The organism is Rhodococcus sp. 14-2483-1-2, from assembly GCF_002259405.1.
Taxonomy (GTDB): domain Bacteria; phylum Actinomycetota; class Actinomycetes; order Mycobacteriales; family Mycobacteriaceae; genus Rhodococcoides.
The window spans coordinates 228,266-420,191 of sequence record NZ_NPFW01000002.1 but is presented as its reverse complement, the minus strand read 5'-3'; the positions used below and the strand labels follow the sequence as shown (position 1 = coordinate 420,191).

Below are 191,926 nucleotides of genomic sequence, written 5' to 3'. Positions count from 1 at the left end.
GGAAAACCCCGTCAACGCCCACAAAGCAGGCACCATCACCGGCCTGACCGTCACCGCAGGCGACGCCATCACCCAAGGCACCGTCCTCGCAGAGATCAAGTAGGGGAGTGTCCGATGACTGCCCTCGCTGAATCGTTCGACGGTGGTACCTCGCCGGTCCATTCCACCGAGCTCGAAATCGTGTCCACAGTGCTGCGCATGGCGTCGGCCGCGCGCGTTCGTCTGGCGGAGGCACTGGACGCACAGGGGCTGAGCTGGGCGAGGTACGAGGTGCTGGAACTGGTGTCCAGGCGAGGGCCGATGTCCTACAGTGCGCTGTCGCGGGAGTTGGTACGGCACCGGACGAGTATCACCGCCACGACGGCCAGTCTCGTGGAGTCGGGGCTGCTGGTGCGGAGCGTCAATCCGCGAAATCGGCAGCAGTACATGGTCGAGGCCACCGACTCGGGGCACCGTGCGGTCGTTCGTGCCGAGCGTGCGCTCGAGCGCGCTCGGTCGAGGATGGCAGTCGATGCCGATTCGGCTCGGACGCTCGAGGTGTTGCGCGGCATCGAGAAACAGTGGAACGGCAGGCGTTGACCGGCGGATGACAACAGCAGTCCGTCGACTCTGACATTCGAGTACCCCTGGAGGTGATACCCCCAGGGGTACTTGCATACCCCCTTGGGTATGTGCGAGGGTGGGCACGTTCGATCGTTCCGGGGTTTCGTCTACCTCGTTCGATACCCCCACCCGTATAGGAGCACCATGTCGCTGCGCGATGCCGAAGTTGTTCGTCCACCGGATGATCGGCCTGTGGCCGAGCCGGGCCTGCTCGGCCGCGCGGGCGGCTCGATGGTGACGCACCGTCGATGGGTGTTCGGCGTGTGGCTCATCGTGCTCGTGGCCCTCGGTTCGTTTGCGCCCTCGGTGTTCTCGTCTCTCGCCGGAGCGGGATGGCAGGCGAACGGATCCGAATCCGTACAGGTTCGAGAGCTGGCCCAGCAGCACTTCGGCGGCAATTCCTCGGCGGCGGTGCAGGTGGTCGTCCACTCCGACACGGCACCCATCACCGATGCCGCCGTCCAAGATGTGATTGCCGACGTGTCCGACGTATTCGCCGGTGACTCCAGATTCGGGGACGTCGTCGCCCCGCAACCGGGTATGACGATCAGCCCGGACGGCCGAACCGGCATCGTCATCGCCGGCGCGAACGGCACGACCGACGAGATGGTCAAAGCCGTCGACGATGTGAAGGAACGGTTGACCGCGCTCTCGAGCGACGGAATCGAGGTGTACCCCACCGGTTCCTCGGCCCTGTGGTCGGACTTCAACAAGGCGAACCACGATGCGATGATCCAGGCCGAACTGTTCTCGTGGCCGGTCACTTTGGCGATCATGGTGCTTGCCTTCGGATCACTCGTCGCCGCGGGATTGCCGCTGCTGCTCACCGTCGCCGGGCTCGTCGCATCCGCCGGTGGTCTCGTCCTGCTGAACGGCGTCACGCCGATCTCGGTGTGGGCCATGAACTTCGCGATGATGTTCGCCCTCGCGCTCGGAATCGACTACGCGCTGTTCATCGTCGCTCGATTCCGTGATGCGTTGCGAAACGCCGACCCTCGGGCGGCAGTGGCCGAAACCATGGACACCGCAGGCAAAGCCGTCGTGTTGTCCGGTCTGACGGTGTTGGTGAGTCTGTCCGCAGTACTGCTCGTCCCTGCGCCTGCGGTGCGCACCATGGCTGTCGGGATCATGCTGGCCGTCGCCTTCGTGTTGCTGGCGACCATGACGCTGCTGCCTGCGGCATTGGGGGCGCTCGGACCGAAGGTCAATGCCGCATCGTTGCCGTACGCCAAGCGTCAGGAGCATCGATCCCCGAAGTTCGCAGCATGGGGCGAGTTGTTGCACAAGCACCCGTGGCCGTTCGCCGTCGTCTCCGTGGGGATTCTGATCGCCCTGGCACTTCCGGTGCTCGGCTTGAAGGTGGCGATGCCGTCCATCGCCGTGGTGCCGGAGGATGCGCCGGTGCGGCAGGGCTACGAGTTGGTGCAGGCTCAATTCGGCCCGGGCGCACCGGGTTCGCTGCAGATCGTGGTTCCCGACGCCGATGCTCTCGACACCGCGACTGCCGCTGCGGGGGTCGACGGGATCTCGATGGTGACGCCGCCACAGACCGCGACCGACGGATCCGGATATGCACTGCTGCAGGCAATTCCGTCGGTGGATCCGTCCGACGAAGCGATGGGCTCGATTCTCGCGGATCTGCGCGCCGCGCTGCCCGATTCGGCACTCGTCGGAGGAGCACCTGCCGAGAACCTGGATCTTCAGCAGGCCTTGAACGACTACCTGCCGATCGTCGTCGGGATCATCCTCGTCCTCGGTTTCGTGCTGCTTCTGGTGGCGCTGCAGGCCCCGCTGATCGCGCTGCTCGGCACTCTGGTGAGCCTGCTGTCGACTGCCGCAGCCTTCGGAGTCGCCAAATTGATCTTCCAGGACGGCCACGGCGCGTCACTGCTCGGCTTCACGCCGCAAGGATTCCTCGACGGCTGGGGCCCGGTGTTCTTCTTCGCGATGATCTTCGCCATCGCCATGGACTACACGGTGTTCCTGCTGGCCACCGCCAAGGAACACTACGAGCGCTCGGGTGATTCCAAGGTTGCTCAGGTCGACGGGTTGGCCCACTCGGGGCGGGTCATCTTTGCCGCAGCAGCGGTGATGGTGGCAGTGTTCTTCACGTTCGCACTGTCCGAACCGTTGCCACCCAAGGAGATGGGCATCATCCTCGGTGTCGCTGTACTGCTCGACGCATTTCTCGTTCGGCTCGTGCTGCTTCCTGTCCTGTTGCGGTTGACCGGGCACGGTGCCTGGTGGTCGCCGGCGTGGCTGCGCGCGGTGCTGCCCTCCATCCGCTTTTCGCACTGATACAACAATCTCCGAGGAGTCACCATGAACATCGCATTGTCCACCACATTGACCGACACCGATTTCGACACTGCGATCGACAACACGAGGAAGGCGTTGTCGGAGCAAGGATTCGGTGTTCTCACCGAAATCGACATGCAGGCCACCCTGAAAGCCAAGCTCGGCGAGGACATGGAGCGCTACGTGATCCTCGGCGCCTGCAACCCGGGACTGGCTCATCGCGCCGTCGGAGTGATGAAGCAGATCGGTCTGCTGTTGCCGTGCAACGTGGTGGTCCGAGAGAACACGGCAGTGGTGGGATCCGTCGTCGTCGAGGCGATGAACCCGGCAATCATGGTCGAGGTCACCGGTGAGCCCGAGTTGGGTGCGGTCGCCTCCGAGGCCACCGCGAAACTGCAGGCAGCGATTGCGGCACTGGGCGGTACCGGATCCGATCACGCTTGATGCCCCCGGGGGTACCATCGGGTTCATTACCACAACCATCGAGGGGATCGACATGATCGGCGACGAAGACAGCATCGCACTGGTATTGAACCGGCTCAAGCGTGCGCACGGTCAGCTTGCCGGCGTGATCGGGATGATCGAGAACGGACGCGATTGCAAGGATGTGGTCACTCAGCTCGCCGCGGTCTCCCGCGCACTGGACAAGGCCGGATTCAAGATCGTGGCCACCGGTCTGCGTGAATGCATGACGGGTGAGAGTGCGGGCGAAAAGGAGCCGATGACCGAGGCCGAACTGGAGAAGCTGTTCCTGGCACTGGCCTGAGGTCGGGTCGAATCCCACGAGGGAGCGACGGGAGAGCGAACAGTGGGCGTCGTGTTCGCTCCGGGGCGGCGTTGCGGTCGACATCCGGTGAATTGGGCTGCATACTTGACTTTGTCCAGAAAAGCGGAGGATAGTATTACTGTGATGCCGATCTCACCGTACGCGGAGCTGTTACGCACCGCCGATATGCGCGTGACCCGACCCAGGGTCGCGGTGCTCGAGGTCGTCGGATCCAATCCTCATGCAGACACCGACACGATCCTCGGACTCGTGCGATCGGTGCTGCCCGAGGTGTCTCGGCAAACCGTGTACGACGTGCTCAATGCGTTGACCGCGGCGCGCCTCGTACGGCGAATCGAACCGGCAGGATCTCCCGCCCGGTACGAATCTCGTGTCGGCGACAACCACCACCACGCGGTGTGCCGCTCCTGCGGCGTCATCGCAGACGTGGACTGCGCGGTCGGCGAAACGCCGTGTCTCACCGCATCGGACTCCGTCGGTTTCACGATCGACGAGGCGGAAGTCATCTACTGGGGCTTCTGCGCACAGTGTTCGACTGCTCGGGGGCAGTCGACAGCTCCTGTTTCGTTCCCTCCCGGTTCTCGGATACAGCAGAGTTCGTGAACCGACCTCGATCACAGCCCGATCGTCACACCCTGGAAGGAAGCACGTGTCAGAAGATCACGTAACACGCGAAAAAGAGATGAACGAGGACCAGCCACAGGAGTCGGGTGGCAAGTGTCCCGTCATGCACGACTCGATGCCGATGCCCGTCGAGGGTGGCGGCAACCGTGAGTGGTGGCCCAAGGCTCTGAACCTCAAGATTCTCAAGAAGAACCCGGCCGTCGGCGACCCGATGGGTGCCGATTACGACTACGCAGCCGAGTTCAACTCCCTCGACCTCGCCGAGGTCAAGCGCGACATCGAAGCCCTCATGACCAACTCGCAGCCCTGGTGGCCTGCAGACTTCGGTCACTACGGCCCCTTCTTCATTCGCATGGCATGGCACGCAGCGGGCACGTACCGCAAGCAGGACGGGCGCGGCGGTGCCGGAGCGGGCATGCAGCGCTTCGCACCCCTGAACAGCTGGCCGGACAACGCCAGCCTTGACAAGGCTCGTCGTCTGATCTGGCCGGTCAAGCAGAAGTACGGCCGTAAGCTCTCCTGGGCCGACCTCATCGTGCTCACCGGTAACGTCGCCATCGAGTCGATGGGCCTGCCCACCTACGGTTTCGCCGGCGGCCGCGTCGACGCCTGGGAGCCGGACGAGGACGTCTACTGGGGCCCGGAGCAGACCTGGCTCGGAGACGAGCGCTACAACGGTGACCGCACGAGTCTCGAAAACCCCTTGGCCGCAGTGCAGATGGGCTTGATCTACGTCAACCCCGAGGGCCCCAACGGCAACCCGGATCCGGTGCAGTCCGCACTGGACATCCGCGAGACGTTCGGCCGGATGGCCATGAACGACATCGAGACCGCGGCACTCGCCGTCGGTGGACACACCTTCGGTAAGACGCACGGTGCAGCGGATCCCGACGAGCACATCGGTGCCGAGCCCGAGGGTGCACCCATCGAGCAGATGGGCCTCGGCTGGAAGAACAGCTACCAGAGCGGTGTCGGTGCGGACGCGATCACCAGTGGCCTCGAAGTCATCTGGACCCCCACGCCCACCCAGTGGGACAACAGCTTCCTCGAGACGCTGTACGGATTCGAGTGGGAGCTGCACAAGAGCCCCGCAGGTGCGCACCAGTGGCGCCCGAAGAACGGCGAGGGCGCAGATCTCGTTCCCGATCCCGCCGATCCCACCAAGCGTCGCCACCCGTCGATGCTGACCTCCGACATCGCGATGCGCGTCGACCCGATCTACGAGCAGATCACCCGTCGCTGGCTCGATCATCCCGAGGAACTCGCAGAGGAGTTCCAGAAGGCCTGGTTCAAGCTCACCCACCGCGACATGGGCCCGGTCTCGCGCTACCTCGGCCCCGAGGTCCCGTCCGAGACTCTGCTCTGGCAGGACCCGATCCCGGCCGTCGATCACGAACTGATCGGTGAGGCGCAGATCGCCGAGCTCAAGCAGGCGATCCTCGGCTCCGAACTGACTCAGGATCAGCTGATTTCGGCAGCCTGGGCCGCGGCGTCGTCGTTCCGGGTCAGCGACAAGCGCGGCGGAGCCAACGGTGGCCGTCTGCGCCTGCAGCCGCAGGCAGGCTGGGAGGTCAACGAGCCCGACGAGATCGCACAGGTCATTCGTGTGCTCGAAGGAATCCAGCAGTCGTTCTCCGGAACGGTCTCGTTCGCCGATCTCGTCGTTCTCGGTGGCGTTGCCGCGCTCGAGCAGGCGTCCGGTGTCAGCGTGCCGTTCACCCCGGGTCGCATGGACGCGACGCAGGAGCAGACGGACGTCGATTCGTTCTCCGATCTCGAGCCGAAGGCCGACGGTTTCCGTAACTTCCTCGGCAAGGGCCAGAAGCTTCCGGCGGAGTACTCCCTCATCGATCGGGCGAACCTGTTGTCGCTCAGCGCACCCGAGATGACCGTGCTCGTCGGCGGACTGCGTGTGCTCGGAGCCAACTTCGGCAAGTCGTCGCACGGCGTCCTGACCGACAAGGTCGGAACGCTCACCAACGACTTCTTCGTCAACCTCCTCGACATGGGAACCGAATGGGTCCCCACCGCGGAGGACGGCATCTACGAGGCCAAGGACGCGGCGACCGGTGAGAAGAAGTGGACCGGAACTCGTAACGACCTGGTGTTCGGATCGAACTCCGAATTGCGTGCTCTCGCAGAGGTTTACGCCTGCGACGACGCAAAGGACAAGTTCGTGGCGGACTTCGTCGCTGCCTGGGACAAGGTCATGATGCTCGATCGGTTCGAGCTCTCCTAGTTCTCTCTACCGAACTCGAAGTTATGGATGGAAACCGTGCTCGATCCATCCATAGCTTCGAGTTCGTCGTTATCGGTCCGTTACCTTTCGTTGCCAATTCGTGTCCTTCGTCCCCGACTCGCTGCAATTTCCGAGCGGCAGGCTACAAGACATGACACACGACGAGGGGGCGGCCGGAGCCGTCGACCACAACATGGACGAATCACGCAAGGGAGCATCCGGATTCGGGTCGTTCCTGGAGATGTTCCAGGACGCATCGACCGACAAGTCCGACCTCGAGCGCTGAGTCGGCGAAAAATTCAGCGAGTCCCGATCGTATTGGCGACCGATCCGATTCGCTGAATACTCAGTTCGACGCGATCGCCAGGGGCGATCCAGCGGTCGAGTTCCAGGCCGCATCCGCGAGGAAGCGTGCCGGACGTCAACAGCTCACCGGGATAGACGTTTTCGCCGCGACAGGCATACGCGAGAGATTCGCCGACCGAGTAGCGCATGCCTGCGGTGCCGGTCGTCGACCACAGTTCGCCGTCGACCGTGACGGTGGCCGTCAACGAGTCCAGATGCGGCGTCACCTCGTCGGCGGTGACGATGTCGGCTCCCATGGAGCTGGCGAACGTCTTGGTCTTGACCACCGGACCGAACGGGGTGCGGCGCTGCTCCTCCCACTGGGTATCGCGGGCACTGATGTCGTCGAACACCACGTAGCCGCCGATCGCCGCGGTGGCCTCACGTTCGGATGCGTCGCGGACGGGCCTGGTCACCACGGCTCCGAACTCGAGCTCGAAATCCAGCGCCCGACTGTAGGACGGCCACTCGACCGGAGCCTCGTCGGCTACGACGGTGAGGTGGTTGCCGGTGTAGTAGACCGGATGATCCTCGAATCCCGGCCCCGGTCGAAGCGCTGGAAACGTCGATCGAGTGACGGCTTCGAATCCGCGGATGAAGGGAACGGCTTTCGGAAGGTTGCGACGAACCAGGTTGTGCGCAGCCAGATCCCAGTGAGCCTCCCAGCCGAGGAAGCAGCGAAGCGACGCCGGAACCACCGGAAGTGTCGGTGCCGGTCGGTCGATCACCGCGACTGCCTCGGACACCGCGCGCTGCACCACGGCCGAGGCCGCGTCGCGCGCACGTTCGCCGGCATCGAGAAACCCGAGCACGGTGCGGGTGAGTGCGCGTAGAGACTCGTCGGCACCCAACGTCGACACGGCGGCATCGAGATCGACCCACACCCCCGACTCGGGTGCGTACACGGCCAGGCGATCTGTCGAATCGGTAGCGATCAGGCGTCGCAATCGCACGTCAGGAAATCCGATCTCTGCGGGAGGGGGCCCTACAACGGTCGAGGAACCAGGAGTGTAAGCGGCAGCACGGCCGTGATGTCAAGACCTCCTAGTCGAGGACTAGCGTGGACACATGAGATCGCCTGTTCCCGAATATCTCGCGTCCGTGTTGGAGGACTGTCGACAGTTCGACGGGGGGACGGTGACCGAGGGCAACCCGGTTGTGGCCGCGGCGGATCCCGACACGTTCGCAGTCGCCCTCGCCACCGTCGGGGGATCGCTGCACGGAGCGGGTGATACCGACACCGAATTCTCGATCCAATCGATAGCCAAAGCCCTCGCGTACGCGGTCGCCATCGAGGACAACGGCATCGAGGCGGTGCTCGAGGCCGTCGACGTCGAACCGTCGGGCGACTCGTTCAACGAGATATCCCTGGAATCGGAGACCGGAAGACCGCGGAACCCGTTGATCAATGCCGGTGCGCTGGCGGTGCATTCGATGATCCGAGGCCGCGGGAGCGAAGAGCGGGCGGGGCGAATGACGGATCTTCTGAGCAGGATGGCCGGACGCGAACTCTCCGTCGACCGTCAGGTGTACGAGGCCGAACTGGAATCCGACGATCGGAACACCGCGATCGCACACCTACTGAAGTCGGTCGGCCATCTCGGAGCCGAGCCCGCCGATGTCGTCGACGGCTATGCGCGTCAGTGTGCGGTGACCGTGACCTGCAACGACCTCGCCAGGATCGCCGCGGTGATGGCGAACGGCGGGAAGGATCCCGAGACGGGCGAACAAGTACTCGACCCAGCGATCGATCGCCACGTGCTGGCGGTCATGGCGACCTGTGGAATGTACGACGGCAGTGGCAGCTGGCTTGCGACCGTGGGGATCCCGGCCAAGAGCGGAGTGGCCGGGGCGATCATCGGTGTGTTGCCGGGGCAGGTGGGGATTGCCGTGCTGTCGCCGAGACTGAACGAGCACGGCAACAGCGTGCGTGGGGTGGCGGTGTTCGAGAAGCTGTCACGCGATCTGGGTCTGCACATGATGCATGTCGCACCCAGCGGTGAATCGGCCGTCCGTAGCGTGACCGAGTCGGAGGGCGTGACCACCGTCGAGCTGCAGGGCGATCTTCGATTCGCGGGTGCAGAGGCGGTCACTGCTCGGTTGGTCGAAGGTTTCGGCGAAACCACCTGTACGACGGTCGATTTCAGTGAGGTCCGTGCTATCGACGGCTCGGCTCGACGGCTCCTGCGCGATGCGTTTCGTGCGCTGGAGGACGACGGTCACCGGGTCGTCGTCCGCGACCCCGACGGGTTCATGGAGTCGCCCGACCGGTCAGAGTCGGCCGGCGAGAATCATGTTCCAGTAGGACAGCGGTAGACCGTATCGGTCGAACGCCCAGGCGGAGCGCCTGGGTTTGAGCGGATCGACGAACGACGGCAACGATGGCGTCAGCGTTCCGGTGCGATCGAACTCGGCGGCGATCAAGCTGTGTGCGCCGACCGCGATGGGCGCGACGGTGTAGCCGTCGTACTCCGACAACGGTTGCCCGCTGCGGGCCGCGATCAGATTGTCGACGAGAATCGAAATCTGCTTGCGCAGTGCGCCACCCGAGGAGTCGGTGTCGATGGCTGCGCCGTCACCCGCGGCCCAGACCTCCGGATACACCCGGTGGCGCAGAGTCCGTCCGTCGATGTCGACGACACCGTGCGGCGCGGACCCGCTCAGGTTCGATTCCTGCAGCCACTTCGGACCGCGGAACGGCGGTACGAGGTGCAGCATGTCGTAGCCGAGGCGCTCGTCGACGCCGTCGTGGTCCGTGACGGTGATGTGTCCGCTGTCCGGGTGCAATGCCGTCACCGCAGTGCGGGTCAGGATTCGCACGCCGAGCTCGCGGAGCCGTGCGAGCACCGATTCGTCGAGTTGCGGGACACCCAGTAGTCGATCGCGGTCCACCACCAGCGTGATGTCGATTCCCGGCATGCGGCCGGTACGGGTCCAGTGGTCTGCGGCGAGGAACAACGGCTTGAGCGTGGTGCCGGTGCACCCGACCGGTGGGCGCGGCACGGTGAACACCGCGCTGCTGCGGGCAGGCAGATCGCGTACCAGCTGCCAGGTGCGTTCGGCTCGGTCGAGGTAATTGCTGGTGACACTGGGGGATCGGAGAGCAGCCCACACCCCGGGCAGCGCGTCGTTGTCGACGTCCAGGCCTTGACCGAGCACCAGATCGCGGTAGCCGTATACCGTGCCCGAAGCACATCGCACCAGACGGTTCACCGGGTCGATCGCTGTCGCCGAGTCTTCCAGCCACACGCATCCGGTCGGAATCACCGAACGCTGGGTGCGCTCGGCCTCGGCCAGCGCCGCCTGACCGGAGCCCACGTACGACAACAGTGGGCGATAGGTGTGCACCTGCTTGGGCTCGAGCACCGCGACGTCGGTGATGCCCTTCTTCAGCAGCCGCGCTGCCGCACTGATGCCCGCGTTGCCGCCGCCGACGACGAGCACGTCGTAGGTCGTGTCAGGGGTGGTCACAGCAACACCTTTCGCGGATCGACGGGTGCCCGTACCGTCACCGAACGGATCACCTGGGGTCCGCTGTCGGCATGATCACTGGCTCGGTCGTCGATCGACGCACCTCGACGCGATCCGGTACGAGATCGATTCCGGACTGCTGCAGAGCTGGTGAAAGCATCACTGTCAGTTGCTGATTCCATCGTCCGAGTCGAATGGCGGTGGCGTCGAGCACGGAGTGGACACCCGCGGCAACGCCTGCCACCGACGACAGGTCGAGAATCAACGCTCGCCCGCGCTCGGCGGCCTCACCGAGCGTCTCGGCCAGAACAGGAACGTCCGAGTCACCGATCGTGCCGATCACTCGCACGACGATGTCGGCACCTGCGCTCTCGTCGACCGAGAGCGTCATCTCGGAATCGAGGCTCTGCGAGTCGGTCAGTGACGGAATCACTTCCGCGAGCGGGGACGTGATGGACGGTACGACGGTCATGAACACTCTCCTGAGCAGCCGAACTCTTGCCCAGCGCGCGGGGGAGTCGACAGTCGACATACGGGGACCGCGGGCTACTCCTCAACCACGCTTCACAGGACTACCCGGGGTTGAGTGTTCGTAAGCCTCGAAACGGCAACGGGTTTGACTGCGGGCCCGACGGGAATACGACAACGATCGCTACACCGTGGGAGGCACGCCGATGACGACAGCCGAATCCGATTCCGTTCGAACCCTGACGTCGGTGCACGCCGATCCCGGCGTGTACGAACCGCAGGAGGATTCGCTTCTGCTGTGCGAAATCGCGGCCACGACGGGTGTTGTTCCCGGGGCGCGAGTACTGGACATGTGCACCGGAAGTGGTGCGGTGGCCATCACCGCTGCACTGTTGGGTGCACGTGAGGTGGTGGCATTCGACATCGCACCCCGTGCAGTCCACTGTGCCCAGCGCAACGCGCGCTCGGTCGGGGTCGAGGTGGACGTCAGAGTGGGATCCTTGGCCGAGGCTGCCGAACTCGAACCGTTCGACGTGGTGCTCTGCAATCCTCCGTACGTTCCCTCCGAGGTCGTGCCGACCGGAATGGGGTTGCACCGTGCCTGGGACGCAGGCGAGGACGGCCGGATGGTGCTCGATCCACTGTGCCGAGCCGCTGCCTCCTTGCTGGCTCCGGGCGGGGTGTTGCTCGTCGTCCACTCGGAGTTCTCCGGACCGCGACGCACCGTGAACATGCTCGCCGACAACGGATTCTCGGTGGCGGAGGTCAGCAGACGAAGGATCGACTTCGGACCGGTGATGCATCGTCGCGCACAGTGGCTCGAAGCTCGTGGCGTACTGGCTGCCGGTCGTCGAACAGAGGAGTTGGTGGTTGTTCGTGGCGACAGACGATGACTCGGCAGCTGCTCGCACCACGGTGAGAATCGTTCGCGGCGGACCGATGCTGATCGACGGACCGGTGAACATCGAACTCGACGACGGTACGCGAGTGGAGTCCGATCGCTTCGTCGTCGCGGTGTGCACGTGTCGGCGCAGCAAGAACTATCCACTGTGCGACACGAGCCACCGAGCGAAGAGGCGACCCTCTCAGTCCAACGAGGACTGACCGGCAGACCATCGCCTCATCACGTGGTCGGCGAGTTCGTTCTCGACGAAATCCAATGCACGCATTCCGAACACCACGTCTTCCGCGAGTTCGGGCTCGTGGCGCAGAAGACTGCCGACCACGTCGTGACGTAGCACCTGCTCGTGCACGGCGTCGGCCTCGACGTGCTCGGCGTAGAACGCAATGCATGCCGCGGGGGCGTCGAGCCTCCGCAGCCCCTCGACATAGCGCTGCGAGCCGGGCGACGAGGTGATCTCGGTCGCGGCGAGGTGGCCGACCGTGGCACCGCGCAGACCCCGGTGCAAACCGAACAACGACATGAGATTGACCCAGGCCAGTGTCTGCGCCGGAACGCGATCGACGTAGCCGAGGTACGACGCATCGAGGTTTGCGGCCACCATCGATTCGGCCCACAGATGCTGGTGCAGTCGGTCGCCCTTGCCGCCGCCGTACTCGTCGAATTCGACTGCCACGTACGACGCCTTGGTCAAACCCGTCAATCGAGGGATGGCCCAGGCATGCGGATCGGCTTCCTTGAGGTGGTAGACGGACCGGTGCACGAAGTACTCGCACATCTGCTCCCATGTCCCCTCGTCGCGCAGGAACCATGACGGACCGGTTCCCGAGGTCGCCTCGACGGACAGCGCATCCATCTCCGCAACCGCGTCCGTGCCGGGTTCCACGTTCTCCCGTACGTACGTCAGGAAGGCGGATTCGAGCGCGGCTCGGAGTCGAAGGAGTTCGGGGTCCCATTCCCAGGCGTCTGCGACACCCTCGAACCCGCGGTAGTGCAGCTCGTAGCAGATGAGGAGTGACAGTTGCACGTCTCGTGACGTGGGATCGACCTCGGTCGGTGCCGGCGCGATCGCAGTCCCGTTCGGCTCACCCGCGGTCAGGCATCGGGTGATGGCCTCGGAGATCGGCCCACAGGGGGTGGGCAGTGCGGGAGAGCGAGCAGTGGACGGGTCGACTGAGAACAGCGCGGTCATAGTGGTGGCTACCCGCTGCGGGGCGGTACCAACCACTCACGGCGTCTGTGTTTGTCACCTGTCACAACAGGCAATGCGCAGTGCACGACATCGAACTTCGGAGTCGTTCCATCGGAAGGACCACATGCGCGCAGTGACCTGGCAAGGCAAGAGGAAAGTCAGCGTGGACACCGTTCCCGATCCGCGGATTGAACTGCCGACGGACGCGATCGTGAAGATCACGACCACCAACATTTGCGGTTCGGACCTGCATCTGTACGAAACACTCGGTGCCTTCATGGACGAAGGTGACATCCTCGGCCACGAGCCGATGGGCATCGTCGAGGAAGTCGGTTCGCAGACAGGCGATCTGGCAGTCGGAGACCGAGTGGTCATTCCGTTCCAGATTTCCTGTGGGCACTGCTACATGTGCAATTCGAGCCTGTACACCCAGTGCGAGACCACCCAGGTTCGTGAGCAGGGAATGGGCGCGGCACTGTTCGGCTTCTCCAAGCTCTACGGGCAGGTTCCCGGCGGTCAGGCCGAGTATCTCCGCGTTCCGCAGGCACAGTTCACCCACATCAAAGTGCCGGAGGGTCCGCCGGATTCGCGATTCGTCTACCTCTCCGATGTGTTGCCGACCGCATGGCAGTCCGTCGAATACGCGGCAATTCCCGACGGAGGATCGGTGACGGTTCTCGGTCTCGGGCCCATCGGAGACATGGCAGCGCGCATCGCACAGCACAAGGGTGCGCGAGTGATCGCCGTCGACCTCGTTCCCGAGCGACTCGCCCGCGCCGAGGCACGGGGAATCGAGACGGTGAACCTGGCCGAGCACAGCGGTGGCGTCGGCGACGTCATTCGCGAGATGACCGACGGTCGGGGCACGGACTCGGTCATCGATGCGGTGGGCATGGAGGCGCACGGATCTCCGGTCGGCAAACTCGCGCAGCAGATCGTCGGAATGCTCCCGGACGCGGTCGCCGCGCCGATGATGCAGAAGGCCGGTGTCGATCGGCTCGGCGCGTTGTACTCGGCGATCGATATCGTCCGCCGCGGCGGAACCATCTCGATCATCGGGGTGTACGGAGGTATGGCCGATCCGCTGCCGCTGATGACCATGTTCGACAAGCAGATTCAGCTCCGCATGGGGCAGGCGAACGTCAAGAAGTGGGTCGACGACATCTTGCCGTTGCTCGGTGACGACGATCCTCTCGGTGTCGATTCGTTCGCCACACACGAGCTTTCGATCGAGGAAGCTCCGCATGCATACGAGATCTTCCAGAAGAAGCAGGACGGAGCGATCAAGGTCTTGCTGAAGCCCTAGTCGAGTGCTTCGAATACAGCGATGCGGCCCGGAAGTTCACGGGCCGCATCGGTATTCGCAGAAGGATCGGTCGATCGTCGTCAGTCGACGGAGATGACATCCTTGGCGATTGCTGCCACGCGCGTCTGTCCTGCGGACACGACTCCGTGGCGGTTCTTGTGTGCCTCTTCGTACGTCACGACGGTGCGAACGTCGGCCGGGTTCGTGAGGTCCTTGATGGCGGCAACGGCGTCCGAAACGTTCAGGTCGTCGTAGTCCGCGATCGGCAACTCGTCGGCATCCAGGGTTCCGCCGGCCGACCGTGCGGTGTGGATCGCGTCGGCGACCGAATCGACTCCCTCGCTGCGGGTGACGTCCTCGGCTGCCTCGAGTGCTGCGTCGCGACTTGCCGTCAGAGTCCTGACAGCCACGTCACCGGCGTGAGCGCCGCGGCCCAGAAGCGCTGCGAGGCGGTCCGGGGTGGCGCGAGCTGCGTCCAGTGCGCGATCGAGTCCGCGAGCCGACCAGGTTGCCGGTGCGTTGACGATCTTGACCGCGGTGCCTGCGGCGGCCTGGAACGGAGTACGACGCAACGCTGCGGGTCCGCCGAGGGCGTCTTCCGCGAGTACGGTCTCGAGCCACTCCACCGTTGCGCTGTGCGCCGTGACCAGCCGAGACGCCAGTGCGACGACGGTGGGCTCGTCGGCTGCCGTTGCCAGTGCCTTGATGTACTTGGCGCGGCCCAGGAGCTGCTGCTCCAGTGCGAGATCGCCCAGCAGGGCCTCGTCGAACGGCTGTGCCTGCTCCGCGACCGTCTTGACGGCAGCGAGTGTGCGGCCCAGGAACGGTGCGACGAGTTCGGGCAGTCCGCCGAGTCCGCGAAGGGCTTCCTCGATGGCTGCTGCGCGCTCGCGTCCGTTCGCGGCGTTCTGAGTCAGCTCCCTGCGTACCGCCTCGGTGCGCGCCTGAACGACGCGAGTTTCCGCGATCTGGATTTCGGTGTTCGTCAGCTGCAGTGCGATGCGCAACTGCGCGATCAACGTGGATGTGCTCATGGTGCTCCCCTTTCGGTCGGGTGGTCGATTTTCTCTGGCCGATGCCTGTGGGTCACAGCGTGATGCTCGGCCCTGACAGCAGCGTTACCCGTGAGTAGGCTCGGTCAAACTGATGTGTGCGATATGTGAACATCGACACGTACCCTCCGGTCTCGTCTTGCGCTCGCCTGCTCCGGCGGTTTCGATCGGCTGCCGACTGGACATCCGACATCGATGAACACCGCGCTGTACACAGCAACTGTCTCTGCCACCGCAACGGGAGTCACCTCCGACGACGGCGTCCTCTCGCTCGGTGTGCGCGAACCCGAGCAACTCGGTGGGCCGGGGCAGTGCACCAACCCCGAGCAGCTGATGGCCGCCGCACTGTCGAGCTGCCTGGTCGAATCTCTGCGTATCGCGCTCGGAACCGTCGGAGGCAGCGTCGACGATCTCGCGGTGAGGGGCACCGTCGTACTCACCGACTCCGACGCATCCGGTTACGACGCGAGGTTCGCCCTCGCGGTTTCTCTCCCGGGCACCGACGACGCCGAAGCAGTGTTGGCGCAGGCAAAGTCGATCTGCCCGTTTCTCAAGGTCATCGACGGAGTGGACATCACCCTTGAATGAGGCCGTGACGGTCGGCGTGTACTTCGGTGCCCGCGCGAGATGACCGCGTGATGACCTCGATACGCACCCGGGCAGCGCGGGGAGTCGGCGCGATCAAAGCTGGATTCGCCCGCGAGGACACCACCTTGATCGCGGGCGGACTCACCTTCTACGCCGTCATCGCCGTGGTGCCGCTGCTGCTTCTCACCATCCGCGCCTGCACCCTGTTGGTGTCGGCGGACTGGGTCCGTGGCGGATTCGACGCCATGTCGGCGTTGCTGCCCGACGCCCTCGGTGCGCGCGCGGCAGTGGATGGATTGGCTACGGCCGGAGTCGAACTCGGACCGATCGGCGTCCTGATCGCCATATTTCCCGCGACGTTCTACGGTGAGGGTCTGCGACGGGCGATCGTGCGGTTCGCACCGACTCGGGAATCGTTCACCGGTTGGCGCGGTCGGCTTGCGATGGTGCCGTTCTTCGCCGCGGCACCGGTCCTACTGGCCGGCGTCCTCTGCGTTGCGCGGTTGCTCGACGCATTGACCGGGGGCGGCGGAATCGGTGCCATGACGCTGCGCGTGTTCCTCGGCTTCAACTGCCTGTGGTTGATCCTGTCGGTCCCGTTGGCGTGGACCTATCGCGTGATCGCGCCTCGCGCGGTGGGCTGGCGGGCGTTGATCGTCGGATCACTCGTCACCTCGTCCATCGTCACCGGATTCGTACACGGATTCATCTTGTTCCTGGCGATTCCGGTGGACCTGGGTGCGCCGTTCGGAGGCCTCACCGCTATCGGCGGCGGGGTGGCAATCATGTTGTGGATGTTCGTGTTCCATGTGCTGGCTCTCGCCGGCTGGCTGGTCACTGCCGAGTTCGATCGGCTCGACGATGCAACCCGAACATCAACTGGGTGAACCCGACGACCGCGAGTGCGCACGTCACCGACATTCCGATGGTCGCCGATGTTCCGGCAGCAGCCGGGGCGGCACCGGCGACAGTTGCCGTGACCGCAGCCGCTATCACCCGCGAGGGACGCTCCCACACCGTCAGGAAGCCGACATCCTCGATGCCGGAACCCACTGCGCGGGCACGGGCCATCTCGTGCAGCAACGTCGTCACGCCCACCGCGACGACGAGCGGCATCGGGGCTCCGAGAGCAAGACCGCTGGCCAGTAGCAGCAGGTCGCTGCAGCGATCGGCGACGGTGTCGAGCAGGTACCCCCATTGGGATTGGGAACGGCCGATCATCGCGACTCCGCCGTCGATACCGTCGAGCAGGCCGGAGATCACGATCAGTACAGCTGCGATCAGTGGTGCCGAGGTGCCGGGTCGCGACAGAGCCACTGCCGCTCCTGCCACGACGACGGCGGTGAGGGTGACGGCGTGAGCGGAGACGGACGCGCGCACCAGCGGCGCGCTCAACGAGTAGACGACACGGAGCCAACCCGAGACCAGCGCGGACGAGGATGGATCGATGTGGTTGTGCAGCGTCGACCACGTCGACAGATACTCCTCGCGAGTCGCCGGCCGTGCCGGAATACGCTGCTGCTTCGACGTACTGCGCTGATTGACCATCGAGGACCCTTGCTCGGCACTGACTGAGAGGAACTCGACGAGCGGGTGACCGGCGTGTGCGCGTCGAGACTTCGAGGCGGAGTACCCGCCCACAGCGTTCTCAATCCGCACCCCGGCCGAGTCCTCAGTCGTCTTCGGAGTTGCTTGCTCTCCTGCGTGCTTTCAGTCGCGAGATCTTGATGCCGACGGCAGCGAACACGAGCAGCCATCCCGAGATCAACACTCCGCCACCGACGAACGCCGCTCGGCGCAGCGGATGTTCGTCGGCATACACGTATCCGACTGTGCCCCAGATCAATGCAACCAAGGCGATGATCGCCATCATCCAGATCATCGAATACAGCGTTCTGTTCATTGTCCACCCGACCTTGCTGTTACGTCGTCCCCGACGAGCGCGGACTCCCATTCTTCCATCAGTGGCCACCACACCGTATTCGCCATCACCAGGACAGATTCGGTTGATGTTCGCCGGTCGAGATCCCGAATTCGACGGCCGTGCGGTGCATGTGCCCGAAGAGCTCTCCGGCCACGTCGAGCGGATCGCGACCGAGCGCATCGGCCCACCGCGCCGCACGCGCACTCGAACGCGAACTGCGACACTCGACGACACCGCTGCCGCCGACGTCCACGGTCATGCGATCGGCGCCGGTTGCCAGCATTCGGCGCAGAGCGTGATCACCGAACAACACGAGTCCGCGCACGTGCACGACGACGTGGCTGCGACCGGTGTCGGCAGGGCGACCCAGATGAATGCGTGGGTCGACGTCGCCCCACGGCTCTCGCAACGTCGCCGCGTCCGGACCGTCCATCCACACCGCGCAATCTTGCTCGCGCAGAACGGAACCGACGGTGGCGAGCAGCGAAGCCGAACTGTGTCCGGCGGAATCGACGATCACGACGATCTCGGGCACGGCGTAGACGAGGCCGTGCGTGCGAGCGGCAGGGTCGGTGATGCGCGAGGACAGCATCAGGGCTTCGAGATTCTTGCGTTCGCGATCCCCGCCCGTCCGCTCGGCCCATTCGGGTCCGTCGTGCCAGGCGACCGCTCGGGGCAGGTGCGCAAGGACGGCGCCTGCGTCGTACGCGCGATGTGCGAAATCCCAGTCCTCTCCGCCGTATCCGACGAATGTCTCGTCGAATCCACCGATCTCGGAGAACAGCTGACGGCTGCACGACATGACGGCGCTGATGATGTACCGGTACGAACGTCGATCGGTGTCGAGCAGGTCTCGTGAGTGGGAATACCCGTCCCGAAGCCACGCAGGCTCGGACAACTCCGGCGGTCCGGCCGATCCGCCGCCGAACCATCCGGCCACGTCCTCGGCGGACCAGCCCGTCAGATCGGCGTGGCGTCGCCGACCCACGGTGAGGGCATCGGGAAGGGCCCCTGTCAGCCGTACCGATTCCGCGATGTACCCGGGTTCGGGGACGGTGTCCGCGTCCAGAAAACACAGGATCTCCCCGTCGGCGACCGATGCGCCGAGATTGCGCGCAGCCGCTGCGCGAAAGCCGAGATCCTCCTGTCGAACGACGGTGATGTCGAGAGCGGGCCGAAAGGCATCGACGTCCGGTGCTTCGGGGGACCCGTCGTCGGCCACGATCACCTGTAGCAGGGAGGCCGAGTAGCTCTGCAGTGTGAGCGCAGTGAGTACGAACTCCAGCTGACGCTGCTGGCGAAAGTACGGGATCACCACGGACACTCGCGGATCCCGATCGACGGGCTCGGCGAGATCCCACCGATTGCTCGGTACCACCCACCGGCCGTCGGGTAGCTCCGTCGCCGTTGTCGCACATCGTTCGTCGAACAATCCGCGGTACAGCGCGGCGGCCTGCTCGAGCGTGGGGTAGGTGACCACGTCGTGCTGTTGCCATGTCCTGTCGGGATGGAGCAGAGCCTCTGCCATCGCAGCGGCGAGAGACTCGACCGAATTCTCGTGAATCCACAGCGCGCCGGGGGAGTTGGCCTCCATTTCCTCCACGTATCGACCGCGCGGGACGAGTGGCCGACGGCCTGCCGCGATCCAGGAATTGATCGAACCCGATGCCGATACGTGTCGGTGGAATGCGACGGGAATCGCAACCGACCGCAGGAGCTCGTTCAGCGCGACATCGGGAACGAAACCGGTGGAGGTGAACGATCGCCCGAGTTGCTCTGCAGCACGACCGAGTTCGCCGATCATGGATTCGTGGCCCGGTGACGCGGACCCGATAGAGAGAACGTCGACATCGGTGTCCAGCGACGTCATGGCATCGAGTACCTCCTCGTGCCCCTTGCCCGGATAGACGAATCCGAGTATTCCGACGATTCTTCGCGGGGCGACGCGGTCCTCGGTCCGCGCCGCCGCGCGTCCGATCGGGAGCGGGATCACCCGAACGTCGTGCCGACGATCCAGGACGTCCTCGAGCAGCAGCCGCTCGTGCATGCTGGAGACGACGACGGCCGAGGCGCAGTGTGCCACCCGTCGATAGCAGTCCTTCCGCGCCTCGAACGCGTGGCCGTCGGATGCCTGCGGAACATCGTGCACCGTGACGGTGATCGGTGCACGGTGCCGCTGCGCGAAGGCGACGAAAGCATCCGCTGCCTCCCCTGCAGTTCGGCCGAACAGCCGGTCGGTGAAGTGCACGTGGAGGGGAGTGTCGAGCGGAGGATGCTCGAGATCCGACACCACCGGACTCGCTGTTGCGGAGGCCAATTCGCGTGCGCAGCGGACGACACCGTGCTCGTTCGGCCCCATCACCAGATGATGTACCGTGCCGGTCACGGTGCCAGCTCCAGTGTTCGGATCAGCTCCGCGTGCCGTTCGAGCGCCGCACCGACGAATTCGGGACGATCTGCGTACCACTGCAGGTGAGCGCGGTGAACGGAATCCGGCGACAGAGGAGCGCCGTCCACCGACCAATTCGGCCGCGAATCACCCTGCAGGCCAAGTGCATTCAGCACTCGTCTCTCGACTGGCGCGCGAACACCTCCGAGCAACTCGCGTCCCGGATCCCGGACCGTGCTGCCGGTATTCAACTGATCGAGTATCCGTTGGGCAAGGGCACAGAGCACCACATTGGTCGCATGGTTGATCGTGTGGGTGGCGTTGCTCCCGGCACCTCCGAACAGATCGGAGGCGACGATATCGGTGTCCCGGCGTTCGCGTCGCCGCAACTCGTCGAGGCTCGCCTCGGCTGCCTGTCGCAGACCGGCGTCCGAGACCGATCGATCCCAGTCCTCGTCGCCGCCGAGGCCGCGACGGGCGGCGAGAATCGTCCGTAAGTCGTGGTACGGCACCATGTTCGGGACCGCAGCGGGGTCGCTCGGGTGTCGAACGATGACTTGGAAGGGGTGCAGCCCCGCGTATCTGAGCACCGGCCACCGGACGACGGTGGCGTCGGGTGCGAGTGCTTCCGTGAGGTCGGGCACCCCCAGCGGCAGTGACCGATAGCCGGCTCGTACCGGCTGGGTGAGCAGCACCGACGCCTGACGCACGAGGCGGTCGACGTGGGGCAGGTCCGAGGATTCCAGCTCGTGCACAGGAGGGATGCGCACCGTGCGCAGCGGCATGGCCGGATCGGAAGCGAGGAGGATACGCAGCGCCTCGGCCTGGCAATTTCCCCAGACGAGCAGAAGCGGTCTGTCGTCCTGGGCGCGGAGACCCGGGTTGTCCGCCAGTTCGTAGAAGTCGCCGTAGTGGCGGGTGCGACCGTCCATGCTTGCCCCGACGTCGTGTGCTCGTTCGTGTTGGACCATTCTCTCGTCAACGTAGACCCGGTGAACGGGCTTCGCCAACCCCGATTGAATCCGGGTGCAACTGGGTACTGGCAACGTATCGCGTGTCGGGACCAGGCACGATCCGCCTGCTCGTACCCGAAGGAATTCATGATTCGCGTCGCATCGGTTCCGTCCTCGCACGCCTATGTCCGGCACCTGCAGCCCGTCGTCGGCGACGCCGCGCAGTCCGGCGACACGTCGGTGGTCGTGCTGCCCGATCCGGCCCCCGCCCGAGTCGACGTACCCGGCCAGTGGTGGCCCCCACGACTGCTCGATGCTCAGTGGCTCGCCGAGCAGACCGACGTGCACTTCGATGTTCTGCACGTGCATTTCGGGTTCGAGTCCTTCACGCCGGACGAGCTCACCCGTACGGTCGACCATCTGCGCGCCCACCGTCAGCCATTGGTTCTGACCGTCCACGACCTGCACAATCCCCATTTCGCCGACAACGCCGATCACCTGCGACAGTTGGACGTACTGGTTCGCGCCGCCGCCGCCGTCATCACCCTCACCGCGGGAGCCGCTGCCTGGATTCGCGAGCGGTGGGGCGTCGAGGCAACGGTGGTCGACCATCCGCACGTCGTGCCGCTCGAGCGGATGGCTCTACCGCGCGCGGCGTCGGACTCGTTCGTCATCGGCGTACACGCCAAGAACCTGCGGTCCAACATGGATCCGTTGGCTGTGATGGATGCGGTGGTCGAGGCCGCTCGATCTCTGCCCGACGCCACCGTCCGGTTGGACATCGACGAGGCCGTGTTCGAGTCCTCCAGCCATTGGTACCGCCCGACGGTCGGCGCAAAGTTGCTCGACTACACGAGTTTTCCCGATGTCGACGTGCGAGTGCACCGACGTTTCGACGACGATGCGCTGTGGGACTATCTGTCCTCGATCGACGTCTCGGTGCTGCCGTACCGATTCGGCACACACTCGGGCTGGCTCGAGGCCTGCCGCGATCTCGGTACCTCCGTTGTCGCGTCCGACTGCGGCTTCTATGCAGATCAGGCCCAGGTGCACAGTTTCCGAATGGGAATCGATTCGTTCGATCCCGACACCCTCGTTGCTGCCGTGCGGGCATCGCACGCCGATCGAACGCCGGCAGTCGATTCCGACGTTCGCGCGGAGCAACGACAACGAATCGCCGCAACTCATGCAGCGATCTATTCAGCAGTGACAAAGGAGATGCGTTGAACGAGAGCCCACTTCGCATCGCGGTGCTGGCGTCGTCGAGTTTTCCGGTGGCCCAGCCATTCGCAGGCGGTCTGGAGGCACACGTCTACAACCTGGTGCGCGCGCTCGCCGAGCGTGGACATCAGGTGAGTCTGTTCGCTGCAGACGGATCGAGCGTCGACCTCGACGCGACGCTGTTGCCGGTCCGAACGCTGGATCTGACGCCGATCTCCGTCGCCGACGTTTCGATCACTCCCACCGCGATCCGCGAGCATCACGCGTACCTGGCGGTCATGTTGGAACTCGCCGGGACGCTGTCTCGGTCCTTCGACATCGTGCACAACCACAGCCTGCACTACCTTCCGCTGGCGATGTCGGCGACGCTGTCGGTACCGATGGTGACGACACTGCACACACCTCCGTTCGCGTGGCTGGAGTCCGCAGTTGCGTTGGCCCCTCCCCGTGCCAACACATTTGCCGCGGTCAGCGAGTTCGCTGCCTCGCAGTGGGCCGATGTCACCGACGGAACCGTCGTCATTCGCAACGGAATCTCGTTGGCGGACTGGCCGTTCGGCACCGGCGGTGACTACGTGGTGTGGTCGGGTCGGGTGGTCCCGGAGAAGGGGCTGCACCTGGCCATTGCGGCTGCGAAGGAAGCGGGCCGCTCGCTGCGTATCGCCGGCCCGCTGAGCAATCTCGAGTACTTCCACGAGTACGTCGAGCCGATGCTCGACGAGAACATCCAGTACGTCGGACACCTCGATCAGCCCGCCCTGGCGGCATTGGTGGCGGGTGCCGAGGTCGCGCTGGTCTCGCCGGTCTGGTCCGAACCGTACGGCCTGGTGGTGGCCGAAGCACTGGCCTGTGGCACTCCGGTCGCCGCGTTCGCCAGAGGCGGCATACCGGAGATCGTCGATGGCTTGTCGGGAGTTCTGGTGGCGGCCGACGACGTTCACGGCCTCGCCGCAGCGATCCCCGCGGCGGCAGCGCTGAAGAGGTCCGACGTCCGGGCGCGGGCGGAGAAGGTGTGCTCGATGGATCGGATGGTGGACGAGTACGAGGCGCTCTACCACTCGACACTGGCCGCGTCCGCCGACTCCGTCGACGAACGACTCGCGATCGCATGATCGGCTACTACGCGCATCACCATGGGGTCGGTCATATCACCCGTTCCGACGCCATCGCACGCTCGATGTCGGAACCGGTGACCGTGCTGTCCTCGAGAACTCGACCTCCGGGGCATGCGGCGGCCGAATGGCTCTCGTTACCACTCGATGTGGACGACTCCACGGACGCTGTGGCACAAGATAGTTCGGCAGGCGGAGTGCTGCACTGGGCTCCTCACGGCGTGGACGGTCTGACCGAGCGGATGGCGATCATCGCGGAATGGGTGGCGCGCGAGCGGCCGCGGGCAGTGGTGGTCGACGTATCGGTGGAGGTCGCGATGTTCCTGCGGCTCATGGGCGTTCGCGTGATCGTGATGGCAATTCCGGGGGAGCGGAACGATCCGATCCACAATCTCGCCTATCGGGCAGCGACCCGCATCGTCGCGCCGTGGTCCCGCGAGGTCTACGACCCGGCCTGGCTGCGCCCCTTCGCCGAGAAGACCACCTATGCAGGCTCGATCAGCCGGTTCGCCGAACGTGAGCGCGTCGGCGCCCACGCCGATCCGACGGTGGTGGTTCTCGGTGCCGCCGGTGGCACGGCGCTGACCCGAGACCTGGTGGACTCGTGGTCGGCAGTGGACGCCCGCTTCGAGTTCCGCGCACTCGGCGTCGCAGGCGGCGACTGGGTGGACGACGTGTGGCCGGTGTTGTGTTCGGCAGCACTCGTCGTCACGCACGCCGGCCAGAACGCTGTTGCCGACGTCGCCGCCTCGGGCGCGCCCGCCATCGTGGTGCCGCAGGCTCGACCCTTCGGCGAGCAGTCGGCCACCGCGGCGGCACTGGCGCGCGGACCGTTCGCCGAAGTTCTCGACTCGTGGCCCTCCGTCGCTCGGTGGCACACCACCGCGAATCGCGCCCGCGAGATCGGTGGTCGCGGGTGGTCCGCGTTGCGTACCGAGGGAGCGCCCGCCCGTGCCGCCAGGGCGATCGAGCTGGCCGCACCTCGAACGGTGCGACAGTGAAGACCGTCGTCGTCACCGTGGTGTCCGGTCGACACGAGCACCTGGCCGCTCAGGTGCGCGGTCTGGGCACATCGACGGAAGAGCAGGTGGAGCACGTCGTCGTCTCGATGGGCGACCACGCGATCGTCGACGTGCTCGCTCGATCGGGTTCGGCGGCGACGTGTATCGACATGCCCGCGCAGAGTCCGCTCCCGCTGGCTCGCGCCCGCAATCGGGGCGCGGCCGCAGCCCTCGAACGGGGCGGAGAACTGTTGGTGTTCCTGGACGTCGACTGCATTCCTGGCCCCGACATGATCGGGCGATACCGCCGGGCGGCAACGCTGCCCGGCAACGAACGATCCCTGCTCTGCGGTCCGGTGACCTACCTGAAAGAGAAGGACATCGGTGTCGAGGGCGAGGCTCTGACGTCGCTGACCGCACCGCATCCGGCGCGGCCGAACCCGCCGGTCGACATCGTCGAGCACGGAGACAACTTCGATCTCTTCTGGTCGCTGTCCTTCGCGGTCGGGGCAGCGACCTGGACCGAACTCGGCGGCTTCTGCGAGGACTACACCGGCTACGGCGGTGAGGACACCGATTTCGCAGCCAGCGCGGAGGCGTCGGGCATGGGGTTGCGGTGGGTCGGCGGGGCGCACGCCTACCACCAGTTCCATCCGGTCTCCGATCCTCCGGTGGAACATCTCGACGACATCGTCGCCAATGCGCGCACGTTCTTCGATCGATGGGGTCGGTGGCCGATGATCGGCTGGCTCGACGCCTTCGCCGCTCGCGGCCTCGTCGAGTTCGACGGCTCCGGGATTCGCCGCACGGCCGACCGATTCGTTTAGGCTGGGTCGAAATTCGGCCGAATGGAGTCTCGACGTGCCTACGCCTTCTCGTCCGTTGCGGTCGCTCGGATTTCTCACGATCGGGCTGTTCGACGAGTCCGATCCGGCACGCGGCCACGAATCGACGCTGAACATCATCGAACTCGGTGAGCAGTTGGGCTTCGACAGCGCGTGGCTTCGGCATCGTCACCTGCAGTTCGGAATTTCCTCACCCATCGCAGTCATGGCTGCGGCATCGCAGCGTACCGACCGGATAGCGCTCGGTACGGCGGTGACACCGCTGGGTTGGGAGAACCCCCTGCGGCTCGCCGAAGATCTGGCGACCGTCGACGTGTTGTCCGGTGGGCGGATCAATCCCGGAGTCAGTGTGGGACAACCGATGCAGTTCGAGTGGGTCAAACATTCGCTCTATCCCGACACCGCCGATAGCGAGGATTTCGGGTACGAACGGGTATCGAGGCTGCTCGGGTTCGTTGCCGGAGAGCCGGCGTCGGCGTGGTCGGGGACGGAGGGTATCGAGTCGTATTCCGCTCGCGTGCAGCCGTATTCACCCGGTCTGCGCAGTCGAATGTGGTACGGGGGAGCGAGCCTGCGGTCGGCGCAGTGGGCCGGTGAGAACGAGATGAATCTTCTGGTCAGCAGTGTGGTGCGCGCAGAGGAGTCGACCGATTTCGACGACATCCAGCTCTCGCACATTCGGCGCTTTCGGGAGTTCCACCCGGCCGGGGGCGATGCGAGGGTCTCGCAGGGTTTGGTGGTGATTCCGACCGACAGTGCGAGTCCTTCGCAAACGGCCAAGTACGAGGAGTACGCGCGTGGGCGATTCGCGCGCACGCTAGAGCCGCAGGGTCCGGCTCGGATGTTGTTCGCGCCCGACCTCGTCGGGACTTCGGACAGGATCGCCGAGAAGTTGTACGCCGACAGGTCGTTTCGTGAGGTGGACGAGGTGGCGTTCGCATTGCCGTTCAGCTTCGACCACGAGGACTACGTACAGATCCTGACCGACATGGCACACACGCTCGGGCCCCTGCTCGGATGGGTGCCCGCGCAGCAGTGAGGGCGACCGGCGTCGATGGCCGATCGCCCTCACCGAGGTGAACTAGCCGCCGGTGATCGGTGAGTTGAATGCACACGGGATCGACTTCGTGGGGAAGCCCTTCGGATCCAGTGCATTCTTCACGATGCCGATCGCGCGAGGCGAGACCGAGATCGACAGGTGGTCGGACAGGTCGATTCCGCAGCCGTCCTGCAGGGTGATGTTGTTGACCGTGGCGCCGGGGCCTGCGGTGAGGAACGTCGTCTTGTACGGGGTGACGACCTCGTCGTACTTGGTGCCGATCACGGTGTACTCGATGCCGGGGTCGGTGTCTCCGCCCACTGCCAATCCCTTGACCAAGTCCGAGTCGATGACCTGATCCGAGGCTGCGGGTCCGGCGATGGCCCCGACGACGCCGAGCACGTTGAGGCCGATGTTGTTGATCGTGCGGCCCAGGGTGCCGATTCCGACGAGGGTCGTTCCGTGGTTCGAGCCGGCGACGCTGACGACGGTGTTCACCTTGTTCTTCGTCGGGTCGGCCGGGTTGGCACCGCCTTCGAAGCGCAGGTACTGACGGGTGACGAGTCCACCCTGCGAATGGCCGACGATGTCGACCTGTGCGGAACCGGTGGCAGTACGTACTGCATCGACGTAGGTGGCGATCTCCTTGGCGCTCGACGCCACGGACGCGGTGCCGCGCAGCGACGGGAGGTTGCCGACGACGCTGGCGTCGCCGTCTCCGTAGTTCAGCGCGAAGATGCAGTAGCCCTCCTTCTTCAGGGCAGGCGACATACGAGCGAAGTTGTTGTACGCGTTCTCCCACGTGCCGTGCAGTAGCACGACCGGGCGCGGGTGGGCTGCGGACGGCTTGCAGTTCCAGTCGTTCGCACCCTGAGGCGCGACGTCGGGGTTGACGAGGCTGTAGAGGAATCCGGCCAGGAAGTTCTTCTGTTCCGGTCCGTAGCCCTTGGTCTCGGTCCGGGGGTCGTAGGTGATCGTCGCGGGAGCGGCGGATTCGATGTTCGGCTGGGCGATGCCCTGGTCGGCTGCCTTGGGCGATGCCTCGGTCGGACCGGGCGGAACAACTGTGTCGCCCTGCACGGTGGCGGGCGGAGCGGGCGTGGTGGCGGGCTGTGCCTGTGCTGCAACACCGGCACCGAGGGTGAGTGAGCACGCCATTGCCGCGATCATTGCAGCGCGCACCGTCGTTGCCTTCCGCGTCGTGCGGAAGGTGGTCCGAGAAGTGGTCATGGAGCCTGACTTTCGACGAGGTTGTTGGACAAGGCGGAACAGTAAACGCGGATTTCGGTCGATTGCGCTCTCCTGCCAGGCGTTTGGAATCCGCCCGCAACCGATGTCTCATATGTGAGAGAACGTCACAAGTGAGCTGATGTCCCGATTCAAGATGGACTGCCGGATATAATCGTCGAAACAATCCGCAGGTTTGATTTTTGTTCTACTGTTCGTGTGTCCGCATCCCGCTCGGCGTCGGTCGATACGGATGCAGTCACGCGAGGTCGGGGCCGAGCGATCGTCGAACGATGCCGGCGGGGCGGGGAAACAAACCTGAAGCAGGTTTCGAGTTCGAGGGGTGGGGTCTTCGGTGACGGCAGCAGGGAGCGTGCAGGTGTCGCAGGAGGAGTTCGTCAGTGGGCGACGGGCGTCCGATCGTCTGCGGACGCCGCGAGAGACGGCCGCACGCATGCTGGATCAGCACTTCGGCGAACCCGAGGACACACCACCGCCGCGCGAGTGTGCCCGCGGTGAGCTCGACGACATGACGACGACCTGCTGCGAGCTGGCGATCGGAGTCCTCGAGTCCGGTCGGCTGCCGATACCCGGTGCGATGGACGTCTTTCGCGACGCAGCAACCCGGTGGGCGCGTGACGGCGTACCGCTCGGCCGTATTCAACATGCGATCAACGAGGGCTGCGCACTGGCTGTGCGACAGGCACCGCGCGCGGTCGACGAGGGTGCCGACGATCGGCTCGTCGACGGAACCGTCCTGATCATGGAGCTGTTGGATGTCGTCACCGCAGCCGTGGCCGACGCCTACCTGGCCGAATTCAGGACGCTGACTCAGAACGGTCCCCGTCACGACGTGGAACTGCTCGACGCGTTGCTCACCGGTGACGGCACGGCCCGCAAGATCGCCGACCGGATGGGTACGCTGCTCGCCGAGGACTATCACGTTGTCGCCCTGCACTTTCCGACCCACGTCGACGAAGGTGGCCGACGGATCGACGCCGCGATGATGGCGGCTCGAAAGCTACGAAGAATCCACACTGCGCTGGCCACGTTCGACGCGACCTGCGCGCCCATCGCGTCCATCGGTCCCACCGGCGGTACCGTCCTGCTGCCCGACGTCCCCGGTGTCGACATCGGCGAACTGGTCGATCGTCTGGCCGAAGCGGGCCAGGTGCCGGTGACCGCGACGACCGGGTCGGCCGCGATCGACGACATCGCCACGACCTCGCCCCACCTGTACGAACTGCTGAGTCTCGTGCGTCGCCTCCGGTACGCACCCGGGACGTACCGGATTTCGGATCTCGTGTTCGAGTACCAGGTGAGCAGGCCGGGCCTGGGTCGCAGACATCTTGTGACACTGATAGATCCGCTGCGCGATTCGGTCGACCTGTTGCCGACTCTGCAAGCGTTCGTCGACTCGGACTCCAACCGAAAGAAGACGGCCACCTGGCTGACGGTGCATCCCAACACCGTCGACTACCGCTTGAAGAGGGTGGAGCAGCTCACCGGACTCGATCCGATGAAGCCGTCCGGTCTGCGAAGGCTGCACGCTGCTCTGATCGCAGACCGCCTCGAAGCCCGCCGCCCGGTGGACGAGCGATCACTGTGACCGCGCCGGACGGCGCGGTGCTCGCAGCGTCGGCGGCGCTCGATCAGGTGGAGTCCGTGGCGGCTCTGTTTCAGCCCGTCGTAGAACTGGCCACCGGGGCAGTCGTCGGATACGAGGCTCTGGCCAGGTGGCCGTCTCCTAGTCTGGCCGTACCCGAGGACGTGTTCGCGCTGGCGCGAGAGCGCGGGATGGTGGGTCGCGTCGATGTCGCGTGCCGCGCCGCTGCACTCCGCGCGGCGCGCGAGCGCGCGTACTCGCGTCGGGTGCGCTTCTTTCTCAACATCGAGCCGGGCTGTTTCGTCGACGAACGCGACGTCGATGTCCACCTCGATGCGATCGGCGACGACCTCGACGTCGTCCTCGAGATCACCGAGCGAGACCTCGACCGAAACGTCCCGTTGTTGATGACCCTGGTTCGAGGAGCCCGCGCTCGCGGCATGTCGGTGGCCATGGACGATGTCGGTGCCACACCTGCAACGTTGGAACTGTTGGACTCGGTCGCGCCGGACATCGTCAAACTGGACGCGTCGATCGTCCGGTCCCCGTATCGCTCACGTGCCGCGGTGCGACAGGTGCGGGCCTATGTTCGGTCGAGTGATGCCGTTCTGCTGGCCGAAGGAATCGAAACCCCTAGGCATCTACGTCGAGCCGTGTCGCTGGGAGCAACCCTCGGTCAGGGCTGGCTGTTCGGCCGTCCGATGCCGCTGCCGAATCCGCCGATCTGACGAGTGGCCAAGGGACGAGGAAACCCCGCACCTTCACGGCCTCGGCCTTGGTGCGGGGTTTCGGTACGACCGATCGAGACGATCAGTTCGTGAACTTGTCCTTGATGTTGCCTGCGGCGTCCGAGACGTCGTCGCCGACCTGCTTGGTCTTGCCCGACGCCTGATCCTTTGCGCCTTCGGCAGCAAGGTCGTCGTTGTCGGTCTTGTGGCCGATCTTTTCCTTGGCTTCGCCCACGAGCTCTTCTGCCTTGTGCTTTGCCTTGTCGATGAAATCAGCCATGGTGAACTCCTCGAAATCGATTGTTCTATCCGTTCACGAGGAGCTATACCCGTGACAGCCCGCAGTAATCATCGAAGCGCGCGCGGGTAGTGCCGGGGTGATCGGGGTAGTCCTCGCCAATGGATACAGAGATCGGTGCACAGCCGTCACACGAGACCCCATCGGCCGAACATCGGCGCCCGAGCGGCGTGGACGACGCGACCGTGGCCGCAGTGGGAAAGATGTCCGAGGCGCTCGAGTGCGTGGAGCGGGCCCGGGGACATCTCTACTCGTTCCACCAACTGATGGGACATTCCGACCTGCTGCTGGGCGAGGCCGTCGAGGCACTTGCCGATGCAGATCACGACGCGATCGCGCAGCGAATCGACGACGACATGATCGGTCGAAACATCGCACCGGGGCGTTGGACGTTCCAGCTCGTCGAAGAATTCGACGACGGGTACTGGAGTCCGTTGCGCGAGCACGAGAGGGCCGTCCGGGACGAGTTGCTCGACGGACGTCGCCACGTCTTCGAGGCCGAGATGAAGGAAAAGCGTCGAACCCACGGCCGCAGCGGGCACGAAGCGAGGCCGGCCGACTGACCGCCGGTTCACGAAAAAGCACCGACCCCGCCGGTTGACGGCGAGGTCGGTGCTGGAGTGTGAGTGTCTAGCCTGCTTGCTTCGCCGCGTCGACCTCGCTGGTCGCGTTGGCGGTGGACAGCTGACCACCGGAGTTCTCCAGGTGTGCCCGCACGAACCAGTGGAAGAGTTCGAGCTGCGCGCTCTGGCCGATGAGCATGTCCTCGGTCACCGGGTCGATCTCGCCGACCTCTTCGATGTTCTTGCGGGTGGTCTCGATGACACCGGTGTAGACCAGGTCGAGAGCTCCGAGGTGCTCGATGGCCGTCGCGCGACCGATCGAGTAGTCGTCCCAGGTGCGCTCGGAGACGATGGTGCCCGGTGTGCCCTTGGCGGAGGAGCCGAGGGTCGCGATGCGCTCGGCGACATCGTCTGCGAAGCCACGAACAGCCTCGACCTGCGGGTCGAGCATCTCGTGTACCGAGATGAAGTTGGGTCCGACGACATTCCAGTGAATGTGCTTGAGCGTCAGATGGAGGTCGTTGTACGCGTTCAGTCGATCTTGCAAGATCTCGGCGACGCGCGCGCCCTTTTCCGAGGTGAGTCCGGGAACGGTGTACGAGTTCTTTTCAGCCATGATCAGTGATTGCCCCAACGCCCCGGAACACAAACATGCCCCGCCGAACAGATCGGCGGGGCATGTCTCGTGCGGTGCTTCTACTTGTCGAGTCTCGGTGAATCCGTACCGGAGGTTCCCGTCGGCGACGTGCCGGCGGTGGATGTTCCATCCGTCGGATCGACGATCGGACTGTTGGCGGCGACCTCGTCGATCTTGCCTGCTTCGTCGTCTTCCTTCGGCGGGTTCTTCAGGCTCAGGATGATCGAGCCTGCCAGGACCACGATGATGACCACCAGGCTGACCAGCGAGGGGATCTCGGGGATCGAGGTGCTGATCACCTTGTGTCCGGCCTGCAGGATCAGCTTGACGCCGATGAAGGCGAGGATGATCGCCAGTCCCTTGGACAGGTAGTGGAACTTCTCGAGCAACCCTGCGAGCAGGAAGTACAGGGCGCGAAGGCCGAGGATGGCGAACGCGTTCGAGGAGTAGACGATGAACGGGTCGTCGGTCACCGCGAGAACGGCAGGAACGCTGTCCACTGCGAAGACCAGGTCGGCGGCTTCGATCGCCACCACGACGGCGAGAAGTGGCGTGGCCACCCGCTTGCCGGCTTCCTTGACGAAGAACTTGGTGCCCTCGTATTCGTCGCGGACAGGAATGATCTTGCGAAGCAGGCGAACTGCGATCGAGGTGCTCGGGTCGTACGAGTCGTCCTCGTCCTTCATCAGCTTGTAAGCGCTGTAGAGGAGGATGGCTGCGAAGACGAACAGAACGGCAGCGAACTTGCTGACGATGGCCACACCGGCGGCCAGGAAGATCGCACGGAAGACCAGGGCACCGATCACACCGAAGAACAGCACGCGGTGCTGGTACTCACGCGGAACCTTGAAGTAACCGAAGATCAGCGCGAAGACGAAGAGGTTGTCGACCGACAGACTCTTCTCCAGCAACCAAGCCGTCGTGTATTCGACTCCGGCCGTGGTTCCCAACGTGAAGAACACCACGATGCCGAAGATGATGGCCACACCGACCCACAGGGCGCTCCACCACGCGGCTTCCTTGAAGCCGATGATGTGGGCACCGCGGTGCGCCAACAGGTCGATGGCCAACAGGATCAGGACGACGGCACCGAATGCCGCCCATGCCCACCACGGGACGACGTTCATGAACGGCCACCTCTACTAGTGAATTTGCTGCCGAGCTGCTTCAACTTCGCCTGATTCTCGGGCTTGGTCGCGTACCGACGTGCTTGATCGATCATCTTCTTGCCCTGCGGGCTGCGAGCGAACGATGTCAGCTTCTGTGTCAACGACATCTGTCACATGCTCCTTTACGTTTCTCGTACGTCCGAATTCGATGGTGTTACTGGCCGCGAGTGGACCCGGTGCGGCTCGACAAGTCGTTCCGCGGGCTCCACTCGTGCGGCTTCGACCTCGACTACTCCAGTGTGACTGTTCACTTTCCTGCAGGCATGGTCGTTTTGCGGACATCTTCTGTCGCATTTGGTTGCCGGATACCGGCAATGTAAGCATCTTTGCTAGGTCAAGATGACAGACGGGTGGACGGCCAGTCGAGCAACATTGCGCCGAGCACCGCTGTGTGCAGCGCAAATGCCTCGACGGGGTTGCCCACATCCTGCCCGGTCAAATCCTTTATTCGCGACAATCTGTAGGTGACCGCGCGAACGGACAGATGCATGCGGCGCGCAGTCGACGCAGAGTTCGCGCCGGTGTCGAAGTACACCTGCAATGTCTCGAGGAGGGGACCTGCTCCACCGCGGGCGACCAGGAGCGGGGTCAGCAACGTGTCCACCAGGTCGGCGATAGCCGCGCGATCACTGATCAGCACCCGATAGACGAGCAGATCGCGGGCATCGACAACGGGTGCGTCGAGCCCGAGTGCCGAGGCCAGTTCGAGTGCGTCGAGCGCTTCTCGGTAGGACGCCGCAACACCGACAGCTCCACCTCGAGCGCGGCCGACCCCGATCTGTGTCCGGCCGTACTCGCCCGCCCGGCGGAGATCGACCGATTCGTTCGACGCGAGGGCGGGCGTGCCGAGGGCGCGTCCCACCCGGGTCAGTACGTGGTCGACGGCGTCCAGGTCGGGTGCCGGAAACACGAGGATCAAACGGTCCTGCTTGGTCGCGACGAGTAATTCGGCATCGCCCTTGCTCCCCTGCACGGTGCGCTCGACGAGGCCGATCGCGGAGCTGGCGTCGGTGAACGGAGTGGTCGAGGTCACGACGGCCACCGCATGTGGACTCGACAGGTCCAGCCCGAAGGCCTGTGCACGCCCGAGCACCCCGGCCACATCGGAGGTGCCCGAGAGCAGATCGTCGACGAATTCGCGTCGGGCGAGCACCTCGGCGCGCACGAGAGTGCGACGCGCGAGCTGATAGCCCTCGGCCAGTTCGGCCACCGCGTCGTCGACCGCACGCAGCATCACTTCGCCCGCGGTGACGACGCCGGAGGGATCCTCGGCGGCCGCGGCGACGGCGGGCAGCTCGCGCCACAACCGCCACGCGGAGCTCAAATACAGATCGAGCAAGGCGCGCAATGCGACTCCCGCCCGCGCCGCGGCATCGCCCTGCGCACGAAATTCGCGTAGCTGCTTGCGTCTGAGGGGGACGCCCGCATCCACCGCGTCGGTGAGAACGTGCAGAAAGCTGCCCAGTAAGGCGACGTCGAGTCCGCCTGCGTCCGACGCGGCGAGCGCGGCGACCGTGTCGAGCGGTACCGCGTCCCGCTGTGTGGCCATGTGGTGTCTTGCTCCTCGTCGACTCCCATCATGGTAAGCCGCCGACACCGATCGGTTACACGGGTGTGGAAGCATCGTTGCGCTCGACTCGACGTTCGACTTAGGCAGGTAGATGATCAAGCTCGGCTCGACAGCCATCGTCGCGATCTCGTGCGCGCTGTTCTCGACTGCGTGCTCGGCACCGTCGCAATCGGGACTCGTATCCTCGGATGGACTCGTGTTGGCCGACGGCTACGAACTCGGCGGGTACAACCCGGTCGCCGGGTACGGCGCTGCCGGCGAGGCGAAAATGTACGACGGGTTGTTGCGCATCGGCGGCGCCGACGGTCTGCCACCGCTCGAACCCGCACTCGCCGTCGAGGTTCCGACGGCCAACGACGATGCGACGGTATGGACGGCGACGCTTCGCGATGGGGTGGTCTTCTCCGATGGGTCCACGTTCGACGCAGCAGACGTCGTCGCTACCTACGAGGCGATTCTGGATCCGGCTTCGGCGTCGGAGGCGCGGTCGTCGTTCGACATGATCGACGACGTCGTCGCGGTCGACGATTCGACCGTCGAATTTCGACTTGCGTACTCGTACGCGCCGTTTCCGACGAAGTTGCTCATCGGAATCGTCCCGTCGGAGGCCGTCGCGGATCCCGGGCTCGCCGCCGAATCGCCACTCAACCGCGCTCCTGTCGGAACCGGCCCCTACGTCCTGGTCGATCTGTCACCGGATCGAGCGGAATTCGAGGCCAACGAAAACTACTGGGGCGGAGCGCCCGAGGTGAAGAAACTCACCCTGCTGTACGTCCCGGACGACAACACCAGAGCCCAGCGGATGGCGGCAGGCGACATCGACGGGACGAACCTGCCGCCGCTTCTGTCGCAGAGTCTGGACGGACGTGAAGGCATGACGTTGTCGTCCAACGTCTCCGCGGATTGGCGGGGTGTGTCGTTACCGACGAACTCACCGGTCACCGGAAACCGAGACATGCGGCTCGCCCTCAATCTCGCCGTGAATCGACAGGCGATGATCGACGGGGTCCTCGGCGGATACGGCCGACCGGCGGCCACCCCCGTACCGTCCGTGTTCGGCGAGTCCTACGAGCCGACTGCGGTGTTCGAGTACGACCCGGCCGCTGCCCGGCAGATACTGTCCGACGGCGGCTGGCTCCCCGGTCCCGATGGCATTCGCGCGCGTGGTGGGCAGCGCGCGGAGATCACCGTGATGTACAACTCGACCGATACCGTACGGCGAGATCTGGCCCAGGCCTTCGCGTCCGATGCGGTGGCGGTGGGGGTCGAGGTCACCCTCGAAGCGTTGTCCTGGGACCGGATCGACCCCAGAATCGGCGTCGATTCCACGCTGCTCGGCGGTGGAGAAGAGCCCTACGATGCCGATACTCAGGCCTATCGCGCACTCGACTCGTCGTTCGTCGCGCCGGGCGTCGGAAGTATCTACGACAACGCGGCCGACTACTCGAACTCGACGGTCGACGCCGCCCTGGACACCGGCAGGCGCAGCCTCGATCCCGCGGTGCGCGCGGAGGCGTATCGGGAGATGCAGCGCGCCTACGTGGCCGATCCGGGATACGTCTTCCTCGTCTTTCTCGATCACACCTACGTATCCAAGGATTCGGACTGGACGATGTCCGGACCGGTGCTCGAGCCGCATTCCCACGGCGTCACGTGGGGTCCGTGGTGGTCGTTGCAGACGTGGACTCGCTCTTCGTGACCGTCGATCAGCGGCACTTCACGACCTCGCGCGGCATCGGCGTGATGGTTCGCCGTCGACTGATGCTGCTGATTCCGGTGTGCGGCGTCGTCTCGCTCGGTCTCTTCGCCGCCGCAGCGGTATCCCCGTTCGATCCACTCGTCGGCTACCTCGGAACCCGATACACGACGACGACAGAGGCGGACAAGGCATCGATGACGGCTGCCCTCGGCCTCGATCGGCCGTGGTTCGTCGCCTACTGGCAGTGGTTGCAGGGTGTCGTCACAGGAGACCTCGGGCAGTCGCGATCCTATGGACAACCGGTGAGTCAGGTTCTCGTCGAACGTATTCCGTGGACGATGTTGTTGGCGGGAGTCGCGCTGTCGGCTGCAGTTGCGATTGCCTTCACGGTCGGCATCGTTGCCGGCATCCGTGCCGGTGGCCGGTTGGACCGCCTCGTCGGCACTGCATGCATCACCGTCCAGGGGGTGCCGCCGTTCGTGTTCTCGCTCGCCGCGATCGCCGTGTTCTCGCTCGGTCTCGGGTGGTTGCCCGTGGCCGGAATCTCCGACGGTGGCAGCGATCCCACCGTCGGCGGAGTGCTCCGCCATCTACTGCTTCCTGCATCGGTTCTGGCCCTCTCACAGGTTCCGTGGCTGCTGCTGTCGGTTCGCGAGTCGATCGTCTCGGCACGAGGTGAGGACTTCGTGGCCGGTGCGGTAGCTCGCGGCATCCCCACCGCGCAGATCACTCGCCGACACATCGTGCCTGCCGCATCGGCCCCCTTCGTCAACGTCGTCGGAGTTCGGTTGCCCGAGTTGGTCGTCGGGGCAGTGCTGGTGGAAGAGATATTCGGGTGGCCGGGGGTCGCAGGAGCCGTCGTGCAGTCGGCGCGAGATCTGGACATGCCGTTGCTGGCCGTCCTGACTCTCGGGACCACCGTTGCCGTCATGCTCGGCTCGCTGCTCGCCGATGTACTGGTCGTGCGTCTCGATCCGAGGGTGCGCGCGGATGGCTAGGCGAACGGCAATCGCGGGCGGGTCCCTCGCCGCTCTGGCCGTGTACGCGATCTTCGTCCCCATCTTCGCGGGGGTGGACGATCGGGTCGTCGACTTCTCGTCGGCCAGGCTCGGCCCTTCGGCGCAGCATCCGTTCGGCACCGACTCGGCCGGCCGAGACCTGTTCGTGCGCAGTGCATCGGCCATCGGCACATCGTTGCTCGTCGCGGTGGCCTGCGCGGTACTGGCGACGGTCCTCGGCTGCGTCGTCGGTCTGGCCGCGGGGGTGTGGGGTGGGCGGGTCGATCGAATCGTCATGCGCAGCACCGACGCCGTCAACGCGTTGCCCCACCTGCTGCTCGGCATCGTGATCGTGGCGATGTTTCGCGGTAGCGTCGTCGCCATCGTGGCGTCGATCGCATTGACACACTGGACGCAGGTGGCTCGCATCGTGCGATCGGAGATCCTTCGGCTGCGCGAGCGCGCGTTCGTCGACGTGGCAATCGTGGCCGGAGCCAGTCGGTTTCACGTGGCGACTAGACACTTCGTTCCCGCCGTGTTGCCCCAGGCCATGATCGCCGTCGTCCTGTTGCTCCCACACGCGGTATGGCACGAATCGACGCTGTCCTTCCTGGGGTTCGGCCTGCCTCCGCACGAGCCGAGCCTGGGTACTCTGCTCGAGGAAGCCCGCAGTTCACTGCTGCTGGGGAGTTGGTGGACCTTGGTGTTCCCCGCCGCGATCCTGCTCGTCGCCACGCTGTCCGTAGCCGTACTGGGCTCGGCACTACGGGCGCGGGTGACGCCGGCGCGGCCGTCGGAGCTTCGCCTGTGACTCGTGGCCTCTCCGTCCGACGCCTGTCCGTCCGCATTCCGATCGGTCGACGGTGGGTGCACGCTGCCTCCGATGTCGATCTCGAGGTACCGGCCGGGACGGTGACCGCGCTGGTCGGCGAGTCGGGCTGTGGCAAGTCGATTCTCGCGGCGACGGTGATGGCGATGTTGCCGGTCGGGACCACCGTGAGCGGGTCGGTCGTGGTCACCACCGCGGAGCGAGAATTCGACGTGACGAGAGCGGCAGGGTTTCGGGGCAGAGACGTCGCGCTGATTCCCCAGTCCGCGGCAACGCATCTCACGCCCACCCGTACCGCCCGATCGCAACTCGACGAAACGATCGCCGCACACGGAGCCTCGTCCACGCCCGATCGGCTGGCGGAGCGGGTGGGGCTTGCTCCGGCACACCTCGATCGCTACCCGCATCAACTCTCCGGCGGAATGGCGCAGCGGGTCGCTCTCGCCGGAGCGCTGGCCGCGGATCCCACGGTGATCGTCGCAGACGAGCCCACCTCGAACCTCGACCGCGCCGCCGCCGACCACGTGCTCGCCCTGCTGCGGGCGGCCGCCGACGACGGCGCAGCCGTACTGCTGATCACCCACGACCTGTCGTCGTTGATCAGGACGAAAGTCGCCGACCGCATCGCCGTCATGTACGCCTCACGAATCATGGAAACGGGCCCTGCCGCGTCGGTGCTCGAGGAACCGCTGCACGAGTACACCCGGGACCTGCTGGGCGCGCTGCCGTCCCGAGGGATGACTCCACTACCGGGATCGCCGCCCGAGTTGACGGACCTACCCGACGAATGCGTCTACCACCTCCGCCGTCCACTGTCTTCACAGTCCGGTGGACCCACGGAAATGGTGACGGTCGGCGCGCGGTCGTACCGAACGAGAGTGCACCGATGAGCCTCGATGCGGTGGCCGTGAGCGCCGGCTACCCAGGTGGCTGTGATGTGTTGACGGAGGTCACCGTCTCTGTCGAGCCGGGAACGATCACGGGACTGACCGGCCCGTCCGGTAGCGGGAAGACAACCCTCGCGAGAGTGCTTGCGTTGCTGCAGAAACCCCACACCGGAACGGTGCTGCTCGACGGAACCGCCGTGCGAGGCGTCGGATATTCGGTACCCGCGAGCTCGCGTGCACGGATCGCGTTGCTGTTCCAGTCTCCGCGGCAGGCGACCGATCCACGGATGACCCTGCGATCGATCATCGAGCAACCGGGGGTCATCGCCGGGCGCACAGTCGATGTCGCAGATCTGGCAGAGCAGGTGGGTCTGACCGCCGATCTGCTGACCCGTCGGCCGCACCAGGTCAGCGATGGGCAACTGCAGCGCGCCTGTGTCGCACGGGCGTTGGCCCAACGGCCGCGCTATCTGATCTGCGACGAGGTGACGTCGATGCTCGACGCGGCGACGACGGCGTCGATTGCGAGGGTGCTGCAGCGTCAGGCCGTCGATTCGGGGGTCGGTGTCCTCGTGATCAGCCACGACGCGGATCTGTTGGACGCACTGTGCTCGTCGGTGCACCACCTGAGCTGAGAACGACCTGGAGTGCTCGCGGAAATGTGCGAGTCGGTTCGGTGTGCGAATCACTCGATCGGGGAGCAGAATCAGCCGAACCGGTTGATTCGAGAGTTTCTCTCCAGGTTGGGAGTCGCCTACATGACCTCGTCGAACAGACCTGCATCGAGTCTGCGATCGCAACTGCTTCGTAAGAAGCCGATCGTGGATCCGGACCAGCAGAGCAGTGGCGGACTGGAACGGACCATCGGCACCTTCCAACTGACGATGTTCGGCGTCGGTGCCACCATCGGTACCGGCATCTTCTTCGTCCTGTCGCTCGCGGTTCCCGAAGCCGGTCCCGCAGTGGTGCTCTCGTTCCTGGCCGCGGGTATCGCGGCCGGGCTCGCCGCCATCTGTTACGCCGAAATGGCATCGGCGGTGCCGGTTTCGGGCTCGACCTATTCCTACGCGTACGTGACGATGGGCGAGGTGGTCGCGATGGGCGTCGCCGCCTGCCTGTTGCTCGAGTACGGAGTGTCCAGCGCTGCCGTCGCCGTCGGGTGGAGCGGGTACCTCAACGAGCTGTTGAACAACCTCTTCGGCTTCACCATCCCGCATGCGTTGTCCGCTGCGCCCGGTGACGCCGACCCCGGCATCATGAATCTGCCTGCGGTTGTGCTGATCGTGCTGTGCGCAGTTCTGCTCATTCGCGGTGCGAGCGAGTCGGCGGCCGTCAATGCCGTCATGGTCGTCATCAAACTCGGTGTGCTGGCTCTGTTCGCGATCGTCGGGTTCACTGCCTTCGACTCCGGCAATTTCTCCGACTTCATGCCCTTGGGCGCAGCAGGTGTGACGGCTGCCGCGGGCACGATCTTCTTCTCGTTCATCGGACTCGACGCGGTGTCCACCGCGGGCGACGAGGTGAAAGATCCGCAGAAGACCATGCCGCGAGCCATCATTGCGGCACTGATCGTCGTCATCGTCTTCTATCTCGTCGTGGCCGTGGCCGCCCTGGGGACTCAGCCCTGGACCGACTTCGCCGGCCAGGAGGAAGCCGGGCTGGCGGAGATCCTGCGCAACGTGACCGGGCAAGCCTGGCCGGCAACGATTCTGGCCGCAGGTGCGGTCATCTCCATCTTCTCGGTGACCCTGGTGACGATGTACGGACAGACTCGAATCCTGTTCGCCATGGGTCGGGACGGTATGTTGCCCAAAGCTTTTGCCAAGGTCAGTCCTCGTACGCACACGCCGGTCAACAACACGATCGTCGTCGCCGTCGTGATCTCGATCCTCGCCGCGTTCATTCCGCTCGACAAGCTGGCGGACCTGGTGTCGATCGGCACCCTCGTCGCGTTCATCGTCGTGTCCATCGGAGTGATCGTGCTGCGCCGCTCGATGCCCGATCTCGAACGGCCGTTCAAGGTTCCGGGATACCCGGTGACTCCGGTGCTGTCGGTCCTCGCGTGCCTGTACATCCTGTCCGGACTGCACTGGACCACGTGGTTCTGGTTCGGACTCTGGCTCGCGGTGGTGTTGACGTTCTACTACTTCTGGGGTCGGCACCACTCGACGCTGCGTGGTGAAGAGCAGGGCGCACGATGAGCGTCCTGATCGCTTTCGCACCGGGGAAAGGCAGCGTCGGTGCCCTCGATCTCGGTGCCCAGCTCGCTCGGTCGACGGGCACCGACATCGATGTGGCGACGGTGGTTCCCAAGCCGTGGTCGACTCCGTCGATGGCACGGGTCGATGCGGAGTTCGCCGACTGGGCTGCGACGACCGCAGCCGAGTCGGAGGCGAAAGCGCGCCACTACCTCGAAGATCGAGCACCCGACATCGCCGCGTCGTTCCATCGATTCGCACACCGCTCGGTGTCGACGGCGTTGACCGAGGCGGCCGAGAGCATCTCGGCCTCGGTACTGGTTCTCGGGTCCTCGGGCGACGGCGCTCTGGGGCAGGTGGTCGTCGGGTCGACGGCAGACAAGCTGCTGCATTCGTCCCCGGTGACCGTGGCGCTCGCTCCTCGCGGCTATCGGATGCGCGAACGCGCCACTCTGACCCGGATCACGTGCGCGTTCTCCGGTGACAGCGAGGCCTCGCGCGTCGTGGGCCCGACCGCCGAACTCGCCCGCGACGCGGGCATTCCGCTCCGCCTCGCGTCGTTCGTCGTCCGCGGGGCGACGATGTATCCGCCCGAAGTCGGCCTACGCGTCGAGGACGACGTCGCCACCGAACTCGCCGTCGGGTTGAGCGAGGCCTTGACCGCAGCGATGGACGACGCAGTCGCAGTAGGGCTTCCGGTCGAACAGGTGACAACCGAACTGGCCATGGCAAGTAGCTGGCGCGAGGCTCTCGACGAAGTTCACTGGCAGGACGGCGAAGTGCTGGCCATCGGATCGTCCGGGCCACTGGGGCCGATAGCCCGAGTGTTCCTCGGGTCGCGGGCGACCAAGATCATCCGGCACTCACCGGTGCCGATCCTGGTGCTGCCACGGCGGTGAGATGCGGGCGAGTCATCGGTTGAGGGCCAGCACCGACAACAGCTCGTAGGCAACATGTGCCGCCGCGATTCCGGTGATCTCGGCGTGATCGTAGGCGGGTGCCACCTCGACGATGTCGGCACCGACCACGTTCAGGCCGACGAGTCCGCGCAGGGTGTTGAGCAACTCTCGGGACGTCATGCCACCGGCCTCGGGAGTGCCGGTACCCGGCGCATGTGCCGGGTCGAGAACGTCGATGTCGACCGAGACGTAGACCGGGCCGCCGTCGAGACGTCGGCGCATCCGTTCGACGATGCTGGCCACGCCGTCGACCTCGTAGTCGTCGGACCGAATCACCTGGAAGCCGAGCACACGATCGTCCTCGAGGTCCTGCTCGCTGTAGAGCGGGCCGCGAATGCCGATGTGCTGTGAGCGTTCCAGATCGATCAGACCCTCTTCGCTCGCTCGTCGGAACGGGGTGCCGTGTGTGTAGGGAGCACCGAAGTACGTGTCCCACGTGTCGAGGTGCGCGTCGAAGTGCAGCACCGCGATCGGCCCGTGATCGCGCGCGAGCGAACGCAGGATCGGTAGTGCGATGGTGTGGTCGCCGCCGAGGGTGAGAACCGACGAACCGTCGGCGCGCAGGTCCGTCACCGCGTCGTGCACCGTGGTCAGTGCCTCGGTGATGTCGAATGGATTGACGCCGATGTCACCGAAATCCGCCACCTGTTGGCGGGCGAAGGGAGAGACCTGCAGCGCTGGGTTGTAGGGCCGCAACAGTTTCGACGCTGCCCTGATGTGTCCCGGGCCGAAGCGTGCGCCGGGCCGGTAGCTCACTCCGGAATCGAACGGGACGCCGAGGATGGTCACGTCGGCGCGAGACACCTCGTCGAGCCTGGGCAGCCGTGCGAAGGTGGTCGGCTCGGCGTACCGGGGCACCTTCGTGGCGTCGACCGGGCCGATCGGTCCGTGCTCGGGATTGCTCGGGTTCATCGAGAATTCCTTCCGAAGTCGAGGTGACCGGTCACCGTGGGGTCGACCATGTCGCCCGCCAAGCGTTACGCTGATGCCCGGACTTGTCAACACGTGTTTCCTGAAAGGTGGAACGGTGTCGGTAGCTACCGCGGTCGTCGGTGATGCGCCGCGTATCGGTGCGCGGCTCAAGGAGGCGCGGCAGAAGAAGCGACTGACTCTCGATGCACTCGCCGACACCTGTGGAGTGACCAAGGGGTATCTGTCCAAGCTCGAACGCGACCAGGTCAATGCGTCGGTGGCGTCGCTGGTCAAGGTCTGTGCCGCTTTGGAGCTTCCGGTCGGCTCCCTGTTCGACGACGCCCCGTCCGGCGAGGTGGTTCGGGCACAGTCGTTGCCGCGCATCATGTTCGGCGGAGAGTCGATGACCGAGTACCTGCTGACACCGGTGGGGGAGCGTCGGGTGCAGGTGCTGCTGAGCCGCATCGACGCCGGCGGCGGGAGTGGAGCCGAGGCGTACAGCCTCCCGCTCGACGTCACGTTCGTACACGTGATCACGGGTGAGTTGCGGGTGAGCTTCGAGGCCGAAGCGGACGGTACGTTCGCGGGCGACGAGGTGCTGCTCGGTCCTGGAGATGCGTTCACCTTCTCGCCGCGTCGCAGGCACAGTTTTCGAGCCGAAGGCAGGGGCGGTGCTCAGGTCCTGTGGGTGTTGGCACCCGCACTGCCCGAGGAGTTGCCGACGAGGAAACAGGAGTTGCCGCAATGACCGTCACCGTGTCGCTGTTCCAAGGGCCGGAGAACGCCGGCGATGTCGACGCGAACCTCGCCGCACTCGACGACGCAGCGAGGAGCGCGGCCGCGGCCGGCGCGTCCATCCTGGTGACTCCGGAGATGTCGGTCAGCGGGTACGACATCGGCGATCTGGTGCTCGAACGAGCCGAACCGTTCGACGGTCCGATCTTCGAGAAGGTGTCCGCAATTGCTCGATCTCGCCGCGTCGCAATCGTCTACGGATATCCCGAACGCAGTCATTCGAAGCTCGGTGGCGAGGCGGTGTTCAATGCGGTGCAGGTGGTCGATGCATCCGGTCGGTCGGTGGCGCGCTACCGCAAGACCCACCTGTTCGGTGAACTCGATCGCGCTCACTTCACTCCCGGGCCGGAACTGTTGGTGCAGTTCGACTTCGGTGGACTGCGGTGCGGCCTGCTCACCTGCTACGACGTCGAATTTCCGGAAACCGTTCGCGCGCACGCCGACGCCGGAACGCAGTGGCTCATCGTCCCGACCGGCCTGATGACCCCGTTCGAGATCATCGCAACCCACGTCGTCCCGACTCGGGCGTACGAGAGCCAGCTGTTCCTCACCTACGTCAACCGCTGTGGCACGGAGACGAGTCTGACCTACTGCGGACTGACCTGCGCCGTCGCGCCGGGAGGCACCGACCTCGCGCGTGCAGGCGCGCACGAACAGTTGCTGACGGTGGATCTGGATCCGGCCGGACTCCAACGATCACGCGCCGTCAACACCCACCTGGCCGATCGCCGAACCGACCTCTACCCGACAGGACCCTCGCGGGCCGAGCAGGAGACCGACCGATGACCACACCCGTCACCCCGGACAGCGCAATCGAATCCGAGGACGATCAGCCGCTCACGATGTTCGGTCCGGACTTCCCGTTCGCCTACGACGATTACCTGGCGCACCCGGCCGGCCTCGGCAGCGTTCCCGACGCTGCCCTCGGTACCGAGGTCGCGGTGATCGGGGGTGGTCTCGCGGGTATGGTCGTTGCGCGCGAGCTGCTCGAACTCGGGTTGAAACCCGTTGTGTACGAGTCCGATCGGATCGGCGGGCGCATGCGTTCGGTGCCGTTCGACGGGCACCCGGGTGTGGTGGCCGAGATGGGCGCGATGCGGTTTCCACCGTCGTCTACCGCGCTGTTCCACTACCTCGACGCCGTCGGGCTCGAAACGACGCCGTTTCCGAACCCGCTGGCCGAGGTGACCCCGAGTACGGTGATCGATCTGAAGGGCGAGAGTCACTACGCGCAGAAACTCGACGACCTTCCGCCGATCTTCGCCGAGGTGGCCGAGGCGTGGAACAGGACGCTCGAGGATCACGCCGAACTGATTCCCCTGCAACGTGCCATCCGCAGGCGGGACGTGGAGACGATCAAGCGAATCTGGAACGAGCTGATCGTGAAGTTCGACGATCAGACCTTCTACGGATTTCTCGCTGCGTCCGAGCACTTCTCGTCGTTCCGAATGCGAGAGTTGTTCGGCCAGGTCGGCTTCGGAACGGGCGGATGGGACACCGATTATCCCAACTCCATTCTCGAGATCCTTCGTGTCGTCATCACCGCAGCGGACGATCACCATCGCGGAATCGTCGGCGGATCACAGCAACTGCCGCTGCGGCTGTGGACCGACCCGCCCGCGACCATGGCGCACTGGCCCGCGGGTACCTCGGTGGCCTCGCTGAACGGCGGCACCACGATGTCGCGGGTCACCGAGATCAGGCGCACCGACGGCGGCACCACGATCCACGACGACCGCGGCAACATCCGCACCTACGCTGCCGCCGTGGTGACCGCACAGAGTTGGATGTTGCTCAGCAACATCAGATGTGACGACGATCTGTTCCCCATCGACCACTGGACCGCCATCGAACGCACTCACTACATGGGGTCGACCAAAGTGTTCGCACTCGTCGATCGGCCGTTCTGGAAGGACAAGGATCCGGTCACCGGGCGAGACCTGGTCAGCATGACGCTGACCGATCGAATGAGTCGCGGCACCTACCTACTCGACCAGGGCGAGGGCAAGCCCGGGCTGATCTGCCTGTCCTACACGTGGTCCGACGATTCGCTCAAGTTGCTGGCCCTCGACCCGACCGAGCGCATGAACATCATGCTGCGCTCACTGGAGGAGATCTATCCCGGCGTCGACTTCCGCAGCCACATCATCTCGACCCCGGTGACGCTGTCCTGGGAAACCGAACGCGATTTCATGGGTGCCTTCAAAGCCAATCTGCCGGGCCACTACCGCTACCAGGAAAGACTGTTCACCCACTTCGTCCAGCACCAGCTCGACCCCAGGCACCGAGGAATCTTTCTTGCCGGTGACGACATCTCGTGGACCGCGGGCTGGGCCGAGGGTGCCATCCACACCGCGCTGAATGCGGTGTGGGGCGTCGTGCATCACTTGGGCGGTTCGTCGGCAGAAGGCAACCCGGGACCGGGCGATGTGTTCGAGTCGATTGCTCCGCTTCGGTTGGACGACTGACCTTTCGGGGCCAGCGACCTGGGTGTGCGCTCGTCGAACACGAACAGTGCCAGAGCGATGGTCAGCATCAGGGCAACCACCCAGATCGCCCGTAGCCCGAACAGCTCGACCGCGACTGCGCCGAGCAGCGCCCCGCCGAAGAATCCCGAGATCACTGCGCCGAACCGTCGGGCGCGGGTGCCGGCCTCCAGATCGTGTTCGACCACTCGATGGAATGCAGCCATCGCCATACTGCGGAGATTGCCTGTCGTCATGGTGGTGTTGAACGGCGAATCCACCAGCACGCGAAAGGTGGTCACCTGCACGCCTGCAACGTGAGCGAGGATCACCGAGACCACCGCATCGGGCACGGTCGCCGGCAGAAATCCGACGACGAGGACCACGAGGATCTCGAACACCAGCACTGCCCGCACCGGTCGTCGCACGATCTTCGCAACCGCGGGCAGCGCGATGAACTCCGCGGTCGCGACGCCCAGGACGAAGGCCGCCAACGGGGGTAGGAACGCCAGTGCCTCGACCCAGCGGCCGCCGGCGACATCGACGCCGAGCAGCACCACGTTGCCGGTCTGCGCGCCGGCGAACACTCCGCCACGGGTGATGTAGGTGTACGCGTCGAGGAATCCACCGACTGCCGCCAGCAGTACTCCGAGCCGAACCGACTTCGCAGTGGCGACGGCGGTATGGGGTTCGGGACGAGGCGTGGTCATCGGGAAATCCTGACACGAAGGCCGATATTCACGTTGTCGCGGCAAGCAGCGAGAGCAACAATTCGGCTCGCACCCGCGCCGACGTCAGATCCACCGCGAGCAATTCCTCGCACCGCGTGATCCGGTTTCTCAGCGTGTGACGATGAACCGACAGGTGTGCCGCAGCGGTTTCCCAATGCCCGTTCGCCTCGAGGAAAGCCCGAAGTGATCCCACCAGATCGGCGGAATGGGTGCGGTCGTACTCGGCCAGTACCGCGATGGTCACTGCAGCCATGGCGCGCAACGACTCCTGTACCGGTTCGGAGGCCAGCAGCATCGATCCGGTGAATTCGACGATCCGGTCGTGGGGACCCGCCGCCGCGCAGGCGAGTGTGGCTTGCCGCAGCGCCGCAGGTGACTCGTCGATGTGCAGCCGGGAACTGATGCCTGCACACGTCGACCGCGGTAGTGATTCGACGAGGTGAGCAACGAACCGGGTGTCGTCGGAGCCGCGCAGCAGCAGTTCGCAGCCGGTGTCGGTGCGACGGGCGTAGGTCGGCCGCGCGCGGAGCCGGCACTCGGCATCGACTGCTTCGGCGATGCGTTCGGACGGTCCGCGGATCACCGCAACCCTGATGTGGGAGTCGTCGTCGGCAGCATCGGCGAGATAGCTCGGTAGGGCCGTGTCGTCGGTGGGCGGGAGGTGCCCGTCGAGCAACAACCCGAGTGCGAGGGTGTTGAGCCTGGACTGCTCCGCGCGCAGTCGTGCCGGCTTCTCGAGGTCGAGCGTCACCAGTGATACCGCGTGTCCCAGCAGGATCTGCTCGACCCCGGTCATCGGCCCTGTGGTGCGAATGGCCAGGAAAGTCGGAGCGCCACCGGTGATCGCAACCGCATGCAGGGTCACTGTGCGCCCCGGTTCGCTCGCCGACACGGTGGCGGGAGAGGACGACGGCCGGATACTGCGGGCGATCTCGCGGGCCTGCTCGACGAGGTCGGAAGCGTCTGCGGGATGAAACGGCTCGGTGCGCCGGCCGATCAGCGCCACCGATGTCGACGTGGCAACGGCGAGCTCACGGACGATCGCGTTCACGCCACCGTGCAGTGCTGCCCGAGTGATGCGGTTCTGCACGGACGCCGCGCGGACGACCTGCTCGTACTCCTGCTCGGAGATTCTCTTCATGACCGCGCGAATGACGGCGGCGAAGGGAATGTCGTAGGGGACTTCCACGACGGGTAGGCCCACGTCCTCTGCCGCATCGAGAATGTGCTGGGGAATCGTGCTGTGCGACAGACCGATTCCGAATCCGAGGCAGGCGACGCCCGCGGCGGCGAGGGTTCGGACGTAGGTGCCGAGAGCTGGGCCGTCGGAGTCGAACCCGAGCCCGGTCGTCAGAATCAGCTCACCGCCGGACAGCCACGGGCTGGGGTCGGTGAGCTCGGTCGCCTGCGCGAAGGTGATGGGTACGGCGCTGCGTTCGGGTCCTCCGCGGTGACTCAGTCGAAGGTGTCGTTGCCTCAGCAGCCAGGACATCTGCACGCTCACCTGTCGAACTGTAAACCCCGGGTCGACGAAATGGAGTGCAACCTGCCCATCGAATGGACGAATTGGCAGCAGGCCTGGGCGGTCGACCGGTCGCATACTTGCTGGACCAGCCCACACGAAAGGTGCGACCATGGCCTCGATCGAGTACCGACTTCCGCAGGAGCGCAAGATCGTCACCGCCTTCCCCGGGCCGAAGTCGGCGGCGTTGGCGCAGCGCCGCAAGGCCGTCGTCGGTGCAGGCGTGGCGTCGACGTTGCCGGTGTACGTGGCCGACGCGGACGGTGGCGTCGTGGTCGATGTCGACGGGAATTCGCTGATCGACCTCGGGGCCGGAATCGCCGTGACGACAGTCGGTGCATCCAATCCGGCAGTCGTTGCTGCAGTGCAGGATCAGGTCGCACACTTCACCCACACGTGTTTCATGATCGCGCCGTACGAGGGTTACATCGAGGTCGCCGAGAAGCTGGCCGAGTTGACGCCGGGCGATCACGACAAGCGCAGCGTTCTGTTCAACAGTGGTGCCGAGGCCGTCGAGAACGCGGTCAAGATCGCACGTCACGCCACCGGGCGGTCGGCTGTCGTCGTGTTCGACCACGCGTACCACGGTCGTACCAATCTGACGATGGCGCTGACGTCCAAGTCGATGCCGTACAAGAGTGGGTTCGGGCCGTTCGCTCCCGAGGTCTATCGAGCGCCGATGTCGTATCCGTTCAGGGAGGGCCTGAACGCCGACGGTTCCGCGGTGACCGGTGCCCAGGCTGCGGCCCGGGCGATCTCCGTCATCGAGAAGCAGGTCGGCGCGGGTAATCTGGCGGCCATCCTGATCGAGCCGATCCAGGGCGAGGGCGGCTTCATCGTGCCCGCAGAAGGATTCCTCCCGGCACTGGCGGACTGGGCACGCGAGAACGGCGTCGTGTTCATCGCAGACGAGGTGCAGGCCGGATTCACCCGCACCGGTGCGTGGTTCGCGAGCGAACACGAGGGCATCGTGCCGGATCTGATCACCATGGCGAAAGGTATCGCAGGAGGTATGCCGCTGGCCGCGGTCACCGGCCGTGCCGATCTGATCGACGCCGTGCACCCCGGTGGACTCGGTGGCACCTACGGCGGCAACCCCGTCGCCTGCGCCGCGGCACTGGCGTCCATCGAGCAGATGGAGACACTCGACCTCAATGCACGCGCCCGCGACATCGAACGCATCGTGTTCGAGCGACTGAATGCGCTGCGTACCGAGATCGGCATCATCGGTGAGGTGCGTGGTCGCGGAGCCATGCTTGCGATCGAACTCGTCCTGCCGGGTGGGCGTGAGCCCAACCCGGAGGCCACCAAAGCCGTTGCGGCGGCGGCACTCGAGGCCGGGGTGATAGTGCTGACGTGCGGCACCTACGGCAATGTCATCCGGTTGCTGCCGCCACTGGTGATCTCCGACGACTTGCTGAGCGAGGCGCTCACCGTCCTCGAAGATGCGCTTCGCGCTGTCGCACAGGGGAACTGACATGTCGGCTTCCGCCCTGATCTCCTCGCTGCCCACCGATCTGTGGCTCGGCGGCGTGCAGGCGACCTCTGCGTCGGGTGCACGATTCGCCGTGCTGAACCCGGCGACCGGCGAGGAGTTGACCACCGTCGCCGACGCGACCGCGGCCGATGGCATCACCGCGCTCGACCGTGCCGCCGAGGCGCAACCGGGATGGGCGGCAACGCCCGCTCGTGAGCGAGCCGAGATTCTGCGGCGCGCCTTCGACCTGCTGCAGGAGCGTGCTGCCGACTTCGCTCTGCTGATGACCCTCGAAATGGGAAAGTCGTTGGCGGAAAGCCACGGTGAGGTGAAGTACGGCAGCGAATTCCTACGCTGGTTCGGTGAGGAAGCCGTCCGAATCGGTGGACGGTTCACCCCCGCCCCTGCGGGTAACGGCTCGATCCTGGTCACCAAGTCGCCGGTCGGCCCGGTCCTGGCGATCACCCCGTGGAACTTTCCGCTGGCCATGGGCACACGCAAGATCGGCCCGGCACTGGCGGCGGGCTGCACCGTCATCGTCAAACCGGCCGAGGACACCCCACTGACGATGCTTTTGCTCGGACAGGTGTTCGCCGACGCAGGGTTGCCGAGTGGTGTGTTGTCGATGCTTCCCACCTCCGACGCCGCCTCCGTCACCGGCCCGTTGATGGACGATCCGAGGCTGCGGAAGATCACGTTCACCGGATCGACCGGAGTCGGAAAGCTGTTGGTGCGCAACGCAGCAGATCGACTGCTGCGGACGTCGATGGAACTCGGTGGCAATGCTCCCTTCATCGTGTTCGACGACGCAGACATCGACGCCGCTGTCGACGGAGCGATGCTGGCCAAGATGCGCAACGGCGGCGAGGCCTGCACGGCGGCCAACCGCCTGTACGTCGCGAACTCCGTGCGTGAGGAATTCACCGCGAAGTTGACCGCGCGGATCGAGGCACTGACGGTCGGTCCGGGTGACCGCGAGGGCACCGACATCGGGCCGCTCATCAACGACAAACAGCGTCGAACTGTCACCGCCCTCGTCGACGACGCCGTCGCGAAGGGAGCACGGGTGCGCACCGGCGGAGCTGCACCCGAGGGGCCCGGATTCTTCTACGCGCCGACGGTTCTCGACAGCATCCCGGCCGACGCGAATCTGTTGCAGGACGAGATCTTCGGCCCGGTCGCAGCGATCGTCGGATTCGACACCGAGGACGAGGCCGTGGCCGCAGCCAACGACACCAGGTACGGGTTGGTGGCGTACTTCTACACCGAGAGCCTCGACCGAGCCCTTCGGGTGTCGGCGGCTCTGGACACCGGCATGGTCGGCGTCAATCGCGGTGCGATCTCCGACGCCGCAGCCCCGTTCGGTGGTGTCAAGGAATCGGGCTTCGGACGCGAGGGCGGGTCGGAGGGTATCGAGGAATACCTCGATACCAAGTACATCGCGCTCAGGTAGCGGTGCGCGTATCGCTCCACTCCGCGACCGAGGGCGCGGGAATCCGCGACTTTCGGCCGGGAGTGGAGCGAGAGGGTGCGAGCCGGCGGTCAGTTCTGCGCGGCGGCGATTCGATCCTCGGCCAAGCGATCGGCTGCGGCTCCGAGCAGGATGCCCTCGGCGCGAGCGATGGCGAAGATGCCCGCGACCGTGCTGCGGATCTTGCCGATCGTGGCCATCACCTCGGTCGAATCCTTGCCGCGCAGTTCGCCTTCCACCTGGATCAGGCCGCCGGCGTTGGCAACGTAGTCGGGTACCCAGACAATCCCGCGCGCAGCCAGCATGGCTTCGACATCGGGTGTGAGGAGTTGATTGTTCGCTGCGCCGCACACGATGGACGCCGACAGCCGGGCCACCGACGAGGCGTCGAGAGTGGCACCCATGGCACACGGTGCATAGACGTCGATGTCGGCACCGATGATGTCGGAATCGACGGTGACACCGGGGAAGTCGGTGACGATGCGATCGAGGGCGGGCGCGTAGGAGTCGCTGACGATCACCTCGGCACCTGCCTCGCGAAGCAGTGCGACGAGGTTGTAGCCCACTTTGCCCGCACCTTCGACGCCGACGCGCTTGCCGGTCAGATCGTCGGAGCCCCAGGTCGATTCGGCTGCGGCCAGAAGGGAGAGGAAGACTCCGAGCGCGGTTTGGGGGCCGCTGTCTCCGGTGCCGCCTGCGGTGGTGTTCTTGCCGACTACGTGCGCCGTCTCCTCGGCGATGATGTCGAGATCGTCGCTGTTGGTGCCCACATCGCCTGCGGTCACGTACGTTCCGCCGAGCGACTCGACGAACCGGCCGTACGCGCCCAGTAGCGTCGGGGTCTTGATGGCGTTGGGGTTGCCGATGATCACCGCTTTCCCGCCGCCGAGATCGACGCCCGCAACGGCGGCCTTGTAGGTCATTCCCCGGGAGAGCCGTAGTACATCGGTCAACGCATCCTGCTCGGATGCGTAGGGGTAGAAGCGAGTTCCGCCGAGAGCGGGTCCCAACGCAGTGGAGTGGACCGCGATGATCGCGCGCAACCCGGTGTCGCGATCCTGGCAGAACACGACGCGCTCGTGTGCGGAGTCGCGCGGCATGTCGGGACGATCGAACACGCCCGTCGGCAGGGGATCGTTCGAGGTGGGTACGACGGCGGGGTGGTCGGCAACGATGGACACAGGCAGTCTCTTTCGGTGATGAGGCGGCGGTACCCGGAAATGGATGGTGTCCGGGAACATGTCCGTCGAAGAGTGCCGTGAACGTGCACGCTGGTCAACCACCGTTGCCGAGAACGTGCATGTTGCACTGTGGCGCGTGAATCGACTCGGCAGAGCTGGTCTGGCTGCTCAGCGTCGGCCCTCCTCGGCGAGCTGCTCGAGCAAGGGCTTGGTGCGGTACTGGATCAGCTCCGACATCGCGATGGACATGTTGGTGCGCTCGACGCCGGGGATGTCGAGGATGAGACCTGCGATGCGATACAGGTCGTCGGCGTCGACGGCGGCGATGCGGATGTGCATGTCCGCAGCCCCGGACAGCCCGAACACCTCGAGCACTTCCGGAATGGTGCGCAGGTGTTCGGTCACCGCCGCCAGGGTGTGCTGGTTGACCTGTGCGGTGACGAATGCCTGCAGCGGGCGTCCCAGCGACTTCGGCGGAATGCGGTGATCGATCGGGGTCAGTGATCCTTTGTCGTCCCATCGACCGAGGCGTGCCTGGACGGTGTTGCGAGACAGGTTCAGTGTGGTGGCGAGTTCGACACCGGTGGCTCGTGGCCTCGCGCAGAGGGCGAGCAGGAGCCGGGCGTCGGTCTTGTCCAAATCGGTCATTGCGCACTTCCTGTCGCTCGGTCGTTACCCGATATTGTGCACGCTGCGCAGTTCTGAAGTCATCGCTTGTGCAGTGTGGATGTCGGTGGTGTCCTTGTGAAGGACATCACATCAGGACGGAGAGTGCCACGACCATGAACACCAACTCGCTGGTTCAGCTGATCAAAGAATCGGGAACAGTGGTGCGCAACGAGACCTACTCGCCCCTCGTCGCCGACATCGACACGGCCGCGATGATGGAGATGTACCGCGATCTCGTTGTCGTCCGGCGTATCGATTCCGAGGCCACCGCACTGCAGCGACAGGGCGAACTGGGCTTGTGGGCTCCGTTGCTCGGGCAGGAAGCAGCACAGGTCGGATCCGCTCGTGCGCTCGACACCGAGGACTTCGTGTTCGCCAGCTACCGCGAGCACGGAGTTGCTTACTGTCGCGGAGTAGACCCCACCCAGATGCTGCGGTTCTGGCGCGGATCGACACTGTCCGGCTGGGACCCGTACGAGTACCGCATGACTACACCGGCGATCATCGTCGGATCGCAGGGTCTTCACGCGACCGGTTACGCGATCGGTATGCAGCTCGAGGGCGCCGAGGGCGCAGCCATCACCTACTTCGGTGACGGCGCGACCAGCCAGGGCGACATCTCCGAGGCGCTGGGCTTCGCCGCCAGTTTCCATGCACCGGTAGTGTTCTTCTGTCAGAACAATCAGTGGGCGATCTCCGAACCGGTGACGGTGCAGACGAAGGCGACGATCGCCGCCCGTGGTGAGGGATACGGAATTCCATCGGTGCGCGTCGACGGTAACGACGTCCTCGCGGTTCTGGCGGTGACCAGGGCAGCGCTGGCGCGGGCGCGTGAAGGCAGTGGCCCGACGCTCATCGAGGCCGTCACCTACCGCATGGGCCCGCACACCACCTCCGACGATCCGACGCGATACCGCTCGGGTGCCACCGACGACGAATGGCGCGCCAAGGATCCGATCGACCGAATCGAGAAGCTGCTCATGCGAATCGGCGTGTTCGACGACGCGTTCGCCGCCTCGGTGAAGCGCACGGCCGACGACGTCGCCGCCGAGCTTCGTCGCGGATGCCTGGAGACAGTCGAACCGGCGGCGATGTCGGTGTTCGACAACGTCTACGCCGACCCCCACCCCCTCCTGGACGACGAGCGAGCCCAGTTCGCCTCGTACCAAGCCGGATTCGAAGGAGCCATGTCATGACCACCCTGGAACGGCCCACCAGTCTTCCGTTGGGCAAGGCCATCAACGCAGGTCTGCGACGAGCGATGGAGAACGATCCGAAAGTCCTGCTGATGGGCGAGGACATCGGCAAGCTCGGCGGCGTCTTCCGCATCACCGACGGCCTGCAGAAGGACTTCGGCCCCGGTCGTGTACTCGACATGCCGCTGGCCGAATCGGGCATCATCGGCACCGCAGTCGGACTCGCGATGCGGGGATTCCGCCCCGTGTGCGAGATCCAGTTCGACGGCTTCATCTATCCGGCGTTCGACCAGATCGTCTCGCAGGTCGCCAAACTGCACTACCGCACCAGTGGAAACGTCAAGATCCCGATGACGATCAGAGTGCCCTACGGTGGCGGAATCGGTGCCGTCGAGCATCATTCGGAGTCTCCCGAAGGATATTTCGCGCAGACCGCAGGCCTTCGCGTCGTCACCTGCAGCAATGCCGCCGACGGTTACTCGATGATTCAGCAGGCCATCGCCAGCGACGACCCGGTCCTGTTCTTCGAGCCGAAGCGCCGGTACTGGGAGAAGAGCCCGATCGATCTGGAGTCGCGTGATCTCGACGCGTCCTACCCTCTGCATCGCGCGCGGGTGGTCACCGAGGGCACCGACATCACCCTCATCGCCTACGGCCCACTCGTTGCCACCGCCCGCAAGGCCGCCGAAGTCGCTGCCCACGAGGGAATCTCGATCGAGGTCATCGACCTGCGTTCTCTCTCGCCGATCGACTTCGAGACCATCGAGGCCTCGGTGCGCAAGACCGGACGGCTGGTCGTCACGCACGAGGCCCCCGTGTTCATGGGCCTCGGCTCCGAGATCGCCGCTCGGATCTCCGAACGCTGCTTCTACAACCTCGAAGCGCCGGTGCTGCGCGTCGGTGGCTTCGGTACTCCGTACCCGGCATCGAAGCTGGAGAAGTTCTATCTCCCCGACGTCGACCGGATTCTCGACGCAGTCGACCGCTGCCGCTCGCACTGATCTCGCGCTCACCGACCGCCGCCGATACGTACCGAACAGGATTCGACGATGCCCACCATCAAGAGCTTTCCGTTGCCCGACCTCGGGGAAGGACTCACCGAAGCCGATCTGCTGACCTGGCTCGTCGCCGTCGGTGACACCATCGAGCTGAATCAGAACATCGCCGAGGTCGAAACGGCCAAGGCCGCCGTCGAACTTCCCTCACCGTTCGCGGGCGTCGTTGCTGCCCTTCATGTGTCGGAAGGTGACACCGTCGAGGTCGGCGTCCCGATCATCGACATCCGCGTCGATGGAGGCACCGACGATGTCGCAGCTACCCCCGAGCTCGCCGCCGATGTGGACGAAGCGAGTCCGGTGGAGGACAGCGAGGAACGCGTCCCGGTTCTCGTCGGCTACGGCGTGGCGAAGGAAGGGTCGAGTCGACGCGGCGGCCGAGGGACCACGCCGGTCGCTCCGACCTCGAGCGGCCAGAACGGTAAACCGCTCGCTACACCGCCGGTGCGAAAGATTGCCAAGGACAACGCTGTCGATCTTGCCGAGGTACCCCCGACCGGAGCTCGCGGCGACGTCACCCGCGACGATGTCGAGTCGTATCTGCACGGAGCAGACACTGCAGGGGAGCCGACCCCACTGCGGGTCGGACGCGAAGTGCGCACACCGATCAAGGGAGTGCGCAAGCACACGGCGGATGCGATGGTGCGCAGTGCATTCACCGCTCCACACGTCACCGAATTCGTGACCGTGGACGTCACCGAGACCCTGACATTGCTGGAGTCCCTGAAGTCCTCGGCTCACTTCGCCGACGTGCGGCTGACTCCGCTGGCTCTGGTCGCCAAGGCGGTTCTCGTTGCGTTGAAATCGAATCCCTCGCTCAATTCGTCCTGGGACGAGGCCGCTCAGGAGATCGTCACCAAGTACTACGTGAACCTCGGCATCGCCGCGGCGACCCCACGCGGATTGATGGTTCCCAACATCAAGGGCGCCCACGAACTCTCGTTGGTGGATATCGCACGCGCACTGGCAGAGCTGACGCGCACGGCCAAGGAGGGCAAGAGCAGTCCTGCCGACCTGGCCGACGGCACCATCACCATCACCAACGTCGGAGTGTTCGGTGTCGATGCAGGCACTCCCATCCTCAATCCCGGCGAAGCTGCCATCCTGTGCTTCGGTTCGATCCGCCGCATGCCCTGGGAACACGAGGGTGCCATCGCACTGCGGTCGGTGACGACACTGTCGCTCTCGTTCGATCACCGTCTCGTCGACGGCCAGCAGGGATCGCAGTTCCTCGCCCTCGTAGGCCGGTTGCTCAGCACTCCGATGGATATGATCGCCCTGAGCTGATTCACGCAGCTCGGCTCGATGGAGACGGCTCTACGGGAACAAGGGTGCGAGTGTGGCCGAGGCGATCGACGAGTACTTCCTGCAGCAGGTTCGGTCGATCCGGCCCGGTCGGTCGGTCGACGCGGATCCGCAGCGACTGATCCTGTACTTCGACGCGCAACTCGCGAGCCGGCATCTCGACTTCGCCGCGCGCTGGTTGCAGTCCGCGGGCTTCGGCTACTACACCATCGGCTCGTCCGGGCACGAGGCCAACTCAGCTGTCGGTGCCGCGACCACGGTCACCGACCCGGCGCTCCTGCACTACCGATCCGGCGGCTTCTATGCCGCACGCGCACAACAGTATCCGGGTTCGACGCCGATCCAGAACGTGCTGGCGAGCCTGATTGCCTCGACATCCGATCCCATGTCCGGTGGCCGCCACAAGGTGTTCGGGCATCCGGACCTGGGCATCGTTCCGCAGACATCGACCATCGGTTCACAGGTGCCGCGCGCGGTCGGTCTGGCGTTCGCACTGGGGCGGGCGAAGGCACTCCGGCATCGAACCCCGTGGCCCGAGGACGCCATCGTCGTGTGCAGCTTCGGCGATGCCTCGGCCAATCATTCGACGACGGTGGGTGCGCTGAACTCTGCGGCCTATTGCGCACACCAATCCGTTCCGATGCCGATCCTGTTCGTCTGCGAGGACAACGGAATCGGGATCAGTACCCGATCGCCGCGGGGGTGGATCGCGCAGTCGCTCGGCCGATTACCGTCGATCGAGTACGTGCGCGCCGACGGCGATGATCCGATCGAACTGATGCGCACCGTCGACGCTGCGGTAGCGACGGTACGGGCGAGGCGGCGTCCGGTGGTCCTCCACCTCGAAACGGTGCGGTTGATGGGCCACGCCGGTTCCGATGCCGAACTCGCGTACCGCACCAACGCAGACATCGTCGGTGACTACGCACGAGATCCGTTGCTCGCCGGCGCACGCGCGCTGATCGGGGCCGGTTTGCTTTCGGCAGCCGACGTCGAAGGCCGCTACGAGGCGATGCGCGAGACCGTCATGACCGAGGCCGAGGCAATGGTCGAGTCCCTGCGGTCCGGGGCGTCGTCGCGCCTGGCTACCGCGGACGCGGTGATGGCCCCGCTCACCGAACGGCGACCGACTGCGGTAACCGCCACCGAACAGAGCCTGCGACCTGCAGAGGGCGGGTCGCGTCTGACGCTTGCAGCCATGATCAACAGGACGCTCACCGACATCATGGCGGCGCGACCGGACGTCCTCGTGTTCGGCGAGGATGTGGCCGTCAAGGGTGGCGTCTACGGCGTCACGAAAGGTTTGCGCAAGAAGTTCGGCGCAGCACGGGTTTTCGATACGCTGCTCGACGAGCAGACCGTGCTCGGCACCGCCCTCGGTGCGGCGCTCGCGGGATTCGTCCCCGTACCCGAGATTCAGTATCTCGCCTACCTGCACAACGCCGAGGACCAGCTTCGCGGCGAGGCGGCGTCGCTGAAGTTCTTCTCCGACGCCCAGTACACCAACGGGATGGTGGTGCGCATCGCCGGTCTGGCGTATCAACGCGGTTTCGGCGGACATTTCCACAACGACAATGCGGTCGCCGTTCTGCGCGACATTCCGGGCATAGTGGTTGCTGTCCCGAGTTCGGCGGCGGAGGCCGCCGGTCTGCTCCGAACGTGTGTGGCACTGGCCGTCGAGGAGGGGCGGGTGTGCGTTTTCCTGGAGCCGATCGCGTTGTATCACCGCACCGACCTGCTCGACGGTGACGGGGCATTGCGTTGTGCCGACCGTGCTTCGACCGAATTCGGCACGGTCGCAACGCATGGCGATGGCGTCGATCTGGCGATCGTCACGTTCGGGAACGGCGTGGTGATGAGTAGACGAGCCGCGTCCACGTTGCGCGAACACGGGATCGCTGTCACGGTTGTCGATCTGCGATGGGTCGTTCCGCTCCCGAGCGAGGATCTACTGCACCGGCTCTCGGAATTCGATCGGGTGTTGATCGCCGACGAGACCCGGCACGACGGGGGAGTGGGCGAGGGCGTCGTGACCGCTCTGGTCGAGGGAGGCTACGACGGTGCCATCCACAGAGTGTCGAGTGCGAATTCGTTCGTACCACTCGGTGCCGCGGCCGATCTGGTCCTCCTGTCGGAAGACCGGATCGTCGCCGCGGCCCTGAAGCTGATCGAAGTCGAGTGACTCAGTGAACCGGTTGGGCAGGGGCGACGGCGTCGCGATCACTGCGCGCCGGTGCCCGGATGAAGAACGACGCTGCCACCGCCACCAGTGACACGGCCCCGCCGTAGAGGAAGGCGGTGTGGATCCCGGCCTCGGAGCCGCCCACAGCGGTTGCGCCGTCGGCGATTCGGGCTGCTGCGGTGTTCGACATCACGGTGACGAACAGTGCGGTACCTGCGGCACCTGCCAACTGCTGAACCGTGCTGAAGATGGCACTACCGTGCGAATACAGCTGGGTGGGAAGCGATCCCAGCGATGAGGTCATGAGCGGCGTCATGATGAGCGCGAGGCCGGCCGAGAGCAGCATGTGGATACCGATCACGAGCGGAAGGGCGGACTGCGCGTCCAGGACGGTCATCGACCACAGCGCGGCGCTCACCACCATCGCACCTGGAACGACCAACGGGCGCGGTCCGATTCGGTCGAAGATGCGTCCGACGAACGGCGCGAGCAGCCCCATCAGCAGTCCGCCGGGGAGCAGCATCAGGCCGGTGTCCAGGGTGTCGAGACCGCGGACGTTCTGCAGGTACATCGGTAGCAGGATCAGAGCGCCGAACAGGGCCATCATCGAGATCGCGATCATGCCGAGGCCGATGCTGAAGGTGGGGGTACGGAACGGACGCATGTCCAGTAGAGCTCCACCCTGATCTTGCCGGGCGATCTGACGCAGCACGAACACCACCAGGGCAATCGCTCCGACCACCAGTGGCAGCCATACCGGCACCACGGACTCCTCGGCCGAGTGTCCCAGGCTGCTCAGGCCATAGACGATCCCGCCGAAAGCCAACGCGGACAACACGACCGACGGCGGATCGAACGACGGCCGACCGGTCTGGGTCACGTTCTTCACCAGAGTGGTCCCGATGGCGAACGCGACGAGTGCGATCGGCAGGACGAGCCAGAACATCCAACGCCAGTTCAGCGAATCGAGGATGACTCCCGAGATGGTCGGACCGATGGCGGGGGCCACGGCGATGACGATGGAGATCACGCCCATCATCGCGCCGCGCTTGTGCGCCGGAACCACCGTGAGCACGGTGGTCATCAGCAGCGGCAACATGATCGCCGTGCCGCTGGCCTGGGTGACGCGTCCGAGCAGGAGCAGCTCGAATCCAGGGGCAGAGGCTGCGAGCAGCGTGCCGACGGTGAACAGAGTCATCGCCGCCACGAATACCTGGCGCAGTGTGAAGCGCTGGAACAGGAATCCGGTGATGGGGATGACCACCGCCATCGTCAGCAGAAATCCGGTGGTGAGCCACTGTGCGGTGGTCGCCGTGATGCTCAGGTCGACCATCAGGGTGGGCAGCGCCACGCTCATGATCGTCTCGTTGAGGATCATGACGAACGTGGCGATGACGAGGATGCCGATCAACAACTTGCTGCCCGGCGCGAGCTGCCCGTCGGGTGCGTGGTCGGTCTTTGGTGTGGTCATGTGTCGAGAACTTTCGCGTATGGGTTCAAAGGTGCAAAAAAATACTGTCGAGACAGCCTGACTCATTGTGACAGTGACTGTCAACTTGAATATTACTGGTAAGTTGACGGCAAGAATACCGAGAAGCGGGCGATGGGTGGAGGACGATGAGCGAGCACGTACCGGATCTGCGAGAGCGTCGTCGCCGAGAAACCCAGCTCGAGATCACCCGTGCCGCGCTCGAACTGTTCGAGACGCAGGGCTGCGCCGCGACGACGGTCGACCAGATCGCACGTCGGGCCGGAGTATCGCCCAGCACGTTCTTTCGTAGCTTCGCATCCAAGGAAGAATCGGTTCTCGGCCTCGCCCCGGAGTTCGAGCTCGACATCGACGCCTGGCTGGCGTCGTCCGCACCCGAGGACATCACCCTCACTGCGATCGAAGCACTCTACGAGCGATCGGTCGAACGATTTTCCGCCGCCCCGCACGAGGCGCGGGATCGACTACTGCGTACCCGACGGCTCATCGGGCGTGACGACCACCTCCGAGCCGCTGCCTTCGCGACCGAGGCCATGACGCTGTGTCGCGTCACCGACTCGGTGGCCGCCAAACTCGGTGGCCACGAATCACGTTCGTACGCACGGTTGCTGATCGAGGGTGCCGGAATGGCCATGCGCATCGCCTTCGACGACTGGGCCGAGCGCATCGACGCCGGGCAGGACGCCGACCTGGTGGACATCTACCGAACCACGCTGCGCGATCTACGACGCGTCGTGGCCGGCTGACCGCGCAGGTCGTGCGCGGGACTTCGTAGCAGGGTTCGAGTTTTCGTGCACGTGGCGCGAAGCGCCTCTCACCCCAGGCGACTGGGCGACAGGTCCGCTTCGTCGAGTCCGCGGGCGATGACGTCGGCCGGAAGTGGTTCCCCGCGAACGATCGTCGCGCCGACCCTGGCCAGCGCCGCACACGTCTGGATTCCGTATCCGCCCTGACCGGCGCACCAGAAGAAGCCCTCGAGCTTCGTGTCGAAGCCCACGACCGGGGTGCGATCGGGGACGAAACTGCGCAGACCCGCCCAGGACGAGCGCAGATGTCGTCCCGTCAGCGTGGTCGCCTCGGCGATGTCGTCGAACGCCCGCGCGATCTCCAGCTCGTCCGGGCGGGCATCGCTGGGCTCGGTGGGCGTCTCATCGGCAGGTGAACACAATAGTTGTGCGCCTTCCGGTTTGATGTAGAACTTCTCGTCCATATCGCTCAACGTCGCAAGATTCGCGGTGTCGAGATCATCGGGCGCGGCGACCATGAACACCGACCGACGCATCGGGACGAGTCCGATCGAACCGGCACCCGCCAGTGCGCCAACGACATCCGCCCATGCGCCTGCTGCGTCGACGACGAGCGGCGCAGTGTGGACCGAACCGTCCGTGGTGTGCACGTGCCACAGTCCGTCGATGCGTCTCAGTTGCGTCACACCTGCCCCGGTGTGGACTCGACCACCTCGATCGCGCAGCCCCCGCACGAACCCCTGATGCAGCGCGTGTACGTCGACCTCCATCGAATGTGGTTCGTACAGTGCACAATCGATCAGTTCGGGGCGCAGCGGCGGAAAGAACGCACGCGCGTCGGTAGGAGAGACCAATTGGGCGTCGGGTGTCAGTCGGCTGACATCGGCGTACATTGCCGCGAGCGCGTCACCTCGCCCGACGGCCGCGATCTGCAGCAGCGGACGCGGGGCGAGCAGTTCGGACCGGAAGTGCTCCGGCGGGTTCATCAGGAATTCACGACTGGCGGTCGTCAGAGCACGAATGGTGCTGTTGCCGTAGGTCTCCAGGAACAGCGCGGCCGAGCGGCCGGTGGTGTGGAAGGCGAGGGTCTTCTCGCGCTCGAGCAGTGTGACGCGTCGGTCGCTCGCGAGTTCGTAACCGAGCGAGACGCCCCCGATTCCGCCGCCGATCACGATGACGTCGGTGGAGTTCGGTTCTCGCTCGGACGTGGTCATGGATTGCTCCCGTTCGTTGTCTCTGCGGTCCACTGCGCGCCGGGGCCGATCGCCTCGTCGAAGATCAGCCAGGTTCGCGTCGACAGTATCCCGTCGAGTCCCTGCAGCTTGTCGAGCACCAGATGGCGTAGTGCCGACGTGTCCGGAGCCCGAACCAGGACGAGCGCGTCGAAATCTCCGCCCATGAGGCTGACGTGTTCGACGAACGGGAAGGTGCTCAGGTCGTCGGCGACGGCGCGCCAGGAATCCTGCCGAATGGACAGAGCCACATACGCCGACGCGCCGAACCCCGCTTTCTCGTAGGAGATGCGTGCGGTGAATCCCTCGATGACCCCTTCGTCGACGAGACGGTCGACGCGCACGTAGGCGTGTGCTCGCGAGATGTGGGTGGCCTCGGCCAGGGCGCGCATGGACATCCGGCCGTCCCGGCTGAGCTCGGTGACGATGCGTCGATCCACGTCGTCGAGTCGGTACTCGGGTCCGTGCTGTGCCATCCGTCCACTCCAGGTCGCTCGAGATGGGTCTATGTAGACGAATTGTCACATCCTTTGGCACATCGAGCCATCGATCTTCGTTTCCGCCCACGATTTGAATGTCGGTCCATCTGGCCGCACTCTGTGTAGAACACATCGATCCGCGACGAACACGAGCAGAAGGGGTACCGCATGACCACGACCGACACGCTCGATCACGTCACGACCTCGGTCGCACGACGCGTCCGTCAGGGATACGAAGCCGACTTCGTGGAGTGGACCGATCGCGGTATGGATCTCGTCCGAACCTTTCCCGGATTTCTCGGTGGCGGCTGGCTGCGCAGTTCCGGTGATTCCAGCGACTACCACGTGGTCTATCGATTCGAGACACACGACAACCTCGACGCCTGGCTGCGCTCGGATGCCAGACGCACCTGGCTCAGCACCGGCCGTCCCATCGCCGACGACGTTGCGACACATCGACTCTCCGGTGTGGAGGGATGGTTCGAGCCGCAGTCCAACCTCACCGACGCCGTCCGGGTCATCGGTGGTCCGCCGCCGCGGTGGAAGCAGGCGATCTCGATCGGCGTGGCCTTCTACGCCGTCAGTCTGCTCGTCAACATCGTTCTCACGCCACATCTGACGGACCTGAACGTGGCTCTGCGCACTGCACTGGTGGTGATGATGTGCACGCCGCTGATGGTCTACGTGGTGATGCCGTTCGTCACCGCCCGGCTGCGTCGGTGGTTGGTACCGCGCTCGTAGCATCACCTTCGATAGGGTCGAAACCATGCGCAACGCCCCGGTACACGATCAATTCGCCCTCGACGGGGCCTGGAACTTCCGCGATCTCGGCGGTACGCGCACCACGGACGGGGCGACGATCCGGCCCGGATTGTTCTATCGCGCATCCGAATTGAGTGGGTTGACGGAGATCGGGCAGCGCGCTGTCGCGGATCTGGGCATTCGTACCGTGTTCGATCTCCGCGGCGATTCGGAGGCCGAACGGAGCGGCGTCGACCGAGTTCCCGACGGCGTCGAGTCGATCTCCGTGCCGTACGAGAATCTGAAAGGTGAGCGAGCCCCACACGAGGCAGCTCCGATTCAGGACGAGCAGACTCAAGTGGACTACATGATGCGGGCGTATGCCTCCTTCTCGACTCTCGACGGAGCGTCCCACGCGATCAAGCGGGTGGTGGACGAGATCGTGGAGCAACGCGGCGGCGTCCTGGTGCACTGCGCAGCGGGCAAGGACCGGGCAGGGTGGACGGTCGCGACGGTGTTGCGGGCGGCCGGCGTCGACGAGGACGACATCGTCGCGGACTATCTGAGAAGCAACGACGCGATGGAGCCGTTGCTCGCGCACGTCCGCCGAACCTGGACCGGACTCCACGACGTTCTCCCCACCGAGGCGATACTGGGTGTCCGCGCGTCCTACCTGGAGCACGGCCTGGAGGTCATGGCGAGGTCGCACGGCTCGTTCGACGGGTACCTGAACTACCTGGGCATCGATCGGGATCTCCGACGACGTCTGACTGCCTCGCTCGTACAGGACTGAGCGGTACCCTCTGCGTCATGCGAATCGGACGGACGGCCCCGGATTTCGAGCTCCCCGATCATTCGGGTGAATCCCGTGCGCTCTCCGAGCTGACCGAGTCGGGTCCGGTCGTACTGTTCTTCTACCCGGCGGCCAACAGTCCCATCTGTACCGCCGAGGCATGTCACTTTCGTGACCTGGGAGCAGAATTCGAACGGTTCGGTGCTCAGCGAGTAGGGATCAGCACCGACACCCGCGACAAGAATCAGCATTTCGCTCTGCAGAGGTCGTTCGACTTTCCGTTGCTGTCCGATCCCGACGGTGCGGTGGCCGAACAATTCGGCGTGCGACGCGGCGGGTGGTTCACTCGGCGGCGTCGGCTTCGAGAGCTCGAACGCGGCCACTCGAACGCGGGTCGACGCGGGTATCTGAGGCAGTTGCTGTCCGTGAAGAGGACGACGTTCGTGATCGATCGGCACCGAGTGGTGCGGATGATGGTGCAGAGCGAGCGCGGTCACGTGCATGCGACCAAGGCGCTGGAGTACCTGCGCTACCTGTCGTGAGAGTTGTTCGTTGTCGTCCGAACGTCAGTCGTTCGCGCCGCTGAACAGGGCGGTGTAGACGGCAGGCTTCGAGGCTTCGGCGTGCGCATCGGTCGATGCGTCGTCGGGATGGCTGAAGAGTGCCTCGTTCTTGTCTTTGTGTTCCATTCCCCGAGCATGCCCCTGATTCGCCGCAATAGCCACTTGCCGCGCGGAACGACCGTGTCCGACCGGTCGGGTTCGGGTGGGATACTGCCCGTGTGCCCGATGAATCCCTGTTCGACGCCCTGCGGCGTGAGCCCGACGCCGAGGCACCCAACCTCCATGCCGTCGACGCTGCGGACCGCCTCGTCCTCGATACCGTCGACGAACTCCCCGGAATCGACAGGACGACGCCGATCGCGGTGATCGGCGACCGGTACGGAGCTCTGACCCTCGGAGCCGTTTCTCTCGGGTTCACCGCGGTACGCGTTCATCAGGACGCCGTCACCGGCGCGCGGGCGCTCGAGCTGAACGCCGCGCGGGTTGCGATGACCGGGTCGTACACCCAGCACGCATTGGGTGCCGAACTGCTCGACGGCGTCGGGGTGGTGTTGATGCAGTTGCCGCGAGGTCTGGCCGAACTGACCGAGATCGCCGAACACATCGCCGCACATGCGCCGGCGGACGTCGTCGTCCTCGCAGGCGGACGAGACAAGCACATGACCCCGGCGATGAACGACGTCCTGCGGAAGTCGTTCGAGACGGTCACGGCCGGCCGCGGCCGGCAGAAAGCCCGAGTGCTCACCGCACGCGGCGCGGTGGCGTCGGGCATGACGTATCCGGTGAGCAAGCGGATTGCCGACCTGGACCTGACTGTGGTGGCGCACGGTGCGGTGTTCGCGGGGGCCGGTCTCGACATCGGGACGCGATACCTGTTGGAATACGTTCCGAAGATGCTCCCGCGAGCCCGTGTTGCCGTCGACTTGGGCTGTGGCACAGGAATTCTCGCGACCGAGTTGGCCCGAACGAGGCCCGATCTCGAGGTGATCGCCACCGATCGCTCGTCCGCAGCGATCGCGTCGGCAGCGGCCACTGCGGAGGCGAACGGGACGAGTGTCGCGGTGATCGCGGACGACGCGATGTCGACGTTCGAGTCGGAATCGGTCGATCTGGTGGTGTGCAACCCGCCGTTCCACGAGGGTGCGGCGGTGCACACGGGTGGGGCCAGCAAATTGTTCGTCGCGGCCGGTCGGGTTCTGCGGCCGGGCGGTCAGCTGTGGACGGTGTTCAACACCCACCTGAACTACCGACGTGAACTGGCCGACGCCGTTGGCCCCACCGACCTGATGGGGCGCAACGGCAAGTTCACCGTCGCTCGCTCGGTACGCCCGAGCGAGCAACGGTAGACGGTCAGCTGACCGGGCCGCCGTCCTCCGGGGTTCCGTCGATCTGTCCCCGGTTGCGTCCGAGATCCTCGACGAGAGTGCCCTCGACGATCTCGGCCTGACGCTGGCCCTCCGCGTAGTCGATGTCGGGATCCTCGTCGGATTCCTCGATGACGTGGTCGACCAGTTCCTCGGTCAACTCCTCGTCGGGGGTCTCGGTGATCGGGCGGTCGAGATCTTCCTCGACGGCGACATCGGGTTCTTCCTCGCTGAGCTTGAGGTCCAGGCTCTCGCCCTCGGCTGCCTCGCGGGCGGTGGTGCCGAAGCTGTTGGCCTCGCTCCAGTGGTCGGGAGGATCGACCACGGTGTCACCGTCGTCGTTGCGCACCTCGTCGGAGTCGACGCTTTCACTGGGGTCCAAGGTCTGGTCGGGTCCGTCTTCGATTGCCATTTCCTCATAGTGCCCGTTTCGATTCGGTGTCACACACGCGGTCGTCTCCGCGTGTCGGGGCCCTACCCGGTAGAGTCCGATTTGTCCGTCGTAGAAGTTCTCCTCCTGGGAACTTTTGTCCGGATGTCAGACGTTCTACTGATGACCGACGGGGAGATCCCCGGTGGGGATCAGAACTTACGAAGGGAAGAGACACGGTGCGCACCTCCAGCAACCCGGTGTTCCGCAACCTGCCCAAGCAGCAGGGCGGCGGATACGCCACATTCGGATCTGCGACGGCTGGAGCCTCGCAGGCCGCAACCTTCGGCCAGCATCCCGGAACGCAGGCCGATCCGTACACCACGCAGCCCGCACAGCGGGCCATGACGATCGACGACGTTGTCACCAAGACCGGCATCACCCTCGGTGTGCTGAGCGTGACGGCGATCATCTCGTACCTCCTCGTCTCCAACAACACCGACTTGGCCATCCCGTTCGTGATCGGCGGCGGCCTGATCGGCTTCGGTCTGGTCATGTTCGCGACCTTCGGTCGCAAGATGGACAACAAGGCCATCGTTCTCGCCTACGCGGCCGCAGAAGGCGTGTTCCTCGGCGCACTGTCGTTGATGTTCACCGGCGTGGAGTTCGGCGGAGTCGGTGGATCGGCCCTCATCGGCCAGGCCGTCCTCGGAACCTTCGGCGTGTTCTTCGGCATGCTGATCGTCTACAAGACCGGCGCAATCCGTGTCACCCCGCGGTTGACCCGCATGGTCGTCGGTGCCCTCATCGGCGTCGTCGTGCTGATGCTCGGCAACCTCGTCGCAAGCTTCTTCATGGAAGACGGCTTCGGACTCCGCTCCGGCGGACCGCTGGCCATCATCTTCAGCCTCGTGTGCATCGGCATCGCCGCGTTCAGCTTCCTGCTCGACTTCGACCAGGCCGATCAGCTGATCCGTGCACAGGCTCCGGAGAAGGCAGCCTGGGGCGTCGCCCTCGGTCTGACCATCACGTTGGTCTGGCTGTACGTCGAGATCCTGCGTCTGCTGAGCTACTTCCAGAACGACTAGTACTCACGCGAAAAGCCCCGCCACTCCATCGGAGGAGGGCGGGGCTTTTTCGTTGTGACTCGGATCAGCTCAGGCGTTCCAGCACCATCGCCATACCCATGCCGCCGCCGACGCACATGGTCTCGACGCCGAACGTCTTGTCGTGGGTGGTCAGGTTGTTCAGCAGGGTGGTGGTGATGCGGGCACCGGTCATGCCGAACGGGTGGCCGATCGCGATGGCACCACCGGAGACGTTGAGCTTGTCCTCCTCGATGCCGAGGTCGCGTGCAGAACCGAGGACCTGAACAGCGAAGGCCTCGTTGATCTCGAACAGGTCGATGTCGGAGATCGACATGCCCGCGATCTTCAGCGCCTTGCGGGTGGCCTCGATGGGGCCCAGGCCCATGATCTCGGGGGACGTGCCGGTGACTCCGGTGGAGACGATGCGAGCCAGCGGGGTCAGGCCCAGTTCCTTGGCCTTGGTGTCGCTCATGATGACGAGCGCTGCTGCGCCGTCGTTGAGCGGGCACGCGTTACCGGCGGTGATGGTGCCGTTAGGGCGGAAGACTGGCTTGAGCTGGCTGATCTTCTCATAGGTGGTGCCGGCGCGAGGGCCGTCGTCGGTGTTGACGACGGTGCCGTCGGGCAGGGTCACCGGGGTGATCTCCCGCTCGAAGAAGCCGGCGTTGATGGCCTCTTCGGCGCGGTTCTGGCTGCGGACGCCCCAGTGGTCCTGATCCTCGCGGGTGATGCCGGTGAGCAGTGCGACGTTCTCGGCCGTCTGGCCCATCGCGATGTAGGCGTCGGGTAGCTCGCCGTTCTCGCGGGGGTCGGTCCAGCTGTCCGCGCCCTCTTCCTGTGCCTTCTTGGTGCGGGCCTCGGCGTCGGCGAAGATCGGGTTGTGGCTTGCCGGAAGCGAATCCGAGCTGCCGTGGATGAAGCTCGACACACTCTCGACGCCTGCGGAGATGAACACGTCGCCTTCGCCTGCCTTGATCGCATGCAGCGCCATGCGGGTGGTCTGCAGCGAGGACGAACAGTAGCGGGTGATCGTCGTTCCGGGCAGGGAGTCGTAGCCGAGCTCCACTGCGACGATACGAGCGAGGTTGTTGCCCTGCATGCCGCCGGGCAGACCGCAGCCCAGGAGCAGGTCGTCGATGTCCTTGGGGTCCAGCGAAGGCACCTTGGCCAGCGCGGCGGCGACCATCTGAGCGGTGAGGTCGTCGGGACGAATGTCCTTGAGCGACCCCTTCATCGCCCTGCCGATCGGTGAGCGCGCGGTGGCGACGATGACTGCCTCTGGCATGAGATCTCCTTCGAATCGATACTGCTTACCTGCTCTGTTACCGCCGAGTAGGCGATGTCTCCTGACCGAACTTACAACCCCGCCCGACCGCCGCCGCCACGACGTACGAGATCCTCCGATGCAGTGACGATTTCGGCGTCGAGCTCCGCGGTTCTGCGACGCAGGAAGCGGTCGAGTGCGGCCGTGGCGCGGGGGATGGCCTTGCGTGATTCGGCGGCGGCGGACACGGTCGGCAGCTCGGGCAGCGGGCCACCGTGCCACACCCCGAGCGCCGATGCGAGCACCGGCAGAATCTGCTGCGCGGCGAGCTCGTAGCCGGCGGCCGACGGATGGAAGCGATCCGCCGAGAACATCGTGTCGGGTGCCGCGAGAAACTCGGGGGAGAGCAGATCCGCCAGCGCCACCGGATGCCCGCCGGCGCTGAGCGTGCGGGCCGTCTGCGCGTGCGCGAGGCGTCGACCCCAATTGCGGACGACGGTGCGCAGCGGCTGCGGGATGGCCGTCACGACACCGAGGTCGGGGCACGTCCCCACGGCGACGACACAGCCCTTGGCCGTCAGCCGCTCGACCGCGTCGCCCAGTCGTGCCGCCGACGCGGGAATGGAGAACTTCTTGGTGACGTCGTTCGCGCCGACGAAGATGACCGCTGCATCCGGGGGCGGGCCCGCGACGAACATCGCGTCGACCTGGCCTTCGAGCCCCTTCGAGGTGGCACCGGCAATTGCTTTGGTACTCAATCGAATTCGTTGCCCGGTTTCCTCGGCCAGTCCGCGGGCCAGCAGAACCCCGGGAACTTCGTCGGCGACGACGCAGCCCACGCCTGCCGCCGTGGAGTCGCCGAAGATCATCAGATGAATATCTGCTGAACTTCCCATCCGCCACCGTTCGGGGGCCGCGCATCCCGCTGTGTAGACGCCGTCGGCCTCCGGTGGCTTGGCGGTGGTACGCCCGATGACGCCGCGCGCCGCAGCGGCCTGCGCCATCAGATGTCGGTAGGCGGCCCAGGACGCAGTCCCTGCTCCAGAGCCCGCAAGTACCGTCGCGGCGCTCGCTTTAGCAGCGGTTCGCCATCCGCTCGCCGTCACAGATCGATCCCTCTCGTCGCGCCGTCGACACCATCGTAGGCGGGCGTCGACAGCCGTGGCCGAGAGTCGAATACCTGCATCTGGGAAGATGGTGCAATGCGCATCGCTCAGCACATCACCGAACTCATCGGCAACACCCCGTTGGTGAAGCTGTCCACCGTCATCGGCGACGGCGTCGGCACGGTCGCGGCCAAGATCGAGTACCTCAACCCGGGTGGTTCGTCCAAGGACCGCATCGCGGTCAAGATGATCGACGCGGCCGAGGCATCCGGCGAATTGAAGCCCGGCGGCACCATCGTCGAACCCACGTCCGGCAACACCGGCGTCGGTCTCGCGCTCGTCGCGCAGCAGCGCGGCTACAAGTGTGTGTTCGTGTGCCCCGACAAGGTCGGTGAGGACAAGCGGAACGTGCTGCGCGCCTACGGAGCAGAGGTCGTCGTCTGCCCGACGGCTGTCGCACCCGAGGACCCCAACAGCTACTACAGCGTCTCCGATCGACTCGTTCGCGAGATCGAGGGAGCCTGGAAGCCCAACCAATACTCCAACCCGGCCGGACCGGCCAGCCACTACGAGACCACCGGCCCCGAGATCTGGGCCGACACCGACGGAAAGATCACGCACTTCGTCGCAGGCGTCGGCACCGGTGGAACCATCTCCGGCACCGGCAAGTACCTCAAGGAGGTCTCCGGCGGCAAGGTCAAGGTCATCGGCGTCGATCCCGAGGGCTCGGTCTACTCCGGCGGCACGGGACGCCCGTACCTCGTCGAAGGTGTCGGTGAGGATTTCTGGCCGACGGCCTACGACCCGTCCATCCCGGACGAGATCATCGCCGTCTCCGACGCCGATTCCTTCGACATGACCCGTCGCCTCGCCCGCGAGGAAGGCCTGTTGGTCGGCGGCTCGTGCGGAATGGCCGCCGTTGCCGCTATCCAGGTTGCCGAACGCGAAGGTCCCGACGCGTTGGTCGTCGTTCTGCTGCCCGACGGCGGGCGCGGCTACCTGGCGAAGATCTTCAACGACTCGTGGATGTCGTCGTACGGATTCCTGCGTTCGCGTCTGGACGGCACAACCGAGGAGACCTCCGTCGGCGCAGTGCTGCGCGGAAAGTCCGGTGCGCTGCCGGATCTGGTGCACACCCACCCGTCTGAAACCGTGCGTGACGCCATCGAGATTCTGCGCGAGTACGGCGTCTCCCAGATGCCGGTCGTCGGAGCCGAGCCACCCGTCATGGCAGGCGAGGTAGCAGGCAGTGTCACCGAACGGGATCTGCTCAGCGCAGTGTTCGAGGGTCGCGCTGCATTGGCCGATCCCGTTGCGAAGCACATGAGTGACCCGTTCCCGCTGATCGGTGCCGGCGAAACCGTCTCCGACGCCACCAAGGCGCTCGGCGAATCCGACGCGCTGATGGTCGTCGAAGAAGGCAAGCCCGTCGGCGTCATCACTCGCCACGATCTGCTCGGATTCCTCAGCAAGGGTGCCTAGCGGCAGTGGTGTGGTCGAGTGCCCCTGCGGGCACTCGACCACGCCACTGCCGCGTCAGCGCACCGCGCTGGTGCCGGTCAGCGCCTGCCCGATCACCAGTTGATGGACCTCGGACGTGCCCTCGTAGGTCAGGACGGATTCGAGGTTGTTGGCGTGACGGAGCACCGGGTATTCCAGCGTGATTCCGTTGGCGGCCAGAATCGTTCGGCATTCACGTGCGATCTTGATGGCCTCGCGGACGTTGTTGAGCTTGCCGAGTGACACTCGCTCGCCCGGCAGTTCGCCCTTGTCCTTGAGTCGACCCAGATGCAGAGCGAGCAGTTGGCCCTTGCCGAGTTCGAGAGCCATATTGGCGAGCTTGGCCTGGGTGAGCTGGTAACCGGCGAGTGGCTTGTCGAACACCGCGCGGGTCTTGGAGTACTCGACGGCCGATTCGATGCAGTCCCGCGCCGCGCCCATCGCGCCGAAGACGATGCCGAAGCGCGCCTCGTTGAGGCAACTCAGGGGTCCGCGCAGACCGCGGGCCTCGGGCAGCATCGCGTCTGCGGGGAGTCGGACGTCGTCGAACACCAATTCGCCGGTGATCGACGCACGCAGCGACAACTTCTTCTTCACCGTGTTGGCGGTGAATCCCGGTGTGTCGATGGGGACGACGAATCCGCGGATCTTGTCGTCGGTCTGTGCCCACACCACGGCGACGTCGGCGACGGGTCCGTTGGTGATCCACATCTTGCTGCCGTTGAGGATCCAGTCGTCACCGTCGCGCTTGGCGCGGGTGAGCATGCCGCCGGGGTTCGATCCGTAGTCGGCCTCGGTGAGCCCGAAACAGCCGATCAGCGATCCCTCGGCCATTCCTGGAAGCCACTGCTGCTTCTGCTCCTCGGAGCCGTACTTCCAGATGGCGAACATCGCCAGCGAGCCCTGCACCGAGACCAGCGACCGGATGCCGGAGTCGATGGCTTCGAGTTCGAGGCAGGCCAGGCCGTATGCCGTTGCCGAGGTTCCGGCGCAGCCGTAGCCCTCCAGGTGCATGCCGAGCAGGCCGAGCGAGCCCAGCTCCTTGGCCAGTTCGCGCACCGGGACCGTGCCTTCGTCGAACCAGTCGGCGATGTGCGGCCGGATGCGCTCGTTACCGAACTTGCGGACGGTGTCCCGGATCTGCCGCTCCTCGTCGTCGAGGAGTGAATCGATCGCGAACAGTTCGTCGACGCTCTGGGAGTTGGCCACGGTGCCTCTTTCCGCTGGGGGTTGTCTTCGCAGGTTACCCACGCCCCCGCCTGACGACGAAGGCCGATTAGGGTGGAGGACATGAGTGAGCAGCGCAGCAAGGCAGACAACACCTCCTGGCAGGGCTTTTCCACCAAGGCGGTTCACGCCGGCTACGAGCCGGATCCGCTGACCGGCGCAGTGAACGTGCCGATCTACGCCAGCTCCACCTTCGCCCAGGACGGCGTCGGCGGGATGCGCAGCGGATTCGAGTACGCGCGCACCGGCAACCCGACGCGTCGGCCGCTCGAAGCCAATCTCGCGGCCATCGAGTCCGGCACCTACGGGCGCGCGTTCTCCTCGGGCATGGCGGCCACGGACTGCCTGCTGCGCTCGGCGCTGCGTCCCGGTGACCACCTCGTCATCCCCAACGACGCCTACGGCGGCACCTACCGATTGATCGACAAGGTCTTCACCCAGTGGGGCATCGAGTACTCGGTTGCCGCAGTGTCGGACGTCGACGAGGTCCGTGCAGCGATGCGTCCGAACACCAAGCTCGTCTGGGTCGAGACGCCCACCAACCCGCTGCTCAACGTCGGTGACATCGAGGCACTCTCGGGCGTCGCGCACGAGGGTGGGGCCAAGCTCGTCGTCGACAACACCTTCGCCTCTCCGTATCTGCAGCAGCCGCTGAGCCTCGGTGCCGACGTGGTGCTGCACTCGACCACCAAGTACATCGGCGGACACTCCGATGTGGTGGGCGGCGCACTGGTCACCGACAGCGAAGAACTCGATACGGCGTTCGCGTTCCTGCAGAACGGCGCGGGCGGTGTTCCCGGACCGTTCGACGCATTCCTGACCTTGCGCGGCATCAAGACTCTCGCGTTGCGGATGGAGCGACACAGCGACAACGCCGAGAAGATCGTCGAACTCCTCGACGGGCATCCGGCCATCTCGCAGGTCATCTACCCCGGGCTCGAATCCCACCCGTCCCACGCGGTCGCCGCGAAGCAGATGCGACGCTTCGGCGGAATGGTCTCGGTGCGCTTGGCCGGTGGCAAGCAGGCAGCACTGGACTTCTGCGCGAAGACCGAGATCTTCACTCTCGCCGAATCCTTGGGCGGCGTCGAATCGTTGATCGAACACCCCGGCGCGATGACCCATGCGTCGACGGCCGGTTCGTTGCTCGAGGTGCCCGACGATCTGGTGCGTCTGTCGGTCGGCATCGAGGACGGTGCCGATCTGGTCGGTGACGTCGAGCAAGCGCTGGCATGATCGTCGCACTGATCGACTCGGGCCTGGGGATGCTTCCGACGGCTGCGCGGCTACGACAAGCGCGCCCCGAGCTCGATCTGGTGCTGATGATGGACCCCGACAACGCTCCGTGGGGACCCAAGCCGGACGGTTGGGTCGTCGACCGGGTGGTCGGCACAGCACAGCATGCGGTCGAACTCGGTGCCGAGGTGGTCGTGCTTCCGTGCAACACCGCCAGTGTGACGGCGCTGAGTCACGTCCGGGCTGCGCTCGGTGACACGATTCCGGTGGTGGGTACCGTCCCGGCGATCAAACCCGCTGCAGCGGTGAGCGATCGGATCGCGATCTGGGCGACGGCGGCCACGACCGCCAGCGCCTATCAGGGGCGTCTGATCGAGCAGTTCGCCTCGCACCGAACGGTGACGAGTGTGGCGTGCCACGGTCTGGCGGATTCGATCGATCGCGGTGATGTTCGCGGGATCGGTGCGGCCATCGCCGCGGCCGTGGCAGCCACGCCCACGAACGTCGACTCGATCGTGCTGGGGTGCACGCACTACCCGCTGGTGTCGGCCGAGATCGTCTCGCAGCTGCCGAGCGGCATCACGATGTTCGACAGCGCCGAGGCAGTGGCAAACCAGACGGTGCGACGCGTCGACGAAGTAGGTTCCAGCGGTTCGGGAACCGGACGTGTATCGGTGTGGTTGAGCGGAATCGAGGGCGGTTTGCCTGCGAGCGCCCAGCGATACCGCGAGGGACAGCTGCTGCTCGACGGTGCGGGAGCACACCGACTCTGAGTCGTCGGGAATGCGAGACCTTCCTACGCGTTGTCCTTCACTGAGGTAACGGTCGCTGCGGTGGAGGGACAACACATGGTCGACGTGGACGTGCGGGGTAGTGCAGGAAGGACTGCGGTGAGGATGCCGCACCGATACGCCTTCTGGGTGGTCGGTACCGCCTTCATCGTGCTGATGGCGTCCTCGGCAGCACCGTCACCGTTGTACCCGGTCTACCAGCAGTCCTGGGGATTCAGCGCGATCACGCTCACGGTCATTTTCGCCGTGTATGCCCTTGCTCTGCTGCTCACGTTGCTCACCGTCGGTAGTTTGTCGGACCACATCGGGCGTAAACCGATTCTGATCGCGTCGCTGTTGCTGCTGATCGTCGGCCTGGTGTTGTTCATCGTCGCCGACAGCGTGCCGCTTCTCATCGCGGCGCGCGTCGTGCAGGGAATTGCTGCCGGTGCGGCTACGGGTGCCATGAGTGCGGCCATCATCGATCTGCAGCCCAACGTCTCCACCGGGCCGTTGCTCAACAGTGTGGCCCCATCGTTCGGCCTGGCGGCCGGGGCGCTCGGTGCCGGCTTGCTGGTGCAGTTGGCACCGGCACCGGAGATCCTCGTGTTCGCCCTGTTGATCGGCGCGGCGTCGGTTCTTACGGTGGCACTGCTGTTCGTGCCCGAGACCTCGGCGTTGCGCGGCTTCGATTCCCGGCGTCATCTCGCGTCGACGCTGCTGCCGAGGGCATCGATGCCGAAATCGGTCCGGGCACCCTTCGTCGTCATCGCTCCCGCGCTGTTCGCCACCTGGTCCCTCGGCGGGTTCCATCTCTCGCTGGGGCCGTCGATCATCGGCACCGTCTTCGGTATCGACAACCACATCGTGGGCGGGTTGGAGATCTTCGCACTGTTCGGTTCCGGTTCGATAGCAGCTGCCGTGGTGCGCAACGGATTTCCTCGCCGGGTGATGATGATCGGTGCGTCTGTGCTCGCAATCGGTGTGGCGCTGACCTTGGTTTCGGTCCAGATCGGCTCGATCGGGCTGTACTTCGTCGGTGCCGTCATCGCCGGGTCGGGTTGGGGAGCAACATTTCTCGGCGCGATGCGTACGCTCGGTGCCCTTGTCCCCGCCGCGGAGCGAGGCGGGGTCTTCGCCACGACATTCGTCATCAGCTACCTCGCCTTCAGCGTGCCCGCCGTGGTCGCAGGACTGGCCGTACACCGACTTGGGCTCAGCACGACGGTGGAACTGTACGGAGGATTCGTCATCACGCTCGCGCTGATCTCGGTTCTCGGATTCTCGCTGGCGCAGCGGCGAGATCGGTAGTGCGCCAGAGTCCGTGAGTCTTCCTCTGCCGAGGGTGAGCGAGTACTCCTACCCGATCGGGTAGTTCGGTCGGGTCGTTGGCAGGGTTCCCGCCTCGAGGTGTTCCCACGCGGTGCAGGGCAGTGGAGTGTGTTCACCAGTGAGACGCCGATCACAAAAGAAGGCGTCTTGTCACTCACACTCACCGAGGAGACACCGATGGTCATCGAGCTCAACCAGATCTGGGAATTCCCCATCAAGGAGTTTCACCCGCTGCCGCGCGCCAAGCTGGGAGTCGGCGCCCACGACATGATCGGTGTCGAGGCCAAGGAACTCGGGTTCAAGCGCTCTCTGCTCGTCACCACCGGACTGCGCGGTTCCGGAATCATCGAGGAACTGATCGGCAAGATCGAGTACCAGGGCGTCGAGGTGGTCCTCTACGACAAGGTCGAGTCCAACCCCAAGGACTACAACGTCATGGACGGTGCCGCGCTCTACCAGAAGGAGAAGTGCGACAGCGTCATCTCCGTCGGTGGTGGCTCGAGCCACGACGCAGCCAAGGGCATCCGCGTCGTCGTCGCCCACGACGGCCGCAACATCAATGAGTTCGAGGGCTTCTCCAAGTCCACGAACAAGCAGAACCCGCCGCACATCGCGGTATCCACCACTGCCGGAACAGGGTCGGAGACGTCCTGGGCCTACGTCATCACCGATACCTCGGACATGGAGAAGCCGCACAAGTGGCTGGCCTTCGACGAGGCGTCGACACCGACTCTGGCTTTGGACGATCCGCTGCTCTACTACACCTGCCCCCAGCAGTGGACCGCGTTCTGTGGCTTCGACGTCCTTGCACACGGTGCCGAGCCGTACGTCTCGCGTCTGGATTTCGCGCCGTCGCTGGGTAACGCGATCTACTCGATCGGTCTGGTGTCCAAGCACCTCCGCGAGGCCGTGTACGACCCGGGCAATCTGAAGGCCCGTGAGGGCATGATGAACGCTCAGTACATCGCGACACAGGCGTTCAACTCCGGCGGACTCGGTGTCATCCACTCGATCTCGCACGCGATCAGCGCGTTCTACGACAGCGCCCACGGCCTGAACAACGCCATCGCATTGCCGCGCGTGTGGGAGTACAACCTGCCCTCGCGCTACGAGCGCTATGCCGAAATCGCTGTGGCCATGGGCGTCGACACGAAGAACATGACCACCGTGCAGGCAGCCGATGCTGCCGTGGAAGCCGCCATCAGGCTCGCCAAGGACGTCGGCATTCCCGACAACTTCGGATCGATCCGTTCCGCGACGTACGACAAGAACCGGATGAACACCGGAAAGTACGCGGGTAAGGGCGACGTCATCAAGGGCGACGAGAAGTCGGTTCTGAAGATCTCCGAGCACATCCAGGAGGACTGGTGCACCCCGGGCAACCCCCGTGAGGTCACCGTCGAGTCGATGATTCCCGTCGTTTCTCACGCGATCAACGAGTCGTACTAACCGCCACCCATGTGAGCGGAACTTCGTAGCAGGGAACGAGGTTCCGCTCACATGCGGCGCAGCCGCCTTCCGAAGGGACACACATGACCTCGCTGTCGACAGTGCGTAGCGACGACACCGGCACCGTTCGATTCACCGACGCGGCTCATCTGCAGCGCGCGCTCGGCGAGCAGGACTACATCGCCGACGACGACCTCGCCACCGTGGTGCATCTGGCGACAGCACTCGATCGCCCGCTCCTGCTCGAAGGCCCTGCGGGCGTGGGCAAGACCGAGCTGGCCAAGTCCCTCGCCGCGGCGAGCGGACGCAAGCTGGTTCGGCTGCAGTGCTACGAGGGCCTCGACGACAACCGGGCCCTCTACGAGTGGGACTACGCCAAGCAACTGCTGCACGTGCAGATGCTGCGCGAGCACATCGGTGCGCTCACCCAGCACGTCACCGATATCGACGACGCCTCGAAGATGCTCGCCGCCAAAGACTTCGGCCTCTACTCCGAGCCCTTCCTCGCCGTACGCCCCCTGCTGGAGTCGGTGCTCTCGGAGGAGCCGGTGGTGCTTCTGGTCGACGAGGTCGATCGCACCGAGGAATCGATGGAGGCGTTGCTGCTCGAGGTTCTGGCGGAGAAGCAGGTGACCATCCCCGAGGTGGGTACGTTCACCGCGCGCAGCGATCCGTGGGTGATATTGACTTCCAACGACACTCGCGAGCTGTCCTCGGCGCTCAAGCGTCGCTGCCTGCACTTTCACCTCGACTACCCGACGGCCTCGCGCGAACGTGAGATCGTCACCGCTCGCGCTCCCGAGGTGCCCGCACACATCGTGGCCGAGATCGTGGCACTGGCAACAGAATTGCGAGAGCTACCGCTCCGCAAGAGCCCGTCCATCTCGGAGGTGATCGACGCGGCCCGCATCGCGTCGGTCCTCGGACACACCGACGACACCCGCAAGTATCTGCTCGCCGCGCTGGTCAAGTACTCCTCGGACATGAAGATCGCGCTGGCCGGACCGGTAGCAGAAACATCCTCTGCAGCAACGTCACTCGGCACGGTCGTCAACACGACCGCGACGGCTTTCCGAGGGCACGGTGGACGCGACAAGGGCGGCATCGGAATACGACGATGACTGCTGTACAGCCGGACACGCCGTCGGTAGTACTCGATGTGTTGGCGGCGGTCTTCGGGCGGACGCTGCGGCGCTTCGGAGTGGCGGCGTCGCCGGCCGAGGTCATCGAGGTTCGACGCGTCCTCGGTCTCCTCGGGGGCCGTGACCTCACGATTCTGCGTGCCGCTCTGCGCGCGACGTGTGCCAAGTACGACCACGAACAGCACGGTTTCGATCTCGCCTTCGAGTCGATGTTCGAGGCCCCCATCGACAGTGCTGTGGACGAGCATCGTTCGTCCGTGGGGGCTCAGGTCGCGGGCGGACTTCCGACGGACCTGGACGTGGGAGCGGATCAGGAGGCCGCCAAGTACGCCGAGTACAACGAGCGTGCCGTCGAGATCGGGGATCTGCTCGATGCCCCGGAAGCGGACAAGGGCTTCAACCCCCACAAGGACGACGACGACATCAGCCTCTCGTCCGAGGATCACGATCTGTCGATCGACACCGACGGCGACATGGGACGGCGGGGCGTCACCTACACCGTCGACCTGGAGCGGTCCGGATCGACGGCGGCAGGGGAGTTGGCGTCGAGCACCAGTGGAGCGGTTGCGGGACAGCTGAACTGGGAAGATCCGGCGAGCATCCTGGCGTGGTTCGATGCCTACGATCCGAGTGGCGTCTACGGCGACGGGGATGATTACGGTCCGCTGAGTGCAGCGATGCTCGACCGCATCACCGATGCCGTCGAAGCCTTCGTTGCAGCGCTGGGGGATCTGGCCGGGACGATGTCGTCACCGGCGCCGGACGACGGTGCCGCGCAGGCGATCGGCCGGCACGCCGAGATCGAGCGCGCGAGTCACGAAGTGCTCAAACACATGCGGGGCACTCCTCGCCCTCGGCCGCGCGAACATTCACGCGGCCCGCTCGACATGCGGCGCACCGTCCGGTCCAGTCTGCGTACCGACGGCATCCCCTTCCGTCTGGTGACGAAAACTCCTGTACCCGGGAAGGTTCGATTGCTGGTGTTGGCGGACGTGTCGTTGTCGGTTCGGCCCATCACCGCGTTCACGCTGAGGCTCGCGCAAGCCATGCATGCGCGCGCACACCGATGCACGGTGATGGGGTTCGTCGACGCACCGGTGGACGTGACGACCACCCTGCTCGGCAGCACCGGCGACGGCGCACTCGCTGCCGTGCTCGCCGATGCGCGACTGGACCTGGAAGCGAGCAGCGATTACGGCAGAACCTTTGCGGACCTGTTGGCTTCGCACGGGGACGTGCTGGACAAGCGGACGGCCGTGATCGTCGTGGGGGACGGCCGGTGCAACGGCCGTCCGTCCGGACTCGATGCGTTGGAGAAAATTCGGTCCAAGGTCCATCGGATCGCGTGGATCACCCCCGAAGCTCGTCGCTACTGGGCGCAGGCAGCGTGCTCGATGGAGGAGTACGAGCAGATCTGCGACCGGGTCGTGGTTGCGAGGGACGGGGAACAGCTGACTGCGCAGGCAGCCGAACTGGGGCATGCGCTGTCGTGACCTGACCGAGTGCACCGTGGACCTACCCGATCGGGTAGGTCCCAACCTGGCCGGGCGCTGGTGGGATCGAACCGGCCACGCCCGTAAGGTTGTAACCTGAATCACAGGTCCGGATATTTTCGGACCGAAGGACAGCGAGGGTGAGAACGGTGGACCAGGCAGCTACTGCGGACGTCGGCAAGGCGCTGCACGACCTCGATGCCCAGCGCAGCCGGACCGAGGCACCTCGAGTTCTCAAGTTCCATGCACCCGAGATCGTGTTCGGTCCGGATTCTCTGGGGGAGGTCGCGCACGCGACACGTCGTCTCGGTGGGGTACGGCCGATGCTCGTCACCGACTCGGGGTTGCTCGACAGTGGCTGGGCGGGACAGTTGGTCGACCTGCTGGTTGCGCAGGGCCTCGAACCCCAGGTCTGGAGTGCGTTGACACCCAACCCCAAGGACTTCGAGATCGAGGCCGGGCATGGCTACTACGCCGACTACGGCTGCGATGTGCTGGTGGCGATCGGCGGAGGATCGGTCATGGATGCGGCCAAGGGGATTGCCATCCTCGCCGGAAACGGTGGCAGAATTCTCGACTACGAGGGCGTCGATCAGGCCACGCGGCCGATCCCGCCGCTGGTGATGGTGCCGACGACCTCCGGCACGGGAGCCGACGTCTCTCAGTTCTGCATCGTCACCGATACCGCACGCTCGACCAAGATCACCATCCTCGGCCGTGCCCTCGTTCCGGACATCACCGTGATCGATCCGATGTTGCTGACCACGATGCCCGAATGGCTCAACGCCGCCACCGGTTTGGATGCCCTGACACACGGGATCGAGGCATTCGTCTCCCTCGGTCACAACCAGCTCACCGACCATCACGCGCTTCGAGCCATCACCATGGTGATGTCGCAACTGGCCCGCACCATCGACGAACCTACCGACATGGTTGCCCGCGGATCGATGGCGCAGGCAAGTCTGGAAGCAGGTCTGGCGTTCACCAACGCGATCCTCGGTGCCACGCACGCCATGAGCCATCAGGTGGGTGGACTGCTCGACCTGCCGCACGGGGTGATCAACGGGGTGCTGCTGCCACACGTCATCCGCTTCAACGCCGCAGAGGATCCGTTACCGTACGTGGCCATCGCGACGAGCCTCGGACTACCCGAGGGTAGGGCAAGGCCGGAGGAGGCCGCCATGGCCGTGGCAGACCGCGTCGACCGCCTCGCGCGCCAGGTGGGTGTCCCCACCGGTCTGGCGCAGATCGGTGTCAGCGAATCCGATCTGGACGTATTGGCAACCAATGCATTACGGGACGCCTGTATGTCCACCAATCCGCGCTCGGCCACGCACCGCGAAATGGTCGATCTGTTCAGGAGTGCGCTGTGACATCCGGGCCCGACCTGTCGCTGCTGACGGGACTGCGCTCGGGCAAGAACACGTTCTATCCCCAGTATCGCGGCGCGGCAGAACGTCTCGAGCGTGTCGTCTATGCGCTGGAACTGATTTCGCGGGCGCTGGTGCGCACGGTGGACGGTCCGGAAACATTGGTGTGTGCCGTGGCCGAGGCCGCGCGCGCCCATCTGAGTGCCCGCTGGGTGGTGTTCGCTCTCGCCGATGGAGCCTTCCCGGACGCCGGTCCTCGCCGGTTGGTGCTCGGACCCGACGCCACACCGTTTCTCGTCGACAACGTCGAAGGGCCACCGCTGCCGGACGACGTCGTCGACTGCCTCGAGTCGATCCGCAAGTCGACGTGCGGCGACGGGCTGACCCCGGTGATCGCTGCTCATCACGCCTTCGTGCCGATCGCGTTCGATGGAGGCGTTGTGGGCGCTTTCGCGGCATGGACCGGCGAGCAACGCGTGCTGGACGCCACCGACGCCGCGGTGCTGAGCATTCTCGCGAGTCAAACTGCTGTGGCACTGCAGAATTCGGCTCTGTTCCAGAGTCGACGGCAATTGCTCGAGCGCACCGAGAACGCGTACGCCCAGGCGAACCGCACAGCGGCCGATCTCGCAGCCCGCAATGCCGAACTGTTGCTGACGCAGCGGCAACTGGGTGCCGCACATAGGCATCAGGTCCTCGACGACGAACGGCACCGGATCGCTCGCGAACTGCACGACAGCGTTACCCAGGCCGTGCTGTCGGCGGGTATGCAGATCGAAGTGTGTCGCAGCGACATCTCGGCCGAAGAGCGCGGGGACAGGTTGGATCTGGCCAAGGATCTGACGCGTCGAGCCGTCGAACAGCTGCGGTCGGCGATCTACGCACTCAATCACCCTCAGGACGCCGATCGGACGTCGCTGCCCGAGATGCTCGAGCAACTCTCGGTGGTTCACATGCCGGACGAGTTGCAGGTGTCGTTGCGGGTGGAGGGAACTCCGGTCGAGCTCAGCAGCGAATGCGAGCACGCCCTTCTGCGCATCGCCGGCGAGGCACTGTTCAACACTGCGGTGCACGCGCATGCGTCGCGAGCGATTCTCAGACTGACCTACTCGTCCGATCAGGTGCAGTTGTCGATAGCCGACGACGGTGACGGCGATCCGGCCCATCTGCGGATGATGCTGCATCTGTCCGAGTCCACCGACGTCGACGGTCGGCATCGGGGATTGGCGAACATGGCGGCCCGTACCCGTGAACACGGTGGTGTCTTCGAGATCAGACGTGCCCGTACCGGGGGAGTGCGTGTGGCAGCACGCATTCCGTTCCAGAGACAATCCGAGAAGGGCCGAGAACAGTGAGCGTTCCGACGGTACGTACGGGCATGGGGCAGGTGGCCGCACCCACGGTCCGCATCGTGCTGGTCGACGATCATGCGATTCTGCGCGACGGGTTACGGTCGGTGCTCGAACGTGAGTCCGACCTGACGATCGTGGGGGAGGCGTCGACGCGGGAGGAGGGCTTGACCGTCGTCGCGCGGGTGGAGCCCGACATCGTGCTGATGGACCTCAAGCTCTCGGCCAGCTCGGATTACGAGGGCTTGGCTCTGTGCGCACAACTGGCCAAGGCGCACAACGGGATCGGACTACTGGTCCTCACGACCTTCCTCGACGACCGACTCGTGGTGGAGGCCGTGCACGCGGGAGCGCGGGGCTACGTGGTCAAGGACGTCGACACCACCGAGTTGGTTCGCGCGATCCGCGCCGTCTCGCGAGGTGAGAGCGCCTTCGACTCGCGGAGCGCCTCGGCCGTCGTTCGTTCTCTCAACGGCACGCCGAGCAGTATCGAGCGCCTGACCGAGCGTGAACTCGAAGTGCTTCGTCTCCTGGCAACGGGATTGTCCAACAACATGATCGGAACCAGACTCTTCATCTCGGCGACAACCGTCAAATTTCACGTCAGCAACATCATGCGCAAGCTCGCGGTGTCGAGACGAGCCGAGGCCGTGTACGCGGCGAGCAAGCAGGGTTTGATCTGAGCGACGACCGATGAGGCACCGAGCGCAAAGTAGACGGCGCTCCGCGTCCTGTTCGGCGCGTTCGGAAGGTGCAGGCTTCGGATAACACACACCAGTGATATCCATGCCGAGGAGCACCCATGACCGTTCAGGAAGACACACGCCCAGACGACGCTCCCACGGATCGCCCCACGGAGCTCACCGTTCTCGGGGCCTGCGGCCAGGACTGTCCGGACTCCTGCTCGATGGTGGTCACCGTCGCGGACGGTGTGGCGACCAGCGTCAGCGGTAGCAAAACCAACCCGTACACCAACGGTGGGCTGTGCGTGAAGGTGGACAATTACCTGGACAAGGTCTACAGCCCCGATCGAGTTCTGTACCCGCTCAAACGGTCCGGACCCAAAGGCTCCGGCCGCTTCGAGCGAATCTCGTGGGACGAGGCCGTGGCCACCATCGCGGAGAAGTTCACCGCCATCGCCGAGGAATTCGGTCCGGAAGCGATCATGCCGTGCAACTACCTCGGCACCCAGGGGATCACGCAGGGGCTCAACGTCGGGGACGCATTCTTTAACCGCCTCGGAGCGACGGTCGCCGAGCGCACCTACTGCGACGCCGGCTCGTGCACTGCCTACGCGATGACGGTCGGCGACACGGCGGGCGTCGACCCCGAAAGCTTCGTCCATTCCAAGTTCATCCTGATCTGGGCGTCGAACATCATGAGCACCAATCTGCACCTCTGGCCGTATGTGGCCGAGGCGAAGAAGCGCGGTGCCAAGGTCGTGGTGATCGATCCGGTCAAGACCAGAACCGCGAAGGCTGCAAGTTGGTACATCCCCATCCGGCCCGGCACCGACGGCGCACTCGCACTGGCGATGATGCACGTGATCATCGACGAGGGACTGACGGACGCCGACTACATCGAGCAGCACACCATCGGCTTCGACGAGTTGGCCGAGCGCGTGCAGCAATACACCCCGCAGTGGGCATCGGAGGAGACGGGCATTCCCGTCGAGGACATCTACACGTTGGCAAGGGAATACGCGCAGAGTCAGCCGTCCGTGATTCGTATCGGCGTCGCGATCGAGCGCAGTGCCGGTGGTGGACAGAGCGTTCGGGCCATTTCGTGTCTCCCCTCGTTGGTGGGGGCGTGGCGCAAGCCCGGTGGAGGAATTCTCCAACTACCCCTGTGGGCATTCCCGGTCAACTGGCCCGAATTCCTGCAGACGGATCTGCAGACTCCGGGTACTCGCGTGATCAATCTGTACCAGCTCGGCGAAGCACTGACCGGCGGGCTGAATCTGGATACGCCACTCAAGGGCCTGATGGTCTACAACTCGAATCCGGTGGTGGTGTGCCCCGATCAGAAGCGGATGATCGACGGGCTCAGCCGCGAGGATCTGTTCACCGTCGTCAGCGACCATTTCATCACCGACACAGCCGATTACGCGGACATCATCCTGCCTGCCACCACTCAGCTCGAGCAGGACGACATCAATTTCTCGTGGGGCCACCTGTTCGTCACCTACAACAACCGTTCGATCGAGCCGATGGGTGAAGCAGTCCCCAACACCGAGATGTTCCGGCGATTGGCCAAGGCAATGGGGTTCACCGAGCCGGTGTTCTCCCGAACCGACGACGAGCTCATCGGTCTCGCCTACGACTGGAATGCCCCGGCGATGGAGGGCATCACCATCGAGTCGCTCAAACGGCTCGGCTGGCAGAGACTCAATCTGCCCGGTCCCGACGAGTACGCGCCACACGCCGACGGAAATTTCAGGACCCCCTCCGGCAAAACGGAATTCCTGTCCTCGGCAGCGGCGGGCGGCAACTTCGTTCTTCCTCTGTTCCGGCAGGGCTCGAACGATCACCAACCGGGCCAGCCGGTCGATCCGCTGCCGCACTACATCGCGCCCCGCGAATCGCTGCGCACCAACCCCGAACTGGCGCAGAAGTATCCGCTCAACCTGCTGACTCCCAAGTCGCACGCCTATCTGAATTCGAGCTTCGGGAATTTGGACATGCATCGCAAGGTGCAGAAGGAGCCGACATTGCTCATCAACCCAGTCGATGCCGAGCGTCGGGGAATCGCGTCGGGGGATGTGGTGCGGGTCTTCAACGATCGTGGAGAGTTCACCGTTGTTGCCAAGCCGGACAAGACGGTCATGGAGGGCGTCACGGTCTGTGCGATGGGCGCGTGGCGCAAGAACATGCTGTCGCTGTCGACTCCGGCTTCGCTGAACCCGACCGTGTTCGCAGACCTCGGAAACGCCCCGACGTTCTCCGACACCCTCGTCGAAGTGCGACCACTCGACGCCTGATCATCGTCACCACTACGAACAAGAGGATTTCGCCATGGCCTACGTCGTCACCGAAGCGTGCATCGACCTACTCGACAAGGCATGCACCGAGGAGTGCCCCGTCGACTGCATCTACGAGGGCGCTCGGATGATGTACATCAATCCCGACGAGTGCGTCGACTGCGGAAAGTGCATGCCCGCGTGCCCGAACGACGCGATCTTCTGGGAACACAAGATCCCGGACGAGCAGAAGCGATTCGTCGACATCGCAGTGGAGTTCTGCGAGGACGCCGAGGCCTCCGGCGGCGCGGAGGATCTCGGGCCGGTCGGGCACGACCATCCGACGATCGACGAAGTGGCGAAGAAGTGAGTGACACAACGGTTTCCGAGTGTGACCTGATCATCGTCGGAGCCGGCCCGGCAGGGCTCTACGGTGCCTACTACGCGGGCTTCCGAGGACTGACGGTCACCGTCGTCGATGCCCTGCCACACCCCGGCGGCCAACTGGCCGCGCTGTACCCAGAGAAGAAGATCTTCGACGTCGCGGGCTTCCCGGCGATCAAGGCACAGCATTTGGTCGACGCATTGGTGGAGCAAGCAGAGCAGGCGAAGCCGACGTATCTGATGGGACACGTCGCGACAGAGCTCGAAGAATCCGAAGACCGCGTGCGGATCACGACGGACAAGGGTGTCACCGTGGTCGGGAAGGCCGTGCTGGTGGCAGCGGGGATCGGGAAATTCACGCCGAGACCGTTACCGACGGGATCGGAGTTCCACGATCGTGGGCTCCGCTACTTCGTGCCGAGACTGAACGAGTTGGCCGGCGAACACGTGATGATCGTCGGAGGCGGCGATTCGGCGGTGGATTGGGCACTGAGCTTGGAGCCGATCGCAAAATCGGTCGTACTGGTGCACCGGCGCAACGACTTTCGAGCGCACGCCCACAGTCTGGGTCTGCTCGAGCGGTCGAGTGTCGATGTTCTCACTCCGTTCGAGGTCGAGGAGATCACAGGCGAGGACGCTGTCGAATCGGTGACGATCGTCGACGGTGCCGGGGTGGAGCGGCGACAGCTGGCGGTGTCGAGTGTGGTTGCCGCACTGGGATTCAAGGCGGCGCTCGGACCCATCGCAACGTGGGGGTTGGACAAGTACCAACGCGACATCGCCGTCGACCGAACGATGCGCACCAACCGGAGGCGGGTGTTCGCGGTGGGTGACGTTGCCGGACACGAGGACAAGGTCAAATTGATCGCGGTCGGCTTCGCGGAGGCAGCCACCGCGGTCAATCACATCGCTCCGCTGGTGGACGGCTCGGCACCGATCGTGCCGGGGCACTCGAGCGACTCGATTCACTGACCCCAGCGGGTCCTACGGGTCAGTTCGGTCGCATCGAGCGGGTGATCGCTCGTGGGTCGTCCGAGTGGGCGCACGCAGCGGCGCGGTACTGACGGGGGCTCATGCCGTATTGCTCGCGGAATGCCCGGCTGAACACGGCGAGATCCGCAAATCCCCACCGTCGACTGATCTGCCCGAGAGAACGGTCGGCCGACATGCTGGCGATGATCTCACGACGGCACCGCTCGAGTCGCTTGACGCGGATGCTGCGGGCCACCGTCGTGCCACTGGCGGCGAAGACGCGGTGAAGTTGGCGGGTCGAGACGAGCATCGCCGCCGCGACCGCGCCGGGCGAGAGCTCGGGGTCCGCGAGATGATCGTCGATGTACCGCTGTGCCGACCGCACGAGTGCTGCAGTAGGGGAGTCGATCGTCGGGTTGGTGGTGGTGTTGCGGGCGATCACGCTGACCAGATCTCCGACCTCGTCGGCTATCGCCTGGGCCCCGGAGGCACCGAGTGCCGAGCGGGTCGACCCCAGGTCGTGCAGAAATCGTCCGAGGAGGCCGCTGAAGCCGGCCGACCCGTCGAAGGCCATGGCTGTCATGTCGCTGGACTCGCGGTCGTCGAGTCGAAGCATGTGCCGTGGCCAGGTGAAGACCTCGAGCTCCCATTGGTCGTCGTCGGGGTGGCCGTCGATGATCCAGTCGAACGGTCGCGAGGTGTCGTAGATGGCGAAGTCGCCGCGTGAGAGCGAACATTCGCGACCGTCCTGAACCACGATCGCGCGGCCCCGACGGATCATCCCGATCTGCACGTACTCGATACGGTCCTTCTCGATGAGCGAGTCGGTACGAGCGATGCGTTGTGTCGTGGATCGAACGCTCGAAACCTGTAGGTGCGCAAGCGACATCGAGCGAACGGCCCCGGTGAATCGGCTGTCGGCCACATCGGCGACATCGAGTGCTACGAAGTGTTCGTTCAACATGTCGCACCAGTCCCCGCGGCTGGTCGTCCGGGCCGGGATGGAGAATCCGGATCTGGAGAGCATGAGAACCCCTTGTCGTAGGAGCCCACCGTGATCGACTCGTCGTGATCGTGTCGATCACCGCGATGGAGGGGCTTCGTTCGAGGTTAACGCGCAATGTTTCGGCTCGATTGGCTGTTCGTAACATTGCCGGAAAGTCCTGCGACGACGTCGCAGCGTGGTCTCTGCGGATCAACTAGCCGTCACTGACGGTCAACTGTGGATCACCCGATTCGGCAATCCTCGGTGCACACGAGGTGGAAGGGGTGTGCCGTGGGCGAAGTCGACACTGTCCGAGAAGTGGATGCGAATACGACTCCGAAAGCACGCGCGACCGATACGTATGTCGCCGTGGTAGCCGACGATCTGTCGGTCGAGGCGACGATCGACTGGGCGACACTGCCGCAGTGCGGGGCCGTCGTGCTCTTCACCGGGGTGGTTCGCGAATACTCGACGGACGTCGCGGGTCGCCCCGCAGATGGTGTCGTGTCGATCGACTACCAGGCCTACGAGTCGGTGGCGCGAGTGCGACTGTTCGAGATCGCGGCCGCGGCGCGAGACCGGTGGCCGGGAATCGGACGTATCGCGTTGCTGCACAGAGTCGGATCGGTTCCACTCGGTGAGGCCGGCGTCCTCGTCTGTGTGTCCTCGGGTCATCGCGTCGATGCCTTCCTGGCCGCGCAGTTCTGCATCGACGTTCTCAAAGCGTCCGTGCCGGTGTGGAAGCTCGAACAGCGGGCCGGAATCAGTGACTGGGTCGAGACCGGAGTGCAGATCGAGGGCGTCGAGCGGGCGGCTTCGCAGTGGCTGCCCACAACCTACGGACGTTCCTCGTGACAGGACTCGACGTGGGCGTTCGCGATACTCGTGGGCGAGTCCTTCGCGATCTACGGATCTCGGTCACCGATCGGTGCAATTTTCGCTGCGTGTACTGCATGCCCCGTGCCGAATTCGGCCCCGATCATTCGTTCCTGAATGCGAGCAGGCTGCTGTCCTTCGAGGAGATCGACAGAGTTGCTCGCGCGGCGGCAACCATCGGAATTCGCAAGGTACGTCTCACCGGCGGTGAACCGCTGCTACGCGCCGGAATCACCACGCTGATAGAGCGATTGAGTTCGATCGAGAACATCGATCTGGCGATGACCACCAATGGTTCACTGCTCGCTGCGCATGCCGAAGAACTCGTGGCGGCCGGTTTGCGCCGTGTCACCGTCAGCCTCGATTCAACGGATCCGGATACGTTCGCCCGGATGAGCGACACCCGCGTGCCTGTGCAGACCGTGCTCGACGGCATCGACGCGGCTGTGCGGGCCGGGATGTCGCCGGTCAAGGTGAACGTCGTGGTGCGCCGGGGAGTGAACGACGGCTCGATCCTGGCCGTTGCCGAACGGTTCCGAGGCACCGACGTCGTGGTGCGCTTCATCGAATACATGGATGTGGGCGCGACCAACAGGTGGGAGCTGGCCCAGGTCGTCGACGTCGAATCGATCGTCGACACGATCGGACGGAGCCATCCGCTGGAGAGAGTCGACGCGGAATACGACGGTGAGGTGGCGGTGCGGTATCGCTACCTCGACGGCAGCGGCGAAATCGGCGTGATCGGTTCGGTATCGGAACCGTTCTGCGGAACGTGCACCCGCGCGAGGTTGTCCGCTGACGGCAAGGTGTTCACGTGTCTGTTCTCCTCGACGGGAACCGATCTGCGGGCCCTGCTGCGATCGGGAGCCTCGCAGGACGACCTCGTTGCGCGCTTGTCGGCGCTGTGGCTGCGCCGCGACGATCGCTACTCGGAGCTACGAGCCGGAACGAACGACGGTGCAGTGCGCGACCGCATCGAAATGTCCTACATCGGTGGATGATCGGAGAGTGAGAGGTTCATGGCCGAAGTCCTGATGTTCGCAGCGGCCCGTCAGATCGCCGGTGAGGCGGCGCGAGAGATTCCTGGGTCGACCGTCCGAGGGGTGCTCGATTCCGCGGTCGAACGGTACGGCGCGCCCTTCGCGGATGTGCTTGCTGTGTCTCGGATCTGGATAAACGGTCGTTCGCTGGGTCGTAGCGAGGATTCGCCGTGCTCGGACCGGGATGAGATCGCAGTGCTGCCTCCGATTTCCGGCGGATGAAGTCGGCAGGAGTCGATATTCGTCCGACGTCGCATCGGACGGTCGACGAACATCGCTGTGCTGTGGACCGACTGGGCGTGTCGCCACGCGTTCGCTCGGTGCCGATCCACAGTGCCGTGGGACGAGTGTTGGCCGAGGACATCGTTGCCGACCACGCGTTGCCGGCGTTCGACAACTCGGCGGTCGACGGATTCGCCGTCCGCGCTGCCGATGTGGACGGTGCGGGCCGTGCGCCCGTTCGGTTGCTCGTCTCCGCTCGCAGCGTCGCAGGCAGGCAACCGGTGCCGCTGCACGTTCTGCCGGGTCAGTGCGTCCAGATCATGACCGGGGCCGTGGTGCCGTTCGGTGCAGACGTGGTGATCCCGGTCGAGAGAACCAGCGGATTCGTCGAGTCGTTCGGTTCGGCCGAGGTCACCGTCCACTCGCTCGATTCCAAGAGCAACATTCGCGCCCGGGCGTCGGATCTGGAGGTCGGTGATATCGCTGTCGGGGTAGGGACGATGGTCACCCCCCGCCCAGGTCGGCCTGTTCGCCGCTCTCGGCCGCACCCACGTTCGGGTCGAATCGTCTCTGGTTGTCGCTGTGCTCTCGACGGGATCGGAGATCCGCGGCCTCGGGACCGAACTCGCGAACGGTGAGTGTCACGATGCCAACGCCGCGATGATCGTCGCCGATCTCACCCGGTGCGGTGCCGACGTGCACCTCGAACCGGCTGTGGCCGATGACGTGGACGCATGTCGGGCGGCACTCGCCCGGTGCGCCGACGCTGCGGACGTCATCGTCACGACCGGTGGTATCAGCGCCGGTACCGAGGAAGTGGTTCGGCTGGCACTCGCGGATCAGGGGGTCGACTTCGTCTCTGTCGCAGTCAGGCCGGGAAAGCCGCAGGCGTGCGGTCGATTCGGCGGAACTCCGATCGTGTGCCTGCCGGGAAATCCGGTCAGCGCATTGATCTCCTACGAACTGTTCGTCCGGCCGGTGGTCGTTGCGGCACTGCGAAACCCGCAGGCGGAAAGAACGATGAGAACGGTCAGGGCGCAGGGGCAGACGCCTCCTGCCTCGGCGATACCCCGGGTGATGCTGGGCGTCGTCGACGGTGACGACGCCACGATCATTCGATCGCACTCGGTCGGTGCGCTGGCCCATGCCAACTGTCTGATCGTGATTCCGCCCTCCGACGGCGGCCTGGGTCCGCCGGATGAGTACCCCGCCTGGATGCTCGACTCGGTCGCGTCGACGCTGTGAGGTACCTGCCTCCGAAGGCGCGGGGAACCTCTCCGCGCCCTGCACGCCGGTGTGAGGAGAGTGCACGCATTTCGTAACGCAAATGCCTCGGATGGCTTACGCCCAAGGCTTACCGTGTGTGCACTCGAACCTAGCGCGGAGTGCATCATGACGTCGTATTGGACAACCCGGGGACTCGGCCCGGCCGATCAGATGAGCTATTGGGCCGATGTTCTCTGCCAGGCATTCACCCCTCTTGCACCGTGGCGATCCCGGGACCACGTCGAACACAGTTCGTCGCGTTCCGGACTTCCCGGATGGGTGCGCTCCGCGGCGATCGGGGGTGGCAACGCAGCGGAGATCGCCTCCTGCACACAGCGAATCGATCACGGACGGCGCGAGGTCGCCCGCGCGGACGAGGACGTCGTCTTCGTCAATCTGCAGCTCGACGGCCACTGTACGACCACTCAGGACGGGCGGCAGTGCACGGTCTCCCGAGGCGAGTTCGCCATCGTCGACTCGACTCGCCCGTACCGGCTCGAGTTCGTCGAGCCCGGCAACGACGAACTGTGGCGAGTGCTGTCCTTCCGACTGCCGCGCCCTCTGCTGGCAGATGTGGTCGGCCCGTCGGCAGCGACCACTGCGCGGCGTTTCGCAAGTTCGTCGGGTTCTGCTCGCCTGCTCAGCTCGTTGATGGTGGAGACCTGGCGGACCGATTCCTCGCTGCAGACCGCCGAGCGGCAGATGATCGGTGCTGCCCATGTCGATCTGCTGCGTGCAGTACTGGGAGGGACACAACGGGGCACTGGATGCTCGTCGGAGACCGACGAAGCACTTCGGGTGTCCGTAGTTCGGTACATCGACTCCAGGCTTGCATTCGGCCGAGTTCCCGCTACCGATGCTGCCCGCCATGTCGGGGTATCGGTACGCACGCTCCATGCGCTCTTCGAGAGGACGGGAACCACGTTCGGTGCCGTCGTACGTGAGCATCGCGTCGAAGCGTGTCGCCGTGAGCTTGCCGATTCACGTGACACTCGATCGATCGGAACGATAGCTGCAGCGTGGGGTTTCTCGGATTCGGCCCATCTGGCCAAGACCTTTCGATCGCGCTTCGGATGCAGTCCGGTCGAATACCGCGCGTCGGTGAAGACAGGGGAAATGTCGCAGTTGGCGTAGGGAGACTCTCTGTTCGGGAGTGCAGAACGGTACCGACGACGGCGCAGTCCGGTACAAGACCGGGATGCATCGGGCCGTGAAACATGGTGTGCAGGGCAGCGTCGCCCGATTCCGTTCTTCACCCCCACCAGGACAGACATCGAGGAGTCTCACATGACCCTGAGTTTCGAGCTCAGCCCCGAGCAGATGGCAGTGCGCATGCAGGCGCGGCAAGTGGCGGACGACATTCTGAGCGAAGTAGCGCCCGCTATTTCCTCCATACCGCGCCCCGAGGATCGCTTCTACGCACTGCAGCCGGTCTACAAGCAGCTGGCCGGTCTCGGATTCGTCAAGGGACTGGTTCCCGATCAATACGGCGGCGCGTACTTCGACAATCTCACCTTCGCGCTGGCGGCGGAGGAACTCGCTCGGGTCGACATCAACACTCCGACTGCATTGCTGGGCACGGGATTGGGACTCAACCCGATCATCAACTTCGGTACCGAGGAGCAGAAGAATCGCTGGCTCCCGTTGTTCTGCGACGGCGAACCCCGATTGGCTGCGATCGCCTACACAGAGGTGACCGGCGGAGCGAATTACGACTCGGAGGACCCGACCGTCGGAATTCGGACCTTCGCGCGCCGCGAGGGCGACGAGTGGGTCATCAACGGTGCCAAGCACTACACCACCAATGCCTCGGGCTGGGACGGTCAGGGTGCCGACCTGATCAGTGTGGTCTGCCGTACCGATCCTGCACTGCCGCCGTCGGAGTCGCTCGCCGTCATCGTCGTGGAGAAGGGAACGCCCGGGGTCGAGATCACCGACATGATCGACACCATCGGACATCGCGCCACCAATTCGCCGCGGGTGGAATTCCGCGACGTACGGGTGCCGGTCGGCAACCTCATCGGCAAGCCGGGCGACGGGTTGGACATCGTCGCCACGGCCTTCTCCTGGACCTGCTCGTCCATCGCTGCCGCGTGCGTGGGCAGGATGCGAGCTGCATTCGACTACTCACTGCACTTCGCCAAGACCGACCACCGCTCCGGTCCGGTACCGGTCATCGAGTATCAGAACGCCGGATACATGTTGGTGGACATCAAGACTCGTATCGAGGCGGTCCGCTACTTCGCGTGGAAGGCCGCCGACCACTTCGACCGCACCGGCGGACGCGATCGTGAATTGGCGAACGAGGCAAAGATTTTCGCGTCCGAGACGGCCGTGCAGGTGGTGTACGACGCGATGCGTCTCGTCGGCGTCGATGCGTACACGAACCTGACACCGATCGCCGCGATCATGGAAGATGTCCTGTGCTTCCCGGTCTACGACGGCGGCAACATGGGGGTTCGACGGCGCAACGTCCACAATCTGCTCAAGGCAGACGGATTCGACTCACTCGCCGCTGCAGAGAATCGACTGTCGGTACCCGAGCACGCCTAGACCCACAGAGGCAGTGGTGTCAGGATCCATTGCGATCCTGACACCACACCGGTACTGCCATGCGCTGTCTCCAGCGGCCGGTCGGCCAGGTCGCAGGGGGCGCCATGTCCTGCGAGCGTGCTATCGCACGTCGCCCCCGAGGCCGTACCCCTGCATCGATCGAGTGAATTCGAGCGGATCGCCGTCGACGAACGTGTCCGGGGAAAATGCACCGTCGGCCATGACACCCCACGCCCGACGTCGCTGCATGGCCAGGTTGCCCGCGTCGTACAGGGGAAAGACCATCGCCTCGCGGTACAGCTTCTCCATCGGGAACCGCCGGTCGAGGGCATTGACTCCGACGATTCGCATGCAGTCGTAGACGACCTTCTGCATGAGGTCCCCGCAGAAGGTCTTGTTCATACCTCCGAGAGCGTGCCCTTGTCCAGGGTGCTTGTCCATGTAATGAGCTGTCTTCCAACAGAAGTAACGGCCCGCCTCGATGCGCGCGGCCACCTCGGTGAGCAGATTTCCGACGGCCTGATGATTGATGATCGGTGAGATTCCACCGCCGGTGTAGGTCTTGGCCCACTTGAGAGTGAAGTCGTAGGCGCTGCGTGCAACGGCCACGGAGGCAATGCCTGCGATGGGGGAGGACCAGGTGAAATTGCGCTGGATGAGCATGTCGCCGTCACCTTCGGCCAGGATGTTCTCGTCCGGCACACGTACGTCGCGAAACGTCATCGTGACGTTCTGGCACGTTCGGTGGGCCATCTTGTCGATGACCTCGTATTCGATTCCCTTCGTACCGCGTTCGACGACGAACACGCTGAGAGATCCGGCTCCACCTCTGGTTCGATCGGTGCGTGCCACGCAGACGTTCAGATCTGCGCCCTTCAGGTCCCAGCCGCCCGCGTTGCACGGCCAGTGCTTCTCACCGTTGAGGGTGTACTCGGCTCGCCGTGGGTGATGATCTGCCGTCAGCTGAATTCCGGCCGCAGGATTCGGATGGTCGAAGTTCGCGGTCCCGCCGCGTTCGCTGACGACCCACCCCGCCAGGAAGGTGCCGTCCGGGTCCGAGGTTGCTCTGCCGAGCCACTTCTCGCGCTGACTCTCGCTTCCCAACCAGAGGATCGGCATCAGTGCCAACCCGTTCACCAGCAAGGTGGTGGGGAAGCCGGGGTCGACGGCGCAGAGTTCTTCGATCGCGATGAGGAAGTCGATGTTCGACGCTCCGCCACCCCCGACGTCGCGTGGCAGGAACATCGTCGTGAAGCCGGCTTCCGCGGCGGCCCGATAGACCGGTTTCATGGCGACGAATGCTTGCTGTGGATCGGCGGTGGCGTCGGCGTATTCGGAGGCCGGTCGCAGAACGCCGGTAGCGAAATCTCGTGCGCGTGCCTTCAGCCGCTTCTGATCGTCGGTGAGGTCGAAGTCGATGGGCATAGCAGATCCTCCGTGCCAACAGCGTCGCCGCCGTGAAATGTCGCAGTGAACCCCGGTGTAGTGCGTTCCTGCCCGCGACGGCGTCGGCCGACAGCGCGGGATCGATCAGTGCGCGGTCGGCCGTCCGGACAGGCCGAGTGCACCGCGCAGCCCGTAGTCGTTCGCGGCGATCTCTTCGAGTGTCGACCGATCCAAGACCTCGAAGTACGCATCGAGCGCTCGACTGAACACGTCTCGTGCTCCACAGACGCCTGCGACGCGGCAGTACCGAACAGCGCCGAGGCACTCGACGACTGCGTAGTCCGTTTCCATCGTTCTCATGATCTCGCCGACGGTGATGTCCGACGGGTCCTTGACGAGAACGACCCCACCCGCTCGGCCGCGGACGGTCTCGACCAATCCGGCACCGGCGAGCCTCTGGACGACCTTGTCGAGATGGTTCCGTGAGATCTTGTGTGCGGCAGCGATTTCGCTCACCGATCCGCGGCGCTCGGGCGCGACGCGGAGGTACAGCAGCACCCGCAGTGCGTAGTCGGCATGACTCGTGTGTTTCATCCTGCTCGCCTCCGTTGCGACTGGTCCGGACTCTACAGGTGCCGGTGGACTCGTCGCCCGTCGAGCAGGAGGGCGATGCTCGGTCGGGCGGTGGGCGGGCTCGACCACCGCCCGACCGAGCGATCGATGCGACGTCAGCCGGCCAGTGTTCCGATGCCCTCGTGCTCCTTGCCGAACCTGACGTATTCGTCCTCCATGATCGCGCGCGGGTCGAACGCCGGATCGGCGATGATTCCGTGGACGCGCCTGCGTTGCATTCCCATGTTTCCGCCGTCGTAGATCGGCAACACGGCGGCCTCGCGCAGGATCTTGCCGAATCCGTTCTTGGTCTCGAGGCTGTTCACGCCCACGATCTGCATGCACTTGTACACGCAGTCGAACATCAGCTCGGTGACCTGGATCTTGTTCATCGCCCCGACCAGTTCTGCGTGCTGATCGTGCTTGTCCAGGTAGTCGGCGGCTCGCCAGGAGAAGTAGCGCGCCATCTCGATCTTCGCCGCGACGTCGCCGAGTACGTAGCCGACGTTCTGGAACCCGATGATGGGCTTCAGGCCGCCGCCCGTGTTGGTCTTGGCCCAGTCGAGCGCGAGTTCGTATGCAGCGCGGGCCATTCCGACGGCTGCGATAGCCGCCACAGGTCCCGACCACGCGAAGTTTCGATTGATCACCAGATCGCCGTTACCGGCAGCTCCGGGCAGAAGGTTGGCAGCAGGGATGCGTGCGTTGTCGAAGACGATCTCGGCATTCGAGGCCAGTCGGTGCCCGATCTTGTCGAGATGGCGGTACGTCACACCGGGAGTGCCGCGTTCGAGAATCAACGCGGACAGTCCCGAAGTGCCACCCTTGTCCGAGTCGGTGCGCACGATCAATGTGCCGGCATCGGTTCCCTGTTCGTCCCATCCGGCGGACGAGGGCCAGTACTTCCGGCCGTTCACGACGTAGTCGTCGCCGTCGAGGACGGCGGTCAGGCCGACTCCGGCGGGCCGCGGCAGGTCGATATCGAAATTGGCTGTGCCGGAGGGGTTTCCCGGAGGTTCACTGGCGGTCCAGCCTCCGAGGTATTCGCCCGTCGGGTCCGACGTGGCCGCGGACAGGTACTTCTCCTTCTGCTCGTCGTTGCCGTACCAGGCCACCGGCATCAGGCCGAGACCGTTACAGAGAACCGTGCAGGCGAATCCTGGGTCGACGACGCAGATCTCCTCGGCGGCGATGACCAGATCGACGCACGAGACACCGCCGCCGCCATATGCTTTCGGGAGCATGCACATCGCGATACCTGCGTGGTATGCCTCGACGTAGGCAGGTTTGGTCATCTGGAAGCCCACGAGAGGGTCGAGCTCTGCATCCGCGGCCGTGATCACGGGAGCGAGCACGTTCTCCGAGAACTCTCGGACCTCGTGTTGGAGCTTTCGTTGTTCGCTGGACATGGTGAAGTTGATCGTCATGGCTGACTCCGTTGTGTGAGAAACGATGTGGTGACCCGACCGGTTCGCCGCCTGCCCCGTTGCTTGCGACGCAGCAACACGATCACAAATCGGTATTACAAATACCGGTTTAAGTGATTGCGGCTGTGTTTCCCTTCGTTTCCGCATCCTCACAGCGGCCACCAGCGACCTCGGTGTCTCGTTCCTGCCCGTCCCTCGCGTCGGACCGTCGAGCGCGCAGCCGTGAGCGAGGAGAGCTCAGGCGAACTGTGGTGCCGTGGCCTTGTCGATCACGAGCCACCCGCCGTGGTGTTCGGACGTCCGAAACTGCCGGCCTGTCGACCGACCGAGCTCGACCAACGACGCCTCGTCGAAGGTGCGGACGTGTCCGTGGCAGGCGGTGGTCTCGGTCTCGAAGGGCACGGCAACCACAACACGAGTGCGTGCGATGCGTAGCGCTTCTTCCACTATGCGGGAGCCGGTCTCGGCGTCGACGTGTTCGAGGAGATGCAGTGCAGTCACCGTGTCGACACTGCCGTCGGCAACGGGAACATCCGCAGCGTCGCACACCACGGTGTCGAGCGTGATCCCGAGGTGCGGGGCAACGGTGGCGAGCAACCGCATGGTGCCCGCCGACAGGTCCGTCGCAGTCACCGAGTGACCCTTCATCGCCAGGCGTAGCGGAAAGAAGCCGAAACACGAACCCAGGTCGAGCACCGATCCGACGACCGATTTCTCGGCGCGTTCGTGGACCGGTGCGAAGTCGGCGGTTCCCGAGAGCAGCTCGTCCAGCGAATTTCGGTAATAGGTGGCCCATGCGTCGACCGGATCGGAGACGGCGGTGCGGACGATCCCGACCAGGACCAGCTCGAACTCGCGCTGAGAGAGACCCACATGACGCGCCTGTGCGGTCACGATCGGAACGAGGCGCTCACCGATGTCGGCCGACGTCAGGCCGTGGCCGACCTGCACGGTCGACCCTGTCCGGGCCGCGTCGAACTCCAGTCCGGGAAGATGCCGAACGACCACGTTTTCGTGAGCCCACACTCCATCCGGGCTCGGTGCCAGTGCATCCAGCTCGGTCATCGAAAGCCATTCTGTTCGTCGGACGCCCGGTGAGGTCGTCCCCTCGGTGAGGTCGAGCGTTCCACACGACGCTCGGCGAATCTGCCGCTCCGGAGCAGTTCGGCCCGCTCGGACGCTGCGGACCCCGCGCGCCGGACGGGCGGCTACCTACCCGGATGGTCAGTTGCTTTCGACGGCCGACCGATTCCTCCCGTCATGCCGGTCCCTCGGACGGTCGCCGGTGTCAGTCCGCTTCCTCGCCGATCCACTGTGCCAGCAGGTGGTGGATGTGCCGGATCTTGACTTCCTGGTATCGAGCCAGCGGCAGCGTCTTCGACTGCGCCGACTTCAAGCCCTTCTGCACCTTGGGCATGTTGTACGCGTCCTGGTCGAACACCCGCGCCGAACTGCCGAGCACGGTTGCCTCCAGCCACGACTGCTCCGGTCGCAACCACTGGGTCTTGGCAGGCTTGGGCCGTTCGCCCTTGAACGGTGCGAGTAGGTACACATCCATGATCGAGGTCTCGTGGTCGTCACCGTTGGGTCGGAATCGGTAGACGATGCGTTGGTATGCGCCCCAGGGATGGAAGTTCGGGAACACGGTGTAGTAGATGCTGTCCAGTGATTCCGCGTCGGACATGTTGTCCGCCTTGACATCACCGATGATCTCGCGCAGACCCTCGCGGGCCAGCATGCCGGACATCTCGCGCGCGGTGACACCCTCGGGGAGCGTCACCATCGGGTCCTCGTCGATGCGGGCATCGATCATCGAGTCGAACATCTCCTGCTCGGACGGGACGAAGTTGATGTGCGGGCTCGGTACGCCGTTCGCCGTGATACCGCGGTTGAAGTTGCCCCAGCTGTCGTACTGGCTGTTGGAGTCACCGGTGCCCACGACGCGCTGTGGGTGAGTGGTGATCACGTGGAAAGCTTCGGAGAACGCCTCTTGCGCGATCTTCCAGTTGGCCGCAATGACCTGCGCAACGTGCGCTTGGATGAAGCGATCTTCCAGAGGCCAGGCCTCGAAGTGCTTGCCGAGGTCACCGAGAAAGCTGTCCAGTGATTCGGACTCGGGGTCCATGTTGACGAACACGAAGCCGCCCCAGGTGTCGACCTTGACCTGCGGCAGATCCATCTTCGACTTGTCGACCTGGGGGAAGTCCCAGGCACAGGTCATCGACTTGAGCGAGCCGTCGAAGTTCCAGGCGAAACCGTGGAAGGGGCAACGGATTTCGTTTCCGGCCGGGCCGTCCTCTTCGCGGAGGGTGCGGCCACGGTGCAGGCACGAGTTGTAGAACGCACGGATGCCCATGTCCTTACCGCGGACGAGGAGAATCGACTTCTCGCAGATCTCGTACACGAGCGTGTCGCCCGGCTCGGGAATCTCTTCTTCACGGCACGCCATCTGCCATACCTTGTACCAGACTCGATCTCGCTCGAGTTCGTGATACTTGCGACTGATGTAGCGCGACACCGGAACGAAATTCTGGTCGGCGTATTGCTCGTGCGACTCTTCGCGCAGGATGTCCGGCACCGGATGAGTATCGGTCTCGAGCAGTCGTTGGTACCCCGTCCCGTTCTCGACGGGTGGTGTGGCGCGCTCATCGATATCGGTCACAGCTTGCCTCCCTGTTCCAGCGTGATGGCGAGGGCGTCCTGCGCCTGTTTGTCGGCCTGCATCTTCTCGAGCAGCTTCGCAGCGCCCATGAAACGTCGGTTCTGGGTGATGGGAACGGGAGCGCGGGGGCCGAGCCCCACCCATCGGGCCAGTTCGGGATCCACAGCCTTCACCTCGCCGTGGAGGTAGCGACCTTCCGGATCGAACGTGCCGGTCTTGCCGTCGCGAGTGGTGACCAGGACGTTGAAGTCGTCGTCGAACTCGTAGATCGCGTGGCTCATCGGATGCTTGATCTGTCGCATCGCAATCTCCTTGATGATCAGTAGAGGTGTTACTTAATGCTCTATCCACTAACTGTATCAGCGAACAGTGACGATGAGCACAGTTTTCTTTACTGCGACTCCAATAACTATTGCCGAGCGGCCCATCGGAGCGCTGCCCCCACGAGCCTGCGGTAGACGGGGTCCGACAGGGTGGGAGCCCCGTCGCCCGGTTGCAGGTAGGCCAGCCGGCTACGACCGTTCGTCTTGGTCCACCCGACCAGCGACGAGCCGGGCGCGTGCTGCCATCCCGTGCGATCGTCGCGCCTGCCCGCCATGGCCGAGGCGGTCGAGAAGTGAACGGCGTCGGTCATCTCGGCGTCGGTTCGCAGCAGTGGTGTCACGTCGTCCTCGAAGACTTCGCACAGGTAGGTCTCGTCGGTCAGGTCGAACGACTCGGGAATCCCTGCGACGATCGGATGGTCGGTGTCGACGACGGAGATGTGCTGCGGAACCGCGTGTCGATAGCCCGAATCGGGTCGCTCGACGCCCCGCACCACGCCTGGTCGATACAGGTAGCGGCCGCCGACGAACTCGGCCCACTCGTCCCAGGCGGCCCACGATGCGATGGCGTGGTGGAGCACGACATACCCGTGTCCGGACTTCGGTGCGGCCCTCACTGCGTCGCGTAGTGAATCGGGGGGCGCGGACGGCCGGGGCAACGTGCCCGGCATGTCGTAGTGCAGTGAGACGTCGAACGCTTCCTGCCCCGGATCCGCGTCCGGGTGCTCGAACCAGGTGACTTCACCGGGCATCGACTCCAGAAATCCGGCGAACGCGTCACGATCGAAGGAGTGTCCACCGGAAAAAGCCGCGATACGCATGAGGGACGTCCATTCAGAGTCTCGACTGTTGTTTCAGTCAAGTTACTCGACGGTGGTGCCCGTCCGTCGGAGGTTCAGCGACCCTCGATCATTTTCGCGCACACATCGGTGGTGGCCGACCGGAGACGCGACACCGCGATGTTGGACAAGGGCCCGCCCTCGATCCTCAGGGGCTGGATGGCGATGGTCGTCGCAATCATCGTGCGTGCTCGCAGCGATCGCGCGGCGTGCTGCGCCGCGGCCGATCGCTTGTTCGCCGGTATCTCGGCGTCGGGGAAATAGTCGAAGGCACGACGGACGTGCCTGTCCTCGTATTCCTTCGTCAGTAGACGTGTCCCCGGCGTGGCACCGCCGGCCACCTGCAGAAACAACATCCGGGCCGCATTGGGATGTTCCTCGGTCCAGTCCCATACGGCATCGACGACATCCTTGAACGCAGCGGCATCGGCCTCGGTGTCGTCCGGTCGAACTGCCTGGGCTGCGGCGGTACTGGCATCCATCGCGTATCCCAGTGCGGTATCGAACAGCTCTTCCTTGCTGGCGAAGTGGTAGTAGACCGCAGTCGGGACCATGCCCGCTGCCTCGGCGATCTCCTGAATCGACGTCTCCGCGAATCCTTTGCGGGAGAAGACGCGCACCGCTGCCTGGACGATGAGGTGGCGTCGAGAGGGCCGGTGGGCAGATCCTTTGAGGGATGCGGCATCCGGCTCGGACGCAACGGGAGAATCGGCGGCAGTCTCCGGCTCGGAACTCTCGTCGACTTTCGACTGTGAGCTGCTGGTTCGTCGCGGCACAGCGTCCTCCTCGGCACCCGGGTCACTGCATGGTGCCATGATCTACGTCATGGCAGCAAAGGCAGTGAAGCCGAAATCGACGGTGACGCCCCCGGCGGACAAGGGTGCCAAGCGTGCGGCGCACCGGCCGTCGCGACGCGAAGTAGTGGTGGACGCTGCCATGCATCTGTATTCGGTCAGGTCCATCGAGGACGTGACCGTGGCCGATATCGCTGCGGAGGCCCAGATGACGTCGGCGGCCGTCTACTACCACTACCCGTCGAAGGACGAGGTTCTGCTCGCCGGGTTGCGTTTGTTCGCGGATGGCCTTCTCGGCGAACTGCGGGCAGAGATCGCGGCCGATCCGGACGCTGCTCTCGGTGACATCATTTCGTCGTTGCTCGAATGGACGGATCAGCACCGTGCTGCGGCATTGGTGTACTTCACCCGATCGCCCGGTTGGAGTCTGTCCATCGAAACTCTGCGAAGAGAAGTGCGTTCGGTGATGCTGGCGCTGTTCTCGGCCGAATTGCGCACTCGAAGCGGCATCGCGTCCAAAGCGAAGCAGGGTGCGGCCGCTGTCGCGTTGACGACCCTGCTCGAAGTGTCGGCCTCGTCGTGGCTCACCGAGGACGCGGTCCTGGCCGATCTCGGACGTCGTCGATTCTCCGAGGAAGTTCGCGAGCTCGCGGCCGACATCTCGAGCGTCTGAAAGGGCTCTCGCGGCACCGATTTTGCGAAGTATCTTTAGAGCGACGACAGTTTGTGGTTGACTTGGGTTCATGCCGCGCGCCAGGTCGATCGATCTCGACAATCCCTTTGCCCCGCTGACCGGGCTCTGTGAACTGATTCTGGTTCGGCACGGTGAGCAGGTACTGAGCAGAGAACTCAGTGCGCGGGAGACCGTCGACCCACCCTTGTCCGAACTCGGTGAGCGACAAGCGGAGGCGGTCGCGAACCGACTCGCGCGCACACGGGTGGATGCGGTCTACAGCTCCCCGTTGCGTCGCGCACTACGTACCGGCACTCTCATCGCGAGCAAGCACGGGTTGGAGCCCGTCGTGCGTGACGAACTCTCCGAATACGAACCGTGGCAGAAGTTTCCGGCCGACCAGTCTCCGTTCGAGGTGCTACCGCACGAGGAGGTCGCGGCCATGTTCCGCGATCACATTCGCACTCGTCGCTACGGTGCGTTCACCTACGCCGAGGACGGCGCAGAGTTTCATGCGCGTGTTCTCCGCCAGATCTCGTCGATCGTCGACGCGCATCTGGGCAGGCGAGTGGTGATCAGCTGCCACGGTGGTGTCATCAATGCCGTGCTCGCCGACGCATTGGGTAGCGCATTCGACATGCCGGTCCGAGTCCACCACACCTCGCTGAGTGTGGTGCGCGGTGCCGATACGCGTCGCGCGGTCCAATCGGTGAACGATTTCACTCATGTACTCGACTTCCAGTCGCACGTCGGAGCCATGAATCTATAAGTCCTGCAGTCGAATCACGTCATATTCAAGGAGTCTCACATGGATCTCGATCTTCGCGGAAAACGCGCAATCATCAGTGGCGCGAGCCGCGGCATCGGCCTGTCGATCGCCCGCACACTTCTGGCGGAGGGTGCCTCCGTCGGTGTCTGCGCCCGCGGCGAGGAGCATCTGAACGAGGTTGCCGGAGAACTGTCCGCATTGGGGACCGTCTTCCACAAGGCGGTCGACGTGGGTGATGCCGCCGCGGTTGCATCGTTCGTCGAGGATGCAGCCGGTGCCCTCGGTGGAATCGACATCGTCGTGGTCAACGCCTCCGCTGCAACGGGCAAAGGCGCGCAGGCATGGCAGAACAGCTTCGACGTCGACCTGATGAGCCTGGTGAACTTCATCGAAGCGGCCAAGCCACACCTCGAGAAGTCCGGCTCCGCATCGGTGGTCACGATCAGCACGACGTCCGCGCTCGAGGCCGGACCGATCAGTACGGCCAACAGCTACGGTGCACTCAAGGCCGCTGTCCTGCAACATTCGTCGGCGCAGGCCCGCGCACTCGGACCTGCCGGTATCCGAGTGAACGCGGTATCACCGGGCCCCGTCTTCTTCGAGGGCGGTGCCTGGGACACCATCAAGACGAGTCGTCCGGCACTGTACGAGGCTGCCCTCGAGTCGGCCTCGCTCGGTAAACTGGCTGCGGCACAGGACGTTGCGAATGCCGTGGCCTTCCTGTCCTCGCCCGCCGCCGGGCACATCACCGGAATCAACATGGTGGTCGACGGCGGCTTCACCAACCGCTTCGATTTCTGAGCGCGGCGTGACACGTGAGCTGACGGGCACCGCCGACGTCGTCATCCTCGGCGGCGGTTCGGGCGGGTACGCCTGTGCACTGCGGGCAGCCCAGCTCGGCATGTCGGTCATCATGATCGAGGCCGGCAGGCTCGGCGGCACGTGCTTGCACACCGGATGCATTCCCACCAAGGCGCTGCTGCACGCGGCCGAGATCGCCGATTCGGTCCGAGAGGCATCGACTTTCGGGATCGAGGCGACGCTCGACGGCGTCGACATGACTGCGGTGAACAAGTACAAGGACGAGGTGGTGGCCGGCCTGTACCGCGGACTGCAGGGGCTGGTGGCGTCCCGTGAGATCGAGCTCGTCGCCGGTCGCGGACGTGTCGTGGACAATCGCACCGTGCAGGTCGAGCTCGCCGACGGCGGAACCGGCACGTACCGCGGTGAAGCCCTGGTGCTGGCCACGGGCTCTCGACCGAAGTCGTTGCCGGGCCTGAACATCGGCGGTTCGGTCATGACCAGCGATCGTGCTCTGGAGTTGAATGTCGTTCCGGACAGTGTCGTCGTACTGGGCGGCGGTGTGATCGGATGCGAGTTCGCCAGCGTCTGGACCTCGCTCGGCGCGCACGTGACCGTTGTCGAGGCCGCCGCGACGCTACTGCCGACGGAGGATCCGTGGACAACCAAACAGATAGAACGAGCCTTCCGCAAACGAGGTCTCACTCTGCGTACCGGGACTTCGTTCAGTGGAGTCACCGAACGACCGGGCGGCGGCGTGCACGTCGATCTCAGCGACGGATCGCAGCTCGAAGCGGACCTGATGCTCGTGGCCGTCGGCCGCGGGCCGCGTACTGCGGACATGGGGTTCGAGGAGGCGGGAATCGAGCTCGACCGGGGGTTCGTCGTCATCGACGAATGGCTACAGACGACGGTTCCCGGGGTCTTCGCGGTGGGCGATATCGTGGCCGGTCCGCAACTGGCACACCGTGGTTTCGCTCAGGGCATTCTGGTTGCCGAGCAGTTGGCAGGGTTGGACTGCACTCCCATCGAGGACACCGGAATTCCGCGAGTCACCTACTCGAACCCGGAGGTTGCGTCGGTGGGATTGACCGAGAGCGAAGCCGCGAAGCAGTTCGGTGAGGTCGCAACGGTGGTCTACGACCTCGCCGGTAACGGCAAGAGTCGGATCCTCCGCACGTCTGGCGGGGTCAAGCTCGTCCAGGCGGGACCGGAGGGTCGCGTGGTGGGAATCCACCTGGTGGGCGAGCGTGTCGGTGAACTGATCGGGGAGGCTCAGCTCATCTACAACTGGCAGGCGACCGCAGGGGACGTCGCCCAGCACGTACACGCCCATCCGACCCAGGCAGAAGCTCTGGGGGAGGCGCACCTCGCGTTGGCGGGGAAAGCGCTGCACGCGCACAGCTGACGAACAAGGAGAAGCAATGCCGGGACCGGCAGGCCGACTCGATGCTGTTCTCGTATGCGGAGGGCAGTGGCACGACTTCGATTACGCACGCCTGCAATTGTTGTCGGCAGTGGCTGAGTACGAGCAGGTTCGGACCAGAGTCTTCGAGGACTACGACTGCATCGAGGCGGTGGCCACGGCCGACCTCCTCATCACGTACACGTGCAATCGGGTTCCCGATCAAGCGCAGCAGAATGCTTTGGCGCAGTTCGTCTCTCGCGGTGGACGATGGCTGGCCCTGCACGGCACCAACTCGGCGATCGAGAGGACTTCACCCGGATCGGCGAGCAAATACGTGACGCCACGATCTCTGAGCACCATTGCTCCCGTGCTGGGAAGCCAGTTCCTCGGTCACCCACCGATCGCGCCGTACACGGTCGAGATCACCGATCCGGCCCACCCGTTCGTGGCCGGGATCGACTCGTTCGAGGTGACCGACGAGCTCTACGTCAGCGAACTCCATCCACCGATTCAGGTCCTGGCACACACTCGATTCGTCGGTGAGTCGACGGGTTTCGAGGAAGGACACACCGCCGACGACGAGCCACGTCCGGTGCTCTACCTCAAGGATCACGGTCGCGGAACTGTCTGTTATTTCACGCTCGGTCACTGCCGAGGGCGATTCGACGTACAGGATCTCGGCATCGACGATCTGGGCCGGGTGGACCGGGGGAGCTGGACGGTTCCGGAGTTTCGCACCGTGTTCGAGCGCTGCCTGTCGTGGGCCGTCACCGGAGATGCAGCGGCCCACGACTGACCGAGTGCTCAGATGATGTCGACGGTGTCGAGAATCTTCTCGGCGTAGGCTCGGTCACCCTCGATCGAGACATGCGCTCGCCACGGACTTCGTGTGGTGCCCCAGAGCACGAAATCCGTTGCAGTCGAACGGACCACGGTATCGACACTCGAGATTCCGGATTCGACCGTCAGGAGCTGCGAGCCGGGCCGAAGGGTCCATTCGCCGCCGCCGGCACCGGTGAGTTGTACGCCGAGCGGCCGGTCGAGGACGCCGCTGACCGGGGTGCACATCTGCGGTAGGCCGGTCCACATCCAATCGACGGCAGTGCGGACCAGGTCGTCTTCGGGATCGGGTGTATCGCGTGTCACCGGACCGTCGGGTCCGAGCAGGTCGACGTAGAGATGGCACCACATGTCGAACGCGAACGCATCCGAGAGTTGATGGGTGCGATAGGTTCCCAGATCGGTCAGTGTCATCGGGGTCGCTGCCAGCTCGCTGCCCTGCATCGCCTCGAGCACGCCGAGTGCGCCGTCCGCGTTGGACAGGAATTCGTCGGCCACCTGCGCGCTCGACCAGTCGCGTCGTGCATCGACGAGTAGGTTCTGCGCCTGTTCCGCTGTCGTCGGAACGGGTGCCGACGGGTCGTGGGCCGGCGGGTCCACCATGATCTTGAAATTCGATCCCGTGTGCGCGACGAGGTCTTTGACGGACCATCCGGCGCAGCGACTGGGGGCAGCCCACTCGTCCGCGGTGAGCCCTCTGATCACCACCGAATAGCGCTCGGCGAGTTCGCGACTGGCAGACAATCCGGCTGTGCTCATGTGAAACTCCTCGGGAAATTCGCCGCGATGGGAATCGTCAGTAGGACGCAGTGCCGCCGTCGACGCTGAGGATGGCACCGGTGATTCCGGCACCTGCGTCCGATGCGAGCAACATGGCCATTGCCGACACTTCCTCGATCGTGTTGGGGCGCTTGATGGCCGACTCCTCGGCGAACAGAGCGACCATCTCCTCGAACGACATTCCCATTGCGGCGGCGGTGCTGGGGCCGTTGTTCTTGATGATGTCGGTGATGACAAGTCCGGGGCAGATCGAGTTGACAGTGATCCCTTGGGTTCCGACTTCACGGGCGATCGACTTCGTCATTCCGTTGATGGCGTGCTTCGCCGCGACGTATGCCGTGAACACGGGCTTGCCGTGCTTGCCTTCGACGGACGAGATGTTGATGATGCGGCCGTACTTGTTGGGCAGCATGTGTTTCAGGGCTCGGCGCGTCGCCCAGAAGTTGGAGTTCAGGTTCCAGTTCATCACCAACGTCCACTCCTCGTCGCTGAGATCGACCGTGGGCTGCAGGTCCTTCGCGCCACCGGCGTTGTTCACCAGTACGTCGATTCGACCGAAGGTGGAGACCGTCTGCTCGATGAAGTTCTCGACGTCCGCTTGAACGGTGACGTCTCCTGCGAAGAACGCGGCGCGATCTCCGACACCGAATTCGGCGAGGGCCTTGCCACCTTTCTCGGCCGAGCGGCCGTTGAGTGAGACCTTCGCGCCCTCGGCCAAGGCCGCCTCGGCGATGCCACGACCGATGCCCTGAGTTCCACCGGTGACGGCAACAACCTTGTCTTGCAGTTTCATCGAAGTTCTCCTCGGAAATGTCGGACGGGATCTCGGACAAGTAACTTGTCATCGTCTACAGTCTTGCATGTAGAGTGGCGGAAGTCACAGCAATGTGCAGAACGAATCAAAAAACTATCCATCGAGACGTCGACGATGACGTCAGAGACGAGAAGCGACATGTCCGAACAGCGTTGGTTGGTCGATACCGAGCCGAGCACCCGTCTCCCCGTGTACACACGTTTGAACGCGAGTGACGTGCTGTCGGACCCGATCACGCCGCTCGGCGCAGATCTGGGCTGGATTCAGAACATCCTGCCGGGATGGAACTTCGGCTATGCCAGCTTCGGTAGCTACTCACTGGCGGAGTCGCCCGATCTGACGGCGTCGGCGGCCATCTTCTACGGCCATCTCTACGTGAACATGTCGATGTCGCGATTGACCGGCATTCGCGGTGGATTGCCCGTCGAGTTGGTCGACCAGCTCTGGTACGGCGGGGACCCCGATATCCCTCCCTACGTGGCACATCCGGACGACGAGAACGCGGACGCAAGCCAGCGCCTGCAAGCCCGAAATGCCTGGGCGCTCTCGACCGAGGACTTTCCCGAACTGGAGGAGGACCGAACCCTCGCCGACCGCTTGCGTACCGAACGGCCGGACCTGTCGGTGCTGACCCCGGCTGCTCTCGTCGCGCGCGCACGCTCGGTGATGCCCCTGGAACGAGTGGCGTGGCGCGGCGAGGTCGTTGCCACCAACTGCTCCGCGGTGGGCCCCGCCGTACTCGGTCAGTTGCTCGGTGCCGAGCATCAGGACCTCATCGTGACCCTCGTCGGTGCCGCAGGCGACGTCGATTCGGCGCTGCCGTCGTATGCACTGTGGGATCTGGGTCGACTGGCACGGGCCGACGACAGGCTGATGGCCGCGTTCGACGAGGGCGTCGAGGGTGTCGGTGCGCGCGTGCGCGGGATCGACTCCGCGTTCGACGCACAGCTCGAACAGTTCCTGCTCGACTTCGGCTACCGCGGACCCAACGAATGGGATCTCGGATCGGTGTCGTGGGAAACCCGACCCGAACTGGTTCTCGGTCTCGTCGACCGGCTTCGGCTCCAGGACGACGCGGCCTCACCACATGCGCGGCTGGCCGACCACGCATCGGCCACCGACACGGCGCTGAAGAAGGCCGAGGACATCGTCGGCGACGATGCCGACGGACGAGCAACTCTCACTGCCGCGCTTGCGTCGGCTCGTCGTTTCGCCGCATGGCGGGAGCGGGCCAAGACCAACTGCATCAAGGTCTTGCACGAAGCGCGGGTTCCGCTCGTCGAGCTCGGACGCCGACTGTTCTCGGAGGGCCGTCTCGAATCGGCCGACCACGTGTTCATGGCCGTCGACGCCGAACTCGACGTGTTGGCGAGTGCGCCCGAGTCGATCGCACCGGTACTCGCGCAACGCCATCGCGACTGGAAGGAACTGTTCGGCCTGGAACTGCCGACGTTCCTCGACGGGCGCGAGGCATTCCCGCCGTTGTCCTCCCTCGGTCGCAAAGGCCAGTCGGCCATCGAGTCCGTGCAGGTGGGCGATGTGCTGCAGGGTTCGGGCGCGTCACCGGGCGTCACTCAGGGCCGCACTCGGGTGATCACCTCGATGGCGGCACTGGGCGAGTTCGAGGTCGGTGAGATCCTCGTTGCGCCACAGACGGATCCGTCGTGGACACCGTTGTTCATGGTCTCCGGTGGGGCGATCACCGACGTCGGGGCCATGGGCTCCCACGCGATGATCGTCAGCCGCGAACTCGGTATCGCCTGCGCTGCAGGAGTTCAGGCGGCGACCCGTCGCATTCCCGACGGTACGCTCGTGGAGATCGACGGATCCAAGGGCACGGTCACCATTCTGGAACTGACGTGAGTGGTGTCGTGACCGCGACCCGAGCAGTCTTTCTCGCCGAGCGGCCCTCGGGCGAACCCGAAGCCCGACACTTCGACGTTCGGGAATTACCGCTACCCGAACGCGCTGCGGATCAGCTTCTCGTCCGCAACATCTTCATGAGCGTCGATCCGTCGACGCGGGGACGCCTGGGGACGTCGAACATGCAGTACACCACCAACATCGAGGTGGGTTCGCCTCTCGACGGCTCGGCGCTGGGGGTGGTGATCGAGGGCACCGACGAGGTGCCCGCGGGTTCCTACGTCCGGCATCGGCTCGGCTGGCGCGAACACGCGGTGCTCGACACCGCTGCGGCCACGGTGATCGCCCCACGCGGTATCGAGCTGCACCACTGGCTCGGGATACTCGGCCAAACCGGATTCACGGCGTACTGCGGACTGCAGCGCGCCGGCGAGATCCGAACGGGAGACACGGTGTTCGTGTCCGCAGCTGCGGGCGCAGTGGGAAGTGCCGCGGGTCAGTTCGCGAGATTGCTCGGTGCGACGCGGGTCATCGGGAGCGCCGGGGGACCGGACAAGGCAGCCCTGCTGCGTGATCGGTTCGGGTTCGACGTAGGAATCGACTATCGCGCCCGCCCTGTCGGTGCGGCGCTGCGTGATGCGGCACCGGACGGCATCGACCTCTACTTCGACAACGTCGGCGGCGATCACCTCGTGGCGGCGCTGTCCGCGCTCCGACAGCAAGGACGCGTCGCACTGTGCGGCATGATCTCGAACGGCGGTCCGGACAGTCCACCCCTCGACCGTCTGATAGAGGTGATTCTGAAGCGAATCACCATCAAGGGCTTCATCGTTCGTGATCACGAGGACCTCAGGAGCGAATTCGAGGACCGCGTCGCGGGCTGGCTCGCTGCCGGCGACATCGTGGCCGAGTCCACGATCCACGACGGCCTCGACAATGCGGCCGACGCATTCGTGTCGATGCTCGGCGGCGGCAACATCGGCAAGATGCTGGTCCGGGTGTCCTGACCGGTCGTCTCGTCGGACCATGCCCGACGCTCTAGCCGGCGATGGTCCGGTCGGTAGCCCAGTACGGTGCTCGCAGTGCCTTCTTGTCGAGCTTGCCCATGGCGTTGCGGGTCAGCTCGTCGACGATCACGTACCTCTTGGGGCATTTGTACGACGCCATCGACGCCTTGGCGAACCCTGCGAGCTCGGCGGTGTCCAATCCTGTATTCGGTTCCGGGACAACCAGAGCCAGTAGGGCTTCGCCGAAGTCGGCATCCGGTACTCCGATGACGGCCACCTCTGCGACGGCGGGGTGCGAGGACAGGACTCGTTCGCTTTCGGCGGGGTAGAGGTTCACGCCTCCGGACACCACCATGTCGGCGATTCTGTCGGTGATGAAGACGAACCCGTTCTCGTCCACGTATCCGACGTCGCCCAGGGTTGCGACACCCGGCAGAATGTATGCTGCAGCGGTCTTTTCGGGGTCGGCGTGGTACACCACGCTGCGTTCGGGTGGGGTTCGGAAGCCGAGTACCCCGGTCTGTCCGCGGTCGAGCTCGTTCCCGTCGGCGTCGACGACGACCGCTTCGAACGGCGGTACCGCTCGACCGACCGATCCCGGATGAGTGAGCCAGTCGGGTGAGTCGATCTTGCACACCGTGCCGATTTCGCTACCGCCGTAGGACTCCACCAGAACCGGCCCGAACCAGTCGATCATGGATCGCTTGACATCCGCCGGGCATGCCGAGCCGGTGTGCGCGACGTACTCGAGACTGGAGACGTCGTACGTCGAGCGAGTGTCGGCATCGAGTCCGAGCAGTCGCTGGAAGTGGGTCGGGACCATCAGCGTGGAGGTGACGCGGTGGCGATGGATCGACTTCAGGGTCGTCTCGGCGTCGAAACGGCCCATCACCACCACAGGGTGGCCGGAGAGCAGATGGCGAACGGCGGTCAACGGCCCGTTGTGCTGGAGCGGTCCCACCACCAGGTGAACCCCGTCCGGGTAGCCCGAACGCGCAGCCACCCCGTCGGCGAATTCGGCAGCGCTCCGGCCCGTGTTCGGCAACCATCGCACCTGGGTGCCACGAGCTCGTCCGGTGGTGCCGGACGTGTAGACCAGCGGCGGACGCGCAGGACGCTCGGTCGGGGGTGTGGATGCAGCGGTGTTCTGTCGCGGCACGACTGCCTCGGACCAGGCCACCGTGTCGACGCCGCCGTCGCAGCTGTGCACGATCAACTCGCGGAGGTGTGCCGCGGCCGCGGCACCGCGGGACGAGGTGAGACCCGCGGGCCCCGTCACCACTGCGACGGTTCCGGAGTCGAGGAACTGCTCCGACATCTCGTCGGGTGTCAGTTGTCGGGAGACGGCCACCGTGCCGACGCCCCGCGCAATGGCAGCTACGTGCGTGAGCAGGGTGGGAGCGGAGTTCTCGCCGATGACGGCAATTCGTTCGTCGGAGTCGGGGGCGATCTCGAGAAGGTGTTCGCCGAGTGCGTCGAGGACCGTCAGGACCTCGGACCACGTCATCGAGGTGGTGTCGTCGATCAATGCCGGGCCAGACGGATCGACTCGGGCTCGATCTCTGATTCGGTCGAGCATGGGATCGATCCTCCGAAGGGTGTGGCGCAATGGGTTAAGTAACTTTATAGTGATTCTACTTACATTGCGCTAGGGTTGTGGCCATACTGGTGAAGACGTAAACAAAGTCTGCAGAGAATGAGGTGTACGTGGTGACTTCGACCGCGACCGACCCGACCCGCGAGGCCGTAGAGCCCATCGGATCGAACGATCCGACGCCGAGCCGAGAGGTTCTGCTCGATCTGCATCGCAGGATGGTGCGAATCAGGCAGTTCGAGACCGAGGCCGGGCGGTTGATGGAGGGCGGTCGGATGCCGGGCTTCCTGCATCTCTACGTCGGCCAGGAGGCCGTTGCGGCCGGCGCGATGTCGAACCTCAGGGACACCGACCAGATCACCTCGACCCATCGTGGACACGGCCATGCCGTCGCCAAGGGTGCCGAGTTCAAGCCGATGTTCGCCGAGTTGTTCGGCCGCGTCGACGGTTACTGCAAGGGTCGTGGCGGCTCCATGCACATCAACGACCTGTCGATCGGCATGCTCGGTGCCAACGGCATTGTCGGAGGCGGTATTCCGATTGCAGTGGGTGCCGCGTTCGCGGCGAAGTACCGCGACGAGGATACGGTCGCCGTACCTTTCTTCGGCGACGGAGCAAGCAACATCGGGGCGTTTCACGAGGCGGCCAACATGGCGGGAATTCTCGAGCTGCCGGTCGTCTTCGTCTGCGAGAACAACGGATACGCCGAATTCACGGCACTCCGTGACCACATGAAGCTGGAGAATGTGGCCGATCGCGCGGCTGCGTACGGGTTCCCGAGCGAGATCTGCGACGGTATGGACGCCATCGCCGTGCGTGCCGCAGTCGGTCGCGCCGTCGAGCGGGCGCGAAGCGGTGGCGGTCCGACCCTGGTGGAAGCCAAGACGTATCGCTACTACGACCACCAGGGTGTGAAGGGTCTTCGCAAGACGTACCGCACCCAGGAAGAGGTCGAGGCCTGGAAGGAACGTGACGCCATCAAGTTGCTCGAGGCGCGGGCGGTGACCGAGGGACTGGTCACCGAAGCCGAGTTCGCCACCGTCTGGGCCGAGGTGGATGCCGACATCGCCGAATCCGTGAATTTCGCCGAAGCCAGCCCGTTCCCGGACCTGGCCGACTTCGCCCTCAATGTCTACAGCGACTGAAGATCTGAAAAGGCTGAGCATGTCTACTGCAACGGAAACACCCAACGCAACTGCGACGGCACCAGCCGCTGCGGGCCGAGTCACCACCTACGTCAAGGCCTACAACGAAGCCGTCGCTCAGGTCATGCGCGAGGACGAGGACGTCTTCGTCATCGGTGAGGATGTCGCCGGATACGGCGGTGTCTTCCATATGTACGACGGCCTGCTCGACGAATTCGGGCCGAGGCGCATGGTCGACACACCGATCGCCGAGATGGGCCTGATCGGACTCGGCGTCGGCGCGGCCGCGCGCGGTCTGCGCCCCATCGTCGACATCATGTTCATGGATTTCCTGGCCGTAGCGCTCGATCAGGTCGTCAATCAGGCCGCCAAGATGAAGTTCATGTACGGGGGCGAGGTCAAGGTCCCCATGGTCATCACCGTCGCCTACGGTGCCGGTGTCAGCGCGGGGGCGCAGCACTCGCAGAGTCTCGAGGCTTGGTTGGCGCACACGCCCGGTCTGAAGGTGGTCATGCCGTCGAACGCCCACGACGCAAAGGGATTGATGGTCTCCGCCGTTCGTGACGACAACCCCGTCGTGTTCATGCTCAACAAGGTGCTTCTCGGTGCCCGTGCCGAGGTTCCCGAGGACCTCTACGCAATTCCCCTCGGCGAGGCTGCCGTTCCGCGAGAAGGCGACGACGTGACCATCGTGGCGTTCGGGCGCATGGTCACCGAAGCGCTGAAGGCCGCGGACATCCTGGCCGAGTCCGGGGTGTCGGTGGAGGTCGTCGATCCGCGGACGGTCCAGCCTCTGGACACTGCCACCATCGTGAAGTCTGCGTCGAAGACCAACCGCATCCTCGTGGTGCACGAGGCCGTGACCTTCGGTGGAATCGGAGCCGAGGTGGCCGCGCAGATCCAGGAGGAGGCGTTCGACTACCTGGACGCGCCCGTACTTCGCGTCGGTGCTCCCTTCACGCCGGTGCCGTTCAGCACACCACTCGAGAAGGCCTACGTTCCCGATGCCGACCGCATCGTCGCAGGTGTGCGCCGTCTCCTCGAAAGGAACTGATCGTGGCTCAGCAGATCGTGCTGCCGAAGCTGGGTCTGACGATGCAGGAGGGCGTGATCGGCGAGTGGGTGGCCGAATCCGGCCAGCGCATCGGTCTGGGCGACGTTCTTCTGCGGCTGGAAACGGACAAGGTCGACGTCGACGTCGAAGCGGAGGCGGAGGGAATCCTGGCGACGACCGCGCAGGCCGGTGACGTCTTGCCCGTCGGCGCGGTGATCGGGTGGCTTCTCGGCGACGGTGAGTCCGCGCCCGGCGGTAACGCCTCGGTCGCGACTGCGGACGAACCGACGGCCGAAGACGGTGTCGCAGTCGAGACCGCAGTGTCCGGACGGGGCAGCGAATCGCGAATCAAGTCGTCGCCCAACGCACGCCGCGTCGCCGGGATGTCCCACGTCGACCTCGCACAGGTGCGAGGTTCCGGCCCGGGTGGGCGAATCGTCTCCGAGGATGTCGAGGAGTTCCTCGCCGCAACGCCTTCGGCCAGTCCAGCGCAGGCCGCTTCCTCCGAGCCGGTCGTGATGCGAGAGGCGGCGCAGCCCGAGAAGGCCGTCGGCGCGGACAGTGCGGCCGGCCACTTCGTCGGACCGGTGCTCCGTCGCCGTGCAGCCGAGCTCGGAGTCGATCTGGATCAGCTCGCCGGATCCGGCATCGGGGGTCGAATCACCAAGGGCGACATCGAGAATGCTGCCGGTGCCAAGGCCGCAGTGCCGGTTGCGCAGCGATCGGTCCCGGTGCCTGCCCCTATCGAGAAAATCGGTCCGAAACCCGGTGACGTCATTCCGCTCTCGGGCATGCGAGGCGCGATCGCTCGCAACATGCTCGACAGTCTGCACTCCATGGCGCAACTGACGCACGGCTACGAAGCGGATGTGACTGCGCTGGTGCAGGTTCGGGCCCAACTGGCAGCCGAGTCCGCGCGCAGCGGGTCGAAGCCGCCGAGCCTCAACGCGTTCGTGGTCAAGGCAGCAGCGCTGGCACTGAAGAAGCACCCACTGCTGAACGCGGGAATCTCCGACGACAAGGTGACCCTGTTCGAGGCCATCGACATCGGCGTAGCAGTGTCGGTCGAGGGTGGCCTCGTCGTCCCGGTCGTCCGGGGAGCGGATTCGCTGTCGATCGGCACAATCGGTTCTCGCACCACCGAATTGGCGGCATCTGCCAGGTCGGGGAGACTGGGACTGTCGGACATGGAGGGTGCGACCTTCTCGGTCAGCACACTCGGGGCGTACGGGGTCGATTTCTTCACGCCGGTCGTCAATCCCGGTAACGTGGCGATCCTCGGAGTCGGCCGCGTGAAGGACGGATTCCGCTGGGAGGGGGAGACTCCCGTCAAGACTCAGGTGATTACCCTGAGCTTGACGTTCGACCATCGAGCCGTGGACGGAGCTCCCGCGGCGGAATACCTCCGCACCGTGAGCGACCTCTTGGCGCGCCCGCTGAGCCTGTTGGCGGAATAGGCCAGCGGGAGGACATGGAATCGACTGCGATCGACGACGGGCTGTTCGTCGAACTCGACCCACCACTGTTGGCCGGGAGTTCGTGTGGCGACTGCGATGTGGTCGTCTTTCCGGCAGCCGAGCGGTGCCCGGGGTGTACCGGCGAGAACGTCACGCGCACGGCGCTGCCCGATCGAGGAACGATTTGGACGTGGACCACCCAGACGTTCGCGCCGAAACCGCCGTACCAGCCGCCGTCGTCGGGATTCGAACCGTTCGTCGTCGGATACGTCGATCTCGGTGCGGTTCTGGTCGAGTCGCGAATAGTCGGTGAGGTCGCGATCGGTGACGAGGTCGAGTTGTGTTTGCTCGACGTCGGCGGGGGCCAGGTCACGTTCGCCTTTGCCCGGGCAGTCTCGTGAGTCCGGCCGACATCTTCGTCGTCGGAGCGGGGATGCATGCCCTCGGGCGGCACGACGGTGTCTCCGGCATGGACATGGGGGAACATGCACTTCGTGCCGCACTGAAAGACGCCGGAATCGGGTGGTCCGATGTCGATGCGGCCGTCGGTGGCAGCAACGTCTCCGGCAAGCCGGACTCGCTGGTGTCTCGGCTCGGGCTGACCGGAATCCCGTTCACGACCGTCAAGAACGGCTGCGCCACAGGGGGAGTCGCGCTGTCGACCGCGGCCGACATGCTCACCGCCGGTCGAGCGGGGATCGTCGCAGTCGTCGGTTTCGACAAGCACCCGCGAGGAGCATTCGCATCCGACCCCGCGGCCTACGGTCTCGACCCCTGGTACGCGCAGACCGGTCTGATGGTCACCACGCAGTACTTCGCCATGAAGACTCGTCGGTACCTCCACCGGTACGGACTCGACGAGTACGCCCTCGCCGCGGTATCCGAGCGGGCCTTCGCCAATGGTGCGGCGCATCCGATGGCGTGGCGTCGCACTCCACTGACCTCGGCTCAGGTGCTGGCGTCCCCGATGATCAACGACCCGCTGACCCAGTACATGTTCTGTTCGCCGGGCGAGGGCGGCGTGGCACTGATTCTCGCTCGGGGTGAGCGGGCACACGACATGTGCGAGCGGCCGATTCGGCTGGCATCCGTCGAAGTCCGAACGAGACGACCGGGATCCTTCGAAGTCTTCTCACCCTGGTTGACCACCGATCCGGTGCACAGCCCGAGTATCGACGCGGCCGCGTCTGCATTCGCCGGAGCGGGTGTGGATCCGGCCGACGTCGATGTGGCGCAGTTGCAGGACACCGATTCCGGGTCCGAGTTGATCCACATGGCCGAAACCGGGCTCTGCGAGCACGGTGAGCAAGCACAGTTGCTCGGCTCCGGAGCGACCGACTGGGACGGCGACCTTCCGATCAACACCGATGGTGGATGTCTGGCTGGAGGTGAGCCGATCGGCGCATCCGGATTGCGGCAGGTGCACGAGGTGGTGCGTCAACTGCAGGGTCGAGCGGACGGGCGTCAGGTGCCCGGCGGGCCGACCGTCGGATTCACGCATGTCTACGGGGCACCGGGTCTGTCGGCCTGCACCGTGCTGACGAGCCGATAGCGAAAGGCGAACCATGACAGAGGTTGTCGATACGATTCCCGAGCTGCTGGACTTCCGGTCGGAGTTTCGCTCGTGGTTGAGTTCGATCCTGTCGTTGCGGCCGACACCGTCGGCGGACGACCGCGCGGATCTTGCCGTCTTTCGTAATCTGTCCGATGCCGACGAGTCGGCCTTGCTCGACGCCGCCAGAAGCTATCGGCGCAGGCGCTTCGACGCCGGCTACGGCGCGGTGACGTTGTCGGTCGAGCACGGTGGACGCGGACTACCCGCCTCTTTCGCGTCGGCGATCGCCCAGGCCGAGCGCGAGTTCGAAGTTCCCCCGTCGACCGAACTCATCAGTGTCACCACGGGTCTCGTCGGTCCCGCAGTTGCGATGTTCGGCTCGGACGAACAGCGAGCGACTTATGCGAATCCGCTGCTGCGCACGGACTTGCTCGCCTGCCAACTCTTCAGCGAGCCCGGTGCAGGATCCGATCTCGCGGCGCTCGGATGTAAGGGGGTGCGCGATGGTGACCACTGGGTCTTCAACGGGCAGAAGGTGTGGTCGTCGGGCGCACGGTTCGCAGACCTCGGGATGCTCCTGGCCCGCACCGATCCTGACGTGCCCAAGCACAAGGGAATCACCGCGTTCCTGGTTCCACTCGACCTCGAGGGCGTCGAGATCCGCCCGATTCGGCAGATGAGCGGGGGCGCATCCTTCAACGAGGTGTTCCTGCACAACGTTCGAGTTCCCGACAGCATGCGCCTGGGCGACGTCGGCGCGGGGTGGAAAGTTGCCGGTGCCACTCTGGCCTTCGAGCGCACCGCCTCCGGTTCGGTGACCCGCAAGAAGGGCGGCTCGGTCGCAGAGTTGGTGACTCTCGCACAATCCCTCGGCGTGGCCGGCGATCCGCTGGTGCGTCAGGACATCGCCGACGTGTACATCCGATCCGAACTGCGCGCCGCCACCGCCGACAGGGTAGCGAGGGCCGCTGCGGCAGGGGTCTCGCCGGGACCGGCCGCGTCGGTCGGAAAACTGATGGCATCGGACGTGCTGAGCAAGATCGGTGAGATTGCCGCAGACCTGTTGGGAGAGAACATCTCCGCCCGGGTGAACGACGATCTCTTCGCGTGGTCCGAGCACGTGTTGGGTAGCCCGGGTTACCGGCTGGCGGGCGGCACCGATCAGATTCAGCGAACCATCATCGGCGAGAGAGTGCTCGGCCTACCGTCCGAGCCACGGGAGAATCGTGATCGGCCGTGGTCGGGGCGCGACAAGCGCTGATCTACCGGGTGGAGGTCTCACCAGGCGAGGGCGAGGGCCAGACGTTCCCGGTGGAACGCGGAACCACCGAAGAGTTGAGCGTCTGCGCGTGCACGTCGAAAGTACAGGTGGCAGTGGTGCTCCCAGGTGAAGCCGATGCCGCCGTGCAGTTGCACCGCCTCGGCCGTCACCGTTCGGTACGCGTCCGAGCACCACGCCTGGGCAACCGAACCGGCTTCGGTGCGGTCTTCGGCTTCGACCGCGCGGGTCACCGCTGACCGACTCGACTCCACCAGCACCAGTAGGTCTGCGAGCGAGTGCTTGACCGCCTGGAAGCTACCTATCTCGCGGCCGAACTGCCGTCGTTCCTTGGCGTACCGGACCGTGGCATCGAGACTGGCCTGGGCACCGCCGAGCTGCTCGGCGGCCAGCACTATGCAGGCGAGGTCGAGGGCCGGAAGTAGTGCTGTGGCAGCGCTTCCGCCAGTTGTGAGACGTCGTGCCGAGGTATCGGTGAGGGTCACAGAGGCCTGAGCGCGGGACAGATCCAGTGTCTCGACGCGGGAGATCGACGCGCCGTCGGCAGACGCCTCGAGGACGAAGACATCGGGGCCGTCGGGAGTTGCCGCCACGGTGACGATCCATCGCGAGCCTGCGGCACCCGGGACGGCTGGCGTGTGCCCGCTCACTGTCCATCCGTGGCTGTTCTCCGAGGCGGTGAACGGCAGGTGGTCGGGCGACCACCACCCGCGCCGGTCGAGCCCGGCGAACGCCGCAGGCTGCCCTTCGGCGATGTCGGACACCACGTCCTCGGCGCTGCCTGCGCCGGCGAGCACCTGCCCCGCGAACAGGGTCGAGAGAAAGGGGACCGGAAGCAATGCAGCGCCGAGCTCCTCGGCGACGACGACCAGTTCGGCCAATCCTCCGATACCACCGCAGGATTCGGGCAAGCCGAGGGCAGCCGTTCCGATCTGCTCCGCCAGTATCGACCAGGCGCGCGTGTCCCATCCTGGGCCGGCCGGATCGAGTCGACGGCACAGGCCGTGTCCGCCGAGTTCGGTGGCAGCAGCGCGGACGGCAGCTCGAAGGGCGTCGAGTTCGGCGCTCATGGTGTGGAATTCACCGGTTTTCGAGGGTGGCGTGCGCCGCGGCGAGCCGGGCAACCGGGACCCGCCGAGGTGAGCACGAGACATAGTGCAGGCCGAGCGAATTGAGGAACGAGATGGACTGCGGATCGCCGCCGTGCTCACCACAGACACCTAGTTTGACGTCGGGACGAGCGGTGCGGGCACGGTCGACGGCCATGGAGACCAGAGCGCCGACACCGTCCCGATCCAGGACGGCGAACGGGCTGTCGGTGAGCAGCCCATGTTCGAGATAGTGGGCCAGTACCGTCTTCTCCACGTCGTCGCGGGAGAACCCGTAGGTGAGCTGGGTCAGGTCGTTCGTCCCGAAGGAGAGGAACTGGGCCTCGGCGGCCAATGGTTCGGCCAGCAGGGCTGCGCGGGGAGTCTCGATCATGCTGCCGACGAGATAGGGAACGGTGACGCCGGTGTCGGCGGCAACGGTCGCAGCGGCCCGGTGCACCTGTGCGATGGCCTCGGTCAGTTCGCCCGGCAGCGACACCAGCGGAATCATGACCTCGAGTTGCGGTGTCATTCCTTCGCCGTTCACCACGACCCACGCACGGAACAGAGCTTCGGCCTGGGCGGGATACAACCGGGTCTGCACCATGGCGAATCGAACTCCGCGCAGACCGAGCATCGGGTTCGATTCGTGTGTGGCAGCCGCACGTTCGGCTTGTTCGCGGTCGCGATAGTGGCCGTCGGCCGGGAGGAACTCGTGCAGCGGCGCATCGAGCAAGCGCACGGTGACGGGTCGGTCGCCGACGACACGGAGCAGGTCGGTGAAGTCCGATTGTTGCGCGGCGGTCAGGGCCGCAATGGCCTCGATCTCCTCGGCCTCGCTCTCGGCCAGTACCAGCCGTTGAACCAGCGGGAGTTGATCGCCGAGGAACTGGTGCTCGGTGCGGCACAGTCCGATTCCCTCGGCACCGAGGCGAAAGGCGGTAGCGGCGTCGTCGGCATTGTCCGCGTTGGTGCGGATGCGCAGTTCGCGGATGTCGTCCGCCCAACCGAGCAACACTTCCAGTTCCGCTGACGGCTCGGCCGGCCGAATTGCCACGGTACCGACGTAGACGTCACCGGTACGGCCGTTGACCGAGACGGTGTCGCCCTCGGCGAGGGTCACGCCGCCGGCCGTCACGGTGGCGCGCTCTCTGTCGATGCGGATGGTCGCCGCGCCGCAGACCGCCGGACGACCGGCACCGCGGGCAACGACGGCGGCGTGGGATGCGAGCCCGCCGTTGGACGTGACGACCGCGGTGGCTGCCAACAGAGCGGGCACGTCGGCGGGGCTGGTCTCGGACGCAACGAGGATGACGGCCTTGCCCTGCGCTGCCAGAGCAAGTGCTCGATCGCTCGACAGTGCGATCTCGCCGACGGCAGCACCCGGTGACGCGGGGAGTCCGCGGACGAGCAACTGCTCGCTACCGGTGAGGGTGAGCTGAGCGTGCAGAAGGTCCTGCATCAGGTCGGGCTCGAGCATGCGCACTGCCTCGCTGCGGTCGATCGATCGCGCGTTGGCCAGATCCACGGCGAGATTGGTGACCGCACGTGGGCCTGGATGGTCCAGCGCCCCTGCACTCAGCAGGGCGAGCTGGCGATCGCGGACCTCGAACTCGATCTCGGCGACACCGCGCAGATGCGGCTCGAGAGTCGCGAAGATCTGATCGAGGATCTGTTCACCACCGGGAGTACTGGACAGTGGTTCGCCAGGACCGGGATTGGGATCGGCCTTGCGGACACCCAGGTGGAACACGCCGTGGGGTGCGTACTTGCCGGTCTCGAGATCGCGGCTGACGGCGGAACCATGGCCCGAGTCGTCCCAGGGGCCGAGTCGCAGAGCACGGACGTGCAGTGCAAGGCCCAGATCGTCCGGTAGGGACAGAGAGCGGCGGGCCCGCTGCCCGCGGGGAGAGGCCCAGCGAGCCAACATGGCGGTCGCTGCGAGGCCGAGCTGCTCGGCAGGTTCGGTGGGAAACGGACTGCCCGTCGCACGTTCGATCAGTTCGAGAAGGGCGGGTACGCGAGAGTGACTGTCGGGGTGGTCCTCGTCCAGATCGTCGAGATCGTCGGTGTCGACGTCGAGGGCACCTTCGGCGACGAATCGAAGGGTCGCAGCCCACGAGTCGTAGATGTCGCGATCGCGTCCGATCACCTCGACGTGTGCATCGACGTTCAGGGGCGAGAGCCCGATGACCGAGATGGCAGGAGGCAGAGCCGACACCGGAACCGGTGCGCTGCATCGCAGATGCAGCAGCATGGGTCGGCGCTCGGTGCGCACCGACGGCCAGATCCCGCGGACTGCCAACTTCTCCAACAGATCGATCGTGGCGCTCGCGGTGTCGGGAACGCGCAGGCCGGCACCGGACCCGATCGGCACCGTCAGCCCTGGTACGACCGGAAGACCAAGCGCGACAAGGTTGTCCATCTCGACGCCGTGAACCCCCAGCGCGTCGGCACCGAGACCGCGAGCACGGCCTTGCCCGTACGGCACTGCTGCGCGCGCGGAGGTGAGTACGGAACTGTCGGACAGGGTCATTCGGCGCTACCGCGGACGAGTTCCTCCTCGAGGGCCTCGTCCTCGGCGCGGGTGAGTCCCAGCATCATCAGCACGTGCTGATGGAGCCACATCCACACGGTGTGGTAGCCATCGGTCAGGGGCGACGTCATCGACGCGGTGTCGCCGTTGTCGAACCGTTCGAGTGCGACATTCAGGCGGTCGCGGTACTCCAGTAGGACTGCACACTGCTTCCCACCGCGGCGGAGCAGCTTGGCCACGGATGTATGAATGTCCTCGAGCTGGTCGCGGATTCTGGCGTCGTACTGTGCGTCGCCGTGGTCGTTGGCCGTGCCGTCCGGACGGCACTGCCATGCGGTGCACAGTTCCCGCAGCCGACGGTTGACCGGTAGGAATGCGCGCAGGAAGTCGGTGACCGCAGAGTGCTCGTCGCTTCCGTCTGTGAGACGAACCTGCGCACCGGCAGCGGCGATTCCGGCCTGCGTCGGCATGACGATCGGGCCCTTGGCCACGGCGTCACCGGCATCGACGACAGCCTGTAGCTCGGGCGTGACCGGCCCTCGAAGCATGCCCTTCACAACGAGGTCGACCAGAGCGGTCGATTCGGATGTGGTGGTCGCAAGGTCGTTCATGGTGCTCCTGGCGCTCTCCGGTCCCCCGTGGGGAACAGCCTTCGGCAAGTGACGTACGTCTACCGTAGGCGGGACTGTGACGGTGCTCATAACCTACTCAAATAGTAGTGGATGTCAAGAAACTTTGTCCAACTCTGTACAGGTTTGACTGCGGCTAGTTACTTGACAGCATGTCGCCTTTGGCGGCTAGGCTGCGTGTGATGGCCGCCACTCGGCCGACCGCCGTACGGGAAGAGGGATCGCGACATGGACGACCGAACCGAGCTCTACATCGGCGGGAAGTGGGTGGCCTCCGCGGGCGGGGGCACCATAGACGTGCTCGACGCCACGACGGGTGAGCTGCTCGCTCGCGTACCCGCAGGAACGGAAACCGACGTCGACGACGCTGTCGCCGCAGCGCGCTCCGGCTTCGATGTGTGGTCGCAGTCCTCGATCGAGGAGCGAGTCTCGGTGTTGCGGCGGATCGCCGACGGGCTGGTCGAACGCGAGAGCGAGCTCGCCGAGATGATGGCGCGCGAGGTCGGGACGCCGATCGCGCGGTCTCGAACCGTACAAGTGGGGCTCGGAGTCACGATCTTCCGATCGATGGCGGACATTCTCGAGGACACCTCGTTGGAGGAACGTCGCGGGACATCGTTGATCCTGAAGGTCGGCATCGGTGTCGTCGGCGCGATCACGCCGTGGAACTACCCGCTCTACCAGCTCGCCGCCAAGGTCGCGCCTGCCATTGCAGCCGGATGCGCCACGGTGGTCAAGCCCAGCAGTGTGGCCCCGCTGGTCGCGTTCGCGGTCGCCGAGATCGCCGATTCGACCGCTCTGCCCCCGGGCGTGCTCAATATCGTCAGTGGGGCGGGCGGCCGGGTGGGGGAGCGACTGGCCGGACACCCGGACGTCGACATGGTGAGTCTGACCGGCTCGACGGCAGCCGGTGCTCGCGTCGGACAGGTAGCTGCAGCCGGAATAAAGAAAGTGACTCTGGAGCTGGGAGGCAAGTCGGCTTTCGTCATCGCTCCCGACGCCGACTTCGATGCAGCTCTGACCGCCGCGGTGCGCGGCTGCTACGTCAACAACGGGCAGACCTGCACTGCGACGACGCGGCTGCTGGTACCCGCCGATCGCCTCGAGTACGTCGAGGAGAAGCTGGCGGAGTTGGTCGGCTCGCAGCGGATCGGTGACCCCCTCGACGAATCCGTCGACATCGGACCGATGGCATCGCGTGAGCAGCAGCAATCTGTCCTCGATCACCTCTCCGCAGTTCCCTCGAACGCTCACTTCGTGGTCGGTGGGCCGGGCGACGTGCCCGACCTGGACGATCGACTGCGGTCGGGATTCTTCGTCCGCCCGACGGTGGTGAGCCGGGTCGACAACGATTCTGCGATCGCCCGTGAAGAGGTGTTCGGCCCGGTCCTCACGGTGCTCACCTACGACGGGATCGACGACGCGGTCCGCATTGCCAACGACTCCGAGTACGGGTTGTCCGGAGCCGTGTTCGCGGCCGACGACGACGCAGCGATTGCCATCGCCCGCAGGTTGCGCACCGGTCAGGTGGGCATCAACGGGGGGCGCTTCAATGCCCTTGCACCGTTCGGTGGCATGAAGAAGTCGGGTATCGGACGAGAGCTCGGACCGGATGGACTGGACGAATACTTCGAGAAGATCTCCCTACAGTTGCCTGCGACATGAGCGCCGAGGCGACCGGTGACATCACCCGGCTCATGGCGCGATTCGCGCGAGGGATCGACCTACGTGACTGGGATATGTATCGATCCGTGTTCACCGACGAGATCGACGTCGACTACACCAGCTACCGTGCGGGTAACGGTGGGCACTTCCGCGCCGAGGACTGGGTGCAGCGCGGGCGGATGCTGTTCCCGGGGCTCGTTGCGTCGCAACACTTCTTGTCGAACTTCGACATCGCGGTCGAGGGTGATCGGGGCACGGTCATCACCTACGTGCGTGCCGAGCACGTACTCCCGAACACCTCCGGCGATGCCGTGTTCACCATCGGCGGGTACTACACCGATTCGGTGGTGCGAGTCGGCGGTGAGTGGAAGATCTGCCGAAAGCAACTGACGGTTCTCTGGAACTCCGGCAACCCGCAGGTGCTGACGCTGGCCCGTGAACGAGCGGCTGCCCTACTCGCCGAGGCCTAGACGCGTCAGAGGCGGCGAACGGGATCGGTCCCGTCCCAGTTCGTGGCGGCGTCGGCAACACGCCGGTACAGCTCGAGAATGCTCGGCCGTGGCTCGTAGATCTCCAGGAGATGTCCGAGCTGCGGCCGCGCATCGTGGAACGCGAAGTTGTTGCCGTGCGGGGTGGACGCCGACAGTAGGGCCGGCCAACCACGCTCGGTGAGTTGCCGTTGGTGCTCGGCGAACGACGCGACCATGATCGCAACGTGGTGCACACACCCGCGTGCTCGCGTGGTCTCGGCGAATTCCGGCGGTTCGGCCGAGTGCGTGTGCACCAATTCGATCTGCATGCGGCCCCATTGCCCGTAGGCCGATGAGTGGTCGAAAGCCCCCGTTCGGCCGTCGGAGCCGTACGCGGCCGTGATGACGTTCCGTCGCACGAAGAACGGCCCCGCTCCGGTACGGGCGGAGAAGTCGGCGGCCGCTTCACTGACGTCGTCGACCATGTACGCGATCTGAACCACACTGCCGAGCTCGAACTCACTCATCCGATTGTCTCGCTTTCCATGTGCAACCGTCGATTCTGATGCTTGCTAACTGATGATCGACTGCAGATACGACGCCGCAGTTCTCGATCGCGGCGGTTACCGCGATCCTCTCCTCGTCGATGATTCCTGCACCGAGGCGCACAATGTCGAGTTTTGCAGATTGCTGGACTTATCCCTGTACATAGTTGAGTATGACGTGGGTAACACAAGCGGATCTCAAGTAACTCGAGTCACAGGCGGGCTTTCATGACCGATGCACTGAGCATCACCAGTCTTTCCAAGACCTTCGGCGGGCACCGAGCACTCGACCGTGTGGAGTTGTCGCTGGCCCCGGGTGAGATTCGAGGGTTGGTCGGTCAGAACGGGTGCGGGAAGTCGACACTGATCAAAGTGCTGGCCGGATACCATGATCCGGACGACGGTGCCCGGATATCGGTCGGCGGTCACGACCTTGCTCTCGGTGTTCCCGGCAGTGGCGAGGCCGCTGGCCTGCGATTCGTCCACCAGGAACTCGGGTTGGTCGAAACCCTCGATGTCGTCGACAATCTGGCACTCGGTCACGGCTACCTGACCACCGCGATCGGGACGATCGACTCTCGTGCCGAGCGAGCCCGGGCTCGCGCCGCCCTCGCCGAACTGGGAGTCGACCTCGACCTGAGCAAGCTCGCGGGAGCGCTGAGCATGAGCGAGCGCACGATGCTCGCGATCGCCCGTGCGGTTCAGGACAGGTCGGGTCAGGCCGCCGTCCTGGTACTCGACGAACCGACAGCCAATCTTCCCGCAGCAGAGTCTGTTCGGCTCTTCGACTTGGTGCGCAGGATCAGGGATCGCGGTGTCGCGGTCCTGTTCGTCTCGCACCACCTCAACGAGATCTTCTCGCTGTGCGACAGCGTCACCGTGATGCGGGACGGCGCTGTCGTGAGCACGCGTCCACTCGACGGTCTCGACGAATCGGGGCTCGTCGAGTTGATGATCGGGCGGCGCATCGACGATTTCCTGGCCGAACCGGAGGAGACATCGGATCCCGAGGGGCATCCTGTGCTCGAGGTGTCGGAGTTGAGTTGCGGTGCGGTGGAGAACTTCGGGTTCGCGATCAGATCCGGTGAGGTCCTCGGCATCGCCGGTATCACCGGCTCCGGTCGTGAGCAGATCGTGCCTGCGCTCTTCGGTGCCGAGTCTCGACGCGGGACGGTTGCCGTCGACGGTGTGGTGGTCGAACAGGGCCGCCCTGACCTCGCCATGTCGGCGGGCGTCGGATGCGTTCCTGCCGAGCGGCTTTCGAATGCTGCATTCGCTACCGCTTCCCTTCGCGAGAACGTCTCGGTCGCGGACCCGTGGGGTTTCTCTCGGGGTGGGATCGTGCGAGTGAAGCGGGAGAAGTCCGATGTTGCCACGTGGCTCGAGCGACTCGGTGTACGTCCGGCCGGTGACACCGAGCGCCATCTCGGCACTCTCAGCGGAGGCAATCAACAGAAGGTCGTGCTGGCCAGGTGGCTTCGACGCAGTCCTCGCGTGTTGCTGCTGGACGAGCCGACTCAGGGTGTCGACATCGGTGCTCAGGCCGATATCCATGCACTCGTGGACAAGGCCGCTCAGGACGGTGCCGCCGTGCTCGTGGTGTCCACCGACCACGGGGAACTGACGCGCCTGTGCGACCGGGTGATCGTCCTCTCGGTCGGCCGGGTGGTCGACGAATTCTCTCGCCCCCGCATCGACCCGGATCGACTGACGGCCTCGACTCTGAAGAAACCTGTGTCCGCCGCAGCGCGGTCCGGCGCAGAAGATCGGTGAAAGGATCACCATGACAACACAATCCCACGAAGGCACCGCAGCGTCGCCGCACACTCCGCCGCCGGGCACCGAGGGTGGTGCGGCGGGGCGCACGTCGAGACGACGGCCGAATCTCGGACTCGATCGCTTCAGCGGTCTCTATGTGTGGATCGCCGTCATCGCGCTTTTCGCGCTCTGGATTCCGGACACCTTCATGACCCAGGGCAACTTTCGCATCATCGCGGGCGACCAGGCCATCACTGCCATGCTGGCCATCGGGTTGATCGTGCCGCTCGCCGCCGGAGTGTTCGATCTGTCCATCGCAGGCATCATGGGGTTCTCGGTCGCGATGGTGTCCTACCAGCTCTCGCAGGGCATCGGCACACCCATCGCGGTCGTCACCACGGTGCTGTGCGGTGCGGTGATCGGAGCCGTCAACGGTTTTGTGGTGGTCAAGCTCAAGGTCGACTCGTTCATCGCCACTCTGGGAATGTCGAGCATCCTGCTGGCGGGAACCTATTGGGTCACCGACGGAAAGCAGATCACCGAGGGATTCACCGATGGCTTCCTCGACCTGGGGAGCAAGCCGTTCCTCGGCCTGCCGTTGCCGTTCTTCTACATGATCGGCGTCGCCGCCGTGATGTACGTCGTACTCGAGAAGACCCCGTTGGGTCGCTACTTCTACGCCACCGGTGGCAACCGTCAGGCCGCACGGCTCGCCGGACTACGAGTCGAGCGAATCATGTTCGGCGCGTTGATGACGTCGGCCACCATCGCAGCCTTCACCGGAGTGGTCCTGGCGGCCAAGCTCGGCACCGCCGCACCCGATATCGGCCCGTCGTACCTGCTCCCGGCGTTCTCGGCCGTCTTTCTCGGCTCGACTCAGATACGCGCAGGCCGGGTCAACGTGCTGGGCACGCTGATCGCCATCTACCTGCTTGCCACCGGTGTCAAGGGACTGCAGTTGGCCGGTGCTCCCAGCTTCGTCAACGACCTCTTCAACGGACTCGCCCTCATCGTCGCCGTGGCTCTCGCGGCTCGGACCGCCCGCCGTACCTGACCTCCCTCCTCTCGAAAGGTGATCACGTGAAATCAACCAACTGGACGAAGGCGTTCGTGGCCCTCGTATCCGCGAGCCTGCTGGCGTCCGCATGCAGCAGCTCGGACGAGACGACGGCGACCGGTGCAGCTGCCGACGTGGCAGGCGCGCAGGCCGTCGCCGATCGGTACGAGGCCGCCCCCGCCGGTCTCGTTCTGACGACGCCGTTGAGCAAAGCTCCCGACAGCGGCAAGTACGTCATCAGTATCGAGACCCCGCAGCCGATCTCGAGCGCGAAGAACGACGCCATCCAACAGGCGGCGGACGTCCTCGGTTGGCGCTATCAGCGCGTGCTGATGGGTACCGACGCCGAGGCGGCACCCAAGGCGATGGATCAGGCCATCGCGCTGAAGCCGGACGCGATCCACATCTCGGGTACCCCACTCACGATGCTCACCCGGCAGATCGAATCTGCCGATGCCGCAGGCATTCCCGTCATCGCGGACAGTATCGCGGGCCCGCCGGTGGCCGGTGTCATCTCCACGGCGTTGGACGGTGACGCTCAGGTCGAGGAGTGGGGAAAGATGGTCGCGAGTCAGGTCGTCGCCGACAGCGACGGGCAGGCGAACGTCGCCATCTTCTCGATCACCGATTACTCGATCCTCAATGTCTTCACCGACGCGTTCACCGCACAATTGAAAGCCCAGTGCCCGGACTGCACGACCCAACTGGTGAACCAGCAGGTCACCGATCTCGGCACCAAGACCCCGCAGAGCGTGGTCAGTACGCTCCAGCGTGACCCGACCATCAACTACGCGGTCTTCTCCTTCGGTGACCTCGTGCTGGGTGTCGATGCGGCCCTGCGTGGGGCAAGCCTGACCGATCAGGTGACCTTCGCCGGTCAGACGCCGACGCCGGACAACCTCGAGTCACTGAAAGGCGGCGACAACAGTGTCTGGGTCGGCTTCCCGGTGCAAATTCTCGGATGGCGCGTGATCGATACTCTGGCAAGACAATTCAACGGTGACGACCTCGCCGCGGCCGATGCCGCGTTCCTTCCCACGCAACTGCTCAACAGCGACAACATCGGTTCGGCAGTCCTCGACGAGGACACCGGCTACTACGTCGGCGTAGCGGATTACCAGGGTGAGTTCGAGACACTCTGGCAGAAGTGACGCCACGGATCCTGTCTCTGTCCCACCTCTCGGCGCTGCATCTGGCACCGCCGGAGCTGATCGACTGCGCTGCGTCGGGCGGCTTCGGCGCGGTGGGCGTCCGAGTGGCGCACACCGAACGCGACCGGGGATTCTGTCTCCCGGCCGGATCGGCGCTGCTGCGTGAGACCAAATCTGCGTTGGCGCACAACGGGATGCGAGTTCTCGATGTCGAGGTGGTCAAGCTGCATCCCGGAAGTTCGAGAGGGGACTGGTCGTCCATCCTCGACGCAGGTGCCGAGCTCGGTGCCCGGCACCTGCTCGTCACGGTGCTCGACGACGAGCGCAACCGGGCAGCGGACAACTTCGGCGAGATCTCGGAGCTGTCCGAGGACGTCGGTCTTCGGTGTTGTCTCGAGCCGATGATCTTCTCGTCCATTCGAGACTTCTGCGCCGCTGCCGACTTCGTCGCCGCTGCCCGGGGCAGCAATGGCGGTGTTCTCGTCGACGCCCTGCACTGGGTACGGGCGGGGTCGGCGCTGTCCGATCTCGATGCCGTCGACGAGAACTCGTTGCCGTACTGGCAGATCTGCGACGCGACGTCGGCGGAGCCCTGGGACGATCTGAACGCAGCGATCACCGAGGCTCGAACCGACAGGCTCCCGCCGGGACAGGGCGCCTTCCCGCTGGTCGATCTCGTGCGGGCACTCCCTCCCACGGCTGCGGTCAGCGTTGAGGTCCCGTCCGCCCGTAGCGCAGGCGATACGCGGGCGTGGATTGTGGAACTGGGTCGAGCCACTCGAAAGGTGCTCGACGAAGCGGAAAGTGAGAAACTGGAGACATGACCAATAAACTGAATTGCGCGCTGTCGTGACCGGCACCTCGGAGCGAAGGTACGTCCACGTCGTCGCACCCGGCACAGCCGAGACGACTGTCGACGCTGCACCCGTGCCTGCCCCGGACGGTGTCGTCGTCGACATCCGCTACTGCGGGATCTGTGCAACCGACACACACGGATACTCGTCCGCGGCCCTGCCGCCGGCCGTGTTCGGCCACGAATGGGCGGGCACGATCAGCGCCGTGGGCGAGAACGTGACCACCTTGCGGGTGGGTCAGCGCGTGGTCGCAGGTGTCGGGCCTGCATGCGGCGTGTGTGCCCAATGCAGGGCAGGTCACGCCGCTCACTGCGACCTCGCATTCGCAGAGGCCAACGGTATTACCGATGACGCCCCCGCACACGGCGGATTCGCCACCACCCTCACGGTGTCCGCACGCAGGGCCATCCCGGTGCTCGACGCGCTGTCGGACGAAGAGGCCGCGTTGATGGAGCCGGCGACCGTGACGTTCCATGCCGTCAAACGTGCCGCGATCACGCTGGGCTCCACCGTCGTCGTCCAGGGAGCGGGTCCCATCGGTCTACTGACCGCACAACACGCACGTACCGCTGGGGCAGGCCGAATCCTCGTCAGCGAGCCGTCATCCGCACGTCGAACGGCGGCAACGGATCTGGGCTTCACCGACGTGGTGGAACCGGCGGATCTCGCAGCGTTGCTCGCCGACGTCACCAGTGGGCTCGGGGCCGACGTCCTGTTCGAGTGCACCGGAGTCGCCGCTTTGATGCAACCGTCCGCCGAGCTGGTCAGACGGGGCGGGACCCTGGCATTGCTCGGGTATCCGGGCACCGATTCCTCTGTCAGCTATGGCGATTGGCAGTCTCGCGAGCTCACGGTGATCGGCTCGCTGGCGTACTCGCACGAGGATTTCCTCGGTGCGATGACACTGGTCGCCGAAGGTCGGATCGATGTGAAGTCCTTGCACACCGGCACGATCGGGCTCGGTGAACTGGTCGAGATGTTCGCCGAGCTCGACTCCGGGACGAGTCGGCACGCCAAGGTGCTGGTCGACCCGAGTCGTTGACGCGGTGGGTCAGACGGGAGCCGGCACCGGCACCGTCTGACCGCTCCCGCAGGTCGCTCCACCGTCGACCGGGATGGCGACACCGGTGACGAACGACGCCAGCGGTGAGGCCAGGAATGCGATGACCTCGCCCACCTCGCGAGCGGTTCCCCAACGGTGAAGGGGCACCATCGTTCTGAGCGCTTCGTAGCGGTCGGGGGTGTTGTCCTCGATGCGTCGGGTCATGCCGGTGCTGATGGGTCCCGGGCAGACGGCGTTGACGCGGATTCGGTCGTTCGCCAGGTCCAGGGCGAAGGATCGTGCGAGGTTCACAGCGCCGGCTTTGGCCGCGGCGTACGGCCACCGGTTCGGCTCACCACCGAGCGCGGTTGCCGATGCCGTGATCACGATCGAACCGCCGCCTGCTCGGCGGAACGCAGGAATGGCTTCGCGCACACCGAGTACGACCGCACGAAGGTTGACTTCGATCGAACGATCGAAGACCTCCATGTCGAGGGTTTCGATGGATCCGGATGCAGGCACACCGGCATTGAGTACCAGGGCGTCGAGGCGTCCGAACGAGGTCTCCGCCTGCTGTACTGCCGCACGATTGTCGTCCTGGTGGGTGACGTCGCCGACGAACGGCACCGCATTGTCGTTGCCGGACAACCAGTGCAACGACTCCGCGGTGGTGTCGAACGCAACGACCGAGCCGCCGTTCTCGAGAATGATCTCCGCGGTCGCACGGCCGATACCCGATCCCGCACCTGTCACCACCGCGACGGTGTTCACGACGCGCTCGCCGTCGCCGGAGTCGACAGATCCGCGATGTCGTCGAGAAGGACTGCCAACCGCGCCGGTGCGTCGACCCAATCGTTCGGCGAACGCATCTCGTCCCAGAAGTTGGGCTCGACGATCAGGTGTTCTGCGCCTGCCGCCAGCGCAGTGCGGATGTCGGTGCGGACCCCGTCGATGCCCTGGCCACCCGATCCCACATCGTCGGTGGGCCGCTGCAGATACGAACGGAGGAACAGTCGAATCGGACTCGCATCCTCCGAGCGCAGTTCCCGCATCGTCTCGAGTTGTTCGAGCAGAGCCTCGGGGCTGCCACTGCTGGGGTTCCAGATGTCGAACAGTGCTGCGGTGCGCTTCAATCCGGTCGCCGAACGCAGGCCCGAGAGCAGTGGTGGGTGTGGCTGCTGCACTGGTTTGGGTCGGACGATGGACCGCGGGATGCTGAAGAACTCACCCTCGAATTCCACCGGGTCGGGTCCCCAGCAGGCCTGCACTGCCCGCACCAATTCGCCCATCCGACGGCCGCGGCTGCGCGGATCGACGTCCATCAGAGCATGTTCCTCGTCGGACCATCCGGCCCCGAGACCGGCGACGAGTCGTCCGCCCGACAGTAGATCCAGAGTCGACAAGCGTTGCGCCAGTTCGACCGGACGATGGTAACCGGCCACCAGGATGCTGCTGCCTATCGTGATCGTCCTGGTACAGGCAGCGGCGAACGCCATCAGTTCGGTGGCACCGAGAACCGAGCGGTAGGCGGGATGCACGCTGGTGGTGTGGCGCCCGCCGTAGATCGATTCGTTCTCTTCGGGATAGAACAGGTGCTCCTGAACCCACAGGCTCGAGAAGCCCAGTTCCTCGGCCGAGGTGGCGAAGGCGCGGACAGCACCGGCATCGACATGTTCACCGAGCTGAGGGAGGGACAAGCCGATTGCGAGAGTCACAGTACGGTCACCGTTCCCGTGTTTCCGTCGACTTCGATCATCGCACCGTCGGGGATTTTCAGGGTTGCGTCCTGCACCGAGACCGCGCAGGGAATGCCCAGTTCGCGGCACACTATCGACGAGTGAGTGATGGTGGCACCGACGTTGACGACCACGCCGCCGGCGAACACGAAGAGAGGGGTCCAGGCCGGATCCGTCTGTGGGGCAACGATGATGTCGCCCTCGGCGAGGTCGCCGACTTCGTACGGATCATGGAGGATGCGCGCTCGGCCGCGGCTCACCCCCGGTGCGCCGCCGACTCCGGTCAACGAATCGCCGGGAGCTGCGATCTGCGCCTTGTTCTCGGTCCTTCTGGGCCACTGCGAGAGTGGCAGCGGCTCGAACAGGAAGAAGGGCGGCTCGAGGTCGAAGAGTGCGAGGTACTGCTCGCGCCGCTCGGCAACGGTGGTTGCGAAACTTTCGGGATCGGCGACGAAAGCATCGAGTTCGTCGTCGAGCAGCATCGTGATGTCGTGATGGTCGTCCATGATGCCGCGGTCGACCATACGATGCCCCAGTTCGTACAGGGCCGTGCGCATCTCGCCCATCACCTTCACACAGGCAGTCTTGGTTCGCTCTCGCCAGGGCATGAACTTGGTGATGGATTTGGCAGCGTCGAGGAAGCTCTGACGAGTTGCATCGTCGGGCATCTTGGCGGCGAGCTCCGCGGTGAGTGCGATGCGCTTGGACTCGTTGCGCCGTCCGATCACCTCGGGGTCGGATTCGTCGGGACTGAGCCGCATTCCGTTGATGGCCAGCAGGGCGAGCACCGGCTTCGATTCCCAACTGTCGGAGCGGATGTCCCACTCGTTCGGCGCTCGCGATCCGAACTTGTACAGAAAGTCGTCGAAGTCCTGTCGGAACTGCTTCGCATCGGGGGAGTCGCCTGCATCGACGGCGTCGAGGAGAGTGGTGAGTCCGTTGTCGAACAGGGAGGTCAGTTCCGCGGACTTCGCCACCGACCGACCCATGTTCCACAGGGCGTACGACGGTTCTGCCGAGTCGACTCCGCCCAGCCCGCTGAGGAGGTCGCCGAGCTTGTCGGCTTCACCGATGGCCTCGAGCAAGGCTCCGGCCACGGCAGGCCCCATCGTCGAGAGTGTGGTGGTCACCGGGTGGTAGGCGTAGCAGAAGACGAGGTCCGGAACGAACGATCGCGCGTGGTCGACCAGTTCGCGATCGCTCAGTGCCGACATGTCGGGGCGAGCGGCGCGAGCGGCGTCCGCCCGACGCTTCGCCTCCTCTGCCTCGGGAAAGGTGTCGGTGGTCAGTGCCCACGCGGTCTTGTCGGCCAATCCCGCTGTGAGCTGGTCGTTTTGGTGCCACGGTTGTTCGACGTAGTCGGGGATGTCGGGGTGATCGCCGACCCACAGGCTGTTCCAGACCGGAACGGTCAAGCCCGGCAAGCGGGCTCCGTTCAGCTCGGTCATCGAGAAGTTGGTGTAGTGGTAGCCGCCGAAGTTACCGATGATCTGCGGCATGGTCTCGTCGATCTCGGAGGGCAGGTGAGTGCCGAGGTGTTCCACATATCCTTCGCGCCAGCCGATGTTGAGGCCCTTGTTCCAGACGAGGGTCACGTTGAGCGGACTCGACGGGTCGGGAAGTACCTCCCCGGCGTTGGCTCGCGTGTACACCGGGTACTGCTCGCTGAACTCCCAGTCGGTGATCCAGCTGTCGCGATCGTTCTCGACGCTCACTGAGTGCTCCTCTGCCGTTGATGCCGGACTGTATTTCAAGTCACACTATAGAAACTATGGGGTAAAAGAAACATGTACAGAGATATTTGTCCGCAAGTCCGACGGGTTCGCCGACGTCAGGCGAAGCGCAAGTAACTTGAGAAGTGAATCAGTAACGATTTCGGTCGTGGACGAGCGCGGCCGCGACGGCCTCGACGTGAACGGTGGTGCTTCCGAGCAGTAGCTCGCTGGTCTTGGCCCGGCGGAAGTACTGGTGCAGTGGGTGTTCCCACGTGAAGCCGATGCCGCCGTGGATCTGGATGGACTCCTCGGCGGCAAAAGTGGCGGCCCGGGACGCGAGCACTCGCGCGGTCGCTGCGGCGACGAGGAACTCGCTCGTGCGTCGCGTGTCGGCACCCGCCGCATCGAGTACAGCGGCCTCGGCCAATTCGATCGCGATCAGCATGTCGGTCAGACGATGCTTGATCGCCTGGAAAGATCCGATGGCCCGGCCGAACTGTCGCCGGGTCTTCGCGTACTCCACCGACATCTCGAGGCAGGCGCGCGCCGCACCCACTTGCTCGGCGGCAAGGGCCGTGATGGCTACCGCTTGTGCCGTGGCGAGACCGGTCGGCAGGTCTCGGCCGGTCACCCGATGTGCGACGGCATCGGAGAACTCGACTCGCGTGAGACCGCGCGTGAAGTCCAATGTTTCTCGGCGAGTTCGGGTTACCCCGTCGGCGTGCGCATCGATCGCAGCGAGGTGAGGTCCGTCCGATCCGTCTGCGACCACGAACAGCACATCGGCATCGGAGCCGTCGACGACTGCTTCCTGGGCACCGTCGAGAACGACGGTGTCGTCGGCACCTTCGCGCGCGGTGACGAGCGAGGTGCCGAAGGGAAATCCCGTCACGAGTGCCGCAGTGGCGGTGCCATCGGCGATCGACGGGAGGTACTGCGCGCAGGCAGCATCGGAACCGGCATGCAGAAGAGTGAGCCCGGCCAAGATCACCGACGAGAAGTACGGAGCGCGTCCGAGCGAACGACCGAGTTCGGACATGACGACTGCAGTGTCCTTCAACGCGAAGCCCGCACCACCGACGTGCTCGGGGAACGGAATCTCGGTCAAGCCCATCTCCAGAAGTGCAGGCCACACATCCTCTCCTGCAGCAGTTCTCGACAACGATGCCCGCAGGCTGCTGCTCAGATCCTGCTGTTCTTCGGACAGTTCGAGTGTCATGCGAGGCCTTCCCGCGGTTCACGCGGCAAGCCGAGTCCGCGTTCGCCGATGATGTTGCGCTGAATCTCGTCGGAACCCCCGGCAATTCGGTATCCGGGTGCGCCGAGAAGATGCTCGGTCCAGGCAAACGTGTCGGGTACCCCGGTGTCTGCCAGAATCCTCGGCCCGAGGAACGACGCTGCCGCGTCGCCGATGCGTTTGAGGTTCTGGGTCCAGACCAGCTTGCCGATCGATCCTTCCACTCCCGGAACGGCTCCGGCCAGTTCTCGCTCGGCGTAGCGAGCCACCAGCAGCGCCGAGGCCCGCTCGTAGATCGCCGCGTCGGCGAGCTGTTGACGAACCAGTGGGTCTTCGGTGATGCCCGAAGTCCGTGCCAACCGCAGCAGGTCGGCACTGTTTCCGCCGGCGCTGACAATTCCTGCGCTCGAACTTCGCTCGAAGCCGAGCGTCGTGAGGGCGACCGTCCAGCCGTCTCCCTCGGCACCGAGGCGCAGTGAATCCGGCAGCTCCACATCGGAGAAGAACACTTCGTTGAACGTCGAGCCACCGGACATCTGACGGATCGGTCTGATGTCGACACCTGGGCTGTCCATCGGCACCATGAATGCCGTCATTCCCCGGTGTTTCGGGACGGTCGTATCGGTGCGGGCAATGAGAAGACCCCACTCGGAGAACTGAGCTCCCGAGCTCCAGACCTTCTGGCCGTTCACCCGCCAGCCACCGTCGGTCTTCACCGCCTTGGTGGCCAGTCCGGCGAGGTCGGAACCGGCTCCAGGCTCCGAGAACAGCTGACAACACAACTGGTCGGCTCGGAGGAAGGCCCTGACGAATTGCTGCTTCTGCTCGTCCGTGCCCAGTGCATGAATTGTCGGAGCCACCAGTTCGACTGTGACAAGGACGCTTTCGTGCCGCTCGGGCGCTGTGAAGTCTCGTTCGAGACCGACGTACGCGCGCTCGTGGCTTGCGGTCAATCCCGGACCGCCCCATTCCGGACCCCATGTGATGGCTCCGAAGCCCGCGTCGATGCGAACCCCTTGCCATTGTCGGGCGGCGTCGATGAGCTGCCGCTCTTCGTCGTGGCTCCGATCGTGGAAGATCGCATAGTTAAGAACGGCCGATTCATTGCTCCGCCGCGCCAGGTTTTCTTCGAGCCACGCTTCGGCCTTTTCGGTGAAAGCCTCGACGTCGATACCGCGATCATCCGGTGTCATGCTTTCTTGCCTCCTGCCATCTCGGCAATGCGTGCCTCGACCGCCGCCTTCGAGTCGGGGTGTTCGGACAGGCGGAGTGTGAACGTCTGTTCCAACTCGTATCCGCGCTTGAGATCGAGGTTCTCGCAACCGTTCAGCGACTGCTTCGCGAGAGTGAGTGCGTAGCGACTCTTCGACGCAATGGATCGCGCGCGCGTCATGGCCGTGGTCATGCAGTCGTCGTGCGCGACGACCTCGATCGGAGCACCCCAACTCCGTAGTGTCTCCGCGTCGACTGCGTCGGCCGTGAAGAACAGACGCCGCATGGCTTGCTGCGGCAGCATGCGCGCCGTGAACCGGCCGCCGCCGAGGACACCGACTCCCATTTCCGGAAGCCCGAATGTCGCCCGCTCGGACGCGACCACCAGATCGCAGACCGACGTCAAGCCGAACCCGCTTCCGAGGCAGGGCCCGTTGACGGCCGCGATCACTGGGAGTGCGCAGTCCAGAACTCCGAAAATCGCTCGGCGCACTTCCCGCATCTCGATCTCGCCGCCGATCGAGTCCATGACCCGAAAGCTGCCGAGATCGTTTCCGGCGCAGAATATTCTGCCTCGACCGGTGAGCACCACGGCGCGAATGTCCTGGTTGTCGGACAGCGCCTCGAAGACCGTGGCGATCTCCCCGTACATCTGTGTGTCGATGGCGTTGACCTTGCCGCGGGCCAACTCGACCACCGCGATGCCGGGTTCCGGCTCGGTCACCGTGAGATGTTCGATTCCGTTCGGCTGGAGAGGCATTGGGGTGTCCTATCTTTCGTGTGCTGCGGCAAAGGTGATCGCAGCCATCTGAGGCGGCACCGTGACGCGGTCCTGCGTCCAGTTGCGCAGTGCGAACTTCTGAATCTTTCCGCTGGCCGTCTTGGGTAGTGAGTCGACGATGAAAACGCTCTCCGGGATCTTCTGTACGGCGATTCGGCGCTGTACGAGGAACTCGCGCACTTCCTCGAGACTCAGATCTCGGTGGTCGCGAGTGACGACGAAGGCGCAACCACGTTCTCCCGTCACAGGATCGGGACCTGCGACAACGGCGATCTCGAGCACATCGGGATGTGTTCCGAGTTCGTTCTCCACGTCGTAGGCGCTGACCTTTTCGCCGGACCGGTTGATGATGTCCTTGATTCGCCCGACCACATGAAGGGCTCCGCTACCGTCGAAGCGGCCGAGGTCGCCGGTACGGAAGAATCCATCGTCGGTGAACGCTGCGGCGTTGAGAGAGGCATCGAGGTAGCCGAGGAAAGTATCCGGTCCACGCCAGACGATCTCGCCGACATCGCCGGTCTGCGCGATCCCACCGGAGGCGTCGGTAACGACCACCTCGGTTGTCTCGATGGGGCGACCGTCGGATTTCATCCGCAGTGCAGGCGGGTCCCACCGGTCCGCGGTGGTGACAGACGGCCCCTCGGTGGCCCCGTACATCCGGACGACGGTACCGAGGCGGGTGGTGGCCGCCGCGGTCAGAGCATCGGGGATGTCGGCTCCGCCGCAGACGATATAGCGGATCGACGGGGTCGACGAGTGAGTCGCTTCGGCGGCGTCGAGCAGGCCTCGGAGAAACGGTGTCGAGAAGATCATGAAGCTGCACTGTTCGTCGATCACTCGCTGCAGCGCTGTTGCCGGGTCCCAATCGGCCTGCAACACAACGGTTGCGCCCACTACGAACGGGAGAACCAGAGCACAGTTGACTCCGGTGATGTGCGTGACCGGAGACGGATTGAAGACAACGTCGGTTTCGTTCAGTCCGAACCACCGCACCATCGACAGGTTTTCGTACACCAGGGTGTTGTGGCTGTGGAGTACGCCTTTGGGGTCTGCGGTCGTTCCCGACGTGTAGAGCAACAAGCAGATGTCGTCGGGCGACGGAGAAGTCGCGGCATCGAGTTCGGCGACCATTGCGTCCGTGGCCTCGCCGATCAGGTCGGTCCACCTGGTTCCAGGTCGGTCGTCCGCGTAATCGCCTACGGTGACGATCGATTCGAGGTCCGGTAGCTCGGCGGAGAGGTCGCTGTACATGTCGGCGACGTCGACCCCGCGCAACTCGGCGGGTACGAAGGCGATCCGCGCCCGCGACTGTCCGAAGATGAAGCGGAGCTCGCGAAATCGGTAGATCGGCACGATCGGATTCGCGATGGCTCCGAGCTTCATCGCGGCATGGAAGACGACGATTGCCTCGGTGCAGTTGGGGAGCTGGAACGCGATCACATCGTCGGAGGTGATCCCTCGGGCGTGCAACGCAGCCGCCAGTCGAGTCGCGTCACGGTCGATGTCGGCGAAGCTCACGCGCCGGTCGCCGTCCACCACAGCAGTGGCGTCGGGATAGAGGCGGGCGGCACGTGAGAGGTAGTGCCCGATCGGAAGATCTCGCCACAGCCCGCGTTCGCGATACGACCGGGCGAGGTCGCGGCCCGGCGGCCGAGTCGGCAACATGGTCGGCTCCTGCCCTAGTCCTTCAGTTTTCTGACAATCACTACAGTAACTAAGCTACCAAACTATGTATAGAGTTAACCCGCATCACACCGAGATCGATGAGGTCAGGCCACAGACATGACAGCTGAGGAGAGTGTCGCTCCGCGGGGGCGATCGCCCAAGGTCTCCGCGAGGATCGCCAACATCATCGCGGACCGCATCCTCGACGGGGGCGTGGTGGAGGGTGAGCGGTTGCCCACGGAGAAGGACATGATGGCCGAGCACGGTGTTGCTCGGACCACGGTGCGTGAAGCGCTGCGTCTGCTCGAAAGCCGCGATCTGGTCACCATCAAATCGGGAATCGGCGGCGGGCCGGTGGTCAAGCGGCCGAGGCTCGAATCACTCGGCAACACCATGAAATTGTTCCTGCAGTTGGACGGGGCCAACATCAGCGACGTCATCGATGCTCGTCTGATGCTCGAACCCATCATCGCTCGCGAGGCCGCCTCGAACGTGAGCGACGAGCAGATAAAGATCATGCAGGGTGCGCTGGATCGAATGCGCGAGGACCCGGGTGACTACGGCAATTTTCAGGAGAACAACGCCGAGTTTCAGCGGGGGGTGTACGACGCGGCCGGAAATCCGGTCCTGAACATTCTGATGGAAACTCTCTGGCTGTTGGTGCGCGACGCCGAACCGAACGAGCATCCTCTCGCGACGCGGCTGGCGGCGATCGAGATGCAGCAGGACGTCCTCGATGCGCTGAGCCTGCGCGATCCCGACGCTGCTGCGGCCACGATGAGCGCGTTCGTCGGCGAATCGGCGAAGTACTACCGTCGCCGCCTGCGGGCCATCATTTCCCGTCCGGTTCGGTGGCAGATGTAGATCTCCGAGACACCAGTGGTGTCGGAACGGGTCTCGTCGCGGACTCCATCGAATCGACTCCGCGCTCGGTTTCGACCGCTTACTCGACGCGCTCTCCGTCCAGTTCGCCGGCGGTGGTGCCGCTGGACGCTCGGAGCGGACCGACACCGCCGAACAGAACCGACGCTCCTGCCGTCAGAAGTTCGGGAAGGTCGTTCTTCTCGTCGATCAGCCAATGCTCGTACGCGGAGATCGCCACGCCCAGGAGCATCCACCCGACGGTGCGCGGAAGGTGGTCGGCAGGGGCTGAGTTCGTTCGTGCTGCCACGTACTCGGCAATGACCTGACGCCAGCCCTCGTACATCACCATCGAGTAGCTCTGCAGTGCTGGATTTCCCAGGATCAGCGCCATGCGCTGTCGATGGACGGCAGCCTCCTCGGGCGGAAATGTGTTGAACTGCAACAGGGCCGATTGTAATCCGTCCGCGAGTCCGATGTCCTCGGGCAGCCCGTTCAGGTGGGTCCTCAATGCCGAGAGCTGAGCGTCGAAATCGCCCCAGGGAACTGCGTTCTTGGATGGGAAGTAGCGAAAGAACGTGCGCCTCGCGATGCCCGCGGCATCGGCGATGTCGTCGACGCTGGTCTCCTCGAATCCCTTGGCGGCGAACAGCTCGATTCCGAGATCGCTCAGCTCGCCCCGCGTTGTGGACGGGCGTCTACCTGGCTGATTGGAGGGTTTCGCGCTCCTGACCATTTTCTTCTTTCCATCCTCTGGTTTTCTGCACTCAGTGTCATTATGTTGGTGACCCAAGCCACTGTCGACTCCGATTGTGGTCCGCAACAATCTCCGGAGGTTTCAGATGTCGAAGAACAACGAGAACGCTGTGGTCGGTACGGCTGTCGTCGAGTCCGATCTGGTCGAGGAGTCGTTGGTCGAGGAAGTGTCGATCGACGGCATGTGCGGCGTGTACTGATCATGACCGCTGCAGTGCGCGAGGACCTCGACGAGTTCGATCTGGATGCGCGGTGGGTTCTGCATCCGCAGGTGGCGTTGCGTCCGGAGTCGTTCGGGGCGTTGCTGTATCACTTCGGAACTCGCAAGCTTTCGTTTCTGAAGAATCGCACGATCGTGGCGATCATCGAATCGCTGCCCGAGCACTCGGACATGCGGTCGGCGATCGCAGCCGCGGGGATCACCGAATCCGCGTCGGCTCCGTACGTGAAAGCACTCACCACGCTGGCGGACTCGAACATGATCACCCGTCCGTAGAACCTGACCCTTACCAGCCTGACCCTTACCAGCCTGACCCATTTCGACGAAGGACGGCCCCATGACTTCCACTCTCGAAAGACCAGCTCCGGTTGGAAAACTGGTCGATCAGTTCGAGCTCGGGCTCGACGCACCGATCTGTCTGACGTGGGAGTTGACCTACGCCTGCAACCTGTCGTGCGTGCATTGCTTGTCCTCGTCGGGTCGCCGTGACCCGCGCGAGCTCAGTACCGAGCAGTGCAAGTCGATCATCGACGAGCTGCAGAAGATGCAGGTGTTCTACGTCAACATCGGTGGCGGTGAGCCGACGGTGCGGTCGGACTTCTGGGAGCTCGTCGATTACGCGACGGCCCATCAGGTGGGGGTGAAGTTCTCCACGAACGGGGTCAAGATCGACAAGAAGGTCGCTGCGCGTCTGGCGGCGTCGGACTACGTCGACGTACAGATCTCCATCGACGGCGCGACCGCCGAGGTCAACGACGCTGTGCGCGGGCCGGGTTCGTTCGACATGGCCTGCCGGGCTCTGGAGAACCTGAAGGAAGCCGGCTTCCGGGACGCGAAGATCTCGGTCGTGGTCACCCGGCACAACGTCAGCCAGCTCGACGACTTCAAGGCTCTCGCCGACAAATACGCTGCAACACTGCGTATCACCCGGTTGCGGCCATCGGGACGCGGTGCGGATGTCTGGGACGATCTGCACCCGACGGCCGGTCAGCAGCGCGAGCTCTACAACTGGCTCGTCGCGAACGGTGAAGGCGTATTGACCGGTGATTCCTTCTTCCACCTCTCGGCATTCGGTGACGCTCTGCCCGGGCTCAACCTGTGCGGTGCAGGCCGTGTGGTGTGTCTGATCGATCCGATCGGCGACGTGTATGCGTGCCCGTTCGCCATTCACGAGAACTTCCTCGCCGGCAACATCGTCCGCGACGCGAAAGACGGAATGGGCGGATTCCAATCGGTGTGGCAGACATCGGAATTGTTCCAGGAACTGCGCTCGCCGCAGACCTCGGGCGCGTGCACCAAGTGCGCCCATTTCGATGCGTGCCGTGGTGGATGCATGGCAGCGAAATTCTTCACCGGCCTGCCGATGGACGGCCCGGATCCCGAATGCGTCATCGGTAACGGCGAAATGGCGTTGGCAGCGGCGGGGGAGATCCCCAAGTCCAGCGTCGACCATTCCCGTACCGGGCAGCGCAAGACCCCACGAAAGTCGGTGCCGCTGACGTTGATGATGCGTCCGCCGGCGAAGATCTGCGACGAGAACCCGCTCGCAGGAATGGAACAGGAACACTGATGGCGAAGAGCGAGTGGTTCGAGACCGTTGCCGAAGCGCAGCGGCGTGCGAAGAAACGCCTACCGAAGTCGGTGTACGCCGCGCTCGTGGCAGGCTCCGAGCGCGGGTTGACGATCGACGACAACATGGCGGCGTTCGGCGAGCTCGGCTTCGCCCCGCATGTGGCTGGGTTGTCGGACAAGCGGGATCTGTCGACGACGGTGATGGGGCAGTCGCTGTCGTTCCCGGTGATGATCTCCCCGACCGGTGTGCAGGCGGTTCATCCCGACGGTGAGGTCGCCGTCGCGAGAGCTGCTGCGGCGCGGGGGATTCCGATCGGATTGTCCTCGTTCGCGAGCAAATCCGTCGAAGAGGTCGCTGCGGCCAACCCGCAGACGTTCTTCCAGATGTACTGGGTGGGTTCGCGTGAGATCCTGCTGCAACGGATGGAGCGTGCCCGTGCCGCGGGAGCTGTCGGGTTGATCATGACCCTGGACTGGTCGTTCTCCAACGGCCGCGATTGGGGCTCTCCGTCGATCCCGGAGAAGATGGACCTCAAGGCAATGGTGCAGTTCGCGCCCGAAGGCATCATGCGCCCGAAGTGGTTGTGGGAGTTCGCCAAGACCGGCAAGATTCCCGACCTGACGACCCCCAACCTGACTCCACCCACCGGTGGTCCCGCGCCGACGTTCTTCGGTGCGTACGGAGAGTGGATGGGTACTCCGTTGCCGACGTGGGAGGACGTGGCGTGGCTGCGTGAGCAGTGGGGTGGGCCGTTCATGCTCAAGGGCGTCATGCGTGTCGACGACGCCAAGAAGGCTGTCGATGCAGGCGTGACCGCTATTTCGGTGTCGAATCACGGCGGCAACAATCTCGACGGCACACCTGCTCCGATCCGGGCGCTGCCTGCGATCGCCGAGGCCGTCGGCGATCAGATCGAGATCACTCTCGATGGCGGAATTCGCCGTGGCAGCGACGTGGTGAAGGCACTGGCGTTGGGTGCGCGGGCTGTGTTGATCGGCCGCGCGTACTTGTGGGGTCTGTCTGCCAATGGTCAGGCGGGTGTGGAGAACGTGCTCGACATTCTGCGCGGCGGAGTCGATTCCGCTGTCCTCGGCCTCGGCCACACCTCGGTACAGGATCTCTCACCGTCCGATGTCGTGATGCCTCTCGGATTCGACCGCAAGCTCGGGGTCTGAGCGAGCGCGTGTGGTTCGAGACCGTTGCCGAAGCGCAGCGGCGAGCGGCGAGGCGTCTACCGAAGTCCGTGTACGCAGCGTTGGTGGCGGGGTCCGAACGCGGTCTGACCGCGGCAGACAACACAGCGGCGTTCGGTGAACTCGGGTTCGCCCCACACGTGGCGGGGTTGTCGGACACGCGCAATCTGTCGACAACACTGATGGGACAGGCTCTTTCGTTTCCCGCGATGATCTCGCCGACGGGTGTGCAGGTGGTCCACCCGGACGGTGAGGTCGCTGTGGCGAGAGCGGCAGCGGCGCGAGGTCTGTCGATGGGATTGTCGTTGTTCGCGAGCAAACCGATCGAGGACGTCGTCGCCGCGAATCCGCAGACGTTCTTTCAGGTGCATTGGGTGGGTTCGCGGGAGTTGTTGCTGCACATGCTTCATCGTGCACGTGCCGCGGGTGCGGTCGGGCTGATTCTGACGATGGACTGGTCGTTCTCGGAGGGCCGTGACTGGGGTAGCCCGGTGATTCCGGAACGCCTCGATGCCAGGGCGATGCTGCGGTTCGCGCCGGAAGCTCTGTCGCGGCCGCGGTGGCTGACGCAATGGGTGCGGTCGGGCACGATCCCTGACCTGACCGCACCCAATCTTGCCCCGCCCGGTGGGCCGGCGCCGACGTTCTTCGCTGCGTATCGGGAGTGGAAGTCCACCCCGCTGCCCACGTGGGAGGACATCGCGTGGCTACGCGAGCAGTGGGACGGGCCGTTCATGCTCAAGGGCATCTCGCGGGTCGACGACGCGCTGCGGGCCGTGGACGCAGGCGTCACCGCGATGTCGGTGTCCAATCACGGCGGCAACAATCTCGACGGTTCCCCGGCGTCGATTCGGGTGTTGCCGTCCATCGTCGGGGCAGTGGGGGATCAGGTCGAGATCACCCTCGACGGCGGTATCCGGCGGGGAAGTGATGTCGCGAAAGCACTGGCGCTCGGTGCGCGAGCTGTCCTGATCGGACGCGCGTACCTGTGGGGTCTGGCCGCGAACGGTCAGGCCGGGGTCGAGAACGTGCTCGACATCCTGCGCGGCGGCCTGGACTCCGCGGTCCTCGGTCTCGGACGTGATTCGGTGCACGACCTGTCACCGTCCGATGTGGTTGTGCCGCCTGACTTCGAACGGTCGAATCAGCGCCCCGGTCTGGGATAGCCGACGCCGATCCGAGTCCGGGATCCAGAATCGAGGGGCTGAATCGACTCGCCGGTCCGACTGCGAGGTTACGGATCGAGACTCACCACTCGGACAGGTGAGTGTGACCGTCCTGGAGCGCACGTGCGAAAAGGGCGGCCTTCGTCGGCGCGCTGCGGCCCACAGCGGCGTACTTCTGTCGAACTCGGGTGATGTGCGTGTTGATCGTGCCCACCGAAATGTAGACGGACCGAGCTGCGACCGTCTTCGAGTCGGAGGCGAACCAGGCGAGCATGACCTCGATTTCGCGGGCGCTGAGCGCAGGCTTGCGGAGACGAGGGTCGAGCGGTGTGGGGAGTGCATCAGGTCCCCGCGGTGCAGGCCTTCGGAACGGATGATGCACTGCCGATGCCAGCGTTCGTTCGAGCACGAGAATTTCCCCCTCCAGTCTGCGCCTACCCCCGACCACACCGTCCATCGTCGACGGGAGTTCGTGGCGGAACCAGCCGGACGAGCAAGTCCGTACAAGGTCAATACGGACGGCCATGGACGCCGTACGTGCGTCATTCAAACACTCAATTTGGTGTTTGTCCTGCTCAGCGTGACGAATGAGTGCCGCTGTCGACGACTTTCCAGTCCTATAGTTTGCGCTCATGATCCCCGACCGCCCGGATCCCTCGTCGATCTCGGACCGCACCGAATTCGCGGCCGCACTGCGTGCGGTCAGGGTCGAGGCGGGCGCAACGGTCCGAGAGGTCGTCGAGCGTTCCGGTGGTTTGCACGGCACCATCAGCGGCTGGTTCTCCGGCCACCACGTTCCGACCAAAGCCAGCGCCGAGATGTTCGCCGCCGTACTCATCGCATGCGGCGTCGACGCCGAGGACGAGCGCGCACTGTGGTGGGATGCGGTGTCCCGGGTGCGGTCCATTCCGGGCAGACGCGCCGTCGATCCGGTGAAGGGCGACCCCCCGTACAAGGGCCTTGCAGCGTTCGAGTCAGCCGACGCCGAGTGGTTCTTCGGACGTGACGATCTCATCGAGCGCCTGGGCACTCGCGTCCGTCGCGCCCTCGACTCCGGTGGAGGCATTGTCTTCGTCGTCGGTGCTTCGGGCTCGGGTAAGTCCTCGCTCCTGCGTGCAGGTCTGGCATCGAGGTTCCCTGGTTCGGACGTCCATTCCGGCGTCGGCGATATCCGTGCCTTCCCCGAGCGAATGGGATCGTTCGTGCCGGGTTCGGTTCTCGTCCTCGATCAGGCCGAGGAGCTGTGGACACTGGCGACATCGCCTGAGCGCGAGAACTTTCTCCGTGTGGCATCGGCGTTGCCGAGCGCGGGGTCGGTTCTCGTGGTCGGACTGCGGGCGGATTTCTATCAGGACGCCGCGTCCGAGGACGCGCTGCTTGTTGGACTGTCCGACAACCCGGTTGTTGTCGGGCGTCTCACCGAGCCACAACTGCGGGAGGTCATCGTCTCGCCTGCCGCGAAGGCGGGTGTCACCGTCGAGGGTGCTCTCGTGCAGGTCTTGGTCGGCGAATTGGGTCCGCGCGGATCGCAGTTCGCCCACGACTCGGGTGCTCTGCCGTTGCTGTCCCACGCTCTGCTGACCACGTGGCAGGCGTCGAGAGGCAGCACGCTGACCGTCGCGGACTATCTCGAAACCGGTGGGATCGGCGGCGCAGTGGGGCAGAGCGCCGAGGAAGTGTTCGTGGCCCTGACCGCCGAACAGCAGCGCGAAGCACGACGCATCTTCATGCGGCTGGTCAATCTCGAGGACGACGTCGTCACTCGTCGCCGCGTGGATCGTGTCGAGCTGTTCCAGGGAGACGAGAACGCAGACGCGGTGACCGACGTCGACGTCGTCGTCGAACGGTTCGCCGCGCGCAGACTGCTGACCGTCGAGGAAGAGACCGTCCAGGTGACCCACGAGGCGTTGCTCACGGCGTGGCCGCGGCTCGGTGAGTGGCTCGACGACGATCGGCAGTGGCTCGTCGAACACCGCCGGCTCACCCAGGCGGCGGAACTGTGGGAGAACAACGACCGCGACGACGGCTCGCTGTTGTCCGCATCGAGGCTGCTACTCGTGCAAGAATCCATCGGGCCGGTGCGTCGGCGAGACCTCAATTCCGTGGAGAGGCACTACCTAGAAGCGAGCGCCGACAGGATCGAGCACCAGACCCGAAGCGATCGCCGTCGTCGACGCACCCTCGAGACGCTTGTCGGAGCGCTCGCGTTTCTGACCGTGCTGGCCGTGACACTGGCGGTGACCGCGTTCGTTGCCCGATCGGACGCCAACAGTCGGCGGGTCGACGCCGAACACGCCGAGGCGGAGGCCGTCTCCCGTCAGATCGCCGGTGTCGCACAGCAATTGAGGAGCCAAGATCCCGGTCTCGCGGCCTACTTCGCGTTGGCGTCGTACGAGGTGGACCGAACGTCGGAGGCGCGATCGGCATTGCTCGATTCGTCCGCGATCCACACTCCGGTGCGGCTGCTCGGGGTGGAGGGCGAGGCGGTGACCGCGGTCGACCCTCGCGGAAGCATCGTGACAACAGCCGGTTCCGACGGACATGTGCGGATGTGGTCCCTCGCGGAAGGACACGCACAGCTCGGCGAAATCGTCTCCCGTGACGTGTCGGCGTTGGCGTTCGATCCGCGCGGTGGCGTTCTCGCCGTGGGTGGGTTCTACGGCGTCGAACTGTGGGACGTGTCGGACCCGGTAGAACCGATTATGTTGTCGCGCAACGATATCAACGAGGTCCGGAGCCTGTCCTACTCTCCCGATGGCCGCTTGCTTCTCGTCGGTACCCAGGACGAGACGATGCCGCTCCTCGACGTCTTCGAGCCCGCTCGGCCGGTCGCAATGGCCGAAGTGACTCAGCCCGGATCGCCGACAGCGACGGAATTCAGTCCCGACGGTCGGTACCTGGTGACGGTCGGTCCCGGTCGCGCGATGCGGTTGTGGGACGCGACCCGACTGACCGCGTCTCCAGCAGCCCCTGTCGTTCCGCTGATCGACGTCCCCTCGGACGGGTCGACCTACACCGCGCTACAGCTGGCCTTCTCTCCCGACGGCAGCACGTTGATCGCGGGTACCACCGGTCGCGAGGTTCTGCGCTGGGCGGTCGACGGCGGTCGGCTGTCTCCACTACCGGCGTTGACGGGATTCACCAGTTACGTCAACGATGTGGCGTTCAGCGGAGACGGGGTGTTGATCGCTGCAGCGAGTTCGGACAATTCCTCGAAGGTGTGGGACGCCGCATCGGGAACGCTGCAGCGGACGCTGCCCGGCCCGATCGAGGTGACCTCGCTCGCGTTCGCGCCTGATCTCTCGTCGATCGTCACCGCCAGTGGCGATGGAATCACCCGGATCTGGCCACTCCCCGGACCGGCCCTTGCCGACGCCGGTGACACGATCTACCAGAATCCCATCGGAGCGTCGGGGACTCGTCTCCTCGTCGGAGCCGGTAGCCGAGCCCCTGCCACGACTCTTTGGGACGTCTCGGATGTGGAACATCCGGTGGCATCGGAACCGTTGGTGGTCGGTGACGGTATGGAGCAGACGGGTGCGGTGGCGCTCGCCGTCGACGGCACCCGTGCTGCGGTCGGCACGACGACAGGCGGATTCCAGCTCTGGGACACAACCGATCTCGCCGATCCGGTGGCCCTCGGCACCGTTCGGACGGCAACCACCAGCTTGACCGCAGTGTTGGTTTTCGACCGCACCGGCACCCTGCTGGTCGCGTCCGGCCAGAACTCGAGCGATGTGTCGTTGTGGTCGCTGGCCGAACCCGCAACCCCACGAGCGTTGTCGACCCTGGAGGCGGGGAACTACCCCGCGGGTATGGCGCTGTCGCCCGACGGTTCGGTACTCGCCATCGCCAGTGTCGGGGGCGTGGTCGAACTGTGGGATGTCGGCGACCCGACCGAGCCGCGCCGGACGGCCGTGCTCGGCGGGTTCGGAAGTAGCGTCCAGGCCGTGGCCATCTCACCGGATGGGCGAACTCTTGCCGCAGGCAGTGCGGATCGCTCGATTCGACTGTGGGACATGGAGAACTCTGCCGAGCCGCAGCACCTGTCGCGCATCGTCGGGCCGTCCAGCCCGATCTACTCCCTCTCGTTCGACCGGGCCGGTGCACGCCTGGCTGCCGGCGACGGGGGCTCGACGCTGTGGTTGTGGAACGTGGGGGACCGCACCGCACCCGAGCAGTATGCCGCGCTCACGGCCTACGGCCGGCGCGTCAACGATGCGGTGTTCGCCGCGGACGGGCAGGTGGTGTTGGGCGGTGGCACGGCCCGCGACGTCCGAATGTGGCGGACCGAGCCGGAGGACGTACGCACTCGCCTGTGCGGATCAGGAGGATCGGTGGTCACGGAGGCCGAATGGGCCCAGTACCTCCCTGGCGTTCCTCACCGAGAGTTGTGTAGCAGCTGACCGAGTGGGGATGGTGTACTTGCGCAATGACCGACAAGGTGCCGAGGAGCATTACGACGTCTGCTCTCGTCGCACTCGTGGCGTCCTGCGTCGTGATCTACGTCGGGTTGTTCGACGACTCGATGTCCACGACCCTGCAGGTCGTACTGCTGCTCGTCGGCGTACTGGTTGCCGGCGCAGCAATCGGCTACACCGTCGCCAAGCTCGGTCGGTCCAGGTAACACTCAGGGCCTACTGAATCCCTCGAGCATCCCCGTGTAGAGCTTGGGCGGTGGGACGGCGAATTCGCCGCGCTTTCCGGTCCGCAGTCCGAGGGTTACGAGGGACTGCACGAACAGTGTTCCCGCGGCAACCCCGTCGACGACGGGTACTCCGATCTCGGCCGAAATGTGTTGGCACAGATCGGCCATGCCTGCGCAGCCGAGCACGACGGCATCGCTGCCGTCCGTCTCGACGGCGACGCGGCACGCCTCGGTGACGATCTTGCGGGCGTCGGGGTCGGTCTCGAGATCGAGGACCGGCATGTCGCACGCATGGATACCGAGGCAATGGCGGCCGAAGCCGTAGTGATGCGCCAGATCCTGTGCCCGGCCGACGGTGCGGCCGAGGGTGGTGACGACACTGAAACCGCGGCCCAGGAAACTCGCGGCGTGCATTGCCGCTTCCGCGATACCGATGACCGGTCCGGACGCGGATTCGCGGGCCGCGTCGATGCCGGGATCGCCGAAGCAGGCGATGACGTAACCGTCGACCCCCGCGGCCTCGCCACTGGCGATCTCGGCGAGAATGCCGGGGACACTGAGGGCTTCGTCGACGTGACTTTCGATGGATACCGGCCCCATCGAGGGACTGACCGCATCGATGACGGTGCCCGGGCCTACTACGGCCCGGGCACAATCACCGATCGTTGCGGTCATCGAACCGGTGGTGTTCGGATTGATGACCTTGATGAGCACGTACGAAATCCTATGCCTTGGCTGGAACGTCGAAGTCGGTGACAGCGAGCTTGGTCTTCGTCGCCAGATAGAAGTACATGACGAAGCCGATGCCGCAGCCGATGAACCAACTGTACTTCGAGGCCGTCGACATACCGGCGATCTCCATGCCGTCGATTGCCCCGTTGAAGAGCACGGTGAACATGGCTACGAGCGCGCCCACGATTGTGGAGTACACCGCTGCCGGGTTGTAACCCTTCGAGTACCAGTACAACCCGGTCGGCGACATCGAGAACAGTTCGTCGACAACGACTTTCTGCTTGCGGACGAGGTAGTAGTCGGCGATCAGGATGCCGAACAACGGTCCGATGAACGCACCGAGAGTTTCCAGGGTCAGGTGAATGACCTCGGGATTGTTGTACAGGTTCCACGGGGTGATGAGCACCGAGCCGATGGCGGCGATCATGCCGCCGGCACGCCAGCTGATCTTCTGGGGGCTGACGTTGGAGAAGTCGAAGGCCGGCGAGATGAAGTTGGCGACGATGTTGATGCCGATGGTGGCGATCGTGAAGGTCAGGGCACCGAGGACGATCGCGAACGTGCTGTCGATTCGGGCGACGGTCTCGACCGGGTCGGTGATCAGCTCACCGAACACCGGCAGCGTCAGCGAGGCGGTGACGACGACGAGAATCGAGAACACCAGGAAGTTCACCGGCAGGCCGAGGAAGTTGCCCTTCTTCACTGCGGCATAGGACTTGCCGTAGCGCGAGAAGTCGCCGAAGTTGAGCATCGGACCGGAGAAGTACGAGACCACGAGCGCGATGGCGCCGAGCATCACCGGGATCGAGCTCAGACCCGTGTGCTCGACCTCGCCGAGGTTGAGGTCGATCGCGCCCCAGCCGGCTTTCCAGATCAGGTAGCCGCACAGCATGAACATCACGACGTAGACCGCAGGGCCGCAGAAGTCGATGAACTTGCGAATGGACTCCATGCCACGCCAGAAGACCGCGGCCTGGACAACCCAGAGGAACAGGAAGCTCGCCCAGCCGAGCAGGGAGAGTCCGACGAAACCGTAGTCCGCAGTCACCGCGTACGGAGCCAGCGACGGGAACAACTTGATCAGCACGATATCGAGTGCGGCCGAGGCCAGGAATGTCTGAATGCCGTACCAGGCCACCGCGATCAGACCGCGGATGATGGCCGGAATATTGGCACCGAGGACGCCGAAGACGCTGCGGCAGATGACCGGGTACGGAACCCCCGATACCTGGCTGGGCTTGGCGACGAGGTTGCAGAAGAAGTAGACGATCGTGATGCCGACGAGGAGCGCGATCAGCACCTGCCAACTGGCCAACCCGAGCGCGAACAGGCTGCCCGCTGTCACGTACCCACCGACCGAGTGCACATCCGACATCCAGAAGGCGAACAGGTTGTACGAGGTCCAGGTCTGCTTCTTCAGCGGAGCCAGATCCTCGTTGGTCAGCCGCGGGTCGTAGCTGTCCTTGATCAGTCCACCACCGACGGGGTGCCCCGCGGCTTCCACAAGATCTCCCGTTTGGGCGGGACCGTGCGCTGTATCTGTCATCGATGCTCCTGACGGCATGGCGTATGAGGTGAACGAAGGAGATGAATGAGGAAAAGTTAGCGGCGTAGTGTTGCGCGCTCGTGACGTAAGCGATATATCTTTAGCGGATTTTCTATCGCGACTGGTCGGACGGCGGATCGGCGAACAATCCGTGGTCGTTCGACAGTGTCGAAATGACCGAATTGAGACGCGTGTGATGATGCTGCGCGGCGCGCAGTAGACCCGCGGAATCACCGGCCAGGAATGCCGCGAGCATTTCGGCATGATCGCTGTGCAGTGACGCTCTGTCCGACCCGGCGACATGAACCATGGGTTGCACGGGTTCGGTGATGTTCCAGGCGGATTCGAGCATGTGCAGTAACCGGTGCATCCGAGACGGGCGCGTCAGCGACAGGTGGAATTCACGTGAGAGTCGGTGATACTCCCGTGAGTCGTCCTGGGCCAAGGAGGCCTCGAGTTGTCTGTTGACCTCGATGAGGTGTTCGCGGTCGGTATCGGTCGCCAGATCGACCGCGACCGGTAGTGCCGCAGTCTCGAGAACCTCACGCACGATGTACATTTCGCGAAGTTCGGCCGCGGTCAGCTGAGCGACCGTGTAGCCCAGGTTCGGTCGATGATCGACCAAGCCCTCGCCGATGAGTGTCTTGAGGGATTCGCGCACCGGAATTCTGCTCACTCCGAAAAGTTCCGCTACTTCATTGAGTGGAATCGGTGTATTCGGAGGCGCATCGCCGGCAAGAATGACTCGGCGTAACTCTTGTAGAATTGTCGGCTGCGGGCCACCGGGTGCCGATATCGACAATTGCGAGAGCAATATGGATCGGCGACGGGGTGGCACGAATCGAAGATTATCGTCGCAGTGTTTCGGCGGCGTGACGTCCTCGTTCCATCCGATAGCATCTGCACTCATGGCCACGGACCCCCTCGGTACGCAGTACTGGCCGGACATCGACGGGTCTCGGACCCTCGTGGTGCCGGTCGGCTCGACCGAGCAGCACGGTCCGCACCTCCCGCTCGACACCGACACTCGTATCGCAACAGCCGTGGCGCACACCATCGCGGATGCCGTCGTGGCCCCCGCGATCGCGTACGGAGCCAGTGGCGAGCACGAGGGATTTCCCGGCACAGTCTCGATCGGGGCCGCAGCGCTCGAAGCGGTCCTGGTGGAGTACGGGCGCTCCGCGTGCCGTTGGGCCGAGCGGGTGGTCTTCGTCAACGGACACGGAGGTAACGGCCCCACTGTGCGGTCCGCAGTGCTGTTGCTCCGGTACGAGGGACGCGATGTCGTGTGGTTCCCGTGCGCGATACCCGGAGCAGATGCTCACGCCGGTCGCACCGAAACGTCGTTGCTGCTGCACCTTTCGCCCGAGGTGGTGGACATGAGCAAGGCCGAGGTGGGGAACGTGGCCGACATCGCCGACCTGCTCCCGTCGCTTCGCGTCGACGGCATGGCGCCGATCACTCCCAACGGCGTGCTCGGCGATCCCACCGGGGCCGATTCGGAGGAGGGGAGGCGCTTGTTCGAGGCCCTCTGCGTCCGCGCAGGCGATGCAGTGCAGAGATGGAGTCCCTCCGAGCACGGAGTGATCACATGATCGAACACGGTGAAACGCCTGCTGGGGGACCGGTCGACGATTCCGGAAAAACGGGGCATGGGTATGTTCCGTCCGATTTCACGGGTGGCCGACACTTCGGCGTCCCGTCCGCTTACGATCTCCTGATGGGTGAAGGTCGGTTGCCTGATGGCTTCGGGGTGCGAGTGGATCCACGCGTACGCACATTCTCCGAAGGGCGCGTCCTGATCGGTGGTTCACCGACCCGCATGCTCAAGCTCGCACCGACCGCTGCGGCGATGATCGGCGATGGATTCATCGAAGTGACCGACTCGCAGTCCGCTCTCGTCGCTCGCAAATTGCTCGACTCGGGTGTCGGGAACCCGCGCCCGATGTCGATCCCGTCGCCGTCTGACGTCACCGTCGTCGTACCGCTCAAGAACAACGAGGCGGGGTTGGAGCGGTTGATCGCGGCGCTGCACGGATTGCACGTCATCATCGTCGACGACGGGTCGGACGTCCCGGTCGCAGTGCCGAGGGTCTCGTGGAGTGTGGGCAGCGTGACGGTGCTGCGGCACGAGCACTCGCGCGGACCGGCTGCGGCGCGGAACACTGGCTTGCGTTGTGCCACAACAGATTTCGTTGCGTTTCTTGATTCGGACGTTGTCCCGCGTAAGGGGTGGCTCGAGGTGATGCTGGGCCACTTCTCGGATCCGGCAGTCGCTCTGGTGGCCCCTCGCATCGTCGCACTCGAGTCCGAGGGCAGCGCGCTGGCCCGGTACGAACACGCCCGCTCGTCGCTCGACCTCGGCCGCAGAGAAGCTGCAGTGCGCGCGGGCAGCTCGGTGTCGTACGTCCCCAGCGCCGCGATGTTGATGCGTCGGTCGGTGGCGATGGACTGCGACGGATTCGACGAGTCGATGCACGTGGCCGAGGACGTGGACCTGTGCTGGCGATTGCAGGAAGCGGGGTGGCGGCTGCGCTACGAACCCGTCGCCCACGTCGCGCACGAGCATCGCGTCACCTTCGTCGAATGGTTCGCCCGCAAGCTGTTCTACGGGACCGGTGCCACGCCGTTGTCGGCACGTCATCCGGGAATGGTGCCGCCGATCGCGATGTCTCCGTGGACGTTGGTCGCGTGTCTGCTCGCCGCGAGTCTGACGCGAATCGGGCTTGTCGGTGCTGCAGCCACACTGGGCGTGACGATCGTGCGCCTGCGAAAGATGTTCGTCGGTCTGGATCAGCCCACGCGGATCGCGGCCATTCTCGCCGCCGAGGGTTTTGTGGCGGGGTTGTGGCAATTGGCGTCGGCCCTGTGTCGACATTATTGGCCGATCACCCTGCTCGCCGTGTTGCTGTCGAGTCGGATTCGTAGAATTGCGCTGGGATTGGCTGTGGCAGAGGCCTTTTCGGATTGGTACAAGCATCGTGAGCTCGGCGGCCTCGATCCTGTGCGCTATGCGTTCTACAAGCGAGCCGATGACGTCGCCTACGGAGCGGGGCTGTGGCGCGGTGCACTGTCCGCGCGCAGTGTCGACGCGCTCAAGCCACGCCTCGACGGCTGACGTGGTGCGAGCCCGGTCGGCTCCGTCGACGGTGTGAACCCGATCGAGTTCGCCGACGTCATCGTCGTCGGAGGTGGCTCCTGCGGCTGCGTTCTCGCGTCGCGGCTCAGTGAGAATCCCGATCGGTCGGTGCTGTTGCTCGAAGCCGGACCGGCGTTCTCCGGCGTCGACGATGTTCCGGCGGCCCTGCTCGACGCGTCGACGCTTCCCATCGGCCCCGGCAGCGAATGGGTGGGAACCTACACGGCCGAACTCGCCTCGGATGTCTTTCGCACGATCGCCCGAGGCCGGGTGCTGGGAGGCTCCGGCGCAGTGAACGGCGGCTACTTCATGCGTGCCACGCCGGGTGACTTCGACGCCTGGCCGCAATCGGTGTGGTCCTTCGATCAAGTGCTGCCGTTCTACATCGGCTCCGAAACCGATCTCGATGCCGGAGCGATCGGGCGGTGGCACGGTTCCCGCGGACCGATACCGGTCTCGCGCACCCCCGCGCAGGACCGACATCCCCTCACGGCGGCATTCGTGCAGGCCGCGACGAACGCGGGACTTCGATTCCACGAGGACATGAACGCTCCCGATGCAGCCGCAGGGGGAGTGGGTAGCGTGCCGTCGAACATCCGCAACGGGATCCGCGTAAGTGCTGCTCTGGCATATCTTCTGCCGGTCGTCGGACGAAAGAACCTGAGGGTGCAAGGGAATACGACGGTGGCGTCGTTGATGTTCAAGGGAAACAGGGTGATCGGGGTCGAGATCATCGCCGACGGCGTACGCCGTGTCGTCGAGTCCGACACCGTTGTCCTCTCGGCCGGCGCGGTGCACACCCCCGCGTTGCTGCTTCGATCCGGCGTGGGACCGTCGGAAGGCTCTGCTGCGCTTGGCGTTCCGGTGATCGCCGACATTCCGGGAGTCGGCCGAGGTTTCAGCGATCATCCCGAGGTTGCCGTCCCCGTCGTCGTGCCGAACGAATTCTCGACGGTATCCCCGGTTCTGGAAGCGGTGCTGCATGCGGGCGACGTGGAGATCAGGCCGTACACGAGGAGATTCGATCGACTGATCTCCGGTCTTCCACCTGGGCCGCACGTGTTCGGTGTCGGCCTCATGCGCTCCACGGCACGAGGGAGCATCGCGCTGCGCAGCACCGATCCGTTCGAGGCACCGGACGTGAGATACCGCTATCTCGAATCGGCGGGCGACCGGCGAGCGATGCGAGGTGGCGTCGAACTGGCGCGAGATCTGCTCGCATCGCCGTCCATGGCCTGCCGGGTCGAAGTCCCCGCGAGCGACGACCCTCTCGCGGCACTCGGTACGTCGCTGCACCTGTCCGGCAGTGCCAGGATGGGACCCGAGTCCGACCCCGGGTCGGTGCTCGACGACCACTGCCGTGTGCGCGGAGTGGACGGTGTCCTCGTCGTCGACACGTCGGCGTTTCCGGTGGTGCCCAGCCGTGGCCCGCATGCGACGGCCATCATGTTCGCAGAACGCGCCGCTGCGTTGATGGGAGTGGAGCCGGCGGGATGACTGGTGACCGTTGCAGACCACGGGGTGCGCGTCGAGGCGTAGCGTTCGTGGTCTGGGGACCGTTCAGGTTCCCCAATAGATGGGTTACTGCCATGTCGGACAAATCGCCCCGCAACACGATGACCAAGAAATCCGGCAAGTCTCTCAAGGACAAGCGCGCGGACAAGCGGGCCAAGTCGAGTGGTGACACCAGCAACGACATCATCACCTCGGCCGTCAAGAAGAAGTAGGCACTCGGGGTCGGCGCGACCGGCCACGGCCGCGCGCGTCGACCACGGCTGTATCCTTGCTTGTGAGCTGGGTTACAGCGATGTGGACAGGTCACGGAGGAAGCGTCGAATGGCAAGCCGATCGGACAGTGGTGGCAACCCCTGGGTCGCAGTGCGCCCCGGCGAGGACATCGCTGTGCTCGCACGCCAGATGTCCAGTGCCCATCAATCTTTCGTCGACGATGTTCGCACCCACGGTTCGACCGTCAGGTCCGTCGTGCTCGATTCGTGGATGCGCAGTCGGACCAAGGGCGTCGATCCCGACGGCGGCAACGACACTCCGGCACTGACCGGTGCGGACCTCGAGCGCTACCGCAACGGGCATCCGATGGCCATCATCCGTCCGGTCATCCGCAAGCTGCTGGTCGAGGACGCGTCGGACACCGGTCTGCTCGTCGCCATCTCCGATGCCGAGGGACGCCTGCTGTGGGTCGAGGGTGATTCCGCGGCCAAGGACCGCGCGCTCACGATGGACTTCGCCGAGGGGGTCGATTGGAGCGAGGAGAGCAAAGGCACCAATGCCCCCGGTACTGCGCTCGCCGTCGACCACAGCGTGCAGATCTTCGCGTCCGAGCACTTCTCTCGGTCGGTGCACGAGTGGAGCTGCTCGGCGGCACCGGTTCACCACCCCACCAGCGGCCACATCCTGGGCGCCATCGATATCACCGGTGGCCCGCGCGTTGCGGTGCCCGAGGTGCTCTCGTTGGTGCGCGCCACCGTCGCCGCCGCCGAATCCGAGCTACGCCTGCATCTGATGAATTCTCCGAAATCTTTGGGCGACAAAGCTCCTCGGCTCGAGGTTCTCGGATCGGGACGGCCGGGTGTGGTGCGCGGTTCCGGCCGGATACCGCTCTCTCAGCGACACGCGGAGATCCTGCTTCTGCTCGGTGAGCATCCCGAAGGCCTCAGCTCCGACCACCTCGCCGTGCTGCTCGACGAGCAGGAGCTCGACTCCGTGACGATTCGCGCCGAGATGTCGAGATTGCGTAAGGCATTCGGGACCGCAGGCCTGGCGTCGCGGCCCTACCGTCTGGTCGGCGAGCTGTCCTCGGACGTCGGCGACATCAGGCGTGCCCTCGACCGCGGCGACGTCGACGCTGCGCTCCGTATCTACTCGGGCCCGGTGCTTCCCGGATCGTCCGCACCCGGCATCGAGGAGATCCGCGAGGAACTGCGGTCCCGGATGCAGGCAGCACTGCTCCGGCTCGGAGATCCGGTGCTGCTGGCGCAGTGGACATCGTCCATTCACGGTCGCTCGGACGTGATCGCGTGGGAGGCGTACAGGGCCACCCTGAGCAGCGATTCCGCACTCTACGGGCAGGTCAGTGCGCGCATCGATCTACTCGACCGCGAACTCGGAATCTGACCGTATCGTCACTGGCGGTTTCTCCGGCAGGTGCAGCGACACAGATGCCGTCGCATCGGCAACGTAGTTGCAACGTTGCAACCCCTAGTGTCCTGAATCACACACCGCATCAACTGTGAAGCACGTGTCGATCAGGAGGATTTTCAATGTCCGTCTACGCCCGTCCAGGTACCGCCGATTCCGTCATGTCGTTCCAGTCGCGCTACGACAACTGGATCGGCGGCGAGTGGGTACCGCCGGTCAAGGGTCAGTACTTCGAGAACCCGACTCCCGTCACCGGTGAGAACTTCTGCGAGGTCGCCCGTTCCACGTCCGAGGACATCGAGCTCGCGCTCGATGCCGCACACGCCGCGGCCCCCGCATGGGGCAAGACCTCCGCTGCCGAGCGTGCCGTGATCCTCAACAAGATCGCCGACCGCATTGCCGAGAACCTCGAGTCCATCGCACTGGCGGAGTCCTGGGACAACGGCAAGCCGATCCGCGAAACCCTCAATGCCGACATTCCGCTCGCCGTCGATCACTTCCGCTACTTCGCCGGTTGCATCCGAGCGCAGGAGGGGTCGCTGTCCGAAATCGACAGCGACACAGTGGCATACCACTTCCACGAGCCGCTCGGTGTCGTCGGGCAGATCATCCCGTGGAACTTCCCGATCCTCATGGCCGTGTGGAAGCTCGCGCCCGCTCTGGCCGCGGGTAACGCAGTGGTGCTCAAGCCCGCCGAGCAGACTCCCGCGTCGATCCTGCACCTGATCTCGATCATCGGCGACCTTCTTCCCCCCGGTGTCATCAACATCGTCAACGGATTCGGAGTCGAGGCAGGCAAGCCGTTGGCGTCGAGCCCGCGGATCGCCAAGATTGCGTTCACCGGTGAGACCACAACCGGCCGCCTGATCATGCAGTACGCGTCGCAGAACCTGATTCCGGTGACCCTCGAGCTCGGTGGCAAGAGCCCCAACGTCTTCTTCTCCGACGTGCTGCAGGCCAACGACGACTACCAGGACAAGGCGTTGGAGGGCTTCACGATGTTCGCCCTCAACCAGGGTGAAGTGTGCACCTGCCCGTCGCGCTCGCTGATCCAGGCGGACATCTTCGACGAGTTCCTCGCCCTCGCAGCCATCCGCACCAAGGCTGTGCGACAGGGAGATCCGCTCGACACCGAGACCATGATCGGCGCGCAGGCATCGAACGATCAGCTCGAGAAGATCCTCTCGTACATCGAGATCGGCAAGGGTGAGGGCGCACAGGTCGTCACCGGTGGCGAGCGCGCCCAGCTCGGCGGCGACCTCAACGGCGGCTACTACGTGCAGCCGACGATCTTCACCGGCAAGAACAACATGCGCATCTTCCAGGAAGAGATCTTCGGGCCGGTCGTGTCGGTGACGTCGTTCAAGGACTACGACGACGCGATCGACATCGCCAACGACACCCTCTACGGCCTCGGCGCAGGCGTCTGGTCTCGTGACGGTGGCGTCGCCTACCGCGCCGGACGTGACATCAAGGCCGGTCGCGTGTGGACCAACACGTACCACCAGTACCCCGCGCACGCCGCGTTCGGTGGCTACAAGCAGTCCGGTATCGGCCGCGAGAACCACAAGATGATGCTCGATCACTACCAGCAGACCAAGAACCTGTTGGTGAGCTACGCGCAGAAGGCACAGGGCTTCTTCTGATGAACAGCCCTCGGCCGCCCGCGCGGCTGAAGACAACCGTCGAGGCGATGGACCTGCTCCGTCGCCTCGGCGGTATCCACGGCGAACTGATGATGCATCAGTCCGGTGGATGTTGTGACGGGTCGTCGCCGATGTGTTACCCCGCAGGGGAATTCATCGTCGGCGATCGGGATGTTCTCCTCGGGTACATCGACCTCCGGCTCGGGGTGGGCGAGATCCCGCCCGATCTGCCCAGTGGGACCGATGGTGTGCCGGTGTGGATTTCGGGATCGCAGTTCCAGGCGTGGAAGCACACTCAACTGGTACTCGACGTGGTTCCCGGCCGCGGCGGTGGCTTCTCGCTCGAATCGCCCGAGGGAGTGCGCTTCCTCAGTCGCGGGCGGGCCTACACGGACGAGGAGAACGACATCCTCGCCGAGCATCCGCCGCTCGTCGGCGTCGACTGGGAAGAAGGTCGACGGCCCGAAGTTCCCGACGATCCGTTGGTGGTCGCCGAGGCCGTCGACGCATGTCCCGTCCCGGGGATGCTCCAGGGCTGAGTGCCTCCGGCAGTGGTGCGGCTCCGCTTCTGGGTCGTTCCGCGGGCTCCACTCCCGTGTGCCGCATGCGGCACTCGACCGCACCACTGCGTGGAGCGCATACAGTGCGAAAGATGAAGAGCGCACCGAAGTCCGACGCGGCCGAGGGCGGCGAGAGCCTCCGTACCGTGATCATCGCTTTCGTCGCCAATCTCGGCGTCGCGATTGCCAAGACGTTTGCCGCGGTGTTCACCGGATCTGCATCGATGGTCGCCGAAGCAGCGCACTCGTGGGCCGACACCGGCAACGAGATCTTCTTGCTCGTCGCCAATCGTCGGGGATCGCGCGGACCGGACGATCGTCGGCCGCTCGGCTACGGACGCGAAACGTACTTCTGGTCGACACTCGCGGCGATCGGACTGTTCGTCGCCGGTGCGGCCGTCTCGGTGTGGCACGGCATCACCTCGTTGTTCGCCGGTGAATCGAGCAGCGAGAACTACCTGGTGGCCTATGTCGTGCTCGCCATCGCGTTCCTGCTCGAGGGCGTGTCGTTTCTGCAATCGGTGCGTCAGATCCGCGGCGAGGCCGCCGAGTACGACCGGGACTTTCTCGACTACGCACTCGAGACCTCGGACCCGACGCTGCGTGCAGTGTTCGCGGAGGACAGTGCCGCACTGATCGGCATCGTCATCGCCGGTGCCGGAATCGGCCTGCATCAGCTCACCGGATCGGCGGCGTTCGACGCCATCGGCTCCATCCTGGTGGGTGTACTTCTCGGAATCGTCGCGTTCGTTCTGATCGATCGAAACCGCCGATTCCTCACCGGCGAACCGGGATCGAGAGCATTATGGAACGCGGTGGTGCAGCGGATCGAAGAACTTCCCGACGTGGCGTCGGTCAGGTTCGTTCGCATCGAGTTCGTCGGTCCCAAACAGCTCTACGTGGTGGCGAGTGTCGATCTCGTCGGTGATTTCGCAGAATCACGCATCGCGCACACGCTCCGGCGGCTGGAGCGTGAGTTGGAAACCAACAGAGCTGTGGTGGACGCAGTACTGACAGTCGCCGAACCGGACGAGGGAGACATCGGCGACGTCAACGCAGTCGGGTACCAGCCGTAATTCGCCCGTCATTCATCGATGACGCGCCGCTTACATCACGGGCCTATCTTGAACCGATTCGCGCGCCACACGTGTTGTGAATCGACCCCCTCGGGCGTGACCCCGCTCCGAGCGAACTGGTGACGAGAGGCTTGCAATGTCCGTAGTAGACCCCCAGTCGTCTCATCCGAAAGCTGGCTCCCACGAGAGCACTCAGTCGCACGTCGAGGGCGGTGACTACCTGGCCAAGCGAACTCTGAAGAAGGGGACGGCCGGCTGGGTCCTGCTGGCGGGCCTCGGAGTCAGCTACGTCATCTCCGGCGACTACTCCGGATGGAACCTCGGTCTCGCCGAGGGTGGCTTCGGGGGTCTGCTCATCGCGGCCATCATCATCGCGGGGATGTACCTGGCCATGGTCCTCGGTATGGCCGAGATGTCGTCGGCGCTGCCCGCAGCAGGCGGTGGCTACACCTTCGCTCGCCGCGCTCTCGGACCCTGGGGCGGATTCGCCACCGGCACAGCGATTCTCATCGAGTATGCCATTGCTCCCGCCGCCATCGCGACGTTCATCGGTGCCTACGTCGAATCCCTCGGGCTGTTCGGCATCACCGACGGGTGGTGGGTCTACCTGGTGGTCTATGCGGTGTTCATCGGAATCCACCTCTCCGGCGCAGGCGAAGCCCTCAAGATCATGTTCGTCATCACCGCGATCGCCTTGGTCGGACTCATCGTCTTCGCCATCGCCGCCATCGGACAGTTCGACGCGAGCAACCTGACCGACATCGCGCCGACCGACGCAGCCGGCGCCTCGGGATTCCTGCCGTTCGGCTACCTCGGCATCTGGGCTGCCGTCCCGTTCGCCATCTGGTTCTTCCTTGCGATCGAAGGTGTTCCGCTGGCCGCAGAAGAGGCCAAGGATCCGACCAAGAACGTCCCGCGCGGCATCATCGCCGCCATGGGCGTGCTGCTCGTCACCGGTGCCGTCGTGCTGTTCCTGGTGACCGGCGCAGGCGGTGCCGACGCCGTCAAGGAATCGGGAAACCCGTTGGTGGAAGCCCTCGGTGACGGAACCGCCAGCAAGATCGTCAACTACATCGGCCTGGCCGGACTGATCGCGTCCTTCTTCTCGATCATGTACGCGTACTCGCGTCAGCTCTTTGCGCTCTCGCGTGCCGGGTACCTGCCGAAGACACTGTCCATCACCAACTCTCGCAAGGCCCCGACGCTCGCCTTGATCGTCCCGGGCGTCATCGGCTTCCTGCTCTCGCTGACCGGTCAGGGCGGAATGTTGCTCAACATGGCCGTGTTCGGCGCGGCGCTGAGCTACGTTCTGATGATGGTCAGCCACATCGTGCTCCGACGCAACGAGCCGAACATGGAACGCCCGTACCGAACCCCCGGCGGCGTCGTGACCACCGGATTCGCATTGATCATCGCGGCGCTCGCCGTGGTGGCCACGTTCGTCGTCGATTCCACAGCGGCGCTGTGGTGCCTGGGAGTGTTCGTCGCGTTCATGGCTTACTTCGGCATCTACAGCAGGCATCATCTGGTCGCGAACTCGCCGGACGAGGAGTTCGCCGCTCTGGCCGAGGCCGAGGCCGAGCTGGAATGACGATCTACACCCAGCAGGTCTCGGGCACCACCTACACCTTCGACGGTCTGGTGGACTTGATGGCCAAGGCGACGCCGCTTCGATCGGGTGACGAATTGGCCGGTTGCGCAGCCGAATCGGATGCCGAGCGCGCGGCAGCGCAGTGGGCGTTGTCGGAGGTCTCGCTCGATGTCTTCCTGCACGATCTGCTCGTCCCGTACGAAACCGACGAGGTCACCCGCCTCATCATCGATTCACACGACCGCATCGCCTTCGGGGCCGTCTCGCACCTGACCGTCGGAGGTCTACGGGACTGGCTGCTCCAGGTCACCGCGAAGCCGGACGCGGCGGCGACGTTGCGGTCGGTGGCCGCCGGACTGACTCCCGAGATGGTGGCAGCGGTCAGCAAGATCATGCGCAATCAGGATCTGATCGCAGTGTCGAGAGCCGTGCAGGTGACGTCGGCGTTCCGTACGACGATCGGGCTACCCGGAACGCTCACCACGCGTCTGCAGCCCAATCACCCGACGGACGATCCGCGTGGAATCGCTGCGGCCACCCTCGACGGACTGCTCCTCGGCTCGGGCGATGCGGTCATCGGGATCAACCCCGCGACCGACTCACCTCAGGCCACGGCGGACCTGCTCCATCTGCTCGACGAAATCCGCCAGCGCTTCGAGATCCCGACGCAGTCGTGCGTGCTCTCGCACGTGACGACGACGATGGAACTGATCGACAAGGGAGTTCCGGTCGATCTGGTGTTCCAGTCCATCGCGGGCACCGAAGGCGCCAATTCGAGCTTCGGCGTGAACATTCCGCTGCTACGCGAGGCCAACGAGGCCGGCCGATCGCTGCACCGCGGAACCGTCGGGAACAACGTCATGTATCTCGAAACGGGCCAGGGCTCGGCGTTGTCGGCGGGCGCGCACATCGGCACCGGTGACCGACCCGTCGATCAACAGACCTTGGAAACGAGGGCGTACGCGGTGGCCCGCGATCTCGAGCCGCTGCTGATCAACACCGTCGTCGGATTCATCGGGCCCGAGTACCTGTACGACGGTAAGCAGATCATCAGGGCCGGCCTGGAAGATCACTTCTGCGGCAAGCTGCTGGGGCTGCCGATGGGAGTGGACGTCTGCTACACCAACCATGCCGAGGCCGACCAGGACGACATGGACACCCTGCTGACGCTCCTCGGCACCGCCGGGGTCGCGTTCGTCATCGCGGTGCCGGGTGCCGACGACGTCATGCTCGGATACCAGTCGTTGAGCTTTCACGACGTGCTCTACGTTCGGCAGGTTCTCGGTCTGCGACCGGCACCGGAATTCGAGTCGTGGCTCTCCCGATTGGGCATGGTGGACGCCGACGGCAGAGTCCTCGACGTCGATGCCGCGGGATCGCCACTTCGAGCGTTGATGAGTGCGCGATGACAGACCCATCGGGCGCAGTGCCCGCGGAACGGCAGGAAGTGGCAGGAGTGGAGCCTGCGGAACGACAGGAAGGCGAGTTCTGGGGCGAGTTGCGCGCGATGACGCAGGCTCGAATCGGATTGGGGCGCATCGGTGATTCGTTGCCGACCACGCGGGTGCTCGAGTTTCGCTCGGCGCACGCTGCGGCGCGGGATGCGGTGCACATGCCGCTGGAGGTCGAGGACTTCGTGGGCCGGGTGGAGCAGGTCGGTCTCGGTGCACCGTCGGTGGTGACGTCGTTGGCGACGAGTCGCGCGGAGTATCTGCGACGGCCCGATCTGGGTCGGCAACCGAAAGATCTGTCGGACGTGGTGAATTCCGAGGACGAGATCGGAATCGTGTTGAGCGACGGGTTGTCCCCGCGCGCACTCGCCGATCATGGTGTGCCGATGCTGGAGGCGTTGAAAGCCGAACTGGCCGATCGCTATTCGATAGCGGCCCCGGTTGTCGCGACCGAGGCACGGGTGGCGCTGGGTGATCACATCGCCGCGGCGATGGGTGTGCGGACGGTGCTGGTGCTGATCGGGGAGCGTCCGGGGTTGTCCGTTGCGGACAGTCTCGGTATCTATCTGACGCATCTGCCGAAACCCGGGTGCACCGACGCCGATCGCAACTGCATCTCCAACATCCATCCGCCGGAAGGTCAGGGGTATGCGCAGTCGGCACGAATCGTGGCCGGTCTGTTGGCCGGTGCCAGGAAGCTCGGGCGGTCGGGTGTGGCGTTGAAGGACACCTCGCGAGCCGATGTGCTCGAGGCGACCGAGGCCCTCACCCTGGAGTGACATCACCCCTATCCGGGGGTGGCCGAGGGTGACGGCGGTCACTACCGTGGGGTGTATGGACAGTTATTCTTCCGGTGCGTCCGACACCGCGGTGCTGGACGACACGATCGGCGCAAATCTGGATCGAACTGCGGCGCGGTACTCGGATCGTGATGCGTTGATCGATGTTGCGTCCGGGCGGAGGTGGACCTACTCGGAGTTCGTCGCCGACGTCGATCTGTTGGCGGCGGGATTGCTCGTGGCCGGAGTCGAGGTGGGGGACCGCGTCGGAATGTGGGCACCGAACTGCCCGGAATGGGTTCTGGCGCAGTATGCGACGGCAAAGATCGGCGCGGTGTTGGTCAACATCAATCCCGCGTATCGCTCGCACGAGTTGCAGTTCGTGTTGAAGCAGGCCGGGGTGTCGGTGTTGTTGTCGGCCACGGAGTTCAAGGGTTCGAACTACGCGGCGATGATCGACGACGTGCGTCCCGAGGTGGAATCCCTGCGTGAGGTGCTGTTCATCGGGAGCATCCAGTGGGAGGCGATGACCGATCGCGGGCATCGAGCGTTGGCGAAGACTCCGCACATGATCACCGATGTGTCCGAGCGGCTCGGTGCCGACGATGCGATCAACATCCAGTACACCTCGGGGACAACGGGTTTCCCCAAGGGCGCGACGCTCAGTCATCGCAACATCCTCAACAACGGTTTCTTCGTCGGCGAGCTGTGCCATTACACCGCCGAGGACCGCGTGTGCATTCCGGTGCCGTTCTACCACTGCTTCGGCATGGTGATGGGCAATCTCGCGTGCACGTCCCACGGCGCAGCGATGGTGATTCCCGGGCCGTCGTTCGATCCGGTGGCGACGTTGACGGCCGTCGCCGCGGAGAAGTGCACGTCGCTCTACGGAGTCCCGACGATGTTCATCGCCGAACTGGCACTGGAGAATTTCGAGGACTTCGACCTCGGCAGTCTGCGTACCGGCATCATGGCCGGATCACCGTGTCCCACCGAGGTGATGAAGCAGGTCATCGAGCGGATGGGGATGGCCGAGGTGTCGATCTGCTACGGCATGACCGAGACCTCGCCGGTGTCCCTGCAGACGCGGAGCGAGGACTCCATCGAGCAGCGGGTGTCGACCGTCGGACGCGTCGGTCCGCACCTCGAGGTCAAGATCGTCGACCCGATCGAGGGCAGCACACTGCCGCGCGGCGAGGCGGGCGAGCTCTGCACCCGCGGCTATTCGGTGATGCTCGGCTATTGGGAGCAGCCGGAGAAGACCGCCGAGGCCATCGACGACGAGGGGTGGATGCACACCGGCGACATCGGGGTGATGGACGACAACGGCTACGTGGCGATCACCGGGCGGATCAAGGACATGGTGATTCGCGGCGGCGAGAACATCTATCCCCGCGAAGTCGAGGAGTTCCTCTACACCCACCCCGATGTCCTCGACGCACAGGTCATCGGTGTGCCCGATCCGAAGTACGGCGAGGAGCTGATGGTGTGGATCAGGATGAAAGACGATGCCGTGCCCCTCGATTCGGCTGCGATACGGTCTTTCTGTGACGGACGGCTGGCGCACTACAAGATCCCGCGGTACGTGCACGTGGTCGACGAGTTCCCGATGACGGTCACCGGCAAGGTGCGCAAGGTCGAGATGCGCGAGCGATCGCTCGGTCTGATCGAACAGCTGCCGTTCGGCTGACATACTCGCTTCCATGATCAGTGCGCTGTGGACGCCGACGGATTCCGATCTCGCCGAGGCTCGGGTGACCGAGTTCGCGCGCTTCGTCGCGCAACGTCACGATGTGCTTCTACCGGACTACTCGGCTCTGTGGCGATGGTCGACGAACGAGTTGGAACTGTTCTGGCGAGCGGTGTGGGACTTCTTCGAGGTCCGCTCCTCCAGCGTGCCGAAAACGGTGCTCGCAGAGCGAGATATGCCGGGAGCGCAGTGGTTTCCGGGTACGCAGCTGAACTACGTGGACCAGGTGATCAGGCATGCTCGACCCGGTCGCGCCGCCATCGTCCACGCCCGCGAAGACGGTTCGACGCGGACCGTGACGTGGGAGGAGATGATCGATCGGGTCGGGGCGCTGGCGGGGACGCTCGCAGGCGCGGGAGTTCGACGCGGCGACCGCGTCGTCGGATATCTGCCCAACGTCCCCGAGGCGGTGATCGCATTCCTGGCGACCGCGAGCCTGGGTGCGGTGTGGTCCGCGTGCGGGCAGGACTACTCGGCCTCGGCGGCACTCGACCGTCTGGGCCAGCTCGAACCCACGGCGCTGATCACTGCCGACGGGTACATGTACGGAGGGAAGTTCAGGGACAAGGCCGCCGATGTCGACGCGCTCACGTCGGGGCTGCCGACACTGCGGGTCGTGGTGACGGTCGGCGAGGCGTCGGGAAACGCGGTGAGTTGGTCTTCCGCAACAGCTCAGAGTCGCGAATTGAGTCCGTTAGCAGTGCCTTTCGATCACCCGCTGTGGGTCGTGTTCTCCTCGGGTACCACCGGTCTACCGAAGGGGATCGTGCACGGTCACGGCGGTGTGGTGCTCGAGCATCTCAAATCCGTTGCGCTGCACTCCGATCTGGGCCCCGAGGACGTGTTCTTCTGGTACACCAGCCCCAGCTGGATGATGTGGAACTTCCAGGTCGCCGGTCTACTGGCCGGGTCCACGATCGTGTGCGCCGACGGCAATCCGTCGTTCCCTACGCCGGATGCGCTGTGGGACATCGCAGCCAGGCTGGGTGTGACGTATCTCGGAACCAGCCCCGGCTATGTGCTCGCGTGCATCAAGGCCGACGCGCATCCCGGCACCGATCACGACCTGTCGGCTCTGCGAGCCGTCGGGATCACCGGATCTGCGATGCCTGCGACGTCGTCGATCTGGTTGTCGGAGAACATCGGAGCCCACGTGCCGGTCTTCTCCATTTCCGGTGGCACCGACGTGGTGTCGGCATTCGCCGGGGGAGTGCGGACCGCGCCGGTCTGGGCCGGGGAGCTGTCGGTGCCGTTCCTCGGCGTCGCGCTCGACGCCTACGACGAGGACGGCCACGCAGTCCGTGGCACCGTCGGTGAGTTGGTCGTCACCGAGCCCATGCCGTCGATGCCGCTGTACTTCTGGAACGACGCGGACGGATCTCGTTACCGGGACGCCTACTTCGACACCTATCCGGGAATCTGGCGGCACGGCGACTGGATCACCATGACCGATCACGGCAGTGTTCTCGTACACGGGCGGTCGGATTCGACGCTCAACCGCAACGGAATTCGTATGGGGAGCGCCGACATCTATCAGGCCGTCGAATCTCTGGACGAGGTCACCGAGGCGCTCGTTCTGGGCATCGAGCTACCCGACGGCGGATACTGGATGCCCCTGTTCGTGGTGGTCCCGGACGGCGTGACCGACGAGTTGCGTGAACGCATCGAATCCGTCATCAGAACGCAGGCGTCGCCGCGACACGTTCCCGACGATGTCATCGCCACGCCCGCGATACCCCACACTCGAACCGGGAAGAAGCTCGAGGTACCGCTCAAACGGCTCTTCCAAGGTGCCACTGCCGCAGGCACTCTCGATTCGAGTGCCGTCGACGACCCGGCTGCGTTGGCGTGGTTCGTCGACCGGGCGACCGAGTTTCAGCGACTCCAGCGCGCGAGATAGGCCTTTTCCTCCGGCGCGATGCGGCGCAGGGTCTCGGCACCGACGTCGACCATCGCCATCCGGGTCGTCGCCACCACGGCGGGCGGCGATTCCGGTGCCGCGCCCGCGGCGCGGACCTCGTACCCGATGGTGAAATCGACAGCGCGCACCTTCTCGAACCACAGTGTGACGTCGAGCGGACCGTCCGAATGCCGGAGCGGCTTCTTGTACGCAATGGTCACATTCGCGATCAACGCACTCTTGATCAGAGACTCGTTGGCCTCGCCCTCGCTGAGCAGCCATTCGATGCGCGCCTCTTCGAGCAAGGTGACCATCCGTGCATGGTTGATGTGCGCGAAGGCATCCATATCGGACCATCGCACCGTCACGCTCGCGTGATATCCGACGGGACCGGCCGGCTCTGTCTGCATCGCACCAGGCTCTGTTTTCATTGCTAGAGGATGGCATGCGCGCCCGTGACCACGACGCTCTAGAGTCCCAGGAGTGATTATCGCCAATGTCGCACTGGATGGTTCCGGCGTGCTCTTCGACATAGAACTCGCAGGATCGGTCATCGCGTCGATCACTCCGGCGGGCACCAGGCGCGCACGGGGCGAGGAGGTGCTCGACGGTGGGGGCGGGGTGGCGTTGCCCGGGTTCGTGGACTCTCACGTGCACCTGACGCAGTGGGCGGCTGCCCGTAGGCGAATCGATGTCGGGTCCGCCGCATCGGCTGCCGACGCGGTCGCCCTGGTGTACCCCTACGCGCGTACGGCAGGCGAATCGGTGGTGCGCGCCAACGGCTTCCGTGACGCACACTGGCCGGAGGAGCCACACAAGGACCTGCTCGAGAATGCGCTGCCCGGTGCTCGCGTGGCGATGACGAGCATGGATCTGCACACGTTGTGGCTGAGCCCGGCGTTGCTCGACGATCTGGGTATCGATCACCCCACCGGTGTGCTGCGCGACGTCGACGGTCTCGAAGCGGTCATGGCGCTCGAGGAGCAGGACGATCCGGCCGAACTCGATCGGGCCGTGCTCGACGCGACCGCCGCACTGGCGGTCCGTGGCGTCACCGGCGTCGTCGATTTCGAGTTCGCCGACAACAAGACGGTCTGGGATCGACGGCTGTCGGCCGGTTCTCCTGCGGTGCGAGTCGACACGACCGTGTGGCCGCAATGGCTCGACGAGGCACTCGAGCGCGGCGAGCGCACCGGCGACGTCTCGGCTCTGTCGGAACTGATCCGCCGCGGACCGCTCAAGGTGATGCTCGACGGTTCGCTCAACACCCGAACCGCGTGCTGCCACGATCGGTACCCGGGCATCGACGGGGACGACGCGTACGGGCTGTTGCTCGAAACTCGGGACGATCTGTACCGGCTCGTCTCGCGGGCGTCGGGAGGCGGAATCGTGCCTGCCATCCACGCGATCGGTGACCGCGCCAACGGCATCGCCCTCGATGCATTCGAGCGCGCCGGCTGCGGTGGCCGCATCGAACACGCGCAACAGATACTGCCGGACGACGTCGCGCGCTTCGCTGCGTTGGGCGTCGTGGCATCGGTGCAACCGCAGCACGCGATGGCCGATCGCGACATCGCCGAGGACCTGTGGGCCGGACGGCGCTCGGTGGCCTACGGTTACGGCTCGCTGCACCGAAGCGGTGCGACCTTGCTCTTCGGTTCCGATGCCCCGGTCAGTCCACCGGAGCCGTTGGCGGGAGTCGCCGCAGCGGTGTTCCGTACCGACGACGACCGACCCCCGTGGCACCTGGACGAAGCCGTGCCCCTCGAGGTGGCACTGCGCGCGGCGTGCGGTGGCCGCGGCGCGCTCCGAGAGGGGGATGCAGCGGACATCGTCGTTCTGGTCGAGCATCCCGTGCACCGCTCGGTGCACGATCTCGCCGAGACCGACATCAGAGCCACGATCTGCGCCGGTGCGCTCACTCACGCAGCTGCTGTGTAGGAGCACGGAGGCGAAGCCCACGGATCGATCTTGTCGGTGTGGCCGCGTAGCGTGACTGCGATGACGTCGATCACCGATCCGCGCGTACGCGAGTTTCTGTCCGCGGGTACCCGCACCGGCAAGCTCGGATACCTCGCCTCCGACGGAAGGCCCCTGGTGGCACCCATCTGGTTCCTCGTCGAGGGCGACCAGATCGTGTTCAACACCGGGGCCGACACGGCGAAGGGAAAGTCGATTCGCCGTGACCCCCGCGTCGTGCTGACCGTCGATCTCGAAGAGCCGCCGTACGGATTCGTCCAGGTGCAGGGCATCGCGTCGGTCGACGAGAACCCCGCGGAGTTGCTCCGCACCGCCACCGAGCTCGGGGCCAGGTACATGGGCCGCGATCGCGCCGAGGAGTTCGGCGCACGCAACGGTGTTCCGGGCGAATTGATCGTTCGGGTGACACCGAACAAGGTCATCGCCGCTTTCGACATGACGGCATGACGACCGACGGTCGCCGCACGTTCGGCACTGTAGATTGACCGGGTGCCGAATCGAGTCGGAGTGTGTCGGGTCGGCTCGGATCGGGTATCGACTTGTAACGGTCCGGTACATACGTACGGATATGTACTGAAAGGTAACTTCGAGTTGCTCCCGGTGAGAAAATAGAGAACGAAGTAAGCAACTTGCTCGACGTGTTCGGTGCCCGCCGATCGCTGCCGGTTCGGCAGCCGGTGGGGGCGCGTGTGATTGTGGGAAAGAGAGGAATCGATTGGACCCGCTAGGTGTGGAAGGTGCTGGACACGACGACGGAGTCGGCAGTCCTGAGCATTCGTCGTTCCCCCTGTCACCGGCCCAATTGGGAATGTGGTTCGCGCAGCATGTGGACCCCTCGGTACCCGCGAACATCGCCCAGTACATCGAGCTGCACGGCGAGCTCGACGTGGAGTTGCTTCGTCGATCATCCTCACAGGCGGCACTCGAACTGCAGTCCGGATTCGTGCGCATCGTCGAGATCGACGCCGAGCCCCGGCAGATCGTCGATCCCACCCTCGACGACTCCCTGAACTACCTGGACCTACGCGGCGAGGCCGATCCTCGTGCAGCGGCCCTGGCGTGGATGCACGGCGACTACAGCGCGCCGATCGACATTCTGCGCGACCGACTGATCGCCGCGACCGTGCTGCGCCTCGAGGACGACGTCTGGTTCTGGTACGAGCGCGTGCATCACGTCGTGCTCGACGGATTCGGTGCCGTCACGTTCATGAACCGTGCGGCGGAGCTTTACACCGCGGCGGTGGAGGGCACCGAACCGAGCAAGAACCTGGCGTCGGACCTGACGAAGGTCTACGACATCGACGTGGCCTACCGCGACTCGAGCCGTTTCGAGGCCGACCGCGAGTACTGGGCGTCGCGGATCGACGGTATCGACGGAGTCACCACCCTCGCCGGTCACACGGCTGCACCGGCGGCGACGAGTCAGATCGACAGCACAGCCCTGTCCGCCGAGACGATGGACGGACTCGAAGCCCTGCGAAGCGAGACCGACACGACGATGGCAACCATCGTCATCGCCGGCTTCGCCGCCTACCTCGCGCAGATGACCGGACGCGAGGACGTCGTGCTCTCGCTCCCGGTCACCGCGCGCACCACCGCGGTGTTGCGCCGTTCCGGCGGCATGGTCTCCAACGTCGTTCCCCTCCGACTCGACGTGTCGGGTGACACCACCGTCGAGACGCTGCTCGCGCGCGTCAACGCCGAGGTCTCCGGGGCCCTGCGGCACCAGCGATACCGGCACGAGGACATTCGGCGCGATTCCGGAGCGGCCAGCGGTCAGGCCTCGTTCTTCGGTCCGTGGGTCAACATCATGCTGTTCTTCGGCGAGGTGCGCCTCGGTTCGATGGTCGGCGGCATCAACATTCTCTCGACCGGCCTCATCGAGGATTTCGGGCTCAACCTCTACACCAGCGTTGCCGGGTCGACCACCCACATCGACTTCGAGTCCAACCCCAATCTGTACGGACCCGAGCAGTCCGGGCGGAACCACGAGAGGTTCGTCGAATTCTTCGCCCGGTTCGTGGCGGCGGGAGCCAAGAGCGCGGTGTGGGATCTGGCACTGACCGACGGTGGCGAACGCGAACTCGTCGTGGCCGAGTGGAATGCCACCGAGCACGAGACCGAGCCACGCACGCTGCTGTCCGCCTTCGAAGCGGCTGCGGCCGCACACCCCGACGCGACGGCCCTGGTGTACGAGGGCGAGTCGGTCACCTACGGTGCACTCTCCGCGCGAGTGAACGGCCTGGCTCGTCACCTGATCGATATGGGTGTCGGCCCCGAGACTCTCGTCGGACTCTCGATCCGCCGTTCGTTCGACCTCGTCGTCGGGATGTACGCGATCGTGGCGGCGGGCGGTGCCTGGGTGCCGATCGACCCCGACCACCCTGCCGATCGTACCGCGTACATTCTCGACTCGGCACAGCCGCGATGCGTGCTGATTTCCTCGCACGACGACGTCGAACTGCCCGAGGGAACCGAGACGGTTGCGGTCGACCTCGTCGACTGCGCGTCGCGGTCCACGGCACCCGTTCGGGATGCCGAACGTACTGCGCCACTGCGACTCTCGAATACCGCGTACGTGATCTACACCTCCGGTTCGACCGGACGGCCGAAGGGCGTCGCGGTCGAACACGCGGCGATCGACAATCAGATGGAGTGGATGCTGTCGGAGTATCCGATGGATGCATCCGACGTCTATCTGCAGAAGACGGCCACCACCTTCGACGTCTCGCTCTGGGGATTCTTCCTGCCTCTGCGGGTCGGCGCGACAATGGTGCTCGCCACTCCCGACGGGCATCGCGATTCGGTCTACGTGGCCAACAAGATCGCCGAACATCGGGTCACCATCACCGATTTCGTGCCGTCGATGCTGACGGTGTTCGTGGCCAATGCGCCGACGGGTACCTGCAGTTCGTTGCGCCACGTGTTCGTCATCGGCGAGGCATTGCCGGTCGAGACCGCAGCGTCGTTCCGCGCACTGTGCTCGGCGGGGCTGCACAATCTCTACGGCCCCACCGAGGCCGCGGTCTCGGTCACCTATCACCCCAGCGGACCGCAGGACACCCGCACCGTTCCGATCGGTGTGCCCGAGTGGAACACCAAGGCCTTCGTTCTCGACGGTCGGCTACGACCGACCCCGATCGGCGAATCGGGCGAGCTGTACCTCGCGGGAGTTCAGCTGGCGCGCGGCTACGTGGGCCGACCGGATCTGAGCTCGGATCGCTTCGTCGCCAACCCCTTCGGCACCGGCGGCGAGCGGATGTACCGCACCGGTGACCTCGTGCGCTGGCGTGGCGACGGAGTGTTGGACTACATCGGCCGGACGGACTTCCAGGTCAAGTTCCGCGGACAACGCATCGAGCTCGGCGAGATCGAAACGGTTCTGCTCGCCAACGAATCGATATCGCAGGCAGTGGTATTGGTGGTCCAGACGGTCACCGGTGATCAGTTGGTGGCGTATGTCGTCGCGGCTCCGGGACGATCCATCGAATCCGCCGCGGCGATCGAGTTCGCCGGCCACGCCCTACCGTCGTACATGGTGCCTGCAGCGGTCGTCGTCCTCGACGCCCTGCCACTGAACACCAGTGGCAAGCTCGACCGAAAAGCGTTGCCGGAACCGGTGTTCAGCAGCGCGAAGAAGTATCGGGCCCCGCAGAGCCGGGCGGAGTACGTCGTCGCCGGTATCTACGAGGATTTGCTCGGTGCCTCCAAGGTCGGTCTGGACGAGGACTTCTTCGAGCTCGGTGGCAACTCTCTGATCGCCACCCAGTTGGTGACGCGAGTCGGCAGCGCTCTCGGAGTTCGCCTCGGCGTCCGTGAGCTGTTCGAAGCTCCCACGGTCGGCGCGCTGGCGGCCAGGGCCGAATCGGCGGCTCGGCTCGGGGCGGACACCCCGGTGCTGGAGTCGCGGGAACGGCCCGAACGTATTCCACTCTCTCCTGCGCAACAGCGTATGTGGTTCCTCAACCGCTTCGACCCCACCACCGCGGTGTACAACCTGCCGTTCTCCGTCCGTCTGACCGGGCCGCTCGACGTGGTCGCCCTGTCGGCCGCATTCGCCGACGTCGTCGACCGACACGAGACCCTGCGCACCGTCTACCCCGAGGTGGACGGCTCACCGGAACAGGTTGTGCTCACGGCGGCGCGGACTCCGGCGACGATTCTGCCGGTCCGCATCGAACGCGACGAACTGGGCGGTCGCCTGCACGAACTGGTCGCCAAGGGATTCGACGTCACGGTCGATACACCGTTCCGCATCGCACTCTTCGAGATCTCACCGACCGAGCACGAACTCGCGATGGTGCTGCACCACATCGCCGCCGACGGGGCGTCGTTCGGTCCGCTGGCGCGGGATGTGCTGGTGGCCTACTCGAGCCGGGTCAAGGGGCGCGCACCCGAGTGGACGCCGCTCGAGGTCCAATACGCCGACTACGCGCTGTGGCAACGAGCGGTGCTCGGTCCCGAGACCGATCCGCTGTCCCTGGCTTCGCGCGAAATCGCGTACTGGAGCGCGACTCTCGAAGATCTTCCCGATCAGTTGGCACTGCCGTCGAGCAGGCCTCGCCCCGCAGTGTCCTCGAACGCGGGCAGCAAGCTTCGGGTGGACGTGCCTGCGCATCTGCACGCCTCGCTGGCGAGCCTGGCCCGGGCGAACAACGCCTCGCTGTTCATGGTCATGCAGTCCGCGTACGCGCTCCTGCTCGCCCGGCTCAGTGGCACCACCGACATCGCCATCGGTGCGCCCGTGGCCGGTCGCGGAGAACCAGCACTCGACGACCTGGTCGGCATGTTCGTCAACACGCTCGTACTGCGCACCGAGGTCGATCCGGCGTTGACGTTCGAGGAACTCCTCTCGCGCGTTCGTGACACGGACCTGTCCGCGTTCGCGCATGCAGACGTGCCGTTCGAGCGCCTCGTCGAGGTGCTGAACCCGGTGCGTTCGACGTCCCGGCACCCGCTGTTCCAGGTCGCGATCTCGCTGGAATCGGCGATGTCTCGTGAACTCACCGTCGGTGGCCTGCGCGCCACAGCCGCCGAATTCGACGTTCCCATCGCCAAATTCGACGTACAGCTGTGGCTGACCGAGCATCTCGACGACGGGGCACCCGCGGGTATCGACGCGGTGTTCGAGTACGCCACAGATCTGTTCGACGCCGATCTCGTCGAGAGTTTCGCTCGTCGCTTCCTGGCGATTCTGGACGCGGTCACCACGGACTCGACGGTGCCGGTCGGCGACGTCGCGATCGTCGATGCCGCGGAGCACCGGTCCGTGGTGTCGCAGTGGAACGCATCGGGAGACGACGTCTCTCGTGAGCTGACCCTGGTGGATCTGCTCGACGCCGCTGCCGCACGTCACCCGGACGGCGTCGCGGTGCGCTTCGGTGACTCGTCGATGACCTATGCCGAGTTCGACGCGCACTCCAACCGTCTTGCCCGCGTTCTCATCTCCCACGGCGTCGGCCCCGAAAGCCTGGTCGCCGTCGCCCTTCCGCGGTCCGCGGAACTCGTCGTCGCGCTCGTCGCGGTGATCAAAGCCGGCGGTGGATACCTCCCCGTCGATCCGAGCTACCCACTCGACCGAGTCGAGTACATGCTCGACGACGCTCGGCCCACAACCGTTCTGTTGTCCGGCTCGAACCGAGTGGAACTGCCGTCCGACGTCGAATCTCGTACCGGCGCAGCATTGCTCGACATCGACACCGTCGATCTGTCGTCGGTGTCCGGCGATCGTCTCACCGACGAGGACCGGACGAGTCCGCTGCGACCCGACAACGTCGCCTACGTCATCTACACCTCGGGTTCGACAGGCCGCCCCAAGGGCGTGATGATTCCGCATCGCAACGTCGTTCGGCTCCTCGACAACACCGATTCGGTCTACGGCTTCGGTGCCGACGACGTGTGGACGATGTTCCACTCCTACGCCTTCGATTTCTCGGTGTGGGAGCTGTGGGGCCCGTTGCTGTACGGCGGCACGTTGGTCGTCGTCGACTACTTCACCTCGCGGTCGCCGGAGGCATTCCACCGCTTGCTCGTCGACGAGCAGGTCACGGTGCTCAACCAGACGCCGTCGGCGTTCTATCAGCTGTCCGAGGCCGATCGCACGACGGCAACCGATCATGGCGAACTGTCACTGCGCTACGTGATCTTCGGCGGTGAAGCCCTCGAACAACGGCGTCTGACCGGGTGGTTCGAGCGGCACGGGCACCGTTCGCCCCAGCTCGTCAACATGTACGGCATCACCGAGACGACCGTGCACGTGTCCTATCGTGCGCTCGATGCCGCGTCCGTCGAGACCAGTGCCTCGGTGGTCGGCAAGCCCATCGCCGGACTGCGGGTGTTCGTGCTGGACATCCGCCTGCATCCGGTTCCGGTCGGGGTGCCCGGCGAAATGTACGTTGCCGGTGGACAACTCGCCCGCGGTTATCTCGGTCGCCGGGAGCTGACGTCGGTTCGCTTCGTGGCGAACCCCTTCTCGTCGGGAGCCGACGACGGATCGCTGCTGTACCGAACCGGTGACCTCGCACAGTGGAACGCCGCAGGAGAACTCGAATACCTCGGTCGTTCCGACGATCAGGTCAAGGTCCGTGGTTTCCGCATCGAGCTGGGCGAGGTGGAGGCGGCGGTGACCGCGCAGCCGACCGTCACCCAGGCCGCCGTGGTCGTTCGCGAGGACTCGCCCGGTGCAGCTCGACTGGTCGCCTACGTGGTGTCCGCTGCGGTCGAGGGTCGGCCGATCGTCGACATCGAAGACATCAGAACCGGTATCGCCGAGGTACTTCCGGAGTACATGGTGCCGTCGGCGTTCGTCGTGCTCGACGCCATCCCACTGACCGTCAACGGCAAGCTCGATCGCCGGGCACTGCCGGCTCCGGTGTTCGAGGTGCGCGAGTTCCGTGCCCCGACGACACCGATCGAGGAGATCGTTGCCGACGTCTTCGCGGACGTTCTCGGGGTGGAGCGCGTGGGTCTCGACGACGATTTCTTCGAGCTCGGCGGTAACTCGCTGATCGCCACACAGGTGGTCTCGCGCCTGGGAGTCGCTCTCGATGCCACCGTGCCGGTGCGCATGCTGTTCGAGGCGTCGACCGTGGCGCTGCTCGCAGTACGGGTGGAGCAGGCCGCAGGGGAGGGCGGCCGCACCGCACTCGTCGCGACCGTGCGGCCCGAGCGAATTCCGCTCTCGCTCGCGCAGCAGCGAATGTGGTTCCTCAATCGATTCGATGCCGACTCCACCGCGTACAACATTCCGTTCGCACTGAGACTGACCGGCGAACTCGACGTCGCCGCGCTGCAGGTTGCGATCATGGACGTGATCGACCGGCACGAATCGCTGCGCACGGTCTACCCGGACGCCGCGGCAGGCCCGCAGCAGTCCATCCTCGACGCCGCTCAGACGGTGCCGAACCTGATGCCCATTCCGACGTCCGCAGCCGATATTCAGCGGCAGGTCTTCACACTGGCGTCGACGACGTTCGACGTGACGGTCAACGTTCCGATTCAGGCCCGCCTCTTCGAGATCGGTCCTCGCGAGCACGTCATCGCCATGGTGGTGCACCACATCTCGGCCGACGGCTGGTCGATGGGTCCGCTGGCCCGCGACCTCATGATCGCCTACGCCTCGCGTACCGCGTGGGAGAACCCGGCGTGGATGCCGCTCGAGGTGCAGTACGCCGACTACAGCCTGTGGCAGCGTTCGGTTCTCGGCTCCGAGGACGATCCGCAATCGCTGATCTCCGGTCAGGTCGACTACTGGGCCGACATGCTTGCCGGTCTGCCCGATCAGCTGGATCTGCCGACCGATCGGCCGCGCCCGAATCGTCAGTCCTACCAAGGATCGTCGATCCGATTCGATGTACCGGCCGAGGTCCATCGAGGCCTGTCCTCGCTGGCCCACACGCACAACGCATCGCTGTTCATGGTCGTCCACGCGGCTCTGGCGGTGCTGCTCGCACGCCTGTCCGGCACCGAGGACATCGCGATCGGTACTCCGGTCGCAGGCCGAGGCGACGCAGCCCTCGACGACGTGGTCGGCATGTTCGTCAACACCCTCGTGTTGCGCACCGACATCGAGTCGGGTCGGACGTTCTCGGAGCAGATCGGGCGCGCCCGCGAAGTGGCGCTCGGCGCGTTCGGACACGCCGATCTGCCGTTCGAGCGTTTGGTCGAGGTGCTCAATCCGTCCCGATCGCAGGCGCGGCACCCCCTGTTCCAGGTGATGCTCTCGTTCGAGAACCTCACCCGCACGCACGTCGACCTACCGGGTCTGTCGGTGGACAGCGTCGCCCTCGATGCCGAGGTGGCGAAGTTCGACCTGCAGCTGACCGTCACCGAGTCCATCGGAGTGGACGGTCGCGGACAGGGCATGGCCGCCGAGTTGACCTACGCGACCGACCTGTTCGACGCCGCGACGGTGAGAGGGTTCTCCGAACGTTTCGTGCGGATACTCAGTGCCGTGGTGGCAGATCCCTCGCTGTCGGTGGGAGACATCGACCTTCTCGACGACGGCGAGCGCGACCGAGTCGTGACAGCGTGGAACCGCACCGAACACGAGGTACCGGACCGGGTGACGCTGGTCGACCTGTTCGATCGTCAGGTGGCCGAGACTCCGGATGCCAGAGCATTGGTGTTCGAGGGTGAGCGGTTGACCTATGCGGAGTTCGCGGGGCGTGCGAATCGTCTTGCGCGACTTCTGGTGTCGGCCGGGGTTGGGCCTGATTCGCTGGTGGGGCTCGCGATCGGGCGGAGTCTGGACCTGTTCGTGGGTATGTACGCGATCGTGAAGGCCGGTGCGGGATACGTGCCGATCGATCCATCGCAACCGGCGGATCGGAACGAGTACATCGTTGCCACGGCGGCTCCGGTTCGGGTGTTGTCGACGACGCGTGATCACGTGGAGTTCGCGGGGGTCGAGACGATCGACATCGACACCGTCGACGTGTCGGGTCTGTCTGCGGCACCGTTGACCGATGCCGAGCGCACGGCACCGTTGCGGGCGTCGAATCTCGCGTACGTGATCTTCACATCGGGTTCGACGGGACGTCCCAAGGGCGTGGGTGTCTCGCACGAGGCGATCGTGAATCGGTTGTTGTGGATGCAGCACGAGTACGGGTTGACCGCCGAGGACGTGGTGTTGCAGAAGACTCCGTCGACGTTCGATGTGTCCGTGTGGGAGTTCTTCTGGGCGCTGCAGAACGGGGCGTCGGTGGCCATCGCTGTTCCGGACGGTCATCGGGATGCGCTGTATCTGCTCGATGTCATTGCTCGCGAGCATGTTTCGGTGGTGCACTTCGTGCCGTCGATGATGTCGGTGTTCGTACCCGAGGTGGAGCGTCGCCGAGCGTCGGGTGCCTCGCTGCGGTTGGTGTTCGCATCCGGTGAGGCATTGGCTCCCACCACGGCCCGCGCGCTACGGCGGGCAATCGCTGGAGTGGAGTTGCACAACCTGTACGGCCCAACCGAGGCTGCCGTCGACGTGACCTATCACGCTGTCACGGACGAGGATTCGGAGGTGATGCCCATCGGAGCACCGGTGTGGAACACCTCTGTCTACGTGCTCGATTCGCGACTGAATCCCACTCCCGTCGGTGTCGCAGGTGAGCTCTATCTCGCGGGTACTCAGCTGGCACGTGGATATGTGGGACGCTCGGACCTGACCGCGGACCGCTTCGTGGCACATCCGTTCGCTACCGGCGGGCGGCGCCTCTATCGCACCGGCGACGTCGTGCGGTGGAACCGCAACGGCGAGCTCGAATACGTGGGACGGTCGGACTTCCAGGTGAAGCTGCGCGGCCTGCGCATCGAACTCGGCGAGATCGAATCGGCATTGCTGGCACAACGCTCGATCTCCCAGGCGGTCGTCGTGGTCCGCCACGAGCAACTCGTCGGGTACGTCGTACCGGCCGGTGCCTCGGTGGAGACCGGTGCCGTCCTCGGCGCGCTGCGGTCTCGGCTCGCGGAGTACATGGTGCCGTCGACGCTGATCGTGCTCGAGGAATTTCCGCTCGGCGCGAGTGGAAAGCTCGACCGTAAGGCGCTACCCGATCCCGCTTTCGAGGTGACCGAGTACCGGGAACCGACCAACGACATCGAACGCACCGTTGCCGAGGTCTTCGCCCAGGTCCTCGGAGTCGAGCGTGTCGGTCTCGACGACGACTTCTTCGAGCTCGGCGGAAACTCCCTCATCGCAACGCAACTGGTCTCGCGACTGGGCGTGGCCATGGACACCAGAATCGCGGTGCGAGAGCTGTTCGACACCTCCACGGTGGCCGATCTGGCCGCGCGGTTGGGCACACTGGTCGCCACGGGAAGCCGCCCGCCGTTGGTGCCTCAGCAACGGCCGCAACACATTCCGTTGTCGCTCGCGCAGCAGCGAATGTGGTTCCTCAACAAGTTCGACGTCGAATCCGCAGCCAACAACATTCCGATCGCCGTGCGACTGTCCGGTCTGCTGGACCGCCGCGCAATGCAGATCGCGGTCGCGGACGTCGTGGCTCGGCAGGAATCCCTGCGCACGGTGTTCCCGGAGACCGACGGAACCGCACACCAGGTCATCGTCGACGCAGCCTCGGCCACGCCGGATCTGACTCCCATCGACATCGCCGCACACGAGGTCGCGGATGCGTTGCGAGAACTGGCGACCACTGGATTCGACCTGTCGAAGGACCTGCCCTTCCGAACCAGACTCTTCGAGGTCAGCCCCACCGAGCACCTGTTGGTGTTCGTCGTCCACCACATCGCGGCCGACGGGTTCTCGCTGGGCCCGCTGACCCGAGACGTGATGAACGCGTACGCGGCTCGCTCGCTGAACCAGGAGCCCTTCTGGTCTCCGCTGCCGATCGACTACGCCGATTACAGCCTCTGGCAGCGCCAGGTACTCGGTTCCGAGGACGACCCGCAGTCTGTCGTCTCGCAGCAGATCGACTACTGGACAACCGCTCTGGCCGGCCTGCCGGACCAGCTCGACGTGCCGTCCGACCGCCCGAGGCCCGTCGTGGCGTCGAACAGTGGTGCGCTCGTGCGCTTCTCCATCGACGAGGATCTGCACCGCGCACTGATCGATGCCGCCAGAGCAGAGAACGCCTCGCTGTTCATGGTGGTGCACACCTCCTTGGCCGTACTGCTGTCGCGGTTGTCCGGCGAAGCCGACATCGCGATCGGCACCCCGGTCGCCGGACGCGGTGAAGCTGCCCTCGACGACTTGATCGGCATGTTCGTCAACACGCTGGTGTTGCGCACCGAGATCGACACGGCGCGTCGATTCGACCAGGTACTCGCCGACACCCGCGAGACCGACCTGTCGGCTCTGGCCCACGTGGACGTACCGTTCGAGCGACTGGTCGAAATCCTCAACCCCGCCCGATCCACGGCTCGTCATCCCCTCGTGCAGGTGGTGCTCGCGTTCCAGAACCTGGGACAGAAGGATCTCGAACTGCCGGGACTGTCGGTCTCCGGTGTCGATTTCGAGACGCTGGTCGCACTGTTCGATCTGCAGTTCACCTTCGTCGAGTCGATCGGACCCAGCGGCGCTCCGCAGGGCATGACCGTCGACGTCACCTACGCCACCGATCTGTTCGACGAAGCCACGGTCGTCACGCTGGGCGATCGCCTGATCACAGTTCTCGAAGCCGTCGCCGACAACCTCTCGACCGTGGTCGGCGACATCGAACTGCTCGAGCCCGTCGAACGCAGGCGTGTGCTGGTCGACTGGAACGACACCGAGCACGAGGTCGACCGAGCACAGACGTTGGCCTCCCTCGCCGGACAGGTCGACTCGTCCTCCACCGCACTGGTTTTCGGAGACGACACGCTCACCTACGGAGAATTCCAGGAACGGGTCGCTCGGCTGGCGCGCTTCCTGATCGACCGTGGTGTCGGACCCGAGAGCGCAGTGGGCATCGCTGCCCGTCGCTCGGTGGAACTGCTCGTCGGAATCCACGCGATCATCGCCGCCGGTGGCGCGTACGTACCGATCGATCCCGATCAGCCGGCCGAGCGGATCGCACACATTCTCGGAACCGCGGCACCGGTCTGCGTGCTGACCACGTCACGAGACACGGTGGAGGCCGACGGCGTCGAGGTCCTCGACATCGACACCCTCGACTTGTCCGGCTTCTCCGACACGCCGATCACCGACGCGGACCGAATCCGTGCGCTGGCACCGTCGAACACCGCCTACGTCATCTTCACGTCGGGTTCGACCGGGCAGCCCAAGGGCGTGGCCGTCACCCACGAGGCGATCGTGAACCGCCTGCTGTGGATGCAGTCGGAATACGAGCTCACCACCGACGACGTCGTGCTGCAGAAAACCCCCGTCACGTTCGACGTGTCGGTATGGGAGCTGTTCTGGCCGTTGCAGATCGGCGCCACGTTGGTCATCGCGAAACCCGACGGTCATCGTGATCCGCAGTACCTGCTCGAGACGATCGAGGCGCAGTCGGTCACGACGGCACACTTCGTACCCTCGCTGCTCGAGGTCTTCGTTTCCGTCGTGGCAGCAGCGCCGTCGACTGCTGCCACCTCTCTGCGGACTCTGTTCGCGTCCGGAGAGGCGCTGCCCGCGGAGGTCGGCGATCGGCTCCGACGGGTGCTGCCGGGCGTGGCGCTGCACAACCTCTACGGTCCCACCGAGGCTGCCGTCGACGTCACCTATCACGCGGTGTCGGAGGCGGACGTCGACCTCGTGCCGATCGGTGTCCCGGTGTGGAACACCAGAACGTACGTCCTCGACGCGCGACTGTCTCCGGTCGCTCCCGGGGTGGCGGGCGAGCTGTACCTCGCCGGAGTTCAACTGGCCCGCGGATATCTCGGACGAACGGACCTGACGGCCGATCGATTCCTTCCCGACCCGTTCGGAGAACCGGGCACGCGCATGTACCGCACCGGTGACCTGGTGCGCTGGCGTGCGGTGCCCTCCGGTTCGGGACGGTTGGAATACCTGGGCCGCACCGACTTCCAGGTCAAGCTCCGCGGACTGCGAATCGAACTCGGCGAGATCGAGACCGTGCTGCGCAAGCATCGGTCCGTGGAATCGGCCGTCGTTCTGGTTCGGCAGACAGCTGCCGCGGGCGATCAACTGGTCGCCTACGTCGTACCCGCTGTCGGCGGAACCGTCGACGTTGCCGAACTGACGGAGTTCGCGTCGCGCTCGCTCGCGAGCTACATGGTCCCGGCCGCGACCGTCGTACTCGACGCACTGCCGCTGACGCCCAACGGCAAGCTCGATCGTCGTGCGCTGCCTGAGCCGAACATCGAGCAGCGTGCTTTCCGTGCGCCGGCCACCACATCGGAAACCGTTGTGGCAGAAGTGTTCCGCGATGTCCTCGGAATCGATGTGGTCGGTGCGGACGACGAGTTCTTCGCCCTCGGCGGCAACTCCCTCGTCGCCACGAGAGTGGCGTCGAGAATCGGCGCGGCACTCGACACCACGGTGACCGTCCGGACCATCTTCGAGGCCTCGACCGTGTCCGCCCTGGCGGCCAGGCTCGACGAGCTCTCGGGTTCGGGCCGTCGAATTCCTCTGGTGCGCACCGATCTGCCGGATCTGGTACCGCTCTCGCTCGCGCAGCGCCGCATGTGGTTCCTCAACCGGTTCGACCCCGAGTCCGCGACGGAGAACCTCCCCGTCGCCATCGATCTCGGCGGCGCCCTCGACATCCCCGCCTTGCGCGCGGCCGTGGCCGACGTCGTCGAGCGGCACGAGTCGCTGCGAACGGTCTACCCGGAGGTCGACGGTGTCGCTTCTCAGGTGATCGTTCCGGCTGAGCAGGTGGTTCCGGATCTGGTGCCCACGGCGACCACCACGGCCGAACTGCCGTCGGCGTTGGCGGCGCTGGCCATGGGCGGGTTCGACGTCACCACTGCGCCGCCGTTGCGTGCCGCGTTGTTCGAGCTGGACTCGGACCGCCACGTTCTGGCGTTCGTCACCCATCACATTGCCGCAGACGGATTCTCGATCGGTCCCATGACTCGGGATCTGATGGTCGCGTACGCGGCGCGCAGCGCGGGCACCGAGCCCGGTTGGGCTCCGCTCGCCGTCCGCTACGTCGACTACACGCTCTGGCAGCAGGCCGTTCTCGGCTCCGAGGACGATCCGACGTCACCGGTCTCGAACCAGATTCGGCACTGGACTCGGGCACTCGCTTCGCTGCCGGACGAGGTCACCTTCCCCGGCGATCGAGTCCGCCCGGATCGGTCGTCGTACCGCGGCGGCAACATCACCCTCGCCCTCGATGCAGACACGCACGGACGCCTCGGCGACGTGGCCCGCGCCAACCAGAGCTCGCTGTTCATGGTGTTGCACTCCTCGCTCGCCGTGTTGCTGGCAAGACTGTCCGGAGAGACCGACATCGCGATCGGTACACCGGTCGCAGGGCGCGGCGAGGCCGCACTCGACGACGTCATCGGAATGTTCGTCAACACGCTGGTGCTGCGCACCGATATCGATCACGGCGGCGCATTCACCGAGCTTCTGGCGCGGGCACGCGAGACCGACCTGTCGGCGTTCGCCCACGCCGAGGTGCCGTTCGAGCGGCTCGTCGAGGTACTCGACCCACCGCGGTCGGCGGCTCGTCACCCGCTCGTCCAGGTGATGCTCACCGTGCAGAACATGGAGCAGACCGAGCTCGAACTCCCGGGCCTGAGCGTGCGCGCAGTCGACCTCGAGGTCGAGACGGCCAAGTTCGACGTTCAGTTCACGTTCACCGAGAACCACGTCGACGGCGGCATGACCATCGACGTCACCTTCGCCCGCGACCTGTACGACGACAGCACGGCGCGTGCAATCGGCGAACGTCTGATCCGCGTCCTCGAGTCCGTGGCACTCGACCCGGGTCAGCGAATCGGCGATGTCCCGGTGATGGACGAAGCCGAACGCGGCCGTGTTCTCGCACTCGCCCAGGACGCGCCTGCCGTCGCCGATTCGCTCGACACGATCGTCGATCTCTTCGCCGCTCGGGTGGCCGAGGACCCCGACGCTCCCGCAGTGGTGTTCGAGGGTGCCTCCACGAGCTACCGACAGATCGACGAGTCCTCGACGGCACTGGCGAGAATTCTCGCCGCCCAGGGGGTCGGGCCGGAGTCGCTGGTGGCCGTCGTGCTGCCGCGGACCGCCGATCTCGTCGTGGCACTGCTCGCGGTGCTCAAAGCCGGGGGTGCCTACGTACCGATCGACCCGTCTTACCCGGCGGACCGCATCGAATTCGTCCTCACCGATTCTCGTCCGGTGGCCGTCCTGACGTGGACGGGTGTGGAGGTGGCGCTCCCCGCAGCGCTTCCCAGGATCGACATCGACACCGCCTCGGCCGAGAGCGACCTGCCGGCGACCGATCCGATTCCGGCGACCGCGGCTGCGACGGCGTACGTCATCTACACCTCGGGCTCGACGGGCAAGCCCAAGGGTGTGCTGATCCCGCATCGCAACGTCGTACGGCTGTTGGCGAACACCGCGCGGCACTTCGGTTTCGGTCGAGGCGACGTGTGGACGCTGTTCCACTCGTTCGCGTTCGACTTCTCGGTGTGGGAACTGTGGGGCCCGCTGACCACCGGCGGTAGCGTCGTCGTGGTCGACTACTTCACCTCCAGATCGCCGGAAGCATTGCGGGAGTTGCTCATTCGTGAGCGTGTCACCGTTCTCAACCAAACTCCGTCCGCGTTCTACCAGCTCGATCAGGTCGATCGCACCGCAGGCTCGGCAGATGCCTATTCGTTGCGGTACATCGTGTTCGGTGGCGAGGCGCTGGAACTGCGACGACTGGCCGGTTGGTTCGATCGTCACGGCGACGACTCCCCGCAACTGGTCAACATGTACGGCATCACCGAAACCACGGTCCACGTCTCGCACCGTGTCGTGGACGCGCGGTCCGCGGCGCAGGCATCGGGATCCCTGGTGGGACGCGCCATCTCCGGGCTGTCGGTGTACGTACTGGATTCGCGGTTGTCGCTGGTACCCGCAGGCGTGCCGGGGGAGATGTACGTCTCCGGTGGTCAGGTCGCGCGCGGGTATCTCGGCCGAGCCGGATTGAGCGCGACGAGATTCGTCGCCGATCCCTTCGCAGGTGACGGATCCGTGCTGTACCGCACCGGCGATGTCGCTCGGTGGTCGACCGACGGCGAACTCGAGTTCGTCGGTCGCGCCGACGACCAGGTCAAGATCCGCGGTTTCCGAATCGAGCTGGGCGAGGTCGAATCCGCCGTTGCGTCCGCTCCTGCCGTCGGGCAGGCAGCGGTGATCGTGCGCGAGGACACTCCCGGTGCCGCACGCCTGGTTGCTTACGTCGTGCCCGCGGCCGAGTCGACCATCGACATCGACGTCGTCAGGGCCGCGATCGGGGAGAACCTTCCCGAGTACATGGTGCCCTCGGCCTTCGTGGTGCTCGACGCGATTCCGTTGACCGCCAACGGAAAGCTGGACCGACGAGTCCTGCCCGAGCCGGCTGCGCGCACTCGTGAGTTCCGGTCACCGACCACTCCGGTGGAGGAAATGGTCGCCGACGTCTTCGCCGATGTTCTCGGCGTCGAACGTGTCGGTCTCGACGACGACTTCTTCGAACTCGGCGGCAATTCGCTGGTGGCAACACAGGTGGTGTCCAGGCTGGGTGCCGCAGCGGACACGACTGTTCCCGTGCGCGCTCTGTTCGAGGCACCGACGGTCGCGGCTCTGGCTGCGCGGGTCGAGCAGGGTTCGGGCGCAGGCGCGCGTCCGGCGCTGGTGGCATCGGCGCGACCGAGCCGAGTGCCGCTCTCGCTCGCGCAGCAGCGGATGTGGTTCCTCAACCGCTTCGATTCCCAGTCCACGGCGTACAACATCCCGTTCGCACTTCGGCTCAGCGGACGTCTCGACGTCGACGCGTTGCAACGTGCGGTCTCCGACGTGATCGAGCGTCACGAGACTCTGCGATCGGTGTACCCGGATTCACCCGAGGGTCCGCATCAGGTGATAGTGCCGATGTCGGAGGTTCCCACCACCCTCGAGGTGATCGACACCGACGCGGAGTCGGTGACCACTCGAGTTCTGGAACTGCTGTCGGCGACGTTCGACGTCACGACCCGGGTGCCGCTGAAGACCGCGCTCTTCCGCGTCTCGGACACCGAATTCGTACTCGGCATGGTCATCCACCACATCAGTGCCGACGGTCTTTCGGTGATGCCGTTGTCCACCGACGTCATGACCGCATATGCCGCGCGCACCCGCGGTTCCGATCCGGCGTGGGCACCGCTGCCGGTGCAGTACGCCGACTACGCGCTGTGGCAGCGACAGGTTCTCGGGTCCGAGGAGGATTCGGAATCGATTGCTGCGCAGCAGATTCGGTACTGGGAGAATGCTCTGGCCGAGTTGCCCGAGCAGATCGAACTACCGCTCGATCGTCCGCGTCCCGCCGAGCAGACCTTCCGGGGCAGCCGCGTCGATTTCCGGATCGACGCAGCCGCGCACGCTCGACTGACCGAACTGGCACGCGCGCACAACGCGACGGTGTTCATGGCGGTGCACGCGGCGTTCGCCGTGCTGCTCTCGCGCATGTCGGGATCGCCGGACATCGTCGTCGGAACCCCCATCGCGGGTCGTGGCGAAGCGGAGATCGAAAACCTCGTCGGCATGTTCGTGAACACGTTGGTGCTGCGGCTCGACGTGGCTGCCGGAGCGAGTTTCGAGGACCTTCTCGACGTAGCTCGAGAAACCGATCTGCAGGCCTTCGCCAATTCCGACATACCGTTCGAGCGGCTCGTCGAGGTCGTCAACCCCACCCGGTCGACGGCCCGTCACCCGCTGTTCCAGGTCGGCTTCTCGTTCCAGAACTTCGCGCGCCGAGAATTCGAGCTCGACGGACTGGACATCTCGGCACTGGACACCGAGACCGGAACGTCGCAGTTCGACCTGCACCTGATCGTCTCCGACGCCCCGCGCGACGACGAGGCGTCCGGTGGCTTCGATGCGTTGTTGACCTACGCGACCGATCTGTTCGACGAGCGCACCGCTCGCTCGCTCGTCGCGCGGTTCGAGGCCGTTCTCGACGCCGTCGCGGCGTCGCCGTCGACCCCGGTCGGGGACCTGGATCTGTTCCTCGACGGTGAGCTGCCCGCCATCGTCGACGAGTGGAACGACACCGACCGTGAGTTCGATTCCGCAGTCGGCGGCACTCTCGCCGATCTGTTCGCGGACTCGGCAGCGCGTCACGCCGACGCCGTTGCCCTCGTGCACGACGACGGCACGCTGACGTACGGCGAGCTCTCCGAGCGGGTGTCGCGTCTGGCCCGTCACCTGATCGGCCTGGGTGTCGGACCCGAAGTTCCAGTCGGACTTGCCATCAGGCGATCGGTGGATCTGCTCGTCGGCATGTACGCCATATCCGTGGCCGGTGGTGCCTACGTCCCGATCGATCCGGATCAGCCGGCCGAGCGCAACGCGCTCGTGTTGGAGACCGCTGCGCCGCTGTGCGTACTGACATCCGGTGCCGTCGGGCCGGAGATCTCTTCTTCGGCAACGGTCGTCGATCTGGCACAGCTCGATCTCACGAGCCGGTCGTCCACGCCGGTGGGGACCTCCGAGCGCCGCGGTGTGCTCTCCGCCGAGAACACGGCCTACGTCATCTTCACGTCCGGCTCCACCGGGCGACCCAAGGGCGTGGCGGTCTCGCACGGTGCCGTCGTCAACCAGTTGAACTGGCTGCGCGCGGAGTACGGCCTGAACGAGACCGATGCTTCGCTGCTCAAGACCGCAGCGACATTCGACCTGTCGGTGTGGGAGTTCTGGTCGCAGCTGACCTCGGGTGGGCGGCTCGTCGTCGCGAACCCCGAGGGTCATCGCGATCCGGACTACCTGCTCACGCTGGTCCGTCGGCACGCGGTGACGACGTTGCATCTGGTCCCGTCGATGTTGTCGATGCTCGGCACTGTTGCCGCGGGCGAGCTGTCACCCGATCTGCGACGCGTCCTGGCCATCGGTGAAGCACTACCCGCAGCGGTGGCGCAGGATTTCCGACGGCACAACGGTTCCGCCGAGCTGCACAACCTCTACGGCCCGACCGAGGCAGCGGTGTCGGTGACCTCGCACCCGGTCACCGATGCCGACACCGTGGCCGTGCCGATCGGCGTGCCCGAGGCCAACACCGCCGTGTTCGTGCTGGACTCTCGCCTCCATCCGGTTCCTGCCGGAGTCACCGGAGAGCTCTATCTCGCCGGTGCGCAACTGGCGCGAGGATACTTCGGGCGAGCAGACCTCACCGCCGAGCGGTTCGTGGCGAATCCGTTCGACGCGAACGGAACGCGGATGTATCGCACGGGCGACCTCGTACGCTGGCGAGTTCCGCTCGTCGACGGTGCGCCGGCAGCGGCCCGCCTCGACTACATCGAGCGTGCCGACTTCCAGGTCAAGATTCGCGGATTCCGCATCGAACTCGGTGAGATCGAGGCTGCCCTGCGCACACAGGCAACGGTGGCCGACACCGCCGTCGTGGTGCACTCCGGCGAATCGATGGGGGACCAGTTGGTCGCCTACGTCGTCGGACAGTCCGGAGCTGTACTCGACGTGGCGAGTGTCGAAGCCGAACTCGCTCGCGCCGTGCCGTCGTACATGGTTCCTGCGGCGTTCGTCGTCCTCGATGCCCTCCCGCTCAACGCCAACGGCAAATTGGATCGACGGGCCCTTCCGGCACCGCAGTTCGAGGTTGCCGAGTTCCGTGCCCCGGTCACTCCGATCGAGGAGATCGTCGCGGCCACCGTGGCGGAACTACTCGGTCTCGATCGCGCCGGACTCGACGACGACTTCTTCGCGCTCGGTGGAAACTCATTGGTCGCAACGCAATTGGTCTCGAGGCTGGGCCAGGCGCTCGACGCCCAGATTCCGGTGCGAGCAGTGTTCGCGGCGTCCACCGTTGCAGGTCTGGCCGCTCACATCGCCCCGCTCGTCGGTGGCGGTGCGCGCCGGGAACTGACCGTCCGT

At 65.0% G+C, this 191,926-nt stretch carries 165 protein-coding genes (1 of these 165 only partly in view); 108 read left to right on the top strand and 57 right to left on the bottom strand.

Features of this window, described 5'->3' with window-relative positions; genetic code table 11:
* From CH295_RS27425 to CH295_RS28405, 8 genes are all read left to right on the top strand, one after another.
* A partial coding sequence (locus CH295_RS27425; protein WP_141215328.1) for a biotin/lipoyl-containing protein occupies positions 1-103 on the top strand: 103 nt, incomplete at its 5' end.
* Positions 104-114: 11 nt separating this feature from the next.
* Positions 115-579 (top strand): MarR family transcriptional regulator, encoded by a 465-nt coding sequence (locus tag CH295_RS01890; protein WP_052047656.1) that lies wholly within the window; start codon positions 115-117, stop codon positions 577-579.
* A 168-nt stretch (positions 580-747) separates the two neighbouring features.
* A complete protein-coding gene (locus CH295_RS01885; protein WP_252341862.1) occupies positions 748-2,901 on the top strand; it encodes an MMPL family transporter in 2,154 nt (717 codons plus the stop codon).
* Between the two features lie 24 nt (positions 2,902-2,925).
* A complete protein-coding gene (locus CH295_RS01880) occupies positions 2,926-3,345 on the top strand; it encodes a DUF302 domain-containing protein (protein WP_094739585.1) in 420 nt (139 codons plus the stop codon).
* A gap of 52 nt (positions 3,346-3,397) precedes the next feature.
* Complete coding sequence (locus CH295_RS01875; RefSeq protein ID WP_032397635.1) at positions 3,398-3,667, top strand: metal-sensitive transcriptional regulator; 270 nt, start codon at positions 3,398-3,400, stop codon at positions 3,665-3,667.
* Positions 3,668-3,811: 144 nt separating this feature from the next.
* Positions 3,812-4,291, top strand: a complete 480-nt coding sequence (locus CH295_RS01870) for a Fur family transcriptional regulator (protein WP_094633595.1) — start codon at positions 3,812-3,814, stop codon at positions 4,289-4,291.
* A 79-nt stretch (positions 4,292-4,370) separates the two neighbouring features.
* Positions 4,371-6,551: a catalase/peroxidase HPI gene (katG, locus tag CH295_RS01865; protein ID WP_212556134.1), complete on the top strand. Its 2,181-nt coding sequence runs from the start codon at positions 4,371-4,373 to the stop codon at positions 6,549-6,551.
* Between the two features lie 151 nt (positions 6,552-6,702).
* Entirely contained in the window at positions 6,703-6,837 is a 135-nt protein-coding gene (locus CH295_RS28405) for a hypothetical protein (protein ID WP_255138680.1), read from the top strand.
* 13 nt (positions 6,838-6,850) lie between these two features.
* On the opposite strand, the gene CH295_RS01855 is transcribed toward CH295_RS28405, so the two are convergent.
* Entirely contained in the window at positions 6,851-7,849 is a 999-nt protein-coding gene (locus CH295_RS01855) for a fumarylacetoacetate hydrolase family protein (protein ID WP_170945705.1), read from the bottom strand.
* Positions 7,850-7,964: 115 nt separating this feature from the next.
* Here CH295_RS01855 and glsA point away from each other — a divergent pair, with 115 nt between their 5' ends.
* Entirely contained in the window at positions 7,965-9,212 is a 1,248-nt protein-coding gene (glsA, locus tag CH295_RS01850; RefSeq protein WP_094739582.1) for a glutaminase A, read from the top strand.
* On the opposite strand, the gene CH295_RS01845 is transcribed toward glsA, so the two are convergent.
* The gene (locus CH295_RS01845; protein ID WP_094739581.1) at positions 9,168-10,367 is read right to left on the bottom strand and encodes an NAD(P)/FAD-dependent oxidoreductase; all 1,200 of its coding nucleotides are present in this window, start codon (positions 10,365-10,367) and stop codon (positions 9,168-9,170) included. The genes glsA and CH295_RS01845 overlap by 45 nt on opposite strands.
* Positions 10,368-10,416: 49 nt before the next feature.
* The gene (locus CH295_RS01840; protein WP_141216925.1) at positions 10,417-10,839 is read right to left on the bottom strand and encodes a hypothetical protein; all 423 of its coding nucleotides are present in this window, start codon (positions 10,837-10,839) and stop codon (positions 10,417-10,419) included.
* Between the two features lie 202 nt (positions 10,840-11,041).
* Here CH295_RS01840 and CH295_RS01835 point away from each other — a divergent pair, with 202 nt between their 5' ends.
* Positions 11,042-11,728 (top strand): HemK2/MTQ2 family protein methyltransferase, encoded by a 687-nt coding sequence (locus CH295_RS01835; RefSeq protein WP_094739579.1) that lies wholly within the window; start codon positions 11,042-11,044, stop codon positions 11,726-11,728.
* A 46-nt stretch (positions 11,729-11,774) separates the two neighbouring features.
* The gene (locus CH295_RS01830) at positions 11,775-11,939 is read left to right on the top strand and encodes a CDGSH iron-sulfur domain-containing protein (protein WP_082323658.1); all 165 of its coding nucleotides are present in this window, start codon (positions 11,775-11,777) and stop codon (positions 11,937-11,939) included.
* On the opposite strand, the gene CH295_RS01825 is transcribed toward CH295_RS01830, so the two are convergent.
* On the bottom strand, positions 11,921-12,928 hold the full coding sequence (locus CH295_RS01825; protein WP_094739578.1) for an iron-containing redox enzyme family protein: 1,008 nt from the start codon (positions 12,926-12,928) through the stop codon (positions 11,921-11,923). The two genes, CH295_RS01830 and CH295_RS01825, sit on opposite strands and share 19 nt — an antisense overlap.
* 124 nt (positions 12,929-13,052) lie before the next feature.
* On the opposite strand from CH295_RS01825, the gene CH295_RS01820 reads away from it, so the two are divergent.
* On the top strand, positions 13,053-14,234 hold the full coding sequence (locus tag CH295_RS01820) for a zinc-dependent alcohol dehydrogenase (protein ID WP_037190642.1): 1,182 nt from the start codon (positions 13,053-13,055) through the stop codon (positions 14,232-14,234).
* Positions 14,235-14,314: 80 nt separating this feature from the next.
* Here CH295_RS01820 and CH295_RS01815 read toward each other — a convergent pair whose 3' ends face one another.
* A complete protein-coding gene (locus tag CH295_RS01815) occupies positions 14,315-15,268 on the bottom strand; it encodes a hypothetical protein (RefSeq protein WP_094633600.1) in 954 nt (317 codons plus the stop codon).
* Positions 15,269-15,481: 213 nt separating this feature from the next.
* On the opposite strand from CH295_RS01815, the gene CH295_RS01810 reads away from it, so the two are divergent.
* Positions 15,482-15,874, top strand: a complete 393-nt coding sequence (locus CH295_RS01810) for an OsmC family protein (RefSeq protein ID WP_094739577.1) — start codon at positions 15,482-15,484, stop codon at positions 15,872-15,874.
* Between the two features lie 50 nt (positions 15,875-15,924).
* On the top strand, positions 15,925-16,761 hold the full coding sequence (locus CH295_RS01805) for a YihY/virulence factor BrkB family protein (protein ID WP_037190646.1): 837 nt from the start codon (positions 15,925-15,927) through the stop codon (positions 16,759-16,761).
* On the opposite strand, the gene CH295_RS01800 is transcribed toward CH295_RS01805, so the two are convergent.
* The 4 genes from CH295_RS01800 to CH295_RS01785 form a co-directional block, all read right to left on the bottom strand.
* Complete coding sequence (locus tag CH295_RS01800) at positions 16,709-17,533, bottom strand: CDP-alcohol phosphatidyltransferase family protein (RefSeq protein ID WP_094739576.1); 825 nt, start codon at positions 17,531-17,533, stop codon at positions 16,709-16,711. The two genes, CH295_RS01805 and CH295_RS01800, sit on opposite strands and share 53 nt — an antisense overlap.
* Positions 17,534-17,546: 13 nt before the next feature.
* Positions 17,547-17,777, bottom strand: a complete 231-nt coding sequence (locus CH295_RS01795) for a hypothetical protein (RefSeq protein ID WP_230596266.1) — start codon at positions 17,775-17,777, stop codon at positions 17,547-17,549.
* A gap of 85 nt (positions 17,778-17,862) precedes the next feature.
* Entirely contained in the window at positions 17,863-20,184 is a 2,322-nt protein-coding gene (locus CH295_RS28180; protein ID WP_252341861.1) for a glycosyltransferase, read from the bottom strand.
* Entirely contained in the window at positions 20,181-21,119 is a 939-nt protein-coding gene (locus CH295_RS01785) for a WcbI family polysaccharide biosynthesis putative acetyltransferase (RefSeq protein WP_252341860.1), read from the bottom strand. The genes CH295_RS28180 and CH295_RS01785 overlap by 4 nt, the downstream gene beginning before the upstream one ends.
* Positions 21,120-21,287: 168 nt before the next feature.
* On the opposite strand from CH295_RS01785, the gene CH295_RS01780 reads away from it, so the two are divergent.
* From CH295_RS01780 to CH295_RS01760, 5 genes are read left to right on the top strand one after another with little or no spacing between them, the layout of a single operon-like run.
* Positions 21,288-22,367 (top strand): glycosyltransferase family protein, encoded by a 1,080-nt coding sequence (locus tag CH295_RS01780; protein WP_094739574.1) that lies wholly within the window; start codon positions 21,288-21,290, stop codon positions 22,365-22,367.
* On the top strand, positions 22,364-23,473 hold the full coding sequence (locus tag CH295_RS01775) for a glycosyltransferase (RefSeq protein WP_094739573.1): 1,110 nt from the start codon (positions 22,364-22,366) through the stop codon (positions 23,471-23,473). The genes CH295_RS01780 and CH295_RS01775 overlap by 4 nt, the downstream gene beginning before the upstream one ends.
* Positions 23,470-24,474, top strand: coding sequence for a glycosyltransferase (locus CH295_RS01770; protein ID WP_094739572.1), 1,005 nt, complete (start codon positions 23,470-23,472; stop codon positions 24,472-24,474). The genes CH295_RS01775 and CH295_RS01770 overlap by 4 nt, the downstream gene beginning before the upstream one ends.
* A complete protein-coding gene (locus CH295_RS01765) occupies positions 24,471-25,301 on the top strand; it encodes a galactosyltransferase-related protein (RefSeq protein WP_094739571.1) in 831 nt (276 codons plus the stop codon). Before CH295_RS01770 ends, CH295_RS01765 begins: the two co-directional genes overlap by 4 nt.
* 34 nt (positions 25,302-25,335) lie before the next feature.
* A complete protein-coding gene (locus CH295_RS01760; RefSeq protein ID WP_094739570.1) occupies positions 25,336-26,358 on the top strand; it encodes an LLM class flavin-dependent oxidoreductase in 1,023 nt (340 codons plus the stop codon).
* Positions 26,359-26,400: 42 nt separating this feature from the next.
* Here CH295_RS01760 and CH295_RS01755 read toward each other — a convergent pair whose 3' ends face one another.
* A complete protein-coding gene (locus tag CH295_RS01755) occupies positions 26,401-27,588 on the bottom strand; it encodes an esterase/lipase family protein (protein ID WP_094739569.1) in 1,188 nt (395 codons plus the stop codon).
* A 352-nt stretch (positions 27,589-27,940) separates the two neighbouring features.
* Between CH295_RS01755 and CH295_RS01750 the strand changes: the two genes are divergently transcribed.
* Together CH295_RS01750 and CH295_RS01745 are read left to right on the top strand one after the other, a co-directional pair.
* Positions 27,941-29,194, top strand: a complete 1,254-nt coding sequence (locus CH295_RS01750) for a PucR family transcriptional regulator (RefSeq protein ID WP_037190655.1) — start codon at positions 27,941-27,943, stop codon at positions 29,192-29,194.
* Positions 29,191-29,919: an EAL domain-containing protein gene (locus tag CH295_RS01745; RefSeq protein WP_252341859.1), complete on the top strand. Its 729-nt coding sequence runs from the start codon at positions 29,191-29,193 to the stop codon at positions 29,917-29,919. Before CH295_RS01750 ends, CH295_RS01745 begins: the two co-directional genes overlap by 4 nt.
* Before the next feature lie 82 nt (positions 29,920-30,001).
* Here CH295_RS01745 and CH295_RS01740 read toward each other — a convergent pair whose 3' ends face one another.
* On the bottom strand, positions 30,002-30,199 hold the full coding sequence (locus CH295_RS01740; protein ID WP_027496220.1) for a CsbD family protein: 198 nt from the start codon (positions 30,197-30,199) through the stop codon (positions 30,002-30,004).
* 119 nt (positions 30,200-30,318) lie between these two features.
* On the opposite strand from CH295_RS01740, the gene CH295_RS01735 reads away from it, so the two are divergent.
* On the top strand, positions 30,319-30,780 hold the full coding sequence (locus tag CH295_RS01735) for a hypothetical protein (RefSeq protein WP_037190657.1): 462 nt from the start codon (positions 30,319-30,321) through the stop codon (positions 30,778-30,780).
* A 67-nt stretch (positions 30,781-30,847) separates the two neighbouring features.
* On the opposite strand, the gene CH295_RS01730 is transcribed toward CH295_RS01735, so the two are convergent.
* The 4 genes from CH295_RS01730 to CH295_RS01720 form a co-directional block, all read right to left on the bottom strand.
* On the bottom strand, positions 30,848-31,396 hold the full coding sequence (locus CH295_RS01730) for a Dps family protein (RefSeq protein ID WP_037190670.1): 549 nt from the start codon (positions 31,394-31,396) through the stop codon (positions 30,848-30,850).
* 80 nt (positions 31,397-31,476) lie between these two features.
* Positions 31,477-32,544 (bottom strand): TerC family protein, encoded by a 1,068-nt coding sequence (locus tag CH295_RS01725; protein ID WP_037190659.1) that lies wholly within the window; start codon positions 32,542-32,544, stop codon positions 31,477-31,479.
* Complete coding sequence (locus CH295_RS27650) at positions 32,541-32,693, bottom strand: hypothetical protein (RefSeq protein WP_170945704.1); 153 nt, start codon at positions 32,691-32,693, stop codon at positions 32,541-32,543. The genes CH295_RS01725 and CH295_RS27650 overlap by 4 nt, the downstream gene beginning before the upstream one ends.
* Before the next feature lie 227 nt (positions 32,694-32,920).
* A complete protein-coding gene (locus tag CH295_RS01720) occupies positions 32,921-34,135 on the bottom strand; it encodes a PucR family transcriptional regulator (RefSeq protein ID WP_037190661.1) in 1,215 nt (404 codons plus the stop codon).
* Positions 34,136-34,247: 112 nt separating this feature from the next.
* On the opposite strand from CH295_RS01720, the gene CH295_RS01715 reads away from it, so the two are divergent.
* The 7 genes from CH295_RS01715 (at position 34,248) to CH295_RS01685 (ending at position 41,666) form a co-directional block, all read left to right on the top strand.
* Positions 34,248-35,855, top strand: a complete 1,608-nt coding sequence (locus tag CH295_RS01715) for an ABC transporter substrate-binding protein (protein WP_094739568.1) — start codon at positions 34,248-34,250, stop codon at positions 35,853-35,855.
* Between the two features lie 44 nt (positions 35,856-35,899).
* The gene (locus tag CH295_RS01710; protein WP_094739613.1) at positions 35,900-36,853 is read left to right on the top strand and encodes an ABC transporter permease; all 954 of its coding nucleotides are present in this window, start codon (positions 35,900-35,902) and stop codon (positions 36,851-36,853) included.
* Complete coding sequence (locus CH295_RS01705) at positions 36,846-37,664, top strand: ABC transporter permease (protein WP_094739567.1); 819 nt, start codon at positions 36,846-36,848, stop codon at positions 37,662-37,664. The genes CH295_RS01710 and CH295_RS01705 overlap by 8 nt, the downstream gene beginning before the upstream one ends.
* Entirely contained in the window at positions 37,661-38,572 is a 912-nt protein-coding gene (locus tag CH295_RS01700; RefSeq protein ID WP_094739566.1) for an ABC transporter ATP-binding protein, read from the top strand. Before CH295_RS01705 ends, CH295_RS01700 begins: the two co-directional genes overlap by 4 nt.
* Positions 38,569-39,204 carry an ABC transporter ATP-binding protein gene (locus CH295_RS01695; protein ID WP_094739565.1) on the top strand — a complete coding sequence of 212 codons (636 nt, stop codon included), beginning with the start codon at positions 38,569-38,571 and terminating at the stop codon, positions 39,202-39,204. The genes CH295_RS01700 and CH295_RS01695 overlap by 4 nt, the downstream gene beginning before the upstream one ends.
* 123 nt (positions 39,205-39,327) lie before the next feature.
* The gene (locus CH295_RS01690) at positions 39,328-40,770 is read left to right on the top strand and encodes an amino acid permease (protein ID WP_094633789.1); all 1,443 of its coding nucleotides are present in this window, start codon (positions 39,328-39,330) and stop codon (positions 40,768-40,770) included.
* Positions 40,767-41,666 (top strand): universal stress protein, encoded by a 900-nt coding sequence (locus tag CH295_RS01685; protein WP_094739564.1) that lies wholly within the window; start codon positions 40,767-40,769, stop codon positions 41,664-41,666. Before CH295_RS01690 ends, CH295_RS01685 begins: the two co-directional genes overlap by 4 nt.
* A gap of 12 nt (positions 41,667-41,678) precedes the next feature.
* Here the strand turns inward: CH295_RS01685 and speB are convergent, their stop codons facing one another.
* On the bottom strand, positions 41,679-42,638 hold the full coding sequence (gene speB / locus CH295_RS01680; protein ID WP_037190678.1) for an agmatinase: 960 nt from the start codon (positions 42,636-42,638) through the stop codon (positions 41,679-41,681).
* A gap of 115 nt (positions 42,639-42,753) precedes the next feature.
* On the opposite strand from speB, the gene CH295_RS01675 reads away from it, so the two are divergent.
* Genes CH295_RS01675 through CH295_RS01665 form a run of 3 tightly spaced genes read left to right on the top strand, consistent with a single transcriptional unit; the run spans position 42,754 to position 45,901 of the window.
* Positions 42,754-43,386, top strand: a complete 633-nt coding sequence (locus CH295_RS01675; RefSeq protein WP_037190689.1) for a helix-turn-helix domain-containing protein — start codon at positions 42,754-42,756, stop codon at positions 43,384-43,386.
* Positions 43,383-44,219, top strand: a complete 837-nt coding sequence (locus CH295_RS01670) for a carbon-nitrogen hydrolase family protein (RefSeq protein WP_094739562.1) — start codon at positions 43,383-43,385, stop codon at positions 44,217-44,219. Before CH295_RS01675 ends, CH295_RS01670 begins: the two co-directional genes overlap by 4 nt.
* Complete coding sequence (locus CH295_RS01665; protein WP_094739561.1) at positions 44,216-45,901, top strand: flavin monoamine oxidase family protein; 1,686 nt, start codon at positions 44,216-44,218, stop codon at positions 45,899-45,901. The genes CH295_RS01670 and CH295_RS01665 overlap by 4 nt, the downstream gene beginning before the upstream one ends.
* Here CH295_RS01665 and CH295_RS01660 read toward each other — a convergent pair.
* Both CH295_RS01660 and CH295_RS01655 read right to left on the bottom strand, forming a co-directional pair.
* Positions 45,817-46,608, bottom strand: a complete 792-nt coding sequence (locus CH295_RS01660) for a YoaK family protein (RefSeq protein ID WP_094739560.1) — start codon at positions 46,606-46,608, stop codon at positions 45,817-45,819. The two genes, CH295_RS01665 and CH295_RS01660, sit on opposite strands and share 85 nt — an antisense overlap.
* A gap of 28 nt (positions 46,609-46,636) precedes the next feature.
* Positions 46,637-48,133 carry a PucR family transcriptional regulator gene (locus CH295_RS01655; RefSeq protein ID WP_094739559.1) on the bottom strand — a complete coding sequence of 499 codons (1,497 nt, stop codon included), beginning with the start codon at positions 48,131-48,133 and terminating at the stop codon, positions 46,637-46,639.
* Positions 48,134-48,263: 130 nt separating this feature from the next.
* Between CH295_RS01655 and gabT the strand changes: the two genes are divergently transcribed.
* Together gabT and CH295_RS01645 are read left to right on the top strand one after the other, a co-directional pair.
* Positions 48,264-49,628 carry a 4-aminobutyrate--2-oxoglutarate transaminase gene (gabT, locus tag CH295_RS01650; RefSeq protein WP_094739558.1) on the top strand — a complete coding sequence of 455 codons (1,365 nt, stop codon included), beginning with the start codon at positions 48,264-48,266 and terminating at the stop codon, positions 49,626-49,628.
* A gap of 1 nt (position 49,629) precedes the next feature.
* Positions 49,630-51,081 (top strand): NAD-dependent succinate-semialdehyde dehydrogenase, encoded by a 1,452-nt coding sequence (locus tag CH295_RS01645; protein WP_094739557.1) that lies wholly within the window; start codon positions 49,630-49,632, stop codon positions 51,079-51,081.
* An 89-nt stretch (positions 51,082-51,170) separates the two neighbouring features.
* Here the strand turns inward: CH295_RS01645 and CH295_RS01640 are convergent, their stop codons facing one another.
* Together CH295_RS01640 and CH295_RS01635 are read right to left on the bottom strand one after the other, a co-directional pair.
* Positions 51,171-52,280, bottom strand: coding sequence for a Glu/Leu/Phe/Val family dehydrogenase (locus tag CH295_RS01640; RefSeq protein ID WP_502694457.1), 1,110 nt, complete (start codon positions 52,278-52,280; stop codon positions 51,171-51,173).
* Between the two features lie 168 nt (positions 52,281-52,448).
* Positions 52,449-52,928 carry an Lrp/AsnC family transcriptional regulator gene (locus CH295_RS01635; protein ID WP_037188511.1) on the bottom strand — a complete coding sequence of 160 codons (480 nt, stop codon included), beginning with the start codon at positions 52,926-52,928 and terminating at the stop codon, positions 52,449-52,451.
* A 134-nt stretch (positions 52,929-53,062) separates the two neighbouring features.
* Here CH295_RS01635 and pdhA point away from each other — a divergent pair, with 134 nt between their 5' ends.
* From pdhA to CH295_RS01615, 4 genes are read left to right on the top strand one after another with little or no spacing between them, the layout of a single operon-like run.
* Complete coding sequence (pdhA, locus tag CH295_RS01630) at positions 53,063-54,145, top strand: pyruvate dehydrogenase (acetyl-transferring) E1 component subunit alpha (protein ID WP_094739555.1); 1,083 nt, start codon at positions 53,063-53,065, stop codon at positions 54,143-54,145.
* The gene (locus CH295_RS01625; protein ID WP_037188505.1) at positions 54,142-55,146 is read left to right on the top strand and encodes an alpha-ketoacid dehydrogenase subunit beta; all 1,005 of its coding nucleotides are present in this window, start codon (positions 54,142-54,144) and stop codon (positions 55,144-55,146) included. The genes pdhA and CH295_RS01625 overlap by 4 nt, the downstream gene beginning before the upstream one ends.
* A 48-nt stretch (positions 55,147-55,194) precedes the next feature.
* On the top strand, positions 55,195-56,487 hold the full coding sequence (locus CH295_RS01620; RefSeq protein WP_094739554.1) for a dihydrolipoamide acetyltransferase family protein: 1,293 nt from the start codon (positions 55,195-55,197) through the stop codon (positions 56,485-56,487).
* Between the two features lie 52 nt (positions 56,488-56,539).
* Entirely contained in the window at positions 56,540-58,687 is a 2,148-nt protein-coding gene (locus CH295_RS01615; RefSeq protein ID WP_094739553.1) for a thiamine pyrophosphate-dependent enzyme, read from the top strand.
* A gap of 1 nt (position 58,688) precedes the next feature.
* On the opposite strand, the gene CH295_RS01610 is transcribed toward CH295_RS01615, so the two are convergent.
* Complete coding sequence (locus CH295_RS01610; protein ID WP_094739552.1) at positions 58,689-60,158, bottom strand: MDR family MFS transporter; 1,470 nt, start codon at positions 60,156-60,158, stop codon at positions 58,689-58,691.
* Between the two features lie 146 nt (positions 60,159-60,304).
* Here CH295_RS01610 and CH295_RS01605 point away from each other — a divergent pair, with 146 nt between their 5' ends.
* Positions 60,305-60,922, top strand: a complete 618-nt coding sequence (locus CH295_RS01605; RefSeq protein WP_094633624.1) for a TetR/AcrR family transcriptional regulator — start codon at positions 60,305-60,307, stop codon at positions 60,920-60,922.
* A gap of 68 nt (positions 60,923-60,990) precedes the next feature.
* On the opposite strand, the gene CH295_RS01600 is transcribed toward CH295_RS01605, so the two are convergent.
* Both CH295_RS01600 and CH295_RS01595 read right to left on the bottom strand, forming a co-directional pair.
* Positions 60,991-62,136, bottom strand: a complete 1,146-nt coding sequence (locus CH295_RS01600) for an NAD(P)/FAD-dependent oxidoreductase (RefSeq protein ID WP_094739551.1) — start codon at positions 62,134-62,136, stop codon at positions 60,991-60,993.
* Entirely contained in the window at positions 62,133-62,630 is a 498-nt protein-coding gene (locus tag CH295_RS01595) for an Lrp/AsnC family transcriptional regulator (RefSeq protein ID WP_094633626.1), read from the bottom strand. Before CH295_RS01595 ends, CH295_RS01600 begins: the two co-directional genes overlap by 4 nt.
* Before the next feature lie 171 nt (positions 62,631-62,801).
* Between CH295_RS01595 and CH295_RS01590 the strand changes: the two genes are divergently transcribed.
* From CH295_RS01590 to CH295_RS01580, 3 genes are read left to right on the top strand one after another with little or no spacing between them, the layout of a single operon-like run.
* A complete protein-coding gene (locus CH295_RS01590) occupies positions 62,802-63,374 on the top strand; it encodes an antibiotic biosynthesis monooxygenase (RefSeq protein WP_037188487.1) in 573 nt (190 codons plus the stop codon).
* A 25-nt stretch (positions 63,375-63,399) separates the two neighbouring features.
* A complete protein-coding gene (locus CH295_RS01585) occupies positions 63,400-64,167 on the top strand; it encodes a tyrosine-protein phosphatase (RefSeq protein ID WP_037188485.1) in 768 nt (255 codons plus the stop codon).
* 17 nt (positions 64,168-64,184) lie between these two features.
* A complete protein-coding gene (locus CH295_RS01580; protein WP_037188483.1) occupies positions 64,185-64,709 on the top strand; it encodes a peroxiredoxin in 525 nt (174 codons plus the stop codon).
* A 24-nt stretch (positions 64,710-64,733) separates the two neighbouring features.
* Here the strand turns inward: CH295_RS01580 and CH295_RS28400 are convergent, their stop codons facing one another.
* A complete protein-coding gene (locus tag CH295_RS28400; protein ID WP_255138702.1) occupies positions 64,734-64,856 on the bottom strand; it encodes a hypothetical protein in 123 nt (40 codons plus the stop codon).
* 92 nt (positions 64,857-64,948) lie between these two features.
* On the opposite strand from CH295_RS28400, the gene CH295_RS01575 reads away from it, so the two are divergent.
* On the top strand, positions 64,949-66,076 hold the full coding sequence (locus CH295_RS01575) for a class I SAM-dependent methyltransferase (RefSeq protein ID WP_094739550.1): 1,128 nt from the start codon (positions 64,949-64,951) through the stop codon (positions 66,074-66,076).
* A 4-nt stretch (positions 66,077-66,080) separates the two neighbouring features.
* Here the strand turns inward: CH295_RS01575 and CH295_RS01570 are convergent, their stop codons facing one another.
* Positions 66,081-66,506 (bottom strand): hypothetical protein, encoded by a 426-nt coding sequence (locus CH295_RS01570; RefSeq protein WP_037188477.1) that lies wholly within the window; start codon positions 66,504-66,506, stop codon positions 66,081-66,083.
* Positions 66,507-66,703: 197 nt separating this feature from the next.
* Here CH295_RS01570 and CH295_RS01565 point away from each other — a divergent pair, with 197 nt between their 5' ends.
* Positions 66,704-67,552, top strand: a complete 849-nt coding sequence (locus CH295_RS01565; protein ID WP_032404782.1) for a Bax inhibitor-1/YccA family protein — start codon at positions 66,704-66,706, stop codon at positions 67,550-67,552.
* Positions 67,553-67,616: 64 nt separating this feature from the next.
* Here CH295_RS01565 and CH295_RS01560 read toward each other — a convergent pair whose 3' ends face one another.
* A complete protein-coding gene (locus CH295_RS01560; protein WP_094739549.1) occupies positions 67,617-68,837 on the bottom strand; it encodes an acetyl-CoA C-acetyltransferase in 1,221 nt (406 codons plus the stop codon).
* Positions 68,838-68,908: 71 nt separating this feature from the next.
* Positions 68,909-69,922, bottom strand: coding sequence for an SGNH/GDSL hydrolase family protein (locus tag CH295_RS01555; protein WP_037188470.1), 1,014 nt, complete (start codon positions 69,920-69,922; stop codon positions 68,909-68,911).
* 96 nt (positions 69,923-70,018) lie between these two features.
* On the opposite strand from CH295_RS01555, the gene CH295_RS01550 reads away from it, so the two are divergent.
* Positions 70,019-71,404: a cystathionine beta-synthase gene (locus tag CH295_RS01550; RefSeq protein WP_037188468.1), complete on the top strand. Its 1,386-nt coding sequence runs from the start codon at positions 70,019-70,021 to the stop codon at positions 71,402-71,404.
* Between the two features lie 54 nt (positions 71,405-71,458).
* Here the strand turns inward: CH295_RS01550 and CH295_RS01545 are convergent, their stop codons facing one another.
* Positions 71,459-72,631, bottom strand: a complete 1,173-nt coding sequence (locus tag CH295_RS01545; protein ID WP_094739548.1) for an acyl-CoA dehydrogenase family protein — start codon at positions 72,629-72,631, stop codon at positions 71,459-71,461.
* Between the two features lie 81 nt (positions 72,632-72,712).
* On the opposite strand from CH295_RS01545, the gene CH295_RS01540 reads away from it, so the two are divergent.
* The 12 genes from CH295_RS01540 to CH295_RS01485 all read left to right on the top strand — a co-directional run bounded on the left by CH295_RS01540 (position 72,713) and on the right by CH295_RS01485 (position 87,105).
* Positions 72,713-73,885, top strand: a complete 1,173-nt coding sequence (locus CH295_RS01540; RefSeq protein WP_094739612.1) for a cystathionine gamma-synthase — start codon at positions 72,713-72,715, stop codon at positions 73,883-73,885.
* Positions 73,882-74,658, top strand: a complete 777-nt coding sequence (locus CH295_RS01535; RefSeq protein ID WP_094739547.1) for a glutamate racemase — start codon at positions 73,882-73,884, stop codon at positions 74,656-74,658. Before CH295_RS01540 ends, CH295_RS01535 begins: the two co-directional genes overlap by 4 nt.
* A 123-nt stretch (positions 74,659-74,781) precedes the next feature.
* Entirely contained in the window at positions 74,782-75,966 is a 1,185-nt protein-coding gene (locus CH295_RS01530) for an MFS transporter (protein ID WP_252341858.1), read from the top strand.
* Between the two features lie 198 nt (positions 75,967-76,164).
* Positions 76,165-77,436, top strand: a complete 1,272-nt coding sequence (gene mdo, locus CH295_RS01525) for an NDMA-dependent methanol dehydrogenase (RefSeq protein ID WP_032376592.1) — start codon at positions 76,165-76,167, stop codon at positions 77,434-77,436.
* Positions 77,437-77,519: 83 nt separating this feature from the next.
* Positions 77,520-78,557 (top strand): MadB family AAA-type ATPase, encoded by a 1,038-nt coding sequence (locus tag CH295_RS01520; RefSeq protein ID WP_037188459.1) that lies wholly within the window; start codon positions 77,520-77,522, stop codon positions 78,555-78,557.
* Positions 78,554-80,071: a MadC family VWA domain-containing protein gene (gene madC, locus CH295_RS01515; RefSeq protein ID WP_094739546.1), complete on the top strand. Its 1,518-nt coding sequence runs from the start codon at positions 78,554-78,556 to the stop codon at positions 80,069-80,071. The genes CH295_RS01520 and madC overlap by 4 nt, the downstream gene beginning before the upstream one ends.
* Before the next feature lie 185 nt (positions 80,072-80,256).
* Positions 80,257-81,444 (top strand): iron-containing alcohol dehydrogenase, encoded by a 1,188-nt coding sequence (locus CH295_RS01510; RefSeq protein WP_252341869.1) that lies wholly within the window; start codon positions 80,257-80,259, stop codon positions 81,442-81,444.
* The gene (locus tag CH295_RS01505; RefSeq protein ID WP_094739544.1) at positions 81,441-82,796 is read left to right on the top strand and encodes a MadS family sensor histidine kinase; all 1,356 of its coding nucleotides are present in this window, start codon (positions 81,441-81,443) and stop codon (positions 82,794-82,796) included. Before CH295_RS01510 ends, CH295_RS01505 begins: the two co-directional genes overlap by 4 nt.
* Before the next feature lie 23 nt (positions 82,797-82,819).
* A complete protein-coding gene (locus tag CH295_RS01500) occupies positions 82,820-83,473 on the top strand; it encodes a MadR family response regulator transcription factor (protein ID WP_094608121.1) in 654 nt (217 codons plus the stop codon).
* A gap of 119 nt (positions 83,474-83,592) precedes the next feature.
* Positions 83,593-85,770 carry a molybdopterin-containing oxidoreductase family protein gene (locus CH295_RS01495; protein WP_037188453.1) on the top strand — a complete coding sequence of 726 codons (2,178 nt, stop codon included), beginning with the start codon at positions 83,593-83,595 and terminating at the stop codon, positions 85,768-85,770.
* A 34-nt stretch (positions 85,771-85,804) separates the two neighbouring features.
* Entirely contained in the window at positions 85,805-86,119 is a 315-nt protein-coding gene (gene fdxA / locus CH295_RS28060) for a ferredoxin (protein ID WP_037188451.1), read from the top strand.
* Positions 86,116-87,105 carry an NAD(P)/FAD-dependent oxidoreductase gene (locus CH295_RS01485; RefSeq protein WP_094739543.1) on the top strand — a complete coding sequence of 330 codons (990 nt, stop codon included), beginning with the start codon at positions 86,116-86,118 and terminating at the stop codon, positions 87,103-87,105. The genes fdxA and CH295_RS01485 overlap by 4 nt, the downstream gene beginning before the upstream one ends.
* A 19-nt stretch (positions 87,106-87,124) precedes the next feature.
* Here the strand turns inward: CH295_RS01485 and CH295_RS01480 are convergent, their stop codons facing one another.
* Positions 87,125-88,132: an AraC-like ligand-binding domain-containing protein gene (locus CH295_RS01480; protein WP_094633638.1), complete on the bottom strand. Its 1,008-nt coding sequence runs from the start codon at positions 88,130-88,132 to the stop codon at positions 87,125-87,127.
* A 249-nt stretch (positions 88,133-88,381) separates the two neighbouring features.
* On the opposite strand from CH295_RS01480, the gene CH295_RS01475 reads away from it, so the two are divergent.
* The 7 genes from CH295_RS01475 to CH295_RS01445 all read left to right on the top strand — a co-directional run bounded on the left by CH295_RS01475 (position 88,382) and on the right by CH295_RS01445 (position 94,047).
* Complete coding sequence (locus tag CH295_RS01475) at positions 88,382-88,945, top strand: molybdenum cofactor biosynthesis protein MoaE (protein ID WP_170945702.1); 564 nt, start codon at positions 88,382-88,384, stop codon at positions 88,943-88,945.
* Positions 88,942-89,967, top strand: coding sequence for a GTP 3',8-cyclase MoaA (gene moaA, locus CH295_RS01470; RefSeq protein WP_252341857.1), 1,026 nt, complete (start codon positions 88,942-88,944; stop codon positions 89,965-89,967). Before CH295_RS01475 ends, moaA begins: the two co-directional genes overlap by 4 nt.
* A gap of 18 nt (positions 89,968-89,985) precedes the next feature.
* Positions 89,986-90,228, top strand: a complete 243-nt coding sequence (locus CH295_RS01465; RefSeq protein ID WP_037188446.1) for a MoaD/ThiS family protein — start codon at positions 89,986-89,988, stop codon at positions 90,226-90,228.
* Positions 90,225-90,866: a MoeA family protein gene (locus tag CH295_RS01460; RefSeq protein WP_094739541.1), complete on the top strand. Its 642-nt coding sequence runs from the start codon at positions 90,225-90,227 to the stop codon at positions 90,864-90,866. The genes CH295_RS01465 and CH295_RS01460 overlap by 4 nt, the downstream gene beginning before the upstream one ends.
* Entirely contained in the window at positions 90,811-91,473 is a 663-nt protein-coding gene (locus CH295_RS01455) for a molybdopterin-binding protein (protein ID WP_170945700.1), read from the top strand. The genes CH295_RS01460 and CH295_RS01455 overlap by 56 nt, the downstream gene beginning before the upstream one ends.
* A gap of 147 nt (positions 91,474-91,620) precedes the next feature.
* The gene (locus CH295_RS01450) at positions 91,621-92,628 is read left to right on the top strand and encodes a helix-turn-helix domain-containing protein (RefSeq protein ID WP_082323508.1); all 1,008 of its coding nucleotides are present in this window, start codon (positions 91,621-91,623) and stop codon (positions 92,626-92,628) included.
* 153 nt (positions 92,629-92,781) lie between these two features.
* Positions 92,782-94,047 (top strand): acyl-CoA dehydrogenase family protein, encoded by a 1,266-nt coding sequence (locus CH295_RS01445; RefSeq protein ID WP_032404639.1) that lies wholly within the window; start codon positions 92,782-92,784, stop codon positions 94,045-94,047.
* Positions 94,048-94,167: 120 nt separating this feature from the next.
* On the opposite strand, the gene CH295_RS01440 is transcribed toward CH295_RS01445, so the two are convergent.
* The 8 genes from CH295_RS01440 to CH295_RS01405 form a co-directional block, all read right to left on the bottom strand.
* On the bottom strand, positions 94,168-95,472 hold the full coding sequence (locus tag CH295_RS01440; protein WP_094739539.1) for an acyl-CoA dehydrogenase family protein: 1,305 nt from the start codon (positions 95,470-95,472) through the stop codon (positions 94,168-94,170).
* Positions 95,473-95,577: 105 nt separating this feature from the next.
* The gene (locus tag CH295_RS01435) at positions 95,578-96,027 is read right to left on the bottom strand and encodes an RrF2 family transcriptional regulator (RefSeq protein WP_094739538.1); all 450 of its coding nucleotides are present in this window, start codon (positions 96,025-96,027) and stop codon (positions 95,578-95,580) included.
* Between the two features lie 134 nt (positions 96,028-96,161).
* Positions 96,162-97,472 carry an acyl-CoA dehydrogenase family protein gene (locus tag CH295_RS01430; RefSeq protein ID WP_094739537.1) on the bottom strand — a complete coding sequence of 437 codons (1,311 nt, stop codon included), beginning with the start codon at positions 97,470-97,472 and terminating at the stop codon, positions 96,162-96,164.
* Positions 97,473-97,709: 237 nt separating this feature from the next.
* Positions 97,710-98,537, bottom strand: a complete 828-nt coding sequence (gene mftM / locus CH295_RS01425; protein WP_094739536.1) for a mycofactocin oligosaccharide methyltransferase MftM — start codon at positions 98,535-98,537, stop codon at positions 97,710-97,712.
* A 223-nt stretch (positions 98,538-98,760) separates the two neighbouring features.
* Positions 98,761-100,134 carry an aromatic ring-hydroxylating oxygenase subunit alpha gene (locus CH295_RS01420; RefSeq protein WP_037188444.1) on the bottom strand — a complete coding sequence of 458 codons (1,374 nt, stop codon included), beginning with the start codon at positions 100,132-100,134 and terminating at the stop codon, positions 98,761-98,763.
* Entirely contained in the window at positions 100,131-100,436 is a 306-nt protein-coding gene (locus CH295_RS01415; RefSeq protein ID WP_052047385.1) for a hypothetical protein, read from the bottom strand. The genes CH295_RS01420 and CH295_RS01415 overlap by 4 nt, the downstream gene beginning before the upstream one ends.
* A gap of 107 nt (positions 100,437-100,543) precedes the next feature.
* Positions 100,544-101,278: a ThuA domain-containing protein gene (locus CH295_RS01410; RefSeq protein WP_094739535.1), complete on the bottom strand. Its 735-nt coding sequence runs from the start codon at positions 101,276-101,278 to the stop codon at positions 100,544-100,546.
* Between the two features lie 74 nt (positions 101,279-101,352).
* Positions 101,353-102,072 carry a TetR/AcrR family transcriptional regulator gene (locus tag CH295_RS01405; protein WP_252341855.1) on the bottom strand — a complete coding sequence of 240 codons (720 nt, stop codon included), beginning with the start codon at positions 102,070-102,072 and terminating at the stop codon, positions 101,353-101,355.
* A 49-nt stretch (positions 102,073-102,121) separates the two neighbouring features.
* Here CH295_RS01405 and CH295_RS01400 point away from each other — a divergent pair, with 49 nt between their 5' ends.
* The 5 genes from CH295_RS01400 to CH295_RS01380 all read left to right on the top strand — a co-directional run bounded on the left by CH295_RS01400 (position 102,122) and on the right by CH295_RS01380 (position 106,537).
* A complete protein-coding gene (locus tag CH295_RS01400) occupies positions 102,122-102,763 on the top strand; it encodes a TetR/AcrR family transcriptional regulator (protein WP_230596168.1) in 642 nt (213 codons plus the stop codon).
* A gap of 70 nt (positions 102,764-102,833) precedes the next feature.
* On the top strand, positions 102,834-103,532 hold the full coding sequence (locus CH295_RS01395; RefSeq protein ID WP_037188440.1) for a histidine phosphatase family protein: 699 nt from the start codon (positions 102,834-102,836) through the stop codon (positions 103,530-103,532).
* Between the two features lie 39 nt (positions 103,533-103,571).
* Positions 103,572-104,333, top strand: coding sequence for an SDR family NAD(P)-dependent oxidoreductase (locus CH295_RS01390; RefSeq protein WP_037188435.1), 762 nt, complete (start codon positions 103,572-103,574; stop codon positions 104,331-104,333).
* Positions 104,334-104,352: 19 nt separating this feature from the next.
* Positions 104,353-105,741, top strand: a complete 1,389-nt coding sequence (lpdA, locus tag CH295_RS01385; RefSeq protein WP_037189035.1) for a dihydrolipoyl dehydrogenase — start codon at positions 104,353-104,355, stop codon at positions 105,739-105,741.
* A gap of 16 nt (positions 105,742-105,757) precedes the next feature.
* Positions 105,758-106,537: a ThuA domain-containing protein gene (locus CH295_RS01380; RefSeq protein ID WP_094739533.1), complete on the top strand. Its 780-nt coding sequence runs from the start codon at positions 105,758-105,760 to the stop codon at positions 106,535-106,537.
* An 8-nt stretch (positions 106,538-106,545) separates the two neighbouring features.
* Here the strand turns inward: CH295_RS01380 and CH295_RS01375 are convergent, their stop codons facing one another.
* Entirely contained in the window at positions 106,546-107,340 is a 795-nt protein-coding gene (locus CH295_RS01375; RefSeq protein WP_094633646.1) for a maleylpyruvate isomerase family mycothiol-dependent enzyme, read from the bottom strand.
* 37 nt (positions 107,341-107,377) lie between these two features.
* Positions 107,378-108,154, bottom strand: a complete 777-nt coding sequence (locus tag CH295_RS01370; RefSeq protein WP_094739532.1) for an SDR family NAD(P)-dependent oxidoreductase — start codon at positions 108,152-108,154, stop codon at positions 107,378-107,380.
* A gap of 159 nt (positions 108,155-108,313) precedes the next feature.
* Between CH295_RS01370 and CH295_RS01365 the strand changes: the two genes are divergently transcribed.
* Positions 108,314-110,038 (top strand): PEP-utilizing enzyme, encoded by a 1,725-nt coding sequence (locus CH295_RS01365; protein WP_094739531.1) that lies wholly within the window; start codon positions 108,314-108,316, stop codon positions 110,036-110,038.
* The gene (locus CH295_RS01360) at positions 110,035-111,045 is read left to right on the top strand and encodes an NADP-dependent oxidoreductase (RefSeq protein WP_252341854.1); all 1,011 of its coding nucleotides are present in this window, start codon (positions 110,035-110,037) and stop codon (positions 111,043-111,045) included. Before CH295_RS01365 ends, CH295_RS01360 begins: the two co-directional genes overlap by 4 nt.
* A 31-nt stretch (positions 111,046-111,076) precedes the next feature.
* Here the strand turns inward: CH295_RS01360 and CH295_RS01355 are convergent, their stop codons facing one another.
* Positions 111,077-112,624, bottom strand: a complete 1,548-nt coding sequence (locus CH295_RS01355; protein ID WP_094739530.1) for an AMP-binding protein — start codon at positions 112,622-112,624, stop codon at positions 111,077-111,079.
* A 131-nt stretch (positions 112,625-112,755) separates the two neighbouring features.
* On the opposite strand from CH295_RS01355, the gene CH295_RS01350 reads away from it, so the two are divergent.
* Genes CH295_RS01350 through CH295_RS01325 form a run of 6 tightly spaced genes read left to right on the top strand, consistent with a single transcriptional unit; the run spans position 112,756 to position 119,111 of the window.
* Positions 112,756-113,784: a thiamine pyrophosphate-dependent dehydrogenase E1 component subunit alpha gene (locus CH295_RS01350; protein ID WP_252341853.1), complete on the top strand. Its 1,029-nt coding sequence runs from the start codon at positions 112,756-112,758 to the stop codon at positions 113,782-113,784.
* 19 nt (positions 113,785-113,803) lie between these two features.
* On the top strand, positions 113,804-114,838 hold the full coding sequence (locus CH295_RS01345) for an alpha-ketoacid dehydrogenase subunit beta (RefSeq protein WP_094633649.1): 1,035 nt from the start codon (positions 113,804-113,806) through the stop codon (positions 114,836-114,838).
* 2 nt (positions 114,839-114,840) lie between these two features.
* Complete coding sequence (locus tag CH295_RS01340) at positions 114,841-116,295, top strand: dihydrolipoamide acetyltransferase family protein (RefSeq protein WP_094739529.1); 1,455 nt, start codon at positions 114,841-114,843, stop codon at positions 116,293-116,295.
* A gap of 14 nt (positions 116,296-116,309) precedes the next feature.
* On the top strand, positions 116,310-116,696 hold the full coding sequence (locus CH295_RS01335; protein ID WP_094739528.1) for a Zn-ribbon domain-containing OB-fold protein: 387 nt from the start codon (positions 116,310-116,312) through the stop codon (positions 116,694-116,696).
* A complete protein-coding gene (locus CH295_RS01330; protein ID WP_094739527.1) occupies positions 116,693-117,847 on the top strand; it encodes a thiolase family protein in 1,155 nt (384 codons plus the stop codon). The genes CH295_RS01335 and CH295_RS01330 overlap by 4 nt, the downstream gene beginning before the upstream one ends.
* Positions 117,848-117,860: 13 nt before the next feature.
* On the top strand, positions 117,861-119,111 hold the full coding sequence (locus CH295_RS01325; RefSeq protein WP_094739526.1) for an acyl-CoA dehydrogenase family protein: 1,251 nt from the start codon (positions 117,861-117,863) through the stop codon (positions 119,109-119,111).
* A gap of 17 nt (positions 119,112-119,128) precedes the next feature.
* Here CH295_RS01325 and CH295_RS01320 read toward each other — a convergent pair whose 3' ends face one another.
* From CH295_RS01320 to CH295_RS01310, 3 genes are read right to left on the bottom strand one after another with little or no spacing between them, the layout of a single operon-like run.
* A complete protein-coding gene (locus CH295_RS01320; protein WP_094739525.1) occupies positions 119,129-120,199 on the bottom strand; it encodes an acyl-CoA dehydrogenase family protein in 1,071 nt (356 codons plus the stop codon).
* A 10-nt stretch (positions 120,200-120,209) separates the two neighbouring features.
* Positions 120,210-122,753 (bottom strand): putative PEP-binding protein, encoded by a 2,544-nt coding sequence (locus tag CH295_RS01315; protein ID WP_094739524.1) that lies wholly within the window; start codon positions 122,751-122,753, stop codon positions 120,210-120,212.
* Positions 122,750-123,364, bottom strand: coding sequence for a hypothetical protein (locus tag CH295_RS01310; protein WP_094633655.1), 615 nt, complete (start codon positions 123,362-123,364; stop codon positions 122,750-122,752). The genes CH295_RS01315 and CH295_RS01310 overlap by 4 nt, the downstream gene beginning before the upstream one ends.
* A 246-nt stretch (positions 123,365-123,610) precedes the next feature.
* On the opposite strand from CH295_RS01310, the gene CH295_RS01305 reads away from it, so the two are divergent.
* Complete coding sequence (locus tag CH295_RS01305) at positions 123,611-125,047, top strand: aldehyde dehydrogenase family protein (protein ID WP_037188420.1); 1,437 nt, start codon at positions 123,611-123,613, stop codon at positions 125,045-125,047.
* Complete coding sequence (locus CH295_RS01300; RefSeq protein WP_094739523.1) at positions 125,044-125,517, top strand: nuclear transport factor 2 family protein; 474 nt, start codon at positions 125,044-125,046, stop codon at positions 125,515-125,517. Before CH295_RS01305 ends, CH295_RS01300 begins: the two co-directional genes overlap by 4 nt.
* 5 nt (positions 125,518-125,522) lie before the next feature.
* Here CH295_RS01300 and CH295_RS01295 read toward each other — a convergent pair whose 3' ends face one another.
* The gene (locus tag CH295_RS01295) at positions 125,523-126,044 is read right to left on the bottom strand and encodes a VOC family protein (protein WP_094739522.1); all 522 of its coding nucleotides are present in this window, start codon (positions 126,042-126,044) and stop codon (positions 125,523-125,525) included.
* Positions 126,045-126,290: 246 nt separating this feature from the next.
* Here CH295_RS01295 and CH295_RS01290 point away from each other — a divergent pair, with 246 nt between their 5' ends.
* From CH295_RS01290 to CH295_RS01270, 5 genes are read left to right on the top strand one after another with little or no spacing between them, the layout of a single operon-like run.
* A complete protein-coding gene (locus tag CH295_RS01290) occupies positions 126,291-127,835 on the top strand; it encodes a sugar ABC transporter ATP-binding protein (protein WP_094739521.1) in 1,545 nt (514 codons plus the stop codon).
* 10 nt (positions 127,836-127,845) lie between these two features.
* The gene (locus CH295_RS01285; RefSeq protein ID WP_094739520.1) at positions 127,846-128,874 is read left to right on the top strand and encodes an ABC transporter permease; all 1,029 of its coding nucleotides are present in this window, start codon (positions 127,846-127,848) and stop codon (positions 128,872-128,874) included.
* Between the two features lie 26 nt (positions 128,875-128,900).
* A complete protein-coding gene (locus CH295_RS01280) occupies positions 128,901-130,028 on the top strand; it encodes a sugar ABC transporter substrate-binding protein (protein WP_141216924.1) in 1,128 nt (375 codons plus the stop codon).
* Positions 130,025-130,852 (top strand): sugar phosphate isomerase/epimerase family protein, encoded by an 828-nt coding sequence (locus tag CH295_RS01275; protein ID WP_252341852.1) that lies wholly within the window; start codon positions 130,025-130,027, stop codon positions 130,850-130,852. The genes CH295_RS01280 and CH295_RS01275 overlap by 4 nt, the downstream gene beginning before the upstream one ends.
* A 25-nt stretch (positions 130,853-130,877) precedes the next feature.
* Complete coding sequence (locus CH295_RS01270; RefSeq protein WP_094739519.1) at positions 130,878-131,924, top strand: zinc-dependent alcohol dehydrogenase; 1,047 nt, start codon at positions 130,878-130,880, stop codon at positions 131,922-131,924.
* Positions 131,925-131,933: 9 nt separating this feature from the next.
* Here the strand turns inward: CH295_RS01270 and CH295_RS01265 are convergent, their stop codons facing one another.
* The 7 genes from CH295_RS01265 to CH295_RS01235 form a co-directional block, all read right to left on the bottom strand.
* Complete coding sequence (locus tag CH295_RS01265) at positions 131,934-132,695, bottom strand: SDR family NAD(P)-dependent oxidoreductase (RefSeq protein ID WP_094739518.1); 762 nt, start codon at positions 132,693-132,695, stop codon at positions 131,934-131,936.
* On the bottom strand, positions 132,692-133,639 hold the full coding sequence (locus CH295_RS01260; protein WP_252341851.1) for a TIGR03619 family F420-dependent LLM class oxidoreductase: 948 nt from the start codon (positions 133,637-133,639) through the stop codon (positions 132,692-132,694). The genes CH295_RS01265 and CH295_RS01260 overlap by 4 nt, the downstream gene beginning before the upstream one ends.
* A complete protein-coding gene (locus CH295_RS01255) occupies positions 133,636-135,375 on the bottom strand; it encodes a PEP-utilizing enzyme (RefSeq protein WP_094739517.1) in 1,740 nt (579 codons plus the stop codon). Before CH295_RS01255 ends, CH295_RS01260 begins: the two co-directional genes overlap by 4 nt.
* Positions 135,376-135,523: 148 nt before the next feature.
* The gene (locus CH295_RS01250) at positions 135,524-136,594 is read right to left on the bottom strand and encodes an acyl-CoA dehydrogenase family protein (RefSeq protein WP_094739516.1); all 1,071 of its coding nucleotides are present in this window, start codon (positions 136,592-136,594) and stop codon (positions 135,524-135,526) included.
* On the bottom strand, positions 136,591-137,805 hold the full coding sequence (locus tag CH295_RS01245; protein WP_094739515.1) for an acyl-CoA dehydrogenase family protein: 1,215 nt from the start codon (positions 137,803-137,805) through the stop codon (positions 136,591-136,593). Before CH295_RS01245 ends, CH295_RS01250 begins: the two co-directional genes overlap by 4 nt.
* Positions 137,802-138,584 (bottom strand): enoyl-CoA hydratase-related protein, encoded by a 783-nt coding sequence (locus CH295_RS01240; RefSeq protein ID WP_037188392.1) that lies wholly within the window; start codon positions 138,582-138,584, stop codon positions 137,802-137,804. The genes CH295_RS01245 and CH295_RS01240 overlap by 4 nt, the downstream gene beginning before the upstream one ends.
* A gap of 9 nt (positions 138,585-138,593) precedes the next feature.
* Positions 138,594-140,270: an AMP-binding protein gene (locus CH295_RS01235; protein ID WP_094739514.1), complete on the bottom strand. Its 1,677-nt coding sequence runs from the start codon at positions 140,268-140,270 to the stop codon at positions 138,594-138,596.
* A 117-nt stretch (positions 140,271-140,387) separates the two neighbouring features.
* Here CH295_RS01235 and CH295_RS01230 point away from each other — a divergent pair, with 117 nt between their 5' ends.
* Positions 140,388-141,134 (top strand): FadR/GntR family transcriptional regulator, encoded by a 747-nt coding sequence (locus tag CH295_RS01230; RefSeq protein WP_037188388.1) that lies wholly within the window; start codon positions 140,388-140,390, stop codon positions 141,132-141,134.
* Positions 141,135-141,213: 79 nt separating this feature from the next.
* Here CH295_RS01230 and mftR read toward each other — a convergent pair whose 3' ends face one another.
* A complete protein-coding gene (gene mftR, locus CH295_RS01225; RefSeq protein WP_094633668.1) occupies positions 141,214-141,867 on the bottom strand; it encodes a mycofactocin system transcriptional regulator MftR in 654 nt (217 codons plus the stop codon).
* Positions 141,868-141,973: 106 nt separating this feature from the next.
* On the opposite strand from mftR, the gene mftA reads away from it, so the two are divergent.
* From mftA to mftD (CH295_RS01200), 5 genes are all read left to right on the top strand, one after another.
* On the top strand, positions 141,974-142,087 hold the full coding sequence (gene mftA, locus CH295_RS01220; protein WP_080733295.1) for a mycofactocin precursor MftA: 114 nt from the start codon (positions 141,974-141,976) through the stop codon (positions 142,085-142,087).
* A 2-nt stretch (positions 142,088-142,089) separates the two neighbouring features.
* Positions 142,090-142,383 carry a mycofactocin biosynthesis chaperone MftB gene (gene mftB / locus CH295_RS01215; protein ID WP_094739513.1) on the top strand — a complete coding sequence of 98 codons (294 nt, stop codon included), beginning with the start codon at positions 142,090-142,092 and terminating at the stop codon, positions 142,381-142,383.
* 61 nt (positions 142,384-142,444) lie between these two features.
* The gene (gene mftC / locus CH295_RS01210; protein ID WP_037188381.1) at positions 142,445-143,677 is read left to right on the top strand and encodes a mycofactocin radical SAM maturase; all 1,233 of its coding nucleotides are present in this window, start codon (positions 142,445-142,447) and stop codon (positions 143,675-143,677) included.
* Positions 143,677-144,855, top strand: a complete 1,179-nt coding sequence (gene mftD / locus CH295_RS01205) for a pre-mycofactocin synthase MftD (RefSeq protein WP_037188379.1) — start codon at positions 143,677-143,679, stop codon at positions 144,853-144,855. Before mftC ends, mftD (CH295_RS01205) begins: the two co-directional genes overlap by 1 nt.
* An 8-nt stretch (positions 144,856-144,863) precedes the next feature.
* Complete coding sequence (mftD, locus tag CH295_RS01200; protein WP_502694456.1) at positions 144,864-146,039, top strand: pre-mycofactocin synthase MftD; 1,176 nt, start codon at positions 144,864-144,866, stop codon at positions 146,037-146,039.
* Positions 146,040-146,121: 82 nt separating this feature from the next.
* Here the strand turns inward: mftD (CH295_RS01200) and CH295_RS28175 are convergent, their stop codons facing one another.
* Positions 146,122-146,448: a LuxR C-terminal-related transcriptional regulator gene (locus CH295_RS28175; protein WP_230596164.1), complete on the bottom strand. Its 327-nt coding sequence runs from the start codon at positions 146,446-146,448 to the stop codon at positions 146,122-146,124.
* A gap of 223 nt (positions 146,449-146,671) precedes the next feature.
* On the opposite strand from CH295_RS28175, the gene CH295_RS01190 reads away from it, so the two are divergent.
* Together CH295_RS01190 and CH295_RS01185 are read left to right on the top strand one after the other, a co-directional pair.
* Positions 146,672-150,445, top strand: coding sequence for an NACHT and WD repeat domain-containing protein (locus CH295_RS01190; protein WP_094739512.1), 3,774 nt, complete (start codon positions 146,672-146,674; stop codon positions 150,443-150,445).
* Between the two features lie 26 nt (positions 150,446-150,471).
* A complete protein-coding gene (locus tag CH295_RS01185) occupies positions 150,472-150,666 on the top strand; it encodes a hypothetical protein (protein ID WP_094739511.1) in 195 nt (64 codons plus the stop codon).
* A gap of 3 nt (positions 150,667-150,669) precedes the next feature.
* Here CH295_RS01185 and CH295_RS01180 read toward each other — a convergent pair whose 3' ends face one another.
* From CH295_RS01180 to CH295_RS01170, 3 genes are all read right to left on the bottom strand, one after another.
* On the bottom strand, positions 150,670-151,401 hold the full coding sequence (locus tag CH295_RS01180; protein WP_094633671.1) for an aspartate/glutamate racemase family protein: 732 nt from the start codon (positions 151,399-151,401) through the stop codon (positions 150,670-150,672).
* Positions 151,402-151,411: 10 nt separating this feature from the next.
* A complete protein-coding gene (locus CH295_RS01175; protein ID WP_094633672.1) occupies positions 151,412-152,965 on the bottom strand; it encodes an NCS1 family nucleobase:cation symporter-1 in 1,554 nt (517 codons plus the stop codon).
* A gap of 112 nt (positions 152,966-153,077) precedes the next feature.
* Positions 153,078-153,803, bottom strand: coding sequence for a GntR family transcriptional regulator (locus CH295_RS01170; protein ID WP_037189024.1), 726 nt, complete (start codon positions 153,801-153,803; stop codon positions 153,078-153,080).
* Between the two features lie 70 nt (positions 153,804-153,873).
* Between CH295_RS01170 and mftE the strand changes: the two genes are divergently transcribed.
* The 13 genes from mftE to CH295_RS01110 all read left to right on the top strand — a co-directional run bounded on the left by mftE (position 153,874) and on the right by CH295_RS01110 (position 170,013).
* The gene (mftE, locus tag CH295_RS01165; RefSeq protein ID WP_094739510.1) at positions 153,874-154,560 is read left to right on the top strand and encodes a mycofactocin biosynthesis peptidyl-dipeptidase MftE; all 687 of its coding nucleotides are present in this window, start codon (positions 153,874-153,876) and stop codon (positions 154,558-154,560) included.
* 125 nt (positions 154,561-154,685) lie between these two features.
* Entirely contained in the window at positions 154,686-156,083 is a 1,398-nt protein-coding gene (gene mftF, locus CH295_RS01160; RefSeq protein WP_094739607.1) for a mycofactocin biosynthesis glycosyltransferase MftF, read from the top strand.
* A gap of 33 nt (positions 156,084-156,116) precedes the next feature.
* Positions 156,117-157,601 (top strand): mycofactocin dehydrogenase MftG, encoded by a 1,485-nt coding sequence (mftG, locus tag CH295_RS01155; RefSeq protein ID WP_094739509.1) that lies wholly within the window; start codon positions 156,117-156,119, stop codon positions 157,599-157,601.
* 92 nt (positions 157,602-157,693) lie between these two features.
* Positions 157,694-157,831 carry a hypothetical protein gene (locus tag CH295_RS27645; RefSeq protein ID WP_167326762.1) on the top strand — a complete coding sequence of 46 codons (138 nt, stop codon included), beginning with the start codon at positions 157,694-157,696 and terminating at the stop codon, positions 157,829-157,831.
* A 109-nt stretch (positions 157,832-157,940) separates the two neighbouring features.
* The gene (locus tag CH295_RS01150; RefSeq protein WP_094739508.1) at positions 157,941-159,236 is read left to right on the top strand and encodes a sigma-54-dependent transcriptional regulator family protein; all 1,296 of its coding nucleotides are present in this window, start codon (positions 157,941-157,943) and stop codon (positions 159,234-159,236) included.
* A gap of 146 nt (positions 159,237-159,382) precedes the next feature.
* Entirely contained in the window at positions 159,383-160,906 is a 1,524-nt protein-coding gene (gene exaC / locus CH295_RS01145) for an acetaldehyde dehydrogenase ExaC (protein WP_037188363.1), read from the top strand.
* Entirely contained in the window at positions 160,906-161,445 is a 540-nt protein-coding gene (locus tag CH295_RS01140) for a DUF779 domain-containing protein (RefSeq protein ID WP_052047381.1), read from the top strand. Before exaC ends, CH295_RS01140 begins: the two co-directional genes overlap by 1 nt.
* A gap of 113 nt (positions 161,446-161,558) precedes the next feature.
* The gene (locus CH295_RS01135) at positions 161,559-162,542 is read left to right on the top strand and encodes a cation diffusion facilitator family transporter (protein WP_037188358.1); all 984 of its coding nucleotides are present in this window, start codon (positions 161,559-161,561) and stop codon (positions 162,540-162,542) included.
* A gap of 136 nt (positions 162,543-162,678) precedes the next feature.
* Positions 162,679-164,133: an ethanolamine permease gene (eat, locus tag CH295_RS01130; RefSeq protein ID WP_037188356.1), complete on the top strand. Its 1,455-nt coding sequence runs from the start codon at positions 162,679-162,681 to the stop codon at positions 164,131-164,133.
* The gene (locus CH295_RS01125) at positions 164,130-165,542 is read left to right on the top strand and encodes an ethanolamine ammonia-lyase subunit EutB (RefSeq protein ID WP_094739507.1); all 1,413 of its coding nucleotides are present in this window, start codon (positions 164,130-164,132) and stop codon (positions 165,540-165,542) included. Before eat ends, CH295_RS01125 begins: the two co-directional genes overlap by 4 nt.
* A complete protein-coding gene (gene eutC, locus CH295_RS01120) occupies positions 165,539-166,363 on the top strand; it encodes an ethanolamine ammonia-lyase subunit EutC (protein WP_094739506.1) in 825 nt (274 codons plus the stop codon). Before CH295_RS01125 ends, eutC begins: the two co-directional genes overlap by 4 nt.
* 55 nt (positions 166,364-166,418) lie before the next feature.
* On the top strand, positions 166,419-168,053 hold the full coding sequence (locus CH295_RS01115; RefSeq protein ID WP_170945698.1) for an AMP-binding protein: 1,635 nt from the start codon (positions 166,419-166,421) through the stop codon (positions 168,051-168,053).
* A 13-nt stretch (positions 168,054-168,066) separates the two neighbouring features.
* Complete coding sequence (locus CH295_RS01110; protein WP_094739504.1) at positions 168,067-170,013, top strand: acetoacetate--CoA ligase; 1,947 nt, start codon at positions 168,067-168,069, stop codon at positions 170,011-170,013.
* On the opposite strand, the gene CH295_RS01105 is transcribed toward CH295_RS01110, so the two are convergent.
* Entirely contained in the window at positions 169,989-170,423 is a 435-nt protein-coding gene (locus tag CH295_RS01105) for an acyl-CoA thioesterase (protein ID WP_094739503.1), read from the bottom strand. The genes CH295_RS01110 and CH295_RS01105 overlap by 25 nt on opposite strands.
* Positions 170,424-170,496: 73 nt before the next feature.
* On the opposite strand from CH295_RS01105, the gene CH295_RS01100 reads away from it, so the two are divergent.
* The 3 genes from CH295_RS01100 to CH295_RS01090 all read left to right on the top strand — a co-directional run.
* Positions 170,497-171,954, top strand: a complete 1,458-nt coding sequence (locus CH295_RS01100) for an amidohydrolase (RefSeq protein ID WP_094739502.1) — start codon at positions 170,497-170,499, stop codon at positions 171,952-171,954.
* Between the two features lie 60 nt (positions 171,955-172,014).
* Positions 172,015-172,440, top strand: a complete 426-nt coding sequence (locus tag CH295_RS01095; RefSeq protein WP_094739501.1) for a PPOX class F420-dependent oxidoreductase — start codon at positions 172,015-172,017, stop codon at positions 172,438-172,440.
* Between the two features lie 283 nt (positions 172,441-172,723).
* Positions 172,724-191,926, top strand: the 5' portion of a protein-coding gene (locus tag CH295_RS01090) for a non-ribosomal peptide synthase/polyketide synthase (RefSeq protein WP_252341849.1). Its footprint extends 1,668 nt past the window's final position; the window shows 19,203 of its 20,871 coding nt (coding positions 1-19,203); its start codon is at positions 172,724-172,726; its stop codon lies beyond the right edge, outside the window.

Bases quoted from the DNA above. Each gene is read 5' to 3' on its own strand.
- eat (WP_037188356.1), top strand. From the start codon at position 162,679: ATGTCCGTAGTAGACCCCCAGTCGTCTCATCCGAAAGCTGGCTCCCAC.
- CH295_RS01600 (WP_094739551.1), bottom strand. From the start codon at position 62,136: ATGACCACGTCCGAGCGAGAACCGAACTCCACCGACGTCATCGTGATC.
- CH295_RS01245 (WP_094739515.1), bottom strand. From the start codon at position 137,805: ATGACACCGGATGATCGCGGTATCGACGTCGAGGCTTTCACCGAAAAG.
- CH295_RS01520 (WP_037188459.1), top strand. From the start codon at position 77,520: ATGACCTCGCTGTCGACAGTGCGTAGCGACGACACCGGCACCGTTCGA.
- CH295_RS01285 (WP_094739520.1), top strand. From the start codon at position 127,846: ATGACAACACAATCCCACGAAGGCACCGCAGCGTCGCCGCACACTCCG.
- CH295_RS01095 (WP_094739501.1), top strand. From the start codon at position 172,015: ATGACGTCGATCACCGATCCGCGCGTACGCGAGTTTCTGTCCGCGGGT.
- CH295_RS01150 (WP_094739508.1), top strand. From the start codon at position 157,941: ATGGCAAGCCGATCGGACAGTGGTGGCAACCCCTGGGTCGCAGTGCGC.
- CH295_RS01290 (WP_094739521.1), top strand. From the start codon at position 126,291: ATGACCGATGCACTGAGCATCACCAGTCTTTCCAAGACCTTCGGCGGG.
- mftM (WP_094739536.1), bottom strand. From the start codon at position 98,537: ATGACCGAGCTGGATGCACTGGCACCGAGCCCGGATGGAGTGTGGGCT.
- CH295_RS01825 (WP_094739578.1), bottom strand. From the start codon at position 12,928: ATGACCGCGCTGTTCTCAGTCGACCCGTCCACTGCTCGCTCTCCCGCA.
- CH295_RS01665 (WP_094739561.1), top strand. From the start codon at position 44,216: ATGACCACACCCGTCACCCCGGACAGCGCAATCGAATCCGAGGACGAT.
- CH295_RS01830 (WP_082323658.1), top strand. From the start codon at position 11,775: ATGCTGATCGACGGACCGGTGAACATCGAACTCGACGACGGTACGCGA.
- CH295_RS01720 (WP_037190661.1), bottom strand. From the start codon at position 34,135: ATGGCCACACAGCGGGACGCGGTACCGCTCGACACGGTCGCCGCGCTC.
- CH295_RS01315 (WP_094739524.1), bottom strand. From the start codon at position 122,753: ATGACCCTGTCCGACAGTTCCGTACTCACCTCCGCGCGCGCAGCAGTG.
- mftE (WP_094739510.1), top strand. From the start codon at position 153,874: ATGGCCACGGACCCCCTCGGTACGCAGTACTGGCCGGACATCGACGGG.
- CH295_RS01105 (WP_094739503.1), bottom strand. From the start codon at position 170,423: ATGCAGACAGAGCCGGCCGGTCCCGTCGGATATCACGCGAGCGTGACG.
- speB (WP_037190678.1), bottom strand. From the start codon at position 42,638: ATGAACCCGAGCAATCCCGAGCACGGACCGATCGGCCCGGTCGACGCC.
- CH295_RS01355 (WP_094739530.1), bottom strand. From the start codon at position 112,624: ATGCTCGACCGAATCAGAGATCGAGCCCGAGTCGATCCGTCTGGCCCG.
- eutC (WP_094739506.1), top strand. From the start codon at position 165,539: ATGACAGACCCATCGGGCGCAGTGCCCGCGGAACGGCAGGAAGTGGCA.
- CH295_RS01480 (WP_094633638.1), bottom strand. From the start codon at position 88,132: ATGCTCTCCAGATCCGGATTCTCCATCCCGGCCCGGACGACCAGCCGC.
- CH295_RS27645 (WP_167326762.1), top strand. From the start codon at position 157,694: ATGTCGGACAAATCGCCCCGCAACACGATGACCAAGAAATCCGGCAAG.
- CH295_RS01375 (WP_094633646.1), bottom strand. From the start codon at position 107,340: ATGAGCACAGCCGGATTGTCTGCCAGTCGCGAACTCGCCGAGCGCTAT.
- CH295_RS01740 (WP_027496220.1), bottom strand. From the start codon at position 30,199: ATGGCTGATTTCATCGACAAGGCAAAGCACAAGGCAGAAGAGCTCGTG.
- CH295_RS28400 (WP_255138702.1), bottom strand. From the start codon at position 64,856: ATGGAACACAAAGACAAGAACGAGGCACTCTTCAGCCATCCCGACGAC.
- CH295_RS01670 (WP_094739562.1), top strand. From the start codon at position 43,383: ATGACCGTCACCGTGTCGCTGTTCCAAGGGCCGGAGAACGCCGGCGAT.
- CH295_RS01230 (WP_037188388.1), top strand. From the start codon at position 140,388: ATGACAGCTGAGGAGAGTGTCGCTCCGCGGGGGCGATCGCCCAAGGTC.
- CH295_RS01345 (WP_094633649.1), top strand. From the start codon at position 113,804: ATGTCTACTGCAACGGAAACACCCAACGCAACTGCGACGGCACCAGCC.
- fdxA (WP_037188451.1), top strand. From the start codon at position 85,805: ATGGCCTACGTCGTCACCGAAGCGTGCATCGACCTACTCGACAAGGCA.
- CH295_RS01890 (WP_052047656.1), top strand. From the start codon at position 115: ATGACTGCCCTCGCTGAATCGTTCGACGGTGGTACCTCGCCGGTCCAT.
- CH295_RS01250 (WP_094739516.1), bottom strand. From the start codon at position 136,594: ATGACACTCGAACTGTCCGAAGAACAGCAGGATCTGAGCAGCAGCCTG.
- CH295_RS01320 (WP_094739525.1), bottom strand. From the start codon at position 120,199: ATGAGCGCCGAACTCGACGCCCTTCGAGCTGCCGTCCGCGCTGCTGCC.
- madC (WP_094739546.1), top strand. From the start codon at position 78,554: ATGACTGCTGTACAGCCGGACACGCCGTCGGTAGTACTCGATGTGTTG.
- CH295_RS01110 (WP_094739504.1), top strand. From the start codon at position 168,067: ATGATCAGTGCGCTGTGGACGCCGACGGATTCCGATCTCGCCGAGGCT.
- CH295_RS01410 (WP_094739535.1), bottom strand. From the start codon at position 101,278: ATGCGTATCGCGGCTTTTTCCGGTGGACACTCCTTCGATCGTGACGCG.
- CH295_RS01175 (WP_094633672.1), bottom strand. From the start codon at position 152,965: ATGACAGATACAGCGCACGGTCCCGCCCAAACGGGAGATCTTGTGGAA.
- CH295_RS01135 (WP_037188358.1), top strand. From the start codon at position 161,559: ATGAAGAGCGCACCGAAGTCCGACGCGGCCGAGGGCGGCGAGAGCCTC.
- CH295_RS01445 (WP_032404639.1), top strand. From the start codon at position 92,782: ATGACCCTGAGTTTCGAGCTCAGCCCCGAGCAGATGGCAGTGCGCATG.
- mftD (WP_037188379.1), top strand. From the start codon at position 143,677: ATGGCGAAGAGCGAGTGGTTCGAGACCGTTGCCGAAGCGCAGCGGCGT.
- exaC (WP_037188363.1), top strand. From the start codon at position 159,383: ATGTCCGTCTACGCCCGTCCAGGTACCGCCGATTCCGTCATGTCGTTC.
- CH295_RS01820 (WP_037190642.1), top strand. From the start codon at position 13,053: ATGCGCGCAGTGACCTGGCAAGGCAAGAGGAAAGTCAGCGTGGACACC.
- CH295_RS01400 (WP_230596168.1), top strand. From the start codon at position 102,122: ATGGCAGCAAAGGCAGTGAAGCCGAAATCGACGGTGACGCCCCCGGCG.
- CH295_RS01440 (WP_094739539.1), bottom strand. From the start codon at position 95,472: ATGCCCATCGACTTCGACCTCACCGACGATCAGAAGCGGCTGAAGGCA.
- CH295_RS01690 (WP_094633789.1), top strand. From the start codon at position 39,328: ATGACCTCGTCGAACAGACCTGCATCGAGTCTGCGATCGCAACTGCTT.
- CH295_RS01870 (WP_094633595.1), top strand. From the start codon at position 3,812: ATGCCGATCTCACCGTACGCGGAGCTGTTACGCACCGCCGATATGCGC.
- CH295_RS01885 (WP_252341862.1), top strand. From the start codon at position 748: ATGTCGCTGCGCGATGCCGAAGTTGTTCGTCCACCGGATGATCGGCCT.
- CH295_RS01590 (WP_037188487.1), top strand. From the start codon at position 62,802: ATGACCACGACCGACACGCTCGATCACGTCACGACCTCGGTCGCACGA.
- glsA (WP_094739582.1), top strand. From the start codon at position 7,965: ATGAGATCGCCTGTTCCCGAATATCTCGCGTCCGTGTTGGAGGACTGT.
- CH295_RS01660 (WP_094739560.1), bottom strand. From the start codon at position 46,608: ATGACCACGCCTCGTCCCGAACCCCATACCGCCGTCGCCACTGCGAAG.
- CH295_RS01785 (WP_252341860.1), bottom strand. From the start codon at position 21,119: ATGGACGGTCGCACCCGCCACTACGGCGACTTCTACGAACTGGCGGAC.
- CH295_RS01140 (WP_052047381.1), top strand. From the start codon at position 160,906: ATGAACAGCCCTCGGCCGCCCGCGCGGCTGAAGACAACCGTCGAGGCG.
- CH295_RS01365 (WP_094739531.1), top strand. From the start codon at position 108,314: ATGTCCGAACAGCGTTGGTTGGTCGATACCGAGCCGAGCACCCGTCTC.
- mftA (WP_080733295.1), top strand. From the start codon at position 141,974: ATGTCGAAGAACAACGAGAACGCTGTGGTCGGTACGGCTGTCGTCGAG.
- CH295_RS28405 (WP_255138680.1), top strand. From the start codon at position 6,703: ATGACACACGACGAGGGGGCGGCCGGAGCCGTCGACCACAACATGGAC.
- CH295_RS01815 (WP_094633600.1), bottom strand. From the start codon at position 15,268: ATGAGCACATCCACGTTGATCGCGCAGTTGCGCATCGCACTGCAGCTG.
- CH295_RS01465 (WP_037188446.1), top strand. From the start codon at position 89,986: ATGGCCGAAGTCCTGATGTTCGCAGCGGCCCGTCAGATCGCCGGTGAG.
- CH295_RS01335 (WP_094739528.1), top strand. From the start codon at position 116,310: ATGGAATCGACTGCGATCGACGACGGGCTGTTCGTCGAACTCGACCCA.
- CH295_RS01115 (WP_170945698.1), top strand. From the start codon at position 166,419: ATGGACAGTTATTCTTCCGGTGCGTCCGACACCGCGGTGCTGGACGAC.
- katG (WP_212556134.1), top strand. From the start codon at position 4,371: ATGAACGAGGACCAGCCACAGGAGTCGGGTGGCAAGTGTCCCGTCATG.
- CH295_RS01540 (WP_094739612.1), top strand. From the start codon at position 72,713: ATGAGTGAGCAGCGCAGCAAGGCAGACAACACCTCCTGGCAGGGCTTT.
- CH295_RS01560 (WP_094739549.1), bottom strand. From the start codon at position 68,837: ATGCCAGAGGCAGTCATCGTCGCCACCGCGCGCTCACCGATCGGCAGG.
- gabT (WP_094739558.1), top strand. From the start codon at position 48,264: ATGGCCTCGATCGAGTACCGACTTCCGCAGGAGCGCAAGATCGTCACC.
- CH295_RS01495 (WP_037188453.1), top strand. From the start codon at position 83,593: ATGACCGTTCAGGAAGACACACGCCCAGACGACGCTCCCACGGATCGC.
- CH295_RS01780 (WP_094739574.1), top strand. From the start codon at position 21,288: ATGATTCGCGTCGCATCGGTTCCGTCCTCGCACGCCTATGTCCGGCAC.
- CH295_RS01755 (WP_094739569.1), bottom strand. From the start codon at position 27,588: ATGACCACTTCTCGGACCACCTTCCGCACGACGCGGAAGGCAACGACG.
- CH295_RS01685 (WP_094739564.1), top strand. From the start codon at position 40,767: ATGAGCGTCCTGATCGCTTTCGCACCGGGGAAAGGCAGCGTCGGTGCC.
- CH295_RS01805 (WP_037190646.1), top strand. From the start codon at position 15,925: ATGACCTCGATACGCACCCGGGCAGCGCGGGGAGTCGGCGCGATCAAA.
- CH295_RS01430 (WP_094739537.1), bottom strand. From the start codon at position 97,472: ATGACGATCAACTTCACCATGTCCAGCGAACAACGAAAGCTCCAACAC.
- CH295_RS01595 (WP_094633626.1), bottom strand. From the start codon at position 62,630: ATGGCACAGCACGGACCCGAGTACCGACTCGACGACGTGGATCGACGC.
- pdhA (WP_094739555.1), top strand. From the start codon at position 53,063: ATGAACACCAACTCGCTGGTTCAGCTGATCAAAGAATCGGGAACAGTG.
- CH295_RS01550 (WP_037188468.1), top strand. From the start codon at position 70,019: ATGCGCATCGCTCAGCACATCACCGAACTCATCGGCAACACCCCGTTG.
- CH295_RS01620 (WP_094739554.1), top strand. From the start codon at position 55,195: ATGCCCACCATCAAGAGCTTTCCGTTGCCCGACCTCGGGGAAGGACTC.
- CH295_RS01880 (WP_094739585.1), top strand. From the start codon at position 2,926: ATGAACATCGCATTGTCCACCACATTGACCGACACCGATTTCGACACT.
- CH295_RS01390 (WP_037188435.1), top strand. From the start codon at position 103,572: ATGGATCTCGATCTTCGCGGAAAACGCGCAATCATCAGTGGCGCGAGC.
- CH295_RS01185 (WP_094739511.1), top strand. From the start codon at position 150,472: ATGACCGACAAGGTGCCGAGGAGCATTACGACGTCTGCTCTCGTCGCA.
- CH295_RS01585 (WP_037188485.1), top strand. From the start codon at position 63,400: ATGCGCAACGCCCCGGTACACGATCAATTCGCCCTCGACGGGGCCTGG.
- CH295_RS01310 (WP_094633655.1), bottom strand. From the start codon at position 123,364: ATGAACGACCTTGCGACCACCACATCCGAATCGACCGCTCTGGTCGAC.
- CH295_RS01370 (WP_094739532.1), bottom strand. From the start codon at position 108,154: ATGAAACTGCAAGACAAGGTTGTTGCCGTCACCGGTGGAACTCAGGGC.
- CH295_RS27650 (WP_170945704.1), bottom strand. From the start codon at position 32,693: ATGTCGTTGACACAGAAGCTGACATCGTTCGCTCGCAGCCCGCAGGGC.
- CH295_RS01325 (WP_094739526.1), top strand. From the start codon at position 117,861: ATGACAGAGGTTGTCGATACGATTCCCGAGCTGCTGGACTTCCGGTCG.
- CH295_RS01695 (WP_094739565.1), top strand. From the start codon at position 38,569: ATGAGCCTCGATGCGGTGGCCGTGAGCGCCGGCTACCCAGGTGGCTGT.
- CH295_RS01710 (WP_094739613.1), top strand. From the start codon at position 35,900: ATGGTTCGCCGTCGACTGATGCTGCTGATTCCGGTGTGCGGCGTCGTC.
- CH295_RS01295 (WP_094739522.1), bottom strand. From the start codon at position 126,044: ATGAGTGAGTTCGAGCTCGGCAGTGTGGTTCAGATCGCGTACATGGTC.
- CH295_RS01500 (WP_094608121.1), top strand. From the start codon at position 82,820: ATGGGGCAGGTGGCCGCACCCACGGTCCGCATCGTGCTGGTCGACGAT.
- CH295_RS01735 (WP_037190657.1), top strand. From the start codon at position 30,319: ATGGATACAGAGATCGGTGCACAGCCGTCACACGAGACCCCATCGGCC.
- CH295_RS01770 (WP_094739572.1), top strand. From the start codon at position 23,470: ATGATCGGCTACTACGCGCATCACCATGGGGTCGGTCATATCACCCGT.
- CH295_RS01610 (WP_094739552.1), bottom strand. From the start codon at position 60,158: ATGACCACACCAAAGACCGACCACGCACCCGACGGGCAGCTCGCGCCG.
- CH295_RS01605 (WP_094633624.1), top strand. From the start codon at position 60,305: ATGAGCGAGCACGTACCGGATCTGCGAGAGCGTCGTCGCCGAGAAACC.
- CH295_RS01435 (WP_094739538.1), bottom strand. From the start codon at position 96,027: ATGAAACACACGAGTCATGCCGACTACGCACTGCGGGTGCTGCTGTAC.
- CH295_RS01415 (WP_052047385.1), bottom strand. From the start codon at position 100,436: ATGCGACAGATCAAGCATCCGATGAGCCACGCGATCTACGAGTTCGAC.
- mftF (WP_094739607.1), top strand. From the start codon at position 154,686: ATGGGTGAAGGTCGGTTGCCTGATGGCTTCGGGGTGCGAGTGGATCCA.
- CH295_RS01460 (WP_094739541.1), top strand. From the start codon at position 90,225: ATGAAGTCGGCAGGAGTCGATATTCGTCCGACGTCGCATCGGACGGTC.
- CH295_RS01395 (WP_037188440.1), top strand. From the start codon at position 102,834: ATGCCGCGCGCCAGGTCGATCGATCTCGACAATCCCTTTGCCCCGCTG.
- CH295_RS01305 (WP_037188420.1), top strand. From the start codon at position 123,611: ATGGACGACCGAACCGAGCTCTACATCGGCGGGAAGTGGGTGGCCTCC.
- CH295_RS01795 (WP_230596266.1), bottom strand. From the start codon at position 17,777: ATGAACAGAACGCTGTATTCGATGATCTGGATGATGGCGATCATCGCC.
- CH295_RS01190 (WP_094739512.1), top strand. From the start codon at position 146,672: ATGATCCCCGACCGCCCGGATCCCTCGTCGATCTCGGACCGCACCGAA.
- CH295_RS01835 (WP_094739579.1), top strand. From the start codon at position 11,042: ATGACGACAGCCGAATCCGATTCCGTTCGAACCCTGACGTCGGTGCAC.
- CH295_RS01535 (WP_094739547.1), top strand. From the start codon at position 73,882: ATGATCGTCGCACTGATCGACTCGGGCCTGGGGATGCTTCCGACGGCT.
- CH295_RS01645 (WP_094739557.1), top strand. From the start codon at position 49,630: ATGTCGGCTTCCGCCCTGATCTCCTCGCTGCCCACCGATCTGTGGCTC.
- CH295_RS01125 (WP_094739507.1), top strand. From the start codon at position 164,130: ATGACGATCTACACCCAGCAGGTCTCGGGCACCACCTACACCTTCGAC.
- CH295_RS01875 (WP_032397635.1), top strand. From the start codon at position 3,398: ATGATCGGCGACGAAGACAGCATCGCACTGGTATTGAACCGGCTCAAG.
- mftC (WP_037188381.1), top strand. From the start codon at position 142,445: ATGACTTCCACTCTCGAAAGACCAGCTCCGGTTGGAAAACTGGTCGAT.
- CH295_RS01810 (WP_094739577.1), top strand. From the start codon at position 15,482: ATGAACACCGCGCTGTACACAGCAACTGTCTCTGCCACCGCAACGGGA.
- CH295_RS01235 (WP_094739514.1), bottom strand. From the start codon at position 140,270: ATGTTGCCGACTCGGCCGCCGGGCCGCGACCTCGCCCGGTCGTATCGC.
- CH295_RS01530 (WP_252341858.1), top strand. From the start codon at position 74,782: ATGCCGCACCGATACGCCTTCTGGGTGGTCGGTACCGCCTTCATCGTG.
- mftB (WP_094739513.1), top strand. From the start codon at position 142,090: ATGACCGCTGCAGTGCGCGAGGACCTCGACGAGTTCGATCTGGATGCG.
- CH295_RS01730 (WP_037190670.1), bottom strand. From the start codon at position 31,396: ATGGCTGAAAAGAACTCGTACACCGTTCCCGGACTCACCTCGGAAAAG.
- CH295_RS01635 (WP_037188511.1), bottom strand. From the start codon at position 52,928: ATGACCGATTTGGACAAGACCGACGCCCGGCTCCTGCTCGCCCTCTGC.
- CH295_RS01580 (WP_037188483.1), top strand. From the start codon at position 64,185: ATGCGAATCGGACGGACGGCCCCGGATTTCGAGCTCCCCGATCATTCG.
- CH295_RS01570 (WP_037188477.1), bottom strand. From the start codon at position 66,506: ATGGCAATCGAAGACGGACCCGACCAGACCTTGGACCCCAGTGAAAGC.
- CH295_RS01300 (WP_094739523.1), top strand. From the start codon at position 125,044: ATGAGCGCCGAGGCGACCGGTGACATCACCCGGCTCATGGCGCGATTC.
- CH295_RS01240 (WP_037188392.1), bottom strand. From the start codon at position 138,584: ATGCCTCTCCAGCCGAACGGAATCGAACATCTCACGGTGACCGAGCCG.
- CH295_RS01380 (WP_094739533.1), top strand. From the start codon at position 105,758: ATGCCGGGACCGGCAGGCCGACTCGATGCTGTTCTCGTATGCGGAGGG.
- CH295_RS01715 (WP_094739568.1), top strand. From the start codon at position 34,248: ATGATCAAGCTCGGCTCGACAGCCATCGTCGCGATCTCGTGCGCGCTG.
- CH295_RS01450 (WP_082323508.1), top strand. From the start codon at position 91,621: ATGACGTCGTATTGGACAACCCGGGGACTCGGCCCGGCCGATCAGATG.
- mftR (WP_094633668.1), bottom strand. From the start codon at position 141,867: ATGGTCAGGAGCGCGAAACCCTCCAATCAGCCAGGTAGACGCCCGTCC.
- CH295_RS01840 (WP_141216925.1), bottom strand. From the start codon at position 10,839: ATGACCGTCGTACCGTCCATCACGTCCCCGCTCGCGGAAGTGATTCCG.
- CH295_RS01625 (WP_037188505.1), top strand. From the start codon at position 54,142: ATGACCACCCTGGAACGGCCCACCAGTCTTCCGTTGGGCAAGGCCATC.
- CH295_RS01705 (WP_094739567.1), top strand. From the start codon at position 36,846: ATGGCTAGGCGAACGGCAATCGCGGGCGGGTCCCTCGCCGCTCTGGCC.
- mdo (WP_032376592.1), top strand. From the start codon at position 76,165: ATGGTCATCGAGCTCAACCAGATCTGGGAATTCCCCATCAAGGAGTTT.
- CH295_RS01725 (WP_037190659.1), bottom strand. From the start codon at position 32,544: ATGAACGTCGTCCCGTGGTGGGCATGGGCGGCATTCGGTGCCGTCGTC.